At 74.4% G+C, this 225,887-nt stretch carries 224 protein-coding genes and 1 other RNA gene (1 of these 225 running past the window's edge); 79 read left to right on the top strand and 146 right to left on the bottom strand.

Annotated features, from left to right (window positions below; all coding sequences use genetic code 11):
- Positions 1-257 precede the first annotated feature (257 nt).
- The 15 genes from tyrS to PH189_RS17535 all read right to left on the bottom strand — a co-directional run bounded on the left by tyrS (position 258) and on the right by PH189_RS17535 (position 16,798).
- Complete coding sequence (tyrS, locus tag PH189_RS17465; protein WP_274190095.1) at positions 258-1,550, bottom strand: tyrosine--tRNA ligase; 1,293 nt, start codon at positions 1,548-1,550, stop codon at positions 258-260.
- A 22-nt stretch (positions 1,551-1,572) separates the two neighbouring features.
- Entirely contained in the window at positions 1,573-2,199 is a 627-nt protein-coding gene (locus tag PH189_RS17470; protein ID WP_274190096.1) for a DNA-3-methyladenine glycosylase, read from the bottom strand.
- A 32-nt stretch (positions 2,200-2,231) separates the two neighbouring features.
- On the bottom strand, positions 2,232-3,170 hold the full coding sequence (locus PH189_RS17475; RefSeq protein WP_274190097.1) for a lytic transglycosylase domain-containing protein: 939 nt from the start codon (positions 3,168-3,170) through the stop codon (positions 2,232-2,234).
- Positions 3,171-3,275: 105 nt separating this feature from the next.
- Positions 3,276-4,700 (bottom strand): argininosuccinate lyase, encoded by a 1,425-nt coding sequence (argH, locus tag PH189_RS17480; RefSeq protein ID WP_274190098.1) that lies wholly within the window; start codon positions 4,698-4,700, stop codon positions 3,276-3,278.
- Entirely contained in the window at positions 4,700-5,908 is a 1,209-nt protein-coding gene (locus PH189_RS17485) for an argininosuccinate synthase (RefSeq protein WP_274190099.1), read from the bottom strand. The genes argH and PH189_RS17485 overlap by 1 nt, the downstream gene beginning before the upstream one ends.
- Positions 5,905-6,453 (bottom strand): arginine repressor, encoded by a 549-nt coding sequence (locus tag PH189_RS17490; protein ID WP_274190100.1) that lies wholly within the window; start codon positions 6,451-6,453, stop codon positions 5,905-5,907. The genes PH189_RS17485 and PH189_RS17490 overlap by 4 nt, the downstream gene beginning before the upstream one ends.
- Positions 6,450-7,358, bottom strand: a complete 909-nt coding sequence (gene argF, locus PH189_RS17495; protein WP_274190327.1) for an ornithine carbamoyltransferase — start codon at positions 7,356-7,358, stop codon at positions 6,450-6,452. The genes PH189_RS17490 and argF overlap by 4 nt, the downstream gene beginning before the upstream one ends.
- Positions 7,359-7,459: 101 nt before the next feature.
- Positions 7,460-8,668: an acetylornithine transaminase gene (locus PH189_RS17500; protein WP_274190101.1), complete on the bottom strand. Its 1,209-nt coding sequence runs from the start codon at positions 8,666-8,668 to the stop codon at positions 7,460-7,462.
- A 2-nt stretch (positions 8,669-8,670) separates the two neighbouring features.
- Complete coding sequence (argB, locus tag PH189_RS17505; RefSeq protein WP_274190102.1) at positions 8,671-9,621, bottom strand: acetylglutamate kinase; 951 nt, start codon at positions 9,619-9,621, stop codon at positions 8,671-8,673.
- 13 nt (positions 9,622-9,634) lie between these two features.
- A complete protein-coding gene (gene argJ, locus PH189_RS17510) occupies positions 9,635-10,795 on the bottom strand; it encodes a bifunctional glutamate N-acetyltransferase/amino-acid acetyltransferase ArgJ (protein ID WP_274190103.1) in 1,161 nt (386 codons plus the stop codon).
- Entirely contained in the window at positions 10,792-11,823 is a 1,032-nt protein-coding gene (gene argC, locus PH189_RS17515) for an N-acetyl-gamma-glutamyl-phosphate reductase (protein WP_274190104.1), read from the bottom strand. Before argC ends, argJ begins: the two co-directional genes overlap by 4 nt.
- Positions 11,824-11,861: 38 nt before the next feature.
- Positions 11,862-12,380, bottom strand: coding sequence for a hypothetical protein (locus PH189_RS17520; protein ID WP_274190105.1), 519 nt, complete (start codon positions 12,378-12,380; stop codon positions 11,862-11,864).
- A gap of 102 nt (positions 12,381-12,482) precedes the next feature.
- Complete coding sequence (locus tag PH189_RS17525; protein ID WP_274190106.1) at positions 12,483-14,696, bottom strand: NAD(P)/FAD-dependent oxidoreductase; 2,214 nt, start codon at positions 14,694-14,696, stop codon at positions 12,483-12,485.
- Positions 14,697-14,927: 231 nt separating this feature from the next.
- On the bottom strand, positions 14,928-15,974 hold the full coding sequence (locus PH189_RS17530; RefSeq protein ID WP_274190107.1) for a winged helix DNA-binding domain-containing protein: 1,047 nt from the start codon (positions 15,972-15,974) through the stop codon (positions 14,928-14,930).
- Positions 15,971-16,798: an alpha/beta hydrolase family protein gene (locus PH189_RS17535; RefSeq protein WP_274190108.1), complete on the bottom strand. Its 828-nt coding sequence runs from the start codon at positions 16,796-16,798 to the stop codon at positions 15,971-15,973. Before PH189_RS17535 ends, PH189_RS17530 begins: the two co-directional genes overlap by 4 nt.
- A 60-nt stretch (positions 16,799-16,858) precedes the next feature.
- Here PH189_RS17535 and PH189_RS17540 point away from each other — a divergent pair, with 60 nt between their 5' ends.
- Positions 16,859-17,413: a TetR/AcrR family transcriptional regulator gene (locus PH189_RS17540; protein ID WP_274190109.1), complete on the top strand. Its 555-nt coding sequence runs from the start codon at positions 16,859-16,861 to the stop codon at positions 17,411-17,413.
- Here PH189_RS17540 and PH189_RS17545 read toward each other — a convergent pair.
- The 10 genes from PH189_RS17545 to PH189_RS17590 all read right to left on the bottom strand — a co-directional run bounded on the left by PH189_RS17545 (position 17,373) and on the right by PH189_RS17590 (position 29,050).
- A complete protein-coding gene (locus PH189_RS17545; protein ID WP_274190110.1) occupies positions 17,373-18,071 on the bottom strand; it encodes a hypothetical protein in 699 nt (232 codons plus the stop codon). The genes PH189_RS17540 and PH189_RS17545 overlap by 41 nt on opposite strands.
- Positions 18,072-18,220: 149 nt before the next feature.
- Positions 18,221-18,790 carry a TetR/AcrR family transcriptional regulator gene (locus PH189_RS17550; RefSeq protein ID WP_274190111.1) on the bottom strand — a complete coding sequence of 190 codons (570 nt, stop codon included), beginning with the start codon at positions 18,788-18,790 and terminating at the stop codon, positions 18,221-18,223.
- Between the two features lie 31 nt (positions 18,791-18,821).
- Entirely contained in the window at positions 18,822-21,353 is a 2,532-nt protein-coding gene (gene pheT / locus PH189_RS17555; RefSeq protein ID WP_274190112.1) for a phenylalanine--tRNA ligase subunit beta, read from the bottom strand.
- A 63-nt stretch (positions 21,354-21,416) separates the two neighbouring features.
- Positions 21,417-22,484: a phenylalanine--tRNA ligase subunit alpha gene (gene pheS / locus PH189_RS17560; RefSeq protein WP_274190113.1), complete on the bottom strand. Its 1,068-nt coding sequence runs from the start codon at positions 22,482-22,484 to the stop codon at positions 21,417-21,419.
- Positions 22,485-22,559: 75 nt separating this feature from the next.
- The gene (locus tag PH189_RS17565) at positions 22,560-23,390 is read right to left on the bottom strand and encodes a TrmH family RNA methyltransferase (RefSeq protein WP_274190328.1); all 831 of its coding nucleotides are present in this window, start codon (positions 23,388-23,390) and stop codon (positions 22,560-22,562) included.
- Positions 23,387-23,788, bottom strand: coding sequence for a 50S ribosomal protein L20 (gene rplT / locus PH189_RS17570; RefSeq protein ID WP_274190114.1), 402 nt, complete (start codon positions 23,786-23,788; stop codon positions 23,387-23,389). Before rplT ends, PH189_RS17565 begins: the two co-directional genes overlap by 4 nt.
- A 101-nt stretch (positions 23,789-23,889) precedes the next feature.
- Positions 23,890-24,087, bottom strand: coding sequence for a 50S ribosomal protein L35 (gene rpmI / locus PH189_RS17575; RefSeq protein ID WP_274190115.1), 198 nt, complete (start codon positions 24,085-24,087; stop codon positions 23,890-23,892).
- A gap of 179 nt (positions 24,088-24,266) precedes the next feature.
- Entirely contained in the window at positions 24,267-24,875 is a 609-nt protein-coding gene (gene infC, locus PH189_RS17580) for a translation initiation factor IF-3 (RefSeq protein ID WP_274190116.1), read from the bottom strand.
- 293 nt (positions 24,876-25,168) lie between these two features.
- Entirely contained in the window at positions 25,169-28,069 is a 2,901-nt protein-coding gene (uvrA, locus tag PH189_RS17585; protein ID WP_274190117.1) for an excinuclease ABC subunit UvrA, read from the bottom strand.
- A 186-nt stretch (positions 28,070-28,255) separates the two neighbouring features.
- Positions 28,256-29,050 (bottom strand): helix-turn-helix domain-containing protein, encoded by a 795-nt coding sequence (locus PH189_RS17590; protein WP_274190118.1) that lies wholly within the window; start codon positions 29,048-29,050, stop codon positions 28,256-28,258.
- A 19-nt stretch (positions 29,051-29,069) separates the two neighbouring features.
- Here PH189_RS17590 and PH189_RS17595 point away from each other — a divergent pair, with 19 nt between their 5' ends.
- Genes PH189_RS17595 through PH189_RS17605 form a run of 3 tightly spaced genes read left to right on the top strand, consistent with a single transcriptional unit; the run spans position 29,070 to position 30,594 of the window.
- Positions 29,070-29,642 (top strand): TIGR03086 family metal-binding protein, encoded by a 573-nt coding sequence (locus PH189_RS17595; protein ID WP_274190119.1) that lies wholly within the window; start codon positions 29,070-29,072, stop codon positions 29,640-29,642.
- A gap of 27 nt (positions 29,643-29,669) precedes the next feature.
- Positions 29,670-29,882: a hypothetical protein gene (locus PH189_RS17600; RefSeq protein WP_274190120.1), complete on the top strand. Its 213-nt coding sequence runs from the start codon at positions 29,670-29,672 to the stop codon at positions 29,880-29,882.
- Between the two features lie 34 nt (positions 29,883-29,916).
- Positions 29,917-30,594, top strand: a complete 678-nt coding sequence (locus tag PH189_RS17605; RefSeq protein WP_274190121.1) for an MBL fold metallo-hydrolase — start codon at positions 29,917-29,919, stop codon at positions 30,592-30,594.
- A gap of 5 nt (positions 30,595-30,599) precedes the next feature.
- Here PH189_RS17605 and PH189_RS17610 read toward each other — a convergent pair whose 3' ends face one another.
- Positions 30,600-31,055 carry a pyridoxamine 5'-phosphate oxidase family protein gene (locus PH189_RS17610; protein ID WP_274190122.1) on the bottom strand — a complete coding sequence of 152 codons (456 nt, stop codon included), beginning with the start codon at positions 31,053-31,055 and terminating at the stop codon, positions 30,600-30,602.
- A gap of 149 nt (positions 31,056-31,204) precedes the next feature.
- Between PH189_RS17610 and PH189_RS17615 the strand changes: the two genes are divergently transcribed.
- Both PH189_RS17615 and PH189_RS17620 read left to right on the top strand, forming a co-directional pair.
- A complete protein-coding gene (locus tag PH189_RS17615) occupies positions 31,205-31,726 on the top strand; it encodes a hypothetical protein (RefSeq protein ID WP_274190123.1) in 522 nt (173 codons plus the stop codon).
- 87 nt (positions 31,727-31,813) lie between these two features.
- Entirely contained in the window at positions 31,814-32,740 is a 927-nt protein-coding gene (locus tag PH189_RS17620; RefSeq protein WP_274190124.1) for an alpha/beta hydrolase, read from the top strand.
- Between the two features lie 13 nt (positions 32,741-32,753).
- On the opposite strand, the gene PH189_RS17625 is transcribed toward PH189_RS17620, so the two are convergent.
- Together PH189_RS17625 and PH189_RS17630 are read right to left on the bottom strand one after the other, a co-directional pair.
- A complete protein-coding gene (locus tag PH189_RS17625) occupies positions 32,754-33,173 on the bottom strand; it encodes a TIGR03668 family PPOX class F420-dependent oxidoreductase (RefSeq protein WP_274190125.1) in 420 nt (139 codons plus the stop codon).
- A gap of 3 nt (positions 33,174-33,176) precedes the next feature.
- Entirely contained in the window at positions 33,177-34,013 is an 837-nt protein-coding gene (locus tag PH189_RS17630) for an LLM class F420-dependent oxidoreductase (protein ID WP_274190126.1), read from the bottom strand.
- Between the two features lie 45 nt (positions 34,014-34,058).
- Here PH189_RS17630 and PH189_RS17635 point away from each other — a divergent pair, with 45 nt between their 5' ends.
- Positions 34,059-34,457 (top strand): RNA-binding S4 domain-containing protein, encoded by a 399-nt coding sequence (locus PH189_RS17635; RefSeq protein ID WP_274190127.1) that lies wholly within the window; start codon positions 34,059-34,061, stop codon positions 34,455-34,457.
- A 7-nt stretch (positions 34,458-34,464) separates the two neighbouring features.
- Here the strand turns inward: PH189_RS17635 and PH189_RS17640 are convergent, their stop codons facing one another.
- The 6 genes from PH189_RS17640 to nadA all read right to left on the bottom strand — a co-directional run bounded on the left by PH189_RS17640 (position 34,465) and on the right by nadA (position 40,925).
- The gene (locus tag PH189_RS17640; protein WP_274190128.1) at positions 34,465-35,235 is read right to left on the bottom strand and encodes a GH12 family glycosyl hydrolase domain-containing protein; all 771 of its coding nucleotides are present in this window, start codon (positions 35,233-35,235) and stop codon (positions 34,465-34,467) included.
- 125 nt (positions 35,236-35,360) lie between these two features.
- Positions 35,361-36,206, bottom strand: coding sequence for a GH12 family glycosyl hydrolase domain-containing protein (locus PH189_RS17645; protein WP_274190129.1), 846 nt, complete (start codon positions 36,204-36,206; stop codon positions 35,361-35,363).
- An 11-nt stretch (positions 36,207-36,217) separates the two neighbouring features.
- Entirely contained in the window at positions 36,218-37,414 is a 1,197-nt protein-coding gene (locus tag PH189_RS17650) for an NAD(P)/FAD-dependent oxidoreductase (protein ID WP_274190130.1), read from the bottom strand.
- Positions 37,415-38,326: a carboxylating nicotinate-nucleotide diphosphorylase gene (gene nadC, locus PH189_RS17655; RefSeq protein ID WP_274190131.1), complete on the bottom strand. Its 912-nt coding sequence runs from the start codon at positions 38,324-38,326 to the stop codon at positions 37,415-37,417. It abuts the gene before it with no gap.
- Positions 38,323-39,924 carry an L-aspartate oxidase gene (locus PH189_RS17660; protein WP_274190132.1) on the bottom strand — a complete coding sequence of 534 codons (1,602 nt, stop codon included), beginning with the start codon at positions 39,922-39,924 and terminating at the stop codon, positions 38,323-38,325. Before PH189_RS17660 ends, nadC begins: the two co-directional genes overlap by 4 nt.
- A complete protein-coding gene (gene nadA, locus PH189_RS17665; protein WP_274190133.1) occupies positions 39,921-40,925 on the bottom strand; it encodes a quinolinate synthase NadA in 1,005 nt (334 codons plus the stop codon). The genes PH189_RS17660 and nadA overlap by 4 nt, the downstream gene beginning before the upstream one ends.
- 225 nt (positions 40,926-41,150) lie before the next feature.
- Here nadA and PH189_RS17670 point away from each other — a divergent pair, with 225 nt between their 5' ends.
- From PH189_RS17670 to PH189_RS17680, 3 genes are read left to right on the top strand one after another with little or no spacing between them, the layout of a single operon-like run.
- Positions 41,151-41,849: an NUDIX hydrolase gene (locus tag PH189_RS17670; RefSeq protein WP_274190134.1), complete on the top strand. Its 699-nt coding sequence runs from the start codon at positions 41,151-41,153 to the stop codon at positions 41,847-41,849.
- 43 nt (positions 41,850-41,892) lie between these two features.
- On the top strand, positions 41,893-42,594 hold the full coding sequence (locus PH189_RS17675; RefSeq protein WP_274190135.1) for an LON peptidase substrate-binding domain-containing protein: 702 nt from the start codon (positions 41,893-41,895) through the stop codon (positions 42,592-42,594).
- 13 nt (positions 42,595-42,607) lie between these two features.
- The gene (locus PH189_RS17680) at positions 42,608-43,072 is read left to right on the top strand and encodes a DUF3237 domain-containing protein (protein WP_274190136.1); all 465 of its coding nucleotides are present in this window, start codon (positions 42,608-42,610) and stop codon (positions 43,070-43,072) included.
- Between the two features lie 15 nt (positions 43,073-43,087).
- Here PH189_RS17680 and PH189_RS17685 read toward each other — a convergent pair whose 3' ends face one another.
- The 10 genes from PH189_RS17685 to PH189_RS17730 all read right to left on the bottom strand — a co-directional run bounded on the left by PH189_RS17685 (position 43,088) and on the right by PH189_RS17730 (position 54,143).
- Positions 43,088-44,161 carry a M20 family metallopeptidase gene (locus tag PH189_RS17685; RefSeq protein ID WP_274190137.1) on the bottom strand — a complete coding sequence of 358 codons (1,074 nt, stop codon included), beginning with the start codon at positions 44,159-44,161 and terminating at the stop codon, positions 43,088-43,090.
- 19 nt (positions 44,162-44,180) lie between these two features.
- Positions 44,181-44,783 (bottom strand): DUF2567 domain-containing protein, encoded by a 603-nt coding sequence (locus tag PH189_RS17690; protein WP_274190138.1) that lies wholly within the window; start codon positions 44,781-44,783, stop codon positions 44,181-44,183.
- Between the two features lie 41 nt (positions 44,784-44,824).
- Positions 44,825-45,064 (bottom strand): biotin synthase auxiliary protein BsaP, encoded by a 240-nt coding sequence (gene bsaP, locus PH189_RS17695; RefSeq protein WP_274190139.1) that lies wholly within the window; start codon positions 45,062-45,064, stop codon positions 44,825-44,827.
- Positions 45,061-46,104: a biotin synthase BioB gene (gene bioB, locus PH189_RS17700; RefSeq protein ID WP_274190140.1), complete on the bottom strand. Its 1,044-nt coding sequence runs from the start codon at positions 46,102-46,104 to the stop codon at positions 45,061-45,063. The genes bsaP and bioB overlap by 4 nt, the downstream gene beginning before the upstream one ends.
- Before the next feature lie 111 nt (positions 46,105-46,215).
- A complete protein-coding gene (gene bioD, locus PH189_RS17705) occupies positions 46,216-46,911 on the bottom strand; it encodes a dethiobiotin synthase (protein WP_274190141.1) in 696 nt (231 codons plus the stop codon).
- A 37-nt stretch (positions 46,912-46,948) separates the two neighbouring features.
- The gene (locus PH189_RS17710) at positions 46,949-47,821 is read right to left on the bottom strand and encodes an MEDS domain-containing protein (RefSeq protein ID WP_274190142.1); all 873 of its coding nucleotides are present in this window, start codon (positions 47,819-47,821) and stop codon (positions 46,949-46,951) included.
- Positions 47,818-48,711: an STAS domain-containing protein gene (locus PH189_RS17715; RefSeq protein ID WP_274190143.1), complete on the bottom strand. Its 894-nt coding sequence runs from the start codon at positions 48,709-48,711 to the stop codon at positions 47,818-47,820. Before PH189_RS17715 ends, PH189_RS17710 begins: the two co-directional genes overlap by 4 nt.
- A 109-nt stretch (positions 48,712-48,820) precedes the next feature.
- Positions 48,821-49,981 carry an 8-amino-7-oxononanoate synthase gene (locus tag PH189_RS17720; RefSeq protein ID WP_420791498.1) on the bottom strand — a complete coding sequence of 387 codons (1,161 nt, stop codon included), beginning with the start codon at positions 49,979-49,981 and terminating at the stop codon, positions 48,821-48,823.
- A 25-nt stretch (positions 49,982-50,006) separates the two neighbouring features.
- Positions 50,007-52,403, bottom strand: coding sequence for a bifunctional SulP family inorganic anion transporter/carbonic anhydrase (locus PH189_RS17725; protein WP_274190144.1), 2,397 nt, complete (start codon positions 52,401-52,403; stop codon positions 50,007-50,009).
- Positions 52,404-52,847: 444 nt separating this feature from the next.
- Entirely contained in the window at positions 52,848-54,143 is a 1,296-nt protein-coding gene (locus tag PH189_RS17730) for an adenosylmethionine--8-amino-7-oxononanoate transaminase (protein ID WP_274190145.1), read from the bottom strand.
- A gap of 36 nt (positions 54,144-54,179) precedes the next feature.
- Here PH189_RS17730 and PH189_RS17735 point away from each other — a divergent pair, with 36 nt between their 5' ends.
- The gene (locus PH189_RS17735; protein WP_274190146.1) at positions 54,180-55,076 is read left to right on the top strand and encodes a PaaX family transcriptional regulator; all 897 of its coding nucleotides are present in this window, start codon (positions 54,180-54,182) and stop codon (positions 55,074-55,076) included.
- On the opposite strand, the gene PH189_RS17740 is transcribed toward PH189_RS17735, so the two are convergent.
- From PH189_RS17740 to PH189_RS17760, 5 genes are all read right to left on the bottom strand, one after another.
- On the bottom strand, positions 55,048-56,427 hold the full coding sequence (locus PH189_RS17740; protein WP_274190147.1) for an NAD-dependent succinate-semialdehyde dehydrogenase: 1,380 nt from the start codon (positions 56,425-56,427) through the stop codon (positions 55,048-55,050). The two genes, PH189_RS17735 and PH189_RS17740, sit on opposite strands and share 29 nt — an antisense overlap.
- An 8-nt stretch (positions 56,428-56,435) precedes the next feature.
- Complete coding sequence (locus PH189_RS17745) at positions 56,436-57,878, bottom strand: DHA2 family efflux MFS transporter permease subunit (RefSeq protein ID WP_274190148.1); 1,443 nt, start codon at positions 57,876-57,878, stop codon at positions 56,436-56,438.
- A complete protein-coding gene (locus PH189_RS17750; RefSeq protein WP_274190149.1) occupies positions 57,875-58,522 on the bottom strand; it encodes a TetR/AcrR family transcriptional regulator in 648 nt (215 codons plus the stop codon). The genes PH189_RS17745 and PH189_RS17750 overlap by 4 nt, the downstream gene beginning before the upstream one ends.
- An 89-nt stretch (positions 58,523-58,611) precedes the next feature.
- The gene (locus tag PH189_RS17755) at positions 58,612-59,466 is read right to left on the bottom strand and encodes an amidohydrolase family protein (protein ID WP_274190150.1); all 855 of its coding nucleotides are present in this window, start codon (positions 59,464-59,466) and stop codon (positions 58,612-58,614) included.
- 77 nt (positions 59,467-59,543) lie between these two features.
- Positions 59,544-60,368, bottom strand: a complete 825-nt coding sequence (locus PH189_RS17760) for a class II aldolase/adducin family protein (protein ID WP_274190151.1) — start codon at positions 60,366-60,368, stop codon at positions 59,544-59,546.
- 83 nt (positions 60,369-60,451) lie between these two features.
- Here PH189_RS17760 and PH189_RS17765 point away from each other — a divergent pair, with 83 nt between their 5' ends.
- A complete protein-coding gene (locus PH189_RS17765; RefSeq protein WP_274190152.1) occupies positions 60,452-60,916 on the top strand; it encodes a group II truncated hemoglobin in 465 nt (154 codons plus the stop codon).
- Positions 60,917-60,942: 26 nt separating this feature from the next.
- Here the strand turns inward: PH189_RS17765 and PH189_RS17770 are convergent, their stop codons facing one another.
- The 32 genes from PH189_RS17770 to PH189_RS17925 form a co-directional block, all read right to left on the bottom strand.
- Entirely contained in the window at positions 60,943-61,329 is a 387-nt protein-coding gene (locus PH189_RS17770; protein WP_274190153.1) for a VOC family protein, read from the bottom strand.
- Between the two features lie 31 nt (positions 61,330-61,360).
- Positions 61,361-64,897, bottom strand: a complete 3,537-nt coding sequence (dnaE, locus tag PH189_RS17775) for a DNA polymerase III subunit alpha (RefSeq protein ID WP_274190154.1) — start codon at positions 64,895-64,897, stop codon at positions 61,361-61,363.
- A 195-nt stretch (positions 64,898-65,092) separates the two neighbouring features.
- Positions 65,093-65,827 (bottom strand): hypothetical protein, encoded by a 735-nt coding sequence (locus PH189_RS17780; protein WP_274190155.1) that lies wholly within the window; start codon positions 65,825-65,827, stop codon positions 65,093-65,095.
- 520 nt (positions 65,828-66,347) lie between these two features.
- Positions 66,348-67,190: a 4-hydroxy-tetrahydrodipicolinate synthase gene (gene dapA, locus PH189_RS17785; protein WP_274190156.1), complete on the bottom strand. Its 843-nt coding sequence runs from the start codon at positions 67,188-67,190 to the stop codon at positions 66,348-66,350.
- Between the two features lie 34 nt (positions 67,191-67,224).
- Positions 67,225-67,605, bottom strand: coding sequence for a cupin domain-containing protein (locus tag PH189_RS17790; RefSeq protein WP_274190157.1), 381 nt, complete (start codon positions 67,603-67,605; stop codon positions 67,225-67,227).
- A 61-nt stretch (positions 67,606-67,666) separates the two neighbouring features.
- Entirely contained in the window at positions 67,667-68,647 is a 981-nt protein-coding gene (locus tag PH189_RS17795; protein WP_274190158.1) for a malate dehydrogenase, read from the bottom strand.
- 95 nt (positions 68,648-68,742) lie between these two features.
- Entirely contained in the window at positions 68,743-70,026 is a 1,284-nt protein-coding gene (locus PH189_RS17800) for an NAD(P)/FAD-dependent oxidoreductase (protein ID WP_274190159.1), read from the bottom strand.
- A 178-nt stretch (positions 70,027-70,204) separates the two neighbouring features.
- Positions 70,205-70,900, bottom strand: a complete 696-nt coding sequence (locus PH189_RS17805) for a hypothetical protein (RefSeq protein WP_274190160.1) — start codon at positions 70,898-70,900, stop codon at positions 70,205-70,207.
- A gap of 50 nt (positions 70,901-70,950) precedes the next feature.
- On the bottom strand, positions 70,951-71,880 hold the full coding sequence (locus PH189_RS17810; RefSeq protein ID WP_274190161.1) for an RluA family pseudouridine synthase: 930 nt from the start codon (positions 71,878-71,880) through the stop codon (positions 70,951-70,953).
- A complete protein-coding gene (gene lspA / locus PH189_RS17815) occupies positions 71,877-72,428 on the bottom strand; it encodes a signal peptidase II (protein ID WP_274190162.1) in 552 nt (183 codons plus the stop codon). Before lspA ends, PH189_RS17810 begins: the two co-directional genes overlap by 4 nt.
- Positions 72,425-73,966: a potassium/proton antiporter gene (locus PH189_RS17820; RefSeq protein ID WP_274190163.1), complete on the bottom strand. Its 1,542-nt coding sequence runs from the start codon at positions 73,964-73,966 to the stop codon at positions 72,425-72,427. The genes lspA and PH189_RS17820 overlap by 4 nt, the downstream gene beginning before the upstream one ends.
- 142 nt (positions 73,967-74,108) lie before the next feature.
- A complete protein-coding gene (locus tag PH189_RS17825) occupies positions 74,109-75,521 on the bottom strand; it encodes a hypothetical protein (RefSeq protein ID WP_274190164.1) in 1,413 nt (470 codons plus the stop codon).
- A gap of 78 nt (positions 75,522-75,599) precedes the next feature.
- A complete protein-coding gene (wag31, locus tag PH189_RS17830; RefSeq protein ID WP_274190165.1) occupies positions 75,600-76,550 on the bottom strand; it encodes a DivIVA-like cell division protein Wag31 in 951 nt (316 codons plus the stop codon).
- A 499-nt stretch (positions 76,551-77,049) separates the two neighbouring features.
- Positions 77,050-77,553 (bottom strand): cell division protein SepF, encoded by a 504-nt coding sequence (locus PH189_RS30530; protein WP_378014956.1) that lies wholly within the window; start codon positions 77,551-77,553, stop codon positions 77,050-77,052.
- Positions 77,554-77,996: 443 nt separating this feature from the next.
- Positions 77,997-78,740, bottom strand: a complete 744-nt coding sequence (locus tag PH189_RS17840; protein ID WP_274190167.1) for a YggS family pyridoxal phosphate-dependent enzyme — start codon at positions 78,738-78,740, stop codon at positions 77,997-77,999.
- Positions 78,737-79,444 carry a peptidoglycan editing factor PgeF gene (pgeF, locus tag PH189_RS17845; protein WP_274190168.1) on the bottom strand — a complete coding sequence of 236 codons (708 nt, stop codon included), beginning with the start codon at positions 79,442-79,444 and terminating at the stop codon, positions 78,737-78,739. Before pgeF ends, PH189_RS17840 begins: the two co-directional genes overlap by 4 nt.
- An 88-nt stretch (positions 79,445-79,532) precedes the next feature.
- The gene (gene ftsZ / locus PH189_RS17850) at positions 79,533-80,894 is read right to left on the bottom strand and encodes a cell division protein FtsZ (protein WP_274190169.1); all 1,362 of its coding nucleotides are present in this window, start codon (positions 80,892-80,894) and stop codon (positions 79,533-79,535) included.
- A 234-nt stretch (positions 80,895-81,128) separates the two neighbouring features.
- Positions 81,129-82,034 (bottom strand): cell division protein FtsQ/DivIB, encoded by a 906-nt coding sequence (locus PH189_RS17855; RefSeq protein ID WP_274190170.1) that lies wholly within the window; start codon positions 82,032-82,034, stop codon positions 81,129-81,131.
- Complete coding sequence (murC, locus tag PH189_RS17860; RefSeq protein WP_378014954.1) at positions 82,031-83,569, bottom strand: UDP-N-acetylmuramate--L-alanine ligase; 1,539 nt, start codon at positions 83,567-83,569, stop codon at positions 82,031-82,033. The genes PH189_RS17855 and murC overlap by 4 nt, the downstream gene beginning before the upstream one ends.
- Positions 83,566-84,672: an undecaprenyldiphospho-muramoylpentapeptide beta-N-acetylglucosaminyltransferase gene (gene murG / locus PH189_RS17865; protein ID WP_274190171.1), complete on the bottom strand. Its 1,107-nt coding sequence runs from the start codon at positions 84,670-84,672 to the stop codon at positions 83,566-83,568. Before murG ends, murC begins: the two co-directional genes overlap by 4 nt.
- A gap of 32 nt (positions 84,673-84,704) precedes the next feature.
- Entirely contained in the window at positions 84,705-86,021 is a 1,317-nt protein-coding gene (gene ftsW / locus PH189_RS17870; protein ID WP_274190172.1) for a putative lipid II flippase FtsW, read from the bottom strand.
- On the bottom strand, positions 86,018-87,532 hold the full coding sequence (murD, locus tag PH189_RS17875; protein WP_274190173.1) for a UDP-N-acetylmuramoyl-L-alanine--D-glutamate ligase: 1,515 nt from the start codon (positions 87,530-87,532) through the stop codon (positions 86,018-86,020). Before murD ends, ftsW begins: the two co-directional genes overlap by 4 nt.
- A complete protein-coding gene (gene mraY / locus PH189_RS17880; RefSeq protein WP_274190174.1) occupies positions 87,529-88,596 on the bottom strand; it encodes a phospho-N-acetylmuramoyl-pentapeptide-transferase in 1,068 nt (355 codons plus the stop codon). The genes murD and mraY overlap by 4 nt, the downstream gene beginning before the upstream one ends.
- Positions 88,593-90,077: a UDP-N-acetylmuramoyl-tripeptide--D-alanyl-D-alanine ligase gene (locus PH189_RS17885; RefSeq protein ID WP_274190175.1), complete on the bottom strand. Its 1,485-nt coding sequence runs from the start codon at positions 90,075-90,077 to the stop codon at positions 88,593-88,595. Before PH189_RS17885 ends, mraY begins: the two co-directional genes overlap by 4 nt.
- A complete protein-coding gene (locus tag PH189_RS17890; RefSeq protein WP_378014955.1) occupies positions 90,074-91,585 on the bottom strand; it encodes a UDP-N-acetylmuramoyl-L-alanyl-D-glutamate--2,6-diaminopimelate ligase in 1,512 nt (503 codons plus the stop codon). The genes PH189_RS17885 and PH189_RS17890 overlap by 4 nt, the downstream gene beginning before the upstream one ends.
- A 206-nt stretch (positions 91,586-91,791) precedes the next feature.
- Entirely contained in the window at positions 91,792-93,543 is a 1,752-nt protein-coding gene (locus tag PH189_RS17895) for a peptidoglycan D,D-transpeptidase FtsI family protein (protein WP_274190176.1), read from the bottom strand.
- Positions 93,544-93,749: 206 nt separating this feature from the next.
- The gene (gene ftsL, locus PH189_RS17900) at positions 93,750-94,445 is read right to left on the bottom strand and encodes a cell division protein FtsL (protein WP_274190177.1); all 696 of its coding nucleotides are present in this window, start codon (positions 94,443-94,445) and stop codon (positions 93,750-93,752) included.
- Entirely contained in the window at positions 94,442-95,422 is a 981-nt protein-coding gene (gene rsmH, locus PH189_RS17905; RefSeq protein ID WP_274190178.1) for a 16S rRNA (cytosine(1402)-N(4))-methyltransferase RsmH, read from the bottom strand. Before rsmH ends, ftsL begins: the two co-directional genes overlap by 4 nt.
- A gap of 211 nt (positions 95,423-95,633) precedes the next feature.
- Positions 95,634-96,065, bottom strand: coding sequence for a division/cell wall cluster transcriptional repressor MraZ (mraZ, locus tag PH189_RS17910; protein ID WP_274190179.1), 432 nt, complete (start codon positions 96,063-96,065; stop codon positions 95,634-95,636).
- 708 nt (positions 96,066-96,773) lie between these two features.
- Positions 96,774-97,166 carry a DUF3040 domain-containing protein gene (locus PH189_RS17915; protein ID WP_274190180.1) on the bottom strand — a complete coding sequence of 131 codons (393 nt, stop codon included), beginning with the start codon at positions 97,164-97,166 and terminating at the stop codon, positions 96,774-96,776.
- Positions 97,167-97,301: 135 nt separating this feature from the next.
- Entirely contained in the window at positions 97,302-98,627 is a 1,326-nt protein-coding gene (gene dinB, locus PH189_RS17920) for a DNA polymerase IV (protein ID WP_378014957.1), read from the bottom strand.
- Positions 98,624-99,376, bottom strand: a complete 753-nt coding sequence (locus PH189_RS17925; protein WP_274190332.1) for a class I SAM-dependent methyltransferase — start codon at positions 99,374-99,376, stop codon at positions 98,624-98,626. Before PH189_RS17925 ends, dinB begins: the two co-directional genes overlap by 4 nt.
- A 58-nt stretch (positions 99,377-99,434) precedes the next feature.
- Between PH189_RS17925 and PH189_RS17930 the strand changes: the two genes are divergently transcribed.
- Positions 99,435-100,274, top strand: coding sequence for a ParA family protein (locus tag PH189_RS17930; RefSeq protein ID WP_274190181.1), 840 nt, complete (start codon positions 99,435-99,437; stop codon positions 100,272-100,274).
- A 3-nt stretch (positions 100,275-100,277) separates the two neighbouring features.
- On the opposite strand, the gene PH189_RS17935 is transcribed toward PH189_RS17930, so the two are convergent.
- Both PH189_RS17935 and PH189_RS17940 read right to left on the bottom strand, forming a co-directional pair.
- Positions 100,278-100,832: an SAV_6107 family HEPN domain-containing protein gene (locus tag PH189_RS17935; protein ID WP_274190182.1), complete on the bottom strand. Its 555-nt coding sequence runs from the start codon at positions 100,830-100,832 to the stop codon at positions 100,278-100,280.
- Positions 100,833-100,868: 36 nt separating this feature from the next.
- Complete coding sequence (locus PH189_RS17940; RefSeq protein ID WP_274190183.1) at positions 100,869-101,162, bottom strand: hypothetical protein; 294 nt, start codon at positions 101,160-101,162, stop codon at positions 100,869-100,871.
- 326 nt (positions 101,163-101,488) lie between these two features.
- On the opposite strand from PH189_RS17940, the gene PH189_RS17945 reads away from it, so the two are divergent.
- Complete coding sequence (locus PH189_RS17945; protein WP_274190184.1) at positions 101,489-102,097, top strand: GNAT family N-acetyltransferase; 609 nt, start codon at positions 101,489-101,491, stop codon at positions 102,095-102,097.
- A gap of 35 nt (positions 102,098-102,132) precedes the next feature.
- Positions 102,133-102,855: a DUF3153 domain-containing protein gene (locus PH189_RS17950; RefSeq protein WP_274190185.1), complete on the top strand. Its 723-nt coding sequence runs from the start codon at positions 102,133-102,135 to the stop codon at positions 102,853-102,855.
- Between the two features lie 71 nt (positions 102,856-102,926).
- On the opposite strand, the gene PH189_RS17955 is transcribed toward PH189_RS17950, so the two are convergent.
- Positions 102,927-103,817 carry a methylenetetrahydrofolate reductase gene (locus PH189_RS17955; protein WP_274190186.1) on the bottom strand — a complete coding sequence of 297 codons (891 nt, stop codon included), beginning with the start codon at positions 103,815-103,817 and terminating at the stop codon, positions 102,927-102,929.
- Between the two features lie 132 nt (positions 103,818-103,949).
- On the opposite strand from PH189_RS17955, the gene PH189_RS17960 reads away from it, so the two are divergent.
- From PH189_RS17960 to PH189_RS17975, 4 genes are read left to right on the top strand one after another with little or no spacing between them, the layout of a single operon-like run.
- A complete protein-coding gene (locus tag PH189_RS17960; RefSeq protein WP_274190187.1) occupies positions 103,950-105,098 on the top strand; it encodes a polyprenyl synthetase family protein in 1,149 nt (382 codons plus the stop codon).
- A 19-nt stretch (positions 105,099-105,117) separates the two neighbouring features.
- Entirely contained in the window at positions 105,118-106,617 is a 1,500-nt protein-coding gene (gene crtI / locus PH189_RS17965; protein ID WP_274190188.1) for a phytoene desaturase family protein, read from the top strand.
- Between the two features lie 16 nt (positions 106,618-106,633).
- The gene (locus tag PH189_RS17970) at positions 106,634-107,623 is read left to right on the top strand and encodes a phytoene/squalene synthase family protein (RefSeq protein ID WP_274190189.1); all 990 of its coding nucleotides are present in this window, start codon (positions 106,634-106,636) and stop codon (positions 107,621-107,623) included.
- Complete coding sequence (locus PH189_RS17975; RefSeq protein WP_274190190.1) at positions 107,599-107,982, top strand: hypothetical protein; 384 nt, start codon at positions 107,599-107,601, stop codon at positions 107,980-107,982. The genes PH189_RS17970 and PH189_RS17975 overlap by 25 nt, the downstream gene beginning before the upstream one ends.
- On the opposite strand, the gene PH189_RS17980 is transcribed toward PH189_RS17975, so the two are convergent.
- Together PH189_RS17980 and PH189_RS17985 are read right to left on the bottom strand one after the other, a co-directional pair.
- Complete coding sequence (locus tag PH189_RS17980; RefSeq protein WP_274190191.1) at positions 107,951-108,310, bottom strand: Rv2175c family DNA-binding protein; 360 nt, start codon at positions 108,308-108,310, stop codon at positions 107,951-107,953. The genes PH189_RS17975 and PH189_RS17980 overlap by 32 nt on opposite strands.
- 5 nt (positions 108,311-108,315) lie before the next feature.
- Positions 108,316-108,939 (bottom strand): alpha/beta fold hydrolase, encoded by a 624-nt coding sequence (locus tag PH189_RS17985; RefSeq protein ID WP_274190192.1) that lies wholly within the window; start codon positions 108,937-108,939, stop codon positions 108,316-108,318.
- 217 nt (positions 108,940-109,156) lie between these two features.
- Here PH189_RS17985 and PH189_RS17990 point away from each other — a divergent pair, with 217 nt between their 5' ends.
- Positions 109,157-110,440, top strand: a complete 1,284-nt coding sequence (locus tag PH189_RS17990) for a protein kinase domain-containing protein (RefSeq protein WP_337994168.1) — start codon at positions 109,157-109,159, stop codon at positions 110,438-110,440.
- Here the strand turns inward: PH189_RS17990 and PH189_RS17995 are convergent.
- The 5 genes from PH189_RS17995 to PH189_RS18015 form a co-directional block, all read right to left on the bottom strand.
- Complete coding sequence (locus PH189_RS17995) at positions 110,437-110,901, bottom strand: hypothetical protein (protein ID WP_274190193.1); 465 nt, start codon at positions 110,899-110,901, stop codon at positions 110,437-110,439. The genes PH189_RS17990 and PH189_RS17995 overlap by 4 nt on opposite strands.
- On the bottom strand, positions 110,898-111,602 hold the full coding sequence (locus tag PH189_RS18000; protein WP_274190194.1) for a flavodoxin family protein: 705 nt from the start codon (positions 111,600-111,602) through the stop codon (positions 110,898-110,900). Before PH189_RS18000 ends, PH189_RS17995 begins: the two co-directional genes overlap by 4 nt.
- 119 nt (positions 111,603-111,721) lie before the next feature.
- Positions 111,722-113,125, bottom strand: a complete 1,404-nt coding sequence (locus PH189_RS18005) for a class II 3-deoxy-7-phosphoheptulonate synthase (protein WP_274190195.1) — start codon at positions 113,123-113,125, stop codon at positions 111,722-111,724.
- 72 nt (positions 113,126-113,197) lie between these two features.
- Positions 113,198-113,716: a polyadenylate-specific 3'-exoribonuclease AS gene (locus PH189_RS18010; protein ID WP_274190196.1), complete on the bottom strand. Its 519-nt coding sequence runs from the start codon at positions 113,714-113,716 to the stop codon at positions 113,198-113,200.
- A gap of 34 nt (positions 113,717-113,750) precedes the next feature.
- Positions 113,751-114,443, bottom strand: a complete 693-nt coding sequence (locus PH189_RS18015) for a lysophospholipid acyltransferase family protein (protein ID WP_274190197.1) — start codon at positions 114,441-114,443, stop codon at positions 113,751-113,753.
- A 303-nt stretch (positions 114,444-114,746) separates the two neighbouring features.
- Between PH189_RS18015 and PH189_RS18020 the strand changes: the two genes are divergently transcribed.
- Positions 114,747-115,565, top strand: a complete 819-nt coding sequence (locus PH189_RS18020) for an alpha/beta hydrolase (protein ID WP_274190198.1) — start codon at positions 114,747-114,749, stop codon at positions 115,563-115,565.
- The gene (locus PH189_RS18025; RefSeq protein WP_274190199.1) at positions 115,562-116,212 is read left to right on the top strand and encodes a hypothetical protein; all 651 of its coding nucleotides are present in this window, start codon (positions 115,562-115,564) and stop codon (positions 116,210-116,212) included. Before PH189_RS18020 ends, PH189_RS18025 begins: the two co-directional genes overlap by 4 nt.
- Here the strand turns inward: PH189_RS18025 and PH189_RS18030 are convergent.
- The 5 genes from PH189_RS18030 to PH189_RS18050 form a co-directional block, all read right to left on the bottom strand.
- Positions 116,209-117,150, bottom strand: a complete 942-nt coding sequence (locus PH189_RS18030; protein WP_274190200.1) for an ROK family protein — start codon at positions 117,148-117,150, stop codon at positions 116,209-116,211. The two genes, PH189_RS18025 and PH189_RS18030, sit on opposite strands and share 4 nt — an antisense overlap.
- On the bottom strand, positions 117,144-118,169 hold the full coding sequence (locus PH189_RS18035; protein WP_274190201.1) for a hypothetical protein: 1,026 nt from the start codon (positions 118,167-118,169) through the stop codon (positions 117,144-117,146). The genes PH189_RS18030 and PH189_RS18035 overlap by 7 nt, the downstream gene beginning before the upstream one ends.
- A complete protein-coding gene (locus PH189_RS18040; protein WP_274190202.1) occupies positions 118,166-119,398 on the bottom strand; it encodes an ArsA family ATPase in 1,233 nt (410 codons plus the stop codon). Before PH189_RS18040 ends, PH189_RS18035 begins: the two co-directional genes overlap by 4 nt.
- Positions 119,398-119,826 (bottom strand): SRPBCC family protein, encoded by a 429-nt coding sequence (locus PH189_RS18045; protein WP_274190203.1) that lies wholly within the window; start codon positions 119,824-119,826, stop codon positions 119,398-119,400. The genes PH189_RS18040 and PH189_RS18045 overlap by 1 nt, the downstream gene beginning before the upstream one ends.
- Before the next feature lie 109 nt (positions 119,827-119,935).
- Positions 119,936-120,340 carry a polyketide cyclase / dehydrase and lipid transport gene (locus tag PH189_RS18050; RefSeq protein WP_274190204.1) on the bottom strand — a complete coding sequence of 135 codons (405 nt, stop codon included), beginning with the start codon at positions 120,338-120,340 and terminating at the stop codon, positions 119,936-119,938.
- 138 nt (positions 120,341-120,478) lie between these two features.
- Between PH189_RS18050 and PH189_RS18055 the strand changes: the two genes are divergently transcribed.
- Positions 120,479-122,275, top strand: coding sequence for an AMP-dependent synthetase/ligase (locus PH189_RS18055; protein WP_274190205.1), 1,797 nt, complete (start codon positions 120,479-120,481; stop codon positions 122,273-122,275).
- 90 nt (positions 122,276-122,365) lie between these two features.
- Here the strand turns inward: PH189_RS18055 and PH189_RS18060 are convergent, their stop codons facing one another.
- The 5 genes from PH189_RS18060 to PH189_RS18080 form a co-directional block, all read right to left on the bottom strand.
- A complete protein-coding gene (locus PH189_RS18060; protein ID WP_274190206.1) occupies positions 122,366-123,511 on the bottom strand; it encodes a glycosyltransferase family 4 protein in 1,146 nt (381 codons plus the stop codon).
- Positions 123,512-123,552: 41 nt separating this feature from the next.
- A complete protein-coding gene (locus tag PH189_RS18065) occupies positions 123,553-124,443 on the bottom strand; it encodes an alpha/beta fold hydrolase (protein ID WP_274190207.1) in 891 nt (296 codons plus the stop codon).
- A 50-nt stretch (positions 124,444-124,493) separates the two neighbouring features.
- Positions 124,494-125,570, bottom strand: a complete 1,077-nt coding sequence (locus PH189_RS18070) for a C40 family peptidase (protein ID WP_274190208.1) — start codon at positions 125,568-125,570, stop codon at positions 124,494-124,496.
- Positions 125,571-125,820: 250 nt separating this feature from the next.
- Positions 125,821-126,105 (bottom strand): hypothetical protein, encoded by a 285-nt coding sequence (locus PH189_RS18075; protein ID WP_274190209.1) that lies wholly within the window; start codon positions 126,103-126,105, stop codon positions 125,821-125,823.
- 131 nt (positions 126,106-126,236) lie between these two features.
- Positions 126,237-127,655: an NYN domain-containing protein gene (locus PH189_RS18080; protein ID WP_274190210.1), complete on the bottom strand. Its 1,419-nt coding sequence runs from the start codon at positions 127,653-127,655 to the stop codon at positions 126,237-126,239.
- A gap of 107 nt (positions 127,656-127,762) precedes the next feature.
- Between PH189_RS18080 and PH189_RS18085 the strand changes: the two genes are divergently transcribed.
- Both PH189_RS18085 and PH189_RS18090 read left to right on the top strand, forming a co-directional pair.
- Positions 127,763-129,505 (top strand): DEDD exonuclease domain-containing protein, encoded by a 1,743-nt coding sequence (locus PH189_RS18085; RefSeq protein WP_274190211.1) that lies wholly within the window; start codon positions 127,763-127,765, stop codon positions 129,503-129,505.
- A 64-nt stretch (positions 129,506-129,569) separates the two neighbouring features.
- Positions 129,570-129,848, top strand: coding sequence for an Lrp/AsnC family transcriptional regulator (locus PH189_RS18090; protein WP_274190212.1), 279 nt, complete (start codon positions 129,570-129,572; stop codon positions 129,846-129,848).
- 36 nt (positions 129,849-129,884) lie between these two features.
- Here PH189_RS18090 and trpD read toward each other — a convergent pair whose 3' ends face one another.
- Both trpD and PH189_RS18100 read right to left on the bottom strand, forming a co-directional pair.
- Positions 129,885-130,967 carry an anthranilate phosphoribosyltransferase gene (trpD, locus tag PH189_RS18095; RefSeq protein ID WP_274190213.1) on the bottom strand — a complete coding sequence of 361 codons (1,083 nt, stop codon included), beginning with the start codon at positions 130,965-130,967 and terminating at the stop codon, positions 129,885-129,887.
- Positions 130,964-131,380, bottom strand: a complete 417-nt coding sequence (locus PH189_RS18100) for a response regulator transcription factor (RefSeq protein ID WP_274190214.1) — start codon at positions 131,378-131,380, stop codon at positions 130,964-130,966. The genes trpD and PH189_RS18100 overlap by 4 nt, the downstream gene beginning before the upstream one ends.
- Before the next feature lie 215 nt (positions 131,381-131,595).
- On the opposite strand from PH189_RS18100, the gene ctaE reads away from it, so the two are divergent.
- The 4 genes from ctaE to qcrB all read left to right on the top strand — a co-directional run bounded on the left by ctaE (position 131,596) and on the right by qcrB (position 135,949).
- Positions 131,596-132,219, top strand: a complete 624-nt coding sequence (gene ctaE / locus PH189_RS18105) for an aa3-type cytochrome oxidase subunit III (protein ID WP_274190215.1) — start codon at positions 131,596-131,598, stop codon at positions 132,217-132,219.
- Between the two features lie 75 nt (positions 132,220-132,294).
- Positions 132,295-133,119 (top strand): cytochrome bc1 complex diheme cytochrome c subunit, encoded by an 825-nt coding sequence (gene qcrC / locus PH189_RS18110; protein ID WP_274190216.1) that lies wholly within the window; start codon positions 132,295-132,297, stop codon positions 133,117-133,119.
- Positions 133,116-134,270, top strand: coding sequence for a cytochrome bc1 complex Rieske iron-sulfur subunit (qcrA, locus tag PH189_RS18115; RefSeq protein ID WP_274190217.1), 1,155 nt, complete (start codon positions 133,116-133,118; stop codon positions 134,268-134,270). The genes qcrC and qcrA overlap by 4 nt, the downstream gene beginning before the upstream one ends.
- On the top strand, positions 134,267-135,949 hold the full coding sequence (gene qcrB, locus PH189_RS18120) for a cytochrome bc1 complex cytochrome b subunit (RefSeq protein ID WP_274190218.1): 1,683 nt from the start codon (positions 134,267-134,269) through the stop codon (positions 135,947-135,949). The genes qcrA and qcrB overlap by 4 nt, the downstream gene beginning before the upstream one ends.
- Positions 135,950-136,679: 730 nt before the next feature.
- Here qcrB and PH189_RS18125 read toward each other — a convergent pair.
- Together PH189_RS18125 and ctaC are read right to left on the bottom strand one after the other, a co-directional pair.
- Positions 136,680-137,078 carry a cytochrome c oxidase subunit 4 gene (locus PH189_RS18125; protein WP_274190219.1) on the bottom strand — a complete coding sequence of 133 codons (399 nt, stop codon included), beginning with the start codon at positions 137,076-137,078 and terminating at the stop codon, positions 136,680-136,682.
- 34 nt (positions 137,079-137,112) lie between these two features.
- The gene (gene ctaC, locus PH189_RS18130; RefSeq protein ID WP_465251259.1) at positions 137,113-138,057 is read right to left on the bottom strand and encodes an aa3-type cytochrome oxidase subunit II; all 945 of its coding nucleotides are present in this window, start codon (positions 138,055-138,057) and stop codon (positions 137,113-137,115) included.
- A 251-nt stretch (positions 138,058-138,308) separates the two neighbouring features.
- On the opposite strand from ctaC, the gene asnB reads away from it, so the two are divergent.
- Both asnB and PH189_RS18140 read left to right on the top strand, forming a co-directional pair.
- Positions 138,309-140,216 (top strand): asparagine synthase (glutamine-hydrolyzing), encoded by a 1,908-nt coding sequence (gene asnB / locus PH189_RS18135; RefSeq protein ID WP_274190221.1) that lies wholly within the window; start codon positions 138,309-138,311, stop codon positions 140,214-140,216.
- A gap of 94 nt (positions 140,217-140,310) precedes the next feature.
- Positions 140,311-141,297, top strand: a complete 987-nt coding sequence (locus PH189_RS18140) for an adenosine kinase (RefSeq protein WP_274190222.1) — start codon at positions 140,311-140,313, stop codon at positions 141,295-141,297.
- Between the two features lie 61 nt (positions 141,298-141,358).
- Here the strand turns inward: PH189_RS18140 and PH189_RS18145 are convergent, their stop codons facing one another.
- Both PH189_RS18145 and PH189_RS18150 read right to left on the bottom strand, forming a co-directional pair.
- A complete protein-coding gene (locus tag PH189_RS18145; RefSeq protein ID WP_274190223.1) occupies positions 141,359-141,730 on the bottom strand; it encodes a HesB/IscA family protein in 372 nt (123 codons plus the stop codon).
- 170 nt (positions 141,731-141,900) lie between these two features.
- Positions 141,901-143,025, bottom strand: a complete 1,125-nt coding sequence (locus tag PH189_RS18150; RefSeq protein ID WP_274190224.1) for a glycerate kinase family protein — start codon at positions 143,023-143,025, stop codon at positions 141,901-141,903.
- Between the two features lie 62 nt (positions 143,026-143,087).
- Here PH189_RS18150 and PH189_RS18155 point away from each other — a divergent pair, with 62 nt between their 5' ends.
- From PH189_RS18155 to PH189_RS18170, 4 genes are all read left to right on the top strand, one after another.
- A complete protein-coding gene (locus tag PH189_RS18155) occupies positions 143,088-143,750 on the top strand; it encodes a DUF3043 domain-containing protein (protein WP_274190225.1) in 663 nt (220 codons plus the stop codon).
- A 65-nt stretch (positions 143,751-143,815) separates the two neighbouring features.
- Complete coding sequence (locus PH189_RS18160; protein ID WP_378014879.1) at positions 143,816-144,280, top strand: bifunctional adenosylcobinamide kinase/adenosylcobinamide-phosphate guanylyltransferase; 465 nt, start codon at positions 143,816-143,818, stop codon at positions 144,278-144,280.
- 62 nt (positions 144,281-144,342) lie between these two features.
- On the top strand, positions 144,343-145,341 hold the full coding sequence (locus PH189_RS18165; protein WP_274190226.1) for a nicotinate-nucleotide--dimethylbenzimidazole phosphoribosyltransferase: 999 nt from the start codon (positions 144,343-144,345) through the stop codon (positions 145,339-145,341).
- A gap of 1 nt (position 145,342) precedes the next feature.
- The gene (locus PH189_RS18170) at positions 145,343-146,104 is read left to right on the top strand and encodes an adenosylcobinamide-GDP ribazoletransferase (protein ID WP_274190227.1); all 762 of its coding nucleotides are present in this window, start codon (positions 145,343-145,345) and stop codon (positions 146,102-146,104) included.
- A 65-nt stretch (positions 146,105-146,169) separates the two neighbouring features.
- Here the strand turns inward: PH189_RS18170 and PH189_RS18175 are convergent, their stop codons facing one another.
- A complete protein-coding gene (locus PH189_RS18175; RefSeq protein WP_274190228.1) occupies positions 146,170-147,270 on the bottom strand; it encodes a branched-chain amino acid aminotransferase in 1,101 nt (366 codons plus the stop codon).
- Between the two features lie 9 nt (positions 147,271-147,279).
- Positions 147,280-148,647 carry a PLP-dependent cysteine synthase family protein gene (locus PH189_RS18180; protein ID WP_274190229.1) on the bottom strand — a complete coding sequence of 456 codons (1,368 nt, stop codon included), beginning with the start codon at positions 148,645-148,647 and terminating at the stop codon, positions 147,280-147,282.
- A gap of 29 nt (positions 148,648-148,676) precedes the next feature.
- Between PH189_RS18180 and PH189_RS18185 the strand changes: the two genes are divergently transcribed.
- A complete protein-coding gene (locus PH189_RS18185) occupies positions 148,677-149,333 on the top strand; it encodes a DUF2461 domain-containing protein (protein ID WP_274190230.1) in 657 nt (218 codons plus the stop codon).
- A gap of 44 nt (positions 149,334-149,377) precedes the next feature.
- Positions 149,378-149,968, top strand: coding sequence for a VldE C-terminal domain-containing protein (locus tag PH189_RS18190; protein WP_274190231.1), 591 nt, complete (start codon positions 149,378-149,380; stop codon positions 149,966-149,968).
- A 49-nt stretch (positions 149,969-150,017) separates the two neighbouring features.
- On the opposite strand, the gene PH189_RS18195 is transcribed toward PH189_RS18190, so the two are convergent.
- Together PH189_RS18195 and gcvT are read right to left on the bottom strand one after the other, a co-directional pair.
- A complete protein-coding gene (locus PH189_RS18195) occupies positions 150,018-150,506 on the bottom strand; it encodes a cupin domain-containing protein (RefSeq protein WP_274190232.1) in 489 nt (162 codons plus the stop codon).
- 10 nt (positions 150,507-150,516) lie between these two features.
- Positions 150,517-151,638: a glycine cleavage system aminomethyltransferase GcvT gene (gcvT, locus tag PH189_RS18200; protein WP_274190233.1), complete on the bottom strand. Its 1,122-nt coding sequence runs from the start codon at positions 151,636-151,638 to the stop codon at positions 150,517-150,519.
- Between the two features lie 73 nt (positions 151,639-151,711).
- On the opposite strand from gcvT, the gene PH189_RS18205 reads away from it, so the two are divergent.
- The 6 genes from PH189_RS18205 (at position 151,712) to lipB (ending at position 159,814) form a co-directional block, all read left to right on the top strand.
- Positions 151,712-153,232, top strand: a complete 1,521-nt coding sequence (locus tag PH189_RS18205; RefSeq protein ID WP_274190234.1) for a leucyl aminopeptidase — start codon at positions 151,712-151,714, stop codon at positions 153,230-153,232.
- Positions 153,233-153,348: 116 nt separating this feature from the next.
- A complete protein-coding gene (gene lpdA / locus PH189_RS18210; protein WP_274190235.1) occupies positions 153,349-154,725 on the top strand; it encodes a dihydrolipoyl dehydrogenase in 1,377 nt (458 codons plus the stop codon).
- Positions 154,726-154,777: 52 nt separating this feature from the next.
- Positions 154,778-156,763 (top strand): 2-oxoglutarate dehydrogenase, E2 component, dihydrolipoamide succinyltransferase, encoded by a 1,986-nt coding sequence (sucB, locus tag PH189_RS18215; RefSeq protein ID WP_274190236.1) that lies wholly within the window; start codon positions 154,778-154,780, stop codon positions 156,761-156,763.
- A gap of 143 nt (positions 156,764-156,906) precedes the next feature.
- Positions 156,907-157,797: a TIGR01777 family oxidoreductase gene (locus PH189_RS18220; RefSeq protein WP_274190237.1), complete on the top strand. Its 891-nt coding sequence runs from the start codon at positions 156,907-156,909 to the stop codon at positions 157,795-157,797.
- Positions 157,794-159,071, top strand: a complete 1,278-nt coding sequence (locus tag PH189_RS18225; protein ID WP_274190238.1) for an NAD(P)/FAD-dependent oxidoreductase — start codon at positions 157,794-157,796, stop codon at positions 159,069-159,071. The genes PH189_RS18220 and PH189_RS18225 overlap by 4 nt, the downstream gene beginning before the upstream one ends.
- Entirely contained in the window at positions 159,068-159,814 is a 747-nt protein-coding gene (gene lipB, locus PH189_RS18230) for a lipoyl(octanoyl) transferase LipB (RefSeq protein WP_274190239.1), read from the top strand. The genes PH189_RS18225 and lipB overlap by 4 nt, the downstream gene beginning before the upstream one ends.
- An 86-nt stretch (positions 159,815-159,900) precedes the next feature.
- On the opposite strand, the gene PH189_RS18235 is transcribed toward lipB, so the two are convergent.
- The gene (locus PH189_RS18235) at positions 159,901-160,842 is read right to left on the bottom strand and encodes an LLM class F420-dependent oxidoreductase (RefSeq protein WP_274190240.1); all 942 of its coding nucleotides are present in this window, start codon (positions 160,840-160,842) and stop codon (positions 159,901-159,903) included.
- Between the two features lie 131 nt (positions 160,843-160,973).
- On the opposite strand from PH189_RS18235, the gene lipA reads away from it, so the two are divergent.
- Together lipA and PH189_RS18245 are read left to right on the top strand one after the other, a co-directional pair.
- On the top strand, positions 160,974-161,957 hold the full coding sequence (gene lipA, locus PH189_RS18240; protein WP_274190334.1) for a lipoyl synthase: 984 nt from the start codon (positions 160,974-160,976) through the stop codon (positions 161,955-161,957).
- Positions 161,958-162,006: 49 nt separating this feature from the next.
- Positions 162,007-162,753, top strand: a complete 747-nt coding sequence (locus tag PH189_RS18245) for a DUF4191 domain-containing protein (protein WP_274190241.1) — start codon at positions 162,007-162,009, stop codon at positions 162,751-162,753.
- A gap of 26 nt (positions 162,754-162,779) precedes the next feature.
- On the opposite strand, the gene PH189_RS18250 is transcribed toward PH189_RS18245, so the two are convergent.
- Positions 162,780-163,262 (bottom strand): RDD family protein, encoded by a 483-nt coding sequence (locus PH189_RS18250; protein WP_274190242.1) that lies wholly within the window; start codon positions 163,260-163,262, stop codon positions 162,780-162,782.
- 296 nt (positions 163,263-163,558) lie between these two features.
- On the opposite strand from PH189_RS18250, the gene glnA (PH189_RS18255) reads away from it, so the two are divergent.
- The gene (gene glnA / locus PH189_RS18255; protein ID WP_274190243.1) at positions 163,559-164,980 is read left to right on the top strand and encodes a type I glutamate--ammonia ligase; all 1,422 of its coding nucleotides are present in this window, start codon (positions 163,559-163,561) and stop codon (positions 164,978-164,980) included.
- Positions 164,981-165,065: 85 nt separating this feature from the next.
- Here glnA (PH189_RS18255) and PH189_RS18260 read toward each other — a convergent pair whose 3' ends face one another.
- From PH189_RS18260 to PH189_RS18270, 3 genes are read right to left on the bottom strand one after another with little or no spacing between them, the layout of a single operon-like run.
- Complete coding sequence (locus PH189_RS18260; protein ID WP_274190244.1) at positions 165,066-165,266, bottom strand: hypothetical protein; 201 nt, start codon at positions 165,264-165,266, stop codon at positions 165,066-165,068.
- 24 nt (positions 165,267-165,290) lie between these two features.
- On the bottom strand, positions 165,291-165,632 hold the full coding sequence (locus PH189_RS18265; protein ID WP_274190245.1) for a hypothetical protein: 342 nt from the start codon (positions 165,630-165,632) through the stop codon (positions 165,291-165,293).
- 46 nt (positions 165,633-165,678) lie between these two features.
- Positions 165,679-168,783: a bifunctional [glutamine synthetase] adenylyltransferase/[glutamine synthetase]-adenylyl-L-tyrosine phosphorylase gene (locus tag PH189_RS18270; RefSeq protein ID WP_274190246.1), complete on the bottom strand. Its 3,105-nt coding sequence runs from the start codon at positions 168,781-168,783 to the stop codon at positions 165,679-165,681.
- Between the two features lie 69 nt (positions 168,784-168,852).
- Here PH189_RS18270 and PH189_RS18275 point away from each other — a divergent pair, with 69 nt between their 5' ends.
- Positions 168,853-169,056, top strand: coding sequence for a DUF4177 domain-containing protein (locus PH189_RS18275; RefSeq protein WP_274190247.1), 204 nt, complete (start codon positions 168,853-168,855; stop codon positions 169,054-169,056).
- A 6-nt stretch (positions 169,057-169,062) separates the two neighbouring features.
- On the opposite strand, the gene glnA (PH189_RS18280) is transcribed toward PH189_RS18275, so the two are convergent.
- Both glnA (PH189_RS18280) and PH189_RS18285 read right to left on the bottom strand, forming a co-directional pair.
- Entirely contained in the window at positions 169,063-170,406 is a 1,344-nt protein-coding gene (gene glnA, locus PH189_RS18280; RefSeq protein ID WP_274190248.1) for a type I glutamate--ammonia ligase, read from the bottom strand.
- A gap of 57 nt (positions 170,407-170,463) precedes the next feature.
- Positions 170,464-172,059, bottom strand: a complete 1,596-nt coding sequence (locus tag PH189_RS18285) for an alpha/beta hydrolase (RefSeq protein ID WP_274190249.1) — start codon at positions 172,057-172,059, stop codon at positions 170,464-170,466.
- Positions 172,060-172,259: 200 nt separating this feature from the next.
- Between PH189_RS18285 and panB the strand changes: the two genes are divergently transcribed.
- On the top strand, positions 172,260-173,096 hold the full coding sequence (panB, locus tag PH189_RS18290) for a 3-methyl-2-oxobutanoate hydroxymethyltransferase (protein WP_274190250.1): 837 nt from the start codon (positions 172,260-172,262) through the stop codon (positions 173,094-173,096).
- A 61-nt stretch (positions 173,097-173,157) separates the two neighbouring features.
- Here panB and npdG read toward each other — a convergent pair whose 3' ends face one another.
- Positions 173,158-173,856, bottom strand: coding sequence for an NADPH-dependent F420 reductase (gene npdG, locus PH189_RS18295; protein WP_274190251.1), 699 nt, complete (start codon positions 173,854-173,856; stop codon positions 173,158-173,160).
- A gap of 43 nt (positions 173,857-173,899) precedes the next feature.
- Positions 173,900-174,814, bottom strand: coding sequence for an alpha/beta hydrolase (locus PH189_RS18300; protein ID WP_274190252.1), 915 nt, complete (start codon positions 174,812-174,814; stop codon positions 173,900-173,902).
- A gap of 269 nt (positions 174,815-175,083) precedes the next feature.
- Between PH189_RS18300 and PH189_RS18305 the strand changes: the two genes are divergently transcribed.
- The 6 genes from PH189_RS18305 to PH189_RS18330 all read left to right on the top strand — a co-directional run bounded on the left by PH189_RS18305 (position 175,084) and on the right by PH189_RS18330 (position 179,269).
- Positions 175,084-175,410, top strand: a complete 327-nt coding sequence (locus PH189_RS18305) for a hypothetical protein (protein WP_274190253.1) — start codon at positions 175,084-175,086, stop codon at positions 175,408-175,410.
- A gap of 156 nt (positions 175,411-175,566) precedes the next feature.
- Positions 175,567-176,076 (top strand): hypothetical protein, encoded by a 510-nt coding sequence (locus PH189_RS18310; protein WP_274190254.1) that lies wholly within the window; start codon positions 175,567-175,569, stop codon positions 176,074-176,076.
- Between the two features lie 411 nt (positions 176,077-176,487).
- Positions 176,488-177,612 (top strand): alpha/beta hydrolase, encoded by a 1,125-nt coding sequence (locus PH189_RS18315; protein ID WP_274190255.1) that lies wholly within the window; start codon positions 176,488-176,490, stop codon positions 177,610-177,612.
- Between the two features lie 93 nt (positions 177,613-177,705).
- A complete protein-coding gene (locus PH189_RS18320; protein WP_274190256.1) occupies positions 177,706-178,155 on the top strand; it encodes a DUF6918 family protein in 450 nt (149 codons plus the stop codon).
- An 83-nt stretch (positions 178,156-178,238) separates the two neighbouring features.
- The gene (locus tag PH189_RS18325; protein WP_274190257.1) at positions 178,239-178,535 is read left to right on the top strand and encodes an EthD family reductase; all 297 of its coding nucleotides are present in this window, start codon (positions 178,239-178,241) and stop codon (positions 178,533-178,535) included.
- Positions 178,536-178,630: 95 nt separating this feature from the next.
- On the top strand, positions 178,631-179,269 hold the full coding sequence (locus tag PH189_RS18330) for a class I SAM-dependent methyltransferase (protein ID WP_274190258.1): 639 nt from the start codon (positions 178,631-178,633) through the stop codon (positions 179,267-179,269).
- A gap of 1 nt (position 179,270) precedes the next feature.
- Here PH189_RS18330 and PH189_RS18335 read toward each other — a convergent pair whose 3' ends face one another.
- Positions 179,271-179,930 carry a biliverdin-producing heme oxygenase gene (locus PH189_RS18335; protein WP_274190259.1) on the bottom strand — a complete coding sequence of 220 codons (660 nt, stop codon included), beginning with the start codon at positions 179,928-179,930 and terminating at the stop codon, positions 179,271-179,273.
- Between the two features lie 103 nt (positions 179,931-180,033).
- Here PH189_RS18335 and PH189_RS18340 point away from each other — a divergent pair, with 103 nt between their 5' ends.
- Complete coding sequence (locus tag PH189_RS18340) at positions 180,034-180,711, top strand: NAD-dependent epimerase/dehydratase family protein (protein WP_274190260.1); 678 nt, start codon at positions 180,034-180,036, stop codon at positions 180,709-180,711.
- Between the two features lie 40 nt (positions 180,712-180,751).
- Positions 180,752-182,077, top strand: coding sequence for an HNH endonuclease signature motif containing protein (locus tag PH189_RS18345; RefSeq protein ID WP_274190261.1), 1,326 nt, complete (start codon positions 180,752-180,754; stop codon positions 182,075-182,077).
- Positions 182,078-182,112: 35 nt separating this feature from the next.
- Here PH189_RS18345 and PH189_RS18350 read toward each other — a convergent pair whose 3' ends face one another.
- The gene (locus PH189_RS18350; protein ID WP_274190262.1) at positions 182,113-182,793 is read right to left on the bottom strand and encodes an MmpS family transport accessory protein; all 681 of its coding nucleotides are present in this window, start codon (positions 182,791-182,793) and stop codon (positions 182,113-182,115) included.
- A gap of 156 nt (positions 182,794-182,949) precedes the next feature.
- Here PH189_RS18350 and PH189_RS18355 point away from each other — a divergent pair, with 156 nt between their 5' ends.
- The 4 genes from PH189_RS18355 to PH189_RS18370 all read left to right on the top strand — a co-directional run bounded on the left by PH189_RS18355 (position 182,950) and on the right by PH189_RS18370 (position 185,228).
- The gene (locus tag PH189_RS18355; RefSeq protein ID WP_274190263.1) at positions 182,950-183,237 is read left to right on the top strand and encodes a putative quinol monooxygenase; all 288 of its coding nucleotides are present in this window, start codon (positions 182,950-182,952) and stop codon (positions 183,235-183,237) included.
- A gap of 61 nt (positions 183,238-183,298) precedes the next feature.
- The gene (locus tag PH189_RS18360) at positions 183,299-184,534 is read left to right on the top strand and encodes a Rieske 2Fe-2S domain-containing protein (RefSeq protein ID WP_274190264.1); all 1,236 of its coding nucleotides are present in this window, start codon (positions 183,299-183,301) and stop codon (positions 184,532-184,534) included.
- Positions 184,525-184,695, top strand: a complete 171-nt coding sequence (locus tag PH189_RS18365) for a hypothetical protein (protein ID WP_274190265.1) — start codon at positions 184,525-184,527, stop codon at positions 184,693-184,695. The genes PH189_RS18360 and PH189_RS18365 overlap by 10 nt, the downstream gene beginning before the upstream one ends.
- A 41-nt stretch (positions 184,696-184,736) precedes the next feature.
- Positions 184,737-185,228, top strand: a complete 492-nt coding sequence (locus tag PH189_RS18370) for a pyridoxamine 5'-phosphate oxidase family protein (protein ID WP_274190266.1) — start codon at positions 184,737-184,739, stop codon at positions 185,226-185,228.
- A 15-nt stretch (positions 185,229-185,243) separates the two neighbouring features.
- Here the strand turns inward: PH189_RS18370 and PH189_RS18375 are convergent, their stop codons facing one another.
- Positions 185,244-186,134 carry a polysaccharide deacetylase family protein gene (locus PH189_RS18375; protein ID WP_274190267.1) on the bottom strand — a complete coding sequence of 297 codons (891 nt, stop codon included), beginning with the start codon at positions 186,132-186,134 and terminating at the stop codon, positions 185,244-185,246.
- 124 nt (positions 186,135-186,258) lie between these two features.
- Between PH189_RS18375 and PH189_RS18380 the strand changes: the two genes are divergently transcribed.
- Genes PH189_RS18380 through PH189_RS18390 form a run of 3 tightly spaced genes read left to right on the top strand, consistent with a single transcriptional unit; the run spans position 186,259 to position 187,245 of the window.
- Positions 186,259-186,465 carry a hypothetical protein gene (locus tag PH189_RS18380; protein WP_274190268.1) on the top strand — a complete coding sequence of 69 codons (207 nt, stop codon included), beginning with the start codon at positions 186,259-186,261 and terminating at the stop codon, positions 186,463-186,465.
- A 43-nt stretch (positions 186,466-186,508) separates the two neighbouring features.
- Positions 186,509-186,823 carry an ArsR/SmtB family transcription factor gene (locus PH189_RS18385; RefSeq protein ID WP_274190269.1) on the top strand — a complete coding sequence of 105 codons (315 nt, stop codon included), beginning with the start codon at positions 186,509-186,511 and terminating at the stop codon, positions 186,821-186,823.
- Positions 186,820-187,245: an SRPBCC family protein gene (locus tag PH189_RS18390; RefSeq protein WP_274190270.1), complete on the top strand. Its 426-nt coding sequence runs from the start codon at positions 186,820-186,822 to the stop codon at positions 187,243-187,245. The genes PH189_RS18385 and PH189_RS18390 overlap by 4 nt, the downstream gene beginning before the upstream one ends.
- Here PH189_RS18390 and PH189_RS18395 read toward each other — a convergent pair.
- Positions 187,230-187,808, bottom strand: coding sequence for a dihydrofolate reductase family protein (locus PH189_RS18395; RefSeq protein ID WP_274190271.1), 579 nt, complete (start codon positions 187,806-187,808; stop codon positions 187,230-187,232). The genes PH189_RS18390 and PH189_RS18395 overlap by 16 nt on opposite strands.
- 100 nt (positions 187,809-187,908) lie before the next feature.
- Here PH189_RS18395 and PH189_RS18400 point away from each other — a divergent pair, with 100 nt between their 5' ends.
- Positions 187,909-188,397 carry a pyridoxamine 5'-phosphate oxidase family protein gene (locus PH189_RS18400; RefSeq protein WP_274190272.1) on the top strand — a complete coding sequence of 163 codons (489 nt, stop codon included), beginning with the start codon at positions 187,909-187,911 and terminating at the stop codon, positions 188,395-188,397.
- A 14-nt stretch (positions 188,398-188,411) separates the two neighbouring features.
- Here the strand turns inward: PH189_RS18400 and PH189_RS18405 are convergent, their stop codons facing one another.
- Together PH189_RS18405 and PH189_RS18410 are read right to left on the bottom strand one after the other, a co-directional pair.
- Positions 188,412-188,954: a dihydrofolate reductase family protein gene (locus PH189_RS18405; RefSeq protein ID WP_274190273.1), complete on the bottom strand. Its 543-nt coding sequence runs from the start codon at positions 188,952-188,954 to the stop codon at positions 188,412-188,414.
- A 58-nt stretch (positions 188,955-189,012) separates the two neighbouring features.
- The gene (locus PH189_RS18410; protein ID WP_274190274.1) at positions 189,013-189,702 is read right to left on the bottom strand and encodes a helix-turn-helix domain-containing protein; all 690 of its coding nucleotides are present in this window, start codon (positions 189,700-189,702) and stop codon (positions 189,013-189,015) included.
- A 95-nt stretch (positions 189,703-189,797) separates the two neighbouring features.
- Here PH189_RS18410 and PH189_RS18415 point away from each other — a divergent pair, with 95 nt between their 5' ends.
- Positions 189,798-190,214: a VOC family protein gene (locus PH189_RS18415; RefSeq protein ID WP_274190275.1), complete on the top strand. Its 417-nt coding sequence runs from the start codon at positions 189,798-189,800 to the stop codon at positions 190,212-190,214.
- A 21-nt stretch (positions 190,215-190,235) separates the two neighbouring features.
- On the opposite strand, the gene rnpB is transcribed toward PH189_RS18415, so the two are convergent.
- An RNA gene (rnpB, locus tag PH189_RS18420) (RNase P RNA component class A) lies at positions 190,236-190,657 on the bottom strand.
- 48 nt (positions 190,658-190,705) lie between these two features.
- On the opposite strand from rnpB, the gene PH189_RS18425 reads away from it, so the two are divergent.
- Together PH189_RS18425 and PH189_RS18430 are read left to right on the top strand one after the other, a co-directional pair.
- Positions 190,706-191,464, top strand: a complete 759-nt coding sequence (locus PH189_RS18425; protein ID WP_274190276.1) for a sulfite exporter TauE/SafE family protein — start codon at positions 190,706-190,708, stop codon at positions 191,462-191,464.
- 19 nt (positions 191,465-191,483) lie between these two features.
- Entirely contained in the window at positions 191,484-192,716 is a 1,233-nt protein-coding gene (locus PH189_RS18430) for an SLC13 family permease (protein ID WP_274190277.1), read from the top strand.
- An 8-nt stretch (positions 192,717-192,724) separates the two neighbouring features.
- Here the strand turns inward: PH189_RS18430 and PH189_RS18435 are convergent, their stop codons facing one another.
- Positions 192,725-193,126 (bottom strand): nuclear transport factor 2 family protein, encoded by a 402-nt coding sequence (locus PH189_RS18435; protein ID WP_274190278.1) that lies wholly within the window; start codon positions 193,124-193,126, stop codon positions 192,725-192,727.
- Positions 193,127-193,213: 87 nt separating this feature from the next.
- Positions 193,214-194,071 (bottom strand): helix-turn-helix domain-containing protein, encoded by an 858-nt coding sequence (locus tag PH189_RS18440; RefSeq protein ID WP_274190279.1) that lies wholly within the window; start codon positions 194,069-194,071, stop codon positions 193,214-193,216.
- A gap of 101 nt (positions 194,072-194,172) precedes the next feature.
- Between PH189_RS18440 and PH189_RS18445 the strand changes: the two genes are divergently transcribed.
- Together PH189_RS18445 and PH189_RS18450 are read left to right on the top strand one after the other, a co-directional pair.
- A complete protein-coding gene (locus PH189_RS18445) occupies positions 194,173-195,033 on the top strand; it encodes an oxidoreductase (RefSeq protein ID WP_274190280.1) in 861 nt (286 codons plus the stop codon).
- A gap of 61 nt (positions 195,034-195,094) precedes the next feature.
- The gene (locus tag PH189_RS18450) at positions 195,095-196,231 is read left to right on the top strand and encodes a DUF2332 domain-containing protein (RefSeq protein WP_274190281.1); all 1,137 of its coding nucleotides are present in this window, start codon (positions 195,095-195,097) and stop codon (positions 196,229-196,231) included.
- Between the two features lie 19 nt (positions 196,232-196,250).
- On the opposite strand, the gene PH189_RS18455 is transcribed toward PH189_RS18450, so the two are convergent.
- The 10 genes from PH189_RS18455 to PH189_RS18500 form a co-directional block, all read right to left on the bottom strand.
- Positions 196,251-196,916, bottom strand: a complete 666-nt coding sequence (locus PH189_RS18455; RefSeq protein WP_378014878.1) for a histidine phosphatase family protein — start codon at positions 196,914-196,916, stop codon at positions 196,251-196,253.
- On the bottom strand, positions 196,913-197,662 hold the full coding sequence (locus PH189_RS18460; protein ID WP_274190282.1) for a zinc ribbon domain-containing protein: 750 nt from the start codon (positions 197,660-197,662) through the stop codon (positions 196,913-196,915). The genes PH189_RS18455 and PH189_RS18460 overlap by 4 nt, the downstream gene beginning before the upstream one ends.
- Complete coding sequence (locus PH189_RS18465; RefSeq protein ID WP_274190283.1) at positions 197,659-198,504, bottom strand: Nif3-like dinuclear metal center hexameric protein; 846 nt, start codon at positions 198,502-198,504, stop codon at positions 197,659-197,661. Before PH189_RS18465 ends, PH189_RS18460 begins: the two co-directional genes overlap by 4 nt.
- A 69-nt stretch (positions 198,505-198,573) precedes the next feature.
- The gene (locus PH189_RS18470) at positions 198,574-198,732 is read right to left on the bottom strand and encodes a hypothetical protein (RefSeq protein ID WP_274190284.1); all 159 of its coding nucleotides are present in this window, start codon (positions 198,730-198,732) and stop codon (positions 198,574-198,576) included.
- The gene (locus PH189_RS18475; RefSeq protein ID WP_274190285.1) at positions 198,729-200,321 is read right to left on the bottom strand and encodes a TRAFAC clade GTPase domain-containing protein; all 1,593 of its coding nucleotides are present in this window, start codon (positions 200,319-200,321) and stop codon (positions 198,729-198,731) included. The genes PH189_RS18470 and PH189_RS18475 overlap by 4 nt, the downstream gene beginning before the upstream one ends.
- A 3-nt stretch (positions 200,322-200,324) precedes the next feature.
- Complete coding sequence (locus PH189_RS18480) at positions 200,325-202,847, bottom strand: GTPase-associated protein 1-related protein (RefSeq protein WP_274190286.1); 2,523 nt, start codon at positions 202,845-202,847, stop codon at positions 200,325-200,327.
- A complete protein-coding gene (locus PH189_RS18485) occupies positions 202,844-204,037 on the bottom strand; it encodes a zinc ribbon domain-containing protein (RefSeq protein ID WP_274190287.1) in 1,194 nt (397 codons plus the stop codon). Before PH189_RS18485 ends, PH189_RS18480 begins: the two co-directional genes overlap by 4 nt.
- Before the next feature lie 13 nt (positions 204,038-204,050).
- Positions 204,051-206,699 carry a SaeA-related protein gene (locus tag PH189_RS18490; protein WP_274190288.1) on the bottom strand — a complete coding sequence of 883 codons (2,649 nt, stop codon included), beginning with the start codon at positions 206,697-206,699 and terminating at the stop codon, positions 204,051-204,053.
- Positions 206,699-208,351: an Hsp70 family protein gene (locus tag PH189_RS18495; protein ID WP_274190289.1), complete on the bottom strand. Its 1,653-nt coding sequence runs from the start codon at positions 208,349-208,351 to the stop codon at positions 206,699-206,701. The genes PH189_RS18490 and PH189_RS18495 overlap by 1 nt, the downstream gene beginning before the upstream one ends.
- Positions 208,344-209,003, bottom strand: a complete 660-nt coding sequence (locus PH189_RS18500; RefSeq protein WP_274190290.1) for a hypothetical protein — start codon at positions 209,001-209,003, stop codon at positions 208,344-208,346. The genes PH189_RS18495 and PH189_RS18500 overlap by 8 nt, the downstream gene beginning before the upstream one ends.
- Positions 209,004-209,172: 169 nt before the next feature.
- On the opposite strand from PH189_RS18500, the gene PH189_RS18505 reads away from it, so the two are divergent.
- From PH189_RS18505 to PH189_RS18515, 3 genes are read left to right on the top strand one after another with little or no spacing between them, the layout of a single operon-like run.
- Entirely contained in the window at positions 209,173-209,625 is a 453-nt protein-coding gene (locus PH189_RS18505) for a low molecular weight protein-tyrosine-phosphatase (protein ID WP_274190291.1), read from the top strand.
- Positions 209,622-210,440: a fructosamine kinase family protein gene (locus PH189_RS18510; RefSeq protein ID WP_274190292.1), complete on the top strand. Its 819-nt coding sequence runs from the start codon at positions 209,622-209,624 to the stop codon at positions 210,438-210,440. Before PH189_RS18505 ends, PH189_RS18510 begins: the two co-directional genes overlap by 4 nt.
- Positions 210,441-210,450: 10 nt before the next feature.
- Complete coding sequence (locus PH189_RS18515; protein ID WP_274190293.1) at positions 210,451-211,296, top strand: SURF1 family cytochrome oxidase biogenesis protein; 846 nt, start codon at positions 210,451-210,453, stop codon at positions 211,294-211,296.
- Between the two features lie 27 nt (positions 211,297-211,323).
- Here PH189_RS18515 and PH189_RS18520 read toward each other — a convergent pair whose 3' ends face one another.
- Positions 211,324-212,286: a cobalamin biosynthesis protein gene (locus PH189_RS18520; protein WP_274190335.1), complete on the bottom strand. Its 963-nt coding sequence runs from the start codon at positions 212,284-212,286 to the stop codon at positions 211,324-211,326.
- A gap of 55 nt (positions 212,287-212,341) precedes the next feature.
- Here PH189_RS18520 and tenA point away from each other — a divergent pair, with 55 nt between their 5' ends.
- Positions 212,342-213,004 carry a thiaminase II gene (gene tenA, locus PH189_RS18525; RefSeq protein WP_274190294.1) on the top strand — a complete coding sequence of 221 codons (663 nt, stop codon included), beginning with the start codon at positions 212,342-212,344 and terminating at the stop codon, positions 213,002-213,004.
- Here tenA and PH189_RS18530 read toward each other — a convergent pair.
- Both PH189_RS18530 and PH189_RS18535 read right to left on the bottom strand, forming a co-directional pair.
- A complete protein-coding gene (locus PH189_RS18530) occupies positions 213,001-213,303 on the bottom strand; it encodes a hypothetical protein (RefSeq protein WP_274190295.1) in 303 nt (100 codons plus the stop codon). The genes tenA and PH189_RS18530 overlap by 4 nt on opposite strands.
- Positions 213,304-213,323: 20 nt before the next feature.
- Positions 213,324-213,698, bottom strand: coding sequence for a hypothetical protein (locus PH189_RS18535; protein WP_274190296.1), 375 nt, complete (start codon positions 213,696-213,698; stop codon positions 213,324-213,326).
- A gap of 125 nt (positions 213,699-213,823) precedes the next feature.
- On the opposite strand from PH189_RS18535, the gene PH189_RS18540 reads away from it, so the two are divergent.
- The 4 genes from PH189_RS18540 to PH189_RS18555 all read left to right on the top strand — a co-directional run bounded on the left by PH189_RS18540 (position 213,824) and on the right by PH189_RS18555 (position 218,252).
- Positions 213,824-214,063 (top strand): hypothetical protein, encoded by a 240-nt coding sequence (locus tag PH189_RS18540; RefSeq protein ID WP_274190297.1) that lies wholly within the window; start codon positions 213,824-213,826, stop codon positions 214,061-214,063.
- Between the two features lie 70 nt (positions 214,064-214,133).
- Positions 214,134-214,688 carry a GNAT family N-acetyltransferase gene (locus PH189_RS18545; RefSeq protein WP_274190298.1) on the top strand — a complete coding sequence of 185 codons (555 nt, stop codon included), beginning with the start codon at positions 214,134-214,136 and terminating at the stop codon, positions 214,686-214,688.
- Between the two features lie 664 nt (positions 214,689-215,352).
- A complete protein-coding gene (locus PH189_RS18550; RefSeq protein WP_274190299.1) occupies positions 215,353-216,774 on the top strand; it encodes an MFS transporter in 1,422 nt (473 codons plus the stop codon).
- A 59-nt stretch (positions 216,775-216,833) separates the two neighbouring features.
- Complete coding sequence (locus tag PH189_RS18555; RefSeq protein ID WP_274190300.1) at positions 216,834-218,252, top strand: glucose-6-phosphate dehydrogenase; 1,419 nt, start codon at positions 216,834-216,836, stop codon at positions 218,250-218,252.
- A 1-nt stretch (position 218,253) separates the two neighbouring features.
- On the opposite strand, the gene PH189_RS18560 is transcribed toward PH189_RS18555, so the two are convergent.
- Both PH189_RS18560 and PH189_RS18565 read right to left on the bottom strand, forming a co-directional pair.
- Positions 218,254-219,027, bottom strand: a complete 774-nt coding sequence (locus PH189_RS18560) for a bestrophin-like domain (protein WP_274190301.1) — start codon at positions 219,025-219,027, stop codon at positions 218,254-218,256.
- A gap of 95 nt (positions 219,028-219,122) precedes the next feature.
- Positions 219,123-221,498, bottom strand: coding sequence for a xanthine dehydrogenase family protein molybdopterin-binding subunit (locus PH189_RS18565; RefSeq protein WP_274190302.1), 2,376 nt, complete (start codon positions 221,496-221,498; stop codon positions 219,123-219,125).
- A 330-nt stretch (positions 221,499-221,828) separates the two neighbouring features.
- Here PH189_RS18565 and PH189_RS18570 point away from each other — a divergent pair, with 330 nt between their 5' ends.
- On the top strand, positions 221,829-222,764 hold the full coding sequence (locus tag PH189_RS18570) for an SCO6745 family protein (protein WP_274190303.1): 936 nt from the start codon (positions 221,829-221,831) through the stop codon (positions 222,762-222,764).
- 1 nt (position 222,765) lies between these two features.
- On the opposite strand, the gene PH189_RS18575 is transcribed toward PH189_RS18570, so the two are convergent.
- Positions 222,766-224,820 carry an NAD(+) synthase gene (locus tag PH189_RS18575; RefSeq protein ID WP_274190304.1) on the bottom strand — a complete coding sequence of 685 codons (2,055 nt, stop codon included), beginning with the start codon at positions 224,818-224,820 and terminating at the stop codon, positions 222,766-222,768.
- A 70-nt stretch (positions 224,821-224,890) separates the two neighbouring features.
- Entirely contained in the window at positions 224,891-225,190 is a 300-nt protein-coding gene (locus PH189_RS18580; RefSeq protein WP_274190305.1) for a PspC domain-containing protein, read from the bottom strand.
- Between the two features lie 254 nt (positions 225,191-225,444).
- Between PH189_RS18580 and PH189_RS18585 the strand changes: the two genes are divergently transcribed.
- Positions 225,445-225,887, top strand: partial view of a DUF6220 domain-containing protein gene (locus tag PH189_RS18585; protein WP_274190306.1) — the 5' portion only. 7 nt of this gene lie beyond the right edge of the window; 443 of the gene's 450 nt are visible here — the first part of the coding sequence; it begins with the start codon at positions 225,445-225,447; its stop codon lies off the right edge, out of view.

The raw sequence follows: 225,887 nt of genomic DNA on the forward strand, positions 1-225,887 counted from the left end.
AAAAAAACCCACCAAACATTCAGCACACTGTTGAGTTCTCAAAGGACAACCACACCACCGTACAAGCCGACCCACAGGGCCAGACCTTCCGGAGGGCGACCTCCCAATCTAGTTCTCCACGAGGTCCGGGGGCAACCCCTGATCTCGCGATGACCAGAACTCTACACACGCCCGAAACCTGGCCTCACGCGGGGGGTGGATCAGCACGTCGTCCCTGGTCATCGACGGCTGCCCCGTCCCCAGCAGGCCGAAACGGCTCAGGCGCCGGCCAGCTCCACCCCGGCGGCGTTGCGCTTCCCCCGCCGCAGGACCAGCCAGCGGCCGTGCAGGAGGTCGCCGTCGGCGGGCGCCCAGTCCTCGGTCTCGATCTTCGCGTTGTTCACGTACGCGCCACCTTCGGCGATGGTGCGCCGGGCCGCGCCGCGCCCGGTGGCGAGGCCCGTCCCGACGAGCATGTCGACGATCGTCGGGTGCTCCGAGCGCTCCGCCGTGTACGAGGGGATCTCCGCAACCGCGGCGGCGAGCGTCGCGGCGTCCAGCTCGCGCAGCTCGCCGCGTCCGAACAGCGCGCGGCTCGCGGCCTCGGCCCGCTCGACCTCCTGCTGGCCGTGCACCTGCGCCGTCACCGCCCGGGCCAGGGCCCGCTGGGCCTCGCGCGCCTGCGGCTTCTCCTCGGTGAGCCGCTCGAGCTCCTCGATCTCCTCGCGCTCCAGCCAGGTGAAGGCGCGCAGGTAGGTGCCCACCATCGCGTCCTCGGCCTGGATCCAGAACTGGTAGAAGGCGTAGGGGCTGGTCATGCTCGGATCGAGCCAGACCGTGCCCGACTCCGTCTTGCCGAACTTGGTGCCGTCGGCCTTGGTGATCAGCGGTGTCCCGAGCGCGTGCAGCGATCTCCCCTCGACGCGGTGGACGAGGTCGGTGCCCGCGGTGAGGTTGCCCCACTGGTCGCTCCCGCCGGTCTGCAGCGTGCAGCCGTAGCGCCGGTGGAGCTCGAGGAAGTCGTAGGACTGCAGCAGCTGGTAGGAGAACTCGGCGTAGCTGATGCCCTCGTCGGACTCCATGCGCCGGCTCACCGCCTCCTTGGCGAGCATCCGCCCGACCCGGAAGTGCTTGCCGACGTCGCGCAGGAAGTCCAGCGCGGAGAGGCCTTCGGTCCAGTCGAGGTTGTTGACCAGCAGGGCCGCGTTCTCCCCCGCGTCGAAGTCCAGGAACGGACGCAGCTGCGCGCCGAGCTTGTCGACCCACTCGGAGACGACCTCACGGTCGTTGAGGACCCGCTCGGACGTCGGCTTCGGATCGCCGATCAGGCCGGTCGCGCCACCGACGAGGGCGATCGGACGGTGCCCGGCGCGCTGGAACCGGGCGAGCGTGAGCCACTGCAGCAGGTGTCCGATGTGGGCGCTGGGCGCGGTCGGGTCGATCCCGGAGTAGAGGGTGACCATGCCGGCGTCGAGGTCGCGGCGCAGGGCGTCGAGGTCGGTGCTCTGGGCGATCAGGCCCCGCCAGGCGAGGTCGTCGAGGAGGTGCGGGCCCCCGGTCGAAGCGGTCACCGCGCCATTGTCGCGTGCGGGCTCACCAGTCCGGACCGTCGGCCCGCGCGCGCCCGGCCTTGTACGGCGTCACGGCCCGGGACCCCGCGACCCAGAACCGCCACGGACGCTCCTGGCCCGCCGCGACGCCGACGCGCGGGCCGGTGCGGACGTCGGCGTCCGGCACCCGGTGCCCGGACTCGAGCCGGACGGGCGAGGACGCGGACAGCACGTCGATGCCGTTGTGCTCGCGCGCGAGCCCGAGCAGGGCACACAGCCGGGCGGGGCCCCGGGCCAGTTCGGCGTCGCGTCCCCGCGCCGTGGGGCGACGGGCGTGCGCCAGCCCCAGGTCCGAGAGCACCTCTCCGGCGCGCAGCAGTACCGCGCCGGCCTCGCCCTCGGTGAGGCAGACGACGTTGGCGCAGAAGTGCATGCCGTAGACGAAGTAGACGTAGAGGTGCCCGGCCGGTCCCCACATGACGGCGTTGCGCGGTGTCCGGCCCCGGTGGCAGTGCGACCCGGGGTCGTCCGCGCCGCGATAGGCCTCCACCTCGACCACGCGCACGCGCACCTCCCCCTCGGGGGTGTCGGCGACGAGCTCGGCGCCGAGCAGCCCGGGAGCGGCCTCGAGCACGTCGACCGACAGATCCGAGGCGTCCAGCAGCGTCATCGCGGTTGATCCTCCCCCGTGCGGCCGGGCCGTCAGCGCGGCGCCCCCGTCCGCGCGAGGTACTCGTCGGCCCGGACCGCGCGGGGCTCGTCGTACCCGACGGGCAGGTGGACACGGCCCGAGGTCGTCCGGAAGTACACCTCCCAGGCGTGGAAGGCCAGGAACGCGCGCTCGTCGGCCGCCATCACGTCGGCGTAGGCGCGCACGGCGCGGACGTAGCGCTGGTCGTTGTTGTAGCGCCGCAGGGCCCGGTCCAGGCCCGTCGCGGTGTCGGCGCCGTTGGCCTGCAGGTAGTTCGCCGCCCCGAGGATCGCGTCGTGGGGGTCCTCGACGTTGCCACCCAGCCCGTAACTCGCCCAGGTGGACGGCATGAACTGCATCGGTCCGCGCGCCCCGGCCTCGGAGTGCGAGGCGATGCGGCCCATCCGGGACTCGACGAGGTTGACCGCGGCGAGGATGTGCCACGGCACCCCGAAGCGTGCCTCGGCGCCGGCGTAGAGGGCACGCAGCCGGTCGGGCGGGAGCGGCTCGGCGATGCGCCAGGCCGGGAGCTCGTCGCCGGGGGCGCCCTTCGCCATCGCGAGCAGGTCGCGGCCCGCGGTGACGATGCGGTTCGTGACGTCGGCGGGGCCCGGCGGCAGGGCGGCGAGGACGGGGGCGAGCCGCTCGGGGTGGAACGCGAGCTCCTCGTACGCGACCTGGGCGGTCCGCGCCGCGGCGGCGACCTCGCGCGGCGATCGGGCGGGGTCGGCGATCGTGGCCTGGGCCGCGTCGATCTCCCTGGCCAGGGCCGTGGGGTCGCTGGAGACCGTCGGGCCGTGGGGGCCGATCGCGTCGGGGAACGGTTGCGGCGCAGCGGGCTGGACGGGTGCGGCGGGCGGCGGCGTGGGTGGCGCATCGGTGCACCCGACGAGGACCGCGAGCAGGACGACGGCCACCAGGAGCCCCCGTCCCCACCGTTCCCCGATCACGGTGTCCGAGCGTAACGACGTGGGCCTCCTCCAGCCGTGGCCGAGGAGGGGCTCATGACCGCGTCCACACGCACGGAGGACCTGCTAGAGCTCCGGGACCGCTGCCTAGCGACGGTCGATCGGGCGCCCGGCCCAGGCATGGGCCTCGATCGCGGCGGCGAAGACGCGGTCGAGCTGCTCGGACACCCGCTTCGGGGCCGTCCCGCCGTGCGCGTCGCGCGAGGCGATCGAGCCGGCGACCGTGAGCACCGCGCGGACGTCGGGGGTCAGCGCCGGGTCGCACTCGGCCAGCTCGGCGTCGGTGAGCTCGTCGAGCCCCACGCCGCGGGCCTCGGCCGCGCGCACGCAGGCGCCCGCGGCCGCGTGGGCCCGGCGGAACGGCACGCCCTGGCGCACCAGCCACTCGGCGAGGTCGGTGGCCAGCGTGAAGCCCGCCGGGGCGAGCTCGGCGAGACGGTCGGTGTGGAACGTCAGCGTCCTGATCATGCCGGCCAACGCCGGGAGGACCATCGCGAGCTGGGCCGCCGAGTCGAACAGCGGCTCCTTGTCCTCCTGCAGGTCCCGGTTGTAGGCCAGCGGCAGGGCCTTGAGCGTCGTCATCAACCCCGCGAGGTTCCCGACGAGCCGGCCGGCCTTGCCGCGCGCGAGCTCGGCGACGTCCGGGTTCTTCTTCTGCGGCATGATCGACGACCCGGTCGACCAGGCGTCCGCGAGCGTGACGTACCCGAACTCCGCGGTCGCCCAGAGGATGACCTCCTCGGCGATCCGCGAGAGATCCACCGCGATCTGGGCCAGCACGTACGCGCCCTCGGCGGCGAGGTCGCGCGACGCCGTCCCGTCGATGGAGTTGTCGACGGCGTCGACGAACCCCAGGTCGTGGGCGACGGCCGCCGGGTCGAGGCCCAGCGAGGTCCCCGCCAGGGCCCCCGACCCGTAGGGCGAGTACGCGAGCCGCCGGTCGAGGTCCCGGCACCGGCCGACGTCGCGCAGCAGGGCCTGGGCGTGCGCCGCGAGGTGGTGGGCCAGCAGCACCGGCTGCGCGTGCTGCAGGTGCGTGCGCCCGGGCATGGCGGCGTCCGGGTACGCGCGCGCCTGGATGAGCAGCGCGTCGACCACACCCGCGACGCCGCGCACGACCTCGCGCAGCTCGTCACGCAGCCACATCCGCAGCTGGGTGGCGATCTGGTCGTTGCGCGAGCGGCCGGCGCGCAGGCGCCCGCCGACGTCCTCCCCCGCCCGTTCGATGAGCCCCCGCTCGAGGGCGGTGTGCACGTCCTCGTCGTCCTCGGCGGGCAGGAACGCGCCGGACTCGACGTCCTCGGCGAGGCGGCGCAGCCCGTCGAGCATGGCCTCGAGCTGCTCGTCGGTGAGCAGCCCCGCGCCGTGCAGCACCCGGGCGTGGGCGCGGGAGCCGGCGATGTCGTAGGGCGCGAGCACCCAGTCGAACTGCGTCGACTTCGACAGCGCCGCCATCACCGCGTCCGGTCCGGACGCGAACCGCCCGCCCCAGAGGGCAGACCCTTCCGGCATCAGCCCTGGTCCCCCTCGTTCTGATCACGCCGTGCGGCGATCTTCGAGGGCAGTCCCCAGAGCTGCACGAAACCCTTGGCCAGCGACTGGTCGAACAGGTCGCCCTCGTCGTAGGTGGCGAGGTTGAAGTCGTAGAGCGACTCGGCGCTGCGGCGCCCGGTGGGCACCGCGCGACCGCCGTGCAGCGTCATCCGGACCTCGCCGGTGACGTGCTCCTGGGTCGAGTCGACGAACGCGTCGAGGCTGCGGCGCAGCGGCGAGAACCAGAGGCCGTCGTAGACGAGCTCGCCCCAGCGCTGCTCGACCTGGCGCTTGAAGCGGGACTGCTCGCGCTCGAGGGTGACGTTCTCGAGCTCCTGGTGGGCGGTGATCAGCGCGATCGCGCCCGGGGCCTCGTAGACCTCGCGGCTCTTGATGCCGACGAGGCGGTCCTCGACCATGTCCAGCCGCCCGATGCCCTGGGCGCCGGCACGTCGGTTGAGCTGCTCGATGGCCTGCAGGACCGTGACCTTCTGGCCGTCGATCGTCACCGGCACGCCGGCGGAGAACCCGACGACGACCTCGTCGGCCTCGCGCGGCTCGGCGGGGTTCGCGGTGTAGGAGTAGACGTCCTCGATCGGCCCGTTCCAGATGTCCTCGAGGAAGCCGGTCTCGACCGCGCGGCCCCAGACGTTCTGGTCGATCGAGTACGGCGAGCGCTTGTTGACGTCGATCGGCAGCGAGCGCTCCTCGGCCCACTGGATCGCCTTCTCGCGGGTCCAGGCGAAGTCGCGGACCGGGGCGATCACGTCGAGGTCCGGGGCGAGCGCGCCGACGCCGACCTCGAAGCGCACCTGGTCGTTGCCCTTGCCGGTGCAGCCGTGGGCGACCGTCGAGGCGCCGTGGGCGCGGGCCGCCTCGGCGAGGTGCTTGACGATCAGCGGCCGCGACAGCGCCGAGACCAGCGGGTAGCGGTCCATGTAGAGCGCGTTGGCCCGCAGCGCCGGCAGGCAGAAGCCTTCGGCGTACTCGTCGCGGGCGTCCGCAACCGCCGCCTCGACGGCCCCGCAGTCCAGGGCCCGCTTGCGGATGACCTCCAGGTCCTCGCCGCCCTGCCCGACGTCGACGGCGACCGCGACGACCTCGCGCCCGGTCTCCTCCGCGATCCAGCCGATGGCGACGGAGGTGTCGAGACCTCCGGAGTACGCCAGCACGATCCGCTCGCTCACTGCTCTCCCTCTTCCTGCTCGCGCTCGATGGTCGAGGACGACCGCGCCGTCGTCCGGGTGCTCAACGTCCGCAGCAACGCCGCGAGACCTGCCCCGTCGAGGGGCTCGCGGGCGACGACGAGCACCGTGTCGTCACCGGCGATACAGCCGACCACCTCGGCCAGGGCCGCGCGGTCCAGTGAGCTGGCCAGGTAGTGCGCGGCCCCCGGTGGGGTGCGCAGCACGGCCAGGTTGCCGGAGTGGTCGGCGGAGACCAGCAGCTCGGCGAGCAGCCGGGACAGTCTGTCGGTGCCCCCGACGACACCGCGCACCGGGCTGCCGTCGTCGGGCACCACGTAGCGGCCGACCCCGCCGTCGGCCCCGCGCAGCTTCACCGCGCCCAGCTCGTCGAGGTCGCGCGACAGCGTGGCCTGGGTGACCTCGACGCCCTCGGACGCGAGCAGCCCCGCCAGCTCCGCCTGGCTGTGCACCTCGCGCTCGGTGAGCAGGGCGACGACGCGGGCCTGGCGCGCGGCACGGCTCGTCACACCCCTGGTCTCGGTCATCGCGACCGCTCCAGCAGCCACGCCAGCACCGCCTTCTGGGCGTGCAGTCGGTTCTCGGCCTCGTCCCACACCGCCGAGGCGGGCCCGTCGATGACGCCCGCGGTGATCTCGTCCCCGCGGTGGGCGGGCAGGCAGTGCAGGACGGTGACGCCGCTCGCTGCGCGGGCCACCGCGGCCTCGTCGAGGCGGAACGGCTCGAGCACCGCCCGGTCGCGTCCGTCGGACTCCTGGCCCATGGAGGTCCAGGTGTCGGTGACCAGCACGTCGGCGCCGTCGGACGCGCCCGGGTCGTCGGTGACGGTGACCGAGCCGCCGGTCTCGACGGCGCGCGCCCCGGCGTCCTCGACGACCGCCGCGTCGGGGGTGAAGCCCGTCGGCGCGGCGATCCGGACGTGCATGCCGGCGGTGGCCCCGCCGAGCAGCAGCGACTGAGCCATGTTGTTGGCGCCGTCTCCGAGGTAGGTCAGCGTGAGGCCCGCGGTGCGGCCGTGGCGCTCGACGATCGTCTGCAGGTCGGCGAGGACCTGGCACGGGTGGAAGCCGTCGGTCAGCGCGTTGATCACCGGGACCGTCGCGGCGCCGGCCATCTCCTGGATGCGCTCCTCGGCGCTCGTGCGCCACACGATCGCGTCGACGTAACGCGAGAGCACGCGGGCGGTGTCGGCGACCGTCTCGCCGCGGCCGAGCTGGGCGGCGTTGCCGTCGATCATCACGGGCGTGCCGCCGAGGGCGGCGATGCCGACCTCGAACGACACCCGCGTGCGCGTCGACGCCTTGTCGAACACCACCGCGACGGCTCGCGGGCCCGCCAGCGGCGTGTGGGCGAACGGGGCGGCCTTCATCACCGCGGCGAGCTCCAGCACCTCGGCCTGTTCGGCCGGGGTCAGGTCGTCGTCGCGGAGCAGGTGGCGGAGTGGAGATCCCGCCGAGGCGGAAGCACCCTCGCCGCTCCTCCGTCGCGTCGAGCCTGCTTCGCCGGCGGGTGGCCCCGGTGCGTCGGTCGTCGTCACGAGCCCGCCGCCTCCGCGGCGGCCGCCCCCTGGTCGAGCACCTCGGGCAGGGCGGCGAGGAAGCCGTCGAGCTGGGCGTCGGTGACCACGACCGGCGGCGCGAGCCGCACCCGCTCCGGGACGGCGTTGTTGATCAGGTAGCCGGACTCGCGGGCCGCGGCGGCGACCTGCGTGGAGATCGGGCTGCGCAGGGCGATCCCGATGAGGATGCCGACCGCGTCGACGTGGTCGACCTGGCCGTGGCCCAGACCCTCGACCCGCGTGGCGACGTCGCGACCCAGAGCGGTGGCCCGGTCGAGCAGCCCCTCGGAGGCGATCGTGTCGAGGACGGCGAGCGCCGCGGCGCAGCACACGGGGTTGCCACCGAAGGTGGTGCCGTGCTGGCCCGGGCCGAGGAGGTCGCCGGCCGCCCCGACCCCGATGCAGGCGCCGATCGGCAGCCCACCGCCGAGGCCCTTGGCCAGCGTGACGACGTCCGGGACGACGTCGGTGCGCTGGTGGGCGAACCACAGGCCGGTGCGCCCGACCCCGGTCTGGACCTCGTCGAGCACGAGCAGAGCGCCACGCTCGGTGGTGATGTCGCGGGCGGCGCGCAGGTAGCCGTCGGCGGGGACGATGACGCCGGCCTCGCCCTGCATCGGCTCGAGGAACACCGCGGCGGTGTCGTCGTCGACGGCCGCGCGCAGCGCCTCGACGTCCCCGTAGGGCACGAACTCCACGCCGGGCACGAGCGGCTCGAACGGCGTCCGCTTGGCCGGCTGCCCGGTCAGCGAGAGCGCGCCCATCGTCCGGCCGTGGAAGGCGTTCTCGGTGGCGATGATCTTCGGTCGACCGGTGCGCCGGGCGATCTTGAAGGCGGTCTCGTTGGCCTCGGCGCCGGAGTTGCAGAACAGCACGCGGCCCTCGTGGCCGAGCAGCCCGAGCAGGCGCTCGGCGAGCTCGACGGTCAGCGGGTTGATGACGAGGTTCGACGTGTGGCCCAGCGTTGCGACCTGCCGGGACACCGCTTCGACCACGGCCGGGTGCGCGTGGCCCAACAGGTTGACCGCGATGCCGCCGAGCAGGTCCAGGTACTCGCGCCCGTCGGCGTCCCACACCCGCGCTCCCTCGCCGCGCACGAGGCTGATCGGCGGGGTGCCGTAGTTGTCCATGAGCGAGGCGGCCCACCGACGGCGGAGGTCCTCACCGGAGATTGTTGCCGTCATCGTCAGGCCTCCTTCCCGTCCGCCGGGACGACCATCGTCCCGACCCCTGCGCTGGTGAACACCTCGAGCAGCACCGAGTGCGCCACCCGGCCGTCGATGACGTGGGCACGCGGCACGCCGCCGCGCACGGCCCGCAAGCAGGCCTCCATCTTCGGGATCATGCCGCTGGCCAGGCCCGGCAGGAGCGTGGCGAGCTCGGTGTCGTCGATCTGCGAGCGCAGGCTCGAGCGGTCCGGCCAGTCGGTGTAGAGCCCCTCGACGTCGGTGAGGACGACGAGCTTGCGCGCGCCGAGCGCCTCGGCCAGCGCGGCCGCGGCGGTGTCGGCGTTGACGTTGTGCACGACGCCGTCGACGTCCGGCGCGACCGTCGAGACCACGGGGATCCGCCCGCCGGCCACGAGGTCGAGCACCGCCGCCGGGTTGACGTCGACGACGTCGCCCACCAGCCCGACGTCGACCGCCTCGCCGTCCACGGTCGCGGTGCGCCGGGCGGCGGTGAACAGGCGGGCGTCCTCGCCCGAGAGCCCGACGGCGTAGGGGCCGTGGGCGTTGATGAGCCCGACGAGCTCGCGGCCGACCTGGCCGACGAGCACCATCCGCACCACGTCCATGGTCTCGGGCGTGGTGACCCGCAGGCCGCCGCGGAACTCGCCCTCCATGCCGAGCCGCCCGAGCATGCTCGTGATCTGCGGCCCGCCGCCGTGGACGACCACGGGCCGGATGCCGGCGAGGCGCAGGAAGACCATGTCCTCGGCGAACGCCCGGCGCAGCGCGTCGTCGGTCATGGCGTTGCCGCCGTACTTGACGACGACGACCGCGCCCTGGAAGCGCTGCAGCCACGGCAGCGCCTCGGCGAGCACGCCGGCCTTGGCGGCGGCCGAGTGGAGGCGGTCGGGGACGTCGGCGGGGACGGGGATGGACGTCAGCGTCTGGTCGGTGTCGATGTCGGTCATGTGGAGGCCAGAATCATGATGAATACGCGCTGTTCTCCTCGACGTACGCGTGCGACAGGTCCGTGGTGAGCACGGTGGCCCGCCCGTCACCGACCCCGAGGTCGACGTCGACGGTGACCTCCGGGCCGGAGAGGTCGGCCTTCGAGCGATCGCCGACGGCCGCGGCGGCCTCGCAGAGCAGCACGCCGTTGACGGTGACGCTCAGGCTCTGCGGATCGACGTACGCCTCGCTCGCGCCGACCGCGGCGGCGATCCGGCCCCAGTTCGGGTCGGAGCCGAAGAGCGCGGTCTTCACCAGGCTGTCGCGGGCGATCGTGCGCGCGCCGAGCAGGGCGTCTCGGTCGTCCCGGGCTCCGGTCACGGTGACGGCGATCCGCTTGGTGACGCCCTCGGCGTCGGCCTGCAGGCCCTTCGCGAGCTCGTCGCAGACCTCGGTGAGCACCTCGGTGAAGGCGGCGGCGTCGGCCTCGACCCCGGAGGCCCCGGAGGCGAGCAGCAGGACGGTGTCGTTGGTGCTGGTGGCGCCGTCGATGTCGAGGCGGTCGAACGTCGTCGACGTCGCGGCGCGCAGGGCGGCGTCGGCGGTGGCGGCGTCCACGAGGGCGTCGGTGGTGACGACGACGAGCATCGTCGCGAGGCTCGGCGCCATCATCCCGGCGCCCTTGGCGAAGCCGCCGACCGTCCAGCCGTGGCGGGTGCGGGCGGCCTGCTTGTCGACGGTGTCGGTGGTCAGCACCGCGGTCGCGGCCCCGGTGCCGGCCTCCTCGCCGTCGGCGAGCTCCGCCGCGGCGGCGTCGACCCCGGCGAGGAGCTTCGACAACGGCAGGCGCTCGCCGATGAGGCCCGTCGAGCAGACCGCGACCTCGATGGCCCCGCAGCCCAGGACGTCGGCGACCTTCTCGGCCGTGCGGTGGGTGTCGCCGAACCCGTCGGGCCCGGTGCAGGCGTTGGCGCCGCCGGCGTTGAGGACGACGGCGCGCAGGTCGTGCTCGACGAGCACCTGCTGCGACCACAGCACGGGCGCGGCCTTGACCTGGTTGCGGGTGAAGACCCCGGCGGCGACCTGCGTCGGGCCGTCGTTGACCACCAGCGCGAGGTCGGGGCGCTCGCCGTGGGCCCGCAGTCCGGCGCGGACGCCGGCGGCCCGGAATCCCTGGGCGGCGGTGACGCTCACGGGCTCACTCCTGTCGTCGGGAGCCCGAGGGTCTCGTCGAGCCCCAGGGCGAGGTTGACCGACTGGAACGCGCCGCCGGCGGTGCCCTTGGTGAGGTTGTCGATGACGGCGGTGACGACGAGGCGCCCGGCGTCGGGGTCGACGGCGACCTGGATCTGCACGGCGTTCGAGCCGACCACGGACTTGGTCGCGGGCTGGACGCCGGCCGGCAGCAGGTGCACGAACGGCTCGGCGGCGTAGGCCTTGGCGTAGACCTCGCGGGCCTGGTCCTCGGTGACGGCGTCGTCGGCCAGGGGCGCGCTCGCGACGGCGAGGATGCCGCGCGGCATCGGGGCGAGGACGGGGGTGAACGACACCCGCACCGGCTCCGGGCTGACCGTCGCGAGGTTCTGGACGATCTCCGGGGTGTGCCGGTGCCCGCCGCCGACGCCGTACGCGGTGGCCGAGCCCATGACCTCGGAGCCGAGCAGGTGGGGCTTCGCCGCCCGGCCGGCGCCGGAGGTGCCGGAGAAGGCGACGATGCTGATCTCGGGGCGCACCAGCCCGGCCGCCACGGCAGGGAAGGACGCCAGGGTGCTCGCCGTCGGGTAGCAGCCGGGGACGGCGATGCGACGGCTGCCGCGCAGCGTCTCGCGCGCGCCAGGCAGCTCGGGCAGGCCGTAGGGCCAGGCCCCGGCGTGCGCGCCGCCGTACCAGCGCGCCCAGGCCGCCGGGTCGGTGAGCCGGTGGTCGGCGCCGCAGTCGACGACGAGCACGTCGTCCGGCAGCTGCGCGGCGAGCTCGGCGGAGCGCCCGTGCGGCAGGGCGAGGAAGACGACGTCGTGTCCGGCGAGCTGCTCCGGCGTGGACTCGGCGATCGTCCGGTCGGCGAGGGTGGGCAGGTGGGGCTGGTGGCCGCCGAGCGCGGTGCCCGCGGACTCCCCCGCCGTCACCGCCCCGATCTCGACCTCGGGGTGGCCCAGGGCGAGCCGCAGCACCTCACCCCCGACGTATCCACTGGCTCCGGCCACGGCGACGCGCATACGCATCACTATGCATGCTCACGGAAATCCATGCAACGAGGGGGTCACCGGCGGCGGCGCCCGGGCCGCCAGGTGAAGGTGATCGTCTCGTCCGGGGTGAGATCGCGCCAGCGGTCCCGCAGCCCGCGCAGCTCCGCGACGGCGACCGAGGCCTGCGCCGCCGTGAACGGGCTCGGGCCGACCTCGGTGATCCCCCACGCCCGGTCCAGCGCCGCCTTCGTCGACGGACCGTCGCCGTCGAGGTTCTGCTGGAGGACGCCGACGACAGTCTCGGCGAGCCGCAGCTGCGCCGCGTTCTCCCGCCGGACGGCGTCGGAGCGCTGCCGGCGGTCGTGGCGCAGCCGGCCGGACAGGACCTCGACGCCGTCGAACAGCGCGCCCGCCTGCAGCGAGCCCCAGAGCCCGCGGGTCAGGCCCAGCGCGCGCTCGCCGATGAGGTGGACGGCGTCGTGCGGCACGTCGCCCGTGCGGTCGTAGGAGCGCAGCCGCAGCCGGACCCCGTCCTCCCGGTCGATGAGCGCGAGCGACCCGCCGTCGGGGCGCTTCGAGAACGCGACGTCCACCGCGCCATGTCATCACCGGGCGGCCGGGGCGCGCAGGCGATTTCTCCGGCGGTTACTGGCTGGTATCGCTCGCTGAGGGAGCGATACCAGCCAGTAACGGTCTCAGTTGCGGCGGCTGTGGTCGGCGCTCAGGGAGTGGCGGGGCCGGCTCGTCGACGGGTACGGCGCGCGGGGGCCGTCCGCGGGGTCCCCGTGCGAGGTGGCCGGGAACGACGGGTGCGGCTCGCGGAAGGACCCGGACGGGTTCGGGTCGCCCGGTGGCCTCTCGGAAGGGGGCTCCCCGAACGACAGCGACGGGGTGGGCTCGCGGAACGTGGGCAGCGGGTAGCGGTCGGCGGGGCTGCCCTCGACCGTGTGCTGCGCGGCGAAGCCCGGCGCGGCGACGCTCTGCGGGTCGACGCTCCGCGGGTCGACGCTCCGCGGGGCGACGCTCTGCTCGGCGACCGGGAGCGACGGGTGCGGCTCCTGCAGGGCGTCCTTCACGGCGGGGAAGTCACCCGACTGCATCGCGGCCATCTGCAGCGCCGGGATGCCCTGGGAGTCGGTGGCACTCCGGAGCGGCTCGGCAGCCTGGCCGGCCGGGGCCGGGCGGACGACGGGCCGCGATCCGGTCGCGCTCGGGTCGGCGCCCCACGTCGGGGTGCCGCCTGTGAGCGGGAGGACGGGCAGCTCGCCGGTCTCGCCGGTCGCGTCCTCCTCGACGCGCGGGGCGACCGTCGGCGGCGCGTCGGCGTCGGGCACGGGGGCGGCGTCGCGGCGGCCGACGGCCACGAGGTCCCGGCCGAGCAGCCCGGAGACGAGCCAGTCCAGGGCGATGCGCACGGTGCGGTCGGCGGTCGGCATGGCCCACAGGTGGTAGGCGCGGTGGAGCATGAACGCGGGCCACCCGGTCATGCGCAGCGGCCCGATCTGCGCGGCGCCGCGGCGGCGTCCCAGCCCGGCGACCGCGCCGGCGTTCTTGTGGCGGTAGCCGCGCAACAGGCGCCCGGAGAGGAAGGCGTCGACGTTGCGCGCGAGCAGCCGGGCCTGGCGGACGGCGTGCTGGGCGGTCGGGGCGGTGGTGGCCGGCTCGCCGGTGCGGCTGGTCGGGACGGTCACGTCCGGCACCGCGGCGCAGTCGCCGGCGGTGAACACATGGGCACGGTCGCGCACCTGCAGCGTCGTCGCGCAGCGCACGCGGCCCCGTCCGTCGAGTGGCAGGTCGGTGCGCTCGAGCAGCGGGTTGGGCACCGAGCCGGCCGCGACGACGATCGTGTCGGTGGCGAACGTCGTCCCGCCGGCGAGCACGACCTGCCCGCCCTCCACGGAGCTGATCGTGGCGCCGACCCGCACCTCGATGCCGCGGCGCAGCAGCTGGGCGTGCACGCGGGCGGCGAGCGCCGGGGTGACCTCGGGCATGATCCGCCCGGCCGCCTCGAGCACCACCCAGCGGACCTCCTCGCCGATGTAGGCGGGCTGGTGGCGCGCGGCGCGCCGGGTCATGTCCTCGAGCTCGCCGAGCACCTCGAGGCCGGCGAACCCACCCCCGATGACGGTGAAGGTGAGCAGGCGGCGGCGCTCGGCGAGGTCGGTGGTCGAGGCGGCGGCGTCGAGACGGGACAGGACGTGCTCGCGCAGGGCGAGGGCGTCGGTCACCGAACGGAACGGCAGTGCGCGCTCGTCGAGACCGGGGATCGGCAGGCGGCGCGGGGCGGTGCCGGGCGAGACCACGAGGACGTCGTAGGTGAGCTCGCGGGTGCCGCCGTCGGGCAGGCTGACGACCACGCGCCGGCTGGAGTCGTCGACCGCGGCGACCGACCCGGTGATCACGTCGCAGCGTCGCAGCACCCGGCGCAGGGGCACCGTGAGGTGGCGCGGCTCGATCGCGCCGGCCGCCGCCTCGGGCAGGAACGGCTGGTAGGTCATGTGCGCCTGCGGGTCGATCACCGTGATGCCCGCGATGCCGGAGCCCGCCTCGCCCGCGCCGAGGTGGCGCCCGCCGCGCGTGCCGCCGGGCAGCCGCGCCTGCAGCGCCCGCGCCGCCACGAGTCCCGCGTAGCCGCCCCCGACGACGACCACGCGTGCACCCTCGACGCCGTCACCCGTACGCGCGCCGCGCAGCCGGACGAGGAAGACCACCGCGACGACGCACAGGAAGCCGCCGAGCGCGGCCGCGCCCCACGCCGGCAGGGCGCCGAACGCCCACAGCAGCGCCACGACCACCGGCCCGATGACAAGCAACGACCCCCGCCCGACCACGAAGTCCGCGGTGGCCCACCGGCTGCCCGTGTCCGGGGACGGGTCGAGCTGGTGCGGCTCTTCGGGCGCGCTGGACATGCGTGGATCTCCTCGCGATCGGGGTCGAGGTGGTCGGCCCGGGCGATGGGGGAGCCCCCGGGATCACGACTCGGTCACGCTACGAACCTCGATCTTGTCCGGGCCACCACCTGAGAACGCGACGCGCCGCGAGCCGTCCATCCACCCGTGCCGCGCGGTCACCGGTCGAGTGATCCTCCGATCGGGGTAGCCGCCGCCTTCATGGCTCTCAGGAACGGCGACGAGCGGTCCTCACGGGAGCCGAGCGTGCGTGCGCGCGACGGCCGTGTCGGACGGTGTGAACGACTCCCGGAACCGCGTGACCTCCAACCGCCCCCGGGGTTCCGCCCACGTCCCGACGATGCGGCCCCGGTGGACGACGGTCGAGCGGAACACCCCGTTGCCGCCGGGGACGATCCGGTCGCGCTCGGCGGCGTCGAGGACGTCGTCGCGCCCCCGGTAGCCGAGCACGAACTCGTCGAAGCCCGGCAGCAGGTGCACCCCGGCGGCCTCGCGGCGGTGCTCGGCGAGGAGGTCGGGCACGGCGGGGTCCAGCAGGTACTCGACGCCGTCGACGTCCATCGCGGCGAGGTCGGGCCGCGCGAGGGCGACCCCGGTGCGGGCGTCGGCCGCGGGCAGGCTGGTCCAGAGCGCGAACTCCGCGGCGGGGACGGGCCCGTGCGAGCGGAAGTAGCGGCGAGCCCACTCCCCCAGCGCCTCGTCGCGCGCGAGCGTGCGGGGCGCCAGGATCCAGCGGGCGACGTCGACGATCACCGGCTCGGTACCGTCACGGATCGGCCCGAAGCACAGCACGCCGGTCTGGGCCAGCTCGGCGAGCAGGTGGTAGCCGCGCCCCTTCGCCGGCTCGAGCCCCGCCTCCTCCCAGACGGCGAGGAGCTCCGCGCGGGTGGCGGGGACGGCGGGGAGGGCCAGCTCGCGGGCCCGGTCGACGTCGGCGTCGGTGAGGCCCAGCTCGAGGCGCCGCCGGGCGGCCTGGGCGCGGGCCCGCGGCGTGCCGAGCGGCAGCATCCAGCCGAGGTCCTCCGCCGGGACGAGGTGCAGCGTCCCGCGCATCGGCCAGCTGCGGACGACCTCGCCGGCGTCGCAGGCGGCGACGACCGCCGCGCGCGACCGGCTCGCCGTCCGGAGCGCCACGGACCGCAGCGCTCCCGGGAGGTCCTGGGCCTGGACGGCGCCGAGGTGGCGGACGACGCCGGCGACGTCGTCCGCCTGCGGTCCGACGACGCGTTGGGCGATCAGCCGCAGCAGCCCGATCTCCGACGCGCCCCGGGTGCTCACGCCCCGAGATGCTGCCGGAACCACGCGACGGCAGCGGCGTCGGCCTCCGCGGCGTGCGCGGTCTGCGGCGCCGGCTCGAGCCCCGGCTCGTCGGCGAGCGCGTGCCCCATGCCCTCGATCACCACGACGTCGGCGGGGCCGGCGGCGGCCGCCGCGAGGTCCCGGGCGGGCTCGAGGAAGGCGGACGCGTCGTCCTCGGAGCCCACGACCAGCCGCACCGGCGTCGCCCCCAGCTCGCCGGCCCGGGCGACGTAGTCCATCCGCGCGGCGACGGCGTCGGACTCGGGCGACCACCGGTAGTCCACGCCGAAGAGCTGCCCCAGGATCGCGACCACCGGGCGGAGCTGGACCAGCGGGCTCAGCGCCACCAGCGCCGCCACGTCGTCGCGACGCGTCGCCACCTCCAGCGCGACCGCCGCGCCCGCGGACCCGCCGAACAGGCCCAGCGGCCCGGCACCGAACCCGAACCGTGCGCGCAGCGCCTCCAGGGCCGCGCCGAACTCGTCGGCGGCCTGGGCGTTGACGGGCCCGTGCATGAGCACGACCGCGTCCTCGTAGCCGCGGCGCATGATCTCGTCCATCCCACCCGCGGGCAGCCGGGCGCCCATCATCGGCAGCCCCAGGTAGACCCGCCACGCGTCGAGCCCGGCCAGCGGCAGGGCCGCGGCGAACGCGGCCTCGCTGCGCGGTGCGTCCATGAGGTGCCAGCCGACGAGCACCGGCGCGTCAGGCCGGGGCTCACTCTCCGGCGGCCCGTTCTCCGGCGGCACGACGACGAACGGCACACCTGCGGCGGTCCCGACCTCGGCAGAGCTGGTGATCACGGCGTTTCCCTCCGTCGAACTGTACGGTGTCCAGCATAATGGACGGTGTACAGTTCGTCCATGCCCAGGACCCCGGGTCAGCGTGCCGGACTCACGTACGACGCCGTGCTCGCCGCGGCGCGGGACGTGTTCGCCGAGCGCGGACGGGCCGGTCTGTCGATGCGCTCGGTGGCCGCGCACCTCGGCGTCGCCCCCAACGCGCTCTACAGCCACGTCGCCGACAAGACCGCGCTCGTCGACGCCCTGCTCGACGACGTGCTCGGGAGCCTCGCTCCCCCGCCGGCCGATGCCGACCCGAGGACCGGGCTCCGCGAGGTCATGCTCGCGACGTTCGACCTGCTCGTCACCCACCCGGGTCTCGTGCCCACCTACCTGGAGCGCCAGGGTGCGCGCGGTCCCCGCGCCCGGGCGCTGGGCGAGGCGATGACCGTGCTGCTCGCGCGGCTCGGCGTCGACGAGGACGCGGCCGGGCGCGTGGTGCGCGCGCTGATCGTGCACACCCTCGGCTACGCGGCCCTGGCCACCGCCGACGACGCGAGCCTGACCCCCGACCAGCTCCGCGCCGACCTCGAGGTCACGCTCGACTGGCTGCTGGTTGGCGCTTCGCGCTCGTGAGCGCCTTCCCGGGCCCAGGCGCGGAGCTCCGCTCACGGGTGCGGTGCACGGCGGCGACGATCAGCACGACCAGGGACAGCACGGGCAGCGGCCCGGTGATGCCGACGCCCAGGACCGTCTCGGCGATCGGGGCGAGGACCGCGAGGGCGAACAGCCACCCCGGCGCCGAGCCCGGGCGCCGGGCGTTCGCGGCCCGGCGCGTCCTCCCGCCCGGCTTCGCCACCGAGAGCCAGACCTGCACGGCGAAGGCGCTCGCCATGAGCGTGGCCGCGGCGCCGAGCCCGGCGACGCCGGCGGCCCCCCCGCTCGTCACGGTGGTGACGGCCGCGTCCGTGCGCGGCGACAAGATGCCGATGCCGAGGTAGAGCTGGCCGGTCGTGAGCACCAACTTGATCGACACCCAGCGGTGCAGCCAGAAGCCCCAGCTCGTGGTGGCCGCCAGCAGGAGCCCCGTCGCCGTCGCGATGTTCGCGGAGTACACGAGCAGCGTGGTGTCCAGGAGCTTCGCCGACGTCACCGCACCGATCCGGACAGGAATCGACGCCGGCCCGATCGCCGTGAACAGCAGGACGGCCAGCGCCGCCGCCTGGCTCATCCAGCTCACCGACGACGCCAGGTGCAGCCACACGAGCAGCTGTCGCCACGTCCGAGCCGACATCGCCGTCCTCCTGTCTACCAAGTGGAAGACAGCATGCCGAGGACACGCTCGCCTGTCAACCAGGTGGTAGACAGGCGCGGGTCGAGTGCGTGGCGTGACGGACGTCCACCGTCTGCGGCGCCACGCCGCTGACATCTGCGCGCCGCCGTTCAGACGCTGAGCAGCGAGACCAACTGGTCGACGCCGGCGGTGGCGAGGCCGTCCGGCAGGGGTGCGCGGGTCTGGGCGCCGAGGCAGAACTCCATGAGCAGGCCGGCCGTGGCGTCGGGGTCGAGGTCGGCCCGCAGCTCCCCCGCCGCCTGCCCCCGCGCCACGAGCGCGACGAGGTATCCCCGCCACCGGTCCATGTACCGCCCGAGGGGGGCGACGACCTCGTCGGCGTCGCCGTGGCGCAGGAGCTCCAGCATGGCGGCCGTGCGCGCGTCGTCGTCGTAGCCCGCGACCACGCCGAGCAGGACCCCGCGCAGCTCGTCGCGGGCCGTCGTCGCGGTCGAGCGCTCGACCAGCGGGACGGCGATGCCCTCGTAGATCAGGTCCTGGAGCACCGCGGCGACGAGGTCGGCCTTCGTCGGGAAGTAGTAGTGCAGGGTCGCGTGACTGACGCCGACCGCGCGTGCCACCGCCCGGACGCGCAGCGCCGGGAGGCCGTCGCGGGCGATCGTGGCCGTCGCCACCCGCACGATCTCCGCGCGGTGGTCGCCGCCCCCGGTCGCCGCCATGGCTGCTTCGTGCGCTGTGCGCCTGGACGCGTCAGCGCAACCGCGCCCCGTGGCGCTCGGCGGCGGTCTCGACGGCGGCGTCGCGGCGGGCGGACGCCTCCTCGAGGGTCAGCGTGCGGTCCGGGGCGCGCAGGCGCAGGGCGAAGGCGAGCGAGCGGTTCCCCTCGCCCACCTGCGGGCCCGTGTACACGTCGAAGAGCCGGACGTCCTCGACGAGGTCGCCGCCGCCGTCGCGCAGGGCCGTGACCACCGCGGCGGACGGGACGGCCGCGTCGAGCACGAGCGCGACGTCGAGCAGCACCGGCGGGAACGGCGACACCGCAGGCGACGGGCGCGCCTCGACGAGCGGGAGCCGGTCGAGCTCGAGCTCCATCGCGCAGGTGCGCGCGGGCAGCCCGAGGGTCTCGAGCACCTTCGGGTGCAGCTCGCCCGCGTGGCCCACGAGGGTGCCGTCGGGCAGGTGCAGCGCCGCGCAACGACCGGGGTGCCAGGGTGCGTGCCGGTCCGAGGTCACGGTCAGCTCCGCGCCGTACACCTGGCCGACCAGGCGCGCCGCCTCGATCGCGTCCGCCCAGTCCGCGGGGCGCCCGGGGCCCCACCAGCCGGCCCGGTCCCACGCCCCGGCGAGCACCGCGCCGACCCGCAGCGGCTGGGCGGGCAGGCCCTCGAGCACGGTCGCGAACGCCGCGTCGTCGGGCCGGGCGTCCACCGGCAGCACCGGGGCCTCGGTCGGGCCGTCGGCGTCGGGGCGCACGACCTGGCCGATCTGGTAGAGCGCGAGGTCCCGCAGGCCGCGCGAGACGTTGCGGACCACGGCGTCGAGCAGCCCGGGCAGCAGGGTCGTGGCCATGAGGGCGCGGTCGGCGTCGAGCGGGTTCGCCAGGCGCAGCGCGCGGCGGCGCGGATCGTCGGCGTCGAGACCCAGCGCGTCGAACACCGACGGCGCGACGAACGGCGACGGCAGCACCTCGTCGTACCCGGCGTCGGCCAGCGCCCGCGACAGCTGGCGACGGCGGCGCTGCCCGAGCGTCAGCCCGGTGCCGGGGCGCGCGGCCGGCAGCTCCGAGGGGATGCCCTCGTAGCCCTCGAGGCGCAGGACCTCCTCGACGAGGTCGGCGGGCCGGGTGAGGTCGGGGCGCCAGGTCGGCGGGGTGGCGCGCACGCCGGCCTCGCCGCTGCCCCCCGGGTCGGCGCCCGCGACCTCGACCGCGCAGCCGATCTGGCTGAGCCTGCGCACCACCGCGCCGCGCTCGTAGCGGGTGCCGGCCACGCGGTCGGGCAGGTCGAGGGCCATGAGCACGGGCGCGGGCGCCGGCACCCCACCCTCGTCGGTGACCCCGGGCGACACCGTGGCGCCGCCGTAGTTCGCGAGCAGCCAGGCGGCGCGGTCGGCGGCGGCCCGGGCGACCCCGGGGTCGACCTCGCGCTCGAAGCGGCGGGCCGCCTCGCTGGGCAGGCGGTGGCGTCGCGCGGCGCGGGCCACCGACGGCGCGTCCCAGGTCGCGGCCTCGAGCAGGACGTCGGCGGTCTCCGGCCCGACCTCCGTGCTCGCGCCGCCCATGATCCCGGCGAGCCCGATCGGGCCGGAGTCGTCGGTGACGAGGACGTCGTCGGGGTCGAGCGCGCGCTGGGCGTCGTCGAGCGTGGTGATCTTCTCATCGGCGCCGGCGCGGCGGACCACGATGTCGCCGCTGAGCTTCGTCGCGTCGTAGGCGTGCATGGGCTGGCCGAGCTCGAGCATCACGTAGTTGGTGACGTCGACGGCCAGCGAGATCGGGCGCACGCCGCACAGCAGCAATCGACGGCGCAGCCACCACGGCGACGGGGCGGTGGGGTCGAGGTCGGTGACCCGGCGGGCGACGAAGCGACGGCAGCCGGACGCGGGGTCCAGGGTCACCGGCCAGGCGACGCCGTCGGGGGTCGGCAGCTCGAACCCCAGGAGGGCCGGGTCGCCGTAGGGCGCGTCGAGGGCGCACGCGAGCTCGCGGGCGACTCCGCGCACCGAGAGCGCGTAGCCGCGGTCGGGCGTCACGGCGATGTCGAGGACCGCGTCGTCCAGCCCCAGCAGCGTCGCGCCGTCGTCGCCGGGGTCGGCGGTGCCGGGCGGGAGCACGAGGATGCCGCTGTGGTCGTCACCGAGGCCCAGCTCGTCGAGCGCGCAGATCATGCCGTCGGAGACGTGCCCGTACGTCTTCCGGGCCGCGATCGCGAAGTCGCCGGGCAGCACGGCGCCGGGCAGCGCGGCCACGACGAGGTCGCCCTCGACGAAGTTGGTGGCCCCGCAGACGATGCCGCGGGTGCCCGCTCCGTCACCCTCGCTGTCGTTGTGCTCGGGCCCCACGTCGACCCGGCAGTAGCGGATCGGCTTCTTGAACTCCGTGAGCTCCTCGATCGACGCGACGCGGCCGACGACCAGCGGCCCCGTGGTGGCGGGGATCGGGAGGACGTCCTCGACCTCGAGCCCGACCCGGATCAGCGCCTCGCCGACGGCCTCGGCCGTCAGCGGTGCACCGTCCGGGGGCAGCTGGACGTGCTCGAGGAGCCAGGAGACGGGGACGCGCACTTCGGTCAGGACCTTCCGTGGGTGGGGGTGGCGGAGCGGCGAGGGCTCAGGATTCAGCCACGATCACGGTTCAACCGCGAAGGCCGAGGTGAACCGCACGTCGCCCTCGACCATGTCCCGCATGTCGGGCAGGCCGTTGCGGAACTGCAGGGTGCGCTCGAGACCCATGCCGAACGCGAACCCCGAGTACTTCTCGGCGTCGACGCCGCAGGCGCGCAGGACGTTCGGGTCGACCATGCCGCAGCCGCCCCATTCTACCCAGCCGGCGCCGCCGCGCTTCTCCGGGAACCAGACGTCGACCTCGGCCGACGGCTCGGTGAACGGGAAGTACGACGGGCGCAGGCGCGTCACCGACTCCGGACCGAACATGGCCTGGGCGAACGCGTCGAGCGTGCCCTTGAGGTGGGCCATCGTGATGCCCTCGTCGACGGCCAGCCCCTCGACCTGGTGGAACACCGGGGTGTGGGTGGCGTCCAGCTCGTCGGTGCGGAACGTCCGGCCGGGGCAGACGACGTAGACGGGCAGGTCGCGCGCGAGCAGCGTGCGGATCTGCACCGGCGAGGTGTGGGTGCGCAGCACCTGGCGGGCCTCGGGCGGCTCGACGTGGAACGTGTCCTGCATCGTGCGCGCCGGGTGGTCGGGCAGGAAGTTCAACGCGTCGAAGTTCAGCCACTCCGACTCGACCTCGGGGCCCTCGGCCACCTCGTAGCCCATGCCGATGAAGATGTCGGCGACCCGCTCCGAGATCTGGGTCAACGGGTGCCGGCTGCCGCGCGCGTGCCGGTCGCCGGGCAGGGTGACGTCGACGGCCTCCTCGGCCAGCACCCGCTCGTCGCGCTCGGTGGAGAGCACCGCGTGGCGCTGGTCGTACTCGGTCTGGATCGCCTGCCGGACCTCGTTGACGCGCTTGCCCGACTCCGAGCGCGCCTGCGGGGGCAGCGCCCCGATCTCGCGGCGCGCGGTGAGCACCGGCGACCGGTCACCGAGGTGCGCGGGCTTGAGCGCCGTCAGCGCCTCGAGCGTCGTGGCGCCCGCGAAGGCCGCGCTCGCGTCGGCGCGCGCCGCATCGAGGGTCTCGGGGTCGAGCGCCGCGACCTGCTTGGGGTCGTAGAGGTCGTTGGTGCCGGACATCGAGGTGGTCTCGCTCCTGCCGCTCTCGGGTGCGTGGCGATGGTATCGGAGCAGGTCGAACGCGTTGGCCACCTGTCAGCTGTGATGGACCCGCGCGGAGGCGTAGAGGCACACCGCGGCGGCGGTGGCGAGGTTGAGGCTCTCCGCCCGGCCGTGGATCGGGACACGGACGCGACGGTCCGCCCGGCGGGCGGTGGCGTCGTCGAGCCCGTGGGCCTCGCTGCCGAACAGCCAGGCCGTGGGGCCGGCGAGCAGGTCGTCGGCGGTCGCGTCGAGCACGGTGTCGCCGTCGCCCGCGGTGGCCAGCACGGTCAGGCCGCGGGCCCGCAGGGCGTCGAGCACCTCGTCGACGTCGCGGTGGGCCGCCACGGGAACGTGGAAGAGGCTGCCCATGCTCGCCCGGACGCACTTGCCGTTGTGCGGGTCGACGGCCTCGCCCGCGAGCACCACGGCATCGGCGCCGGCGGCGTCGCTGGTGCGCACGACCGTGCCGGCATTGCCGGGGTCGGCCACGCCGACCAGCACCGTGACCAGCCGCGGGTCGCCGGCGAGGGCCTCGCTCAGGCCGACGGTGACCGTGGAGCACACCGCGGCGACACCCTGGGGCGTGACGGTGTCGGAGAGGGCGGCCGCGGCCTTGTCGGTGACACGGGCGACCCGCACGCCGGCGGCCTCCGCCCGCTCACCGAGCTCCGGGTGACGGTCGGCCACCGCATCGGTGAGGAAGAGGTCGTGCACCCTGCGGTTCTCATGCCGGCCAGGGCCGTCCTGCGCCCAGGTCAGCGCGTCCCGCACGGGCCGGACGCCCTCGACGAGGAAACGCCCGGCCTCGACACGCGCCGCGCGCCGCAGCAGCTTGCGGGCTGCTACGACGCGCGGCGTGCGTTCGGTGAGGAGCTCGCTCAGGCGGCGTCCTCGTTCTTCGCCTTGTCGCCGGCGTTCTTGTCGGCCGGGACCGCTGCCCGGGCGACCTCGACCAGCGCGGTGAACGCGGCCGGGTCGGAGATGGCGATCTCCGAGAGGTTCTTGCGGTCGACCTCGACGCCCGCGAGCTTGAGGCCCTGCATGAACCGGTTGTAGGTCATGTCGTTGGAGCGGGCCGCCGCGTTGATGCGGGTGATCCACAGCTGCCGGAAGTCGCCCTTGCGCTGCTTGCGGTCGCGGTAGGCGTACGTCAGCGAGTGGAGCGTCTGCTCCTTGGCCTTGCGGTAGAGCCGGGAGCGCTGGCCGCGGTAGCCGCTGGCCATCTCCAGGGTGGTGCGACGCTTCTTCTGCGCGTTGACCGCGCGCTTCACGCGTGCCACGTGGTCCTGCCTTCGATCTGATCAGGGAGCGGAGGTGATCCGTCCGGGGTGGGTCGGCCGGGGCCGGGTGGGGCCGGGTGGGACTCGGAGGCCGGTGAGACTCAGCTGTTGCCGAGCATGCGCCGGATGCGCCCGGTGTCCTGCGGCGCGACCACGTCGTTGCCGGAGAGCTGGCGGGTCTTGTGGCTGGACTTCTTCTCCAGCAGGTGGCGCTTGCCCGCCCGCTCGCGCAGCAGCTTGCCGGTGCCGGTCACCTTGATGCGCTTCTTGGTGCCGCTGTGCGTCTTGTTCTTCGGCATGTCCTGTCCTTGCTCCTCGTGCGGATCGGGATGCTCCGGAGTCGATGGTCGAGCTCCGCTGCGCTCCGTCTCCTGCCGGGGTGGTCGACGCCTGCACCGTCGTTCTCAGGACGGTACGGACGCCCGGGATGCCGGCGGACGCCCACCCGGTGGTGGGTGCCGCCGGTCGTGCGGACCGCTCAGCTCGCCGGTTCGGGGGCCGGCTCCTGCGCGTCCTGGTGTGCTTCCTGGTTCGCGCGCGGCGCCTTCTGCGGCTTCTTGTTCGGCGCGAGCACCATGGTCATGTTGCGACCGTCCTGCTTCGGCGTCGCCTCGACGTAACCGAGCTCGCCGACGTCCTCGGCGAGACGCTGGAGGAGACGGAAGCCCAGCTCCGGGCGCGACTGCTCGCGGCCACGGAACATGATGGTGACCTTGACCTTGTGACCCTGCCCGAGGAAGCGGGTCACATGACCCTTCTTCGTCTCGTAGTCGTGCGGGTCGATCTTCGGCCGGAGCTTCTGCTCCTTGATCACCGTCTGCTGCTGGTTGCGCCGCGACTCGCGAGCCTTCTGCGCGCTCTCGTACTTGAACTTGCCGTAGTCCATGAGCTTGCAGACCGGCGGGCGGGCCTGGGCGGCCACCTCGACCAGGTCGAGGTCGGCCTCGCGGGCCAGGCGCAGGGCGTCCTCGATACGGACGATCCCGACCTGCTCCCCGTTGGGGCCGACCAGTCGCACCTCGGGAACGCGGATGCGCTCGTTGATGCGGGTCTCTGTGCTGATGAGCTCTCCTCGGGTCCGTGACACTGTCTCTGCGACCCTGGCGCGAGGAGCCCCGACGAACGTCGGGCCCCGCGCCACGTCAGGTGGCTGCAGGGCCCACGGTCGACCGATCCCGCGTCCGTCTTCAAGGACGCATCCACCCCGACACTCACGTGCCACGGTGGCGGACCGGAACCCGCTCACCTGTGCGGCGGACGGGTGGGAGCCGGGGCTCCACTTGCCGCTCGATGGACGCGGAACACCCACCGAGCTGGTCGCTCAGGCCACAACGTACCACTGCGCTGCGGTGTTCCCCGGCAGCGGGGGCGCAGCGCGGGTCAGCCGGCCTTCCGCGCGCGGGCACGGCGGACCGGCGCGACCTCGGGCGTGACGAGGTCGGCCAGGAACTGGCCGGTGTAGCTGCCCTCGACGGCCGCGACCTGCTCCGGGGTGCCCTGGGCGACGACGGTGCCGCCGTTGTTGCCGCCCTCGGGGCCCATGTCGACCACCCAGTCGCTGACCTTGATGACGTCGAGGTTGTGTTCGATGACGAGGACGGTGTTGCCCTTGTCGACCAGGCCGTTGATGACGCCGAGCAGCTTGCGGATGTCCTCGAAGTGCAGGCCCGTGGTCGGCTCGTCGAGGATGTAGATCGTCCGGCCCATCGACCGCTTCTGGAGCTCGGAGGCCAGCTTCACGCGCTGGGCCTCGCCGCCGGAGAGCGTCGGGGCCGGCTGCCCCAGCCGGACGTAGCCCAGCCCGACCTCGGTGAGCGTCTGCAGGTGCCGGTGGATCGCGCCGATGGGCTTGAAGAACTCGGCGGCCTCCTCGATCGGCATGTCGAGGACCTCGGCCACGTTCTTGCCCTTGTAGTGCACCTCGAGCGTCTCGCGGTTGTACCGCGCTCCCTTGCAGACCTCGCAGGGCACGTAGACGTCGGGCAGGAAGTTCATCTCGATCTTGATCGTGCCGTCGCCCGCGCACGCCTCGCAGCGCCCGCCCTTGACGTTGAACGAGAACCGCCCGGGCCCGTAGCCGCGCACCTTCGCCTCGTTGGTGGCGGCGAAGAGCTTGCGCATGTGATCCCACACGCCGGTGTAGGTCGCCGGGTTGGACCGCGGCGTGCGGCCGATCGGCGACTGGTCGACGCGCACCAGCTTGTCGAGGTGCTCGAGGCCGGTGACGCGGGTGTGCCGGCCCGGGACCTGGCGCGCCTTGTTGAGCTTGTTGGCCAGCACGGTGGCGAGGATGTCGTTGACCAGCGTCGACTTGCCCGACCCCGACACCCCGGTGATCGAGACGAGGCATCCGAGCGGGAACGCGACGTCGACGTCGTGCAGGTTGTGCTCGCGGGCGCCGACGACGCCGACCTGCCGCGTCCGGTCGATCGGGCGGCGGATCTCCGGGATCGGGATCTGCTCGCGGCGCGAGAGGTAGGCCCCGGTGAGCGACTCGGGGCACGTCTCGAGGCCCTCGACCGGGCCGGAGTAGACGACCCGCCCGCCGTGCTCGCCGGCGCCGGGGCCGATGTCGACCACCCAGTCCGAGGCGCGGACGGTGTCCTCGTCGTGCTCGACGACGATGAGGGTGTTGCCGAGGTCGCGCAGCCGCGACAACGTGTCGATCAGCCGGCGGTTGTCGCGCTGGTGGAGCCCGATCGACGGCTCGTCGAGGACGTAGAGCACCCCGACCAGGCCCGACCCGATCTGCGTGGCCAGCCGGATGCGCTGCGCCTCGCCACCGGACAGCGTCGCCGCCGCGCGGGCCAGCGACAGGTAGTCGAGCCCGACGTCGAGCAGGAAGCCCAGCCGGGCGTCGATCTCCTTGAGCACCGCACCCGCGATGACCTGCTCGCGCGGGCCGAGGACCAGGCCCTTCATGAACTCGGCGCAATCGGCCACCGAGAGCGCCGTGAGGTCGGCGATCGACCGGTCGCCCAGCGTCTCGTGCCGCAGCGTCACCGCGAGGATCTCGGGCTTGAGGCGCGTCCCCCCGCACGCCGGGCACGGCACGTCACGCATGTAGCCCTCGTAGCGCTCGCGGGCGCTGTCGGACTCGGCCTGGTCGAGCCGGCGCTCGAGGAACGGCACGACGCCCTCGAACGACGCGTAGTACGAGCGCTCCCGGCCGTAGCGGTTGCGGTAGCGCACGTGCACCTGGTCGTCCGAGCCGTGCAGCACGGCCTTCTGCACCCGCGCGGAGAGCTTGCGCCACGGCGCGTCCATGCGGAAGCCGACCTGCTCGGAGAGCGCGGTGAGCAGCCGGGTGAAGTACTCGGCGGACTGGCCGATGGCCCAGGGGGCGATGGCGCCGTCGGCGAGCGAGAGCTCGTCGTCGGGCACCAGCAGCTCCGGGTCGACCTCCTTCTTGATGCCCAGGCCCGTGCACGTGGTGCACGCGCCGTAGGGCGAGTTGAAGGAGAAGGCGCGGGGCTCGAGGTCGTCCACCTGGAGCTGGTGGCCGTTCGGGCAGGCCATCCGCTCGGAGAAGCGTCGCTCGCGGTCCGGGTCGTCCTCGGGGAGGTCGACGAACTCGAGGACGATGATGCCCTCGCCGAGACGCAGCCCGGTCTCGACCGAGTCGGTGAGGCGCTGCTTGGCGCTCGACTTCACCGACAGGCGGTCGACCACGACCGAGATGTCGTGCTTCTCCTGCTTCTTCAGCGTCGGTGGCTCGGCCAGCGGATGGACCGTGCCGTCGACCAGCACGCGGGAGTAGCCCTGCCCCTGGAGCTGGCTGAACAGGTCGACGTACTCGCCCTTGCGGCCGCGGATGACCGGGGCGAGCACCTGGAAGCGGCGGCCCGGCTCCATGTCGAGCACCTGGTCGACGATCTGCTGGGGCGTCTGCTTCGAGATGATCTCGCCGCAGGTGGGGCAGTGCGGCGTGCCGGCGCGCGCGTAGAGCAGGCGCAGGTAGTCGTAGACCTCGGTGATGGTGCCGACCGTCGAGCGCGGGTTGCGGCTCGTCGACTTCTGGTCGATCGACACGGCGGGCGAGAGGCCCTCGATGAAGTCGACGTCGGGCTTGTCCATCTGCCCGAGGAACTGCCGCGCGTAGGCCGACAGCGACTCGACGTACCGCCGCTGACCCTCGGCGAAGATCGTGTCGAAGGCCAGGCTGGACTTCCCGGACCCCGAGAGGCCGGTGAAGACGACGAGGCTGTCCCGCGGCAGGTCGAGATCGACGCCCGTGAGGTTGTGCTCACGGGCGCCTTGGACGACGAGACGATCGACCACGTGCAGGGCCTCCTGGTCTCCGGTGAGAGCGCGCCGAACGGGGACACGCGACATCGGCTGCCTCTCCCCCGGCGTTCTCCATGCTAAGAGCGACCCCCGACAACGGCCGCCGGTGGCCGGGTGGGCTCGGCCGGGCGGGGGCTCGGGGCGACGACCGGTCCGGTGTCGCCGGTGGGTCCGTACGGGTCAGGACGACGGGTAGCGCCGGGCGTACCAGGTGGGCGGTTCACCGAACAGATCCGCGAAATCGCGCGAGAGGTGCGCCTGGTCGGCGTACCCCAGCTCGGCGGCGAGGCCCGCCCAGTCGACCCGCGTGCCCGTCTCCAGCCGGTCGACGACCTCCTGCAGCCGGTACCGGCGGATGACCCACTTGGGACCCAACCCGACGTGCTCGGAGAACAGGCGCTGGAGGCTGCGCATTCCCAGCCCCGCCGCCGCGGCGAGCCGGTCGACCCGCGCGATCATGGGGTCGGCGGCGACCCGGGCGACGAGCTCGCGGGCCTCCCGCGCCGCAGGTCCGGGGCCGTCGGCGGGCAGGTGGGCGCGCAGCCAGTCGGCCATCGCGCCGGCCAGGACCGGCTCGCCGGCCAGTGCCGGAACCTCGGCGACCTCGACCTCGCGGTCGACGAGCGCGCTCACCGGCCCGTCCGCGAGCGCCCCGAACACACCGGGCCGGAAGGCCGCGCCCACCACGGAGCCGCGGCCCGCCAGCTCGCGCACCATGTGCCGGCTCCGTGGCCCGACGACGCGCGGCGGCCCCTCGTCGATGAGCGACACGTGCACCTGCGGCAACGGCACGATCTTCTGGGCGTAGGGCTCGGCGTACTCCCAGGACGCCGTCCACAGCCGCTCCACCCACGGGGCCAGCTCCGCATCCGGCTCCTGCACCGCGATCCGCTGGGCCGTGCGCCAGTGCCCGCCGAGCTCGCGGGGGTCCCGCTCGTCGGGTTGTCGCGTTCGTCCATGACCGGCCGCCGGCACGTCACTAGCGTCCCGTGCCGTGTTCCCCGACTTCACCCCCCGCCCGCACCTCGTCGCCGCCGCGGCCGCACCGCACGAAGCGCTCGTCGCCGCGGCCGCCGACCACCTCGACGCGCCCGTGCCCTGCGAGGGCTGGACCGTCCGCGACCTCGCCGAGCACATGCTCACCTGGACCCCGGTCCTCGCCGGCGCCGGCCGCGGGGCGCCGCCCGAGCCGGGCGCGCCGACGCTCGAGGGCGACTGGCCCGCCGTCCTCGGCAAGGACCGCGACGACCTCGTCGCGGTCTGGAGCGACCCGGGCTCCTGGCAGGGCACCACCACCATGACCAGCTCCGAGCTGCCGGCCGCGGTCGTCGGGACGATGACGTTCTGCGAGCTCGTGCTGCACGGCTGGGACCTCGCCCGCGGGCTCGGACGGACCGTGAGCTGGAACGACGCGCTGCTCGAGGAGGCCCACGACGCGCTCTCCCTGCTCACGCCGCTCGGGCGCCAGATGGGGGCCTTCGGCCCCGCCGTCGACGTCGCCCCCGACGCGCCGCTGCTCGACCGCGTCGTCGCCGTCGCGGGGCGCGACCCGTCCTGGCGTCCCTGACCTCCCCGGCGGGGCAGGATGGTGGTCATGAGCGACATCGACCCCGCGGACCTGGCGCGGTTGCGGTCGCGGGCGTGGAGCCAGGACGCCGCCGGGGCCCGCGCGGAGTGCGCCGCCGACCGCAGGGGCCACCTCGCCGTGGTGGTCACCGCCGGTGAACCGCCCCGATGCGAGCACTGCGGCGAGACGCTGAGCCCGGACGCGCTGCGGAAGGCGGGCTACAAGCCCGAGCGGTCCTGACCGCCACGATCCCGTCGGCACTATCCTTCCGGGCGTGGACCTCCTCGACCAGTACACCGGCCATGTCGAGCCCGCCGGCCCCGCCGCGCGCCGCGACCTCCAGGACGTCTCGATCACCAAGGTGTCGGTCGGGCCGATGGACAACAACGCCTACGTCCTGGTCGACAAGGCCACCGGGCAGGCGCTGCTGATCGACGCGGCGAACGAGACCGACCGGCTGCTCGACACCGTCGACACGGTCGCCTCCCGGGACACGCTCTCCGCCCTCGCGACGACCCACAAGCACTGGGACCACATCCAGTCGCTCGAGGACGTCGTCGGCGCCGTGCACCCGAGCACCTACGCGCACGAGAAGGACGCCCCGGAGCTGCCCGTCACCCCGGACCACACGGTCGGCGACGACGACACCGTGTCCTTCGGCAACTCGTTCGTCGAGATCATCCACCTCGACGGCCACACGCCCGGTTCGATCGCGCTGCTCTACCGCGACCCGGCCGGCAGCGCCCACCTCTTCACCGGCGACTCGCTGTTCCCCGGCGGCCACGGCAAGACGGCGACCCTGGAGCACCACGAGTCGCTGATGAACGACCTCGAGCACAAGGTGTTCGGCCGCCTCGACGACGACACCCACGTCTACCCGGGCCACGGCGACGACACGACCCTCGGCGCCGAGCGCCCGCACCTCCCGGAGTGGCGCGAGCGGGGCTGGTGAGCGGGCTACTCCCGCTCGACCCTCCGGAGCCCGTGCGCGGGTGTCCACCACTCGACGACGAGGCGCGTGGCCCGCTCGTCGAGGTGGGTGTGGACGACCTCGTCGATGTCGGCGTGGAACAGGTCGCCCTCCGGGCCCTCGGTGATCGCCCCGGCGAGGAGGGCCCGGCCGGCGATCTTGGCCTCGCCCGGCCACTGCGCCTCGGCACCCTCGACGGGGTCGACCGTGGCGCTGTGGAGGGCGAACCGCGGGTCCCGCCGCAGGTCCGCGCCCTTGCGCGCGCCGGGCATGGAGCCGAAGGTCAGCCGGCCGTCCTCGAAGACCGTCTCGATCCCCGAGATCCGCGGCGACCCGTCGGCCCGCAGCGTGGCGAGGGTCTTGTGCTTGTGGGCGTCGAACAGCGCGCGGACCCGCTGCGCGAACTGCGGCGCCGCCTCTTCGACGTCGTGCCAGGCCACCATGCGCCGAGGATCGCACCGGGCACCGACACCGCGGAACGCGCCGAGGTGGACGGCGACCCCCACTCGTTCGGCGTATCGGCTCGCTGACGTTCCGTAGATCTGCTCCGATCGTCCGCGGACAGGTCGAGCACAACCATCGGGGGACGTCCATGTCGACGCAGGAGAGCTCGCCGCCGAGGGGGCGGACACGGATCGTCGTCGGGGTGCTGGCCGCGCTCCTCGTGGTGATCGTCGTCCTCGCCGTGCTCGTGCTGACCGGGGTCACCCGGGGCCTGTTCGCCAAGGACATCACCCGCACGGTCCGCAACGACGTCGACGCGAGCGGCCTGGTCGCGGCGCTCGTGTCGTACCCGGACTCGTTCCGCGGCGGCACGCTCGCGGGGGGCCGGGCCGAGCTCGGCGTGCAGATCGACCAGGTGGCGCTGCGCGGCGGCGACCCCGTGGCGCAGCCGGCGACGATCGTCCTGCGCACCTACAGCTGCCCGGGCGCCGACGGCAAGCCGGCCGCGACGCGTCTGACGATCGAGGGCGCGGACGCCGAGCACCTCGCGCCGCGACCTGCCTCCGCCGGCGGCGGTGTGGCGCTGAGCGGCGCCTTCGAGGTCGTCTCGGTCGCCCCGATGGCGCCGGGTGCCGCGCCGGAGTGCCGCATCGATCTCGCCGCACGCTGACCGAACCGTGACGCGGGAACGGTTCCCGCGCCGCACCCCGGCAGGCCACGCTCGGGTCGTCAGGGTCGACGACTTGTGGGAGCGACGATGCGCGAAGACATCTCTTTCGACGCCGAGGGCGCGACGCTGCGCGGGTGGTTCTACGCACCCGACGCCGCGGACGCGAACGGTGGCCACCCCTGCGTGGTGATGGCGCACGGCTTCTCGGCGGTCAAGGAGCAGCACCTCGACGACTACGCCGAGGTCTTCGCCGCCGCGGGCCTCGCGTGCGTGGTCTACGACAACCGCGGGTTCGGCGCCTCCGACGCCGCGCCCGGCAAGCCGCGCCAGGAGATCGACCCCTGGGAGCAGATCCGCGACTACCAGCACGCAGTCACCTACGCGCAGAGCCGTGACGACGTCGACGCCGACCGGATCGGCGCCTGGGGGTCGAGCTACTCGGGCGGGCACGTCTACGTGCTCGGCGCCATCGACCGGCGCGTCAAGGCGGTGTCGGGGCAGGCCCCGCTGGTCTCGGGCCGTCGGGGCTTCGAGTCGCTGGTGCGCATCGACGCATGGGGGCCGACCTGGGAGGCGTTCGCCGCCGACCGGCTCGAGCGCGCCCGGGGCGGCGAGCCGGCGATGATGCCGGTGGTCACCGAGGACCCGACGGCGCCGGCAGCCCTGCCGACCCCCGACTCCTACGAGTGGTTCACCCGCACCCAGCGCGACCGTGCGCCGTCGTGGCGGAACGAGGTGACGCTGCGGTCGGTCGAGCTGCTGCAGGGCTACGAGCCGCGGGCGTTCCTCCCGCTGATCTCCCCGACGCCGGTGCAGATGGTGGTGACGCCGAACGACCGGCTCATCGCCGGCGAGCTCGCCGCCGCGGCCTACGAGACCGCGGTCCACCCGAAGAAGATCGTGCTCGCCCCGGGCGGGCACTTCGACGCCTACACAGGACGGGGCTTCGAGATCAGCTCCGCCGCCGCCCGCGACTGGTTCGTCGAGCACCTGCACGTCGGCAAGACCGGGTAGGCGACCCGAGGGCCTAGGACCACGACCACCCCGACCAGCGGGTGACCTCGACGATGATCGCCGGCCCCTCGGGCGGCTCGTCGCGGTGCTGGGGGTAGCGGGCACCGAGCGCCTCGCGGGCCCGTGCGAGTACCGCCTCGTCGTCCGTGACCGTCGCGACGCCGTCGGCGCGCACCCACCACAGGGTGCTCCAGTCGTCGTCGTAGTGGTCGGCGAGCAGCGAGACGGCCGGGTGGTCGGCGATGTTGCGCAAGCGCTTGAGCGCGCGGTGGCGCTTGGGCTTGGCGTCGACGGCGATGAGGACGGTGTCGACCTCGACCGCGAACACGACGGGCACGAGGTGGGGCTGCCCGTCCCCCGCGACCGTGGCCAGACGCGCGACGCGCGCCGCGGCGAACCGGCGGCGCGCGTCGTCGACCTCGAGCGTGGGCACGGGTCAGATCAGCTTCGCGAGCCCGTCGAGCTCCGTGAGCACGGTGTCGCGGTCGGACGGGTTCACCGCGTAGATCACGCGGTCCATGCCGACGCGGCGGTAGGCGTCGAGGGCCTCGGACGAGGTCTCGGCCGCGAACAGCGACATGGGGATGCGCCCGCGCCCGGCGTCGGCGGCGCGCTGCTGCAGCGCGTTCGCCCGCTGCTCGAACTCGTCGATGTTGTCGGGACCGACGCGCTGGGGCAGCCAGGCGTCGCCGAAGTCGAGGATGCGGTCCTCGGTGGTCGGCCCCATGCCACCGACGTAGACCGGCGGGTGCGGGTCCTGGGCGGGCTTCGGCCAGGCCCAGCTGCGCTGGAAGTCCACGAACTCGCCGTGGAACTCCGCCTCCTCCTTCGTCCACAGCTCCTTCATGGCCTTGATCTGCTCGGCCATGCGGCGCATGCGGGTCTTGGGGTTGGTGCCGTGGTCGGCCATCTCCTCGCGGTTCCAGCCCCCGCCGACGCCGAAGAGGAAACGCCCGCCGGAGAGGTGGTCGAGGCTCGCGACCTCCTTGGCCGTGTGGATCGGGTCGCGCTCGATCACCAGGCAGATGCCGGTGGCGAGCTTCAGCGTCGTCGTCGCACACGCCGCCGCGGTGAGGGCGACGAACGGGTCGTAGGTGTGGATGTACATGCGCGGGAGGTCGCCCCCGCCCGGGTAGGGCGACTCGCGACTCACCGGGATGTGGCTGTGCTCGGGGAACCAGAGCGAGTCGAAGCCCCGGTCCTCCACCTCCTTGGCGAGCGTGGCGGGGTCGATCGCGTCGTGCGTCGGGAACATCAAGATGCCGTGGTCCACGTCGTGCTGATTATCCCGCGCCGAGGGACGGCACACTGGTCGGCGATGGAATCCACGCGCGTCGACCGCTGGCTGTGGGCGGTGCGGCTGACCAAGACCCGGGCCGACGCGGCCGAGGCCTGCCGCGGCGGGCACGTGCGCGTCAACGACACCCCGGCCAAGCCCGCGACGGCCGTGAAACCGGGCGACACGATCCGCACGCGGGTCTACGAGATCCCGCGCATCGTCGAGGTCACGAAGGTCATCGAGAAGCGCGTCGGTGCCCCGGTGGCCGTGACCTGCTACGTCGACCACACGCCGCCGCCCCCGCCGCCCGAGGAACGGCCCGCGCCGGTCGCGGTGCGCGACCGCGGCGCGGGCCGTCCGACCAAGCGGGACCGCCGGCTCATCGACGCCCTGCGGGAGGACGCCCTGCGGGAGGGCGCCGACCCCGACGGGCTGTGAGCGCGGACTACAGCGTGGCCGAGAACGACTTCGTGGTCAGACCCCGGCCGCCGATCCAGGGTTCGAAGCCGGCCTGGACGCTCGTCATGTACCACTCGGGCTTCGCGACGCCGCGGCGCTGGGCGTCGGCGACGAACTGGTCGAGCGGGAGGTCGGTGACCTCGAGCGTCGGCTGCTGGCGCACGTAGCTGATCGTCGGCAGGTCGATCGCGCCGAGCCAGACGTCCCACATGGTGCCACCGATGCTGACCTCGGCCTTCTTCTCGCCGATCGGCTGCACGCGGGGTGTGTTCTTCAGCCAGATCATGAGCTCGAGGCCGGTGGGACGGCCGTCGCGCCGCGGCGTCGGGTCCATCCAGAGGTCGTAGGAGACGTTGTAGTCGCCGGTCGGCGGCACGGCGACCGACCAGGACGAGCGCAGTCCGGCGAGCTGCGAGACCGGCTTCGGGAACGGGCTGTCCTTCGTGCAGTTGCCGTAGTTGCAGCCCCAGACCATCGACGGGTACGCGGCGGGCTCGTTCTCCTTGTGGTGGTCGGCCGGGTCGACCACGAAGCCGGTGTCGAACGCCGTGATGCACTGCGGGGTGTCGGCACCCCAGACGTCGTTCTGGACCTCGTAGCGCCCGCCGGCCACCGGCGTCGACCCGAACTTGTCGCACACCCGCACCCCGTCGACGCGGGGCGTGGTGGCCAGGGCCGGGCTCCCACCCAGCAGCACCGAGAGCACGGCCAGGAGCGCCACGATCATCCCGCTCGTCGCCCGTCGTCGACCGTTCATCCGCCGCCATCCTCGCTGCTCGACCGTTCGTCGCGCCTGAAGCTACGTTCGTCGAGGTCTTCGAGGCAGTCTCGTCCCCCGTCCGAACGGGTGGTCCTTCCCCCACACGAACCTCAGTAGAGCACTCAGACACCGTTCCGGGTGAGCGCGAAGGCGTCGGTGGACAGGCCCTCGCCGCCGATCCAGGGCTCGAAGCCGGCCTGGACGTTGGTGAGGAACCAGGACGGCTCGACCACGCCGCGCCGGGTGGCGTCGGTGATGAAGTCGCTGATCGGGAGGTCGAGGACGGTGGTGGTCGACTCCTCGCGGACGTAGGAGATCACCGGCAGGCCCTCGTTCTCGCCCTGCCAGATCTCCCAGCGCGCGTCGCCGATCTCGACGTCGGCGCGCTTCGAGCCGATCGGCTGGACGCGGTCGGTGCGGTCCAGCCAGATCATCAGCTCGGCGCCGGTGTTGGCGCCGTCGCGGCGCGCGGTCGGGTCGAGCCAGACGTCGTAGGCGACGTTGTAGTCGCCGCGGCGCGGGACGGTGACCGCCCAGCTGGAGCGCACGTCCCCGAGATCGGCCAGCGGACGCGGGAACGGCGCGTCGCGGGTGCAGGTCCCGTAGTTGCAGCCGACGACGATCGACGGGTAGGCGGCCGGCCCGGAGTCCTTGTCGTGGCTCGCCTGCACCGAGAAGCCGGTGTCGAACGCGGTGGTGCACTGCGGGGTCGTCGCGCCCCAGGCGTTGTTCTGCACCTCGTAGCGCCCGCCGGCCACGGGCACCGACTGGAACTTCCCGCAGATCCGTCGACCCTCGCGCGAGCCCTCCGGAGGCAGGGGCGCGAGCGGTCCGCCGTTGACGATCGGGGCCCCGGCGGTCGGCGGGGGCGGTGTCCCCTGGGTCTCCCCGCCCGCCCCGCCACAGCCGGCGAGGACGAGTGCCAGCACCGCCACTGCGGCGGCGAGCAGCCGCCGGGCATCACCCATACGGGGGGAGGCTAACGAGGACGATCCGGACACCTCCCGGGGGTGGGGACGCGCCGGGCGAGCACGTCGTCGAGCCCGGCGCCGTGGGCCTCGAGGGCGGCGACGACGTCGGGGGGCGGATCCGCACCGGTGATCACCGCGACGGCCAGGACGGCGGCCGCCGGCGCGGTCTCGATGCCCGAGCCGCCCTGACCCGCGAACAGGTGCAGGCCGGGGTGCGCGGGGCGGTCGCCGATCACCAGGGCGCGGTCCGGGGCGAACGTGCGCAGTCCCGTCCAGCTGGTGACCACCGAGCGCAGGCCCAGCGTCGTCACGTCGTTGACGGCCTCGAGGGCGCGGGCGACGTCGAGCTCCTCGGGGCGGGGATCGCCCGGCTCGGCGGGGGTCTCCTCGGACGGAGAGACCAGCAGGTACTCGCCCTCCGGCTTGGCGTACCAGCGCTCGCCCACGGAGACGGCGAACGGGTCGTCACGGCGGACCGGCGCACCGTCGGGCACCCGGGCGATGGCGATCGTGCGCCGCAGCGGGCGCAGGCCGATCGGCGCGGTGCCGGCGAGCGTGAGCAACCGGTCGGTCCAGGCACCGGCGGCGAGCACGACCGTGTCGGTGTCGACGGTGTCGATGTCGGTGTCGTCCCCGATCCCGACGCGCCAGCCGGTCGCCGACGGGTGCAGCGCCGTGACCGGGGCCCCGGTCCGGATCTCCCCGCCGCGGGCCCGCAGGGTGCGGCGGTAGTGCTCGTGCAGGCCCAGCGGGTCGGCGTCCTGGGCGTCCTCGACCACGCCCGCCGCCCGCACGCGGTCCGCCCGCAGCGCCGGCCAGCGCCGGACGGCCTCGGCGACGGTGAGCTCGTCGACGGTGCCGAGCGTCAGGATCTCCTCGCGCAGCGTCCGCTCCTCGTCGTCGTCCTGAGCGATGTGCAGGACCGCGCGTGGCCGCAGGAACGGGTGGCCGGCCTCCTCGGCCAGGGCGGCGAAGCGGTCGCGCGAGGCGGCGACGAGCGCGCGGGCGGGCGCCGCGCCGTGACCCGGGATGTAGCTCGCGGCGGAGCGGCCCGTCGTGTGCCGGGCGAGCTCGCGCTCGCCCTCGACGAGCAGCACGTCACGGTCGCGCGCGAGCTCCGCGGCGACCGACATCCCGGCGATCCCGCCGCCGACGACGACCACACCCATGTGCGCGATCTTCCCGGCTGTCGCCGGGAACTTCACTCACGTACGGAGGTCGAGGCCCAGATCGAGGACCGGCGCGGAGTGGGTGAGCGCGCCGACGGCGAGATAGTCGACGCCCGCGGCGGCGTGGGCGGCGGCGGTGTCGAGGGTCAGGCCGCCGGAGACCTCCAGGCCCGTGCCCGGCGCGCGGGCGTCGCGACGCACCACGGCCTCCGAGGTCTGCGCGGGCGTGAAGTTGTCGAGCAGGACCAGCTCGACACCGAGTCCGAGGACCTCGTCGAGTTGCGCGAACGAGTCGACCTCCACCTCGCACGGCAGGTCCGGCGCCGCGGCGCGGGCGGCGGCGAGCGCCGCGGTCACCGACCCCGCGGCGGCGACGTGGTTGTCCTTGATCAGGACCGCGTCGCCGAGCGACATCCGGTGGTTCACGCCGCCGCCGCAGCGCACGGCGTACTTCTGCAGCGCCCGCAGCCCCGGGACGGTCTTGCGGGTGTCGCGGATGCGGGCGCGGGTGCCCTCGACGGCGTCGACCCACGCCGCGGTGGCCGTCGCGACCCCGGAGAGCTGGCCGAGCAGGTTGAGCGCGGTGCGCTCGGCGGTCAGCAGGGTGCGCAGCGGCGCGCGGACGGCGAGGGCGACGTCGCCGGGGGCCAGCCGGTCGCCGTCGGCGCGGCCGTCGAGAATCTCGAGATCGGGCCCGCAGACCCGCTCGAGCACCCGCACGGCCACCCCGACGCCGGCGAGCGTGCCCGCCGGGCGGGTGCGGAACTCCCCCACCGCCACGGCGCCCTCGGGCACGCACGCCTCGGTCGTGGCGTCCGGCCCGTCGCGCAGGTCCTCGTCGAGGGCGCGCGCGACCACCGCGTCGACGTCGGCGGCGTCGAGCGTGTCGGGCAGGGTCAGGGTCAGGGTCAGGGTCAGGGTCAGGGTCGCGGGCAGGGGCAGGGTCATGCCACACCTCCGTGGCGGGCGTCGGTGGTCCCGACGTGCAGCCGTCCGTCGGGGTCGAGCGCGACGGTGCTCGAGGCGCGCTGCCAGTGGTCGTCGGTGGCCGGGTGGTCGGTGCGGACGTGGCAGCCCCGTGTCTCGGTGCGCGACCCGGCCGCGGCGAGCAGGGCGTGCGCGGCGAGGGTCAGGGCGGCGTCCTCGGTCTCGGCGCGGGTCACCGGCAGCCGGAGGGTGCTGGCGGCCTCGACGGCGTCCGAGGCGGCGGCGAGCCCGGCGGCGTCGCGCCCGATCCCGGCGCTGCGGGTCAGCGCGGCCCGGAGCACGGCGCGGTCGGCCACGGGCACGGGCCGGGCGTGGGTCTCCGTGGGCTCGGCGAGCCGCCGCGGGCCGGCGAGCGCCCGCGCGACGTCGTCGGCCGCGCGGCGTCCCACGACGAGGCCCTCGAGCAGGCTGTTCGAGGCGAGCCGGTTGGCCCCGTGCAGGCCGGTGCGCGCGACCTCCCCCGCCGCCCAGAGCCCCGGCACCCCGGTGCGCCCGTGGGTGTCGGTGACGACGCCGCCGCACGAGTAGTGCGCGGCGGGCCGCACGGGGACCGGGTCGCGGGCGAGGTCGACGCCGATCGCCGCGCACGAGGCGGCGACCGTCGGGAAGCGCGCGACGACGTCCGGCACGCCCGTGGCGTCGAGCCAGACGTGGTCGACGCCGAGCGCCGCGATCCGCCGCGTGATCGCCGTGGCGACGACGTCGCGCGGGGCGAGGTCGCCGAGCGGGTGCACGCCGGCCGTGACCGAGGCGCCGGTCGTGTCGCGCAGCACCGCTCCCTCCCCGCGCAGGGCCTCGGTGACGAGCGGGGCGCGGCCCGGCCGTCCCCGCCCCGTGAACAGCGCCGTCGGGTGGAACTGGACGAACTCGACGTCGGCCAGCGTGGCGCCGGCACGCAGGGCGAGCGCCCAGCCGTCGGCGGTGGCCACGTCGGGGTTGGTCGTCGTCTCGTAGAGCCCGCCGACGCCGCCGGTCGCGAGCAGGACCGCGGGCGCCGCCAGCCGTCCCGCGCGCCCGTCCGCGTCGCGGACCTCCAGGCCCTGCACGGAGCCGTCGGGGCCGGTGAGCACCGACGACGCGGCGTGGCCGGCGAGCACGGTGAGCCCGGCGCGGTCACCGGCGGCCAGCAGCGCGCGCTCCACCTCGGCCCCGGTCGCGTCCCCGCCGGCGTGCACGACGCGCAGCGCCGAGTGCCCGCCCTCGCGGGTGCGGGCGAGGCGCGCGGCGGGGCCGTCGAAGACCGCGCCCTCGGCGCGCAGCCCCGTCACGGCCCGGGGGCCCGCGGCGAGGATCTCCGCGGCGGCACGGGCGTCGACCAGCCCGCCGCCGGCGGCGAGCGTGTCGGCGAGGTGGGCGTCGACGGAGTCGCCCGCCACATCACCGAGCACCACCGCGATCCCGCCCTGGGCCCAGCGCGTGCTCCCGGCGTCCGGGACGTCCTTGGTGACGACGAGGACGCGCAGGCCGCGGCGCCGCGCCGCGAGCGCCGCGGTCAGCCCGGCGACCCCGGAGCCGACGACGACGAGGTCGGCGGTGGTCTCCCACTCCCCCGCGCTCACTCCCCGCCTCCGGGCCGCCCGATCTCGATCATCCGCCGGACGGCGCCGCGGGCGCGCTCGGCCGTCTCGAGGTCGACGTGCACCTCGTCGCGCCCCTCGCGCAGCGCCCTCGTCAGCGCCCCCGGCGTGATCATCTTCATGTAACCGCAGGAGGCGCGGTCGTTGACCGCGCGGAAGGCGACGTCGGGGTTGGCGCGGCGCAGCTGGTGGAGCATGCCGACCTCGGTGGCGACGAGGACGCTGCGCTTGGTGGTGTTCTTCGCGGCGTCGAGCATCCCGCCGGTGGACAGGATGTGGACCTGGTCGGCGGGGACGGCGCCCGCGCCGGCGAGGTAGAGCGCGCTGGTCGCGCAGCCGCACTCGGGGTGCACGAACAGGTCGGCCTCCGGGTCGGCCTGGGCCTGCGCGGTGAGCTCGGCGCCGTTGATCCCGGCGTGGACGTGGCACTCGCCGGCCCAGATGTGCAGGTTCCGCCGGCCGGTGATGCGCTTGACGTGGGCGCCGAGGAACTGGTCGGGCAGGAAGAGGATCTCGCGGTCCTCGGGGATCGAGGCCACCACCTCGACGGCGTTCGACGACGTGCAGCAGACGTCGGTCTCGGCCTTCACCGCCGCCGTCGTGTTGACGTAGCTGACGACGACCGCACCCGGGTGCTCGCTCTTCCACTCGCGGAGCTCGTCGGCGCTGATCGAGTCGGCGAGGCTGCAGCCGGCGCGCGCGTCGGGGATGAGCACGGTCTTGTCCGGCGCGAGGATCTTGGCGGTCTCGGCCATGAAGTGGACGCCGCAGAAGACGATCGTGCTCGCGTCGCTCGCGGCGGCGATCCGGCTCAGGGCCAGCGAGTCTCCGGTGTGGTCGGCGACGTCCTGGATCTCGGGGCGCTGGTAGTTGTGTGCGAGCACCACGGCGTCGCGCTCCCGCGCGAGCCTGCGGATCTCGTCGTCCCATCCCGGTCCGGCGGTCAGCGGCCCGACGAGGTCCGTGGCAGCGGTGACGGTCATCGCCGTCTCCTCCCCCGGCGGCCCCTCGGCGTCGAGGGCGGCCGGTCTCGGTGGTTTTCGCCTCGTGGTCGAAAACATGCTCGACCGTACCCGCCACCCCGAGCCCCGCGCCAGCACCCGTCACGGGCAGTGGCGCGAACCACGTCCCGGCGCGCGAGGATGCGGCTTTCCGCGCGATGAGTGTCAGCGAGGCCGCAGGGCTTGCACGGCCTACGATCACTCTCCGTGGAGACCGGAGGCGAGCAGGGCACCTACGCCCACGACGTGCTCGCGGTCGTCCTGCGCATCACGGGGTCGGTGCCCAGCGTGCTGCTCTGGCAGCGGGCCCGGGAGCCGCACGCCGGCCGGTGGGCGCTGCCCGGGGGGCGTCTGGGGCCCGACGAGGACGTCGAGGCCTCGGTGCGCCGCCACCTCGCCGAGAAGGTCGACCTCGCCGAGGTCGCCCACGTCGAGCAGCTCGGGGTGTTCTCCGACCCCCACCGCGGCCCGCCGCCCCGCCGTGTCGCCACCGCGTTCCTCGGCCTCGTGCCCTCCGACGCCGACCCGGCCGTCCCCCACGACACCGCCTGGCACCCGGTGGACGCGCTGCCGGAGACGGCGTTCGACCACGGGGCGATCACCCGGGACGGCGTCGACCGGCTGCGCGCCAAGCTGTCCTACACGAACATCGGCTTCGCGCTCGCCCCCGACGCCTTCACGGTCTCGGAGCTGCGCGACCTCTACGCCGCCGCCCTCGGGCACCGCGTCTCGGCGACCAACCTGCACCGCGTCCTGACCCGCCGCGGCGTCCTGGTGCCCACCGGCGAGACCGCGCCGCCGGGCCCGAGCGGCGGGCGCCCGGCGGCGATGTACCGGTTCTCCGAGCACGAGCTGCGCGTGACCGACCCCTTCGCCGCGCTCCGGCCCCCCGGGCATGCCGTATGACGCCACCCGGCGGCGAGCCCTGCGGGGTCGTAGCGTGGTCGCCGTGGTCGAGACGCTGCCCCTGTTCCCGCTGGGAACCGTGCTGCTTCCCGGCGCCTCGCTGCCACTGCACGTCTTCGAACCCCGCTACCGCCAGCTCACGATCGACCTGGTGACCGGGACGATCCCGGGCAAGCAGTTCGGGGTCGTCGCGGTGCGGGACGGCTGGAGTCCCGACGACGGCCGCGAGGGCCTGCACGACGTGGGCTGCACGGCGTCGCTGCGCGAGGTGCGGCGCCTGCCCGACGGGCGCTTCGACCTGCAGACCACCGGCGACCGGCGCTTCCGCCTCGTCGACGTCGACGACTCCACGGCGCCCTACCTCGTCGCCAACGTCGAGTGGCTCCCCGACGACGAGGGCGACTCCCCCACCGACCTCGCGCCGTTCGCGATGGCCGCCCGCGCCGCGCACCGCCGCTACTGCACCACCGCCTGGCGCCAGCAGGGCGGCGGGGACGGCGAGATGCCCGCCGACCTCACCGACGAGGGGGCGACCGACGTCGCCGACCCCGAGCTCGCCCACATCCTCGCCGGCGACTGCCTCCTGCCGCTCTCCGACCGCCAGGAGCTGCTCGAGGAGACCTGCCCGATGCAGCGCCTGCAGCTGATCCGGCGTTCGATGACCCGCGAGGCGGTCCTGCTCGCCGAGCTGCGCGCGGTGTGGGCGCCGAGCGCCAAGTTCGCGGTCGAGCACAGCCCGAACTGAGGGCCGGCCGCTCGTGACCCTTCCCGTGCCGGGCCTCGAGTTCCTCGCCCACGTCGAGGTCGAGCTCGGCGAGCTGCTCGACCTCGGCGTCACCGATGCCGGTCACCGGCGCATCGTCCCGATCGTCGGGGGCACCGTGACCGGCGAGCGCTTCTCGGGCGTCGTCCTGCCCGGCGGCGCCGACTGGCAGGTCGTCCACGACGACGGCGCCGTCACCATCGACACCCGCTACACGCTGCGCGCCGACGACGGCGCCCTCGTCCACATCCGCACCGGCGGGGTCCGCTCCGGACCCCGCAGGGTGCTCGACGCCCTGGGGCGCGGTGAGGACGTCGATCCATCGGCGTACTACTTCCGCGTCACGGCGACGTTCGAGACCGCGGCGCCGCAGTACCGCTGGATGACCCGGGTCCTCACGGTCGCCGTGGCCCGCCGGCAGGCGTCGGCCGTCGTCTACGACGCCTACACCGTCACCTGAGGCGGGAGGACCGGCTCAGGTGAGGGCGCCGAGCACCGCGCGGTAGGCCTCGGCGGCGGGGCCGATGAGGCCGGCGGGGGCGGTCTCGTCGGTGACATGGGCCTGCTCGGGCTCACCGGGGCCGAAGACGATCGTGTCCGCACCGCCGAGGGCGGACGCCAGCACGCTCGCGTCGGTGAAATAGGTGGCGTAGCTCGGCGTCCCGCCCCCGAGCAGCTCGACCGTCCGCGCGACCCGGGCCGGGTCGGTGTCGATCAGCGGCAGCTCGACGAGGCGCTCGGTCTCGACGGGGGAGCCCGCGAGCCCGACCGTCGTGGCCTCGGCGGCGTCGGCCGTGTCGCCGGGGACCAGACGCAGGTCGACGGTGAGCGCGGCCCGGTCCGGCACGACGTTGGGCTGGACGCCGGCGCGCATCATCCCGACGTTCGCCGTGGTCGCGCCGTGCGTCGGGCTCGTCGGCCACCCGTCGTGCTCGTGGATCCGCACCGCGGCACGGGCCAGGTCGACCAGCGCGTTGTGGCCGAGGTCGGGCCGCGAGCCGTGCGCCGGAATGCCGCGGGCCCGCAGCACCAGCCACAGCACGCCCTTGTGGCCGAGGACGACGCGGTTCGAGGTCGGCTCGGCGACGAGCAGCGTCCCGGACGGGGTCAGCGCGTCGGCCGGGATCTCGCGGGCGCCCTCGCAGCCGGTCTCCTCGCCGAACGTCAGGACGACCTGCACGCCGCGCCCGCCCGCGCGGACGTGCTCGGCGGCCGCGACGACGGCCGCGGCGACGCCCGCCTTCATGTCGCTGCTCCCCCGCCCGCGCAGCCGCCCGTCGACGACGTCGCCGGCGAGCGGGTCGAACGACCACACGGCCTCGTCGGCGGGCACGGTGTCGAGGTGCCCGGTGAGCGTCACGGGCGTCTCGTCGCCGTGGCGCGCGACGACGTTCGCCCGCCCCGGCCGGGTCTCGTGGACCGCGACGGACAGCCCGGCGTCGGAGAGGTGCCCGGCGAGCAGTGCCGCGGCCGCGCTCTCGCCACCGCCCCGGGTGTCGAGACGGACCAGTTCGCAGGCCAGGTCGACGGCGGCGTCCGTGCGACTCATGGGGTGCCTCCAGCGGGGATCAGAGCGGGTCGTCCCGCCCCATGTCCTCGTGCCCGTCCACGATCGCGGAGAGCACGTAGGTCAGCGCCGCACCGAGGCCCGCGACCAGCGCGATCCACCACGGTCCCGGCGACGGCGGCAGGCTCGTCAGGACGGCGGGCACGGGCGCCCCGGGAGCCCCGGCCGTGCCGAGCGCCCGCGGGTCGACGAGCACCGGCACCGGCGAGGCCGCCCACGCGAGCAGCCCACCCACCCGGCCGGCGAGGACGGCGCCCACCAGCGATCCCACGGCGGCGGCCACGAGCAGCACCGGGCCGCGGCGGTGCCGGCGCCGCCAGGCCACCGCGCCCGCGATGACCCCGAACGACGCGACGAGCAGGACGTGGATCGCGACGGCGTCGAAGGCGTGGTCGGCCTCCCCCGACGGCGAGCCCGTCCCCGCGCCGGGCAGCGCCACCGTGTGCACGACGGGCGCCAGCAACGCCCACAGCGCACCGAGCGGGAGCCCGATCACGACGAGGATCGCGGCGTAGCGCAGCGCTCCCGGGAGATCTCCGCGCAGCTCGGTCCGCTCGAGCCGGCCCGTCGGCTCGAGCGGCAGGAAGTCGTCGTCCACGGTCATGGTCGAGCTCCGCTCCGCTGCGTCTCCCGTGTCGCCGGTCGTCATGCGAAGCCGTTCGTCCCCGCCGACTCCCCGTGCCGGCTGCACCGTGCGGTCCACCCGACGGGGTCGACCTGCACGACCATCCGCCGCGCGCACACCGGACAGTGCCGCGGCGGGTCGACGGTGGCGAGCCGTCGCTCGCATGCGGCGTGGTCGCCCTCGGCGCGAGCGCCCCCGCACCAGGCGCAGAAGGGCGCTGCCCCGGCGTCGGCGGCGGGCGGCTCCACGACGGCGCTCACAACGTGTCGTTCAGGGCCTTGATCGGCATCTTGAGGGTCTCGAGCATGTCGAGGTCCTGCTCGGCCGGGCGCCCGAGGTTGGTCAGGTAGTTGCCGACGATGATCGCGTTGACCCCGCCGAGCATCCCCTGCTCGGCGCCGAGGTCGCCGAGGGTCAGCTCCCGGCCGCCGGCGAAGCGCAGCACGGTGCGCGGCAGGGCGAGGCGGAACGCGGCGACGGTCATCAGCGCGTCGGCACCCTGGGGCACCTCGAGGTGCGCGAACGGGGTGCCCGGGTTCGGGATCAGGAAGTTGAGCGGCACCTCGTCGGGCTCGAGCGCCGCGAGCTGCACCGCGAACTCCGCGCGCTGCGCCAGCGTTTCGCCCATGCCCACGATCCCGCCGCAGCAGACCTCCATGCCGGCCGCACGCACCATCTGCAGGGTCTCCCAGCGCTCCTCCCAGGAGTGCGTGGTGACCACCTCGGGGAAGTGCGAGCGAGCGGTCTCGAGGTTGTGGTTGTAGCGGTGCACACCCATGGCGGCGAGCTCGTTCACCTGGTCCTGGGTCAGCATCCCCAGCGAGCAGGCGACGTTGATGTCGACCTCGGCGCGGATCGCGGCGATGCCGGCGCGCACCTGCTCCATGAGCTTCGCGTCGGGGCCGCGGACCGCGGCGACGATGCAGAACTCGGTGGCCCCGGTCTTGGCGGTCTGCTTGGCCGCCTCGACCAGCCGGTCCTTGTCCAGCCACGCCGCGCGCACCGGGGACTCGAAGAGCCCCGACTGCGAGCAGAAGTGGCAGTCCTCGGGGCAGCCGCCGGTCTTGAGCGACACGATGCCCTCGACCTCGACCTCCGGCCCGCACCAGCGCATGCGGACGTCGTGGGCGAGCTTCAACGCGTCGGAGAGGCGCTCGGTCGGCAGCGACAGGACGGCCAGGACCTGGTCCTCGGTGAGGCCCACCCCCCGCTCGAGCACCTGCTCGCGGGCGACGGCGAGCACGTCCCCGCCCGTCTCCTCACCGGTCCCGCCGGTCCCGCCGGTCTCCACGGCCGTCACGCAGGGCTCCCTTCGTCGGACACGGTGTCGCGGGACGTCCGTGCCGCCGCGGCCGCGATCATGACCATGATCGCACCGCACCGCCGTGCCCGTCCCGCGCCGCAGTGTGCCTCACGATGCTCCGGACGGGGACCACCCACCACCGAGGACGGGACCGATCCCACACCTCGCCGCGGCGAGCAGACCCTCCCGGTCGACCCCGCCCAGACCGGCGGGCAGGACCCCGAGCAGCGGTGCCCCGGTGACCCGCGGCAGGTCCTCGAGATTGGTTCGCTCGGCGAGGTCGGGCTCGGCCGGATAGGCGCCGACGACGACCCCGGCCAGCGGGATCCCGCGGCGGGCGAGGGCCTCGGCCGTCAGGGCCGCGGTGTTGAGCACCCCGAGCCCGGCGCTCGCGACGAGGAGGACGGGCGCGTCGAGACCCGCGGCGACGTCGGCGAGGGTCTCGTTCAGGTCGTTGAACCGCACGAGCAGGCCGCCGGCGCCCTCGACGATGACGAGGTCGGCGTCCAGCTCCCCCACCGCGTCCACGACCTGCGCCGCCATCATCGGCGTCGCACCGGCCCGCCGGGCGGCGGTGGCCGGGGCGAGCGGCTCGGGGTAGCGGGCGAGCTCGAGGGTGTCGACGGGCCCGGCGAGGCGCACGACCTCGGCCAGGTCGCCGTCGTCGGTGGGCCCGACCCCGGTCTGCGCCGGCTTCACCACCGTGACCCGCTCGCCCGCGGCGCGGGCCAGGGCGGCGATCGCGGCGACGACCACGGTCTTGCCGACGTCGGTGCCCGTGCCGGTGACGATCAGGGTCCGCACGCCGCGGGAGCCTAGGTGCAGGCCCGGCGGTGAGGGGTCAGACGGTGCTCAGCACCCGGACCGCGCGCCGGCCGGCGTCGTCGTGCAGGGCGGCGCAGGCGCAGAACGGCCGCACGTGGGAGAGCAGGTCGCCGTCGCGTGCCGACGCCCTGCGCGGGCCGATGACCTCGGAGAACAGGGTATCGCCCGGGCGGGCGCGGATCTCCAGGGTGAGGCCGGCCGACTCGGGGTCGCTGCCGCGGCAGGCCAGCACGGCCGCCTCGTGCACGGCGAGCACCGCGGCGCGGACGGCGTCGCCCTCCAGCCCGGCCCGGCCCGCGACGTCGGCGACGCGGCGGCGCACCTCGGCCAGGTCCTCCGTCCCGTCGACCTCGAGCCGTGCCGCCACCGTCCCCCAGAGCGCGGCCGGCGTCGGGCTGGCCGTGGCGGGCGGGCGGTAGTCGGCGTTGTCGGCGGGGCCCGCCGTCGTCGCGAGCAGCGGGTGGGTGCGCCGGGCGACCGCGAGCAGGTCGGGGTCGAGGTCGCGCCGGCAGCAGCAGATCAGCGTCAGGGGCAGGTCGCCGAGCACGAGGTTCAGCGCGTCCTCGCCGAACCCGCAGTCCGGCGCCGACATCGTCGACGGGTACTGGCCCAGCACCGTCGTGCGCCGGTCCGGGCGGGCCCAGCGCCGCACGGTGGCGAGGAAGCCCGCCGCCGACGGCGGGAGCATCGACGACGGCGGCGGGAACGTGACGCGCTCGGCGTCGTCGCCCAGGGCCTCGCGGAAGCCGCGCACGGTGCGGCGGTCGACGGCGAGGTAGACGTCGTCGCCGGCCTCCAGGGCCCGCCGCACCTCGTCGACGGCGCCGGCGACGAGGTCCTCGGGCCCGTCGTGGAGCAGCCCGAGGTGGACGAGCCCGGGGCCCGTCATCGCGCGTCCTCGCTCTCGCGCACGGTCACCGGTCGCCCGACCGCGTCGAAGAGCCTGCGCAGGAACCGCGGCCCGCCGTGCAGCACCATCTGCTGGCCGTCCGGGGCCGAGCGCGCCGCGAGCATCAGGATCTGCGCGCAGGAGACGTCCATGAAGTCGATCGCGGAGAGGTCGACGTGGAGGTCGGTGCACTCGTCGCTCGACTCGCCGCGCCGGCGGGCGGCGCGCAGCGCCCCGTGCACCGCGGCGCCGAAGCGGCGGGCGACGTGGGCGTCGACGTCACCACGCGGGCTCCAGACCCCGGAGTCGTCCGCGGTCGCCGACCAGAACCCGTCGACGACGTCGCGGTGGTGGACGGCGACGGTCTCCCAGACCGAGGTCTCGCTCTCCAGGGGCACGCTGAGCTGGCAGAGCAGCCGCACCGGCCACTGCTGCGCGAGGAGGTCGAACCCGGCCTCCCAGGTGACGTACTCCGAGACGAGCGCCGGGTCGTCGGCCATGGGGAGCTCGGGGCTCTCCTGGGTCATGGCGATCGTGGGCCACTGGTCGTCGAGGGCCCGCTCGACCTCGCCGCGGTAGAGCCCGAGCACCCCGTCCGCGGTGCCGCCCGAGCGCTCGATGGCGGTCGGGATGTCGAGGAACTCCATCTGCCCGGAGACGAGCGCGTCGCGCGCACCGCGCGGGCCCGCCGGTCCGGTGAGCCAGTGCTGGTCGGGCCGGCGGCCGTCGGGCAGCCAGCCCTTGTAGAAGACCTTCGAGCCGTGCGCGAGCTCCCGCTCGACCCAGGACGCGGTGCCCCGCCGTCCCTGGTCGACGGCGTCGGCGACGTTGAGTGTGTGGCGGGAGGCCGGGACGTCGAGGTCGGGGCGCACGCGCAGCGGTGCGGTCACGCGTCCTCCCCTGGTGCCCGGTGCTCGCCCGAGAGGGTACCGCGTCGCCACGGTGCGTGACGAGTCGATCGACGCTCGGTGGTGCCCGGTGCGGCCGGTCGGAGCGACGTCAGCGGCCGGATGCGACCGGCCCCAGGACCTTGTGGAGCACCTGGTCGACGAGCGCGAGATCGTCCCCGGTGAGGTCGGCCCGGGCCGTGAGCCGCAGCCGCGAGGTGCCCGGGGGTACCGACGGCGGCCGGAAGCAGCCGGCGCGCAGGCCGTGCTCGGCGCAGGCCGCGGCGGCGGTGAGGGCCACGACCGGGTCGCCGAGGACGACGGGCACCATCGCCGCGGTGGGCGCCGGCACGTCGACGCCGGGTGCCGCCGCCCGGGCGGACGCCGCCACCGACGCCGCCGCCGCGTGCAGCGCCGCGACCCGCTCGGGCTCGGCGCGCACGATCCCGAGGGCCGCGAGCGCCGCGCCCACGGCGGCCGGGGCGAGGCCCGTGTCGAAGATGAACGGGCGGGCGGCGTCCACGAGGTGCTCGGTGACGGCGCGGGCGCCCAGCACCACGCCGCCCTGGCTGCCGAGCGACTTCGACAGCGTGGCGGTCAGCACGACGTCGGGGGCGCCGGCGAGGCCCGCCTCGGCGAGCGTGCCGCTCCCGCCCGGCCCGCGGACGCCCAGCCCGTGGGCGTCGTCGACGAACAGCACGGCGTCGCGTTCGCGGCAGACGGCGTAGAGCTCCGCGAGCGGCGCGATGGCCCCGTCGACGCTGTCGACGCCGTCGACGACCACCAGCGCGCGGGCCTCGTGGCGCGCGGCGAGCACGGCGTCGACGGCCGCGGGATCGGCGCACCGGGCCACCTCGACCCGCGCCCGGGAGAGCCGCGCGGCGTCGACGAGCGAGGCGTGGGCGGCGACGTCGGAGACGACGAGCGCCCCGCGCCCGCTCAGCGCGGTGACCGCACCGAGGTTGGCGGTGTAGCCCGACGAGAACACCAGCGCCGCCTCGCTACCGGTGAAGGCGGCGAGGGCGTCCTCGAGGTCGGTGTGCAGCCGCGTGGTGCCGGTGACGAGGCGCGAGCCGGTCGACCCGGCGCCCCACGTCCGCAGCGCCGTGGCGGCGGCCTCGACGACGCGGGGGTCGCGGGCCAGGCCGAGGTAGTCGTTCGAGGCGAGGTCGACCACGGGGTCGACGGCCTCCCGCGGGCGCAGGGTCCGCCGCAGCCCGGCCTCCGCGCGCGCCGCCGCCGTCTCCTCCAGCCACGCGCCCAGCCAGCTCACGGCCGCCACCCTATGTCGCTACGTGTCAGACGGGGTCCGGTGTCGGGGCGGCCGGGAAGGCCGCGGTGGCGGGGTCGCCCGGGGTGCCCGCCGCGCCGGCGCCCAGGCGGTCCCGCGACGCGGGGACGAAGCGGGCGCCGTCGAGCACGGACATGCGCGCCGTGGCGATGTCGAAGTACAGCCCGACCAGCCGCACCCGGCCGTCGGCGAGAGCACGGGCGACGGCGGGGTGCCGCGCGAGGCGGTCGAGCTGGACCGCAACGTTGACCATCGCCAGCTGGTCGACGTCCGAGGCCCCGCGGGCCGCGGCCGACACCGCCACCGGGTGGCCGGCGCGCCACCGGTCGATGCTCTCGTCGGCACCGTCGAGCCACCGCCCGAGCACGCCGTTGCCGCCGGTGCCGTGCAGGGCCGCGGTCATCGCGCCGCAGCCGGAGTGCCCGCACACCACCAGCGTCGGCACCTCGAGCGCGTCGAGCGCGTACTCCACCGACGCGCCCACCGAGGCGTCGGCGCCGGTGCCGACCGGCGCGAGGTTGCCGACGTTGCGGACGGTGAACAGGTCGCCGGGCCCGCTCGAGGTGAGCACGTTGGGCACGACCCGCGAGTCCGAGCAGGTCAGGAACAGCGCGTACGGGGACTGGCCGTCGGCGAGGTCCGACAGGTACGGCGCGACGAGGCCCGCGGCGCGGCGGTGGTACTCGCGGAGACCGGTGAGGATCGGGTCGTCGGGGTCGTCGCCCGCGTCGAGGGCATGACCGTGACCGCCGTGCCCTCCGCCCGTCGCCTCGTGCCCCGCCTGCCACATCGCCCACGGGCTCAGGAACCGTGGGACGGGCCCGGGCCGCCGGGCACCCGGGCCACCGGACGACGCCGCGCGCCGGTCGAGCAGGCCCATCGACCCGACCTCGTCGACGCGGACGTGCCCGCCGCCCCGCTCGTGTCGCTCGATCCACTCCGCGAGGTGGTCGTAGGCGGCGTGGTCGAGGTAGTCGGTGACGAGGTCGACGACCACGGGCGCCCCAGCGGGCACCTGGCCCAGCCGGCGGGCCAGGCGCGGGATCGACGGGAAGCACAGCGCGCCCTCGACGACGACGTGCCAGGGGTGCTCGCCGCGGTCGTCGGCATCCGCGGCCGCCGGCTCCTGGACCTCGATCGACGCCCACACGACGCGGCGCAGCACCAGCAGCAGCGCGAGCGCCAGCCCGGCGATGACGCCGGTGAGCAGGTCGGCGACCACGACCCCGAGGATCGTCACGACGTACACCGGCAGCTCGCCGTGGCGGTGCAGCTCGCGCATGTGGGCGAGCTTCACCAGGCGCGCGCCGATCACCACGAGCAGCCCGGCGAGCACGGCCATCGGGATCTGCTGGACGAGCCCGAGCAGCGCCACCGAGAAGACCACGATCCAGACGCCGTGCAGGATTGCCGACGCGCGGCTCTTCGCCCCCGTCGCGACGTTCGTCGAGCTGCGGACGATGACACCCGTGATCGGCAGGCCCCCGAGCAGGCCGGAGAGCGTGTTGCCGGCCCCCTGGCCGATGAGCTCGCGGTCGAGGTCGGACCTCGCCCCGGCGTGCATCCGGTCGACGGCGACGGCCGAGAGCAGGCTCTCGACGCTGGCGATGATCGCGATGGTCAGGACGCCCACCGCGAACGCGCCCCACCGCCCGTCGGGCAGCACCGGCGGGGTGATCGCCTCGAGCAGCGAGCCGCCGATCTCGACGCGCTCGACGGGCATCGCGAACAGCCCGGCCGCGGCGGTGACGAGGACGACGGCGAGCAGCGGCGCGGGGATGCCGCGCACCCAGCCGGGCAGGCTCCTCGGCAGCCGCGGCCAGATCAGCAGGATCGCGATGACGGCGAGGCCGAGGGTGGTCGCCGGGCCGTGCAGGGAGATCAGCTGCCCGGGCAGTTCGAGGACTCCTGCGATCGCGTCGTCCTGCTGCTCGCCGCCGAGGACGACGTGCAGCTGACCGAGCACGATCGTCACGCCGATGCCCGCGAGCATCCCGTGCACCACGGCCGGGGAGATCGCGAGCGCCGCACGGCCGGTGCGCGTCAGGCCGAACAGCACCTGCAGCAGCCCCGCCGCCACGGTGATCGCGCAGGTCACGCCCCAACCGAAGCGACCCACGAGGTCGGCGACGACGACCGTGAGGCCCGCCGCGGGTCCGCTGACCTGCAGCGGGGAGCCGCCGAGGGCGCCGGCGACGAGACCGCCGACGGCGGCGGCGATCAGCCCTGCGGTCAGCGGGGCGTCCGAGGCCACCGCGATGCCCAGCGAGAGCGGCACGGCGACGAGGAAGACGACGAGTGAGGCGGGGAGGTCGGCACGCAGGTTCGAGCGCAGGTTCGAGCGCAGCCTCTCGCGCCGGGAGGGGGTGTCCCGCTCGGGGACGGTGGTCGCTCCGGTGGTCATGGGTCCTCCGTCGGGGGGCCGTGGACCGGCCCGGCGGGGGTGATCTGTGTCGATCACCTCCGGGCTCGGGGCGCGCTCGCGAATCCGGGGAACGGTGTTCACCCGGAGTCACCGGCCGGGCGTCGTCGCCGCGGGCCGGAGGCGCTGCGCTCACTGTGCCCTACCGGCCGCCGCACCCGGTCCGCCCGCGAAGTTGATCGTTACGTTGCGTTCCGATCAGACCCTTCGAGGCGGTACCGCGAGTCCCTCGTCCGAGTGTGACCCGGCTCCGAGAAGGACTTCTCGCGCTGATCATGCACGGTCGGTCCGTGCTGGCCCGAGCGGCTCGCTACGCCGGGAGGGTGAAGTTGGACGAATCGGACGAGAAGGACGAGCGTGTCGTGCCGCCTCATCGCCGCCTCATCGCCGTCTCACACCGACGTCACGCTGCGTTCACCTCGGCGCTCAGCCGGCACGGGCCGCGGCGACCATCGCCTCCCCGATGCGCAGGACGTCGTCGGCCGGCGTGACGTAGGGCGGCATGGCGTAGACGAGGTCGCGGAAGGGGCGAAGCCACACCCCGACGCCCTCGGCCGCGGCCTGGGCGGCGGGCACGTCGACGGGGTGGTCGAGCTGGACGACGCCGATCCCGCCGAGCACCCGCACGTCGCGCACGCCCGGCAGCTCGCGGGCCGGAGCGAGCGCCTCCCGCAGGCCGGCCCCGAGGCCCGCGACCTCGCCCGCCCAGTCCCGGCGCAGCAGCTCGTCCACGCTCGCGGCGGCCACGGTGGCGGCCAGCGGGTTCGCCATGAAGGTGGGGCCGTGCATGAGGCCGCCGGCCTCCCCCTCGCTCACGGCCGTGGCCACGGCGGAGGTACAGAGCGCGGCGGCCATCGTCAGGTAGCCGCCGGTGAGGGCCTTGCCCACGCACATCACGTCCGGCGCGACGCCGGCCTGCTCAGCGGCGAACAGCGTGCCGGTGCGCCCGAAGCCGGTGGCGATCTCGTCGAACACCAGCACCAGGTCGTGGGCGTCGGCGATCTCGCGCAGCGTGCGCAGGTGCCGCGGGTCGTGGAAGCGCATGCCGCCCGCGCCCTGCACGACGGGCTCGACGACGATGCCCGCCAGCTCGCCGGCGTGGGCCTCCGCGACGGCACGGAGGTGCTCGTCGTAGGCGGGCTCGAAGACCGTCGGCGGACGGTCGGCGAACACCTGCCGCGGCAGGAACCCGCTCCAGGCGGCGTGCATCCCGCCCTCGGGGTCGCACACGCTCATCGCGGCGAAGGTGTCGCCGTGGTAGCCGCCGCGCCAGGTCATCATGCGCGTCCGGTCGGGGCGCCCGCGGGCCCGCTGGTACTGCAGGCACATCTTGATCGCGACCTCGATCGACACCGAGCCCGAGTCGGCGAGGAACACGTGCTGCAGCGGCTCGGGAGTGATCGCGACGAGCCGCTCGGCGATCGCGACGCCGGGGTCGTGCGTGAGCCCGCCGAACATCACGTGGCTCATCGACCCCGTCGCGCGGACCACGGCGTCGTCGAGCGCGGGGTGCCGGTACCCGTGCACCGAGGCCCACCACGACGACATGCCGTCCACCAGCTCGCGGCCGTCGTCGAGGGTGAGCCGCACGCCCTGCGCCGACCGGACGACCAGCGGGTCGCTCCGCCCGGGCATGGGGCCGTAGGGGTGCCAGACGTGGGCCCGGTCGAGGTCCCGCAGGGACGCGGCGGGGACTGGGCCAGAGGTGACCGGCGACGTCATCCGCGCACCGTAACGGCGAGCCCTAGGATCAGCGGGATGTCGACCGCCGGAGGGAGCGAGCCCGAGGAGCGGCCCGACCCGTTCTCGCGGCGTCGCGAGGTCGCGGCCACCAGCGCGCGTTCCCTGCTGATGACGGTGCTCGGCGAGATCGTGCTGCCCGCCGGCCGGCCCGTGTGGACCCAGACCGTCGTGGACGTCCTCGGCCTCGTCGGGGTCGAGGAGAAGTCCGCCCGCCAGGCCCTCGCCCGCACGGCGGCGGACGGGATGCTCACCTCGGAACGGGTCGGGCGGCGGGTCCGGTGGGACCTCTCCCCCTGGGGCCACGGGCTGCTCACCGAGGGCGCGGCCCGCATCTACGCGCACGGACGGGCCCGCCCGGCGTGGGACGGGCGCTGGCTGGTGGTCGTCGCCAGCGTCCCCGAGCAGCAGCGCGCCCGCCGCCACCGGCTGCGCACCCGCCTGGCGTGGGCCGGTCTGGGGTCACCGGCCGCGGGGATGTGGGTCTCGACGGACACCGGGCGGCTCGCCGAGGTCCGCGAGGTCCTCGCCGAGATCGATCCGGCCGACGCCCACGTGATCACCGGCGAGTACGAGGGCGGGCTGTCCTCCACCGAGCTCGCGGCGCGCGCCTGGGACCTGGGCGAACTCGCGGCCCGCTACGAGGACTTCGTCGCCCGCTTCGCCGACCTCTCCCCCGCCACCGACGCCGAGACCCTCGCCGCGCAGGTGCGCCTCGTCGACGCCTGGCGCCGGTTCCCGTTCCTCGACCCCGGGCTCCCGGACGATCTCCTGCCCGACGCCTGGGTGGGCCACCGCGCCGCCGAGGTCTTCCACGGCAGGCACGCCGAATGGGCCCCGGGCGCGCTGCGCGCAGCCGGGGCCCTCGGCCTGGAGTGCCCGTCCGCTACTGAATCCAGATCGTCTTCGCGTTGACGAACGACTGGGGCCCGAAGCTCGCGAGCTCGCGGCCGTAGCCGGAGTTCTTCGCCCCGCCGAACGGCACCTCGGGCGTCGACTCGGTGACCTTGTTGATGTAGACCATGCCCGATTCGACCTGGGTCGCGAACTTGATCTTCTCGTCCTCGTCCTCGGTCCAGGCGCTGCCGCCCAGCCCGAAGTCCGAGTCGTTCGCGATCCGGATCGCGTCGTCGGCGTCCTGGGCGCGGAAGACGAGCGCCACCGGCCCGAACAGCTCCTCGCGGTAGGCGCGGGCGTCCTTCGGGATGTCGGCCAGCACCGTCGCCGGGTAGTAGTTCCCCGGGCCGCCGTGCGGCTTGCCGCCGGTGAGGAGGCGAGCACCGGCGCCCACGCTGTCCTGCACCTGCGAGTCGAGGTCCTCGACGCCCTGGGCCTGGGACATCGGACCGAGATCGGTGTTCTCGTCCATGGGGTCGCCCATCGTGAGCGACTCCATCTTCTGCACCAGCTTCTGCGTGAACTCGTCGGCGATCTGCTCGTGGACGATGAACCGCTTCGCGTTGATGCAGGACTGGCCGTTGTTGAGCATCCGGCTCGACACCGCGGCGGCGACGGTGGAGTCCATGTCCGCCGACGGCATCACGATGAACGGGTCGCTCCCGCCGAGCTCGAGGACGCTCGTCTTGACGTTCTGGCTCGCGCGTGCGCCGACCTCACGCCCGGCGGGCTCGCTGCCGGTCAGCGTGACGGCGCGGACGCGGTCGTCGTCGATGATGCCCTCGATGACGGACGAGCCGACGAGCAGCGTCTGGAACGCGCCGTCGGGGAAGCCCGCGCGGGTCAGGACGTCCTCGATGGCGAGCGCGACCTGGGGAACGTTCGAGGCGTGCTTGAGCAGGCCGACGTTGCCCGCCATGAGCGCCGGGGCCGCGAAGCGCAGCACCTGCCAGTACGGGAAGTTCCACGGCATGACGGCGAGCACCGGCCCGAGCGGCTGGTAGCGCGTGAAGATGCGGGCGTGCTCCGGGGCGGAGGCCGGCTTCGGCCACTCGACGTCGGCGAGGTCCTCCTCGGCGTGGTCGGCGTACCAGCGACACCCGAGCGCGCACTTCGTCACCTCGGCCTTGGCCGCGGCGAACGTCTTGCCCATCTCCAGCGTGGCGAGCTCGGCCAGCCGCTCGTTCTCCGCATCGAAGATGTCGGCGGCGGCACGCAGCCAGCCGGCGCGCTGCTCGAACGTCGTGTCGCGGTAGGTCTGGAACGCGTCCCACGCGCGCTGGAGCTTCTCCTCCAGCTGCTCGGACGTGAGGGCGTCGAACTCCTTGACGGTCTCCCCCGTGGCGGGGTTCGTCGTTGCGATGGCCATGTCCTCGATTACCCCGCTCGCCCCGCCGGGCAATCCCCGACGGTCCGGACCTCAACGACCTCCGGTGCCGCCGGCCGTCGTTCCGCACGGGCCAGGGCCAGCGCGAGCACCGCGGCGACCACGCCGGCGGCCGTGAGGAGCAGCCAGCCGTCGCGCACCAGCCCGAGCTCCTCGGGACGCCCGGTGGTGCGGGTGCCGATCACCGACACCAGCAGCGCGACCCCGAGCACCGAGCCGACCTGGCGGGCGGTGTTGATGAGCGACGAGCCGCTGCCCCACCGGTGCGCGGGCAGCGCCGACCCGACCACCGACGACAGCGTCGGCAGCATGAGCCCGACCCCGACCCCGGTCGCGATCTGGCCGGGGAGCATCCCTCCCCAGTACTTGGACAGCGCGTAGTCGGGCTCGACGCCGAGGTGCAGCGCCCACCAGGCCGGCCCCGCGGCGAAGAACAGCCCGCCGACGGCCGCGACGGGCCCGATCCCGAACCGCCCGGTGAGCCGGCCCGACAGGCGCGCGACCCCCACGACCACCAGCGGACCCACCGCCAGCGCGAGCCCGGCGACCGGCGCCGACCAGCCCCACGTGCCGGTCAGGTAGAGGACGTTGACGACGAGCATGCCGGCGAAGCCGGTGGTGAACGCGACCATCGTGAGGGCGGCGAGCCCGACCACCGGGGTGCGGACGACGGTGAGGTCGATCGCCGGGACCGGGTGCCGACGCGAGCGCGCGACCACCCCGGCGAGCCCGAGCACGGCCACCGCCAGCCCCACGATCACGGGCACCGACGCCCAACCGAGGTCGGGCGCGCGGACCAGCGCGTAGGCCAGCGCGCCCACCCCGACGACGAGCCCGACCGCGCCGAGGACGTCGGGCCGGCCGGCGCCTTCGATGACGTTGTCCGGCAGCACCCGGAACCCCGCCACCAGGGCGACCAGCCCGACCGGCACGTTGACGAGGAAGACCCAGTGCCAGGACGCTTCGACGAGGAGGCCGCCGAGCGGGGGCCCGAGCGCGGCGGCGACCGCACCGATCGAGGCCCACGCCCCGACCGCGTACCCGCGGCGCTCGGCGGGGTAGGCCGCGAGCAGCAGGGACAGCGACGTCGGCGTGACGAGCGCGGCGCCGAGGGCCTGTACCGCCCGCGCGGCGACGAGCAGGGCGACCGACGGGGCGATCGCGCAGGCGATCGAGGCGGCCGTGAACACCGCGAGCCCGACGAGGAAGACGCGGCGGTGCCCGGCACGGTCGGCCAGGCGCCCGGCGAGGGCGAGGAAGGCCGCGAACACCACCGTGTAGCCGTTGAGGACCCACGAGATGTCGCCGAGGTCGGCGCCCGGGAAGTCGGCCCGGATGTCGGGGAAGGCGATGTTGACGATGAACAGGTCGAGGCTCGAGAGGAAGGCCGCGGCCGACGTGATGAGCAGGACGGTGCGCGGTGACGGGGTCATCGGTCCCCGATCGCGGCGTCGACGAGGCGTCCGGCGAGGTCGACGGCGGCGTCCGCCCCGACCCGCCCGTCCAGGCGCCGCCGGTAGGCGGCCTGCAGGAACAGGCCGTCGACGATCAGCCACAGCTCCTCGGTGAGACGGTCGGGGTCGGCGACGTCGAGGGCCGCGACCTGCGCGGCGAGTTCCTCGCGGGTGGCGGCGAGGAAGTCGCGGGCGACAGCGGCCGGCGTGGGGGCGGCGTCGTCACCGGCGTCGTCACCGGCGTCGGCAGTACCCCTCTCGGCCGTGCCCGTCTCGTCCGGGAACTCCGCGAGGTAGTTGCGGAACGCGCACCCGCGGAACCGGGGGTGCTGCACCAGCGTGGCGACCTCGGCGACGGTCGCGATCAGCTGCGAGCGGGCGTCGCCGTCCGCCGACTCCCGGGCCCGGCGGGCGCCGGCGAGCCGGAACTCCTGCGCGCGCAGCAGGTAGGCCGCGACGAGGTCGGACTTCGTCGGAAAGTGCGAGTAGAGCAGGTTCTTGCCGGTGCCGGCCTCGGTGATGATCTGGTTCATCCCGACGGCCCGGACGCCGCGGGAGTAGAACAGCCGCGACGCGGTGGTGAGGATGCGCTCCCGGGTGCCGGGTGCGGGCGTCCGTGCCACGGCGGCTCCTTCCCTCCTGCGGGACCGCGCGGTCCCGGACCGACCGGTCCCCCAAGGTAGGACAGTACACGCTCCCGGGGCGAGCGCGGTCAGACGCGGTGGGGCGGGGTGTCCAGTCCGGGATAGACGCGGCGCGCATGCTCGCCGAGCACGCCCGCGGTCAGCTCGTCGCCCAGGCCGAGCTCGCGGATCGCCGCGATGTTGCGGGCCGGGTCGGCCGACGGCGCGTCCGTGCCGAACACCGACTTGGCGGCGACGCGGTCGAACCCGAAGCGCTCGTAGTACCCGGGCAGCTTGCGCGGGGGCAGGCCGGCGAGGTCGAGCCACACGTTCTCGCGGGTGAGCGCGAGCGACGCCGCGGCGTCGTAGCTCCAGCCCCGCCCGCCGTGGGCGAGCACGAGCGTGAGGTCCGGGAAGTCGCGCAGCACGTCGTCGAGGATCACGGGGTCGCCGTAGCGCGCCGTGGCGCCGGGGAACGTCGACGGCCCGGTGTGCACGATCACCGGCACGCCGCGTTCGACGCACCGCGCGTAGGCCGGGTAGAGCTGCGGGTCGTTCGGGGCGATGCCGGCGTGCACGGGGTGCACCTTGAGCGCGACCGCCCCGAGGTCGAGCTGGCGATCGACCTCACGGCCGACCGGGTGGTGGACGTGCGGGTTGACGTTGGCGACGATCCGGAAGCGCTCGGCGTCCGCGTCGACCAGCGGGAGCATGTCCTCGATCGTCTGCCACCCGGTGGCCTTCGGCGAGTACTCGCAGAACAGCAGCACGCGGTCGACGCCGGCCGCGGCGAACAGCCCCGAGACCTTCTCCGGGATCGCGGCGCCCTCGCTGTCGTAGGCGGCCGCCCACGCGTCCGTGTCGCCCGCGGGGCCGATCCACTGCTCCCACGGCACCTTCAGCCGCGCGAGGTGGGCGACGTGGACGTGGGCGTCGACGATCACGGGCTCATCTTGCCCTGCGGGCGTGGGCGCGCTCGCCCGTGCTCTCGGAACGGAGTCAGGGGAGCACGCCGACAGGGCTAGTCGAAGAGGTCCGGGTCCGTCCGGACGACCTCGTCCCACAGCGGCTGGAACGAGAACCAGCCGGCGTAGGCGGTGCCGGTCTGCTCGGCGGAGAACTTCGCGTTCGCGTGGTCGATCTGCGTCGGCGTCCCGGCGGCCTCGGCCATGAGCTGGGCCTGGCAGTTGCGCTCGGTGTTGATGAACCACCACGCGGCCTCGGCCACCGTCTGCCCGACGGCGAAGATCCCGTGATTCTGGTGGAAGACCATCTTGCGGCCGGTCAGGCCCGTGGCGAGCGCGCGTCCGACCTCGGGGTCGAGGACGACGGCTCCGCGTCCCTCGGTGACGACGCCGTGGTTCTCGTAGAGCGTGCAGGCGTCCTGGGTGATCGGGTCGAGCGGGCGGGCCAGCGACGACCACGCCTTGCCGTACACCGAGTGCGCGTGCGCGGCGGCCACGACCTCCGGGTGCGCGTGGTGCACCGCGGAGTGGATGACGAAGCCGGCCTGGTTGACCGGCCTGGAGCCGTGCACGATGTCGCCCTCGTGGTTCACCGCGATGAGGTCCGAGACGCGGATGTGCCGGAAGCTCATCCCGAACGGGTTGACCCAGAACATGTGCGGGTCCTCGGGATCGCGGACCGTGATGTGGCCGGCGATCCCCTCCCCGAACCCGAAGCGCCCGAAGATGCGGAACGCGCCCGCGAGCTGCTGCTTGCGATGCAGCCGCTCCTCGGCGCTCGTCGCGAACGTCGGCGGCTGCGGCATCGTGATGCCCTCCTGCGAGGGCTTGAAAGCAGACATCTCGTTGTCGGTGCTGCGGTCCTGCGTGGGGGCGGCCATGCCTTCGACCGTGCGCCGCGCTCCCGGCCCGGGTCAAGGCCCGATGCTTGTCGAATGCTCACGAGCGGGCCACGCTTCCCGACGTGACCGCAGCAGGACGGCCCTCGGTCTACGACGCCGTGGGCGGCGAGGACGCGTTCCTCGCCCTCGCCCGGGCGCACCACCGGCGCTGCCTCGCCGACCCCGAGCTCGAGCACCCGTTCTCGGGGCCCGACCAGCACCCGCAGCACGTCGAACGGCTCGCGGCGTACTGGGCGGAGGTGCTCGGCGGCCCCGCGCGCTACTCCCGGGGGTGTGCCGACCAGACCCACGTGCTGTGGCTGCACAGCGGCAACGGGGAGATCGACGACCTCGGGCGCCGCTTCCTCGCATGCTTCCTGCTGGCGCTCGACGACGCCGGCGTGCCCGACGACCCCGAGCTGCGGGCGTGCCTGCGCGCCTACATGGAGTGGGCCGTGGCCGACGTCCTCGCGTACTCACCGCCCGGCGCCGAGGTCCCGGCGGGAGCGGCGATGCCGCGGTGGACCTGGGACGGGCTCTCCGCGTGACCTCGGTGCGACCCTCCGCGTGACCCTCAGCCGCCCGCGGTCTCCCACAGCCCGATGACGTTGTCCTCGGTGTCGCGGAAGTACGCGGCGAAGCCCATCTCACCGACCGGCTGCTTCCCCTGCACCACCGTGCCGCCGTACTCGGCGACCCGCGCGAGGGTCTCGTCGATGTCGCCGACGTCGACGACGAGCACCGGGCTGCGAGGGGTGTCCGGACCCCGCTGGAACATCCCGCCGTTGATGAACCCGGACTCCTCCGGCTCCCCGGTCTCGGTGACCGGGCCGCTCATCGCGATGGTGTAGTCCATCCCGGGCATGTCCTGCAGCGTCCACCGGAAGATCGCACCGTAGAACGCCCGCGCGCGGTCACCGTCGTCGAACGGGACCTCGAAATGGACCACCCGACCGCTCATGACCGGCTCCTCCCACCGTAGGTCAGCGTGCTCAGCCCAGACAGCGTGGACCGAGCAGGGCCTTCAGGTCACCCATGAGGGCGCCGGAGTTCTGGACCTTCAGCCCGTCGTCGAGACGCAGCACGTGACTCGCCCCGTTGGCGGCCATCAGCGTCAGGTGCACCTCGCTCGGTCCCGGGTGGGCGACGAGGACCTCCTTGAGCTTGCCGACCCGCTCCGGGGTGCAGCGCGCGCTCTCCAGGACGACCTTGACCGGCGCCCCGCCGACACCACCGGAGAGATCGGGCACCGCGAGGTCCTCGACGAACAGGCTGACGCGGTCGTCCCGCTTGTTGACCTTGCCCTTGACCAGCACGATCGCGTCCTCGGCGACGTCGATCGAGACCGCGGCGTAGGTGCGCGGGAAGAACAGCACCTCGATGCCGCCGGCGAGATCCTCGATCTGCGCCGACGCCCAGGGCTCGCCCTTCTTGTTCACCCGGCGCGTGACGGTGGCGAGGATGCCGCCGACCGTGACCGTCGCGCCCTCGGCGACGTCGCCCTCGAGGATCTTCGTGATCGCGGTGTCGGCCCGGCTCGCGAGGACCTGCTCGAGGCCGTTGAGGGGGTGCCCCGACACGTAGAGGCCGAGCATCTCCCGCTCGAGGGCGAGGCGGTGCTTGGGCTCCCACTCGCCCTCGGGGACCTTGACGTCGAACATGCCCGTGGTGTCGACGGTGTCCTCGTCCGGGCCGTCGAAGCTGCCGAAGAGGTCGAACTGGCCGTCGGCCTCCGCCTTCTTCGTGGTCATCACGGCGTCGACGGCCTCGGCGTGCACCAGGGCGAGGCCCTTGCGCGGGTGGCCCAGCGAGTCGAAGGCGCCGGCCTTGATCAGCGACTCGACCGTCTTCTTGTTGCAGACCTGCTGGGGGACCTTGCGCAGGAAGTCGGAGAAGTCGGAGAAGGGACCCTTCTCCCGGCGGGACGTGACGATCGCGTCGACGACGTTGGTCCCGACGTTGCGGATCGCGCCGAGGCCGAAGCGGATGTCGGTGCCGACCGGGGCGAAGTTGAGCACCGACTCGTTGACGTCGGGCGGCAGCACCGTGATGCCCATCTTGCGGCACTCGGCGAGGTAGATCGCCGCCTTGTCCTTGTCGTCGCGGACGCTGGTGAGCACCGCGGCCATGTACTCGGCGGGGTAGTTGGCCTTGAGGTACGCCGTCCAGTACGACACGACGCCGTAGGCCGCGGAGTGCGCGCGGTTGAACGCGTAGTCGGAGAACGGCAGCAGGATGTCCCACAGCGTCTTGATCGCCGCGGCCGAGTAGCCGTTGTCCTTCATGCCCTGGGCGAAACCCTCGTACTCCTTGTCGAGGATCTCCTTCTTCTTCTTGCCCATGGCGCGACGCAGCAGGTCGGCCTTGCCCAGCGAGTAGCCCGCGAGCACCTGGGCGATCGCCATGACCTGTTCCTGGTAGACGATCAGGCCGTAGGTCTCGCCGAGGACCTCCTTGAGGGGCTCGGCGAGCTCCGGGTGGATCGGCGTGACCTCCTGGCGCCCGTTCTTGCGGTCGGCGTAGTCGTTGTGGGCGTTGGCGCCCATCGGACCGGGCCGGTACAGCGCGCCGACGGCCGAGATGTCGTCGAACTCGGTGGGGGCCATGCGGCGCAGGAGGTCGCGCATCGGCCCGCCGTCGAGCTGGAACACCCCGAGCGTCTCGCCGCGGGACAGCAGTTCGTAGGTGGCCTTGTCGTCGAGCCCGAGGTTGTCGAGGTCGAGCGCTTCCTTGCCGTTGAGCGTGATGTTGTTGAGCGCGTCGTCGATGATCGTGAGGTTGCGCAGGCCCAGGAAGTCCATCTTCAGCAGGCCGAGGGTCTCGCAGACCCCCATGTCGAACTGCGTGATGATGGCGCCGTCGGCCTCGCGCCGCTGGATCGGGATGACGTCGATCAGCGGTTCCTTGGACATGATCACGCCGGCCGCGTGCACGCCCCACTGCCGCTTGAGGCCCTCGAGGTCCTTGGCGGTGTCGACGATCTCCTTGACCTGCGCGTCGGACTCGTAGAGGGCCCGCATCTCGGCGGCCTCGGAGTAGCGCTTGTGGCTGGGGTCGAACACGCCGGAGAGCGGGATGTCCTTGCCCATGACCGCGGGCGGCATCGACTTCGTGATGCGGTCGGCCACGGCGTAGCCCGGCTGCCCGAAGAGCACGCGCGCGGAGTCCTTGATCGCGGCCTTCGCCTTGATCGTGGAGTACGTGATGATCTGCGCGATCTTCTCCTCGCCGTACTTCTCGGTGACGTAGCGGATCATCTCGCCGCGCCGGCGCTCGTCGAAGTCCATGTCGATGTCGGGCATGGAGACGCGCTCGGGGTTGAGGAACCGCTCGAAGATCAGCTTGTGGTGGATCGGGTCGAGATCGGTGATGCCGAGGACGAACGCGACGAGGCTGCCCGCCGCCGATCCGCGGCCGGGGCCGACGCGCAGGTTGACCGAGCGGGCGTAGTTGAGCAGGTCGGCCGTCACCAGGAAGTAGCCCGGGTAGCCCATCTGCATGATGACCGAGACCTCGTACTCGGCCTGCTTGCGATAGTTCTCCGGGACGCCGTTCGGGAACCGCCAGTGCAGGCCCCGCTCGACCTCCTTGACCAGCCAGGAGCCCTCGGTCTCGCCCTCGGGCACCGGCGCCACCGGCTGCAGGTCGCGACCCTCGGTGAACTCGACGTGCACCCGCTCGGCGATGGCCAGGGTGTTGTCGCACGCCTCCGGGAAGACCCCGTCCCACTGCGCGCGCATCTCCTGCGCGCTCTTGAGGTAGAAGTCCTGCGCGTCGAACCGGAAACGGTTCGGGTCGTTCATCGTCTTGCCGGTCTGGACGCAGAGCAGCACCTCGTGCGGCTTGGCGTCCTTGGCGTACGTGTAGTGCAGGTCGTTCGTCGCGAGACCCGGCAGGTCGAGCTTCTTCTTGAGGTCGTAGAGGTCGTCGCGGACCCGGCGCTCGATCTCGATGCCGTGGTCCATGAGCTCGCAGAAGAAGTTCTCCGCGCCGAAGATGTCGCGGTAGTCGCTGGCGGCCTGGCAGGCGCCGTCGAAGTCGTCCTGCTGCAGGTAGCGCGCCACCTCGCCCGACGGGCAGCCCGTCGTCGCGATGATCCCCTTGCCGTAGGTCTCGAGCAGCTCGCGATCCATGCGGGGCTTGTAGTAGTACCCCTCGAGGCTGGCGAGGCTCGAGAGCCGGAAGAGGTTGTGCATCCCCTCCGTGTTCTCGGCCAGCAGCGTCATGTGGGTGTACATCTGGCCCGGGTTGTCGTCCGAGATGACCTGGCCGCCGAGCGTGGCCCGCTTGCGCTCGTGACGGCTGCCGGGCGCGAGGTAGCCCTCCATGCCGATGATCGGCTTGACCCCGTGCGCCTTCGACTTCTTCCAGAACTCGTAGGCGCCGAAGGTGTTGCCGTGGTCGGTCATCGCCAGCGCCGGCATGCCCATGCGCGCGGCCTCGGCGAACAGGTCGTCCAGGCGCGCAGCACCGTCGAGCATGGAGAACTCGGTGTGCGTGTGCAGGTGAACGAACGAGTCGCCGGTCACGTCGCGGGACCTCCAGGAGCGCCGGGAACGGGGTGCCGTCGAGGGGGTCCCGGGAGGCGGGACGGGGTCGGCGGGATGGGCCCCAGCCTATCCGCGCCCCCCGACAGCGACGCCCCTCCCCGAGCCGTCCGCCCGTCCGCGCTGCTCACCTCCCGGGGCCCGGCGTGTCGCCCGGATCCGGGCGGGTCCCACGTGTCACAGCGGCCCCAGGGCACGTCGGTGGACGTCGTCGGCGGCGCTGAGGAGGTCGATCCGCACGGGGTCGCGCACCGGGGCCTGCGCGACGACCGCGGCCAGCAGCCAGAGGCGGGCGACGAGGACGTCGAGCGGTGTCCGGAGGAAGTGCTCGCGGGCCGCCTCCGCGGCCGCCGGGCCCAGCATCCGCGCGGCGTCCGACACGACCGGCGCCGTCCCGCCCAGGTGCTCGCCGACCCAGGCGACGGCCCGGCGGACCAGGTCGGGGTCCGAGTGCCGCCGCCGTGCCTTGAGGAGCCACGACGCGACGACCAGGTCGATCAGGGTCCGGTCGCCCGACGACGGGCGGGCCTCGTCCCGGCGCGTGCCCGCGACGAACCGGCGGGCGACCCCGGGGTCACGCCGCTCGACGGTCTCCGCGACCACGGCCCGGATGCGGTCCTGGAGCACCTCGAGGGGCTCCGGGTCGTCGTCGAGCTCGTCCCAGGGGTCGTCGTCGTCGAGCTCGTCCCAGGGGTCGTCATCCTCCTCGAGGTCGTCCTCGCAGCCGTCGGCGTCCGGGACGATCCCGTCCACGGGCGTCGCGACCCGGTCGACGCCGACCCGGGGGAACCGGGACGTCGCGGGCGTGACGCCGGCGGGCCCGTGGCCACCTCGTCTCGGCCGCGCCATCGCCTCCCGGCGCCTCCGGCGCGCCACCACCGCCGCTCGCCGCTGCCCGTCACGCCTGCCCATCGCTCCTCCTCGGGGTCGTCCCGTCGACGAGCATGCGCCCGACCCCCGACAACGCAGGGGCGCGCGGATCGGGAGAGCGCTGCGGGTCTCGTCGGCGCTCTACGGGCGCGCGACAGGCACGTTCGGCAGCCGGGGAGGCCAGTCGATCATGCGCAGCGTGCCCCTCGGCACGCGGCGACGGCCTGCACGAGATCAGCAGACGGAGAGAGACCCGGAATCGCCGGTCGACATGCCTTTCGACCTGCGGATCTCCCGCGACTGCCGAGCGCCGCCGCGAACAGAGGTCACGAGTGCGCCATCGACCTCGTCGGCGCCCACGAGGTGCACCACGCGCCCGTGATCTCCGGCCACCGCCCGAGGGGCGCGCGACAGGCACGTTCGGCAGCCGGCGAGGCCGGTCGATCATGCGCAGCGTGCCCCTCGGCACGCAGCGACGGCCTGCGCGGGAGATCACGAGCGCGCTGTAGACCTTCTCGGCCGCGCGGGACCCGGACGTCACCAGGCCGGGCGCGCGAGGCCCTCAGAGCAGCCCCGCCCCCACGAGCGCCGCGCGCACGACCTCGCGCTCGTGCTCGTCGGCCTCGACCATCGGCAGGCGCAGGCCGCCGACGGGCCGACCGAGGAGGTCGAGGGCCGCCTTGACCGGGATCGGGTTGGTGGTGACACCCAGGGCGTCGAACAGCGGCTTGAGCGAGGCCTCGATCTCGGCGCGCTGGTCGGGCTCGTCGACCATGCGGCGCATGGCGGGCCCGACGACGTGGCTCGCGACGAGGATCCCGCCGCATCCGCCCATCTCGAGCACCGAGCCGAACAGGTCGTCGTTGCCGGCGTAGATTCCCAGGCCCTCGACGGGCGCGAGGTTGGCGTTGTTGGCCTGCTTGACGTAGTCGATCCGCTCGATCTGGGCGAGCTCGGCGAGCAGGCCGTTGGGCAGGTCGACCACGCACCGCGAGGGGATGTTGTAGAGCACGACGGGCTTGTCGGTGGCCCGGGCGACCTCGCCGAAGTGCGCGAGCATGCCCCGCCGGTTCGGCTTGTTGTAGTACGGCGTCACCGAGAGGATCGCGTCGGCGCCCGCCGCGGTGGCCCGCTCGGTCATCTCACACGCGTGGCGGGTGTCGTTGGAGCCGGTGGAGGCGACCACGGTGGCCCCGGCCGGGCGGTGCTCGACGGCCAGCTCGACGAGGCGCAGGTGCTCCTCGGTGGACAGCGTCGACGCCTCGCCGGTGGTCCCGCACACCACGAGCCCGTCGGTGCCGTTCGCGTACAGGTGGCCCATCAGGTCGACGAAGGCCGACTCGTCGACCGAACCGTCGCGGGCGAACGGGGTCACGATGGCGGTGAGGACGGCGCCGAGGGTCATGGCTTTCAGGTTGCCTGACCGGCCCACCCGCGGTCTACGCCGGGTCCGGCCCGTCGACGTTCACGGTGGGCGGGCCCTCGCCGGCACGCCCGATGACGGCGGTCGACCGCTCGCCCGTGGGGTTCGACTCGCGGTGCACCGTGTGGGGCGGCACGCGCAGGAAGTCGCCGGGTCCGGCCTCGACGACGTCGCCGCCGTCGGGGCCGAACTCCAGACGCATCGCACCGCGCACCACGTACAGGCTGGTCTCGTGGTCGCCGTGGTGGTGCCAGCCCGACGCGGCGCCGGGCTCGGTGTGCACGAGCCCGGCCCACAACGCCTCGGTCGAGAACGCCACCTCGCGGCGCATCCCCGGCGTCGGGTCGCCCTCGGCCAGCTGGTCGCCGCGGAAGACCTCGACGGGTTCGCTGCTCACGCGAGCAACGATGTCAGACGCAACCGGAATCAGACGAAGCCAGGATCAGACGAAGCCAGGATCAGACGAGACCGAGCTTCTGCACGGCCTCGCGCTCCTCGGCCAGCTCGTTCACCGAGGCGTCGATGCGCTCGCGGGAGAAGTCGCTGATGTCGAGGCCCTGGACGATCTCGAACTTCCCGTTCGACGCCGTCACCGGGAACGACGACACGAGGCCCTCGGGCACGCCGTAGGAGCCGTCGGAGACGATCGCCGCCGAGGTCCAGTCGTTCGGCCTGGTGCCGTTGACCCAGGTGTGGACGTGGTCGATCGCGGCGGCGGCGGCCGAGGCGGCCGACGAGGCGCCGCGGACCTCGATGATTTCGGCGCCGCGCTTGGCCACCCGCGGGATGAACTCGTCGGTCAGCCAGCTCCGGTCGACCTGGTCGCCGATCGGCTTGCCGTCGATCTCGGCGTAGGTGACATCGGGGTACTGGGTGGCCGAGTGGTTGCCCCAGATGGTCATCTTGGAGACCGAGCCGACGCGAACGCCGAACTTCGTCGCCAGCTGGCCGACGGCACGGTTGTGGTCCAGGCGCGTCATCGCGGTGAAACGGTCGGCCGGGACGTCGGAGTTCGCGCGCGCGATGAGGGCGTTGGTGTTCGCCGGGTTGCCGACGACGAGGACCCTGACGTCGTCCGCAGCGCCGTTGAGCGCCTCGCCCTGCGGCTTGAAGATGCCGCCGTTGGCCTCGAGGAGGTCGGCGCGCTCCATGCCCTTGCTGCGCGGGCGGGCGCCGACCAGCAGGCCGACGTTGGTGCCCTCGAACGCCTTCGAGGCGTCGTCGAAGACGTCGATCCCGTCGAGGAGCTCGAAGGCGCTGTCGTTGAGCTCGAGCGCGGTGCCCTCGGCGGCCTTCACGGCGTCCGGGATCTCCAGCAGCCGCAGCCGGACCGGCACACCCTCCCCCAGCAGGTCGCCGGCGGCGATGCGGAAGAGCAGCGCGTAGCCGATCTGTCCGGCCGCGCCGGTGACGGTGACGTTGACGGGGGTGGGCGCCATCGGAGCTCCTGCTCGGTCGTCGAGGTCGGTCGCGGCGGAGCCTCGCATGCCCGGCGAGGGCACGCGCAGGCAGGCCGCCTCGGTCACAGCGGGCGTCAGCCCGGGTCGCCGACCACCATCTGCCCGCGTCGTTGCGCGAGGTAGCGGAAGGTCAGGCCCAGCGACACCATGATCCGGTTCCGGTTACCCAGTAGCGCGAACACGTGCACGAACATCCAGATGAGCCACGCGAGCACGCCGACGAGCTTGGGCCCGTGGGCGACGTCGGCCACGGCCGAGCCGCGCCCGATCGTCGCCATCGTGCCCTTGTCCCTGTAGTGGAAGCGCTCGGTGGGCTCGCCCGCGAGCAGCCGGGCGATCGTCCGGCCCGCGTGCCCGCCGCTCTGGAGCGCCGGCTGCGCGAGCTGGGGCAGCGGGTCGTCCTCGATGACGCCGATGTCCCCGGCGACGAGGATCTCGGGGTGCTCCGGCACGCGGAGGTCGCCCCCGACGACGATCCGGCCGCCCTTGCCCTGCCGCAGGCCCCAGCTCTTCACCCGCTCGTGGGCGGCGACGCCGGTGGCCCAGATGGTCATCTGGGCCTCGAGCTCGGTGCCATCGGCGAGGAGCACCGAATCGGGCCGGACCTCCTTGACCGCGGCCTCGAGACGCAGCTCGACACCCCGTGCCCGCAGCTGCGTGGCGGCGTACTCCCGCAGGCGCGGCGCGAACGGCGGGAGCACCTTGTCGGTCATCTCGACGAGCACGACGTTGACCTCGGAGGGATCGAGCTCCGGGTACCGGTCGGGCAGCACGGTGTTGCGCAGCTCGGCGAGCGTGCCCGCCATCTCCACGCCGGTGGCACCGCCGCCGACCACCACGACCGAGGCGCCGCGGCGCTCGCCCGTGGCGGCGATCTGGTCGAGGTAGCCCGTCATCCGGTCGCGCACGGCGAGGGCCTCGGCGCGCGTGTAGATCGGGTAGGCGTTCTCGGCGGCCCCGGGCACCCCGAAGTAGTTGGTGGTCACGCCGTTGGCGATCACCAGGTAGTCGTAGTGCAGATCGGGCCCGAGGTCGAGGGAGATCGTCCGGGTCTCCGGGTCGATTGTGAGGACCTCGCCCTTGCGGAAGCGCGCGCCGGTGTGGGCGGCGAAGCCGCGGGCGCCGTAGGTGATGTCGCCGGGGTTCAGCGCGCCGGTGGCCACCTGGTAGAGCAGCGGCTGGAACGTGCTGTAGCTGTGCCGGTCGACGAGGGTCACGCGCACCGGCGCCTTGCGCAGGGCGCGGACGGCGGCGAGACCGGCGAACCCGGCGCCGAGCACGACGACGTGCGGGCGCGGGTCGGCATCCGTGATCGACGTCCCCGTGGGCTCGCCCCGGGACGACAGATCGGTGGTCATGGTGCCGTGCTCCTCTCGCGCTCGTACCCGTCGGTGCTGGCCGGTTCGATTCAGGAACCGGACCACCGGGCCGTCGGGCGTTCCTCGGAGTCGTACCCTCCATCGTCCTCCACCACGCCGGACCGGAGGGTCCGAGGACTCTCCGACGGTTGTCGGCCCCCTCACACGCGCCGGGCGGTCATCCCGCCGGCACCGGGCCGTCGTCGGGGACCGGCCCGACGGTCTCCGGTGGATCCCGCCCGTCGTCGGTCTGCTCCGGCAGCAGCGGCGACACCGCGAGCGCGGAGATCTGCGCGCCGGCCGGGGCGACCTCCACCGCCCGCACCCCGGGACGGGCGCGCAGGACGGGGAGCGCGGCCGGGTCCGTCTCGACGACGAGGGCGACGACGCACGCGCAGCCGGCCGACAGGCGGGCGGACTCGGCGGCCGCCACGGCGGCGGGGCGACCCGAGGACGTCCGCGCCTGCTCCCCCGCCTGGTTGTCCGCCCGTGCCTCGGCGAGGCGCAGCGCCGCGACGGGGTCGACCGTGCCCGTGGCGTCGAGCGTCACCCCGCGCAGCGCCGTCTGCACCCGCGGCAGCGGCACCCGGAACACGGCCTCCCGCGCGGTCGCCTCGGTGCCCGCGACGGCCGCCGCCGCGCCGGCGAGATCCTGCTCGGTCGCGAACTGGACCAGCGCGGGGCGCGGCCCGGACGGCCCCGGCGGCACCGCGGCGGCGCGCGCCAGGTACCCCGTGACGGTCTCCCCCGGCGCCGGCCCGAGACGGGTGGCATCGGTGCTCCCGGGCACGCCCTGCGACGGCATGCTGCCGGCCCCCGCCACCCACGCGGTCAGCAGGGCGATCACCAGCACGACGGCGAGCACGATCGCCACCGTCGGCCAGCGCAGGACGGGCCCGTCGTCGGGCTCGTCCCCGGGGGCGTTCAGCTCGCCGCCCGCAGGGTCTCTAGCGCCCCCGCCAGGTCGGCGGGCGGCTCGCTGACGAACTCCACCCAGCGACCGTCGCCGGGGTGGTGGAAGCCGAGGCGGTGGGCGTGCAGCCACTGGCGGGTCAGGCCGAGGGTGCGGGCGAGCGTCGGGTCGGCGCCGTAGGTGATGTCGCCGACGCACGGGTGGCGCACCGCGGAGAAGTGCACGCGGATCTGGTGGGTCCGCCCCGTCTCGAGCTCGACCTCCAGCAGCGACGCGGCGCGGAACGCCTCGAGGGTGCGGTAGTGGGTCACGCTGGGCCGGCCGTCGGTGACGACGGCGAACCGCCAGTCGTGCTTGGGGTGACGGTCGATCGGCGCGTCGATCGTGCCCTCGCTCGGATCGGGGTGGCCCTGCACCACCGCGAGGTAGACCTTCGCGACGGTGCGCTCGCGGAACGCCTGCTTGAGCACCGAGTAGGCGCGCTCCGACTTCGCCACCACCATCACCCCGGTGGTGCCGGCGTCGAGCCGGTGCACGATCCCCTGGCGCTCAGCGGCGCCGCCGGTGGCGATCCGGATGCCCAGCGCGGCGAGCCCGGCGACGACGGTCGGGCCCGACCAGCCGGGGCTCGGGTGCACGGCGACGCCGACGGGCTTGTCGACGACGACGATCTCGTCGTCCTCGTGGAGCACGACCAGTCCCTCGACGGCCTCGGCCGTGACGACGAGCGCCGCCTGCTCCGGCTCCGGGATCTCGACCTCGAGCCAGGCACCCGCGACGAGACGGTCCGACTTCCCGGCGGGCGCGCCGTCGAGCCGGACCGCGCCGTCCGACGCGAGCTCCGCGACGACGGTGCGCGAGAGGCCCAGCATCCGCGAGAGCCCCGCGTCCAGCCGCATCCCGTCGAGCCCGTCGGGGACGGGCAGCGTGCGCAGGCTCATGCCGTCGACCCGTCCCTCGTCGACGATCCGTCGAGGTCGCGGCCCATCAGCGCGAGCAGCACGAGCAGCACCCCGCCGATCGTGATCGCGGAGTCGGCGACGTTGAACACCGGGAACCAGCCGACGGAGACGAAGTCGACGACGTGGCCCTGCAGCGGGCCCGGTCCGCGGAAGAAGCGGTCGACGAGGTTGCCCAGCGCCCCGCCGAGCACCAGTCCGAGCGCCACCGCCCAGCCGCGCGAGCGCAGGCGCCGGGCGAACCGCATGATCCCGATCACGACCGCCAGCGCGACGAGCGTCAGCACCCAGGTCATGCCCGTCGCGAACGAGAACGCCGCACCGGGGTTGCGGACCAGCGTGAACGAGACGAGGTCGCCGATCAGCGGCACCCGCTCGCCGTCGGCGAGCCACGACACCATCACGATCTTGGTGACGAGGTCGAGGGAGATCACCACCGCCGCGATCACCGCGAGGGTGGCGAGCCGTCTCGGCGGGAGGTCCCGGGATGCCTCCGGCACGCTGTCCGGCTCGGTGGGTGCGCTGCTCACCGCTCCATCGTCCCAGGAGCCGTCCCGTCCTCGCCGTCCCGTCGCCGGCGCAGCGACGGGGACCCGCCGGTGTCGCCGCGCCAGCGCGCGAGACGCCCGGACCGGTCGACCGAGCGCAGGCGTTCCTCGGCGGCGGCCCGCGCCGTCTCGGTGGTGACGACCAGCAGCTGGTCGCCCTCCTGGATGCGGCTCGCGCCCTGCGGGGTGAAGCTCGCGCCGTCGCGCACGACCAGGCTGAGCCCCGACCCCTCGGGCAGGCGCAGCTCGCGGACGTAGACGCCGTGCATCCGCGACCCCACGGGCACGGTCATCTGCAGGAGGTCGGCGCGCAGGGTGTCCAGCGGCGCCGCGTCGACCTCGATCTCCTCGACCTTCGAGTCCCCGGCGAGCCCGAGGGCGCGGGCGACGAGCGGCAGCGTCGTGCCCTGCACCAGGACGAGCACCACGACGATCACGAACACGGCGTCGACGAGGGCCTGGGCGCCGGGCAGGCCCTCGGTGAGCGGGATGAGGGCCAGCACGATCGGCACGGCCCCCCGCAGGCCGGCCCACGACAGGAAGGCCTGCTCGCGCCACGGCACGCGCGCGAACGCGGCCGCCGCGACGACCGAGAGCGGGCGGGCCGCGAACAGCAGCACCGCGCCGGCGATCAGCGCCGGGACGAGCGCGGCCCCCAGGCGGTCCGGGGAGACGAAGAGCCCGAGCAGCACGAACAGCCCGATCTGGGCGAGCCAGCCCAGACCCTCGGCGAACGACCGACTGCCCTCGCGGTGCGGCAGCGTCGAGTTGCCGAGGACCAGGGCCGCGACGTAGGTCGCGAGCAGGCCCGAGGCGTGCAGGAGCTGCGCCGAGGCGAAGGCCAGGATGCAGACGGACAGCGTGGCCAGCGGGTAGAGCCCGGTGGCCGGCAGCGCGGCCCGGCGCAGGCCCAGCGCGCCCAGCCGCCCGAGCGCGGCGCCGAGCAGCCCACCCGCGACGAGCTCGTAGACCACCAGCAGCGGGTCGGTCCAGCTCAGCGCCGCGGTGGACGACAGCAGCACCACGGCGAGGAACACGGGGGCGTCGTTGAGCCCCGACTCCAGCTCGAGCGCGCCGACCAGCCGGCCCTTGAGGCCGAGGTTGCGCAGCACGCTGAACACCGCGGCCGCGTCCGTCGACGAGAGCACCGCGCCCCAGAGGAAGGCGATCCGCAGGTCGAGCCCGAGCAGCGCCCACAGGGCCAGCCCGGTGACCCCGATGCTCACGGCCACGGCGATCGTCGAGAGCGCGACACCGAGACCCAGGGCCGGGCGGACCGTCGTCCACCGGGTGGAGAGGCCGCCGTCGGCGAGGATCAGGACGAGGGCGGCGACGCCGAGCGCCTGGGTGAGTGCCGCGTCGTCGAACCGGATGCCCAGGCCCGACTCCCCCAGCGCCACCCCGATCGCGAGGTAGATCAGCAGCGAGGGCAGGCCGACGCGGGTGGACAGGCGCACCGCGAGCACGGAGACGAGGACGACGACCGCACCGACGCCGAGCAGGAGGGGCAGATCGTCCACGTGGCGTATCCCCTCCCCTCCAGGAGGGCACGACCTTAGCGATCGCGGAGTGCCCGGTTCGCCCGGGATGTGGACGCGGTGAGCCGCTTCACCGGCTCGTCGCGCTCGTGCTGTGGTCTCTCAGAGGTGGGTCAGAGGTCGATCATCGGCGGGTGTCGGCGCTGCGGGGCCCGGTGAGCGCCGCGACCGGAGTGCACCAGGAGCAGCCCGTGAACCCGAGCTCCACCGCCTCGGAGGCGGGCAGCGGGATGACCTCGCGGCCGTACAGGTAGCTGCAGCGACCCAGGTGGAAGAGGGGTTCCTCGTCGATGACGAGGACCTCGTCGTCGTGGTCGGCCATCGCCTGGCGGGCGCCGTCGTCGACGGCCTCCTCCTCCGGCTGGGACGCCGGCGGCGGGGGCGGCGGGGCGCTCGGTGCCCCACCGGGCGGAGGACCACCAGCCGGCGGACCAGCGGGCGGCGGACCACCGGGCGGACGCCCGGCGCCCTGCGCAGACTGGCCCTGCGCAGACTGGCCCGGGGGCGGTCCCTGCGGCGGCTGCCCGGGCGGCGGGCCGCCGTTGGCGGCGCCCCCGTCGGACCGGCCCGCCGGCGCAGCGCCGTCGGCCGAGACGTGCCGCATGCGGGCGAGGTCGTTCATGTCGAGGCGGGTGGTGGCCGCCTCGTCGCCGCCGGGCTGCCCGGGAGCACCGCGGGACGGCATGCCGCCCGGGGTGCTCGGAGCACCCGTCGGCGCCGCTCCGCCGCCCAGGCGCGCCTCGGCAGGGGTGCCTGGCATGGGGAGCGTCCCGAGCAGCAACGACCCCTGAGGGGCACCGGCGACACGGGACGGCTCGGAGCCGGGGCGGGCGTTGGTGGTGATCCAGCGCGAGGTCCGGTCCGCGCCCGGAGAAGCGTCCCCACCGCGCGTGGAGGCCGCACCGGCCGCGACCGCGCCACCCGCGGGACCGGCGGCGCCCGCCACCCCGGCGATACGCCCGGCTGTCCCGTCGCGCTCGGCCCGCTCACCGGGCCGGCCCTGCGGGGCGGCACCGCTCTGTGGAGGTCCGCCCGGGCCGCCCTGGCCGTTCGGACCCTGCGGACCCGAAGCCGGACCCTGACCCTGCGGACCCGGACCCTGCTGGCTCTGTCCCTGCGGCCCTGTCCCGACGGCCACCGTGCCCGCGTCCTGCTGCGGACCGCGCCCGCCGGCCTGGACCGGGGGCACCGGCGAGCCCGGGGTCGAGGCCGGACCGGCCGAGGTCGGGGCCGCCGTCTCCGGGGAGCCCTGTCCCGGGCCCGAGGAGTGGACTCCCGGGGCGAACCCGGAGGACGGCGAACTCGGCGAGGACGGTCCTGACGACCCCGACGACGCCGTGGACGAGACAGGGTCGTCGGACGGGCGTCGACCCTCCCGCTCCCGCTTGCGCCGGCGGATGACGTCGGCGATCAGCAGGGCGGCGGCCAGGACGCTGGCCACCACGGATCCCCAGGCCCACGTCGCCACCGAGGTGACGACGGCGACCACCAGGAGCCCGAAGGCGACCAGGACGCAGAGAAGGACGAGGAGCAGCAACGGTCGGACTCCTACCTCGGGGCGGCTCGGGGCCTCTCACCCGCGCCACCTCCGAGGGTGGCGCGGGCCGCAGCGTCCCTAGCTGCCGGCTTCGGCCCGCGAGCCGTAGCCGCTGGTCGCGTACCCGCCGCTGCCGTTGCGGCCGTTGTCCGGCGCGGCGGAACCGCGGCCGTCCAGGTCGCGCAGCTGCGACTCGAGGTAGGTCTTGAGACGGGTGCGGTACTCGCGCTCGAAGGTCCGGAGCTCGTCGATCTTCTTCTCGAGCCCGCCCTTCTGCTGCTCGATGAGGCTGATCGTCTCGTTGTGCTTGCGCTGCGCGTCGCGCTCGAGGGTCGAGGCCTTGTCACGGGCCTGGCGCTCGAGGGTCTCCGCGCGGGTGCGCGCGTCGTTGAGCATCGTCTCGGCGCGCGTGCGGGCCTCGTTGACCATGCTGTCGGACTTGGTGCGCGCCTCGGAGAGCAGCTGCTCCGACTTGGTGCGCGCGTCGGTGAGCATGCCGTCGGCCTCGGACTTGGCCTCGGCGGTGAGCCGGTCGGCCATCTCCTGGGCGAGACCGAGCACCTTCGCGGCCTGCACGTGGTGGTCGCCACCGTTGGCGGCGGCACCCTGGCCACCCTGCTCGGACATGCCGAAGGGCGGGGGCACGACGCCCTGCTGCGTCTGCTGCGTCTGCGGCATCGGCTGCTGCTGGGGCTGCTGCGGCGGCATCGGCTGCTGCACGGTGCGCGGCGCGTCCTCCACGGGCCGGCTCGGCGGCGGCGCCGAGACCTGCGTGGCCGGACCCGAGCTCTGGCTCGGCGCGGCGGCGGCCTTGCTGCGGGCGTCGTCGAGATCGGCGTGGGCCGTCGAGAGCTGCTGCTCGAGCTGCTCCACCTGCTCGCGCAGGTCGTTGTTCTCTTCCAGCAGCCGGCCGAGCTCGGCCTCGACGAGGTCGAGGAACGCGTCGACCTCGTCCTCGTTGTAGCCACGTTTCCCGATCGGTGGCTTGCTGAACGCGACGTTGTGAACGTCGGCGGGGGTCAGCGGCATCGGATCTCCTCAAGCACTCCTCGGCTGCGGAACCCCAGGTACCTCGGGCTCTTCGAGCTCCGCCACTCGCAGAGTATGGCCGCTGCGAGCGACAGAACCATAATGGACGGGTCCAGTGACGCGCTGCCCTCGACGCCCGAATGGTGACGCAGCGCCACCTGCGGGCCCCCGGAAACCCACAGACCTACCGATTCTCGGGTCGCGGGGCGATCCGCCGGTCGGGTCGTGACGTTCCGTGTCCCTCTACGTGCGGTGACAGGAGCGGATCCTGGGACCGCCGGGGCCGGAGGGCAGCCGCGAGCCCTCGGGAGCGCGCTCGGCGCACAGGAACGCCCATCCGGCGCGCCGGACCTCGCGTCGCCCGTTCGGCCGCGTGCCGCAGCCAGGCGAGGGCTGTACGAGGGCTGTAGGGCGCCGCACACCCCGTCCATCCCTCCGGCGGGCGCGGGTGTGACACCCGACGCCGCGGGCGATCTTCTCAGGTCCTCTCAGGCAGTTCTCAGGAGGTCGACGCGTAGTTCTTCTCGGCCAGCTTCCGACGGTCCGAGGCGGACACCTCGACGTTCGGCGGTGAGAGGAGGAACACGCGGTTGGTGACCTTCTCGATGGAGCCGCGCAGGGCGAAGGCGAGGCCGGCGGCGAAGTCGACGAGGCGCTTGGCGCCCGCGTCGTCCATCTCCGTGAGATTCATGATCACCGGAATGCCGTCGCGGTAGCGCTCGCCGATGAGTCGGGCCTCGTTGTAGCTCTTGGGCTGCAGCGAGGTGATCTCGGCGGGCCCGCTCGCCGGGTCGGGGTCGGGGGCGACCGACGGCACCGCCGTCGGGCCCTTCACGGCCGGGGTCGCGGCGGTGTCGGACGCCGAGGACGACGCCGGGCCGGACGAGCCGCCGGCGGACGCCGACGACAACGACGGCGGGGTGCGGTGGGTGGTGGGGCGCACCGAGGTGTGGCTCGGCCCGGTGTTGTGGGCCCAGCTGCGCCCGCGACCGGCCCGCGACACCGTCTCGGTGGCGGGTTCCTCCTCGCGGCGGATCTCCGTGACCTCCGGGTCGCGCGGACGCGGCGTCCGGCGCTCCTCGTACCGGTCGTAGCGGTCGTAGCGCTCCTGCTCGTCGCGGTCCTCGCGCCGGCCGCGGCCGTAGCGGTCGTATCCGCCGTCGCGGTCGTCGAACCGGTCGTCGAAGCGGTCCGCGGCGTAACGGTGGCGGTCGACCGGGTGCCGGTCGCCGGTGTGCCGGTCGACGGGGCGACGGTCACGCTCGGAGTCGTACCGGTCGTCGTCGTATCCGTCGTACGAGTCCAGCTCGTCGGCCGGGACCATGCCGAAGTAAGCCTTCACTCGGTGCAGAGTGGTCATGGCGGTCTCCCCTGTCCGACGGGGACCCCGCGCCCCGTGCAGCGCATGAGTCACATCCGTGTCGTTCACTCACAGGGGACGCTAGCTCACCGCCGCCCGAGCAAGGCCGTTCCGACACGCACGACCGTCGACCCGTACTCGACGGCTGCCTCCAGATCCCCGGACATCCCGGCCGACAGCGTCACCGCACCCGCGTGCGTCGCGCGTACCCCCTGCGCGACCTCCCACACCGTGGCGAAGGCCTCGCGCGGCTCGACGCCCTGCGGCGCCACCGCCATCACCCCGCCCAGCCGCAGGTGCGCGCAGGCGGCGACGCGGTCGGCCAGGCCTGGGACCTCGTCGACCGGCGTCCCGCCGCGGTCGGGATCGCCGTCCACGCTCACCTGCACGAGGACCTCGAGCAGCGTGGTCCGCTCCCCCGCCTCGAACGCGGCCGCGGCGGCGCGCTCGAGGGCGTCGACGAGGCGGGCGGAGTCGACCGAGTCCACCGCGTGCGCCCACCGCGCCAGCGACCGCGCCTTGTTCCGCTGCAGGCGGCCCACGACGTGCCAGTGCGCCGCGACGTCCGGGCGCAGGGCGGCGAGCTCGGCGGCCTTCGCCGCGCCCTCCTGCTCCTTGTTCTCCCCGAAGGCCGTCAGCCCGAGGTCGGTGAGCAGCGCGACGTCCGAGGCGGGCCAGGTCTTGGTGACGGCGAGCAGCCCGACCTCGGCGGGGTCCCGCCCCGCGGACCGGGCGGCCGCCGCCACGCGCTCGCGCACGGCGGCCAGCGACCCGGCCAGCTCCGCCCGTCGCTCGCCGTCGTCCCGCGCCCCCGCCACGGCCTCGGTCACGGCCGCGGGTACTCCCACCACGTCACCGCAGCGAGGCGACCCGTGGGCCCACCGGTGTGCACAGCGCGGCGGTGGCTGAACAGCTGGTCGTCCTCGAACGTGCAGCGCGTGTCGGTGTCGACGCGGGTGACGCCCAGGTCGGCCAGCGAGCGGCGCAGCCCGGCGCGCAGGTCGAGGCCCGGGGTGCCGATCCGCGTGGTGGCGGCGCTGCCGGGCAGGGCGGCCTCGACCTCGTCGCGCATCTCCGCCGGGACCTCGTAGCAGAGGCCGCAGACCGCGGGGCCGAGGAGGACCTCGACGTGCTCGGTCTCGGCGCCGAGCTCGGTCATCGCCTCGAGCGTGCGCGCGAGGATCCCGTCGGCCGCCCCGCGCCGCCCGGCGTGGGCGGCGCCGACGACGCCGGCCGTGGGGTCGGCGAACAGCACGGGCACGCAGTCGGCCACGACGACGGCCAGCGCGAGGCGCGGGCGGTCGGTCACGAGCGCGTCCGCCGTCGGGGTGGGCCCGTCGGCCGAGGAGACCGTCGCGACGTCGGTGCCGTGCACCTGGTTCATCCAGGCCACGCGCTCGGGACCCAGGCCGATGCCCTGACCGAGACGGCGACGGTTGGCGGCGACGGCCGCGGGGTCGTCACCGACGTGGTCGCCGAGGTTGAACGAGTCGTACGGCGCCACCGACCGGCCGCCGGCGCGGGTGGTGACCACACGGCGGATGCGGACGGGCGCAGCTCCCCCGTCCCCGGGATCCCGGGGACGCGCGGGACTGCTGCTTCCGGAGCGGACCGCCACTCCCTCAGCGTCTCATGAAGGAGGGAACGTCCACGTCGTCCTCGTCCGCGGTGCGGGCGGACGGCGCCTCGCGCGGCGGGGTGGTCGAGGAGCCCTCGGTGGAGGTGGCGGTGGAGGCGGCGGTGGACGCCGCGGGAGCGGTGGCCGTGCCCGCCGGCGAGCCGTTGCTCGAGGAGGCGGTCGCCGGCGCCGGGGTCTCCGCAGGACGCTCCACCGACGCGCGGTCGACGGCCGGCGTCGAGCCGGGCACCGTCGGGGCCGCTGAGACCGCGGCCGACGGTCCGCCGACGTGGGAGACGTGGGAGGCGTGGGTGCCGGCCGGCGGCCGCTGCACCTGCCCGGCCTGGGCGCTCGCGGTGGACGTCGACGAGCCCTGTGTCGACCCGAGGGCCTGGGGCTCGAGCTTCTTGTGCGTGGGGGACCCGGAGTCGAAGCCCGCGGCGATGACGGTCACGCGGACCTCGTCGCCCAGCGAGTCGTCGATGACCGTCCCGAAGATGATGTTCGCCTCGGGGTGCGCGGCCTCCTGGACCAGCGACGCCGACTCGTTGATCTCGAACAGGCCGAGGTCCGAGCCGCCGGCGATCGAGAGCAGCACGCCGTACGCGCCGTCCATCGACGCCTCGAGCAGGGGCGAGTTGATCGCCTTGCCGGCCGCCTCGACCGCGCGGTTCTCCCCGCGTGCCGCGCCGATGCCCATCAGCGCGCTGCCCGCCCCGCTCATGACGCTCTTGACGTCGGCGAAGTCGAGGTTGATCAGACCCGGCGTGGTGATCAGGTCGGTGATGCCCTGGACACCGGAGAGGAGCACCTCGTCCGCGCTGCGGAAGGCGTCCATCAGCGAGAGGCCCACGTCGCCCAGCTGCAGGAGGCGGTCGTTGGGGATGACGATCAGCGTGTCGCACTCGTTGCGGAGCTCGGTGATGCCGTTCTCGGCCTGGGTGGCGCGGCGCTTGCCCTCGAAGTTGAAGGGCCGCGTGACGACGCCGATCGTCAGGGCGCCGAGCTTGCGGGCGATGCTCGCGACGACGGGCGCGCCGCCGGTGCCGGTGCCGCCGCCCTCGCCCGCGGTCACGAAGACCATGTCGGCCCCCTTGAGGACCTCCTCGATCTCCTCGCGGTGGTCCTCGGCGGCGCGCCGGCCCACGTCCGGGGCCGCGCCGGCACCGAGACCGCGGGTGAGCTCGCGGCCGACGTCGAGCTTGACGTCCGCATCCGACATGAGCAGCGCCTGCGCGTCGGTGTTCACCGCGATGAACTCGACGCCCTTGAGGCCGACCTCGATCATGCGGTTGACGGCGTTGACGCCGCCACCACCGATGCCGACCACCTTGATCACGGCCAGGTAGTTGTGCGGGGGCGTCATGAGTTCGCCTTTCGTGCGGGGTCTGGCAACGGTGGTCGTCCGGGTCCGGCGTGTCGCAACCCTCGACCTCGAGTGGAGGTTTATGTTGAGGGGCCGCTGTCCGACGTAGGCACGGTAGGCAGGCGTGGCACGGCATTTCCACGAGGCGCGCCGGGCGTGTCCGCACCTCACGTCACCCACTCGCCGGGCGGTCGACACTCTCGAGTGCTCCTCGAGGGTTGTCAGCGAGGGTTGTCAGCGCACCACCGCGAGGTCGGGCGTCGAGACGTCGTACGCCACGCCCGGGCGGGTCAGCAGGGCGGCGAGGACCGCGGCCTTGCGCTCGTTGTCCGCGTCGGCGCCCCAGCGGACCGTGCGGTCGCCGGTGAGGACGAAGCCGACGTCGAAACGGCCGTTGGCGCGCACCTCGACGACGTCGGCCCGCAGCGCCGCGGGCAGGGCCACGACCACGTCGGCGGCGGACCGGGTGCCCGGCTCGTCGGGCGACGGGAGGATGCCCGGCGGCAGCGCGAGGGCCGGGATGCCCGGCGGGCGCTCGGGCATCGTGCGGTACCCGAAGCCGGTGGCGTCGACCAGCAGCACGCCGCCGGCGGGCGACGGGGCCGCGAGCACCGGCTCGCGCTCGGTCACCGAGACCACGAGGGTCCCCGGGTAATCGCGGGACACGTCGACCGACGCGACGCGGGGCAGGGTCCGCACGTTCGCCGCCACGTCGTCGCCGTCGAGCCAGAGCAGCGACCTGCCCGGCGCGACGGCCGCGGCCGCGCGCACCGCCTCGACCTGGTCGGGCGCCGCTCCGACGACCTCGACGTCGCGGACGTCGAGCAGGGGCGACCAGACGGTGAGCCACACGAGCACGGCGACCAGCACCAGCGACACGGCCAGGCCCGCCCAGAGGCTCCGGCGGCGGTGCGCCGGACGGGACACCGGGGCGCGGGCGACCCGCCGGGCGCGTCCCGGCGAGCCGGCCGCGGCGCCCGACGGGCGGGCGCCGGCGCCACCGGTCCGGCGTTGCCGCGCCCGCTCCTGGCGCTCGGCGCCGTCGGCGCGGGCCGTCCGCTCGGAGCGATCTCCCCGGCCCGCCCGACCCGACCGGCCCGCCCGGCCCGGGCGTCCGGTGGAGCGGGCCGGGCCGGTCACCGTGGCTCGATCCCCGGGGGCACGCCGGCCTCGGCCCGGTCGACGCGGCGCTCCAGCTCGGAGATCACCTCGGGGCCGAGGACGGTGATGTCGCCCGCCCCCATGGTGACGACGAGGTCGCCGGGACGGGCGAGGTCGGCCAGCAGCGCCGGGACCTGCCCCCAGGAGGGCTCGTAGTGCACGTGCTCGGGCGGCAGCGTGAGCTGGCGGGCGATGAGCTCGCCGTTAACGCCGGGCTCGGGCTGCTCGCGGGCGCCGTACACGTCGAGCACCACGACCTCGTCGGCCAGCGACAGGGCGGCGCCGAACTCGGCGGCGAAGTCGCGGGTGCGCGAGTAGAGGTGCGGCTGGAAGGCCACGATCAGCCGCCCGGTTCCGCCGAGCACCGGGCGGGCGGCGCGCAGCTGGGCCGCGACCTTGGTGGGCGCGTGGGCGTAGTCGTCGTACACCCGCACCCCGTCGGCGCTGCCGCGGAACTCGAAGCGCCGCCGCACCCCGTCGAACCCGGCGAGACCGCCGAGCAGCTCGTCGAGCGGGGCGCCGAGGTCGAGGCCCGCGAGCAGGGCGGCGCAGGCGTTGAGGGCCTGGTGCTCGCCGGGGACGGCGAGGCGCAGCTCGATCTCCTCCCCCGCCACCGCGAGCCGCAGCATCCCGAGCGCGCCCTCGGCGCGGTAGTCGAGCACGTGCGCGTCCTCGGGACCGGTGGCGGCGCGCCCGTAGCGGCGCACCCGTACGCCCGCCTCCTCCGCGCGGACGCCGAGCGCGGCGGCGCCCGGGTCGTCGGCGCAGACCACGAGGGCCCCGCCCGGCTCGATCCGTGCGGCGAAGGCGTCGAACACCGCGACGTAGGCTTCGACGGTGCCGTGGTGGTCGAGGTGGTCGGGCTCGACGTTGGTGACGATCGCGACGGCCGGCGAGTAGGCCAGGAACGAGCCGTCGCTCTCGTCGGCCTCGGCGACGAAGACGTCACCCAGGCCGTGGTGCGCGCTCGATCCCGACGACAGCAGGTCGCCGCCGATCATGAACGACGGGTCGGTGCCGCAGGCCTGCAGCGCGACGACGAGCATCGACGTGGTCGACGTCTTGCCCGCGCTGCCCGACACGCAGGCGGCGCGGTGGTCGGCCATGAGCTCGGCGAGCACCGCGGAGCGGTGGAGCACGGGGATGCCGCGCGCGGCGGCCTCGAGCAGCTCGGGGTTGTCCGGGTCGGCCTGGTGCACGGCCTTCGTCGTGACGAGGCAGGTGGGCCCGCCGGGAAGGAGGTCGAGGTTGTGCGCGTCGTGGCCGACCGCGACCTCGGCGCCGAGCGCCCGGAGCGCGAGCACCGCACGCGAGTCCTTGGCGTCGGACCCGGACACCATCGCCCCGCGCGCCAGCAGGATGCGCGCGATCCCGCTCATCGCCGCGCCGCCGGCCCCGATGAAGTGCACCCGCGACAGGAGCCGCGGCAGGGGCGGCACCCCGGAGTCGGTGGCGGAGTCGGTCGCGGGGTCGGCCGCGGGGTGGTGGTGCTCCACCTGGTCCGTCGGGCTCATGTCCGGGTCCTCCCGCTCACGCTCGCGCCGGCTGCCTCGAGCACCGTGGCGGCCAGTGTCTCGTCCGCCCCCGCGTGCCCCGAACGCCGGGCCGCCGCGGCGGTGGCGGCGAGCCGGTCGGGGTCGCCGACGAGGCCGGTGACCAGGGAGGAGACCGTCTCGCCGGTCAGGTCGGCGTCGGCGACGAGCAGGCCGCCGCCGGCGTCGACCACCGGGCGGGCGTTGAGCGCCTGCTCGCCGTTGCCGTGCGGCAGGGGGACGTAGATCGCGGGCAGACCCACGGTGGACACCTCGGCGACGGTCATCGCGCCTGCCCGGCACAGCGCGACGTCCGCGGCGGCGTAGGCGAGGTCCATGCGCTCGAGGTAGGGCAGCGGGTGGTACCCGGGCGCTTCGATGGCCGGCGCGTTCTTCGGCCCGTGGGCGTGCAGCACCGACACCCCGGCCGCGGTGAGCGCCGGGACCGCCGCGGACACGGCCTCGTTGAGCGAGCGGGCGCCCTGCGAGCCCCCGAACACCAGCAGCACGGGCCCCTGCGGGTCGAGCCCGAAGTGCGCGCGGGCCTCGGCGCGCAGCCCGGCCCGGTCGAGCTCGGTGATCTCGCGGCGCAGCGGGATGCCGATGACCTCCGCCCCGGCCAGCCCGCTGCCCGGCACCGCGGCGCACACGGCCCTTGCGAACCGGGCGCCGACCTTGTTGGCCACGCCGGCGCGGGCGTTCGCCTCGTGCACCACGATCGGCAGGCGCATCGAGGCCGCGGCCAGGTAGGCGGGCAGGGAGACGTAGCCGCCGAACCCGACGACGACGTCGGCACCCACCTCCCGCAGGACCGCGCGGGTGCGCCGCACTGAGCGGACCACGCGCAGCGGCAGCTTCGCGAGGTCGACGTTGGGCTTGCGCGGCAACGGCACCGGCGGGATCAGCTCGAGCGGGTAGCCGCGCGCCGGGATCAGGCGGGTGTCGAGACCCCGTTCGGTGCCGAGCGCCGTGATCCGGGCGTCGGGGCGCAACCGGCGCACCGCGTCCGCGGTGGCCAGGGCCGGTTCGACGTGGCCGGCGCTGCCGCCGCCCGCCACCACCACCGAGGGCTCGTTCGACGTCATCCCCCCATCGTCCGGGGCCGCCCCTGGCGCGTTCACCGGCCCCCTCCCCGGGGTCCGTCCCGTCGCGCCGGTCGGTCGGTCGCGGCGGCGCGCGGCAGGCTCGGCTCGGGCAGCCGCAGGACCCGGGCGAGACGTCCCTGCCCGTGGGCGCGCAGGGCGGCGGCCGCCTCGGGCTCGTGGCGGGCGAAGTTCGCGAGCAGGCCGCCGGAGAACAGGGCGAGCGCCAGCGACGTGCCACCCGAGGACACCAGGGGCAGCGGGATGCCGGTGACCGGCAGCAGTCCGACGACGTAGCCGATGTTGATGCAGGCCTGCGCCACCAGCCAGACGGTGAGCGTCGAGGCGACCACGCGGATCCACGGGTCCACGCTGCGCGCGGCGATCCGCAGACCGACGTAGGCGAGCGTGACGAACAGGGCGATCACCGCGCCCGCCCCGACGAACCCCAGCTCCTCGCCGATGATCGCGAAGATGAAGTCGTTGTCGGCGTTGGGCAGGTAGTCCCACTTCGCCCGCCCCTGCCCCAGGCCCGCGCCGAACAGGCCGCCGTCGGCGAGGGAGTACAACGCCTGGCGCGCCTGGTAGGCCGGGCCGAGCGGGTCGGCCGTGTCCGGGTTGAGGAACGCGGTGATCCGGCTCTGCCGGTAGGTGGCGACGACGCCGAGCACCACCGAGGCCACGACCCCGCTCGAGACGATGAACGCCATCAGGCCCAGCGGCGCGCACGCGAACCACAGCAGCGCGAAGACGATGATCATGAGCGAGATCGTCGTGCCCAGGTCGGGCTGGGCGAGCACCAGCACGAGGACCAGCAGCGCGACCGGCAACAACGGCAGCAGCGCAGCGCGCCAGGTCCGCGGGTGCGGGCGGTGGCGGACGAGGACGTGCGCGCCCCAGAGCGCCAGCGCGATCTTCGTGAGCTCCGAGGGCTGCAGCGAGAGCCCCGCGACGCGGAACCAGCTGCGCGAGCCGTTGACCACGGCACCGAGGCCCGGCACCAGCACGAGCACGAGCAGCACCAGGCAGCCCGCGAGCAACCACGGGCTCGCCGCCCGCAGGCGCCGCGGCGGGACGCGCAGGCCGATCCAGAACAGGACGAGCCCGATCATCGCGAACACGGACTGCCGGAAGAACACGCCGTAGGACGAGCCGCCCGCGGCGTACGCCGACACCGCGGACGCCGACAGCACCATGACCAGCCCGAGGGCGGTGAGCAGCCCGAACACCGCGAGCACGAGGTGCAGGGAGGTCAGCGGGCGTTCGAGCCACTGGTGCAGGGCCGTCCGGGCCTGGGCCAGGACACCCGGACGCGCCGGGCGCTCCCGTGGCCGCCGGGCCGGCGCGCTCACGCTGCGCCGCCGGGCCCGCTCACGGTCTCGGGGGCGGGATCCGGGTCGGGGGGCGACGCCGCTCCGTGCGGGCCCACCCCGCCGGCGACGCTGCGCGCGGCGGCGGCGAACGCGTCGCCGCGCGCCGCGTAGTCGCGGAACATGTCCATGGACGCAGCCGCGGGGGCGAGCAGCACGGTGTCGCCAGGTGCGGCCAGGGTGGCGGCGGCCCGGGCCGCCCTGGTCATGCCGCGCATGCCTGCGTCGGGGTCCTGCCGGTCGTCGCTCACCGGCCCATCGTCACCCCCGCCCACGTCGAGGACGGGGACCTCGGGGGCGTGTCGCGTGAGCGCGGCGTGGACGCGGTCCCGGTCGCGGCCCAGGACGACGGCCCCCGCGAGCCGGTCGCGGTGGGCGACGACGAGCTCGCCGACGTCGGCACCCTTGAGCAGGCCGCCCGCCACCCAGACGACGCGGGGGTGCGCGGCGAGGGACGCCGCAGCGGCGTGCGGGTTGGTGGCCTTCGAGTCGTCGACCCACCGGACCCCGCCGGCCTCGGCCACCACGGCACCGCGGTGCGGGCCGGGGGCGACCGCGCGCAGACCGGCAGCCACCGCCTCGGGCGCCACCCCGTGCGCGCGGGCCAGGGCAGCCGCGGCCAGGGCGTTCAGCTCCCCGGGCGGGCCGGGCGGGGCGACGTCGCCGACCGGCGCGAGCGGTACGGCGTCTGCGTCGGGGTCGGCCTCGGGAGCACCGAACGCCCGGTCCACGAGGTGCCCGTCGACGATCCCCAGCTCGCCGGGACCGGGCTCGCCCCGGGTGAAGCCGACGTGGCGCGGCGCCGGCGCGGCGATCAGCAGCGCGGCGGCCTCGTGGTCGTCGAGGCCCGCGACCGCGACGTCACCGCGCAGCACCCGCGCCTTCGCGGCGCCGTAGGCGGCCATCGAGCCGTGCCAGTCGAGGTGGTCCTCGGCGAGGTTGAGCACCGCCCCGGCGAAGGGGCGCACCGAGGGCGACCACTCGAGCTGGAAGCTCGACAGCTCGACCGCCAGCACCCGGTGGCCCGCCCGCAGCGCGTCCACGACGGGCAGGCCGATGTTGCCGCAGGCGACGGTGTCCTCCCCCGCCGCGCGCAGGATCGCCTCGAGCATCGTCGTGGTGGTGGTCTTGCCGTTGGTGCCGGTGACCACGAGCCAGCGCGGTGGCCCGTCCGGGCAGATCGCCGGGTCGTCGCCCAGCCACCAGGCGAGCTCCGGCTCGCCGACCATCGGCACCGACGCCGCGCGTGCCGCGAGCGCCAGCGGCGAGTCGGTGCGGAAGCCGGGGCTGGTCACCACGAGGTCGGCACCCTCGGGCAGGGCCGACAGCTCGCGGGTGCGGGCCACCGGGCGGTCGCCGAGCAGGTCCAGCTGGGCCGGGTCGCCGTCCGCGACCGTCACCCGGGCCCCGAGGTGCAGCAGCACGTCGACGACGGACACCCCGGTCCGCCGGGCCCCGGCGACGAGGACGTGGCGGTCGTGCCAGGCCGTCATCCGCCCGACGCCGCCAACCACTCGCTGTAGAACAGGCCCAGCCCCAGCGCGCAGCAGATCGCCGCGAGCAGCCAGAAGCGGATGATCACCGTCGTCTCGGCCCAGCCCGCGAGCTCGAAGTGGTGGTGGAACGGGGCCATGCGGAACGGTCGCCGTCGCGTCGTCCGGAAGACGGCCACCTGCAGCACCACCGACAGCGCCTCGACGACGAAGACGCCGCCCAGGACGACGAGCAGGAGCTCGGTGCGGGTCACCATCGAGAGGCCGGCGAACAGCCCGCCGAGCGCCAGCGAGCCCGTGTCCCCCATGAAGATGCGGGCCGGGGCCGCGTTCCACCACAGGAAGCCGATGCATGCGCCCATCGCCGCGGCCGCGACGAGCGTGACGTCGAGGGGATCGCGCACCTGGTAGCAGCCGGCCTCGATCTGCATCCCGCAGGCGTTGCGGAACTGCCAGAACGACACGATCAGGTAGGTCGCCAGCACCATCGCCGACGTCCCGGCGGCCAGGCCGTCGAGCCCGTCGGTGAGGTTCACGGCGTTCGACCAGGCCGTCACCACGAGGTAGCAGAAGACGACGAACCCGACCGCGCCGAGGCTGACCACCGCGATGTCGCGGACGAACGACAGGTTCGGCGACGCCGGCGTCAGCCCCTGTTCGTCCGGGAACTGCAGCGCGAGCACGCCGAACAGCACGGCCGTGACGAGCTGGCCGACCAGCTTCGCGGTCTTGTTCAGCCCCAGGTTGCGCTGCCGCCGGATCTTGATGAAGTCGTCGAGGAAGCCGACGACGCCCAACGACGTCATGAGCATGAGCACGAGCAGGCCGGACGCCGAGATCGCGACGTCGCCCACCAGGTGGGCGACCAGGTAGCCCGCCCACACCGCCACGAGGATCGCGACGCCACCCATCGTCGGGGTGCCGCGCTTGCCGCGGTGGCTCTGCGGCCCCTCCTCGCGGATCTCCTGGCCGAACCCCTGCTTGATGAACAGCCGGATCACGTACGGGGTCAGCAGGATCGACACGGCCAGCGCGACGCCCGCCGCCACCAGCACGCCCCTCATCGGGCTCCTCTCCCGTTCACCAGCGCGCCGTCCACCAGCATCTGGGCGACCCGCTCGAGTCCCGCCGAGCGGGAGGCCTTCACCAGGACGACGTCGCCCGGCGCGACGCCGGCGCTGATCATGTCGGCCGCCGCCGCGGCGTCGGGCACCAGGTGGGAGTCGACGCCGCCCGCGGCCGCGGCCTCGTGCAGCGCGGCGACCGGGCCGTCGCCCCCGACCACGACGAGCCGCTGCACACCGGTGCGGGCGACCTCGCGGCCGAGCTCCGTGTGCGCCTGCGGGGCGTCGTCGCCGAGCTCGGCCATGACGCCGAGCACGGCGGTGTGGCGCCCGCCCATCGCGGCGAGCGTCGCCAGCGCGGCGCGCATCGACTCCGGGTTCGCGTTGTAGGCGTCGTTGAGCACGCGGACGCCGTCGGGACGCTCGGTGAGCTCCATGCGCCAGCGCGAGCGCGGCGCCGCGGTGGCGAGGCGCGCGGCGACGGTGTCGAGGTCCAGGCCCGACTCGAGCGCCACGGCCGCCGCGGCCAGCGCGTTGTCGACGTGGTGGGCGCCGTGCAGGCCGAGGGTCACCGGCGTCTCGCCCGCGGGCGTCACCAGCCGGAACGTCGCGCGCCCGGCGTCGTCGAGGTGCTCGTCGACCGCCCGGACCGTCGCCGCGGGCGCCCGTCCGGTGTGGACGACGCGCGCCGCGGTGCGCTGCGCCATGGCCGCCACCACCGGGTCGTCGGCGCCGATCACGGCGACGCCGCCGTCCTGAGCAGCCGGCAGGGCCTCGACCAGCTCGCCCTTGGCCTGTGCGATCGCCTCCCGCGAGCCGAACTCGCCGAGGTGGGCCGAGCCGACGTTGAGGACGACGCCGATCCGCGGCGGCGCGACACGGCACAGGGCCCCGACGTGGCCGGGCCCGCGGGCGGAGAGCTCGAGGACGAGGTGACGGGTCTCGCGGGTGGCGCGCAGGGCGGTCCAGGGGTGCCCGAGCTCGTTGTTGAACGACCCGGGCGGGGCGACGGTGGGGCCCGCTCCTTCGAGGAGGTGCGCGGTGAGGTCCTTGGTCGACGTCTTGCCCGACGAGCCGGTGATGCCGACGACCGACAGCCCAGCCCCAGGTCCGATGGCGGCGGCGAGGGTGTCGACGACGTGGCGTGCGAGCGCGGCCAGCCCGGCCAGGACCCCGGCGCCGGCGCCGTCGGCGTCCGCGGCGAGCACGTAGGAGCTGGAGGTGCCCGACACCGGCGGCACGATCACGGCCGGCGCGTCCACCTCACGGGCGGCCAGCACACCGGCGGCGCCGGCCGCGGTGGCGGCGTCGACGAAGTCGTGCCCGTCGACCCGCTCGCCGGGCAGGGCGACGAACAGCCCGCCCGGGGTGACGGCGCGGCTGTCGAACTCGACGGAGCCGGTGATGCGCTCGTCGCCCGACGCGCGGTGCAGCCGCCCGCCGGTGACACGGGCGACGTCGGCGAGGGTCAGCTCGATCACCGGGGACCACCGGCCCGCAGCGCCCGTTCGAGCTCCTCGACGTCGGAGAACGGGAGCTTCTCGGCCCCCACCTGCTGGCCGGTCTCGTGGCCCTTGCCGGCGACCACGACGACGTCGCCGGGGCGCGCCTCGGCCACGGCCGCGGCGATGGCGGCGCGGCGGTCGCCGATCTCGTCGACCACGGCGCCGGGCACCTCGCGGGCGCCGTCGAGCACCGCGGCGCGGATCGCGGCCGGGTCCTCGGTGCGGGGGTTGTCGTCGGTGACCCAGAGGTGGTCGGAGAGCTGGGCGCCCAGCCGGCCCATCACCGGGCGCTTGGCGCGGTCGCGGTCACCGCCGCAGCCCAGCACGGTGAGCACGCGTCCGCCGGTCTCGGTGGCCTGGGCCCGCAGCGTCTCGAGCAGGGCGCCGACCGCGGCGGGCTTGTGCGCGTAGTCGACGACGGCGAGGAACGGCTGGCCGGCCTCGACGCGCTGCATCCGGCCGGGCACCCGGACCTCCGCGAGCCCGCGGGCGAGCGCGGCGGGGTCCTCGCCCGCGGCGTGCCCACAGGCGAGGGCGAGCAGGGCGTTGGTGACGTTGAAGGCGCCGGGCAGCCGCAGGGTGACCGGCAGCGCGAGCCCGTCCGGGCCGTGCGCGGTGAAGCGCTGGGTGCCGTCCGGGAGGGCGACGACGTCGGCGGCGTGCCAGTCGGCCTCGGGGGTGCCGACGGTGACCGTCTTCTTCTCTCCGGCGCCCTCGCGGACCAGGCGCTGGCCCCACGCCGAGTCGATGCAGACCACCTCGGCCGCGGAGCGCCCGTCGAACAGGCGCGCCTTGGCCGCGAAGTAGTCCTCCATGTCGGCGTGGAAGTCGAGGTGCTCCGCCGACAGGTTGGTGAACGCGCCCACCGCGAACCGGGTGCCGGCGACGCGGCCGAGGCTCAGCGCGTGGCTGGAGACCTCCATGGCCACGTGCGTCGCGCCCTCGTCGACCATCGTCGCGAGGAGGGCCTGCAGGTCGGGCGCCTCGGGCGTGGTGAAGGAGCTGGGCAGCCGCCGCCCGCCCAGGCGGGTCTCGACGGTGCCGATCAGCCCGGTGCGCGCCCCGGCGGCGGCGAGCGCGGCCTCGAGCAGGTAGACGGTCGTCGTCTTGCCGCTGGTGCCGGTCACGCCGAGCACGTCGAGGCGCGTCGAGGGGTCGCCGTAGATCCGCGCCGCGGCGGGCCCGATCGCGGCACGGGGGTCGGGGTGCACGAGGACGGGGACGGCAGCCTCGAGGGCGGCCTCGCGCAGCACCGGACGGGCGGCCCCGTCGGCGTCGGTGAGGACGGCCGCGGCGCCGCGGGCCAGCGCGTCGCCCACGAAGTCGGCGCCGTGCGCACGACTGCCGGGCAGGGCCGCGAACAGGTCGCCGGGACGCACCTCGTGCGCACGCAGCGTGGCCCCGGTGAGCCGGGCGTCGGCCTCGCCGACGATCTCCACGGAGCCGGTCTCCCGCAGCCGGGCGACCACCTCGGTGACCGTCACGGGTGTGACGCGCAGGGGACGCGGAGGGCCGTCCCCGAGGCCTCCGCCGACCGCGCCCGCGGTGCCGTCACCACCCCGCCCCGGAGCGGGTCCAGGGGCGTCATCGGTGGTTCTCGGCGGTGCGGCAGGCACGGTCGCGAAGGCTACTCACCGTCTCCGTCGTCCCTCCGCAGGCCCTGTGGCCTGCATCGGGAGTCACAGGAGCATCACGGGAGCGTGAGCGGCACCTGGCGCGGCGGCGCCGTGGACACCGGCACGGCTCCGTGCTGGGCGAGGTAGGCGCCGATGTCGTGGAACAGCGGCGCGGCGGAGTCGCCGCCCGGCGGGCGGTCGAGCATCAGCGCGACGACGTAGCGGGGGTCCTGGGCCGGGAACATGCCGGCGAAGGTGATCCAGTAGTTCGACTGGGAGTAGCAGCCGCAGCCCGGGTCGACCTGCTGGGCCGTCCCCGTCTTGCCGGCTACCGGATAGCCCGGGATCGCCGCCTGCGGCCCCGTGCCGCGGTTGCCGCCGCGGCCGTCCTGGGTCACCGACTGGAGCATGTCGCGCATCGTCCGCGCGGTCTCCGGGCTCATCGCCCGCACGCCCTCGGGCGTCGGCGACGGGGTGCGGACGCCGTCGGCCCCGACCTCGGCCTCCACCACCCGCGGCGGCACGCGCACGCCGTCGTTGGCGACGGCCTGGTACATGCTCGCCATCTGCAGCGTGGTCATCGAGAGGCCCTGGCCGATGGGCAGGTTGCCGAAGGTGCTGCCCGACCAGTCCTCGCGGGCCGGCACCGACCCCGGGCTCTCACCCGGGAGCTCGATGCCGGTCCGGGTGCCGATGCCGAGCGACTCGAGCATCGACGCGAACCGGTCGGGGCCCACGCGCTGGGCCGTCATCAGCGTGCCCACGTTCGAGGAGCGCCCGAGCACGCCGTTGAGCGTGAGGTTGATCGTGCCGTGGGACCAGGCGTCGCTGATCGTGCGGTCGGCGACGCGGATGCTGCCCGGGACCTGGAGGACGTCCTCGGGCCGGGCCACGCCGGCCTCGAGGGCCGCGGCCATCGTCACGAGCTTGTTGACCGAGCCCGGCTCGAACGGCGACGTCACCGACGGGTTGCTCAGCTGCGCCCCGGGCGCGCCCGGGGAGGCGGGGTTGAACGACCCGGAGTTGGCCATCGAGAGCACCTGGCCGGTGCGCGCGTCGAGGACGACCGCGCTGCCGTTGCGGGCGCCGACGCGGGCGGTGTATTCCCGCAGGCGCTGCTCGACGGCGTACTGCAGGTCGGTGTCGAGGGTCAGGACGATGTCACGACCCGCCTGCGCGGGCTGCTCGGCGCGCGTGGTGCCGGGGATGACGGCGTCGCTGCCCTCCGCGGTGTCGACGACGCGGAAGCCGTCCTGACCGGCGAGGGTGGTGTCGAGCGCGCTCTCCAGCCCGATCGACCCGCGGATCTTCTGGCGGTCCATGTTCCAGGCGGCGCTGCCGACGACGGTCGCGGCCACGTCGCCCGCGGGATACTGCCGCGACTCGCGGTCCTCCTCGGCGATCTCGGGGAACGCCTCGCGCACCTGGCGCGCGGCCCCGGGGTCGACCAGCGGGGCGAGCACCACGTAGCTGCGGTCCGAGGTCAGCGACGCGAAGATCGGGCCGGGGTCGAGGCCGAGGATGCGCCCGATGCCCAGGGCGATCGCCGACTTGCGCTGGTCCGGGGTCGGCGAGCCCGGCTGGCTGCGGACCGCGGGGTCGTTCCAGTCCTCGGTGATGCGCCGCGGGTTCGCGACGAGCGCCTTGGCCTCGACGCTGAAGGCGAGCGGTGTGCCGTAGCGGTCGAGGATCGCGCCGCGCTCGGCGGGCACGACCAGCTTCGTCGTGCGCTGTCGGGCGGCGTCGGCGGAGAGGTCCCCCGCACGCAGGCCCTGGACCTCGACGAGCTTGAGGGTGCACAGCAGGAGGACCGCCACCAGGATCACGCGGCCGACCCGCAGGCGGCGCCGCGGGTCCGGCGGCCGTGGGGCCGGGCGGCCCCGCGGCCCCCGCCCCCCCTGCCGCGGCGGGGGCGGCGGCGGTGACGGGCGACGGCCGCCGGGGCCCCGCACGCCCGGGCCGCGCGCCGGCGGCCGGCTCAGGGTGGCCCGGCTCGTGGTCGCCCGGCTCATGGTCCCGGAGCCACGCGGCATCAGGGGGCCGCCGGCGAGGCGTCGTCGGCGGCCGCCGCGGAGTCGGGGGTGGTCTCGGAGTTCGCCGGGTCCGGGGTGGTGTCGGGGGTCGCGTCCGGCACCGCGACCAGCTGGTCCTCGGCCGCCGCCGCACCGGCCGGTGCCGGGGCGGGCTGTCCGTCGGTGGCGGCCTGGGCGCCGTTGTTCTGGGCGCCGTCGTTCTGGGCGGGCGGGGTGGCGGGGACCGCGACCGGCGGCGGCGGGGCGACCGCCTGGGCGGGCTTCGGGTCTCCGACGACCTGGGACGACCCGTCGGGAGCGATCACCAGCACCGCGGGCTCCCCCGCCGGCACCATGCCCTGGGCCCGGGCGGCGGCGGCCAGCGCGGGCGCCGACTGCGCGGCCTCGACGTCGCGGTGGAGGCGCTCGCTCTGCTCGGAGAGGTCGCGCGCCACCTGCCGGGCCTCGTCGAGTCGGTAGGAGTCGGCCGCAGCCGCCGTCGAGAGCCACAGCGTCGCCACCAGCCCCCCGGTGAGCAGCACCATGATGAGGAGGACGAACGGGGCGATGCCGGAGGCGCGCGTGTCCGCCGTCCGGGTCGGGGACGCCGTCGCCGCGCGCGTCGGGACCGTGGGACGGCGCGTACCCGTGTCCCGCGACGCGGGCCGGGTGCTCGTCGTGCCCGGGCGGGGGCCGGTCAGGGTCCCGGTGCTCATGCGGCCTCCCGAATACGTTGCGCGGCACGCAGCCGCACCGACGCCGCCCGTGGGTTCGCGGCGATCTCGTCCTCATCGGCCCGTTCCGCGCCGCGGGTCAGCAGGCGCAGCTCGGGCTCGTCCTCCGGCCGGACGATGGGCATGTCCGGTGGGGCCTTGGTGCGCGAGTACTCGGCGAGCACGCGCTTGACGATCCGGTCCTCGAGGGACTGGTAGGACATGACGACCACCCGGCCGTCGACGGCCAGCGCGCGGACCGCGGCCGGGATCGCGCCGGCGACGGCGTCCAGCTCGCCGTTGACCTCCACCCGCAGCGCCTGGAACGTGCGCTTGGCGGGGTTCCCGCCGGTGCGGCGGGCGGCGGCCGGGATGGCCTCGTCGAGGAGGGCGACGAGCTCCGCGCTGGTCCGCAACGGAGCCCGCCGCCGGGCGCGCACGACGGCCTCGACGATGCGCCGGGCCGATCGCTCCTCTCCGTACTCGTGCAGCACGCGCACCAGGTCGCCGGGCGCGTAGGTGTTGAGGACGTCGGCCGCGGTCGGGCCGGTCGTCGGGTCCATCCGCATGTCCAGCGGCGCGTCGCGGGCGTAGGAGAAGCCGCGCTCGTCCTCGTCGAGCTGCATCGAGGACACGCCGAGGTCGAAGAGCACGCCCTGGACGCCGCCGAACCCGAGGTCGTCGAGGACGTCGGGGATCGCGTCGAAGACGGCGTGGACGAAGTGAGTGCGGTCGGCGTAGTCGCTCAGACGTTCAGAAGCGAGTCGCAACGCCGATCGGTCGCGGTCAACACCCACAAGAGTGAGTCTCGAGTGCCGAGAAAGCAGCGCGGCGGAGTGGCCGGCGGCCCCCAGGGTGGCGTCGACGAGCACGGCGTCCCGGTCGGCGAGGGCCGGCTCGAAGAGGGAGACGATGCGGTCGAGCAGGACGGGGACGTGACGGGGGGGCGCGAACTGCGGCTCCTGCCCCTCGTCGTCCACCGAACGCCCCTCACCGACTCGTCGTCCCGGGGCCCGCACGCCCGGTCCTCTGTTGCTGCGGTCGGATGTCGTCACGTCCCGGCCCGCAGGGCGACGGACCTGGCGCCGGGGAAGGTGCGCCAGGGCTGTCGCCCTGCGGACCGGGGCCTCACGGCACCCGACCCGGCGCCCCTCGAGGGCGCCACGTGTTCGCTTGTCGGTGCGGTCGACGTCAGAAGACGCCGGGCAGCACTTCCTGCTGGGCCTGCGCGTAGCCGGCTTCGTGCTCGTCCTGGTACCGCGCCCACGCCGCGCTGTCCCAGATCTCGAGGCGGTTGACCGCCCCGATGACCGTGCAGTCGCGGTCGAGCCCGGCGTAGCGCCGGAGCTCGGCCGTGATCGGGATACGACCCTGGGAGTCGGGGCGCTGCTCGTCGGTGCCGGCGAACAGGTAGCGCTGGTACGCGCGCACCCGCTCGTCGGTGAACGGCGCCTCGGCCACCTTGCGGGCCATCTGCTCGAACTCGTCACGGGGGAACACATAGAGGCAGTGGTCCTGACCCTTCGTGATCATCAGCCCCCCTGCGAGCTCGTCCCGGAACCTCGCGGGCAGGGTCAACCTGCCCTTGTCGTCCAATCTCGGGGTGTGGGTGCCGAGGAACACGGCGCCCACCTCCCTGGCGAGGCCCGTCCGCCCCACTGCTCACCACCATACCCCACGATCCCCCACGGCCAAACCATCCTGAGGGCCTCGTGATCCCCCATCGGGGTGTTCTGCCTGCTCAGGGCGCGTGGGGTGATGTGGGGGGCGCAGGCGCGACCCTGACGCCTCGGGGCCCTGCGAGCCCGTCGACACGCCGTTCCGGAGTGCGACGGAGGCGTTCCGAGCTGGGGATGGGGCGCCGCGGCCTGCCGGTGGGGCGGGGTGGGGGACGCCGGTGGGGCGGGGTGGGGACGCGCTCGCCGGCCCTGTGGGGCGAGGTGGGAGGCGCTCGCCGACCTGGTGGGCGGGGTGGAGGAAGCGAGGGCGTCCCTCGCTGCCCACAGGTGAGCGAAGGACGCCCTCGCCGGCCCGGTGGGGCGAGGTGGGGGGCGAGGTGGGGGGCGCTCGAGGGGGACGTCGGTGGCCATGAGCGCGCCCGCTGCTCCCCCAGGCCCGTGTGGCGGGCTCGCCGGAGCACCCGCAGCGCTCATGGACGGCGGCGACGCCACGGCCGCGGGGAGATCAGGGGCGCGCTGACCACCCGTCAGCACGCCTTCGGGGTGTCGACGTGCCCCTGATCATGGAAGCACCGCCGCCGGGACCCCGGAACGACGACGCGCCGCCGACCACGGGGGTCGGCGGCGCGTCGGAGCGTCGAGAAGCGGAGGGCTACTCCTGCTCGAAGCGGCGGCGGAAGCGCTCTTCCATCCGCGAGGTGAAGCGGCTGCGTTCCTTCTCGCTCGCGGCCGGGGACTCGCCCTCGGCAGCGGCGGCTTCCTTCTTGCGCGCGCCGAAGGACGTGATGGCGAGGACCGCGCCGCCGAACATCGCGAGGAAGCCCGCGACGCTCACGATGATCCCCACGGTCGAGGAGCTGAAGACGACGCCCAGGACGAGCATCACGACGCCGATGACGAAGAGGGCGATGCCCTGCACGCGGCGCCGGCGCGACGGGCGACGGAGCTTGCCTCCCCGGACGGTGGACGCGAACTTCGGGTCCTCGTCGTAGAGGGCGCGCTCGATCTGCTCGAGCAGGCGCTGCTCGTGCTCGGAGAGCGGCATGTTTCTCCTCCGGCACCGGAATGGAAAAAGACGCCCGACCTCGGGGGGTCTGGCGGGCATCGTCGGGATGTCCGACACCCATCGTACGAGTCCGGTGGCAGTCCCACTACCCGGACCGGCGTGTTGCGCTCCTGATCATCCGTTCGGCTCCCGTGGTGATGCCGCTCGCGACACGCGCGGATGCTCTCGGTGACGATCCGGCCCACCGGCACGCGCCGGATCCGCGGCCTCGACGGGTGAGCGGGCCCGGGTCGGGTCCGGATCACCGAGCAGGCTCGCCGGACGAACCGCCGCGACGCCGAAGCGTGAACGGGCCTGGTCAGCGGCGCGCTCGGCGTCCGACCAGCCGTGCTCGGCCTCGCCGAGGACGATCTGCTCGGGTGCGCGGTCCGCCGGGACGAGCCCCTCGGCGCGGACCCCGAGCAGTCGCACCGGCGCGATCGGGCCGAGGGCGTCGAGGAGCTCGCCCGCGGTGGCGTACAGCTCACGGGCGAGATCCGTCGGCGCCGGGAGCGTCCGCGATCGTGTGATCGTGGTGAAGTCGTCGAAGCGGACCTTGAGCGCGACCGTCCGCGCCCGCACCGCGCGCCGGCGCAGCATGCGTCCGGTGCGGTCCGCGAGGCGCAGGAGCTCGCGCCGCAGGACGGCCCGGTCGACGAGGTCGCGGGCGAACGTCTCCTCGGCGCCGGCGGACTTCTCGCGGCCGTGCGGGTCGACCCGCCGCTCGTCGACACCACGCGCCAGGGCGAACAGGTGGACGGCGTGGGCCTCCCCCACCGCCCGCCGGAGCGTGGCGAGCCCGGCCGCGGCGACGTCCCCGACCGTCGCGATGCCGTGGCGGGCGAGCACCTCCTCCGTCCGCGCCCCGACGCCCCACAGCGCACCGACCGGCAGCGGGTCGAGGAAGGCGCGGACCCCGTCGGCGGGCACGAGGTGCACCCCGTCCGGCTTCGCGACGCGCGAGGCGAGCTTGGCGACGAACATCGTCGACGCGATGCCGACCGAGCAGGTGATCTGCTGGGAGGCGGCGACCTGCTCGCGGATCGACGCCGCGATCTCCAGCGGCGTCGCCCCGAGCCGGCGCAGCGCGCCGGACACGTCGAGGAACGCCTCGTCGAGGCTCAGCGGCTGCACCAACGGCGTGACCGAGCGGAACACCTCCATGACCGCGCGGGAGACCTCGGAGTACGCGGCGAAGTCCGGCGGCAGGAACACGGCCTGCGGGCACAGCCGGTGGGCGCGCGCCGACGGCATCGCCGAGCGGACCCCGTGAGCCCGCGCCTCGTAGCTCGCCGAGAGCACGACGCCCCGCTCCGGGCCGCCTCCGACGACGACCGGGTGGCCCCGCAGCTCGGGCCGTGAGCGGATCTCGACCAACGCGTAGAACGCGTCCATGTCGACGTGCAGGATGCCGCAGCCCGCGTCCCGGCCGGGCGCCTGACCCGACGGGGGCGTGCTCAGCCCGGCCGCCGCGCGAGGACGTGCAGCTGCGAGGCCATGTCGCGCAGCGGCGGGGTGCCGGCGGCGATGTCCTCGAGCTCGGCGAGCGGGTCGGGCACGGCGCCGCCGGAGTCGAGCACGCCGTCGGGCACGAGATCGGCGAGCACCCGGTGCCCCTGCACCCGCTCGACCGACAGCTGCCCGTCCACCTCGACCAGCGTGCGAATCTCCTCGACGTCCATGCGGCGGCGCAGCGGGTCGTTGGCGCCCCAGCGCCCCGAGGGGTCGACGAGCACCCGGCGGGCCTCCTCGAGCCGGCCGGCCACGACCCGCGAGAGCACGGCGGCGAACCGGCCGGCGACGAGCAGCGAGAGCGCTCCGCCGGGCACGGTGGCGAGGGCGAGCGCCCGGCACGCCTCGGCCGGGTCGTCGACGTACTCGAGCAGCCCGTGCCCGAGGACCAGGTCGGCCTCGGCCTCGGCGACCACGTCGGCCAGCGCGTCCACGTCGCCCTGCACCGCCCGCACGCCGCCGGCGACACCCGACTCGCGCGCCCGGCTGCGAAGCACCGCGAGGGCGTTGGCGCTGGAGTCGACGACCGTGACCTCGCACCCGTCGGCGGCCAGGGGCACCGCCCAGGTGCCGCTGCCGCCGCCGACGTCGAGGACGCGGGGTGCCGCGCCGCCACGGCGGCTCCGCGCCGCGGTGAGCTCGACCCGCAACGTGCGCGCGACGACGTCGACCGGGGCGAACGACGGGGCGCGACTCACCGCGACACCGTAGAACGTGGGACGGGTGCGCGGGGTCACCGACCGGTAGGTTCCCCCCGTGCACGTCACCGGGGTGCTGAGCCTCAAGGGCGGGGTCGGGAAGACGACCGTCGTCCTGGGCCTGGCCGGATCCGCCCTCCGGGCCGGTCTGCGGACCCTGGTGGTCGATCTCGACCCCCAGGGCAACGCGACGACCGCGCTCGAGCCCGAGGCCACCGAGACCACGATCGCGCAGGCCATGGAACGGCCGTCGGCGGCGCTGCTCGCGTCGTCGATCGCCCCCAGCGCCTGGGGCGAGGACCTCGACGTCCTCGTCGGCTCGGAGGACATCGAGCGTCACAACCACCCCGATCCGGGGTCGCAGCGGCTGGGGGCACTGGCGCGCCTGCTCGGCGACCTGCCCAAGGACGAGGACGGCGCCACCCGGACGGGCCTGGCGAAGTACGACCTCGTGCTCATCGACTGCCCGCCCTCGCTCGGCCAGCTGACCCGCTCCGCCCTCGTGGCCGTGGACCGGGCCGTCCTGGTGACCGAGCCCACGATCTTCGCGGTGTCCGGTGTGCAGCGCGCCTTCGAGGCGGTGCAGGCCGAGCGCGAGAACAACCCGGACCTCCAGCCCCTGGGCGTGCTGGTGAACAAGTACCGGGCGCGCTCCTCGGAGCACGAGTTCCGCCTGAATGAGCTGCGCGAGCTCTTCGGACCCCTCGTCATCTCCGGGGCGCTGCCCGACCGCAGCGCGGTGCAGCAGGCCCAGGGCGCCGGGGTGCCGATCCAGCGGTGGGACACCCCGGGCGCCCGCGAGATCGCGAGCCAGTTCGACTCGCTGCTCGGCCGCATCGTGCGCTCGCGCACCCACCGGTCGGGCCGCGGGCGGGCCCGGCGGGCGCCCGACGCCTGACCGTCAGCGTCCGCGCCCGGCCACGGTGCGCGTGACCAGCGCGAGGAACAGGTCGGCCTGGCGCACCATGTCGTCGGCGTCGCGCTGGGACACCTTCCCCCGCACCCCGGCCTCGACGGCCGAGCGCGTCGCCGAGTGCGCCGCGAAGAAGGCCGCCCACTCGCCGTACTCCGGCGCGACGGACGCGAGCAGCGTCCAGGCGTCCGTGGGGCGCGAGGCCCGCTTGGCGCGGGCGCGCAGGGCGAGGACCGCCGCCGCGGCGCGGAGGGCCCCGAGGTGGGCGGCCCGGAAGCGCTCGGCGGCGTCGTCCTCGGCCTGGGCGGCCCGCAGCTCGTCGCGGGCGGCGCCGAGCAGCTGCACCACCGTGCGCGACGGCGGCGGAGCCGGCGCGGCCGGGGTCGCGCGGGTGGGGGCCCCACGCGCATCCGGCCGCGCCGGCGTGCCGGACCGGGCGGGGGCGGGGACCGCCGGTCCGGCGTCGGTGGGCGCCGCCCCGCACGGGGCGGCCTCCGGAGGGGTGGTGTCGAACAGTCCGGGCATGGCGAGAGCGCTGGTCATGGTGATCTCCTCAGGGCATCGGGCGTCGCGGGCGGGTCAGTAGCCGGCGCGACGGAGGTCCCACACGCCGGGACCCGAGCGCATGCGCAGCACGAACTCGCCGGGCGGCAGGTGCGGCTCGTCGGACCGGCACGCGAGCACGCGCCAGCAGCGACACCGGTCTCCCCCGACCGGCATGGCCGAGAGGAACGGCCACCGGGACTCCTCGATCCAGCGTTCCTGCACCTCGGTGACCAGGTAATGACTGTCCCGCCGGTTCGGGCGGCGATGGAACTCGACCGGGTCGCCGTCCGCACAGCGGACCTGGACCGGCGACGGACTGCGAACCACGATGCGTCCTCCACGGCGGCTCGTGCTCCTCGACCCGGGGCCCGGGTCGAGTGGGTGCCTGCCACCGTGGGGAGCCGGCGGCACTCCCGGACGGCGGGGCGCTTCCCCCGCCCCGCCGTCCGAGCGATCGAACACGTGTTCGATAGGACCCAGTGAACCCGGTCGGTCCGGCGCCGTCAAGTCGATCCGCCCGTCCCCCCGGAGGCGATCCCGGGACCGCGCGGAGAGCACCCGGCCGGAGAGATCGGACCGTGCCCCGCGGCCGGGGCGTGGTGAGATATCCGCGTGTCCGTCACCGACTCCCCCCGCGCCGCGGGAGCCGGCCGATGACCGCCGCGCCGGCCCGCGCGACGGTCGTCGACCTGACGCCCGACGACCTCGCGGCCCGGCTCGACGAGGCGTTGACCGTGTACGTGCACGCGATGGGCTATCCGCCGGGCACGGTGCGGCAGCGACGCCCGATGTGGGTCGAGCACTCCCGTCGTCCGGGCTGGCACGCCGCGGCCGCGCTGGGGCCCGACCGCTCGCTGTGGGGCATCGCGTACGGCTACCCGGGCGCGCGGGGCCAGTGGTGGTTCGAGGAGGTGCGCCGCGGTCTGCTCGCGGGCGGCGCCACCGGCCGCGAGCTGGCCGAGACCGTGCTCGACGACTACTTCGAGCTCACCGAGCTGCACGTGCGGCCCGACGTGCAGGGCGACGGCCTCGGCGAAGCGCTGGCCCGGCGCCTGCTGGCGCACCCGGCGAACCGCCACGTCCTGCTCTCGACCCCCGAGGCGGACCCGCCGTCCCGGGCGTGGTCGCTCTACCGCCGGCTCGGGTTCACCGACGTCCTGCGCCACCACCGGTTCACGAGCGATCCGCGGCCGTTCGCGGTGCTCGGCCGGGCCCTGCCCCTCGAGCCCCCGGGTACGCCGCACCGCCCGGGCCGCGCCTGACCGGCACCGTCGGGGGCGCCTGGCACCATGCGCGGGTGCCCGCGTCCGTTCCCCCGACCGACTCCCGCCCGAGCCGCCCCCGGGCCACGCCCAGCAACCGCCGCCGCACCCTCGTGCTCCTGGCCGTGGTGCTGGCCCTGGTCGGCGTCCTCGGCACGGGCTGCGTGCGGGTACGGGCCGGCATGGCCGTCTCCCCGGACGACCGCGTCTCGGGCGTCGTCGACATCGCCACCCCGGACGGGGCCCCCGCCGGGCAGGGCCCGCCACTGCAGGTGCCCGACGACCTCAGCGGGAACGTCTCGGTCGAACGCTACGAGCAGGACGGGTACATCGGCTCCAAGGTGCAGTTCGACGACCTCTCGTTCGACGAGGTCACCCGCCTGCTGCCCTCGATCAGCCCGACGAGCACGCAGGCGATCCGGGTCCAGATGCGCCGCGCCGGCGATCGGGTGGTCGTGTCCGGACAGGTCGACCTCACGCGGGTGTCGCCGGAGAGCGCCGACGTGCAGCTGAAGATGGCGTTCCCGGGCACGATCCGCCAGACCGACGGGACGGCGACGCCGGGCCTCATCAGCTGGACGCTCCAGCCCGGCACCGTCAACGACGTCAACGCCGTGGTCGAGTACCCGGACCCCGACGCCCCGTCGTGGATCCTGTGGTCGCTGCTGCTGCTCGCGGTGGTCGCCGTGGCGGTCGCGATCGTGGTGCTGCTGGCCGCGTCGTCGCGCACCCAGCTCCGGACCCGCGCACGCCGCTGACCCCGCCGAGGAGCCGCCGGCCCCGCCGACCCGCAGGCCGACGGGGCCGGGCAGCGCGCAGGAGCGGGGCGTCAGGAACGGGGTGACGACGGCACGAGGCCGAGGCGCTGGACGACGTCCACCACCGCGGGCGAGCGGTTCATGCTGATGTAGTGGATGTTCGTGACGCCCTCGTCGAACATCCGCTGGGACAGCTCGACGCACAGGTCGATGCCGGCGTCGCGGTAGCCCGCGGCGTCGTCGACCAGGGGGTCGAGGCGCTCGGACATGAGCTTCGGCAGCGGCGCGCCGGAGAAGTCCGCGCCGCGCTCGGCCGACTTCGGCGTCGTGATCGGCATCAGGCCGGGCATGACGGGGATGTCGCAGCCGGCGGCGGCGATGCGGTCGCGCATGCGCAGGAACTCGTCGGCGTCGTAGAACATCTGGGTGATCGCGAACTCCGCGCCCGCCTTCACCTTCTGCACGAAGAACCGGGTGTCGGTGTCCTCGTCGACCGACCGCGGGTGCAGGTACGGGAAGGCCGCGACGCCGACGCAGAAGTCGCCCAGGCGGTTCACCATGTGGACGAGCTCCTCGGTGTAGCTCAGCCCTGCCGGGTGCGGCACCCAGTCGGCGTCCTTGTCCCCGGGAGGGTCACCACGGATCGCGAGGACGTTGCTGATGCCCGCCGCGAGGTAGGAGCCGATCACCTGGCGCAGGTCGTCGAGCGAGGCGTCGACCGCGGTGAGGTGGGCCATCGCCGTCAGCGTGGTGTCGGTGGCGATGCGACCGGTGGTGCGGATGGTGCGGTCGCGGCTCGAGCCCCCGGCGCCGTAGGTGACCGACACGAAGGCCGGGTCGAGCGGCTCCAGGTCGCGGATGGTGCGCCAGAGTGTGGCTTCGCCCTCATCGTTCTTGGGCGGGAAGAACTCCGCCGAGAACGTGGGCACCCCGCGCTGGATGCGCTCCGTCACAGTAGCCATCCGGCGACCCTACGGTGACGGGGTGTCGTTACGGAGGTCCGTTGTGACCGGGACCGCCCGATCGGCCAGGTCGGCCGAACGGCCCTAGGCTCCGGTTCCGGACACGTCTGCGGTCCGGAGGGGAGAGTGGGGATGACGCTCGGCGGAGTCTCGACGCGAGCCGACCACGGTGCCCACGACCCGTTCGGCAGCCCTGCTGAGCAGGGCGGACGCGCCATCGAGCACGACCTGCCCGGTGCGGTGACCGCCGACCTGGCCGACTACCTCGCCGGCCGGCGCGCCGAGTGCGCGGACATCGCCGAGGAGTACGCCGGCGCCGTCGACGACCTCACACGTTTCGTCCTCGCCGGGGGCAAGCGGCTGCGTCCCACGTTCGCGTGGTGGGGCTGGCGGGCCGCCGGCGGCCTCGACGACCCCTCCGCGGTGCTGCGCGCCGTCAGTGCCCTGGAGCTCATCCAGGCGTGCGCGCTGGTGCACGACGACCTCATCGACGACTCCGCGACGCGCCGCGGCGAGCCCACCGTGCACGCCCGGTGGGCCTCGCGGCACGCCGGTGCCGCCTGGACGGGAGACCCGACGCGCTTCGGGGCCGCGGTCGCGATCCTGCTCGGCGACGTGGCGCTGGCCTGGGCCGACGACATGCTCCACGAGTCCGGGGTGGACCCGGTCGCGCTCGCCCGCGCCCGCCCCGCGTGGCAGGCCATGCGCACCGAGGTGCTCGGCGGCCAGTTCCTCGACGTCCAGGGACACGCGTCGTCCGACTCGAGCCCCGAGACCGCCCTGCGCATCAGCCGGTACAAGACCGCGGCCTACACCGTGGAGCGCCCGCTGCACCTCGGCGCCGCGATCGCGGGCGCCGACGACACGACGATCGCCGCGCTCCGGCGCTACGGCACCGACCTCGGCATCGCCTTCCAGCTGCGTGACGACATGCTCGGCGTGTTCGGCGACCCGGCGGTGACCGGGAAGCCCGCCGGCGACGACCTGCGCGAGGGCAAGCTGACCCTGCTCGTCGCGCTCACCCGCGCCCACCCCGACCGCACGACGGCCGCGGTCGTCGAGCGCGCCGTGGGCAACCCCCACCTCGACGCCGAGGGCGTCGCCGCGGCCCGCGAGGCCCTCGTCTCCCTCGGCGTCGTCGACGACGTCGAGCGCCGCATCACCGAGCTCACCGCCTCCGCACTCGACGCGGTGCGCGGTGCCGACGCCCCGGTCCTGGCCGTCCCGGCCCCCGACCGGCTCGCCGACCTGGCCGTCGCCGCCACCCGGCGCGCGCGCTGATCCACCTCTCAGGAGTCGCGTGACCCGCACCGTCCAGTCCCCCACCGACCACGTCGTCGTCGTGGGCGCCGGCCTCGCCGGCCTCGCGACCGCCCTGCACCTGCTCGGCGCGGGCCGTCGCGTCACGATCGTCGAGCGGGACGCCACCCCCGGCGGGCGCGCCGGCCGCCTCGACCTCCACGGGTTCCGCCTCGACACCGGCCCGACCGTCATCACGATGCCCGAGCTGATCGAGGAGGCGCTGGCCGCCGTCGGCGAGAAGCTCGGCGACCGCCTCGAGCTCGTCGACCTCCACCCCGCGTACCACGCGCGGTTCGCCGACGGCAGCGCGATCGACGTGCACACCGACCCGGGCGCGATGGAGCAGGAGATCCGCGAGAAGGTCTCGGCCGCGGACGCCGAGGGCTACCGTCGGCTGCGGGACTGGCTCACCGAGCTCTACCGCGTGCAGATGGCGACCTTCATCGACGCGAACTTCGACTCGCCGCTCGACGTCCTGAGCCCCGATCTCGCGCGGCTGGGCGCGCTCGGAGGCTTCGGACGGCTCGGCTCGAAGATCGCCAGGTTCCTCGACGACGAGCGCCTGCGGCGCATCTTCTCCTTCCAGGCCCTGTACGCGGGCGTTCCCCCGGCCAAGGCGCTCGCCGCGTACGCGGTGATCGCCTACATGGACACGATCGCCGGCGTCACGTTCCCGAAGGGCGGTGTCCGTGCCCTGCCCCAGGCTCTCGCCGACGCCGCGGCCGACGCGGGCGCCGAGTTCCGCTACGGCACGACCGTCACCGGGCTCGAGCGCTCCGGCGGGCGCGTCCGGGCGCTGCGCACCGTCCCGACGGGCGAGCCGAGCGCCGACGGCGACCGCCTCGCCGCCGACGCCGTCGTGCTGACCTGCGATCTCCCCGTCTCCTACGGCCTGCTCGGGCGCACGCCGCGACGTGTGGTGCCGATGCGCTGGTCGCCCTCGGCGTTCGTGTGGCACGCCGGGGTGCCGGCCGGCACCGGGCAGCTGGACCACCTGGGCCACCACACCATCTCGTTCGGCGACGCCTGGGCCGGGACGTTCGACGAGATCATCACCGAGGGCCGGCTGATGTCCGACCCGTCGCTGCTCATCACGCACCCGACGGCCACCGACCCGTCGCTGGCGCCCGACGGGCACGGGCTCGTGTCCGTGCTCGCTCCCACCCCGAACACCGACAAGGCCCCGCTCGACTGGGACCGCATCGGGCCGCGCTACCGCGACGAGCTGCGCGGGGTGCTGGCCGGGCGCGGGATCGACCTGGGCGAGTCGGTCGTCGAGCACCTCATCACCCCCGACGACTGGGGCCGGATGGGCCTCGCGGCGGGCACCCCGTTCTCGGCGGCGCACACGTTCGCGCAGACCGGCCCGTTCCGCGCGGGCAACCTCGTGCGCGGCGAGGGCAACGTCGTCCTCGCCGGCTCGGGGACGACGCCCGGCGTCGGCGTCCCGACGGTGCTCGTGTCGGGCAAGCTCGCGGCGGCGCGGATCACGGGGTGAGCCGGATGAGCACGCGATGAGCACCACAGAGCTGGACGCCGCCGGCATCACCGACCCGGCGCTGCGCGACGCCTACACGCAGTGCCGGGCGCTCAACGCCGTGCACGGCCGGACCTACTTCCTCGCCACCCGCCTGCTCGCCCCGGCCCAGCGCCCGGCGATCCACGCGCTCTACGGCTTCGCGCGGATGGCCGACGACGTCGTCGACGACCCCGACGCCGACGCCTCGCCCGCCGCCGTCGCCGCGCGGCTCGAGGAGGTCCGCGCCCGCATGCGCCGGGGCCTCGCGGGGACCGACCCGCGGACGCTCGTGACCGAGGGCGAGCCGGTGGTGGCCGCGCTCGCCGACACCGTCGCCCGCTTCGGCATCGACCACCGCCACCTCGAGGACTTCATGGACTCGATGGCCATGGACCTCACGGTCACCGACTACCCGACGTTCGACGATCTCGCGGGCTACGTGCACGGCTCGGCCGCGGTCATCGGGCTGCAGGTGCTGCCGGTCCTGGGGACGGTCGTGCCGCAGGAGGAGGCCGCGCCGTACGCCGCCGACCTCGGCGTCGCCTTCCAGGTGACCAACTTCCTGCGCGACGTCGGCGAGGACCTCGACCGCGGCCGCGTCTACCTGCCCGCCGCGGAGCTCGCGGCGTTCGGCGTCGACCGCGACCTGCTGGCGTGGTGCCGCACCACCGGCCGCACCGACCCCCGGGTCCGACGGGCCCTCGCCCACCTCGTCGCCCGCACCCGCGCGGTCTACCGGCGCGCCGAGCGCGGCATCGCCCTGCTCCAGCCGGTGTCGCGGCCGTGCGTGCGGACCGCGCACGTGCTCTACGGCGGCATCCTCGACGAGATCGTCGACGCCGACTACGACGTGCTGCACCGGCGCGTGGCCGTCGGGAACGGGCGCCGCGCCGCGGTGGCCCTGCCGCGACTGGCCCACGCCGTGGGGACGCGGTGGCGGACACGATGGGGCGGCACCCGGTGGCGACGGCGGCTCGCGGCGTGACCCTCGTGCTCGCCGTCGACGCCGCCTGCGCGCGGTGCCGGGCGGTGGGCACCACCGTCGCGGACTCCGTCGGGCCGGACCTCGAGGTGCTGCCGCTGGCCGACTACCGGGTGACGGCGTGGTGCGCCGAGTCCGGCGTCGCGGGGGACGCCCCGACGCTGCTGGAGATCACGCCGACGGAGGGCGACGACCGCGTGCGGGCCTGGACCGGCCCGGCGCTGGCCCCCGCCATGGTGCGTCGCCTCGGCGTGCGGCGGGCCGCCCGGCTGACGGCGGCGTTGCGGGCGCACGGCCTGCTCGGCGGGGCGCTGAGCGGACTGAGCCCGTTCAGAACGCCATCGCCTGGGCGCGACGCTTGACCTCGCGCCCCCGGTCGGAGCGCAGTGCGTCGATGGGGGTGCCCGGCAGGGAGTCGTCGTCGGCGAAGAGCCACCGCAGGATCTCCCCGTCGGCGTACCCCCCGTCGCGGAGGACCTGGATGGTGCCGGGCAGGCCCTTCACCACCCCGTCGGTGGTGAGGAAGGCGGCGGGCACCGACCAGCGGTCGTCCTCGCGAACGCCCAGCAACTGCCCCTGCTTGATCATCTGACTGACGCGCGTGCGGGGCACGCCGAGACGCTCGGCGACCTGGGCGAGCGAGACGACCTCGATGTCGTGGCCCACGAGGGCGGCGAGGGACTCGGTCACACGCGTCACTGTGCCAGAGGTGAGGCCCCTCCGGCCCCCTGTGCGCGCGTGTGTCCCGGGGTGTCCAGACCGTTGCGGATCAGGGCCTCCGGGTGGGCGAGCGCCGGGAGGTGGCCGCCGGGCACGAGCACCGGTTCGACGCCGGCGCGCGCACGGGCGAGACCGATCTGGAAGTCCGGCGGGAAGAAGCGGTCGTCGCGTCCCACGACGACGGTGACCGGCACGTCGGGCCACGCCGGGAGCGACCAGCCGTCGGCGAACGGGCCACCGGACTGCTCGCGCTGGTGCTCCGCGCCGGCCGCGACGACCTCGGCGGGGACGTCGTGCAGGAACTCCCACTCGGGGTCGAACCCGGCGTCCTCGCGTCCCGCGGCGCGGCCCGCGGCCTCCTTCGCCGCCGCGTGCCCCGACCCCGTCCACCACTGCCCGGGCGTCTCTCCCACCGCGGGGATCATGGCGTTGACCAGCACCAACCGCGCCACCGGGATGCGCCGGCAGATCTCCACCGCGGTCTGCCCGCCCAGCGACTGGCCGACCACGACGGGGTCGGGGCGGCCGCCGAGGGCCTCGAGCGCGACCTCGACGTAGCGCGGCACGCCGGCGTCCGGGTCGTCGGCGGGGAGGTCCACGGCGATCGGCTCGTCGCCCGCGCCCGCAGCAGCTCCACCACGCGGTGCCAGTACCAGGCCGCGCCGCCCGCGCCGGGCACGAGGAGCCAGGTCGTCATGGCCGGGCAGCCTAGGGGTGCGCCTCCGGCGCATGTGGGCGAAGCGCACCCGGTCGAGGGGCCGCGCGTCGGGCACGAGAATCCCCGCAGGTCACCGACCTCCTCGTAGCATCGGGTCCATGACGTCCGTCCCGACCGCCGACCCCGCGGGGACGGTGCTGGAGGGGCGCTACCGCGTCGACGGCCTCCTGGCGCGCGGCGGGATGTCGGTGGTGCACCGCGGGAGCGACCTGCGCCTGGACCGTCCGGTGGCCATCAAGATCCTCGATCGCGGCCTCGCCGCGGACCCCGCCTTCGTCCGGCGCTTCGAGCGGGAGGCGCGAGCGGCGGCCCGTCTCGCGCACCCCGGCGTGGTCGCCGTGCACGACCAGGGACGCGACGCCGACGGCACCGTCTTCCTCGTCCTCGAGCTGGTCGAGGGCGGGACGCTGCGCGACGTCCTGCGCGACCAGGGGCGTCTGCACCCGGCGGCGGCCCTGACGGTCATCGAGCAGGTGGTCACGGCCCTGCAGGTCGCCCACGACCGCGGCCTCGTGCACCGCGACGTGAAGCCCGAGAACGTGCTGGTGGGCACCGACGGATCGGTGAAGGTCGCCGACTTCGGGCTGGTCGCGGCGGCGTGGGAGACCGACGCCCCCGACCCGACCGACCCCGAGGGCTCCGGGGAGATGGTGCTCGGGACCGTGGCGTACCTGGCTCCCGAGCAGGTCACCGACGGCCGCGCCGACGCCCGCAGCGATCTCTACGCGGCCGGGATCGTCCTGTTCGAGCTGCTCACGGGCGTGCCGCCCCACGGCGGGGACGACGCCGTCGCCGTCGCCCGTCGGCACGTGCACCACGACGTCCCGCCGCCCTCGTCCGTCGTCGGCGGCATCCCCCGCGCCCTGGACCGCCTCGTGCTCGCCGCGACCCAACGCGACCCCGACGCCCGCCTCGCCGACGCCGGCGCCTTCATGGCCGCCGTCCGCGGCGTGCGGATGGACGCGGACCTGCCCTACCACCCGGTGCCTCCGCCCCCGCGCCGCACGGGCACCGCGGGTTCCCGGCCGCTGCGGGGGACGCGGCTGCTCGACCTCGACGGCGCACCCCACGAGGCGCCCCGGACCGGTCGCCGCCCCTGGGACGACGAGCCGTGGGACGACGAGCCGGAGGACGCCGACGACGAGGGCGACGACCTCACGGACGAGCCGGACGACGACCACGGTCCCGGCCCCGACTCCGGCCCCACGGTGCGCCGCAGGCCCGACGGCGCGGTGGACGACGTCGACGTGGCCATCGAGCGGATCGAGCGCCGGCGGGCCCGGTCGCGCTCGCGCCGGCTGCTCGGCGCCTGGCTGCTGCTCGTCTCGATCGCGACCGTCGCCGCGGGCGCCGCCGGCTGGGGTCTGGGGCTGCCGGGTTAGCTCGTCGCCGGGTCCTTGCGACCCCAGACGGCCGTCATCATCCAGCACTGGGTCCAGAGGTCCGGGTCGTCGAGCAACGCCGTCGCGGCGTCCAGCGTCGGCGCGTCCAGCCGTCCGCTCGCGAGGACCCGGTCGCGCACCTCGGCGAGGAAGAGCTTGAAGTAGAGGGCGCCGCGGTCGCCTCCCCGGATGTTCTGCACGTCGGTCGTGGCCTGCGGCCGCGCGAACCCGGCCGCACCGACCATCCGCGGCAGCCCACGCCCGATGAGCCAGTCGACGCCGTTGTCCTGTCCCCACGCGATCAACGCGCGCCAAGCCACTCGGCCACGCTGCCGTTGCCGCCGCCCGGGAGCGTCACGTCCGTGGACATCAACCCGGCGCTCCTCCGGTGTCGCGGCGTCGTCGAGGATGTACGCGGGCAGGGCTCCCGCGGTCACCCCGTCGCCGGACCGCGGGCTCATCGGTGCTCCGGGTTCTCGAAGTCGAACCGGCAGCCGGCGTCCCACTCGGAGCGCTGGTTGCCGTACGCCGGGATGCCGCCCCGGTCCTTGAGCATCCGTGCCACGTGCAGCAGGTTCCAGGTCATGAACGTGGTGTTGCGGTTGGTGAAGTCGTTCGACGGGCCGCCCGAACCGGGGTCGAGGTAGGACGGGCCGGGGCCGGCCTCGCCGATCCAGCCGGAGTCCGCCTGCGGCGGGATCGTGTACCCGAGGTGCTGGAGGCTGTAGAGCACGTTCATCGCGCAGTGCTTCACGCCGTCCTCGTTACCCGTGATCAAGCAGCCGGCGACGCGGCCGTAGTAGGCGTACTGCCCGGCGTCGTTGAGCAGGTGCGAGCACGCGTAGAGGCGCTCGATCACGTGCTTGGTCACCGAGCTGTTGTCCCCCAGCCAGATCGGGCCCGCGACGACGAGGATGTCCGCGGCGAGGACCCGCTGGTAGAGCTGGGGCCACTCGTCGGACGCCCACCCGTGCTCGGTCATGTCCGGCCAGACACCGACCGCGATGTCGTGGTCGATCGCCCGGAACTGGTCGACGCGCACACCCTGCTTCTCCAGGATGCCGACGCTGAGGTCCACCAGGCCCTGGGTGTGACTCACCTCCGGCGAACGCTTCAGCGTGCAGTTCACGAACAGCGCCGACAGATCCTGGTACCCGGTCACGCTCCGCCTCCCCCGGTCGCCGCGCGGCGATCATCGGGACGTCACGATCCTCGGGTGCGGGCCGGCGGGACAGCTCGAACTCGCACCGTGCCCGGCCCGCCACCCGACGTGGCGAGCGCTCAGTTGCGCAGCATCTCCGCGACCAGGAACGCGAGCTCCAGCGACTGCTGGGTGTTCAGCCGCGGGTCGCAGGCCGTCTCGTAGCGACCGGCGAGGTCGGTGTCGGAGATGTCCTGGGCGCCGCCGAGGCACTCGGTGACGTCCTCCCCGGTGAGCTCGACGTGGATGCCGCCGGGGTGGGTGCCGAGGCCCTGGTGCACCTCGAAGAAGCCCTGGACCTCGTCGACGACCTGGTCGAAGTGCCGGGTCTTGTAGCCGGTGGTCGCCTCGACGGTGTTGCCGTGCATCGGGTCGCACTGCCAGATGACCTGGTGTCCCGACCCCGTGACCTTCTCGACGATCGACGGCAGGACGTCGCGGACCTTGCCCGCGCCCATGCGCGAGATCAGCGTCAACCGGCCGGGCTGGTGGTACGGGTCGAGGCGCTCGACGTACTCGACCGCCTGCTCCGGCGTCGTGCCCGGACCGATCTTGATGCCGATCGGGTTGGCCAGCAGCTCCGCGAACGCGATGTGCGCGCCGTCGAGGGCCCGGGTGCGCTCGCCGATCCACAGGAAGTGGGCGCCGAGGGAGAACAGGCGGGCGTCGTCACGGCTGGTGGCCTCGACCCGCGAGTCCAGCCGCAGCAGCGCGCGCTCGTAGTCGAGCACGAGGGCCTCGTGGCTGGCGAAGATCTCGGTGCCGCGCAGGGAGTGGTCGTCCACCCCGGCCGCCGACATGAACCGCAGCGCCCGGTCGATCTCGGCGGCCACGGCCTCGTACCGCTCGCCCGCGGCCGACGTGCGCACGAACTCCCGGTTCCACTCGTGCACCTCGTGCAGGTCGGCCATGCCGCCGGAGGTCAGGGCGCGGACCAGGTTCATCGCCGCGCCGGCGTTGGCGTACGCCCGGATCATGCGGCCCGGGTCGGGGATGCGGCGCTCGGCGTGCGCGGCCAGCGAGTTGACCATGTCGCCGCGGTAGGACGGCAGGCCCAGCGCGTCGGTGTTCGACGAGCGCGGCTTCGCGTACTGACCGGCGATGCGCCCGATCTTGACCACCGGCAGCGACGCCCCGTAGGTCAGCACGACGGCCATCTGGAGCAGGGTGCGGATGTTGCCGCGCAGGTGCGGCTCGGTGTTGTCGGCGAAGGTCTCCGCGCAGTCGCCGCCCTGGAGCAGGAACGCCTCACCCCGGGCGACGGCGGCCAGCTGGGACTGCAGCCGGTCGATCTCGGCGGGCACGGTGATCGGCGGCACGTGCTCGAGGACGGTGCGGACCTCGGCGACCGCGTCGGGTTCGGGCCAGTCGGGCTGCTGCGCCGCCGGGCGCGCGAGCGCGGCGTCGAGACGTTCCCGCAGGGCGGGAGGCAGGGGCGGCAGGCCCGGCAGAGCGTCCACGGGCAGGTCGACGGACCAGTTCACACCCGCCAGCGTAATGGGCGGTGACAGCGTCGCTGCGTGTTCCCCGCGACCCCGTCCCCCGGGTCCCGCCGATCACGCCCCGACCGTCGGACCGCCCTCGTGCAGCGCGCGCCAGTGGGCGTCGATGACCTGCCAGCGGGCCAGGTTGTGGCGGGCGTCGGCGAGCGCGTCGTGGGCGTCCGCGGGCGCCGACGGCAGCTCGGGGCGCCCGACGTCGTCCCAGCGCTGGCGCAGGTCGCGGGTGAAGCGCGGCAGGGCCCGCGGCAGGTCGGGCATCGCGCCCCAGAGCTGCGCGATCGCGACGTGGTCGTACGCGGCGTACCACGCCCAGAGCTCCACCGGGCCGTCGCCGGCGGTCACGAACTCGTAGAACGCCTCGCGGATGCTCAGGCGGCTGCGCCACGCCGGGTCCGACATCGGGGGCAGCTTGTCGAGGACGTTGTGCCGGACCCACGGTCCCGCCCGCATGGGGTCGAACTGCTTGGAGATCGCGTAGAACTCGCGGCCCTGCTCGTCGACGACGCCCACCGAGACCAGCTCGATGGTGGTCCCGTCCTCGATGAACTCGCAGTCGTAGAAGTACCGGGCCACGGCGGTGATTCTGGCCGGTGGGACCCGGCCGCGATCAGGCGGCCTCGGCCTCCGCGCCCTTGTCCTTGAGCGTGCTGGCGTAGACGTCGACGTACTCCTGGCCCGAGAGCCGCTGCACCGCGTCCATGATCTCGTCGGTCATGGCCCGCTCGACCTGGCGGTCGTCGGTGATGCCGGCGTAGCGCGAGAAGTCCAGCGGCTCGCCGATGCGGATGCCGATGCGGACCGGGCGCCAGAAGCGGGAGCCCACGGGGTTCGCCTGGTCCGTCCCGATCATCGCCACGGGGACGACGGGCACGCCGGCCTCGAGCGCCATGCGCGCCACGCCGGTGCGGCCCTTGAACAGCCGGCCGTCGGGCGAGCGCGTGCCCTCGGGGTAGATGCCGAACAGCCGGCCCTCGCGCAGGACGCCGATGCCGGTGTCGAGCGCGGCGCGCGCCGCCCGCCCGTTGCCGCGCTCGATCGGGACCTGGCCCATGCCGGTGAAGAACCAGCGCTTGAGGGTGCCGAGCACGCCGGGCTGCGTGAAGTACTCCGCCTTGGCGGGGAAGGCCATCCGGCGCGGCACCATCAGGGGCAGGACGAAGGAGTCGAGCACCGCGAGGTGGTTGGACGCGACCAGCGCCCCACCCTCCCGCGGCAGGTTCTCCGCCCCCACCACGCGCGGACGGAACGCCACGCGCATGAGCGGGCCGAGCAGCACCCACTTCATGATCCAGTACAGCACTCGCGCTCCCGTCCGCCCCGCCCTCGTCGCAGCTCTCGTCGCTGGGCGCGAGCGTAGGGCCCACCCGCGGCCCGACACAGCCTCGGCGCGACCCGTCACACGACCCGATCGGCCCCCTCGGACGTCCGCGATCATGCGAACGGCCGCCCGCGACCCCGTCGTGTGGACCGCCCGGCGCGACACGGGCACCACCGCGTGACCCGGGCGTGTGGGACATGCCACGATAGGGTTCCCGATCCGCCCCCACCGCCTCGTGCGGTCCCTGCGCCGCGCTGCCCACGCCGTTCGTCCGGAGGATCCACCGTGCCCGTCCTGCCCGGAGCCGAGCCGTTCGTCTCCGATCCCGGAGACGGCTCGCGCGAGATCGGCGTGGTGCTCAGCCACGGGCTCACGGGCACGCCGCAGAGCATGCGGGCATGGGGCGAGTTCCTGGCCTCCGACGGCATCGGGGTGCGCGGACCCCGCCTGCCGGGCCACGGCACGCGCTGGCAGGACCTCAACCGGACCCGCTGGTCCGACTGGTACGGCGAGGTCGAGCGCGCGGTCGACGACCTCCGGCGCGAGTACCGGTCGGTGTTCGTGTTCGGGCAGTCGATGGGCGGCACGCTCACGCTGCGTCTCGCGCAGGAACGCGGGGACGACCTGGCGGGCATCGCGCTGGTCAACCCGTCGGTCACGACGCTGCGCAAGGACGCGACGATCGCGCCCTACATCCAGTGGGTGGTGCCCTTCGTGCCGGGCGTGGCCAACGACATCAAGAAGCCCGGTGTCACCGAGCTTGCCTACGACCGGCTGCCGACGCGCGCCGCGGTGTCGCTGACGGCGCTCTGGCGCCTCGTGCGCGCCGATCTCGAGCGGGTGCACCTGCCCGTCCTGCTGTTCCACTCCCCCACCGACCACGTGGTGGAGCCGGTCAACAGCGCCCTCGTCCTCCAGGGCATCTCCTCGCACGACGTGACCGACGTCGTGCTCGACGACAGCCACCACGTGGCCACCCTCGACAACGACGCCCCGAGGATCTTCTCCGACAGCCTGGCCTTCGTCCGGCGCGTGCACGACGACCGCACCGGCGGATCGCACGCCACGGACACCGCCGTCTCCACCCCAGGGACCCCCGCATGACCGCGCCCGAGCCGGACGACACCCGCCCCGACCCCGCGGACAGCGGCGTCGGCGATCCCCACCGTCCCGGCGTGCCGGACGACATCGACGCGGCCTTCGCCTCGATCGTCGCCGACTGGGCGGCCTCCGGCGCCCCGCGATGGCCGGACGAGGTGCCGGACCCGAGCGACGGGGCCGCCCAGGAGGGTCTCTCCTCCGGGCTGGGCACCGCGACGCCCCCCGGCGGTCAGCGCCGGCCGCGCGACACGTTCGACGCCGACGTCCCCCGCCCCGCCACGCGTCCGGGTGCCACGCCGCCCAGGCGGGATCCGACCGCCCAGGATCCGACCGCACAGGATCCGACCGAGCAGGACCCGCCCGCGCGCGACGTGACCCGCCCCTCGCCGAAGCCTGCCCACGACGAGCACTACGTGCCGCCGGAGCCCCCGCCACTGCCGCGCCTCGGCGTGAGCAGCCTGCTCGGCCTGGGCCTGCTGATCGTCGGGGTCGTGCTGCTCGCCGTCCCGGGCCTGCTCGGCGGGCCCGTCGGGCTCGGCATCGTGCCCGGCCTGCTGGCGATGACCGCCGGTCTCGGGTGGCTCGTGTTCGGCCTGCGGCGCGGGCGCGACACGGGTGGCGACGGCTCCGACGACGGCGCGATCCTCTAGACGCCCGCCCGCTCGCGGGCGTCGAGCGCGGCGCCCACCATCCCGGCGCGGCCCCCCAGCGTCGCGGGCCGGATCTCGGCCAGCCGGCGGTGCGCGCCCCCGGTGACCTCCTCGGCGTAGCGGCGACGCGCCCGGTCCAGGAACAGGGCGGACGACGCGGACACCTCACCGCCGACCACGACGACGTCGGGATCGAAGACGTCGGCGACCAGGGACAGCGCCTGCCCGAGCCAGTCGGCGAACTCGTCGACGACCCGCCCCGCCAGCACGTCGCCCGCCTCGGCGGCGCGGGCCACGTCCCAGCCGGTGATCGGCTGCGCGCGCTCCCACGTGGCCCGCAGCAGCGAGAACTCCTCGGTGTCGGCGACCAGCTCCTCCGCCGCGCGCCCCAGCGCGCTCCCGCTGCAGTAGCGCTCGAGGCAGCCGCGCTTGCCGCACGGGCAGGGCCGGCCACCCCGGACGACCGTGAGGTGCCCGAGCTCGGGGGCGACGCCGTGGGCCCCGCGGAACACGGCCCCGTCGACCAGCAGCGCCGCGCCGATCCCGGTGCCGAGGGCGACGAGGACGGCCACCGAGGCACCCGCGGCGGCGCCGACGCGGTGCTCGGCCAGCCCCGCCGCGTTCGCGTCGTGCTCGATCACCACGGGCAGGTCGAGGCGGGCGGCCAGCCGCTCGGCCACGGGGTCGTCGCGCCACGGCAGGTGGGCGCCGAACGCCACCGTGCGACGGTCCGGGTCGACGAACCCGGCGATCGCCAGCCCGACCGCACCGAGGCGGTGCTCCTCGGCGAGACCGCGCACGAGGTCGACGATCGCGTCGTCGAGGCCGGCGGCGTCGCGGGCGGTGGGCACGGCCGCCGTGGCGACGACGGTCCCGTCGGCGTCGATCACGCCGGCGCGCACCGAGCTGCCGCCGATGTCGACCCCGACGGTCAGCACGGAGTGTCGCCGGCGGACTCCCCGTTCCCCTCTGTCCGGCCGGGCCGCGCGGGGCGCCGGATGGGGATGCGCTGCACCGACGGCCGCGGCGAGGCGGCGGGCGGGGTGGCGGCGGGCGGCCCCGCGGCGGGCGGGGTCGCCGGGCGGGCGGGCCGCGTGGGGGGCGGTGCCGGTGCCCCGGCGGCTGTGCGGTCGGGTCCTGCGGCCGGCGGTCCGGAGGCGACGCTCGGGCGCCGGGGCGCGGGGCGGGGTCCGCCACCCGGGGGACGCGGTCCCGGCCGGGGTGCGGCACCCCGGCCTCCGGCCGGGCCGGCCGGCTCCGCGGCGGGCGTGCCGGGGGCGGGCGCGTCGGTGGTGGGCGCGTCGGTGGTGGGGGGCTCCCGGAACGCGGCCGAGCGCGGCGAGGACCGGCGGATGGGCACCCGCCGGCCGTGGGCACGGGAGCCCGCCGGGGTCGGGGCGGGCCGGGGGCTCTCGGGCTCCGGGGCGGGGGGTCCCGGGGTAGGGGGTCCCGGGGTAGGGGGTCCAGGGGTGTGGGACTCGGAGGCGGGCTCGTCCACCCGAGCCCCGTCGTCGTGAGCGGCTTCGGGCGCGCCCACACCCCAGCCGTCCCACGCGCCCCACTCGGCGGGCCAGCCGGGCGGCGGGGGCGGCGTGGTGGGCGCCGCCGACCCTGGCGTGGCGTGGTGCCCGTGGTGGTGCCCGTGCGACGGGTCCTGGTGCGCCTGCATCATCAGCCGCAGCAGGGCCATCAGCGCCGTGGCGTGCTCGGTGAGGCGGGCGGTCAGCTCGGGCTGCTCGCCCCGGAACGCGGCGACGAGCGCGCAGATCGGGCACCAGGTGCACGGCCCGGGGCTCTGCGACGGGCGCCCCGACGCCGCCCCGGGGTCCGGCGGCCCGGCGTCGAGACCGTCGACCCGCGTCCCGAGCCAGTCGAGCAGCGCGGACGCCGTGGCCCGCGCCTCGTCCGTCAGGTGGTCCCGGTCCGCGCGGTCGAACCCGCCCTGCGGCCCGGTCACGTCATCCACACGGAGCGGTCGGGGCGGAAGACGACCGAGAGCAGGTCGTCGGAGAGGTCGGCGCCGGTGACCTCGCAGCGCCGGAGAACGGGCGGCAGGGCCACGGCGCGGCGGCGGCCGTCGACGGTCACCGCCAGCTCGTCGCCGATGCGGGCGAGATCCACCTCGGCCTCCCCGATACCCGAGACGTGCAGGTCGAGCACGAACTCGCTCTCGGGGTGCGTGCCGGTGCCCGCGGTCCGCCGCACCGCGACGAGAGCGCGCCCGACGGGCCCGTCGAGAGGGTCGTCGTCGCCGTAGAGGGTGTCGGCGAGCACCGCGAGGGCGTCGACGCCGACGGGCTCACCGGCGTGGTGGGGCACGCGACGCACGGGCACGTCCCCGCCGGCGCCGACGAGGTCGGCGAGCACCGCCTCCTGCTCCGCGCGCCGCGCGCGCACCCACGTCGCGGCCTCGCCGCGTCCCCGGCCGGCGTCCGGGACGAGCCGGTTGGCGATCATCCCGTCGACGTGCAGCCCGTGCAGGGCGAGGGCCGTGAGGGTTCGCCGGGTCTCGGCCGCGACCACGCGCTCGGGGGTCAGCACGAGGCGGATGGTCGTCGTGCGGTGGTCGGCGAGCAGGGCCCGCAGGCCCGCGAGCTGCTCGGCGAGGCGGGAGAGCGAGGCCGCGGCGGCGTCCCACCGGGCCACGGTCGCGCTGCTGCCGGAGAGCCCGGCGAGCACGCCGCGCACCGCGCGGCGATGGGTCGGGAACAGGCGCTCGAGGTAGGACCCGAGCGCCTCGGGCAGGGCCAGCAGCCGCAGCGTCTCCGCCGTGGGCCCGCAGTCGACGACCACGACCTCCCACGGCCCGTCGACCGTCGCCCGGCGGACGTCCTCGAGTGCGAGGAGCTCCTCGACGCCGGGCAGGACGGTCAGCTCGTCGGCGACCATCTCGTCGACCCCGGCACCCGCCAGCAGGGTGCGGAGCTGGGTGCGCAGCGGCTCCCACGCCTCGTCGACGAGTGCGCGCGTGTCGATGTGCGCCGCGAAGAGGCCCGGGAAGGTGTCGGGGGCGACCTCGGCGGGGGTGCCGTCGAGGCGCACGGCGAAGGCGTCCCCCAGGGAGTGGGCGGGGTCCGCCGAGAGGGCGAGCACCTTGCGCCCCGCGCGCGCGAGCGCCACCGCCGTCGCCGCAGCCGTGGTGGTCTTCCCGACCCCACCCTTGCCGGTGAACAGCAGGACCCGCACTAGCCCTCCACGCGACGCTTCAGCCCGGTCAGCGCTTGGTCCATGATGCGCTTCTCGGCGCGGCGCTTGAGCATGCCCGGCAGCGGAACGCTGAGGTCCACCGACAGCGTGTACGTGACCTCGGTGGTCCCCCCGTCCTCGGCCAGGCGGTAGCGGCCCCGCTGGGAGCGCTGCATCTGCCCGGAGACCAGGTCCCACGTGACGCCGTCGTCCACCCAGTCGTAGGCCAGCACGTAGGTGTCCTTGATCGGCCCGGCGTCGAGCGAGAATCGGACCTGCTCGGGGCGTCCCTCGTCGTCGTGGGTGAGCACCGTGGCCGCGGTGATCGAGTCCGCCCACTCGGGATACGCGTCGAAATCGGCGATGACCCCGAGGACGTCGGGGGCCGGCGCCGCGATCGTGATGGATTGCGTCGACTCGTCGGCCATGGCGCGAGAGGCTACCGTCGCGCCCCCGGCGGGCAGCACGCGCCGTGCGGCCGGGGACATGGGCGGTGACATGGCCCGGGGCGTGAACCGTGACCCCGGCCTCACCCCGTCACACCGACGTGACCGGGGACTCCCCGCCCGGCGGCACCCCGGGCGGCCGCCCGGCCTCCAGCCGGTCCTTGAGCGCGAACGCCACGGCCTTCGCGGCCCGCTGCCGGCGCACGCCCTCGCGGGTCGCGGCCCGGCGCGAGAGCGGCTCGCCGACGGGATCGACCCGCAGGAACCAGTGCAGCACCGTGCCGTCGCCCACGGCCTCGAGCCACACCTCCATGCTGCCGGTCCAGGCGTCGCCGACGACGCTCCAGCGCAGGCCCTTCGCGCCCCGGTCGGTGAACACCCGCAGCGCGAGGTCCGGCCAGAACCGGCGCCAGGCGGCGGGGTCGGCGAACTCGGCGGCGAGGCGCTCGGGCGGCACGGCGAGGAAGGTCTCGTCCACCACGTCCACGGTCGCCACGCCGCCAGCGTGACAGGACCCGTGCGGCACGCCGTCCGGGGTCACGGATGGGGGGATTGTCCGGCTACCGGGAGGTAGTGCGCCGCGACTAGGGTCACAACCGACGCAGCGAGGCGCGCGGGGCAGGAGTGGAGCGAGATGCAGCAGTACACGGAGCCGGCGACCGCGAAGGTGGCCGACGACGACAACCTCACCGCCGCGCCGTGGGCCAATGCCGACGCGCACGGCAGCGACGTCGCCTACCGCCGCCTGGTCGACGACCAGTGGCAGGACGTCACGTTCTCGACCTTCCGTGACGAGGTCGCCACCGCCGCGAAGGGCTTCCTCGCCGCGGGGCTGCAGCCCGGCGACCGGGTGGGCCTCATCTCGCAGACACGCTACGAGTGGACGCTGCTCGACTACGCCCTCTGGGCGGCTGGCGCGGTCACCCTCCCGATCTACGAGACCTCGTCGTCCGACCAGGTCGAGTGGTGCCTCTCCGACTCCGGCGCCAAGGGCGTGATCGTCGAGTCCGACGAGCACCGCGCCATCGTGGAGAACCTGCGCGAGAAGCTCCCCGAGCTCGAGCACGTCTGGCAGATCGACGGCGCCGACGGTGCGGTGAGCGCCCTGCGCGACGCCGGTGCGGAGGTCGACGACGCGACGCTCGAGGAGCGGCGGACGTCGGTGCACGCCGACGACCTCGCGACGCTGATCTACACCTCGGGCACCACGGGCCGCCCCAAGGGCTGCGAGATCACCCACCGCAACCTGCTGTTCGAGGTGCGCGCGGTCGCCGAGACGTTCTCGGACCTCATGCAGCCCGGCAACTCGACGCTCCTGTTCCTCCCGCTCGCGCACATCTTCGCCCGCGTCATCCAGTGCGCCGCGATGGAGTACCGCTACACGATCGGCCACTTCGCGGACACGAAGAAGCTGACCACCGAGCTGCCCCGCTTCCGGCCCGACTTCCTGCTCTCCGTGCCGCGCGTCTTCGAGAAGGTCTACAACGGCGCCAAGGTCAAGGCGCACAACGACGGCAAGGGCCGGATCTTCGACATGGCCGAGGCGACGGCCGTCTCGTACAGCGAGTCGCTCGACGCGGGCGGCCCCGGCGTCGTCCTGCGCCTGCAGCACGCCCTGTTCGACAAGCTCGTGTACGGCAAGCTGCGGGCCGCGCTCGGCGGGAAGTGCACGGGCGCGGTCTCCGGTGGCTCGGCGCTCGGGGCGCGCATCGGGCACTTCTTCCGCGGCATCGGCGTCCCGATCCACGAGGGCTACGGGCTGACCGAGACCAGCGCGGCGATCACCGCCAACCCGAACCGGGCGATCAAGGTCGGCACCGTCGGCAAGGCCATCCCCGGCGTCACGATCGCCATCGGCGAGGACGGCGAGATCCTCGCCAAGGGCGACGTCGTGTTCCGCGGCTACTGGAACAACCCCGAGGCGACCGCGTCGACGATCGTCGACGGCTGGTTCCACACCGGCGATCTCGGCAGCCTCGACGAGGACGGCTACCTCTCGATCACCGGCCGCAAGAAGGAGCTCATCGTCACCGCGGGCGGCAAGAACGTCGCCCCCGCGGTGCTCGAGGACCGCGTGCGCGCCCACCGCCTCGTCAGCCAGGCCCTCGTCGTCGGCGACAACCGGCCCTACATCGGCGCCCTCATCACCCTCGACCCCGAGGCCCTGCCCGGCTGGAGCTCCGAGCACGGCAAGGACGCCGCGGACGCGGCCACCCTCGCCGAGGACGCCGACCTGCAGGCCGAGATCTCGAGCGCGATCGACGACGCCAACCGCGCCGTCTCCAAGGCCGAGGCCATCAAGCAGTGGCGCATCCTCGCCAGCGACTTCACCGAGGAGAGCGGCGAGCTCACCCCGACGATGAAGCTCAAGCGCAACGTGATCACGGAGAACCGCGCCGCCGACATCGAGGCGGTGTACGAGAAGAGCTGACCGCGCGCTCCGCCGACGAACGAACGGCGCTTTCGCTGCGTCGGTAGCAGCGAAAGCGCCGTTCGTTCTTTCCGGGCTACGCCGAACGGCTCAGCCGGCGGCCAGCGCGCGCAGGCGGGCGGCGCGGGCGTCCCAGGTCCAGTCGGCGCGCATCCAGCGCCGGCCGGCCTCGCCCATCGCGCGCGCTTCGTCGGGGTCGGCGAGCACGCTCGCGAGGGTGTCGGCGACGTCGGTGGCGTCGCGGCCGTCGACGAGACGCCCCGTCTCGCCCGGCCGGACGGTCTCGGGCGCGCCGCCGGAGCGCCCGGCGACGACGGGCACGCCGGCCGCCTGCGCCTCGAGGAGCACGATCCCCAGCCCCTCGACGTCCAGGCCCCCGCCGAGCGTGCGGCAGGGCAGCGCGGAGACGTCGGCCGCGGCGTGGTGCCCCGCGACCTCGTCGGGGGCCATCGGGCCGGTGAACACCACGTGGTCGGCCACCCCGTGGCGGCGCGCGAGCCGACGGAGCCGGTCGCGGTCGGGCCCGTCGCCGGCGATCATCAGCGCCGTCCCGGGCACCGCCGTGCGCAGGCGCGGGAGGGCGGCGATCAGCACGTCCTGGCCCTTGCGGCGCACCAGCCGCGACACGCACACCACGAGCGGGCGCTCCCCCAGCCCGTGCCGGCGGCGGATCGTCTCGCGGGCACCGGGATCGGGCCGGAACCGGAAGGTGTCGATGCCCGACGGCAGCGGCTCGAGCGCGGCGTCCGGGCCCATGGCCGGCGCGATGCGGCCGCGCGTGTAGCGGCTGACGGTGGTGACGACGTGGCAGTCGCCCCCGATGCGCCGCAGCGCCTGGCGGCTGCCCGGCAGCATCGACCAGCCGACCTCGTGCCCGTGCGTGCTCGCGAGCACCCGGCCGGCCCCGCCACGCCGCAGCGCCGGCGCCATCAGCCCGAGCGGCGCGGCCGCCCCGAACCACACGGTCTCGATCCCCTGGGAGCGCACGATCTCGGCGGCCCGCCGGGTGGCCCCGGGCGTCGGCAGCATCATCGTGGTCGGCAGGCGGTGGACCTCGAAGGGCTGCGCCGCGTCGAACGTCCGGCACGCCTCGACGGCCTCCGGCGCGCGCGCCCAGGTGGAGGCCAGCACCACCAGCTCGTCGGGCGGGAGGTGCGTGGCGAGGGCATGGAGGTAGGACTGGATCCCGCCCGGCCGGGGCGGGAAGTCGTTGGTGACCAGCAGCGTGCGCGCCACCGCGGGAGCGTGTCACGGCCCCCCGCGCGCCCCGCGACGGGCTACGAGGCCCAGCGGCGGAGGAACTCGACCGCCGCCGCGTCGACGACCTCCGGGTGCGAGGCGCTCAGGAAGTGCTGCCCGCCCTCGACGATCCGCAGCTCGGCCTCCGGAGAGCGCGTGAAGCGGCCGATCTCGTCCTGGGCGTTGGCCACCGAGTACACGGGGTCCGCCGTGCCGTGCAGCCAGAGGACGGGGCACCGGACCTCGTCGAGCCGGCCGTGCAGCCCGTCGCGGTCCCGCAGGTTGATCGAGCTCGTCCGCAGCCGCCGGCGCCCGGCGTCGCCGGTGTAGTTCCGCTGGTGGGTCGCGTGCCAGAAGTCCCGCTCCTCCGCACTCACGTCCGGACCGAATCCCTCCGCGAGCACCGCATCGACGAGCTCGACGGGGATCACCCAGTCGTCGTCGACGGGCTCGGCGAGGGCGTCGATCGCGGGGGTGCAGAACGAGATGCCGTCCCAGCAGCCGAGCTCGCGGCTCCGCGGACTCTCGAAGTCCATCGACGTGCCGAGCGGGATGACGCCCTGGACGACGTCGGGCGCGAGCAGCGCCATACGCACGGCGATCCAGCCGCCCTGGGAGGTCCCGAGCACGAACGCCCGGCCAATGCCGAGGGCGTCGAGGACGCCGAGGGCGGCCGCCGCGCTGTCCCAGTAGGTGTAGTCGGCGTACCCGGCGCGGGTACTGCCGTGGCCGTAGGGCTCGATCGCGAGGAGGTTGGCGGTCCGCCGGAGCTCCTCGTCGGCGAACTGCGGCCGGTAGAGATCCACCGACGTGGTGAACGAGTTGGAGAGCACCAGCGTCGGGAGCGACGCGTCGTACGGCGCGGCGAGCGCGTACCCGATGGTCGAGGAACCGAGGTGGGGCACGGTGACCGTGTCGGCGACGCTCATGGTCCGGAGCGTGTGACCCGGACCACGGTCGTGTCAATCGGCCGGGTCGATCAGAGGACGACGCGCCGGACTCCGGAGAGGTTGCTGCGGACCTGGGAGACCTTGACGACGTCGCCGGACTGGGGGGCCTCGAGGAACTTGCCGTCGCCGACGTAGAAGCCGACGTGGGTGACGGGCTCGTTGAAGAACAGCAGGTCACCGGGCCGGGCGTCCGGGAAGGACACCGGGATGCCGATGAGGGCCTGCTGGCGCGACACCCGCGGCAGCCCGACCCCGACCTGGCGGTAGGCCCACTGGACCAGCCCTGAGCAGTCGTAGGTGCTCGGCCCGGTGGCGCCCCACAGGTAGGGCTTGCCCTGCTGGGTGAGCGCCGCCTTGAGGGCCTCGATGGCGATCCCGGTGCCGGCGATGTCGGTGGGGAAGTTCGTGGTGCCGCCGCGGCGCAGCGCGGCCAGGGTCTCGGGTGAGGCGTCGGCGAGGGCCTGCTCGGCCGCAGCGACCTCGCGGTCGGCGTCGTCCTTGCGGCGCTGCGCCTCGTCGGCGGTGCGCTGCGCGTCGGCCACGGAGCGCTCGGCGTCGAGCGCGCGGGCGTCGGCGTCGCGCTCGGCGCCCTCGGCGACCGCGGTGGCGTCGAGGAAGCGCTGGACAAGGACACGGTTCTCCTCGGAGATGGTGTCCAGCAGCGAGGTGCGGTCGAGGTAGGCCTGCGGGGACTCCGCACCCAGCAGCGCACCCAGCGGGTCGAGCTGCCCGCCCTGGAAGGCGGCGCGGGAGACCTGGTCGACCTCGCCGAAGGCGACGTCGCGCTCGGCGCGGGCGGCGTCGGCGACCTCGCGGGCGGCGTCGGCCTCGCCGCGGGTGCGCTCGGCCTCGCCCCGGCGGACCCCGAGCTGCTCCTCCGCGTCCAGCGACGCCTCCGTGGCGTCGGCCGCGCGGGCGTTGGCCTGGGCGAGGGACGTGACGGCGTCGGAGGCTCCGGGCGGGACGATGGGGTCGGCCCACGCGGAACCCGCGGGCCCGGCTCCGAGCCCCGCCCCGGACGCGAGCAGTGCGACGACGGCCGTGACGACCACGGCCACCGAGAGGCGGCGGCGAGCGCCGCGATCCGCGGGGCGGGGAGACACCACGGTGTCGTCGGGTCCTCTCTGCGCTGCCCGGCACAGCCGCGACCCCGGACCCTCCGGCCACCCGCACGGGGCGGCCCGGGACCGGACGTCTCGGCCCCCGACGGCCACCATCCGGAGCCCACGGCGCCCTGCTCGGGCAGCGGTGGGTGCGCGGACTCTAACCGACCGTGCTCGGCCCTCCGCACGCGGCGGCGGCGATCGGCGGGCGCCCGGGCGGCGGAGGGCCAGGCGCGCGCCGGGCGGCGCGCGTTCACCCCACGCCCCGGGCCCGCCGCGCCCCCACGACGCCGGCCGGACGTTCGCGCGGCGGCGCCGCCGGGGGCACCAGTCGCAGCCGCGGGATGAGCCCGTGGTCGGCCAGGACCTCGAGCGCGCGCTGCTCCACCGGGCCGAACTCCAGCGGCAGCGGACCGCCGGGCTCGTCCGGGGACGGCGTGGCCCGGGCCGGGACCGTCGGCGTGCCGAGCAGCACCCCGACGACGCAGTCGTCGCAGGCGATGTCCCGCACCGTGCAGGTGTCGCAGTCGATGAGCACAGCGGCCTCCCAGTGGTGTCGACGGCCTCTCGACGGCCTCGACGCCCTCGGCCCCCGGCAGGTCCGGGGTCATGCTGCGCACGCTAGGAGCGACCCCCGACAACGCCGCTCCACGAGTTCGCGCAGGGCCCTCAGATGCGCGCGAGCCGCCCCAGCAGGACGCTCGAGGGCACCGGGTGGGCGCCGCTGCGGCGCACCGAGTCGACGACGGCGCGGTCGGACGTCACCACCACCAGCGGGCGGCCCTCCGGCTCCGCCCCGACCAGCGAACGGATGAGGTCGTCGGCGAGCACGCCGGCGTCGCTGAAGAGCACCCGCACCCCCCGCACCGAGTGCGTGGGCACCCCGGTGATCCCCGCACCGTCGAAGACGAGCGTCGTCTCGGCGCCGGTGCGCGCCGCGAGCGGCTGGACCGCGGCGACCAGGCGCTCGCGCTGCGCGGCGAGCGACAGCTCCGGCCAGCCCGTCTTGGTGACGTTGTAGCCGTCGACCATGAGGTGCACCTCGGGCAGCGCCAGCAGCCGGTCGAGCGCGGCCGGGTCGGTGACCCGCGCCTTCGGGGCCGCTCCCGACCCGGCGCCGACCAGCTCCGCGGGCCGCGTCCCGGTGTCCCCCGGCCGCAGGCCGAGCTCCCGGCGCAGGCCCTCCGCGGCGCCCGCGACGGTGTCGACGAGCAGGGCCAGGCGCGCGTCGTCGGCCCGCCGAGCCTCCACCGAGGCGCGCCGGACCCCGGCGAGCTCGTCGGCGGCACGGCGCGCGCGCTCCTCGGCGTGGGCCGCGGCCTCGCGGGCCCGGTCGCGCTCGCGGCGCAGCTCCGCCATCTCGGCGCGCAGCCCGCCCTCGCCCGCGTCCCGGGCGGCCCGCAGCTCGGCGGCCTCGTCCTCGGCGCGCCGCACCCGCGTGCCCTGCTCGCGGAGGCGGGCGCGGAGCTTCGCGATCTCGTCGCGGTTCTCCTCGGCGGTGGCCTCGACCGCGGCGCGGGCCTGCTCGCGGTCCGCGGTGAGCCGCCGCACCTCGCCCTCGAGCTTCTCGACCTTCGCGACCGCGGCGTCGCGCTCGGAGCGGGCGCGGGCGGCGTCGGCGCGTTCCCCCAGGTCACGGACCAGGATCGAGCCCTCGTCCCGGCCCTCGAGCACGGCCACGGCCGCGGCGTGCACCGGGTCGTGGACCTCCGGGCGCCACCGTGCGGGCTGCTCCTCGGTCCACCAGCCGACGACGGACGCGGCGAACCCCTCCACGCTCCCCAGGGCCGTGAGCAGCGGCCCCGCACCGGCGCGGGCCCGCTTCGACGGCGCGAACCGGGACACCGCGCGCACCGGAGGGGGCAGGTCGGTGACCGGCATGTGCCCGACGGCCACGGACGCGAGCTCGGCCACCTTCGCCCGCACGGCCTCGGGCGCCCGCTCGAGGAGCTGGACGCGGACGGCGGCCCGGGCGGCCTCGTCGGGGACGTCCCCGTCGGTGGGGACGTCGGTGGGGACGTCGGTGGGGACGTCGGTGGGCACGTCGGCGGGTGCCCCCGTCGCCGCACCGTCGCCGTCGGCCTCCATGACCGCCCAGGCTAGCCCTGCCGAGGTCGCGATCCGGGCCGGTCAGGCCCGGTGCGGCGCGTGCTCGGCCGGGGACTGTCGGGGGGCACCCCTAGCGTCCCGCCGCGATGGACGCCCCCGCCCGTCCGGTCACCGGTCCGGACCCCCAGCTCTCGTTCGGCGAGCTCGGCACGCCCCTGTCGGCCGTCACGTTCGTCGTGGTCGACCTGGAGACCACGGGTGGCCCGCCCGACTCGGACGCGATCACCGAGATCGGGGCGGTCAAGGTGCGCGGCGGCGAGATCGTCGGCGAGTTCGCGACGCTCGTCGACCCGGGCGTCGCCGTGCCCCCGCAGATCGTCTCGCTCACCGGCATCACGACGGCGATGGTCCGGGACGCCCCGCGGCTGCCCGCGGTCCTGCCGGGTCTGCTGGAGTTCTGCGCCGGGGCGGTGCTCGTGGCCCACAACGCGCCGTTCGACGTCGGGCACCTGCGCGCGGCCTGCCGGCGTCACGGCCCGCCGTGGCCGCGCCCGGCGGTGGTGTGCACGGCGCGGCTCGGGCGCCGCGTCCTGTCCCGCGACGAGGCGCCGTCGTGCCGGCTCTCGGCCCTGGCGGCGCTCTTCCGGGCGGGCACGCGCCCGATCCACCGCGCCCTGGACGACGCGCGGGCCACCGTCGACGTCCTGCACGGGCTGCTCGAGCGCGTCGGGGGCCGCGGCGTCTCGACGCTCGAGGACCTGCTGGCGCTGCAGGTCGAGGTCAGCCCGGTCCAGCGCGCCAAGCGCCACCTGGCCGACGCCGTCCCCGAGCAGCCCGGCGTCTACCTGTTCCGCGGGCCCGGCGACGAGGTGCTCTACGTCGGCACCAGCGGCGACCTGCGACGACGCGTGCGCTCCTACTTCACCGGTGGCGACAAGCGGGCCCGCATCAAGGAGATGATCGGGCTGGTCGAGCGGGTCGACTGGGTGGTGTGCGCCCACGCCCTCGAGGCCGAGGTCCGGGAGCTGCGCCTGCTCGCCGGGCACGCGCCCCGCTACAACCGGCGCTCGCGCTTCCCGCACCGTGGCTGGTGGGTCGCGCTCACCGACGAGCCCTTCCCCCGGCTCTCCGTGGTCCGCACCCCGCGCGCCGACGCCGTCGGCCCCTTCGGGCGCCGTCCCGACGCCGTGGCCGCGGTCCAGGCCCTGCAGGACGCCCTCCCGCTGCGGCCGTGCACCCAGCGCATCCCGGCGCGCGGCGCGTCCGGAACGCCGTGCGCGCTGCACGAGATGGGCCGGTGCGGGGCGCCGTGCGCGGGCCACGTGGACGTCGCGGCCTACCGGCCCGTGGTCGACGACGCCCGGGCGCTCGTCCGCGGCGCCGACGACGCGGGGCTGCGCCGGCTCTCGGCGACGGTGGGCGACCTCGCGGCCGCCGAGCGCTTCGAGGACGCCGCGGCCCACCGCGACCGCCTCGCCGATCTCGCCGCCGCCCTCGGGCGCGTCCAGCGCCTGTCCGCCGTGGCCGGGGCGCCGGAGATGATCGCCGCCCGCCCGGACGGGGAGCGCGGGTGGGACCTCGCGGTCGTCCGGCACGGACGTCTGGCGGCGGCGGGACGCGCCCGCCGGGGCGTGCCGCCGATGCCGGTGGTCGAGGCCCTCGTGGCCTCCGCCGAGACGGTGCGCCCCGGCGACGGCCCGCTGTGCGGCGCACCGCCGGAGGAGGTCGCCGTCGTCACCCGCTGGCTCGAACGGCCCGGGACGCGGATGGTCCGCACCACCACCCCGTGGGCGATGCCGGCCGCCGGGGCCGGCGCGTGGGCCGGGTGGGTCGGGCGGGCGCGCGAGGCACGGCGCGAGCCTGCGGGTGCACCGGGCGAGCCGCCCTAGACTCTCGGAACCCGGGGCCGGGCGGCCGGCCCCCGAGCCACACCCGAGCGACGAGGAGGGCCCGTTGATCACGGCCTTCGTGCTGGTCCACGCCGACGCCGACCACATCCCCGAGACCGCCCAGGCCATCGCGGACCTCGACGGCGTCGCGGAGGTGTACTCCTGCGCCGGCGACGTCGACCTGGTCGCCGTGGTCCGCGTCCGGGAGCACGAGCAGCTCGCGGACGTCATCGCCGGCGGGCTGAGCCGCGTGTCCGGGGTGCGCAGCACCTCCACGCACATCGCCTTCCGCTCCTACTCCTCGAGCGACGACGCCTCGGCGTTCTCGATGGGGCTCGACTAGCGGGCCCCGCCCTCATTCACGCCCTCATTCACGCCCTCAGTCACGGACGGCACGGGCGACCGCCGACCAGCGCTCGAGCAGCGCCGCGGCGGCCCCCGAGTCGACCGCCTCGGCGGCCCGGCGCATCCCGGTCGCCACACCGGCGTGCAGGTCGGTCATCGCCGTGCCGGTGACGGACTCCTCGTGGGCGGCGAGCGCGGCGCCGGCGTTGAGCAGCACCGCGTCCCGGACCGCCCCGGGCTCGCCGGCGAACACCGCGCGGGCCACCGCGGCGTTGTGGGCGGCGTCCCCGCCCCGCAGCGCCCCGGGACCGGAGACCGGCACGCCCAGCGCGGTCGGGTCGAGCGTCTCCACCCGCACCCCGCCCGGTCCGGCGTGCCAGACGGTGGTCGTGGTCGCGGTGGTGACCTCGTCGAGCCCGTCGTCGCCTCGCACGACCACGGCGCGGTCCCCGCGCGCGGCGAGCACCTCGGCGAGGATCGGGGCGAAGCGCAGGTCGGCGCACCCGATCAGCGCCGCGCCCGGGCGGGCCGGGTTGGTCAGCGGCCCGAGCAGGTTGAACGCGGTCGGCACACCGAGCTGGCCGCGCACCGGGCCGGCGTGGCGCATCGCCGGGTGGAAGACCTGGGCGAAGCAGAACCCGATGCCGACCTCGGCGACGCAGCGGGCGACGGCGTCGGGACCGAGGTCGACCGGCACGCCGAGGGCCTCGAGGACGTCCACCGACCCGCTCTGCGACGAGGCGGCGCGCCCGCCGTGCTTCACGACGCGGGCACCGGCCGCGGCCATCACGACGGCCGCCATGGTCGAGATGTTCACGGTGTGCGCGCCGTCGCCGCCGGTGCCGACGATGTCGACCACCGGGCCGGGGACGTCCACGGGCCGGGCGTGGGCGAGCATCGCCGTCGCCAGCCCCGCGATCTCCGGGGCCGTCTCCCCCTTGGCCCGCAGGGCCACGACGAACCCCGCGACCTGCGCGGGCGAGGCCTCGCCCGACATCACCTGGTCCATCGCCCACTCGGTGTCGTCCGCGGCGAGGTCCTGCCCCGCCAGCAGTCGCCCGAGCAGGCCCGGCCAGCTCGGGGCCGCTGCGACCGGCGTCCCCACCGCGGCCGTCACCCGCGGACGGCGGGGGCGGACCGCTCCCGCAGAACGGTGGCGACGGTCTCGGCGGCCGTCACCGGGTCCAGCGGCTGCACGAGGACGGCGTCGGCCTGCGACCAGGTCGCGAGCCAGTGGTCGTCGCGACGCCGGACGACGACGATGATCGGCGGCGGGTCGTCGCTCTCGTTCTTGATCTGGCGGCACACCCCCATCCCGCCGGTGGGCTGCGCCTCCCCGTCGAGGACCGCGAGGTCGATCTCGCCGGCGTCGAAGGACCCGAGGACGTCCCCGATGCTCTCCGCCTCGACGAAGCGCAGTCGAGGCAGGTCGGGCGCGGGGCGACGCCCCACGGCGCTGGAGATGGCCTCGCGCACCTCCGGACGATGGCTCATCACCACGACCGTGAGTGTGGGGCTCGGGGCGCTCATGGGGCGGATGCTATCCGGCGGACCCCGTGGGCACCGAGCCCCACGACCACCGGCCGCGCCACGCCCGACGATCGGTACGACGAATCGACGTACGACGGCGGGTAGGAGAACCTGCAGGTGAGGGGCGTGCAGGTCGCGGCGGGTGCGGACCGTCTCCCGACGACGGCACGATCCGCCCTCGCCCCGACGGGCTGGTGTCGGGCAGAGGTGTCATCATGACGCCCGTGACGACCGCCCAGGGTGCGCCGGCGCCTTCCTTCAGCGCGAGGATTCACTCCCTCAACCGGCCCAACGTCGTGAGCGTGGGGACCATCATCTGGCTCTCCAGCGAGCTGATGTTCTTCGCCGGGCTGTTCGCCATGTACTTCGTCGCGCGTGCGAACGCGACGGAGGGATGGCCACCGGAGCCCACCGAGCTCGACGTGCCGTACGCGCTGGTGAACACGATCATCCTCGTGGCCTCGTCGTTCACGTGCCAGTACGGCGTGTTCGCGGCGGAGCGCGGCGACGTGTTCGGTCTCCGCCGCTGGTACGCGATCACGTTCGTGATGGGCACGATCTTCGTGCTCGGGCAGGTCTTCGAGTACCACACTCTCGTCACCGAGCACGCGACGACGATCTCCAGCAGCTCCTACGGGTCCGTCTTCTACATCACCACCGGATTCCACGCGCTGCACGTTACGGGCGGCCTGATCGCGTTCATCCTGCTCATAGCCCGCACGTTCCTGAGTCGGTTCACACCGGCGCAGGCCACGGCGGCGATCGTCGTCTCGTACTACTGGCACTTCGTGGACGTGGTCTGGATCGGCCTGTTCGCGGTCATCTACTTCATCCGCTGACCCGTGTCGGCGACCCCGCAAGGCCCGCAGGACCAACCGCACCACCACCGAGGAGAGCTCGAGGTTGGGCACCCGATGAGTGACGAGAAGCCGCGACCCGCCCCCACCCGGGCACGCCGCGGGACGAAGATGCGCCGGCGCCTGTCCGGGATGCTCGCCCTGGGCGTCGCGCTGGTCGCCGTCGGCGGCCTCTACACGGTGTTCACCCCGGAGCCCGACCAGGCGCTCGCGGCGGACCCCGCGATCGTGCGCGAGGGTCAGCAGATCTACGACAACTCCTGCATCACGTGCCACGGCACGAACCTGCAGGGCGTCGAGGGGCGCGGCCCGAGCCTCATCGGTGTCGGTGAGGCCTCGGTCTACTACCAGGTCTCCACCGGCCGGATGCCGCTCGCGGCCCAGGGTGCGGTCGCGGAGCGCAAGCCCCCGCGCTTCGACGAGGCCCAGGTCGACGCCCTGGGGGCGTTCATCCAGGCCAACGGCGGCGGTCCGGTGACGCCCGAGGAGAGCGGCGAGGCGCTGCGGGGCCAGGACCTCGGTCGCGGTGGCGAGCTGTTCCGCCTCAACTGCGCGTCGTGCCACAACTTCACCGGCCGCGGCGGTGCGCTGTCCCAGGGCAAGTTCGCGCCGAACCTCGACCCGGCGAGCGAGTCGCAGATCTACGCGGCGATGCTCTCGGGTCCCGCCAACATGCCCACCTTCGCCGACACGCAGCTCTCCCCCGAGGAGAAGCGGGACATCATCGGCTACATCAAGTCGGTGGGCGCCGCCAACCCCGCGAAGGACCCTGGCGGCGTCGGGCTCGGAGGCTTCGGCCCCGTGCCGGAGGGCGTCGTGGCGTTCTTCGTCGGTCTCGCCGCCCTCATCGGTATCTCTCTGTGGATCGGATCCCGCCAGTGACCCGCCCCGATCAGGGCGCTGACGCGCCCACGCAGTCGCACGACGGCCCGCGCATCCCCTCGGACGACGAGCTCGCCCGGATGAGCACCGACGACCTCGTCCGTCTGGGCAACCAGATCGACGACCTCGAGGTCGTCTCGAACCGCGAGCGGTTCCCGGTGCCCGGCACCCGCGCCGAGCGCCGGGCCGAGCGCCAGGTCGCGGGCTGGTTCATCATCGCCGCGCTGTCGGGCATCGCCTTCCTCGTGGCGTTCATCGCCTGGCCCTGGGAGTACGTGGGCCCGGGCGAGGAGGGCGGCGTCCTCTACGCGCTCTACACCCCGGTCATCGGGTTCCTCTTCGGCCTCTCGGTGTTCGCGGTCGGCATGGGTGTGATCGCGTACTCGAAGAAGCTGCTGCCCGAGGATCTGACGATCCAGCAGCGTCACGACGGCCGGTCCTCGGAGATCGACCGGCGCACGGCGGCCGCCCGCCTGGTCCAGACCGGGCAACAGAGCGGCATCACGCGGCGCAAGCTGGTGTACCGGTCGATCGGTGCCGCCGGCGGCGTGCTCGGGCTCGGTGTGCTCGTGGCGGCCTTCGGGGGCCTGGTCAAGAACCCGTGGAAGGAGGGGCCGAACTCGCCCCTGCTCATCACGGGCTGGCACTCCGAGGACGGCGAGCGGGTCTACATGCGCCGCGACACCGGGGAGTCCGAGGAGGTCGTGCTGGTGCGTTCGGGCGACCTCGCCCCGGGCGCGATCGAGACGGTCTACCCGTTCAAGGAGTCCCAGCGCACGCACCCGGAGGAGCTCGCCGAGGTCCTGCGGTCCCCCGACTCGCCGGTGATGCTCATCCACCTGCGTCCCGACGTCACCGTCATCAAGCGGGCCGGCCAGGAGGACTTCAACTACGGGGCCCTGTTCGCCTACTCGAAGATCTGCAGCCACATGGGGTGCCCCACGTCGCTGTACGAGGACCAGACGAACCGCATCCTCTGCCCGTGCCACCAGTCGCAGTTCCAGGCGAACGAGTACGCCAAGCCCGTCTTCGGCCCGGCGACCCGTCCGCTGGCGCAACTGCCGATCGCGGTGGACGATCAGGGATATCTGTACGCGCGCAGCGACTTCATTGAACCGGTGGGTCCGGCGTTCTGGGAGCGAAGGTCATGAGTGCGATCACCACACCCACCCGCAAGGGCGGCGGCACGGCGATGAAGCTCGTCGGCACGGCCGCTGACGAGGCGGACAGCCGGTTCCACCCGGCCGGGCCGATGCGGCGTCAGATCAACAAGGTCTTTCCCACGCACTGGTCGTTCATGCTGGGCGAGATCAACATGTACGCCTTCATCGTGCTGCTGCTCTCGGGCACCTGGCTGGCGATCTTCTACGACCCCTCGATGGCCGAGACCACCTACACCGGCGTGTTCCAGCCGTTGCAGGGCGTCGAGATGACCAAGGCGTACGAGTCGACGCTGAACATCTCGTTCGAGGTGCGCGGCGGTCTGTTCATCCGCCAGGTCCACCACTGGGCGGCGCTGCTCTACGTCGCGGCGATGATCGCGCACATGATGCGGACGTTCTTCACAGGAGCGTTCCGCCGCCCGCGCGAGACCAACTGGGTCCTCGGCGTCGTCCTGCTGCTCACGGGCATGATCGAGGGCTTCCTCGGCTACTCGCTGCCCGACGACCTGCTCTCGGGCACCGGCCTCCGCACCGGCGTCTCGGCGATCATCATGTCGATCCCCGTGGTGGGCACGTGGCTGCAGTGGGCCATCTTCGGCGGCGAGTACCCGGGCACGATCATCATCCCGCGCCTCTACATCGTCCACGTCTTCCTGCTCCCGGGGCTGATCACCGCGGTGATCGCGATCCACGTGGCGCTGGTGTGGTTCCAGAAGCACACCCAGTTCCCCGGCCCCGGCCGCACCGAGCGCAACGTCGTCGGCGTCCGCATCCTCCCGACGTTCGCCACCAAGGCCGGCGGCTTCACCGTCGTCTCGGTGGGCCTCATGGCGGCGATGGGCGGCCTGTTCCAGATCAACCCGATCTGGAACCTCGGCCCGTACAACCCGGCCAAGGTCTCGGCGGGCTCGCAGCCCGACTGGTACATGGCCGTGTTCGACGGCGCCGTCCGGCTGTGGCCGTCGTGGGAGATGTATCTGTTCGGGACCTACACGATCCCGGCGATCTTCTTCCCGGCCGTGATCGGGATGGGCATCCTCACCACGCTGCTCGCGCTCTACCCGCTGCTCGAGCGCAAGCTGACCGGCGACGACGCCCACCACAACCTGCTCCAGCGCCCGCGTGACGTCCCCGTGCGGACGGCCACCGGCGTGATGGCCATGACCTTCTACTTCTGGCTGGTCGTGGCCTGCGGCAACGACATCATCGGCTACACGTTCGACATCTCCCTGAACGTGATGACGTGGATCGGGCGCATCGGGCTGCTCGTCCTGCCGCCGCTCGTGTACTTCGCGACATACCGGATCTGCCTGGGCCTCCAGCGCAGCGACCGCGAGGTGCTCGAGCACGGCATCGAGACCGGGCACATCAAGCGCCTGCCGCACGGTGAGTTCGTCGAGGTGCACCAGCCGCTGGGTGGCGTCGACGAGCACGGCCACCCCGTGCCGCTCGCCTACCAGGGCGCCAAGGTGCCGAAGCGCATGAACGACCTCGGTTCCGCGGGCCAGCCCCTCAAGGGCGGCTGGTTCCGTCCGGACCCGGCCGAGGAGCAGGAAGCCCTCGGCGGCGGCCACGGTGGTGGCGACCCGATGCAGGTCGAGCCCGGCGAGCAGCGCGAGCTCGCCGGCCGTCCGGACGCCGGGCGCCCGCGCGACATCCAGGAGTAGTTCCGAGCACGTCCGCACGACACGGGCCGGGAGCGTCATCGACGCTCCCGGCCCGTGTGCGTTTGGTCGGTCCTCCCCGGCCCCCGGCCCCCGGAGCGCGTCAGCGCGTGCACCTCAGGTGCAAGCCCTGCGTCCACGCTGGCACTGAACGCCAGGATCGCCACAACGTCGCCTGAGCGACACGCCGAGGAGGGCGCTGGGGGCGCGTGAGCGCTCCAGGGGTCACGAGGGAGGGCTCCCCCGCGCCCCTGCCGCTCACAGGGCCTCTGAGGCCACGCTCGAGCTCGCTCACGGGGACGAGCCCTGAGCACCCAGGGGATCGTCCGGCCGCGATCTGCCGCTGTGGTTGACGGGCACCCGCGTGCGACGGCGCCGGGCGGGCACCTGCCCGCCGCTCGGGATCGGCAACGCGACCTTCGTGGCCGCTCGACCTTCCCCGCCTCGGGCCTCGGGCCTCGGGCCTCGATCAGCAGGCGGAAACACACCGTCCACGTGCCACTGCCGGTACCTCTCGACCTGGTGATCTCCCGACCGCCCGCCCCACGGGCGGGCCGGGTCCCCGCTCCGATGGCACGAACGCGCCGTTCATGCGCGCAGAAGCAGCGAACGGCCCGTTCGCTCCACCGACCACGCCCGCCCCCGCACCTCGAGCCGGACGGAAGACACACCACAGCCCCGCTCCGACGGGCGGAGCGGGGCTGTGAGGGCCTGGGATGAACCCGCGAGCGAGCTAGTGCGCCGACGGACCCGCGTGGTACTCGAACACGAGGCCGCAGATGGCGATGATGAGCGCGACGCCGGCGAGGACGATCAGCCACCACTGCCACAGGGCGATGCCGAAGCCCGTGAGGGCCGTGCCGCCCGCGACGGCGATGGGCCAGTAGCTCCCGGGGCTGAAGAAGCCGAGGTCGCCGGCGCCGTCCGACACCTCGGCCTCGGGGTTGTCCTCGGGCCGCTCCTCGAGCCGCCGGGCGACGAAGCGGAAGTACGTGCCGACGATGAGGGTCAGGCCGCCGGTCAGCGTCAGGGCGACGATGCCGACCTCCTCACCCGAGAGGATGCCGTACACGATCGCGCAGACGAAGCAGAAGACCGTGAGGATCTCGAAGATGCGGGATTCGACCTTCACCGGGTCCTCGCTCTCGACAGGGTGGGGCGGGCGGTCACTTGAACGCCTGCCGGGCGGTCGGGTCCGGGTTGGCGGGCTGCGTGGTGATCGACTCGGGGTTGCAGAGCTCGCCGCAGTTCATCGCCGCGAGAGCGGCGTTGGTGGTGAAGCCCTGGCCCGTCTGGGGGTCGATCCGCTGGCGGGTCTGGAGGAACTGTTCGAAGAGGGCCGGCGGCAGCGCCCGGACCTCGAAGTTCATCATCGAGTGGTAGGCGCCGCAGAACTCCGCGCAGCGGCCGACGAAGGCACCGGGACGCTCGATCCGGTCGATGACCCAGGTGTTCTTCTGGTCGTTCTCCTCCGGGTACGGGATGACGTCGCGCTTGAACAGGAACTCCGGCACCCAGAAGGAGTGGATGACGTCCTTCGACTCCTGGGTGAACGCGATCGGCCGGTCGGTGGGCAGCACCAGGATCGGCACGGAGGTCGTGGTGCCGACGACGGAGGCCGGGAGCCCGTTGGGCGCGATGGTCTGCGGGTAGCCGAACTCCCAGTTCCACTGGAACCCGGTGATCGTGACCTGCAGTTCGTTGCCCTCCGCCTCGCGGTCGACGACGTTCTGCACGACGACGGTGAAGTAGAAGAGCACCGCGACGATCACCAGCGGCACGACTGTGAGCACGAGCTCCAGCGGCAGGTTGTACTGGAACTGGCGCGGGAGGTCGGACTCGCCGGCGCGCTTGCGGTGGAAGGCGACGGTCCAGGCCGTGAGGCCCCAGACGATGACGCCGACGACGAGGGCGGCGACCGCGGCCCAGGTCCACAGCGTGCGCATCTGCGTGGCCTCGGGCGTGACACCGACCGGCCAGCCGAAGCGGAGGACCTCGTCCACCGAGCATCCGGAGGTGGTCACCGCTACGACGACGGCGGCCGCAGCCAGTCCCAGGACCCGGCGTGCGCGCCCGGTGCGGGCCCGGGGCGGCGTCCCATCTCGGCGCACTGCTGCTGCCTTCCTCCTCGCACGGTGCACGCCATCCGACCAGGGGCCGAGAACGGCTCCGGACGGTGCGGCGAGCGGCCCGGCGACCCGGGCCCCGACGTCGGAGCGGAGACTATCCGAGCGAGCCACTACGCGCTGTCGGAGGGGCGCGCGGGGTGTCACGGAGCGGCGCATCCGGGTCGTCATACTGAGCGCATCCCGCCCCTCGGGGCGGCGGCGGTGGCCCCGGAACCGGAGGTGTCAGCGGACGCGTGTGCGGCCTGATGGGATTGATCACGCCCGGCGGTGAGGGCGCGGCGCGTGCCGACGCGGTGCGGGCGAGCCTCGCGTGCATGCGCCACCGCGGGCCGGACGAGTCCGGCGTGTGGCACGACGACGACGTGGCGCTGGGCTTCAACCGACTCTCGATCATCGACGTCGAGAACTCGCACCAACCCCTGACCTACGCGAGCGATCGCTACCGCATCGTCTTCAACGGCGAGATCTACAACTACCTCGAGCTGCGCGAGGAGCTCGCGCGTGACCACGGCGCCCGATTCGTCACCGACGGGGACACCGAGGCCATCGTCGCCGCCTACGACGTCTGGGGTCCCGACGCGGTCCGCCGCCTGCGCGGCATGTTCGCGTTCCTGATCTGGGACACCCACGAGCGCATGCTGTTCGGCGCCCGCGACCCGTTCGGCATCAAGCCCCTCTTCGTCTCCGCCGGGCCGCACGGCGTGGCGTTCGCCAGCGAGAAGAAGAGCCTGCTCGAGCTGGCGAAGGGTCTCGGCGAGCCGACCACCGCGCCCGACCCGACCGCGCTGCAGCACTACCTGCAGCTGCAGTACGTGCCGGAGCCGCTCTCGCTGCACCGCTCCATCCGCCGCGTCGAGTCGGGGACGAGCTTCACCGTCTCCCCCGGCGAGCCGATGTCGACGGAGCGCTACTTCGTCCCGACCTTCGACGAGAAGCCGGTCGACGACGAGGCCCGCGTGCACGCCGAGATCACCGAGGTCCTGCGCGACTCGGTGGCGAAGCACATGCGCGCCGACGTCACCGTGGGCGCGTTCCTCTCCGGCGGCATCGACTCCACGGTCATCGCCGCGCTCGCCAAGGAGCACAACCCGGACCTCATCACCTTCACCACGGGCTTCGAGCGCGACGGCTACTCCGAGGTCGACGTCGCGCGCGAGTCGGCCGAGGCGATCGGCGTCCGCCACGTCGTCCGCACCGTCACCGCCCAGGAGATGATGGACGCGCTGCCGCTCATCGTCTGGTACCTCGACGACCCGGTGGCCGACCCCGCACTGGTGCCCCTGTGGTTCGTGGCGCGCGAGGCCCGCAAGCACGTCAAGGTCGTGCTCTCCGGCGAGGGAGCCGACGAGCTGTTCGGCGGCTACACCATCTACAAGGAGCCGCTCTCGCTCGCGCCGTTCGAGAAGCTGCCCGGGGCGGTGCGCAAGCTCGCCGGGTCGCTGTCGGCGAAACTGCCCGACGGCGTGCGCGGCAAGGACCTCCTGCGCCGCGGCGCGCTCCCCCTCGAGGAGCGCTACTACGGCAACGCGCGGATCTTCCGCAACGACCAGCTCGCCGCGGTCCTGCGCGGGCACGACCCCGAGCTCTCGCACGTCGACATCACCGCGCCGCTCTACGCCGACTCGGGCTCCTGGGACCCGGTGGCGCGGATGCAGCACGTCGACCTCTTCACGTGGCTGCGCGGCGACATCCTCGTCAAGGCCGACAAGATGACGATGGCCAACTCGCTCGAGCTGCGCGTGCCGTTCCTCGACAAGGAGGTCTTCGAGGTCGCGTCGCACCTGCCGACCGACCAGAAGGTCGCCTACGGCACGACGAAGTACGCGCTGCGCCGGGCGATCGACGGCATCGTGCCGCCGCACGTCCTGAACCGCCGCAAGCTCGGCTTCCCGGTGCCGATCCGCCACTGGCTCGCCCACGACATGCTCGAGTGGGCCCGGGAGATCGTCCGCGACTCCCAGACCGACGCGATCCTCGACAAGGCCGCGGTGCTGCGCCTGATCGACGACCACCGCGCCGGCCCCGTCGACCACTCGCGGCGGATCTGGACGATCCTGGTGTTCATGCTCTGGCACGGCATCTTCGTCGAGGAGCGCATCCGCCCCGCGATCCCGGAGCCGAACTACCCGGTGTATGCGTGAACGTGCCGGACGTAACGGTGCGGTCCCTCTGATGGCGGCTTTCACCTAGGGTCGAACGTTGGTCCGAAGGACGTACCGCCAGCGAGAGGCATCCATGGACGTACTGGGAATCGGCAACGCGATCGTCGACGTGTTGTTCCGCAGCGACGACGACACCATCCGCGGGCACGACCTGCCCAAGGGCGGGATGACGCTCATCGACGAGGCCCAGGCCGAGAAGCTGTACGCCGAGGCGAGCGACACCACCGAGCGCTCCGGGGGCAGCGTCGCGAACACCATCGCCATCGCCGCCACCCTCGGCGCGGACGCGGGCTACGTGGGCAAGGTGTCGGACGACCGTCTCGGCGACTCGTTCACCGACTCGATCCGGTCGCACGGGGTCGCGTTCACGACGCCGGCGCTGTCCGGGAGCCCCGCGACCGCGCGGTGTCTGATCATGGTGACGCCCGACGGCGAGCGCACGATGTCGACGTTCCTCGGTGCCTGCACGGCGCTGGGGCCCGACGACATCGAGCAGGGCGACGTCGCCGGCAGCAAGGTCAGCCTCATCGAGGGCTACCTCGCCGACACCGAGCACGCGCGCCGGACGATCGGCAAGATCGTCGACGCCGCGGCGAAGAGCGACGCGAAGGTCGGCCTGACGCTGTCGGACGCCGGCTGCGTCGACCGCCACCGCGAGTACTTCCGCGAGCTGTGCCGCGAGAACGTCGAGATCCTCATCGCCGACGAGGACGAGGTCGCGGCGCTCGTCGGGGACGACCCGATCGAGGGCCTGCTGCGCGACCAGGGCGGCAACTGCGAGATCGTCGTCGTCACGCACGGCCCGAAGGGCTCGACGATCTACGGCGTCGGCGGCTCCCGCCACGAGGTGGAGGCCCGCCCGGCCGACGAGCTCGTCGACACCACCGGTGCCGGCGACGCCTACGCGGGCGGCTTCCTGTACGGCTGGACCCGCGGGCTCGACGTCGGTGTGGCCGGCCGGATCGGCTCGGTCGCCGCGTCGCACGTCGTCGCCCAGATGGGGGCGCAGCCGCCGGAGGACCTGCGGCAGAAGGTCGCCGCGGAGGTCCCCGACCTGTAGGACGCCGGACACACAGCGGCCCCGGACCTCGAGCGAGGTCCGGGGCCGCTGTGCTGTCGGGTCAGTTGAAGCTGTCGCCGCAGGCGCAGGACCCGCCGGCGTTGGGGTTGTCGATCGTGAACCCCTGCTTCTCGATGGTGTCGACGAAGTCGATGACCGCACCCTGCAGGTACGGCGCGCTCATGCGGTCGACGGAGACGGTGAGCCCGTTGAAGTCGACGTTGAGGTCGCCGTCGAGGCTGCGGTCGTCGAAGAAGAGCTGGTACTTGAGACCCGCGCACCCGCCCGGCTGGACGGCGATGCGCAGCGACATGTCGTTGCGGCCCTCCTGGTCGAGCAGGGCCTTGGCCTTGCCGGCGGCGGAGTCGGTCAGCTCGACACCGTGCGCGGCCTCGGTGACCGCGGAGGGCGCGGTCGGGTTCTCGACGGTCATGGTTCTCCCTTGAGCTCCCGGGACGGACGCTGTGCACTACCCGCTGCGCACAACCCGGTCGCGGTGCCGTGTGTTCCTTCGGGGCGCCACATGATCCTGAAGGCCCCGCGGCCGGACTCCATCGTCGCACACGTCGGGCCCGTGCTCATGCGTGCGCGCGCTCACCCCCGTCACCCGGGAGGACGCGCCCCCCAGCGCTTGGCGACGCCCTCGGCGAGATCGGCCAGCCGGGCGGCGGGCTCGGCGAGGGCGGCCTCGACGGAGCCCGCGTCCGCGGCCACCGAGTAGACGCCCTCGAGCCCGGCCTCCAGGGCCTCCCCCGTGCTCATGTCCACCTGGCCGGCCAGCGCGATGCACGGAACGCCCTGCTCACGGGCCCGCGCGGCCACCACCGAGACGAGCTTGCCGTGCAGCGACTGGGCGTCGAGGCGTCCCTCGCCCGTGACCACGAGGTCGGCCCGGGCGAGGGCCTCGTCGAGGCCCGCGACCTCGCGGACCAGCTCCCCGCCCGCGACCCGGCGGGCCCCGAGCGCCGCGAGCGCCACGCCCAGCCCGCCGGCGGCGCCGGCCCCGGCGAGGTCGGCGAGGCCGTCACCCAGCACCGCCGCCCACGTCGTCAGCGCCGCGTCGAGGGCGGCCACGGTCTGTTCGTCGGCGCCCTTCTGGGGGCCGAACACCGCCGCGGCGCCCTCCCGGCCGGTGAGCACGTGGTCGACGTCGGCGGCCACGACGAGGTCGACGCCCTCGAACCGCGCCCGGACGTCCGCGAGCCCGTCGAGGCGCGCGGCCCGCGCGAGGGCCCCGCCGCCGTCGGGCAGGGCGTCCCCGTCGGCATCTCGGGCCACGGCGCCGAGCGCCGCCAGCATCCCGGCCCCGCCGTCGGTGCAGGCGGAGCCACCGAGCCCGACGACGATCGCCTGGGGCTCGTGTCCGGCCGCCGCCGCCAGGAGCTCGCCGACACCCCGGCTCGTCGCCGACGCCGCGGTGCGGGGCGTGCGCTCGTCGACGAGGTGCAGCCCGCAGGCCGACGCCGATTCGAGGTACGCCGTCCCGTCCAGCTCCAGCCACGTCGCCCGCGTCGGCGTCCCGAGGGGGCCGGTGACCTCGACCGCGTGGCGGGTGCCGCCGCGTGCGGTGTGCAGGACCTCGACGAACCCGGTGCCGCCGTCGGCGAGCGGGAGCAGGATGGCGGTGTCCTCCGGTTCGGCCCGGGCCCAGCCCTCGGCCATCGCCGTGGCCGCCTCGGCGGCGGTCAGACTGCCACCGAAGGAGTCGGGAGCGAGCAGCACGCGCATACGGCGCACCGTAGGGGTCTCGCGGTCTGGGGAGGCCCGCGCGGGTGCCCTATTCTGGAGACGTGAACTTCTTGCGCCGTGGCACCTCGACCGGGTCGGGCTCCGAGCCCGATGACGCCACGACCACCGAGGCCGACGACCGCGAGACGGTCGTCGTCGGCGAGCGCGGAGGCCGCCAGACCACCGGCAAGGGACGCCCCACGCCGGCCCGGCGCGACGCGCAGGGCAAGCGGCGCGGACCGGTGGCGCCGGCCCCCAAGACCCAGCGCGAGGCCATGAAGCGCGCGCGGGCACTGCGCGGCACCAAGGACGACCGCCGCAAGGCCTCCGCCGAGCGTCGCAAGCGCATGATGGCCGGGGACGACTCGGTGCTGCTGCCCCGCGATCGCGGGCCCGCCCGCGCCTACGCGCGCGACCTCGTCGACGCCCGGCGCAACCTCATGGGCCTGTTCATGCCGCTGGCCGTCGTCATCTTCGTGACGGTGATCGTCCCGATCCCGCAGGTGCAGACCGCCGGCAGCCTGATCTGCCTGGTCATGCTCGTGATGATGGCGCTCGAGGGCGTCATGCTCGGCCGCTACGTCGTGACGCGGGTGCGGGCGAAGTTCCCGGACGAGCAGATCGGCGGCCTGTCCTACGGTTGGTACGCGTTCACGCGCGCCACCCAGCTGCGCCGTCTGCGGATGCCCGGGCCCCGGGTGGCCCGCGGCACCGCGATCGCCTGAGGGCGGTCCTGCGCACGCTGGTCCTCGGCGGGACGCGCTCGGGCAAGTCCGCCTACGCCGAGGGGATGCTCGACGCCGACGCGCCGGTGCTCTACGTCGCCACCGCCCGCGGTGTCGACCCGGGCCTCGACCCCGAGTGGGCCGACCGCGTCGCCGTGCACCGCGCCCGCCGACCCGCCTCGTGGCGGACGGTGGAGGACGCCGACCTGCCGGCGGTCCTCGACGGCCACCCCGGCGATCCCGTGCTCGTCGACGACCTCGCCACCTGGGTGACGGGGCTGCTCGACGACGCTGGCTGGGAGCGCGACGCGCCGTCCGTCGACGCGGCGCGTACGTCGCTGACGGCGGCGGTCGATCGCTTCGGCGGGACGCTGGTGCTCGTGTCCGCCGAGGTCGGGCTGGGCGTCGTGCCCTCGACGAGTGCCGGTCGCCGCTTCCGCGACGAGCTGGGGGCGGTGAACCAGGCGCTCGCGGCGGTGTGCGACGAGGTGTGGCTGCTCGTGGCCGGGGTGCCCCTGCGTCTGCGGTGACCGGCTACGGTCGCGCCGAGATCGCCCGCCCCGCAATGTCGTGCCGAGGAGGAGGAACCCGCGTGCACCCGGTCGCCAGCTCGGCCCCGGCGGGTGTCGCGCCCCCCGACGAGACCGCCCGCGAGGAGGCCCGCGCGGCGCTGCCCGGCGGGAGCTACGGGCGCCTCGAGGAGCTCGCCGCATGGCTCGCCGCCTGCCAGGGGCGGGCGCCGGCCCGGGCGCCGCGTCGGGTGCGGGCGGTGCTGTTCGCCGCCGACCACGGGATCGCCGCCGCCGGTGTCTCGGCCCACGCGCCCGCGGAGACCGTGGCGCGGGTGGCCGCCGCGCGCGACGGATCGGGCGCGGCGGCCCGGTTCGCCGAGGCCGCAGGCGCCGGGCTGCGGGTCGTCGACGTCGGGCTGGCGACGCCGGTGCCCGGGGACGCGCGCGACGATCGTGCCGTGGTGCGGGGCGGCGGACGCCTCGACCTCGAGGACGTGCTGACCGCCGACCAGGCCGCGGCCGCGCTGCGCGCCGGGCGCGAGGTGGCCGACGAGGAGGTCGACGAGGGCGCCGACCTGCTCGTCGCCGGTGAGCTGGCCGTCGGCGTCAGCACGCCCGTCGCCGTGCTCGCCGCCGCGATGACCGGGCGCGAGCCCGTGGCCGTCGTGGGGCGCGGCAGCGGGATCGACGACCGCGCGTGGATGGTCAAGGCCGCGGCGGTCCGCGACGGGCTGCGGCGCGCCCGTCCGGTGGGCCGCGACCCGCAGAGCCTGCTGCGGATCGCCGGCGGCGCCGACCTCGCGGCGCTCGTCGGGTTCCTCGCCCAGGCCGCCCGTCGCCGGACCCCGGTGGTGCTCGACGGCGCGGCGACGGCCGTGGCCGCGTTGCTCGCCGACACCGAGGTCCCGGGCGCGCGCGCCTGGTGGACGGCGGGCACACGGTGCACCGAGCCCGCGCAGGCGTTCGCGCTCGACGTCCTGGGCCTCGAGCCGCTGCTGGACCTGTCGATGCGCGCCGGTCAGGGCACCGGCGCGCTGACCGCGGTCGGGCTCGTGCGCGCCGCGGTGTGCGTCGGCTGACGTGCCCGGCCCCCTCCGCGGCGGGGTGACGCTGGCCGTCGCGATGTTCACGGTCGTGCCCCTGCACGCGCGGCGGATCGACCGGCCCGCCGCCGCCGTGGCGCTCGCGGTGGTCCCGGTCGTGGGCGTGGTGCTCGGCGCCCTGCTGGGCGCCGCCGCCGCGGGCATGGTCGCCGGCGGGGCGCCGGGGTTGCTCGCGGGGCTCGTGGCCGTCGGTCTCGGGGCGGCCGCGACCCGCGGGCTGCACCTCGACGGCCTCGCCGACCTCGCCGACGGGCTCGGCAGCCACGGCGACGCGGAGCGCATGCTCGCGGTGATGCGCGACCCCGGGACCGGGGCGTTCGCGGTGATCTGGCTGGTCGTGGTGCTCGGGATCCAGGCCACGGCGTGGGGGGCGCTGGCGGAGCGGGGGCTGGTGGCCGCGGCCGTCGGGGGCGCGCTGGCCCTGGGGCTGGGGCGCGCCGCGTTCGCGTGGGTGGCGCGACGGGGCGTGCCGGCGGCGTCCCCGGACGGCCTCGGCGCCCTGGTCGCCGGGACCCAGCCGACGTGGATGGCGCCGGTGTGGGCGGCGCTGCTCGCCGGCGCCGCGTTCCCGGTGCTGGGGCTCCGGGCGGCGATCGCGACCCTGCTCGCGGCGGTGGTCGTCGTCCTCGTGGCCGCCCACGCCCGCCGGCGCCTCGGGGGCGTGTCGGGCGACGTGTTCGGAGCCTGCGCCGAGCTCGCGGGCACCGCGGCCCTGGGGGTGCTCGCGACGCTCGGGTAGCGAGGCGTCGTGGCACGTGTGGGTGTTCACCCGCGCCAGGGCACGGACGAGCACCCACGAGCGCGTCAGCGCAAACGCGTCATCCAGCCCCGGGTATCCGGGGCCGCGCCACGCTGGATGGCGGTGAGGCGCTCGCGCAGGCGCTGGGTCATCGCGCCCGGCTTGCCGTCGGCGATGTCGTACTCGCCGCCCTCGTACTTCACGGTGCCGACCGGGGTGATCACCGCGGCGGTGCCGCAGGCGAACACCTCGGTGAGGCGCCCGGCGGCGTTCTCCTTCTCCATCTCGTCGGTGGAGATCCGGCGCTCGCTGACCGCCGCGCCCTCCTCCTCGGCGAGCTCGAGCAGCGAGCGGCGGGTGACACCGGGCAGCAGGGAACCGGAGAGCTCGGGGGTGACGACCTCGACGTTGCCCGAGGGATCGGTGAACACGAAGAAGAGGTTCATGCCCCCCATCTCCTCGATCCACCGGTGCTCGAGGGCGTCGAGCCAGACCACCTGGTCGCACCCCTGTGCCGACGCCTGTGCCTGCGCGGCGAGCGAGGCCGCGTAGTTGCCGCCGCACTTGGCCTCGCCGGTGCCGCCGGGCACGGCGCGGACGTAGTCGGTGGACAGCCACACGGTCACCGGGGCCAGCCCGCGCGGGAAGTACGCGCCGGCCGGGGAGGCGATGAGCATGTAGAGGTACTCCTCGCTCGGGCGCACGCCGAGCCCCGACGAGGAGCCGATCATGAAGGGCCGCAGGTAGAGCGAGTCCTCGCCGCCCGCGGCCGGCACCCAGCGCTCGTCGACGGCGAGCAGCTCCTCCAGCGAGCCGAGGAACAGGTCCTCGGGCAGCGGGGGCATCGCCAGGCGCTCGGCCGAGCGGGCCATGCGCTCAGCGTTGGCCGACGGCCGGAACGCGTGGATCGAGTCGTCGGCCCAGCGGTAGGCCTTGAGCCCCTCGAAGATCGTCTGGCTGTAGTGGAGCACGACCGCGGCCGGGTCCATCGACAGTGCCTGGTAGGGCCCGACGGTCGCGTCGTGCCACCCGCGCGCGGCGTCCCAGGAGATCGTCACCATGTGGTCGGTGAAGAACTTCCCGAACCCGGGTGCGGCGAGTACCTCCGCCACACGCTCCGCGGTCGCCGGGGCGGGGTGCGGGGTGTGGGCGAAGGCCGTACTCATGGGTCCAGCCTAGTCCGACGGGGCAAGACCGATCGCTGCCCGCGTCACCACGGCGGCGACCCGTCCGTCGCGCACCAGCCAGGCCGCCTCGGCCCCGTCCAGGCGGGCCCGCGCGCCCTCGACCCCCTCCCCCGCGCCGAGGCTCGGCGGCACCGGGCGGACGTGGTGGCGCACCGGATCGTCGTCGGGAAGACCGTCCAGATCCGCCGAGGTCACCGCGCCGAGGATCTCCGACGGGGCCGCCGCGCCGTCGGTCCGGTCGTGTGTCACCGGGGCGGGGCCGGGCGTCCCGGCGAGCGCCGCTCGGGCCCGCGCCACCGTCCAGGACGCGCGCACCACCGGCACCGCGACGACCGGCAGGTCGCCCACCAGCGGCCCCGGGACGTGCGCGTCCGGCTCGTCGAGGAAGCCGAGACGTCTCAGCCAGCCGTCGTCGAAGTACTTCGAGAGATAGGCCCGCCCGGAGTCGGGGGCGATCACGACGACCACGTCGTCGGGACCCAGGTCGCGGGCCGCGACCAGCGCCCCCGCCACGGCCGTCGCCGACGAGCCCCCGAGCAGGAGGCCCTCCTCGCGGGCCAGACGGCGGGCGGTGCGCATCGTCGTGCGGTCGTCGACGCGCACGACCTCGTCGGCCACCGACCGGTCCCAGTTGGCGGGCCAGGGGTCGTCGACGGTGTCGGGGTGGCGGTAGTGGCCGATCGCCTCGACGTAGTACGGGCTGCCGTCCCCGCCGCCGTAGGCGGAGGTCACGGGGTCGACGCCGACGACGCGCACCGGGCCCCGCTCCTTGAGCGCCGCGCCGGTGCCCGACAGCGTGCCGCCGGTGCCGATGCCCGCGACGAAGCACGTCACGCGGCCGCCGGTCTGCTCCCAGATCTCGGGCGCGGTGGTGTCGTGGTGGGCCCGGGGGTTCGCGGGGTTGCCGTACTGGTCGGCGAGCCAGCCGCCCGGCGTCTCCTCCGCGATCCGCGCCGCCAGGTTGATGACGTGGCGCGGGTCGTCGCGCGGCAGTCCGCCCGGGGTCAGCACCACCTCGGCGCCGTAGGCCCGCAGCGCGGCGATCTTCTCGGCGGCGGTGGTGTCGGGGACGACGATCAGGGTGCGGTAGCCGAGGAACCCGCCGACCAGCGCGAGCCCGATCCCGGTGTTGCCCGAGGTGCCCTCGACGATCACCCCGCCCGGGCCGAGCGCCCCGGAGCGCTCGGCGGCGCGGATCATCCACATCGCCGCACGGTCCTTGACGCTCCCGCCGGCGTTCTGCCACTCGGCCTTCACGTAGATCGCCGGCGCCAGGCCCTCGGTCACCCGCCGCAGGCGGATGAGCGGGGTGGCGCCGATGGCGTCGAGCACCGATTCGTGGACGCTCCCGGGCACGCCCCGTGTGTACACGCAAAGATGGCGCCGTGACGTTCCCGGGCTTCGGCGAGGCGGTCGTCGACTTCTACGAGGGCCTCGAGGCCGACAACTCCAAGGCCTACTGGACCGACAACAAGGCGCTCTACGACGACCACGTCCGCGCACCGATGGTCGCGATGCTCGCCGACCTCGAGCCCGAGTTCGGCCCGGGCAAGGTCTTCCGCCCGTACCGCGACGTGCGCTTCGCCGCGGACAAGACGCCGTACAAGGTGCAGTGCGGCGCGACCGTCGGCGGGCGCTACGTCCAGGTCTCGGCCGACGGGATCATGGTGGCCGTCGGCTACTACCGGATGACCTCGGCGCAGGTCGCCCGTTTCCGCGCCGCGGTCGACGACGACCGCCACGGGCCGGAGCTCGAGACGATCGTCGAGGACCTTCGCGCCGACGGGTTCACGGTCGACGGCGAGCAGCTGAAGTCCCGCCCGCGCGGCGCGGACCCCGAGCACCCCCGCCTGGAGCTGCTGCGCCACAAGAGCCTGTTCGTCCGGCGCTCGTGGCCGCCGTCCGACGAGCTGCACACGCCGGCCGTACGCGAGCGGGTGGCCGCGACCTGGCGGCGCCTCGAGCCCCTCGGGCGCTGGCTCGACGAGCACGTCGGCGTCGACCTCGACGACACCGCCGACCGCCCGGGCCGCCGCCGCTGACCCTCACGGCGACCACGCGGGCCGCCGCCTAGCGTCGCCGCATCGTGGGGACGACGACGCGTGCCGCCCTCTGGACCAGCGCGCTCCTGGCGCTGGCGCTGCTCGGCGGCCTCCTCTGGTGGACCGCGACCGAGCGCGGGCTCACCGCCCCTGATCTGTGGGAGATCGTGGACCCGCCGGCGGAGGCGTGCGTCGAGCAGGACCCGACCACCTCGGGCTGTCTCACACCGACCGCCCTGCGCCTGCACGACGCCGCCGTCGCCCGGTTCGGCGCGCCGGGTCCGGACGCCCCGATCCGCTCCGTGACCTGCTGGTCCGAGCACGCGTGGAACCCGTCGAGCGACCACCCCGAGGGGCGCGCCTGCGACGTCTTCCCCGCGCGGTACGGCGAGTTCCCGGCGGGCGACGACCTCGCCGCCGGGTGGGCCGTGGCGCACTGGCTGCGCGAGAACGCCCGTGAGCTCGACGTCCGGTACGTCATCTGGCAGGGCCGCATCTGGTCCGCCGGGTCGTCGGACGCCGGCGACGGCTGGGGGCGGCCCTACACCGGCGGCGGCGTGTACGACCCCGAGGACGCCACCGGCGGGCACTTCGACCACGTGCACGTCAGCGTGCGCGACGGGTCCCGGTGGTGAGCCGCCTACGTCCGTGAGCGATGTTCGGGGCTATAGGCCCGGAGATCGCTCACGTGGGGATCGGGTCGTGGGGCCAGTCGCGGAGGTTGACCTGGTCGCACGTGAGGGCGAAGGCGTCGATCTCGTCGGTGCTCGCGCCGCGGGTGAACAGCTCGACGAGGCCCCGGAAGTACTCCTCGCGCGGCGCCCCGGGCACGAAGAGGATGAGGAAGCGGGCCATCTCGTCGCCCACGGCGTGGAACCCGTGCACGCCGTTGACCGGGACGTGGGCGAAGTCGCCGTGCTCGAGCACCTGCCACTTCTGCCCGCTCATCACCGCGAGCCGGCCCGAGATCACCCAGAACGACTCGGAGAACCCCTGGTGGTAGTGCGGGATCGCGCCCCAGCGGCCCGGGACGGCGGCGTTCTCGAACAGGCCGAAGCCGCCGCCGACGACGTCGCTCGGCGCGGTGAACACGACGGGGCCGGCCTGCTCGGCCTCGGCGCGGAAGCGGTAGACGCCCGGCGCGGACTCCGGGATCTCGGTCGGGAAGCTCACCCGGTCGTCCTCACCGCACGTGCGACGGGACGAACGGCGGGCTGACGACCTCGACCTCCAGCGACCGGCCGCGGACGTCGACGGTCAGCGTCTCGCCCTCCTCGACGCCCGCCGCGGTGTCGAGCAGCGCGAGCGCGATCCCCGTCTTCAGGGTCGGCGAGAACGTCCCGGACGTGGTCTCGCCGATGGGGACGTCGCCCTGCACCACCGCCATGTGCCCACGCGGCACGCCGCGACCGGTGGCGCGCAGCCCCCAGGAGCGGCGCCGCGGACCCGCCTCGCGCTCGGCGAGCAGCGCCTCGCGGCCCCAGAACTCGTCCTTCTTCCAGCCGACCGCGAACCCGCACCGCGCCTGCAGCGGCGTGATGTCGGGGCCGAGGTCCTGTCCGTGCAGCGGCAGTCCGGCCTCGGTGCGCAGGGTGTCGCGGGCGCCGAGCCCGGCGGGCAGCCCGCCCTTCTCGGCCACCACGGCGGCCAGCGCGTCCCACAGCTCCCCGGCGCCGTCGGACGGCGCGATGAGCTCGTAGCCCCGCTCGCCGGTGTAGCCCGTGCGGCAGATGCGCACCGGGCGCCCGGCCCACTCCGCGTCGACGAAGGCCATGTAGTCCAGCGGCTCGGGATCGGTCAGCAGGCCGACCTCGGCGAGCACCTCGGGCGACGCGGGCCCCTGCACCGCGAGCACCACGTGGTCGTCGTGCTCGTCGGCGACGGTGATCCCGGACGGGGCGACCTCGGCGAGGCGCCGCCCGACGCCCGCGGAGTTCGCGGCGTTCGGGACGGCGAAGACCTCGTCGGGGCCGACGAGGTAGAGGATCAGGTCGTCGACCACGCCGCCGTTCTCGCCGCAGCACAGCGTGTACTGCGCCTTGCCCGGCACGATCCGCGACAGGTCGTTCGTCAGGCAGCGGTCGACGAACGCCGCGGCGCCGGGGCCGCTGATGCGGACCTTGCCGAGGTGGCTGACGTCGAACAGGCCGACGGCCTCGCGGGTGGCGGTGTGCTCGGCCACCGTGCCCGAATACTGCACGGGCATCTCCCAGCCGCCGAACGGCGCGAACGACGCCCCGAGGGCGACGTGGTGATCGTGCAGCGGGCTGCGGCGGTCGACAGGGGTCACACCGGTCTCGGACACCCGCGGCACGGTACGGGAGCCGCCCCGGTCCTAGCATGTGATCGATACCGCCCGGCGCAGGAGGACACCCCACGTGAGCAGCACCCCCGACCTCGATCTCCTCGGCGCCGACCCGGGTGCCGACGCGCTCGCCGGCGTGGACGCGGTGGTCGTCGGCGTGCGACCCGGGATCGACGGCGCCGACCCCGCCGTGGCCGGTCCGACGTCCGCCCTCGGCGACCTCGCCGGCGAGCTGCCGGGTCTGGTCGCCCTGCTCGGTGGCACGGGCAAGGCCGAGGAGGTCACCCGGGTCCCCACCCGCGGGACGATCGGGGCGCCGCTCGTGGTCGCCGTCGGGCTCGGCGCCGAGCCGGGCGACACGGGCGCGGCGGGCGAGACGCCCGACCTCGCCGAGCAGGTCCGGCGTGGGGCCGGTGCCGCGGCGCGGACCCTGCACGGGCACGCCGCCCACGTCGTCACCACGCTCTCCGCGCTCGACCTCGCGGCGGCGATCGAGGGCACCCTGCTCGGCGACTACGCCTTCACCGACTACAAGAAGGCCCCCGAGACGGCGCCGACCGAGCTCACGCGCGTCGGCCTCGTCGGCGACGGGGACGAGGCGGCCGTCACCCGGGCGGTGGCGGTCGTGCGCGCCGTCCGGAACGCCCGCGACCTCGTCAACACCCCGCCCAACGACCTCTACCCGGACGCGTTCGCCGAGCGGGCGCGTTCCCTGGCCGAGGCCGCCGGGGTGTCGGTGGAGATCCTCGACGAGTCCGCGCTCGCCGAGCACGGCTACGGCGGCGTCCTGGGCGTCGGCGGCGGGTCGTCACGGCCGCCGCGGCTCGTCCGCCTCACCTACAGCCCGGCGAATCCGCGGAAGAAGGTCGCCCTCGTCGGCAAGGGCATCACGTTCGACACCGGCGGCATCTCGATCAAGCCCGCGGCCAACATGGACCACATGACCTCGGACATGTCCGGGGCCGCGGGCGTCGTCGCCGCCACCTGCCTGGCCGCCGACCTCGGGCTGGACGTCGAGGTCGTCGCCACCGTGCCGATGGCCGAGAACATGCCGTCGGGCACGGCGTACCGCCCCGGCGACGTCCTGAAGATGTACGGCGGCACCACCGTCGAGGTGCTCAACACCGACGCCGAGGGCCGTCTCGTCCTCGGCGACGCCATCGCCCGCGCCTGCGAGGACTCCCCCGACTACCTGCTCGAGACCTCGACGCTCACCGGCGCCCAGCTCGTGGCTCTCGGCTCGCGGACGCCCGGGGTCATGGGGACCGACGAGTTCCGCGACCGGGTGGCCGCCCACGCCGTCGCGGCGGGCGACGGCGGGTGGGCGATGCCGCTGCCCGACGAGCTGCGCAGCGACCTCGACTCGCGGGTGGCCGACCTCGCCAACGTCACCAACCACCGCTTCGGCGGGATGCTCGTGGGCGGCATCTTCCTGCGGGAGTTCGTCGCCGACGGCGTGCCGTGGGTGCACCTCGACATCGCCGGCCCGGCCTTCAACACCGGCGGCCCGCACGGCTACACGCCCAAGGGCGGCACCGGCGTCCCGGTGCGCACGATCGCCGCCGTGCTCGACGACATCGCCCGCAACGGCTGAGGTCGGCCGCAGGGGTTTCGCCGAGGTGGAAGGATGACCCCGGACAACGCCTCCCCGACACCACGATGCCGGGCCGGGGCCACCGCACGCCACACGCCGACGCGGGAGTAGCAGCAGTGAGCGACACGTACGACGTCATCATCCTCGGAGCCGGATCCGGGGGGTACGCCTGCGCCTTCCGGGCCGCCGAGCTGGGCCTCTCGGTCGCGCTGGTGGAGAAGGACAAGGTCGGCGGCACCTGCCTGCACCGCGGCTGCATCCCCACCAAGGCGCTGCTGCACGCCGCCGAGGTCGCCGACTCGGCGCGCGAGGGCGAGCAGTTCGGCGTGAAGAGCTCGCTGTCGGGCATCGACATGAGCGGCGTCAACTCCTACAAGGACAACGTCGTCGCCCGCCTCTACAAGGGCCTGCAGGGCCTGGTGAAGGCCAACAAGGTCACGCTGATCGAGGGCGCCGGCAAGCTCGTCGGGCAGGACACCGTCGAGGTCGACGGGCAGCGCTACCAGGGCCGCCACGTCGTCCTGGCCTCCGGCTCCTACTCGAAGACGCTGCCCGGTCTCGAGCTCGGCGGCCGGGTGCTCACCTCCACCGAGGCCATCAACCTCGACTACGTGCCCGAGCGCGTCGTCGTGCTCGGCGGCGGCGTCATCGGCGTCGAGTTCGCCAGCGTGTGGAAGAGCTTCGGCAGCGAGGTCACGATCGTCGAGGCCCTGCCGCACCTCGTGCCCAACGAGGACGAGTTCCTCTCCAAGTCGCTCGAGCGCCAGTTCCGCAAGCGCAAGATCGCCTTCAAGACCGGCACGAAGTTCACCGGCGTCGAGCAGAGCGCGGACTCGGTGACGATCAGCCTGGAGAACGGCGAGCAGATCGAGGCGGACCTGCTGCTCGTCGCCGTCGGCCGCGGCCCGAACACCGCCGACCTCGGCTACGAGGAGAACGGCGTCACCCTCGACCGCGGCTTCGTCCCGACGAACGAGCGCCTGCACACCGGCGTCGCCAACATCTACGCCGTCGGCGACATCGTCCCCGGCCTGCAGCTGGCCCACCGCGGCTTCCAGCAGGGCATCTTCGTCGCCGAGGAGATCGCGGGCCTGAACCCGCCGGTGATCGACGAGACGGGCATCCCGCGGGTCACCTACTGCGAGCCCGAGGTCGCCTCGGTCGGCCTCACGGAGGCGCAGGCCACGGAGGTCTACGGCGAGGTGAAGACCCTGACCTACGACCTCGCCGGCAACGGCAAGTCGCAGATCCTCAAGACCTCCGGCGCCGTCAAGCTCGTCAAGGGCGGCACCGGCGACGACGCCCCCGTGGTCGGCGTGCACATGATCGGCACGCGCATGGGCGAGCAGGTCGGCGAGGCCCAGCTGATCTACAACTGGGAGGCGCTGCCCGCCGACGTGGCCAACCTCATCCACGCCCACCCCACGCAGAACGAGGCCCTCGGGGAGGCGCACCTCGCGCTCGCCGGCAAGCCCCTGCACAGCCATGGCTGACCCTGGCTACAGCTGACCACACCCGAGACACGCACGAGGAGTCACGAGCACGATGGCCTACACCGTCCAGATGCCTGCTCTCGGGGAGAGCGTCACCGAGGGCACGGTGACGCGCTGGCTCAAGCAGGAGGGCGACCACGTCGACGTCGACGAGCCCCTCCTCGAGGTGTCGACCGACAAGGTCGACACCGAGATCCCGTCGCCCCAGGCGGGGGTGCTGCAGCGGATCGTGGCGCAGGAGGACGACACCGTCGAGGTCGGCGGCGACCTGGCCGTGATCGGCGAGGAGGGCGAGTCCGGTGGCTCGTCGGGTGGTGACGACGCGCCGGCCCAGGAGTCGCAGCCGGAGCCGGAGCCGGAGCCCGAACCCCAGCAGCAGTCCCAGCCCGAGCCCGAACCCGAGCCCCAACCTGCCGCGGCGGCGTCCTCCGAAGGCTCCTCGTCCGGGGGCTCGTCCGGCGGCGGGGCGAGCACGACCGTCGAGATGCCCGCGCTGGGCGAGTCGGTCACCGAGGGCACGGTCACCCGCTGGCTCAAGCAGGTCGGCGACACCGTCGAGGTCGACGAGCCGCTGCTCGAGGTGTCCACCGACAAGGTCGACACCGAGATCCCCTCGCCCGTCGCCGGCACCGTGCTCGAGCTGCGCGCCGGCGAGGACGACACCGTCGAGGTCGGCGGCGCCCTCGCCGTGATCGGCGACGCGTCGCAGGCGTCCGGCGGGGGCTCGCCGGCCCCCACCCAGGAGGAGCCGCAGCAGGCCGAGTCGCAGCAGGCCGAGTCCGCCCCGCCGCGCGAGGACCCGCGTCCCGAGCCGGAGCGCCCGGCCGAGCCGGAGCCCGCGCAGGCCCCGGCCGGCGCCCAGGCCGCGTCCGGTGCCGACGACTACGTCTCCCACGAGACCGAGCAGCCCACCGGCCCGAGCGGGCCCGCGAACGCGGGCGCGCAGAAGGCCCCGTCGCAGGCCTCGACCCAGGGCAACGGGGCCTCCGCTCCCGCGGGAGACGAGGCGAGCGGCTCGCCGTACGTCACGCCGCTGGTGCGCAAGCTCGCCGCCGAGCGCGGCGTGGACCTCTCGTCGCTGACCGGCACCGGCGTCGGCGGCCGCATCCGCAAGCAGGACGTCGTCAAGGCCGCCGACGAGCAGGACAGCGCCGCAGCCACTCCGGCGGGCGGCGCCCCGGCGGGCGACGCTCCGGCGGAGGCGCAGGCCTCGGGCGGCTCCGGCGGCGGGGCGGTGCACGGCGGCGAGGTGCAGAAGCCCTCGGCGTCCGGCTCCCGCGGCGCCTCCGGCGCGCCCGCGCCGGACACCTCGGGGCTGCGCGGCACCACGCAGAAGCTCTCGCGGCGCCGCGCCACGATCGCCAAGCGCATGGTGGAGTCGCTGCAGGTCTCCGCCCAGCTCACGACGGTGGTCGAGGCCGACCTCACGCGGATCGCGCGCCTGCGCGACCGGGCGAAGGCCGACTTCCAGCAGCGCGAGGGCGTCAAGCTCTCGTTCCTGCCGTTCATGGCGCTGGCCACCGTGGAGGCCCTCAAGGCCCACCCGCAGGTCAACGCGATGATCGACACCGAGAAGGGCGAGGTCACCTACCACGGCGCCGAGCACCTGGGGATCGCCGTCGACTCGCCGGCCGGCCTGATCGTGCCGGTGGTCCACGACGCCGGGGACCTCAACCTCGCCGGGCTCGCCCGCAGGATCTCCGACGTCGCGGACCGCACCCGGGCGAACAAGATCACGCCGGACGAGCTCTCGGGCGGCACGTTCACCATCACGAACACCGGCTCGCGGGGCGCGCTGATCGACACGCCGATCATCAACCAGCCCCAGGTCGGCATCCTCGGCACCGGTGCCGTGGTGAAGAAGCCGGTGGTGCTCCAGGACGACTCGGGCGGCGACGTCATCGCCATCCGGTCGACGGCCTACCTGTGCCTGTCCTACGACCACCGCATCGTCGACGGCGCCGACGCCGCGCGCTTCCTGACGACGATCAAGGACCGCCTCGAGGGTGGCGCCTTCGAGGGCGAGCTGGGCCTGTAGGCCGTTCGGCCGCGCCTTCCCGGGAACGAACGGCGCTTTCGCTGCTTCTGAAGCAGCGAGAGCGCCGTTCGTTCGCCGGGGGCGGGCCGACGCGCAGGTGACCCCGGGTCGCGTCGGGCCGGACACTCCGCGACGATCACCCCATGCGCGTCGTCATCGCCGGGTCCTCCGGACTCATCGGCACCGCCCTGGTCCCCCGCCTGCGGGAGGCCGGGCACGAGGTCGTCCGTCTCGTCCGCCGGACCCCGCAGGCCCCGGACGAGCGCGGCTGGGACCCGGCCGCCGGGCACCTGGCGCCGGGCGCGCTCGAGGGCGCCGACGCCGTGGTCAACCTGTGCGGCGCCGGCATCGGCGACAAGCGCTGGACCGGCGCGCGCAAGCAGGAACTGCGCGACAGCCGCATGATCCCCACCGACGTCCTCGCCCGCGCCGTCGCCGAGCACGGCGTTCCGACGCTGGTCAACGGGTCGGCGGTCGGCTGGTACGGCGACACGGGCGCGATGGCCGTCGACGAGACCGCCCGGCGCGGCACCGGCTTCCTCGCCGACCTCTGCCGCGACTGGGAGGCCGCCACCAAGCCCGCGGTCGACGCCGGGGCGCGCGTCGTCCTGGTCCGCACCGGCCTGGTGCTCTCCCCCTCGGGCGGGCTGATGGGGCGGATCAAGCCGCTGTTCCAGTTCGGGCTCGGCGGGAAGCTCGGGCCCGGGACCCAGTACTGGCCGTGGATCTCCCTCGACGACGAGACCGGCGCGATCGTGTGGGCGCTCGAGCACGACACGGTCTCCGGTCCGCTCAACGCCACGGGGCCCGATCCCGTCACCAACGACGAGTTCACCCGGGTGCTCGCCGAGCAGATGAGCCGCCCCGCGCCCTGGGTCGTCCCCGGGTTCGCCATGCGGGCCGCGCTCGGCCAGTTCGCCGACGAGGGCGTGCTCGTGAGCCAGCGCGTCCTGCCGGGCGTCCTCGAGCGCGAGGGCTTCGAGTTCCGCCACGGCACCCTCTCGGAGGCCCTGCACGCGGTGCTCGACGGATGACCGTCCCGGAACCCCTGCCCGACGCCGTCGACGTCGTCGTGGTCGGCGCCGGTCTCGCCGGGCTGCGGGCCGCGCGGACGGTGGCGCGGGCCGGACGGTCGGTGGTCGTGTGCGAGGCCGGTGACGGTGTCGGCGGGCGGGTGCGCACGGACGTCGTCGACGGGTTCCTCGTCGACCACGGGTTCCAGATCCTCAACACGTCGTACCCGGCGCTGCGCGCGTCGGTCGACCTCGCCGCCCTCGACCTGCGCCGCTTCGTCCCCGGGGCCGCGGTGCGCGACGCGGACGGCCGTCTGCACCGCCTCGCCGACCCGCGCCGCGTCCCCTCGTGGGCGCCGCGCACCGCGCTCGACGGGCTGCTCGGGGTCGGCGCCAAGGCCCGGATCGCGGCGCTGGCCGTGCGCTCGCTGGTCGTGCCACCCCGCACCCAGGCCCGCGCCCCCGAGCGCTCGACCGCCGACGAGCTCGCCCGCTGGGGCCTGGGCGGCGCGCCGACCGAGACGTTCCTGCGCCCGTTCCTCAACGGGGTGCTCGGCGACCGCGACCTGGAGACCTCCTCGCGGGTGTTCTCCCTGTTCTGGCGCAGCTTCGCCCTCGGCGACCTGACGCTGCCCTCGCGCGGCATCGGCGCGGTGCCGGCCCAGCTCGCCGCCCGGCTGCCGGCGGGGACGGTGCACCTCGAGACCCCCGCCGAGCGGGTCGGCCCCGGGCTCGTGGAGACGGCGCGCGGCACGGTGCGTGCCGGCGCGGTGATCGTCGCGACCGAGGGCACCGTCGCCTCGCAGCTGCTCACCGGACGCGTCCCGCCGCCGCGCACGTTCGCGCTGACCACGCAGTACCACGTGGCCGCCGAGCCCCCGACCCGCCAGGCGCTCCTGCACCTCGACGGCGCCGGCGGGCCGGTGGTCAACACCATGGTGCTCACCGCGGCCGCGCCGTCCTACTCCCCCGACCACCGGCACCTCGTCGCCAGCACCGTCCTCGGCCCCGAGCCGCTGCCGGAGACCGAGCTGCGCCGCGAGCTCGCGCGCCTCTGGGGCACGCCCGTCGGCGCCTGGGAGGAGCTGGCGACGGTCCGGGTCCCCCGCGCGCTGCCCGCCGCGATCCCGCCGACCCCGGCCGGCCTGCAGCACCCCGTCGACCTGGGCGACGGCCTGTTCGTCGCCGGCGACCACCGCGACACCCCCTCGGTGCAGGGCGCGCTGGTCAGCGGGCGGCGGACGGCGCAGGAGGCCCTCCGGTACCTCGGAGCCGGGGTACCGTCGAGCCCGTGAGCCGTTCCAGCCGCGCCGCCGCCGAGCCCGTCGAGGTGCACGAGATCGGCACCGTCGACTACCAGGAGGCCTGGGACGCCCAGCGCGCCCACGCCGACGCGCGGGTCGACGGCGGCCCCGACGTGCTCCTGCTGCTCGAGCACCCCTCGGTCTACACGGCGGGCAAGCGCACGCTGCCCGAGGAGCGCCCCGCCGACGGCACGCCCGTCGTCGACGTCGACCGCGGCGGCAAGATCACGTGGCACGGCCCCGGCCAGCTCGTCGGCTACCCGATCATCGGGCTCGCGCAGCCGTTCGACGTCGTCGACCACGTCCGCCGCCTGGAGCAGGCGCTCATCACCGTGTGCGACTCCTACGGCCTGGCCACGGGCCGGATCGACGGACGCAGCGGCGTGTGGCTGCCCGCCGACGACCGCGGCCCCGCGCGCAAGATCGCCGCCATCGGCGTGCGCGTGGCGCGCGGCGTCACGCTGCACGGCTTCGCGCTCAACGCCGACCCCGACCTCGCGGCGTTCGGCGCGATCGTGCCCTGCGGTATCCGCGACGCCGGGGTCACGAGCCTCACCGCCGAGCTCGGGCGCACCGTGAGCGTCGACGAGGTGCGCGCGGCCACCCGCGAGGCGGTGCTGGCGGCCCTGGAGGGCGACCTCGAGGTCACCGACCGCACGCTGGCCGTCGACGAGCCGCGCGAGGTGACCGTCGGCGGCCTCACCGTGCGCGTGGGGACACCGGCCGGGGCCTGACCCTCGAGCACTCCTGCTCGGTGATCGAAGTACCGATACGGACACTCAACGTCTGCGACGGCACTTCGCTGACAGTCCCCGGGCTCTCAGGCCGCGGCGAGCTGGGACGCCACTTCGGAGGCCACGAGCTCGAGGTGGTCGAGGTCGGAGAGGTCGAGCACCTGCAGGTAGATGCGCTGCATGCCCGCGCGCTCGCCGAACGTCCCGATCTTGTCCACGACCTCGCCCGGGGTGCCGGCGATGCCGTTGGCGCGCAGCTCGTCGGGACGGCGGCCGATGGCGTCGGCCCGGCGGGCGACCTCGGCCTCGTCGCGCCCGACGCAGAGCACCTGCGCGGTGGAGCGGCCCAGGGTCGCGGGGTCGCGCCCGCGCTCGCGGCACACGGCGTCCACCCGTTCCTGGCCGTCGACGAGGGCGTCGAGGCCGGCGAACGGCATGTTGAACTCGGTGGCGAAGTCCGCCGCGAGCTTCGGCGTCCGCGACGGCCCGTTGCCCCCGACGATGATCGGCGGGTGCGGGGTCTGCAACGGCTTCGGCAACCCGGGGCTGTCGTCGAACGTGTAGTGCTCGCCGCCGTAGGAGTACGTGACGCCCACGGGCGTGCGCCAGGACCCGGTGAGGATCTCCAGCTGCTCCGCGAGCATCCCGAAGCGCTCGCGCAGCGGCGGGAAGGGGATGCCGTAGGCCCGGTGCTCGGCCTCGTACCAGCCGGTGCCCAGGCCGAGCTCGACGCGTCCGCCCGACATCTGGTCGACCTGCGCCACCGTGATGCCCAGCGGGCCGGGTAGACGGAAGGTGGCGGCGGTCATGAGCGTCCCGAGGCGGATGGTGGTCGTCTCCCGCGCGAGGGCGGCCAGGGTCAGCCAGGCGTCGGTGGGCCCCGGGAGCCCGTTCGCGTCGCCCATGGCGAGGTAGTGGTCGGACCGGAAGAAGGCGTCGAACCCCGCCTCCTCAGCACACCTCGCGACGCGGAGCAGATCTTCGTAGGCCGCGCCCTGTTGGGGCTCTGTGAAGATCCGGAGGTCCACACGATCAGGGTAGTCATCCCGTCACGGTCCGAACCTTCCCCGCCCACATCCGTCTGAAGGACACGTCCGTGCGGCGTAGGGTCGGGCAGGTGACGGTCGGCCCCAGCCAGGATCTCGCACGCGGACGGAAGATGTTGCGGCTCGAGGTCCGCAACTCCCAGACGCCCATCGAGCGCAAGCCGGAGTGGATTCGCACGCGCGTGGCCACCGGGCCGAACTTCACCGAGCTCAAGGGCCTGGTGAAGGGTTCCGGTCTCGCCACGGTGTGCGAGGAGGCCGGCTGCCCGAACATCTTCGAGTGCTGGGAGGACCGCGAGGCCACCTTCCTCATCGGCGGCGAGCAGTGCACCCGGCGGTGCGACTTCTGCCAGATCGACACGGGGAAGCCCTCGCCGCTGGACCGGCTGGAGCCGCAGAAGGTCGCCGAGTCGGTGCGGCAGATGGGCCTGCGGTACTCGACGATCACCGGGGTCGCCCGCGACGACCTCGAGGACGGTGGCGCGTGGCTCTACGCCGAGACCGTCCGCCAGGTACACGCGCAGAACCCCGGCACCGGCGTCGAGCTGCTCATCCCCGACTTCGACGGCCGGGACGACCAGCTCGGCCCCGTCTTCGACGCCGCCCCCGAGGTGCTGGCCCACAACCTCGAGACCGTGCCGCGCATCTTCCGCCGCATCCGTCCGGGGTTCCGCTACGAGCGCTCCCTCGACGTGATCCGCAAGGCGCGCGCCGCCGCACTCGTCACCAAGTCGAACCTGATCCTCGGCATGGGCGAGACGCCCGAGGAGGTCACGACGACGATGCAGGACCTGCGCGAGGCCGGCTGCGACCTGCTGACGCTCACCCAGTACCTGCGCCCGAGCCTGCGCCACCACCCCGTGGAGCGGTGGGTCAAGCCCGAGGAGTTCGTGGAGCACCGGGACGCGGCGCTCGCCATGGGCTTCCCCGGCGTCATGGCCGGCCCGCTCGTGCGCTCGTCCTACCGCGCCGGGCGCCTCTACGCGCAGGCGAAGATCGCCCGCGGCGAGGCGCTGCCCGAGGGCATGGCCGAGCTCGCCGAGGAGGGACCGGCCCGCCAGGAGGTCGGCGAGGTGCTCGCGCGCTCGCGCTCCTGACCCACGCTGCGTGGACGGCGTGATGCCCCCGTAGGGCAGAATGGGCCGCATGGCGAAGCAGGGCTCCGGTGCGGCGAGCAAGGAAGAGAAGAAGGCCGCCAAGCAGGCCGCGAAGGCCGCGCGCCGTGAGCGGTTCCGCCAGATCTGGCAGGCGTTCCAGATGCAGCGCAAGGAGGACAAGCTCCTCCTGCCGCTGATGATCGGGGCGGTCGTCGTCACGGCCCTCGTGCTGTTCGGCATCGGCCTGCTCATCGGCCAGGAGTGGTTCCTGCTGCCCACGGGGGTCCTGCTCGGCGTCCTCCTGGCCGTGATCATCTTCGGCCGTCGGGTACAGAAGAACGTCTACGCGAAGGCCGCCGGCCAGCCCGGCGCCGCCGGCTGGGCGCTCGACAACATGCGCGGCCAGTGGCGCGTCACCCAGGCCGTCGCCGGCACCACGCAGCTCGACGCCGTGCACCGCGTCATCGGCCGGCCCGGCGTCATCCTCGTCGCCGAGGGGGTGCCGCACCGGACGAAGGGCCTCGTCGCGCAGGAGAAGAAGCGCGTCTCCCGCATCGTCGGCCAGGTGCCGATCTACGAGGTCCTCGTCGGCGACGAGGAGGGCCAGGTGCCGCTCTCGAAGCTCCAGCGCCACGTCACCAAGCTGCCGCGCAACATCGACAAGAGCCAGATGGAGACCGTCGAGAAGCGTCTCGCCGCCCTGGCCGCCCGCGGTGGGCCGGCCATGCCCAAGGGCCCGATGCCGAAGGGCGCCCAGCAGATGAAGGGCATGCAGCGCACCGCGCGCCGGCGGTAGCGCTCCGCCGATCGCACGCCCGTCGGTCAGCGGGTCCGGACCACCACCGTGCGGCTCGCGCGGTCGTGGATGCCGCGCGAGTCCCGGTCCATGATCAGCGCCGGCACGATGAAGAACACCGAGGCCGTGCGCACCAGGGTCCAGAGCAGGCCGACCCCGGCCGACTCCGGACGGTCCAGGCGCACGACCCGCATCCCCAGCAGCGCCATCGCCGGCGTCGCGCCGATGACCGCCACCGGCACGACCATGAGGATCGCCCAGGTCAGCAGGCTCCAGTTCTGGGGCGGCGCCGGGTAGGTGAAGACGAGGGCGATGACGCCGGCGAGCAGCGAGTCGAGCAGGAACTGCCCGCCGCGTCGCAGCAGCGTCGCCACGGAGCCGGGGCCGGTCTCGGGGAGCCCGAACCGCTCGCCGGGGTAGCCGTCCGCGTCCGGCGCCTCGCCGGGATCCGACGGCGGGGAGGCCGGGCGGGTGCGTCCGGCCGCCGGGTCGGAACCCTCGGTGGCCACCTCGCCGGCCGTGTCACCACCAGCGGGTCGTCCTGCGCCCTCCAGCCATTCACGAAACCACGACACCGTGACAGGCTACGGCCGTCGAGGGCCGGGGGCGCTGCGTCGTGCCACGGCCACCCCGGTCGCGTTAACTGCTGTGAAACATGCTGGTGACGGGCGAGCAACAGCACCGACCTAGCGTCGGGATCACCTGGAACGGTCACGGACCTCGCCCACGATCGGTGGGTACGGTGCCCTCCGCTGACCACTCGACCCCCGTCGTCCCCGGCAAGCGTGTGAAGGAGCCACCGAGGGTGTTCAACAATCAGGACGAGGTCTTCAAGTACATCTCCGACGAGGGGGTGAAGTACGTCGACGTCCGGTTCTGTGACCTCCCTGGCCAGATGCAGCACTTCACGGTGCCGGCGTCGGAGCTCAAGGAGGGCGTCTTCACCGACGGCCTGGCCTTCGACGGCTCGTCGATCACCGGGTTCCAGAGCATCAACGAGTCGGACATGACGCTGCTGCCCGACCCGGCGACGTCCCGGATCGACCCGTTCCGGGCCCAGAAGACCCTGAACATGAACTTCTTCGTCCACGACCCGCTGACGCTCGAGGCCTACAGCCGCGACCCGCGCAACGTGGCCCGCAAGGCGGAGAAGTTCCTGTCGACCGTCGACGTGGCCGACACGTGCTTCTTCGGCCCCGAGGCCGAGTTCTACATCTTCGACTCGGTGCGCTACGACTCGAAGCCGAACGGCACGTTCTACGAGGTCGACTCGGTCGAGGGCGCCTGGAACACCGGTCGCGACGAGCCCGGCGGCAACAAGGGCAACAAGATCGCCATGAAGGGCGGGTACTTCCCCGTCGAGCCGACCGACCAGAGCTCGGACCTCCGGGCCGCGATCGGCACCAACCTCATCAACTCGGGCTTCGAGCTCGAGAAGCTGCACCACGAGGTCGGCACCGGCGGTCAGGCCGAGATCAACTACAAGTTCAACACGCTGCTGCACGCCGCGGACGACCTGCAGCTGTTCAAGTACATCGTCAAGAACACGGCGTGGCAGGCGGGCAAGACCGTCACCTTCATGCCGAAGCCGATCGCCGGCGACAACGGCTCGGGCATGCACTGCCACCAGTCGCTGTTCAAGGGTGGCGAGCCGCTGTTCTACGACGCCAACGGCTACGCGGGCCTCTCGGACCTCGGCCGCCACTACATCGGCGGCATCCTGCACCACGCCCCGAGCCTCGTCGCGTTCACGAACCCGACGATCAACTCGTACCACCGCCTGGTGCCCGGCTTCGAGGCCCCGATCAACCTCGTGTACTCGAACCGCAACCGCTCGGCGTGCGTCCGCATCCCGATCACCGGCGACAACCCGAAGGCCAAGCGCCTCGAGTTCCGCTGCCCCGACTCGTCGGGCAACCCGTACCTGGCCTTCGCCGCCATGATGATGGCCGGCCTCGACGGGATCCGGAACAAGATCGAGCCGCCGACGCCGGTCGACAAGGACCTCTACGAGCTGCCGCCCGAGGAGGCCGCCGAGATCGCGCAGGTCCCGGCGAGCCTCGACGCCGCGATCAACAACCTCGAGGCCGACCACGACTACCTGCTCGAGGGTGGCGTGTTCACCTCGGACCTGATCGAGAAGTGGGTCGAGCTCAAGCGCGACGACGTGACCGGCCTGCGCCTGCGGCCGCACCCGTACGAGTTCGAGCTGTACTTCAACTGCTGATGCCCCCACTGCTCATGCCCTGAGCAGTGCCGACGGCCCGGTCACCCTCGCGGTGGCCGGGCCGTCGTGCGTCCCGGGCCGTGTGTCAGCCGGCCTGTCCCTTGCGCACGCGCAGGACGGCGAGGGTCACCAGGACGATGCCCGCGACGCCGACGGCGAAGAGCACGACCCCGATGACCGGATCGGGCGTGAACGTGAAGACGAGGCCGACGACCAGGAGCACGGCGCTGATCACCCAGCCGATCACACAGCCGCGCATCGTGGTGAGACCGAGAGCCGAGTACATGCCCGCCATGCTGGCACGACCGGCTCAGCGACCGGGTGAACCGTCGTGTGATCTCTTGTCCGGGACGTCCTCGCGCAGCGACAGGGCCGCGGCGACGACGTACTGGTAGACGTAGCGGATCTCCTCGCCGCGCCGGACGGGCAGGCACACCCAGCCGACCCACTCCCCCGTCGTCGTGCGGCGCCAGGCCAGCAGCTCGCCGGGAACGCGGCTCTGGAGGTCGACGCCCTCGGGCATCGGACGCACGGGCTCGTCCGGGCGCGGGTAGGCGATCGCGAGGTCGACCCAGACGCGCTTGACCTCGTCGCGCTGCAGCGCGCCGGACCGGTCGTTGCGGCGCTGCGCCGGACCGCGCTCATCGAACACGTGTTCGATCGTCGGTCATCGACGGCCCGAACGCCACCCAACCCGCTCAGTCGACGAGATAGAACACCCGGTCGACGACGGCGCGGGCGCGCCGGGTGACGCGGCGGTACTCGTCGAGGAACTCGCCGGGGTCGGCGTCGGGGTCGTGGCCCAACGCCGAGGCGACGGCGGCGAGGTCGCGCCCCGAGTGCGGCACCTCGTCGGTCGGACGTCCGCGCACCAGGGTGGCGGCGCCGCGGGCCCGGGTGGCCATGGTCCAGCCGGCGGCGAGCTCCTCGGCGTCGCCGGCGTCGATCAGGCCGGCCTTCGCCGCGGCGTCGAGGGCCTCGAGCGTCGACGGCGTCCGCAGGGACGGCACGGAGCCGGCGTGCTGGAGCTGCAGGAGCTGCACGGTCCACTCGACGTCGGCGAGCCCGCCGGTGCCGAGCTTGGTGTGCAGGGCCTTGTCGGCCCGGCGCGGCATGCGCTCGTTGTCGACGCGCGCCTTGATCCGCCGGATCTCGACCGCCTGGGCGTCGGGCAGCCCGTCCGCGGGGTAGCGGTAGGGGTCGATGGCCTCGACGAACGCCGCCCCGAGCGCCTCGTCGCCGGCGACCGGGCGGGCGCGCAGGAGCGCCTGGTACTCCCACGTGCTCGCGAGCTTCGCGTAGTAGTCCCGGTACGAGGCGAGCGTCCGGACGAGCGGGCCGCTGCGGCCCTCGGGACGCAGCTTGGTGTCGACCTCGAGCGGCGGGTCGGGGCTCGGCGCGCCGAGGGCGGCGATCGCGGCCTCGGCGACGGCCTTCGTGTGGCGCACGGCCTCCGCGTCGTCGACGCCCTCGGCGGGCTCGCAGACGAAGAGGACGTCGGCGTCCGACGAGTAGCCGAGCTCCCCGCCGCCGAGCCGACCCATCCCGATGACGGCGATCCGGGCCGGGGGCGGGCCCCCGCCGTCGGCGAGCCCCCGCTCGGCGGCCGCGAGCGCGGCCTGCAGCACCGCCACCCAGATGCTCGAGAGCGCCTCGCACACCGCGGTCACGTCGATCAGGCCGAGGATGTCGGCGCACGCGACGCGCACGAGCTCGATGCGGCGCATCGACCGGCCGACCTGGCCCGCCGACGCCGGGTCGGTGTGGCGCCCGACGGCGTTGCGCAGCGAGGCGGCGACCTCCTCGGGCCTGCGGGCGACGAGCTCGGCGCGCGGGCCGTCGCCGGCGAGCAGCCGCAGCACCTCCGGGGTGCGCGGCATCAGCTCGGCCACCCACCGCGAGGTGCCGAGCACGCGCATCAGCCGCTCGGCGGCCACGCCCTCGTCGCGCAGGTAGCCCAGGAACCACGGGGTGCCGGCGAGCGCCTCGGAGACCTTCCGGTACGCCAGCAGCCCGTGGTCGGGGTCGGCGGTGTGGCCGAGCTCGTCGAGGAGCACGGGCAGCAGCGCCCGCTGGATACGGCTCGCGCGGCTGACCCCGCTCGTGAGGGCCTGCAGGTGCCCGAGCGCGCCCTGGGGCGACGTCCACCCCAGCGCCTTGAGCCGGCGGTTGGCCGACTCGCTGGTGAGCACCAGGTCCTCACCCGGCACCCGGGCCACCGACTCCAGCAGCGGGCGGTAGAAGAGCTTCTCGTGCAGCCGGCGCACGCGCACCGTGTGCCGCGAGCGCTCGTGCGCGAGCACGCCGACGGCGTCGCGGGAGCCGTCGGCCCGCAGCTTCGCGGCCCGGGCCAGCCACCGCAGGCCCGCGGTGTCGTCGTCGGACGGGAAGAGGTGGGTGCGGCGCATCTTCTGCAGCTGCACGCGGTGCTCGAGCATCCGCAGGAAGCGGTAGGACGCGGCGAGGTTGGCGGCGTCGTCGCGCCCGACGTAGCCCCCGTCGGCGAGCGCGGCCAGGGCCTCGAGCGTGTTCTGGCTGCGGATCGTCTCGTCGCCGCGGCCGTGCACCATCTGCAGCATCTGGACGGCGAACTCGACGTCGCGCAGCCCGCCCCGGCCGAGCTTGATCTCGCGGTCGGCGTGGTCGGCGCGGATGTGGTCCTCCACCCGGCGGCGCATGGCGCGGACGTCGGCGACGAAGTCGTCGCGGTCGGCGGCGCTCCACACCATGGGGTCGACGGCCTCGCAGTACTCGCGGGCGAGCTCCTCGTCGCCGGCGACGGGACGGGCCTTGAGCAGCGCCTGGAACTCCCAGGTCTTCGCCCAGCGCCGGTAGTACGAGACGTGGCCGTCGAGGGTGCGGACCAACGCCCCCTGCCGACCCTCGGGACGCAGGTTGGCGTCGACCTCGAGGAACGCCTCGGTGGCGACGCGCATCATCGTCGAGGCGAGCCGGGTGGCGACGTCCGTCGGGCCGTCGGACACGAAGATCACGTCGATGTCGCTGACGTAGTTCAGCTCGCGGCCGCCGCACTTGCCCATCCCGATGACCCCGAGGCGGCACGGCAGCGGATCCCCGGGCTGCCGGTCGTCCTTGGTGCCGAGGGCGTCCGCGACCGTGGCGTCCGCGACGGCCAGCGCGGCCCGCAGGCCCGCGGAGGCGAGGTCGGCGAGCTGGGCAGCGACGACCTCGACCGGCACGACCGGCAGCTCGGGCTCGCACACCGACTGCAGGTCGGCGGCGGCGAGGGCGAGCACCTCGTCGCGGTAGGCCAGGCGCAGCACCCCGATGCCCGCGGGCTCGAGCACGGTGGCGCGGGGTGTGGCGGCCCCGTCCTCCCCGGCCTCTGCGGCACCCACTGCGGTCAGCAGCGTGCGGGTGCGCTCGGCGAGGTCGGGCAGCTCGGAGGGGTCGTAGGTGCGCCCTGGCGTGCTCTCGCTCTGCAGGCTGCGCCAGCGCTCCGGGTGGGCGACGAGGTGGTCGCCGAGCGCCGTCGAGCCGCCGAGCACGCCGAACAGGCGGCCGCGCAGGCTCTGGTCGACGCGCAGCGCCTCCGCGAGCGTCGCCCACTCCGCCTCGCCGAGCGACTCGCGCAGACGCTCGAGCGCCAGCAGCGCGAGGTCCGGGTCGGGGCTGCGGGCGAGGGCCCACACCGCGAGCTCGGTGCCCTCGACGGGGGCGTCGCCGTCCCACCAGCCCAGGTCGGCGAGCCGCGTCCCCGCGTCGGGGTCGGTGAGCCCGAGCCGGGCGGGGGCCCGCCCGGTCCGTCCGGCGGGGCGGCTCGACGGCGCGGACTCGGTCATGCCCCGAGCCTTCCAGGGCGGAGCCCGTCGGGCCGCCCGGCAGGCCCGTCCGCTGGCAGGATCGAGGGCATGCAGCGCTTCCAGTACAAGGTCGTGCAGGTCCGCGAGGGCCTGATGGGCGGCAAGCTCTCCGACGACAAGCTCGAGCGGATCCTCAACGACGAGGCGGCCGACGGCTGGCAGCTCAAGGCCATCACGGCCGCCGACGTCAAGGGTCGCCTCGGCCCGGGCGGCGTGGAGGGCCTCCTGGTCACCTTCGAGCGCCCCGTCTAGAGCTGTCTAGAGGGTGGGCAGGTACGTCGCCAGCTCGTAGGGCGTGACGTTGCGGCGGTAGGCGTCCCACTCCGCGCGCTTGTTGCGCAGGAAGAAGTCGAAGACGTGCTCGCCGAGGACCTCGGCCATGAGCTCCGAGCGCTCCATCGCGGCGAGCGCGCCGTCGAGGTTCTGGGGCAGCGTCTCGTAGCCCATCGCCCGGCGCTCGCCCTCGGAGAGCATCCAGACGTTGTCCTCGGCCGCGGGCGGCAGCTCGTAGCCCTCGGCGATGCCCTTCAGTCCGGCGCCGAGGATCACCGCGTACGCCAGGTACGGGTTGGCCGCGGTGTCGATGGTGCGCACCTCGACACGACGCGACGACGCCTTGCCCGGCGAGTACATCGGGACGCGCACGAGCGTCGACCGGTTGGCGTGGCCCCAGCACACGGTGGTGGGGGCCTCGCCGCCGACGATGAGGCGCTTGTAGGAGTTGACGAACTGGTTCGTCACCGCGGAGAGCTCGCGCGCGTGGCGCAGCACCCCGGCCACGAAGGCCTTGCCCGTCTTCGACAGCTCGTAGGGCTCCGAGGCGTCGTGGAACGCGTTGTGGTCGCCCTCGAACAGGCTGATGTGCGTGTGCATCGCCGAGCCCGCGTGCTCGGTGAACGGCTTGGGCATGAAGGACGCACGCACCCCCTGGGTGATCGCGACCTCCTTGACGATGTAGCGGAACGTCATGATGTTGTCCGCCATCGTCAGGGCGTCGGCGTAGCGCAGGTCGATCTCCTGCTGGCCGGGGCCGCCCTCGTGGTGGCTGAACTCCACCGAGATGCCCATCGCCTCGAGCGACTCGATCGCCCGGCGCCGGAAGTGCGGCGCGGCGTCGTGGCTGGCCTGGTCGAAGTAGCCGCCGGTGTCCGCCGGGACCGGGGGCGTGCCGTCGCCGGGCAGGTCCCGCAGCAGGTAGAACTCGATCTCGGGGTGCACGTAGCAGGTGAACCCGGCCTCGGCGGCGCGCGAGAGCGCGCGGCGCAGCACGTGGCGCGGGTCGGCCCAGGACGGCGAGCCGTCGGGCATCGTGATGTCGCAGAACATGCGGGCCGAGTAGTGCCCGCCACCCGCGGTCTCCCAGGGCAGCACCTGGAACGTCGACGGGTCGGGCTTCGCGACCATGTCCGACTCGTAGACCCGCGCGAAGCCCTCGATCGCCGAGCCGTCGAACCCGATGCCCTCGGCGAACGCGCCCTCGAGCTCGGCGGGTGCCACGGCCACCGACTTGAGGTATCCGAGCACGTCGGTGAACCACAGCCGCACGAAGCGGATGTCGCGCTCTTCGAGCGTGCGCAGGACGAACTCCTGCTGGCGATCCATGGGCCAGACCCTAGGTGTGCGTCCAGATCCCCGAAACCGGGGATGGGTCACCCATCCCTAGGTGGCCGGGCACGTCGCGTTCGGGGGCGCCGGGGTGTTGTCGATCAGGTAGCGCGTGGCGATGGCGTCGACGCACGGCGAGTTCTGGAACACCGCGGTGTGCTCGTCACCGATCTTCGTCACCAGCGAGCCGCCCAGGGCGCGCGCCAGCTCCACGCCCGCCTGGTACGGCGTCGCCGGGTCCCCGGTGGTCGAGACGACCAGAGGCGGGGCCAGGCCCGGCACCTGCGGCAGGTGCGGCTGGCTCGTCGGCGGTACGGGCCAGAAGGCGCAGCTGTCGCGCGCCGACGAGACGCCGCGGCCGCTGTCGAGGAACGGCGCCGCCTCGTTGTAGGCCTGGGCGCGGGCGAGCGACTGGGCGGGGTCGGTGATGCGCGGGTCGTCGACGCAGCGGATGGCCTCGAAGGCGTCCTGCGACGAGGCGTAGGTGCCGTCGGGGTTCCGCTCGTAGTACTCGTCGGCGAGCGTCATGAGCTGCGACCCCTGGCCCGCGCGCAGGTCGGTGAGCGCGCGCACCAGCCGCGGCCAGTAGGCCTCGACGTAGAGCGCGTTGATCGTGCCCTGCTGGGCGTCGGCGTAGGAAAGGACACGGCCGTCGGGCAGGGGCAGCGGCGCGGTGATCAGCGGGCGGGTGAGCTGCTGGTACGCCGCCGTCGTCTGCGCCGGGTCCTGGCCCAGCGGGCAGTTCGGGCGGGTCGTGCAGTCGCGGGCGAAGGCGTCGAACGCGCCCTGGAAGCCCCGGCCCTGCTCGACCAGCTCCGTCACCGGGTCCTGGTCGGGGTCCAGCGCGCCGTCGAGCACCATCGCGCGCACGTTGCGGGGGAACTGCTCGGCGTAGGTGGAGCCGATCCGGGTGCCGTAGGAGTAGCCGAGATAGGTCAGCCGGGCGTCGCCGAGCGCCGCACGCAGCACGTCCATGTCGCGGGCGACGTCGCGCGTCCCGACGTTGGCCAGCACGTCGGCGCCGGTGCGCCGGGCGCAGCGGTCGACGGTCTCGCGCTCCTCGGTCTCGGTCTGGGCGACGCCGGCGGGCGAGGAGTCGGTGTCGTCGTCACGGCGGTCGGCGTCGCGCTCGGGGCCCTCGAGGCAGCGGATCGTCGGCTCGCTCGCGCCGACGCCGCGGGGGTCGAAGCCGACGACGTCGAAGCGGCGCCCGACCTCGGTCGACGCCAGCGACGTCGACAGGTACGCGGCGGTCTGGATGCCCGAGGCGCCCGGGCCCCCGGGGTTGATCACGAGCGAGCCGATGCGCTCCGGCGAGGCGGGAGCCGCGTGGCGCAGCACGGCGATCGTGCCGGTCCGGCCCTGCGGGGCCGCGTAGTCGAGCGGCACCTGCATCCGCGCGCACTGCAGTGAGGGGTCCGCGTAGATCTGGCGGTCCTCCTCCGTGGCGGCGAACGGCGCGCAGGGGCCCCAGGCGAGCTGCTGGCCGTAGAACGCCTCGAGCCCGGGCGGGGCACTCCCCGCAGGGTCGGGCACCGCGACGCCCGGGACGACCTGCGCACACCCTCCGAGCAGGACGGCGGCGATCCCCACCACGGCGGCGACGAGGGCCCTCGGACGACGGCGGTGCCGGCTCGCGGTGGATCGCACGGCGGTCACCCTGCCACGGGGCCCGTGACCGTCCGGTGACGGGCTTCCCGGGCGAGACGACGGGTGTCCGACGTCCCACTGTGAGGCTGGTCCCAGCGGGCGGCCGGGGCGCCGCGGCGGTGCGAGCGTTGGCCCGGCAACCTCCCGACGACCCGGGGACCCGCCGCGCTCGGTGGGCCTCGAGGCAAGGACGGACGACGATGACGTCACCCGGTTCCACTCCCCCGCAGCGTCGCCGCACCCGCGTGCACCACCTCCAGGAGATGAAGGCGCGCGGCGAGCGGTGGCCGATGCTCACGGCCTACGACGTGAACACGGCGCGGATCTTCGACGAGGCGGGCGTGCCCGTCCTGCTCGTCGGCGACTCCGCCGGCAACACCGTGCTCGGTTACGACACCACCGTGCCGGTGACCACCGAGGAGCTGCTGATCCTCACCCGCGCCGTGGTGCGCGGCGCCCCCCGCGCCCTCGTCGTCGCCGACCTCCCCTTCGGCAGCTACCAGGTCTCGGTCGAGCAGGCCGTGACCACCGCCGTCGAGTTCATGAAGAGCGGCGGCGCCCACGCGGTGAAGCTCGAGGGCGGCGCGCACTACGCCGACCGCATCCGGGCGATCGTCGACGCGGGCATCCCCGTGATGGCGCACCTCGGCTTCACCCCGCAGAGCGAGCACGCCCTCGGCGGCTACCGCGTGCAGGGCCGGGGCGAGGACGCGGCGGACAAGATGCTCGCCGACGCCCGCGCCGTCACCGAGGCCGGCGCGTTCGCGGTGGTGCTCGAGATGGTGCCCGCGCACGTCGCCAAGCGGGTGACCGCCGAGGTGCCGATCCCGACCGTCGGCATCGGTGCGGGCCCGGAGTGCGACGCCCAGGTGCTCGTGTGGACCGACATGGTCGGCCTGTCCGACCCCGCGCGGCGCACGCCGAAGTTCGTCAAGCGCTACGCGGACATGGGCTCGGTGCTCGCCGACGCCGCGGGCTCCTACGCCCGCGAGGTGCGCGACGGCGTCTTCCCGGGCCCCGAGCACAGCTTCGACTAGGTGGCCTCCGGCCATGTGAGCACTTCGGAGTGCTGGAGCACCTCGAAGTGCTCACATGGCGTCAGCCATCGAGATCGGTGATCTTGATGCCGGCGTGCACCTTGTAGCGGCGGTTGATCGCGATGAGGTTCGCGGTGAGGCATTCGACCTGGTAGGCGTTGCGCAGCCGGCCGCCGAAGACCCCGCGCACACCCGGGATGGCGTCGGCGAGGGCGCGCACGACGTCGGTGGCCTCGCGGTCGTCGCCGAGCACGAGGACGTCGCAGTCGACCTGCGGCTGGTCCAGGTCGGCGAGCAGGACCGCGGAGACGTTGTGGAACGCCGCGGTCACGCGGGTCTCGGGGAGCAGCTGCTCGGCCTGCTGGGCGGCGCTGCCCTCCTCGACGGGCAGGGGGTAGGGCCCCTTCTTGTCGAAGCCGATCGGGTTGACGCAGTCGATCAGGATCTTGCCCTTGAGGGGCTCGGTGAGGCCCTGGAGCGTCTCGGCGTGCGACTCCCACGGGATCGCGGCGAGCACGACGTCGGCCTCGGTGGCGCAGGTGGCGTTGTCGGTGCCGCGGACGTGGTCGACGCCGGTGGCCTCGCAGTACTCCTTCGCCGAGTTCTCGGCGCGCTCGGCGACCCGGGAGCCGATGATCACGCGGATCCCGGCGGCCGCCCAGCGCAGGGCCAGGCCCTTGCCCTGGTTACCGGTGCCGCCGAGCACTCCGACCGTCAGGGTCGTCGGGTCGATGGCCTCACCGGATGACGGTGCACTCACGGGGTCGCTCCCTGTCGCAAACGGTCAGAGTGGACTGTTCCTATCACGCCAGGACCCGGGCCAGCTCGGCGTGCAGCGCCGAGACCGCCGCGTCCGCGGCCGGCACGGCGGTGAAGCCGTAGAAGCCGTGCACGAGGCCCGGGTGCTCGCGGCGGCGGGCGTCGACACCCGCCGCGATCAACGCGTCGACGAACGCGTGCCCCGCGTCGCGCAGCGGGTCGAAGCCGGCCGTCGCGACGATCGTCGGCGGCAGCCCCGCCAGCGTCGGCGCACGCAGGGGCGAGAGCCGGGCGTCGCCGCGGGGATCGTGGCCGGCGAGGTAGAGCTTCGAGCACGCGCGCACGTCGCGGGCGGAGAGCCAGTAGCCCTCGGCGTTCTCGGCGAGCGAGGGGTAGCGCGCCTCGAAGTCCGGCGGCGGGTAGACGAGCAGGAGCGCGTCCGGGGCCCGGCCCTCGTCGCGCAGCGCCAGGGCGGCCACGGCGGCGAGGTTGGCGCCGGCGCTGTCGCCCACGAGGGCGTAGCGCTCCGGACCGTCGTCCAGCAGCGCCCGGACGGCGGCGAGGACATCGTCCAGGGGCGCCGGGAACGGGTGCTCGGGAGCGAGCCGGTAGTCGACGGCCGCGACGACCGCGCCCAGGTCGTCCGCGAGCCGGTCCGCGACCGCGTCGTACACGTCGCCGCCACCCAGCACCCAGCCGCCACCGTGGAGGAACACCACGAGGGCGCCGGACGTCCGCCTCGCGGGACGGTGCGTCCGCACCGGCACACCGCCGGCCTCACCCAGCTCGGGCGCCCGCGCCGGGGCTCCCCCGGCCTCGCGCATCTGCGCGACGAACCGGGCGCGGGACTCGGCGACGGTGCCGTCGAACATCTCCGGCTCGTCGGCCCACCGGTCGAGGAGGGCGCGGACGCCGGGGTCGAGGACGGGCTCGGCGGCGGGCTCGGTCTGGGCACTCATCGGGGCCAGCCTAGGAGGGTTCAGGATCACCTATCCGGGTCATCCCATCCGGTCGGGTGAGGGACGACGATGTCGTCCGGCGACGAGCCAAACCCGTCGTTGCCGAATCGATACCGAAACCGCGGAACCTCCTCGGGGGCGCAGGCGTCATCCCGGTGTCGATCCCCGCGACGCCCCGGTGTTCTCCCCGGCCCCACGGCCGGTCACCCCGGCGCGGCACCCGACTCGCCCCCGCTGGATCACGAACTCGAAGGACCGGACGCACCCCGATGGCTCTCCCCTGGCCGCACAGCACGCCCACCCTGCCCCGACCCGTGCCCGCCGCCCCGCACCCCGCGCCGGCCGGACGCACCGCGAGTCTCGCCGGTGTCGCGGACCGCGTCGGCACCGCCGCGCGTCGCCATCCGGCGCTCGTCCGCCTCGGCGGACTCGCGACCAGCCCGGTCATCGCGCTCGTCGTCATGCTCCTCGGCCTGGCGCTGCTGTTCGTCCTGCCGATGGTCGGGCTGCCGTTCGTGGCCCTCGTCGTGCTGCCGGCCGTGGTCTACCACCTGCAGTCCGAGCGCCGGACCAACCTGCGCCGCCCGCGCCGCTGACCCCCAGGCCGCTGACCCCGCGCCGCTGACGGGAGCCCCGCCCGGGCATCGCGACAGATACGACGAACGGCCCCGCCCCCGTGAGGGAGCGGGGCCGTCGGCGTCTCCGGGGCCGGGCAGCCGTCTCAGCCCTCCCCGTCCCCCGACGGCGAGGTCGTGGCGCCCGACGACGGCCCCTCTTCGGACGCCGGGGTGCTGCTGGTCGGGGTCTCGCTCGGGGTCTCGCTGGTCGTCTCGCTCGGCGGTTGGGTCGTCGCCTGGGTCGTCGGCTGGGTCGTCGGCTCGCTGCTCGCCGGCGGCTGGGACGGGGAGGAGGACGGCGAGCCCGTCCCGGTCGAGGTGGACGGCGCCCCGCTGCCCGTCGAGGTCCCGGACGTCGGGCGCCCGCCGCCACCGTCCCCGCCGCGAACGACCGACGACGGGCCGGCGGGAGCGCCGACGGCCGGGCGCGGGGCCGACGCACCGGGACCGGGCGCCGCGGGCTGCGCCAGGGGCTGTTGCTCGGAGCGCAGGGCGAGATCGGCGACGGTCGGCGTGATCGTGGGCGAGGAGGTCACGGACCCGACCGGCGCCGCGCCCGGCGTGCCCCACGGCAGGGGGGTGTCGAGCTCGGTGACGGCGCCGGGCATCGCGACGGTCGTCGAGGACTGGCTGATCGTCTGGTAGACCGCCGTGCTCAGCGACGCCGCGCCCATGAGCCCGACACCGAGGGTGGCCGCGAGACGGGTCCGCCTCCCCGCCCGCCCGCTCTCCGCGGTCGGCAGCGGGTCGCAGGGCGTCTCGGACGGGGGCTCGAACACGGGGGTCCTCTCGTCGCGGTGCGCCACGCCGCCCCGAGCAGACATCCCCGGGGCGTCGCCATCCAGTCCAACGCACCGGAGACGTGACCGTGGCTCGGACGATCGGGCGGAGCGGTGGCGGCCCGGACGGCCCAGCGCCATGGGCCGGATCACCCTGTCGAGCAGCGCGAACGCCGAGCAGACGGCCCGTTGGAGGTCACTCCACGTGAGCACGCATCACGACGCGTGAGTGACGGCGCACGGCCACCCGCCACGGGCGGCCCTACGATCGGGCCGCGTGACCGCCGACCAGCTGCCCGACGACGAGACCTCCGCGTCCACGGGCGGGGGCCCCCTGCAGGCACCGGCGCGGTCCGCCTCCCGCGCGTGGGACAACGTCCGGCACCTCGTGACCGACGGCCACCTCGCCGACACCCGCCGCATGCCACGCCTACCGGTGCTCACGGCGGACGGCTACACGGTCCACCGCTACGAGCCGACGGTCGCCCCCGACCCGTCCCTCGCGCCGCTGCTGCTGGTGCCCCCGCTCGGGGCACCGGACTTCGCCTTCGACCTGCGGCGCGGTGCGAGCCTGGTCGAGGACCTGCTCGCGTCGGGTCGCGAGATCTACATCGTCACCTACGAGGCGTCCGGCCGGGCCGCCGACCGGCGCGGCCTGGAGCTGTGGGTCGACGAGATCCTCCCGGCCGCCCTGTACGCGGTGTCGGACCGCCACGAGGGCACGGCGGTCCACCTCGCGGGGTGGAGCCTCGGGGGCCTGTTCACCCTGCTCTGCGCCGCCAGCGGTGTCTCGGGGGCCCCGATCCGCTCGGTGACCGCCTTCGCGTCCCCGGTCGACGTGTCCGCGGTGCCGCTGGTGGCCCCGTTCCGATCCGTCGCCGAGTACACCGGCGGGCGGATCTTCTCCACCGCCTACCGGACGCTCGGCTCCTTCCCCGCGACGGCGGTGAAGTGGGCGTTCCAGCTGACCAGCGTCGAGCGCTACCTGACCAAGCCGGTGACGCTGCTGACCCACCTCGACGACCGCGAGCTCCTCGAGCAGATCGAGGCCGTCGACCTGCTCATGGCCAACATGACCGCCTACCCCGGGCGCGCGTTCGGGCAGATCTACCACCACGTCATCCGGTCCAACGACCTCGCCGAGGACGACCTGCGCCTCGCCGGCCGGCCCGTCCGGCTGGCCGACGTGCGGGTGCCGGTACTGCTGGTCGCGGGGGCCGACGACGTCATCGCGCCGGTCGCCGCCGTGGAGCGCGCGACCGACCTGCTCACCGCGAGCCCCGACCTGCGCTTCGTCGTGCGCCCCGGCGGCCACCTCGGCGTGCTCGCGGGTCGGCGGGCGCGGGAGAACTCGTGGCGCGACCTCGAGACGTTCCTCGTCGCCCACGACGGGCGTGAATGACACGGATGTGGTTCACGGCCCCCTGCCGGTCCGTGGACGTCGCGCCTCCCGTACGGTCGGCGCCGCTCCCTGGCACCCCGAGGAAGGACCCCGATGGCCGAGACCCTCAAGGCTCGCCTTCTCGACTCCGACCGCCGCGGCGCCGTCGTCGAGGACCTGCAGCTGCTCGTCGACGCGGAGGTCGCGAACAAGAGCGGCCTGTCCGGCGGCATCGTCAAGACCGGCTACGCCGCGGTGAAGAAGGTCAAGCCGGGCATCATCCCGGAGGCGATCGACAAGATGCTCGACGAGTTCGTCGAGCAGCTCGAGCCCTTCTGGACGACGTTCACGACCGAGGCCGCCGGTGACTTCGGCACCTTCCTCGGCACCCGCCCGCAGGAGGCCTCCGAGGCTCTGCTGACCGTCACCGACCGTCGCGCCGAGCGCAGCAACCGCGCCGCGATCACCTCGGTCTACGGCAAGCTCCGCCCGAAGGCCCAGGAGAACGTCATCGAGGCGCTCCCGGGCCTCGGCGCCGTGATCGAGAAGCACGCCCGCGCCTGAGCTCCGCACGACGGCCCCGGGCCGCGGACCGTTACCCGACGGTTCCGTGGACCCGGGGCCGTCGCGCGTGGTGGAGTGATCCAATGCACATCCTCACGGTCCTCTACCACCACCCCGCCGACCCAGCGGCCTTCGACAAGCACTACCGGGAGACGCACGCGCCGCTGGTCGACCCGATCCCCGGAGTGAAGTCCTTCACCTACCGGCACGCGGCGTCGATGGACGAGAACCCACCGCCCTACTACCTCATCGCCGAGCTCGCCTTCGACTCCCTCGAGGACCTGCAGGCAGGGATGAGCTCGGAGGCCGGCCAGGCCGCGGTGGCCGACGTGCCGAACTTCGCGGGCGACAACGTGACGATGTTCGTCGCCCACGACTAGTCCTCCCCCCACGACGGGACTCGAGCTCTTGACCTCGAGTCCCGTCGAGGTCGGACGCTCGGTCCCGTCACCGATCCCGATCTCCGGAGGACCCGATGCCGACCCCCGCACCCTCCCGCTTCCAGGACGCCTACCTCACCGGCGAGCCACCGTGGATCATCGGCGAGCCGCAGCCGGCCGTCGTCGCGGCGGAGGCCGAGGGGCTGCTCCACGGCCGCGTGCTCGACCTCGGATGCGGCGCCGGGGAGAACACACTCCTGCTCGCCGCCCGCGGCTACGACGTCGTCGGCGCCGACTCGGCCCCCGCCGCCCTCGACCGCGCCCGCGCGATCGCCGCCGCGCGCGGGGTGGCGGCGACGTTCGTCGAGGCCGACGCCCTGCACCCCTCGAACCTGCGGGGATTCGACACGGTGCTCGACAGCGCCCTGTTCCACATCTTCGACGTCGACGACCAGGGCCGGTACGCCGACGCCCTGCGTGACGTCGTGATCCACGGCGGTCGCGTCGTCGTCCTCGGCCTGGCGCCGGGTCCGGCGTTCGGGCCCGAGGTGTCCGACGACGACCTCCGACGCGCGTTCTCCCGTCCCGGCTGGACGCTCGAGGACCTGCGCGAGAGCACCTATCGGGGCCGCGTGCCCGACGAGGAGCAGGCCGAGCTGCTGCGCGTGCCGGTCGGCGGGCACGTCGACCTGCCCGCCTGGCTCGCGATCGCCCGACGGGACTCCTCGGGCTGAGTCAGGCCGCGAGGTGCTCCGGTTGCACCGTGCCGGCGAGCTCGACGAGCATCGCGATGTTGAGCTCGAAGGCGAGGCACGCCTCGTCGACGACGCGGACGCGCTCGACGTCGCCCCACGGGGCGGCGTCGAGCAGCGCGCGGTAGCGCGTCCGGAACGGCGGAACCGGGCCGAGCGCGGCGAAGTCGTAGAACCGCGACCCGTCCCCGGTGAGCCCGTAGGTACGCGTGAGCAGCCCGCGGACCGCCTGCCCGCCGGCGAGGTCGCCGAGGTAGCGCGTGTAGTGGTGGGCGACCCACCCGGCGGGCCGGCGCTCGACCGTCTCGCGGATCCGCTCCACGTAGCCGGCCGTCGCGGGCAGCGCGGTGAGGTCGTCGGCCCAGTCGGGACCCCGGAGGTACGCGAGGTCGGCCGCGAGGGCGTCCCGGCGCCGCAGTGCGTCGATCACGAATCCGCCGGCGACCGGGTGATCGCGCAGGCGGTCGGCCCCGTCCTCGAGGGCCCCGTAGATGTGCCAGTACTGCACGACCAGCGTCGCGTAGTCGTCCAGCGGCAGGCGCGCCCCGAACAGGGCTGCCATGTACGTGGACTGGTGCGCGCGGTCGTGGACCGCGGCGGTCGCCCGACGCAGGACCTGGGAGAAGGGCTGGTGCTCGCTCACGGTCCGCCTCCGGTGTCGCCGGTCTCCGTGACGACACTAGGGTCCGCGCGCGGGTGAGGCTAGCCTCACCCGAGGTCGGCTCCCGGTCCGGGAGGCTCCTGCCGTGCGGGTCGCGGTCACGGGTGCGAACGGGTTCGTGGGGCGTGCGGTGGTGTCCGCGCTGGTCGGGGCGGGTCGCGAGGTCGTCGCCGTGACGAGGTCCGGAGCCGTGCCCGGCGTCGCCACCCGGAACGCGGCACTCGACCGTCCGGACGAGGTGGCCGCCGCGCTCGGCGACGTCGACGCCGTCTACCACCTGGCCGCGGTCGTGCGGGTCCGCGACTCGCTCGCCGACCCGCTGGGCACCTGGCACACGAACCTCGGCGGCACCCTCGCGGTGCTCGACGCCCTGCGTCCCGGGGCGAGGATCGTGCTCGCGTCCACCGCGGCGATCAGTGACGACCTCCGCCCGCCGCCCCACCCCTACGGCGCCGCGAAGCTCGCCGCCGACCTCGCCGTCCGCGACGCGACGGCCGGCGGAGCCCTCGGCGCGATCTCGCTCCGACTCGCGAACGCCGCCGGGCCGGGTGACCGCGACCGGACCCGGCTGGTCCCGGCGATCCTCGCGGCGGCCTGTCGGGTCCTCGGCCGACCCGTCCCCGTCCGCCACCGCGAGGCCGCCGCCGAACCCGCGGCCGTCACGGTCGATCCCACCCACGCCCACGAGGTCCTCGGCTGGGCACCCCGACGCTCGGGGCTCGATCGCATCGTGCGGGACGCGTGGGAGATGTGGACCCGCTGACGATCCGGCGTTGTCAGGGGTCGGTTCTAGACTCGAACACATGAGCGAACGGGTGCTGGGGGTGGTGGAGCGGGAGGCGCTCGACCGTGCCCGGGCTCGGATGGTGGCGTTGCGCGCCGAGCAGTACCGGCTGCTCGAGGACATCGCCGAGCTCGAGCGGCTCGGGGTGGCTCAGCAGACCGGGGACCGGAGCTCGGTCCGGCTGCTGCAGGAGTGCGGCAACGTCGATCCGCCCGAGGCGAAGCGGCTGGTCGGTGAGGCCGCCGACCTGACGCCCCGTGTGTCGCTGCGCGGTGAGCCGTTGGCGCCGCGGTTGCCGGTCACCGCGACCGTGGCCGAATCGGGGGAGATCCATTCGGGGCACCTCACCGTGATCCGGGAGACGATGACCCGCCTGGACCGGGTCGACGGGTTGTCGGTGACGGACTGGTTCGGGGCCGAGCGCACGCTCGCGGAGCACGCCCGGGTGCTGCCGCCGCGGATGCTGCGCCGGTACGCAAAGGCGTTGATCGAGCACCTCGACCCCGACGGGGACGTCCCGCCCGAGGGTGAGGACGCCTGCGATGAGCTGCAGGTGGTGCGCCGCCGGGACGGGTCGCTGGCCTTCAAAGGCCGCCTGCACGATCCGAGCGATGCCGAGGCGTTCGTCGAGGTGATCGACGAGCTGGCCCAGCCGTTCGGGCCCGACGACCCGCGCAGTCTGGAGCGTCGTCGTCTCGACGGGCTCAAGGACCTCGTGCACGACGCCCGGCGCTCCGGCGGCCTCGCCGCGGAGCCCCGCCACGAGAGGCCCACCGCCGGCGACGACGAACCGGACGAGGACGCCCTGATTCCCGAGCCCCGCCGCCCGGAGCCGGCCCCGCGCCCGGCGCCGGTGGATCGTCCGGGACGTCCCCTGTTGACGATCACGATGGACCTGCGGTGGCTCCAGCAGGCCATCGGGCACGGCAGCCTGGACTCCGGGGCGCTGCTCGACCAGCGCATAGTGCGCCGTCTGGCCTGCGACGCCGAGATTGTCCCGATGGTCCTGGGGTCGCGCTCCGAGCCGCTGGACGTGGGGCGGCTGTCGCGCACCGTCACCGACGCCCTGCGCCGCGCCCTGAACCTGCGCGACGGCGGCTGCGCGTTCCCGAGCTGCTCCCGACCACCGCGACGTTGCCACGCCCACCACATCCGCCACTGGTTCCACGGCGGCCCGACCTGCCTGGACAACCTGGTGCTGCTGTGCCGGTTCCACCACCAGTTGATCCACGCCGGGCACTGGACCGTCGAGATCCACAACGGGCAGCCGCGGTTCACCCCACCGGCTTGGGTCGACCCCGACCAGCAACCCCGCCCCGGCGGACGACCCCGAGTCCCCCTCTGACCCGATCTGGCCACCGGGGTGCCGACGACCGTGATCTAGAAGCCGGTGTCACTCCCGCTGCACGAGACGACGGCGTACTGACCGGTCGAGGTTTGGCGTGCGATCTCCTCGCCGTCGACCGTGATGCGGCAGGTGATCTCGCCGGACCCGTTCGACTGCGCCGTGAGCGAGTAGACCCCGAAACCGTCGGACGCCTCGACGGATTCGGTCCAGGGAAGGCGCTCGCCGTTGGCCTGGGAGATGCCGCCGTTCGTCCCGTAGGAGATCGACGTGGCACGACCCGATCCCGTCACCTCGAAGACCACACCCGACGCTGCGGGCGCGGAAGTATCGCCACCGCCGCCGGAAGCCGCCGGCGCCGAGGACGGGGCAGCGGACGGTGCTGCGCCCATCGCCCCCGTCGGAGCCGGCGAGCCCCCGCTAGTGATCGCGGAGATGAGGATGATCAGGAGGACCACGCCGCCGACGATCCAGGGCCACTTGCGACTCTTCTTCGGGGCCGGCGGAGGCGGCGGCCACTGCCCGGTCGGCTGTCCGTAGCCGGCCTGCGGAGCACCGTAGGACGGGTTCGGGCCGCCGTGCCGGGGGCCACCCGACGCGGACCCGTGGCCGGGCTGCGACTGCGCATAGCCGGGCGGCGGCGCGTACTGCGCCTGCTCCGGCAGGACCCAACGACCCTGCTGCGCGTCCCATTGCGGCGTCGGTGGCTGCGACAACTCGTCCCCCCGGATCTACGACTGAAGCGGCGATCGTGCCGAGCGTGACAGATCGGTCACGCAGAGCGTCACTCGCACCAACGAGCCGCCATCCCCCCACGATGCGACGACCGCTATGGTTCTTACCAAGGACTCATAAGTATCGAAGGAGAACCAATGGTCATCGTCGCTGGCCACCTCGAGGTCGAGCCTCGCAACCGCGCCGCCTACCTGGACCAGTGCACGACCGTCGTCACGCAGGCGCGCTCCGCCCCCGGCTGCCTCGACTTCGCGCTGAGCGCCGACATCGTCGATCCGGGCCGGATCAACATCTTCGAGCGCTGGGAGTCGCAGGAGGCCGTCGAGGCCTTCCGCGGCAGCGGGCCGAGCGACGAGCAGGGCGCCGCGATGCTCTCGGCCGAGGTCGCCGAATACGACGTCGCCGACATCAGGTCCCTGACCTGAAGTTTCCCACTGGCGAACGAGCGCCTTCGGCGACGCGGGACGCGTTCCTACCGTCGAGGGCATGCTCAGCCCGGAGAAGAACGAGCGCCTCACCCGCGTGGGTCCCGGCACCCCGATGGGAGAGCTGCTGCGCCGCTACTGGTGGCCCGTGGCCACGCACGACATGGCCACGCGGGTGCCGCGCCGGCGGCGCCTGCTCGGCGAGGACCTCGTCCTCTACCGCGACGGCAGCGGCACGGTCGGCCTGCTCGGCGAGCAGTGCCCGCACCGGCGTGCAGCGCTGTGGTTGGGGTGCACGGAGTCGACGGGGCTGCGCTGCGGATACCACGGCTGGCTGTTCGACGAGACCGGCGCGTGCCTCGAGCAGCCCGGAGAGCCCGCCGACTCGACGTTCAAGAACCGCATCCGGGCGACCTCCTACCCCGTCCAGGAGCTCGGCGGGCTGATCTTCGCCTACCTCGGCCCGCTGCCCGCCCCGGAGCTGCCGCGGTACGACCTGTTCGTCTGGGACGACGCGTGGCGCGACATCGGGCACGCCGAGCTGCCATGCAACTTCGTGCAGATCATGGAGAACTCGGTCGACCCGTACCACGTGGAGTGGCTGCACGGCCGCTACGGCTCGTTCCTCAAGGAGCTCGACGGGAACGCGCCGATGCCGATGGTGACCAAGAAGCACGTCAAGGTCGCCTTCGAGGTCTTCGAGCACGGCATCCTCAAGCGCCGCGTCCTGGAGGGCCACACCGAGGACGACGACGACTGGAAGATCGGGCACCCGCTCGTCTTCCCGCACATGCTGCGCGTCGGCGCAGCCGGCCTTGCGACGTTCCAGATCCGCGTGCCGATCGACGACGAGAACACCTGGCACGTCTGGTACCAGACCTACCGCCCCGAGGGCGGCGCGCCACCCCAGCAGGAGATCCCGACCTACGAGGTGCCGCTGCGCGACGCCGACGGCGAGTGGCTGCGCGACTACGTCGACGGCCAGGACATCGTCGCCTGGATCACCCAGGGCCGGATCTCCGACCGCTCGAAGGAGCACCTCGGGAAGTCCGATCTCGGTGTCATCCTGCTGCGAAAGCTCTACACCGAGCAGATGGCCGTGGTCGCCTCCGGCGACGACCCGCTGGGTACGCGCCGCGATGCGCACGACGTGATCGACCTGCCGATGGAGCGCGACAAGTTCGGCTCGGCCGTCGAGTTCCGGCAGGTGTGGATGCGGGAGAGCTCGGTGCGCTACTCCCCCATCCGCGGCGACGTCCTCCAGCTCTTCGGGGATCCGGTGCCGGCGTGGGCGTGAACTTCTGCCCGGTGTGCGGGACCGCGCTCGACGACGCCGCCTTCGTGCAGGAGTACTGGGCGGGCGAGGACCGTCAGTTCCTGTGCTGGTGCGCGGCGTGCGCCGCGATGAGCACGGTCGTCCTCGCCGCCGCGGTGGTCTCCCACGAGCCCGAGCACTGAGGACCGAGGACTGTCGGGGGGCCGCTCTACCGTCCGGTGGCATGGCTCTCTGGACCGACTTCGCCGCGGCCGCGCCCCGCATCGCCGAGGTCTTCACCCGTCGTCACGCCGCCACCGGCAACCTCTGCATGCTCGGGACGCTGCGCCCCGACGGCTTCCCCCGCATCAGCCCGATGGAGCCGCGCTTCCTCGAGGGCGACCTGTGGCTGGTGGGCATGCCCGACACCGCCAAGTTCGCCGACCTCGCGGCCGATCCGCGTTTCGCCCTGCACACCGCGACGGTCGACACGCAGGTCGGCGACGGCGATGCGAAGATCTGGGGCCGCGTCGAGGACGTGCGCGACGAGGCGCTGCACCAGCGGTTCGCCGTGGCGGTGTACGAGGACATCGGGCTCGACCTGCGCGGCGCGACGTTCGACCAGTTCCTCCGGGCGGACATCGTCGGGGCGGCGTCCGTGGCCGTCGGGGACGATCACATGTACGTCACGACGTGGCGCGAGGGCGGCACGGAGACGGTGATCCAGAAGCACTGAGCACCGGACGAGGGCTCAGCTCGGCAGCACGAACTGGTAGCCCTGCTCCTGGAGCCATGGCAGGAGCTGACGCACCGCGTCGATGGTCTGCTCACGCGGGCCACCGCCGTCGTGGAAGAGCACCACCGCACCGGGATGCACCCCCTGCTGCACGCTCGCGACGATCGCGGCGGTGCCCGGCTGGGTCCAGTCCAGGGTGTCGACCGACCAGCCCAGCGGGCGCATGCCCGTCTCGGCCGCGACCTGATCGAGAGCCGGGGTCCACGCGCCCTCCGGCGCACGGAAGTAGTCGATCGTGGCCGGTGGGTCGATCACTCCGGCGATCGTGGTCTTGCTGGTGCTGAGCTGGCTGGTCATGAGGTCGTGGGCGTTGAACCCGACGGTGGCGTCGTGGGTCATCGTGTGATCACAGAGGCGGTGGCCCTCGGCGATGATGCGCCGCATCAGGTCGGGGTAGGCGACGGCCTGGTTGCCGATGGTGCAGAACGTCGCCTTCGCTCCGTACTGCGCGAGGAGGTCGAGCACCTGCGGCGTGTACTCCGGGGTCGGGCCGTCGTCGAACGTCAGCGCGACCGCGGGCCGGTCGGTGCCCGTGTCGGTGACGGTCAGCAGCGACGACGTGATCGCCGGCCGCGCGAACCCGGGCATGCCCCGCGCCGGGGCGTCCTCGGCCGCTCGCGCCGGGCGCATCGCAGGCCCGCCCTCGGACGGGGCCACCGCCGCGGGGGCCGCACCGGTCGCGAGCACCGTCGGGCGACCGACGTCCGCGAGCACGACGACCGTGACCCCGACGACGAGTCCGACCGTCGTGAGCAGCCCGGCCCACCGATAGATGTAGGGCGGACTGACGATCTGGCGCAGGATGACGCGCTGCCGTTCGGTGAGCATGAGCACCATCCGTCCCATCAGTCACAAACACCACACGCGTCACAGCGTTCGTCACCATAGAGGGCCTTCACACGGCGCCGCGAGCGACCCTCTACCTCTGATCGAGTGAATGTGTCGGTCGAACTGCTCGTAACCTGGGGCCGTGTCGTCCGTCGAGTCGGTGAACGTCGGGGTCCTGCGGGCCATGGAGGCCACCACCGGCGCCAGCGGGATCGACAAGCGACCCACGTCCGGAGCGGTGCGGGTCGCGGCGCCCGCCCCGGGTGTCGACGCGCTCCCCGACGAGGTCCGCGAGCTCCCCGGCGCCGCGCCGGGGAGCCGGTACCGCGGGAGCTGCGCTGACGCGTAGGACATCGTTGACATGTCGGTGATGTCCTACATATCGTGACGCCGTGTCCACGGACGTCTTCCTCGCTCTGGCCCACCCGGCTCGACGCCGGCTTCTCGAGCTGCTGGCCGACGGTGAGCGCACTGCGGGCGATCTCGCGGCCGAGTTCGACATGAGCCGCCCGGCCGTCGCGGAGCACCTCGCCGTCCTGCGGCAGGCGTCCCTGGTCACCGACGAGCCGCGCGGGCGGCAGCGCTTCTACTCCCTGAACCCGGATCCGCTGGAGCAGGTCGGGGCCTGGCTCCACCCGTTCGAACGCTTCTGGCGCCGCCGCCTGCGCGACATGGCCGATCTCCTGGAGAGCGAGGACGAGCAATGAGCTACCGACGGACGGGCTCGATCGAGGTCGACCAGTTCATCCGGGCGACGCCGGCGCGGGTGTGGGCGGCGCTGACCGATCCCGAGACGCACGCCCGCTGGTGGGCGCCGGGCGACGTCGCCGACGTCGTCGGGCACGAGTTCCACCTGGAGATGCCGGGCTTCGGCTCCGTGCCGTGCCGGGTCGTCGCGTCCGTGCCCCACGAGCGCTTCGTCTACACCTTCAACGAGGTCTGGACCCTGACCTGGCGGCTCGTCCCCGAGGGCGACGGCACCCGGCTCCTGCTGGAGCACGCGGGCTTCGACCTCGACGACCACCGCCAGCGCGACGCCTGCGAGCGGATGGGGCCCGGCTGGCGCGACACCGTCCTCCCCCGCCTCGCCGAGCTCGCGGAGGACCTCGCCGCTCACGGCCGTGTGTAGGTCAGGAGCACGACCCCGGTCGACGTGGTCGTCGTCGCGGTCAGCGTGAGGTGGGTGAGCGGGCTCCTGTCGCCGAACATCCGCTTGCCGGCGCCCAGGACCACCGGGAACAGCAGCAGGCGGTACTCGTCGACGAGGTCGTGCTCGGCGAGCGCGCCGAGCAGCTCGCCGGACCCGAAGACCACCAGGTCGCCCTCGACCTCGCCTTTCAGCCGAGCCACGTCGGCCGTGCCGTCGACCCGACGGGAGTTGCCCCACGACAACGGGAGGTCCGGGGATCGCGTGACCACGTACTTCGGCATCCGGTTCATCGCGGCGACGGCGGGGTCGGACTGATCGGCCCCGGACCACGCGGCAGTGAAGATCTCGTACGAGCGCCGGCCCAGCAGCATGCCCGCGGCCGTGGTGGTCGCCTCGCTCATGAACGACGCCATCGCGTCGTCGCCGTAGGGCGGGACCCAGCCACCCGCGACGAACCCGTCGGCGGGATCCTCGTCGGCCGACAGCGGCGACTGGATCACGCCGTCCAGGCTCATGAAGTTCACGACCACCACTCGAGCCACGGCGAGAGGCTAGCGACCGAGCCGTGCGGCATCGTGTCGAGACGGCACGATCGGCTCCGTCTCCCGGTCGGGACCACGCACAGCGAGAGAGGGACGACCGATGGACGCTCAGGAGATCGCCGACGAGCTCGGACAGCGCGGTGCGCAGGAACTGCTCGTCACGCCCGTGGCCCACCTCGCCTACACGGTGGGCGACGGCACGCCCCGGGTGATCCCGGTCGGCTTCTTCTGGACCGGCGAGCAGGTGGTGATCGCCTCGGCCACCTCCTCACCGAAGGTCGCGACGCTGTCGGCCCGCCCGGACGTCGCCGTGACCATCGACGGCGACGGGACGGCGGGAGCGCGGGCGCTGTCGATCCGCGGCCGGGCGAGCGTCGAGATCGTCGACGGCCTGGTCGAGGAGTACGTGATGGCCGCCCGGCGCAGCATGGACGCCGAGACCGCGGACCGGTTCGTCGAGCAGTGCCGGAAGACCTACGTGCACGGGATGGCACGGATCGCGATCACGCCCAGCTGGGTGCGCTTCTACGACTTCGGCGCGGGTCGGCTGCCGCGGTTCCTGCAGGAGCTGGTCGAGGCGGCGGGCTGACCAGCCCGGCACCCTCACCGACGCGGCGCGTAGGCCAGCACCACCGCGCCGTTGCCGAGGTCGGTGACCCCCGTCAGGTCCAGGGCGGTCGTGCCGATGCCGGCCAGCAGCGACTCGCCGCTCCCCGCCACGAACGGGGAGACACTCAGGTGCAGCTCGTCCAGCAGACCCGCCTCGACGAGCGCCCGGCTGAACGGGCCGTTGCCGTACTTCACCAACGTGCCGTCGCCGGACTCCTTGAGCCGGGCGACGGCGTCGACGGCGTCTCCGGCGAGGACCTCGGCGTGCCAGGTGGTCTCGGTCAGCGTGGTGGAGGCGACGTGCTTCGGCAGGGAGTTGATCGTGTCGGCGATGCCGCCGGTCATGCTCGGCCACGTCGCGGCGAAACCCTCGTAGGTCAGGCGTCCGAGCACCAGACCGACGGCCGGTGCCAGGAGTCTGCGTTGGTACTCGAGGTGCTCGTCGTTGGTGGGGATCGCCATCTGCGCGGCCCAGAAGCCGTCCCCGGAGATCCTCCCGTCGAGCGAGAGGTGGTCGTACTCGATCAGTTTTCGCATGGCCGGAGTCGACCACCGCGGCGACCCGTCGGTCTTGTATCGAACCGAACCCCGCGGATCAGAACGCGAGGAACGGGACGCCGGCTCTCAGCTCGCCCGGGGTGTGGCCGGTCGCCCACCGCATCGCCCGCGCGAGCTGCGGCTGGTCGTAGTAGCCGGCGGCGGTGACCGCGTCGGCGATCGACCCGCCAGTCGCGAGGAGCTGCGCGGCGTGCCGTGCCTGCTCGATGCTGGCGAGCTTGCGGCGCGAGATCCCGACGGCCCGACGGAACCGGAGCTGCGCCGTCCGTTCCGACATCGCTCGTGGCCGTTCGCCGTGGCGAATCCCCTCGACGAGCGGATCGAAGAACAGCAGTCCTGCTCGCACGAGCCTGTCGACGAAGACGTCGACGTTCTGCTCGGTCGGCCTCTCCCAGTCCCGGCCGTCCAGCACGATCCGGTGACCCGGCAGGGTCGGCAACAGAGCATCGTTCAGGTCGGCCAGACCAGCCGGCGGGAACAGGGGCAGATAGGCACCGAGCTGCAGCTCCACACCGAAGAACTCCGAGCCCTCCGGGCAGATGAGGGGCGTGGCGGCGGTCTCCGGCCCGCGGAGGTGCGCCGTCATCCGGTCGCCGTGCTGCGCGAACACCATCATGGAGGCGCCTTTGGCCGCCGAGATGAAGCTGGTCGTGGCGTCGCAGTGCGCCGACCACACCCGTTGCACGAGCGGGAACTCGCCGGGAACGGTGTCGAGGCTCAGCGCCATGACGGGAGTCTAGGGACAGTCCCGATGCAGGTCGCAGGGTTCCACCCTCAACGTTACGATTGACATACCGCAAAGTCCTTATATAGGACTGACGTATGGACGGCCGCCGAGCACGAACCATTTCGGTCTCACCCGCCAAGCTCCACGTCGCCACCGTGATCCCGGTGTCGGACATGGCTCGTTCCCGTGCGTTCTACGAGCAGACGCTGGGCCTCGCCGGCGAGGCCGTTCCCGGAGGGCACGTCCTGCACGCCGGCGACGGGGCGCGGCTCTACCTCCTGGAGAACGCCGGGTACGCCGGCCGGGCGGGATGGCCGCTGGCCTCGTTCCGGGCCGAGGATCTCCCGGCCACGGTGGCCGACCTCGCGCGCCGCGGCGTGACGCTGGAGGCGATGGACGACGAACCGCCGTGGCGGACCGACGAGCGCGGCATCGCCGACTTCGGCGACACGCTCATCGCGTGGTTCCGCGACCCCGACGGCCAGGTGCTCTCCGTCGTCCAGCCCGTCTGACGCGGGTCGCAGCGTGTGGGGCGGACGAGTCGGCCTGTAAGCCGGATCCTGTCCCCACGGGCCCTCGCGGTCCCGTGGGTGGCGACCATCCATCTCGGCCCGCCGTCGCCGGCGGGCTCCAGCGGTCTACCCGCAGGTCTCGGGCGGGCAGCCCTCGAACGACCTGCGCAGTGCCCCGCGGACGGGGCACCTTCTTGACCTTGCTCCGGGTGGGGTTTACCGAGCCGTCCTGGTCACCCAGGACGCTGGTGGTCTCTTACACCACCGTTTCACCCTCACCACCGGGCCGGAACCGTCAAGCTCGAGCCCGATGGCGGTCTGTTCTCTGTGGCACTGTCCCGCGGGTCACCCCGGGTTGCTGTTGGCAACCACCCTGCCCTGTGGAGTCCGGACTTTCCTCGACGGACCCTCGTGGGGTCCGACGCGGTCGCCCGGCCGACTCGTCCGCGTCGACGAGCCTACAAGGACCCGGACCGTTAGCGTCGCGCACCGTGTCGGACCCGTCGGTGCTCCAGATCGTGCTGCTGGCCGCGCTCGGGCTGCTCGCCGGTGCGGTCAACGCCGTGGCCGGCGGCGGGTCGCTGATCGTCTTCCCCGCGCTGCTCGCGGTCGGGCTGCCGCCGCTGCCGGCGAACGTCACGAACTCCGTCGCGCAGTGGCCGGGCTACGCCGGTTCGACGGTCAACGCGCGCCGCGAGCTCCGCGGGCAGCGACAGCGGCTGATCAGCACGGGCATCGTCGCCGCGCTGGGCTCCGCGCTCGGCTGCGGGCTGCTGCTGATCCTCCCGCAGTCGGTGTTCGACGCCGTGGTGCCGGTCCTCGTGCTGCTCGCGAGCCTCACGCTCGGGGCGCAGCCGTGGATCAAGTCGTGGACGGGCCGCTCCGAACGCACCGCCGACAACCCGAAGGTCCTGCTCCCGACGATCTTCGTCGCCGCGGTCTACGGCGGCTACTTCGGCGGAGCGCTGGGCGTGGTGCTCATCGCCGTGCTCTCGCTGCTCGCCCACGACACGCTGCAGCGGCTCAACGCCGTGAAGGTGCTGCTCTCGCTGGTGACGAGCACGGTCACGGTGATCCTCTTCGCCCTCTTCGCCCCCGTCGACTGGCTCGCGGTGCTGCTCCTCGCCCCGACGACGCTGCTCGGCGGGTATCTCGGCATGGCCGTGGCCAAGAAGATGCCCGACGGGGTGCTGCGCTGGAGCGTCGTGGTGCTCGGCGTGGCCGTGGCGATCTACCTGTGGCTCCGCTGAGGGAATGAGGGTGGCGGGGATGAGCACGGCCCTCGCGGTCGGCCTCCTCGTCGTCGTCCTCGTCGTCGCGGTCACCCGGCCACGGGGCCTCCCCGAAGCCGCGGCGGCGGTGCCCGCCGCCGCCGTCGTGCTGGCCGTCGGGCTGCTCACGCCGGCGGCGGCGTGGGACGAGGTGCGCGAGCTCGGCCCCACCGTCGGCTTCCTCGCCGCGATCCTCGTCCTGGCCCACCTCGCCGACGCCGAGGGTGTGTTCCGGTGGGCCGGCGGGGTGCTGGCGCGGCGCTCGCACGGACGGCCGCAGCGGCTGTTCGCCCTGGTCGTCGTCGCGGCGGCGGTGACGACGGCGGTGCTGAGCCTCGACGCGACGGTGGTGCTGCTGACCCCGGTCGTGCTCGACACGGTGCGGCGGCTCGGCGCGCGCCCGGCCCCGCCGGCGTTCGCCTGCGCGCACCTGGCCAACAGCGGCTCGCTGCTGCTGCCCGTCGCGAACCTGACCAACCTGCTCGCGTTCGGGGCGACCGGCCTGGACTTCCTGGGCTTCGCCGCGCTGATGCTCCTGCCGCAGCTCGCGGTGCTGGCCGTGGAGTACGTCGGGCTGCGGCTCACCTTCCGCCTCGAGCTCGCCGAGCCTGCGGGGCCCGACGAGGAGGGCGTGGGCGCCCCGCTCCCCCGGTTCGCCGTCGGGGTCCTGGCCGCCACCCTCGCCGGGTTCGCGGTCGCGTCGCCGCTGGGCGTCGAGCCGATGTGGGTGGCGGTGGCGGGCGCCGCCGTGCTCGCGGTCCGGGCGCTCGCGGCGCGCGAGACCCGGGTGCGCGAGCTCGTCGCCGCGGCCTCCCCGGGCTTCTGCGTGTTCGTCCTGGGGCTGGGCGTCGTCGTGGCCGCGGTGACCGAGCGGGGTCTGGGCGACGTCGTGGCGTCGCTGCTGCCCGCCGGCACGTCGTTCCCGGCGCTGCTCGGCCTGGCGGCCGTGGCGGCGCTGCTGGCCAACCTCGTCAACAACCTGCCCGCGACGCTCGTCCTGCTGGCCGCGCTCGGCCCGACCCCCGCCACGGGCGCCGTGCTGGCCATGCTGATCGGCGTGAACGTCGGCCCGAACCTCACGCCGGTCGGCTCGCTGGCCACGCTCCTGTGGCGCCGGGTGTTGTCCGTCCGCAGCGTGCCCGCACCGCTCGGGACGTTCACGCTCGCGGGGCTCGCCACGGTCCCGGCGTGCCTGGTCGCCGGGACCGCCGCGCTGGCGCTGGTGGTCTGAGCCCCGGCTCAGCGCACCGCGGCGTTGAGCTGCTCGGTGTCCACGAACTGTTCGAGGCGCGCGGCCCGGCCGTCGCGCATCTCCCATACGTGGACCACGCGCGCGACCATTGCCCGGCCCGTCGCCCGGTACGTCCCGCGGTAGGTGCAGATTCCGACGACGGTGTCACCTTCGGACACCATGCGCTCGACGTCGACGACGAACCCGTCCCACTCGTCGCCGACCCGCGCGAAGATGCCCTCGAGAACGGCCTGTGGACCCCGGTAGATGCCGCCGTACGGCCCACCGTCGGTCTCGACCCACAGCACGTCGGGATCGAGGAAATCGATGACCGCGGGGATGTCGCCCCGCCCGAACGCCTCGTACGCGCTGCGGACGAGGGCGACGTTGTCGGTGGCGACGGTGCTCATGGTGGTTCCCTGGTCGAAGTCGGCTCGTGAGCCGAGCCTGCGCCGATGCGGGAAGCCCGGACAGGTCGTACAAGTACGTACGGGCGGTCAGGTCCGCCGCAGACCGACCTCCATCGTCTGCGTCCCCAAGGCCGCCAGCAGGTCGAGGCGGCTGCGCGCGTCGCTGCCCGGGGTGGGCGTGAAGACGAGCAGGCGCAGGTCGTCCTCGGCGGTGGTGAGGGTGTCGCAGTCGAGCTCGATGTCGCCGACGTCGGGGTGCACGACCGTCTTGTGGCTCTGGTGGTGCCCGGCGACGACGCCGGAGTCCCACAGCCCGGCGAACTCGTCGCTGGCGCGGTAGAGGTCGTCGACGAGCGTGCTCAGCTCCGGGTCGTTCGGGTAGCGGCTGGTGCTCCCGCGCAGGTCGGCGACCAGGGACGCGGCGAGCGCGTCGCGTTCCTCGCGGGTGTGGCGCACGCGGTCACCGGCCTCGCCCTCGGTGAAGATCCGCCAGAGCGTGCTGCGCCTGCGCTCCTCGAGGGCCGTCGGGTCGCCCATGAGCGCGGCGTACAGCGGGTTCCAGGAGATCAGCGTCCAGGTCACGTCGAGGACGCCGATCGGGCTGTCGTGCAGCGCCTCGACGATCCGGCGCACACCGGCGGGGATGCGCCGGGAGATCCGCCCGCGATCGGCGGCGTGGCCGGCGAGGCGGAACAGGTGGGCCTGCTCGGCGTCGGAGAGGCGCAGCGCCCGGGCCAGCGAGGCGCAGACCTGCGCCGACGGGGTGCGCGTGCGGCCCTGCTCGAGGCGCACGACGTAGTCGATCGAGATGCCGGCGAGCAGCGCGAGCTCCTCGCGGCGCAGGCCCGGCGCGCGGCGCGGTGCGTTGACGGCCATGCCGACCTCGGCGGGGTCGGTGCGGTCGCGCCAGGTGCGCAGGGACGCGGCGAGTTCACCGGTGCTCACGGCCCGATCATCCGCCTCGCCGGTCCCCCGTGGGGGGTACGGGATGTACCAGGACGACCCGGCACTCCCCACCGGCGGGCCGCCTGGCGCAGGGTGGGGACATGACCACACCGGCACTCACCGACCGCCTCGCGCTCGCCGACGACCTCGTCCTCACGCGCATGGGCTACGGCACCATGCAGCTCGCCGGCCCCCACGTCATGGGCCCGCCGCGCGATCGCGACGAGGCGATCGCCGTCCTGCGCGAGGCCGTCGACCGCGGTGTCACCCACATCGACACCAGCGACTTCTACGGCCCGTTCATCGTCAACGAGATCGTCCGCGAGGCCCTCCACCCCTACTCCGAGGACCTGCGGATCGTCACCAAGGTCGGCTGCCGGCGCGGGGACGACGGGTCGTGGAACCTCGACACCTCGCCCGACGAGATCGTCCGCGAGGTGCACGAGAACCTCGAGCGACTCGGCCTGGAGACCCTCGACGTCGTCAACCTGCGTGTCTCCGACGACCACGACGAGTCGCTCGCCGAGGCCTTCGCGACGCTGGCGAAGCTGCAGGAGCAGGGCCTCGTCCGCCACCTCGGGGTCAGCAACGTCTCCCCCGCCCAGCTCGCCGAGGCCCGCGAGGTGGCCCCGGTCGTGTGCGTGCAGAACCACTACAACCTGGTGCACCGCACCGACGACGACCTCGTCGACCACTGCGCCGCAGAGGGGATCGCGTACACGTCGTTCTTCCCGCTCGGTGGGTTCAGCCCGCTGCAGTCGGACACCCTCGCGTCGGTCGCCGACCGGATCGGCGCCACGCCGCAGCAGACCGCGCTGGCCTGGCTGCTGCAGCGCTCCCCGACGATGCTGCTCATCCCCGGGACGTCGTCGCGCGAGCACCTGCGCGAGAACCTGGCCGCCGCCGACCTGGTCCTGCCGCCCGAGGCCGTGGCCGAGCTGGACGCGATCAGCCAGGGCTGAACCGAACCGGCCGGGCCGGTCGCGTTGCGCGACCGGCCCGGTGCTCGGCAGGCTCGCCGACGTGACGACCCCCGAGGCGGCCGACCGTGCGCGCGTCCGCGAGCAGGCGCTGGGCATCGCGGCGGGCTGGTCGCCGGCCGACGCCCCGGCCACCTGGGAGCTGACCGCGGAGCTCTTCCGCGCGATCGCCACCGAGCCCGACCTGCTCGGGATCGCCGCCCGTATCCCGGCCGACCGGCTCCCGCCCCTGCTGCTCAGCGCCGCCGTCCGGTACCTCGTGGCCCGGCGGAACCCCGAGCCCCTGGCCGGCTACTTCCCGACGCCGGGATCGGGGCAGCCGCGCCTGGACGAGGGGTTCCGGCCGGCGCTCGTCGCCTTCGCGCGCGAGCACGCGGGGGAGCTCGCCCAGCTCTGCGCCGAGCACCGCTACCAGATGAACGAGGTCGCGCGGAGCGCCGACGTCCTGGCGGTCCTGGGAGCTGTCCTGGGAGCCGGCCGGCTCGACCCCGAGCGGCCGATCGCGCTCGTCGACCTCGGCACCGGCGCGGGGCTCGGGCTGCACCTCGACCGCTACCGGTACCGCTTCGGCGACCGGACCCTCGGCGACCCCGACGCCGCCCTGACGATCACCCCCGAGCTGCGCGGCCGCCCCGCTCCGCTCCCGGCGCGGATACCGACGATCGCCGCGCGCCTCGGGGTCGACGTCGAGCCCCTCGACCTCGGCGACCACCGGGTGCGCGAGTGGCTCGCCGCCTGCATCCCGCCCGAGACGACGGCCGTCGACCGGTTCGCGGCCGCCTCGGAGGTCGCGCGGGCGCACCCCGCGGACCTCGTGCGGGCCGAGGTCGTCGACGACGTCGTCGGTCTGTGCGCCCGGATGCCCGAGGACGCGCTGCTCGTGCTCGTCGACACCTACGTGCACGTGTTCCTCACCGACGAGCAGCGGGCCCGGTTCCGAGGCCAGCTCGCCGAGCTGGGCCGCGACCTCGTGTGGATCTCGGTGGACCCGCTCGTGCCGCTGGGCCCGGAGGGCACCGAGAGCGTCCAGTACCTGCCGGTCCCCCCGCGCGCGCTCGAGGCCTCGCGCGCCGGCGTCACCGGCGTCGTCGGGCAGCTCACGGTGTCCCGCGACGGCACGGCCGAGGGCGAGGTGCTCGGGCTGGCCCACCCGGGCGGGGCGTGGATCGAGTGGCTGTAGGCGCTCGGGCCAGGTACCGCTAGGCCAGGTACGAGGTGTCGTTGACCAGGCGCACCGAGGCGCCGCCGTCGGGCCAGAACTCGACGACCGACAGGCACGCCAGGTCGAGGTGCAGGCGGAAGAGCAGCGACGGGCCGGCGTCGAGGGCGCGGCGCAGGATCAGCTTGATCGGCGTCACGTGGCTGACGACGGCCACGGTCTGGCCGGGGAACCGGCGCAGGAGGTCGCCGAGGGCGACGTCGACGCGCTGGGCGACGACGTCGAAGCTCTCCCCGTCCGGCGGGCTGACGCTGCTGTCGCCCAGCCACGCCCGGTGCACGTCGGGGTCCTGCGCGGCGGCCTCGGAGAAGGTCAGGCCCTCCCAGGCGCCGAAGTCGGTCTCGGTGAGGCGCTCGTCGACACCCACCGGCAGGCCGAGCACCCCGGCCACCGGCTCGGCGGTCTGGCGGGCCCGCGTCAGCGGGGAGCTGATCACGGCGCGGATGTTCCCGTTGCTGCCGACGTGCCGGGCCGCCAGCGCGGTCGCCGCCGCGGCGGCCTGCTCGAGCCCCTCGCGGGTGAGCTCGGGGTTGCCCCGGCCCGAGTAGCGGCGCTCGACCGACAGCGGGCTCTGCCCGTGCCGCAGCAGCAGCAGGCGGGTGGGCATCGTCGACCCGCGCCCCGTCCACGAGCCGGCGGTCGTCATACGCTGGCCTTCCCTGAGCTCTTCTCGGTGCGCACCACGATCGTCCCGCACTGCTCGCACCGCACGACGTCGTCGGGCGCGGCCGCCGCGACGGCGCGGATCTCGTTGCGGTCCATCTCGATCCGGCACCCGCCGCACCGCGCACCGACGAGCTCGCCCGCGCCGGTACCGGTGCGGGCGCGCAGCTGGTCGTAGAGCGCGAGCAGGTCCTCGGGCAGGGTCGTCGCGAGCTCGGCGCGCTCGGCACCGCGGCGCGCCTCCAGCACGTCGATGTCCCCGAGCACGCCGTCGCGGCGCTCGACGGCGTCGGCGAGCGCGGTCTCGGCGGCGTCGAGGGCGGCCTGCTCGTGCGCGAGGTCGGTCTCGGCGGCGTCGAGGCGCTCCATGACCTCGAGCTGGGCGTCCTCGAGCACGGCGCGGCGTCGCGCGAGGGTGTCGAGCTCGTGGGAGAGGTCGGTCACCTGCTTCGCCGAGACGCTCCCGGAGTCCACGAGCCCCCGGTCGCGCTCCTCGCGCGCGGCGACCTGGGCGACCTCCTGCTCGAGTTTCGCCACGTCCCGGCCCAGGTCGCCGACCGAGGTGCGCGCGGTGACGACCGCGTCCCGGTGGGCCCGGACGGTGGTCTCGGCGTCCTCCACCGCGGTCTGCTCGGGCATGGTGCGACGTCGGTGCTGCGCGCGGGCGAGCTCGGCGTCCAGCCCGGCGAGGTCGAGCAGACGGCGTTGGGCGGTCGGGTCGGCCTTCACGAGATCACGGCTCCTGCGCAGGTCGGTTCGGGCGAGGGGCTGCCGAGGGACCAGGCGTCGGTGCGCACGGTCGACACCGTGATCTCCAGGTCCGGCGCGGCCGCGGCGAGCACGGCCGCCGCCTGGGCGCACCACGGGTGTTCGGAGGCCCAGTGGGCGACGTCGACCAGGGCCGGCGCGCCGGCCTCGGCGAGGTGGTCGGTGGCGGGGTGGTGGCGCAGGTCGGCGGTGACGTAGACGTCGACGCCGGCGGCGCGGGCGAGGTGGAGCATCGAGTCGCCCGCCCCGCCGGAGACGGCCACGCGCCGCACCGAGCGCTGCGGGTCGCCGCCGGTGCGCACGCCCCACGCCGTGGCCGGCAGGGCGTCGGCGACGCGGCGGCTGAACTCGGCGAGCGACTCGGGGGCGGCGAGCGAGCCGACCCGGCCGATACCGACGGTTCCGTCATCCTGCGGGGCCAGCGGCCCCTCGACCGTCACCCCGAGCGCCTCGGCCAGCGCGTCGGACACCCCGGGCCGGGCGGCGTCGGCGTTGGTGTGCGCGGTGAACAGGGCCACGCCGTGGCGGATCAGCCGGTGCACCGCCGTGCCCTTCGGGCCGGTCGCGGCCACCCCGTGCACCCCGCGCAGCAGCAGCGGATGGTGGGTGACGAGCAGGTCGGTCCCGACCGTGACGGCCTCCTCGATCACCTCGGGCAGGGGGTCGACGGCGATCAGGACGCGGCGGACGCCCTCGGCCGGGTCGCCCACCGCCAGCCCGACCGCGTCCCAGTCCTGCGCCAGCGCGGGCGGGTAGGCCGCCTCGAGGGCGCGGACGCTGTCGGCGACGGTGACGGGGGGCATGGCCACCCATTCTGCCCACCGTCTCCCGGCGCCACCGGGCGGGCGGGTCGGGGCCGGATCAGGGCCGGTTCAGAGATAGACCTGCCGGCGCAGGCCGTCGACCCACGGGTCGAGGGCGGCGACGATCCCGTCCCACGGGGCCTGCCACAGCGCGACGAGGACGACGAGCAGGACGAGGACCACCAGCGCCGCCCGGAACGCCCGCACGTGCGCCGGGGGCGGGCTCACGCCGGCTCCCCGACGGCGCCGACCGTGAGGGCCGTCCGCGCCGGCGGGAGCGGCAGGCGGCCCCGCTCGGCGAGCCAGCGCAGCGGGGCGAGGGCGGTGTGGCGGTCCTCGGGCTCCCAGCCGGTGTGCGAGGAGACGAGGAAGTACCCGACGGCGGCGAAGTCCCGCTCGGCCGCGACGACCAGCTGGTCCTGGCCGTGGTCGCACAGCCAGCGGCGCACCGCGAGCGGGTCTGGGCGCAGGTCGGCGGCGATGGGGTGGTCGACGAGCAGGTCGGCCTTGACCACCACGACGGCGAGGTCGGTGCGGTCGAGGCGGGCCCCGAAGTCGCGCAACCGGGGCACCGTCGCCTCGTAGGCGACCTCGGGCGGGTCGACGGCCGGCGCCGCCTCGGCCTCGTCGGCCGGCCCGCGCAGCACCTCGTCGGCCACCTCGGGGATCGAGAACGGATCGACGACCACGATCATCTGCCCGGCCTCGTCCAGGAACCGCAGGTCCTCGGTGGCCGAGCGGGTGGAGAAGAGCTCGCCCGCGGCGTCGAAGGTGTGCAGCAGCGCGCGGCGCCGCCCCTGGGTCACCGTGCACACGAGACCCACCGGAGCGGCGGCCTCGGTCTTGGCGACGCGGCCCGCGCGGACCTGCTCCACGCCCTCACGGAAGCGCTCGGCGTCGGCCTCCCGGCGCGGCTCCAGCGTGCCGCCGCCCGCGACCGCCTGCCGGCGCAACGCCTCGAGCCCGGCGTAGATCAGGCTCGTCTTGCCGGCCGAGACGGGACCGAGCACCGGGATGCTGACGTCGGTCCAGACCCCCGAGCCGTCCTCGAGGACCTCGTCGCACTGGGGGCAGCGTGGCGCGTGGTCCCTCCCGGCGCGCGACACCGTCGTCGGCATCGGGCGCCCGCAGCGGCAGCGGTGCACCAGCACCCCGAGCCGGCTCGGCCGCACGTCGTGGTGCACGAGGCCGCACGCGCAGGCGTAGCCGGGCAGGGTGGTCCGCCAGAAGCAGTACGGACACCGCGCCGCGGCCCGGTTCCGGCGCCGCAGCAGGGCGTCGACGGTCCGCAGGAGCCGGCCGGCCGCGCCCCACACGAGCGCGGCGAGCGCGAGCCCGGTGACGACCAGGGCGAGCACCGCGACGCCCGTCACCACCGCGCCGGCGGTGACCGCGAGCAGCAGCAGGAACCCGGCGATCCCGAGCGGCCAGAGGGCCAGCCACGCCCGTGGGTTCAGCAGGCCCCCGAGCGGCGACCAGAGCGCCCCGAGCGCGCCACGCCCGCGGCGGGCCATGGCGCCGACGTCGACCCGGGCCTGGCCGGCGAGGTAGTGCGGCCACGCGCGATCGCGCCCGTGGCCCGGCGGCGCGGGCGGGAACCAGGGCCCGTCGACGTCGTCGGCGGTGAGCAGGTCGGTGTCCGCCGCGAACGGGGCGGAGAGCAGGACGACCAGCGCGCCGAGAGCCCCGAGGACGACGCCCACCAGCACCAGCCAGCCCGCGAACGGCCACACGACGAACCAGAGGAACGCGGCGCACAGCCCGAGGTAGGCCGTGATCCCGAGGACGGCGAGGACCGCGAGGGCCACCTGCGGCACGGCTCAGCCCTTCTTCCGCCGGCCGACGCGGTCCCGCCACGACGGCGACGCCGACGACGCGCCGGGCTTCCGGCCCTCCTGCCACAGCTCGAGGATCCCGTCGTCCGGCGCCCACTCCCGGTCGTCGGCGAGGAGGTCGGCCACGGCGCGGCGGCCGTCCGCACCGAGCGTGCCGTGTCCCGGCTGGAGCCTCTTGAGGTGCCCGGCCCCCACGCGGGGACGGACCGCGGTCTCCTTGGCCGCGAACACGAACAGCAGCGCGACGCTCCGTGCGTCCGGCGCGTGGTCCGCGTCCCCGGCGGCCCACGCGTAGAGCTGGGTGAGCATCGTGTCCCGCAGCGTCGACGGACCGGCCGCGACCAGCACCCGCCCGCCCACGGACGGGCCGGCCCCGCGCACGGCGCGCACCAGGCGGTTGCGGTCGGCGCGGGTGGGCCGGGCGGCCTTCGCCAGCAGCAGGCCGAGGTCGCGGGCCTCGTCGAGGCGCGCACCCTGCTCCAGGCGCTCGACGACCTCGGTCACCGAGGCGTCCGCGGGCGGCCAGTCCTGGTGGCCCAGGGCCCTGGGCGGCAGGCCCGCCTTCTCGAGGACGTCGAGGGCCGCCCGCGCGTCCTCGTCGACGGCCGGCGCGCGAATCAGGGAGTGGTAGGCGACGACGGCGAGCGCCCGGTCGTGCGCCCGCGGCGGGGTCGCCTCGAGGAACCGGCGCACGGTGGCGGTGTCGACCGGCTCGCGTCCCAGGAGGCGCTCCCACGTGGACACCCAGCGCCCGTTCGGCCCCGGCTCCACCGCGGCGGCCAGTGCGGCGAGCGCGGCCCGGGCGGGCTCGCCCCCGGCGGCGACGGCGGCCCGGGCCACCGCGAGGTCCAGGCGCCCGAGCGCGCCGAGCACCGGGATGCGCCCGGCCAGCGGGTCCGGACGGCGCCACCAGTGGCGATCGACGTCGGCGGCGGTCCGCTCGCGGAGGTCCGGCTCGCCGAGCCGGCGCTCGAGCTCGCGGTGCAGGTCGGCGACCACCGTCGGGCCGGCGGCCCAGCCGTCCGGGTCGACGTCGGCGTCGGGGTGGTCAGCCCACCAGCCCACGAAGCGCCGGGCCACCCCGTCCGGGACGGCCAGCGCGTGCCGATGGGCCAGGACCAGGGCCGCGGCGGGGTCGGCCCACTGCGTCACGCGCTCGAGCGCGGCCACGTGACCGAGGGCGTCCGCGGAGAACGGCTCCCCCGGCACCGGACGCAGCGGGGTGTCGGGTACCGGCCCGCCGTCCGCGGCGAGGTCGGCCTCGCGGTCGAACAGGCGACGCCGCGCGGCTGCCGCGACCGCATCCCAGCCGAGCTCGGCGGCGCCGGGCGCGGCCGCCCGTCTCGCGGCGACATGGTCGAGGTCGAGGAGCGCGCGGTGGTCGCGGGTCTGCGCGACGAGCGTCCCGATCAGTGGCGCCCCGAGGACGTCGACCGCCCCGGGCCCGGCGGTCCGCAGCCAGCCCGCGATCCGGGCCGCAGCGCCCGGGTCGACGCCGAGGGGCAGTCCCACCGTGAGCGCCGCCGCCTCCCGCTCGACCTCCCCCGCGACGGCGCGCCCGTCGGGGCGCCCCTCGCGGGCCAGCTGGCCGGCGACCTCGACCGCGTCGACGACGTCGAGCGGGTCGTCGGCCCCCAGGAACAGCGGCACCCAGAACAGCGCCTCCGCCGACGGCGCGATCTTCGGCTGCGCGATTTCCGGCGGGGCAATCTCCGGCGGGGCGCCGTCGAGGAGGTCGAGGACGAGGTAGCCGTCCTGACGCCGGTACGGCCCGGCCCAGTCGGGGTGGGCGACGACGACGTCGTGCGGGCTCCGGTCGGGGTCGGTGGCGAAGATCTTGAAGCTGATCGCGAGAGCGCGCTCGCGGTCCAGGAGCAGCGTGGCGGCGGCGAGCCAGCACGCCGCGTCGTCGCCACGGTCGGTGACGAGCAGGACCCGACGCCGGTCGGCGCCACCCTGCAGGGCGCCGAGCGCGGTCACGAGGGTGAGCAGCCGCTCCCGGCCGTCGGGGGCGGCGGCGATCCGCTCGCGGACGGTCTCGGTGTCCCACGGGCCGGGATCCGGGTGGGCCGGGACGGGCGCGCACGACGTCGTCGGCGCCGGGGTCGACACCCACCACGACGCGCCCCAGAGCTGGGCGGGCCGGACCAGGCCGTACGACCCGGCCTTGCGGGTGACGACGGCGTGGGTGAACTGGTTGCCGTCCCGGTACCCGTTGGCCTCCCGGCCGAGGTAGCGGCCCCCGGCGGTCACGTAGGTCCTGTCGTGGGAGGTGCCGTCGTGCAGGTGGGCCAGCGACGGCGGGAAGTCCGCCACGGGGCGCCGGTCGCGCATCCAGCGGACGGGCACCTCGTAGAGGGCGCCGCGCTGGACCAGCCGCTGCTCGTCCTCCCCCGCGCCCTCCGAGCGGGCCTGGAACCCGAACCCCGCCCCGCCGCCGAGACCCTGCCCGGGCAGGCAGTCGGTGTAGTACAGCGACGCGAACGCCGCCGGCTCGCGCCCGCTCACGGCCGGCTCCGGTCGACGACGCCGAGACGGTGCAGGAGCCAGAGCAACGGCTCCTCGACCCGGAACGGCTGCACGCCGCCGGGGTCGACCTGCTTGACCTTGTAGTCCGGCGGCGCGCCGAGCGCCGACACCGCGAAGTAGCGGAAGCTCCGGTAGTTCAGCCGCAGGTGCGCGTCGACGTCGTCGGCATCGAAGCGGTGCAGCAGGGAGGCGACGTACTCGTGGACCGCTTCGCCGGCCTCGTCGTCGTACCCCGCGCCCGGCCGGACCGGAGCGAAGATCGGGTCGGACGTCCCGAGGATCGGGAAGAGCGCGTCCATCTTCGCGAAGGCGACCGCGATCGGCGTCGTCACCGGCCGGTGGGCCTTCACCCCGCCGGTGGCCCGCAGAAGCTCGGTCACCCGCATCAGCACGTCGAGCGGGCCGTCCGCCCCGGTGACGGCGGCGTCGGGGACGTCGAGGCGGTCCCGCACGCCGGGCAGGTGCCAGGGGTCGAGCAGGACGATCATGCCGTCGGCCGAGCCGAGGTAGGCCTGGGTGTGCACCGACTCCTGGGAGGTCAGGTCCTCGCCCGCGGTGTCGTAGAAGGACAGGATCGTCGTACGCAGCGAGGTCCGTCCGAGCAGGCCGCGGCGCGGCGAGCGCCACTCGACCACCAGCGGCTCCTTGCGGCTCTCCTGCGCCGCGCGGGTGCTCTCGAACAGCTCGCCGTCCTCGAAGAGCGCGCGCTGGTAGCGCGCGAGGTACTCCTCGGTGCTCGTCTCGCCGCCCTGCCGGTCGCCGACGAGGCGCACGTCGGCGTCGAAGCGGCGGCGGACGACGGTGCGCAGCTGGTGGTTCAGCACCGTCAGGTAGACGGTCTTGCCCGCGCCCTTGCCGCCGACCATGCCGACCAGGGGGCTGCGGCTGCCGACGAACGTCGTGGGCAGCGGGGTGTGGCACACGGGGCACGCGCGCACCCCGGTGCGGCCGTGGCAGTGCGGACACTCCGCCTGCGTCGCGGAGCGCAGGGAGCGCGTCGGCAGGAACGTGGGGTGGACGTCGCCGACGAAGCCGGTGTGCCGGGCCCGCTCGGGATCGGGCCCGCGCCGGCACCCCTCCACCCCCGACGCCCCGACCCCGGTGCACTGGAACGCGAGAGCCGAGTCGTCGATGCGGTGGTAGCAGTACGGGCACGGGACTCCCGCCATCACGACACCTCCCTCACGACACCTTGAGCGCCGAGACGGGCGGGTCGACGAGGGCGACCTCGTCCCCGCAGGAGAAGCACCGCAGCCAGTACGGGCGCCGCATCCGGGGCAGCGGCGCGGAGAAGACCGTCGGCTGCGCCGAGGAGAGCTCCACGCGGTGGCGCACGAGCTCCACCCCGGCGCCCGGCGTCAGCGGCATGACGCGGCCCTCGCTGGCCACGAGGACGACGTCGACGCTCCCGCTGCCCTGGCCCGGCGGCACCGAGACGACGCACTCGCGGGTGCCGCGCAGCCGCGAGCCCTGCTGAGCGACGGTGTAGCGCACGGGCCGGGCCGGCGCCTCGACCCGCACGACGACCGGCGCCGACACACTCCGGTCGGGGCCGGCGCCGACGACGGCGCGCACCTCGACGGCGCCGGTCACGCCGGCGGGCAGGTGGAACCCGCCGGTGTCGCGGTAGCGCGCCCGCGTCGTCCGGTCGCCGCCCCCGGGCCAGCCGATCTCCGCGACGGCGACCCCGGTGGGCCAGACCCAGGACAGCACGACGTCCTCGCCGCGGCGCTGGGCGCGCAGCTGCGTCGGCGCGGGGACGAGGTCGTGGCCGGCGTCCCGGCCGCGCACCCGGCCGGCGGGCGCCCGCGTGAACGCGGCGACGTGCACCCGGCCCGGCGGCACGTCCGCGAGCAGGCTGTCCCAGCCGTCCCGGGTGCGGGGCACCCCGGGGACCTCGGCACCCCAGGCCTCCACCACGCGCCCGGTGAGCAGGGCGCCGACCTCCCCGGGGGGCGGGGTGCGGGCCACGCGGATCTCGACGTCGGCCCCGCGCGGGGTCCGCCAGCTCACCCGCAGCCGGACCTCGGTGCCGTCCTGCTCGGGTGCGACCTCGAGGGCGGTGACCGGCGCCGAGTCCGCGCGGACACCCCCGTGCCCGGCCTGCGGCTCGGCGACGAGCTCGCGACCCTGCCCGGCGTAGACCGCGGCGATCTCGTAGTGGTACTCGACGCCCTCGACCGCCGTGGTGTCGGTGAAGCCGCGGACGGTCGCGGTCATCTCGGCGTGATCGGCGCCCGCGAGCCGTCGCACCCGGACGGCCACCGCATCCGGGTGTGCCCGCCACCGCCCGACGACCGCCCCCGGCTCGCCGACGATCTCGACGTCGGCGACGGGCGGGACCACCGTGACGCTCGCGGCGACCGCCGAGGACCGCGCCGCGCCGACGGCCCGGCCGGCGAGCACCGCGTAGTGCACCGGGCGGCCCACCGGCGGCGCCGGGTCGGTGGTGAAGCGGGCCCCGGCGACGTCGGCGACGACCGTCCCGTCGTCGGCGTCGCGGGGGGCGCGGTCGGTGCGCCGCACGACCCGGTACACGGCGTCGTCGGCATGGCTCGGCGGCGCGGTCCAGGAGATGCGCACACCGGCCCCGTCGGGGACGACCTCCACGCCCGTGACCGGGGCGAGCGGGACGTGGGCGAGCTCCTCGGCCAGGTCCTCCCGGTCGGCGGCGACCGCCAGCGCCGCGCGGAGCTTCTGCTCGGCGAGGTCCGGACGGCCGTCGCGCAGCGCCGTGGACGCCTCGCCGCGCAGCGCCTCGACCTCGCGGGTCCGCGCCTGCAACAGGCGGCGCGCCTCGACCGTCGCCTCGTCGTCCAGCACGGCGAGCAGGCGTGCTGCGGCGACGGGACGGCCCTCCGCGAGCAGCGTCCGCAGCTCGGTGAGCGGGTCGGTGGGCGCGACGGCGGTGCTCTCGGCGAGCAGGTGCACCACGATCCGGCGGGCCTCGCGGGGCGCGAGCCGCCCGGCCTCCAGGCGCCGGACGAGTCCCGAGGGCACGGCCCCGGCCGCCCGCTGCGCGCGTGCCGGCTCCAGGAGCAGCACGAGGGACAGGGTGCGAAGGTCGACGCCCTGCGCGGCGGCGGAGCGCAGGCGTCCGAGGACGTGCTTGGTCGGTCCGCTCGTCGCGGTGTCGCGGCCGCGGGAGACGGACTCGATCCGGGCCTCGACGGTGGCGAGGTCCAGACCACCCGGCGCCGCGGGCGTGGCGGAGAAGGCGTCGAGCAGCGTGAACGCGCCGGCCTCGGGGTGGAGCAGCGCCGGGACGGACGGCGCGTCGGCGGCGGCGAGCCCGTCGGTCAGCGTCCGGACCGCGTCGCGGGACACCCCGCTCTCGCCGCCCACCCCGGGCAGCTCCCGCGCCGCCACCACCTCGAGGCCCGCGGCGGCCGCGGCCTGCTCGGCCTGGTCGGCCTCCAGGTCGGGGTGGGCCCCCGCGGCCGCGGCGAGCTGCTCGCGGGTGAGCAGGCCGAGGTCGCCGTAGAAGCCCGACAGCTCGGCGGCGAGCTGGTCGGTGGCCCGGCGGCGCGCCCGGTCGCCGTCGCGGCGGCGCCGGCGCCAGAAGGCCGGGTCGGCGAGCTGGTCGCCGTGCTCGGCGCGCAGGCGCTCGTCGGCCCGCAGGAACGCCTGGCAGACCTGCCCGACGTGGCTCGCGCTGCGGGCTTTGTTCGTCCAGTAGGCGCGGACCTCCCGCAGCCGCTTCTCGATCTCCGGCCCGGTCATCCGGGCGTCGACGGCGTAGCGGGTGGGCAGGTCGTCGGGCAGCTGGGCGGTCCGTCCGCGCAGGGGCCGGACCACCTCCTCCTCGTAGCGCTTCTGGTCGAGGGCCATCAGCCCGTGACCATCAGTCCGTGGACCGCCCGGGCCGCGCGCTCGACCTCCTCGGGGCTCAGCGCGCCGATGGTTACCGCGATGTCGAGGCTCCGCCCCGAGGAGCGGTGCGTGGCGCGCAGCCGCAGCAGGCCCTGCTCGTCGATGCCGAGCACGATGTCCACCGGCGCCCCGGCGGGACCGGGCGGGATGCCCTCGATCCGGCCCGCGCCGTCGGAGACCGCGACGTTGTCCTCCATCTCCTCGCTGGCCACCGTCCCGGCCTGCTCGTAGAGGGCGATCTCCACGCTGCGCTGGCCGTCGACGAGCGTGAACGCCTCGAGGGTCCGGTCGCCGGTGGGCAGCGGGTCGTTGGCGGCGACGAGGTGGTGCACGTAGACGCGGTCGTCGGGGCGCGGACCGTCGACCAGCTGCACCCCGAAGGCCTTCGAGAGCACGTTGCGGGTGGACTTCGCGGACAGGCGGCCCAGGTCGGCCTCGCTCATGCCCGTCGCGGCGGCGATGGCCGAGAGCGCCTCGCGGGCCCGCGCGTCGCCGGCCTCCGGGGTGGGCGCGGCGTCGCGGGCCCGCGCGGTCTCCTGCACCACCCGCCGCGACAGCGCCCAGATCGCCGCCCCCTTGGCCACGGCGAGGTCGGGCTCGAAGAGCCGGGGCGTCCAGCCGAACTCCGCGGCCAGCCGCTCCGCGACGGCGGGCATGCGCGTGGAGCCGCCGACGAGCAGCACCTCGTCGATCGTCGTGCCCGGGCTCTTGTCCTCGAGGGTGTCGAGGGTGCGGCGCAGGATCGCGACGGTGGTGTCGAGCAGGTCCGCGGTCATCGCCTCGAACTCCGCGCGGCTGACGTCGAAGCGGGCGGCGGCGCCCCCGAGCTTGAGGTTGACCGGCCGCGACTCGTGCTTCGAGAGCTGCTTCTTCACCGACTCGGCGAGCAGCGCCACCTCCTGCACGAGGTCCTCGCTCTCGCGCGGGTCCTCGTCGGGCGCGGCCTCCTCGACGAAGCGGGTCATGAGGTGCTCGGCGAGCCGGGCGTCCCAGTCCGCGCCGCCGAGGTCCTTGTCGCCGTCGGTGCACACCACGTCGACGGCGTTGTCGTCGATGCGGATCACCGACGTGTCGAAGGTGCCGCCGCCGAGGTCGTAGACCAGCACCGTGCGCCCGACCGCGCCCTGGCTGGTCTCGTAGTGCACCGCCGCCGCCACCGGCTCGGGCACGATCCCGAGGACCTCGAGGCCCGCGATCTCGCCGGCCTTGCGCGTCGCGTCCCGCTCCCGCATCCCGAAGTAGGCGGGCACGGTGATGACGACGTCGCGCACCTCGTCGTCGACCTCGGCCCCGGCCGCGAGGTGCTTGAGGATCAGCGCCGAGAGCGACTCCGGCGTGTGCTCCTGGCCGTGGAAGGAGTAGACCGCAGACGTCCCCATCTGGCGCTTCACGAGGCTGACGACGTGATCAGGCTCGATCTTGGCGATCGCCTTGGCCTGCGTGCCCACCACGACGTTCGTCGGGCTCTCCAGGTAGACGACCGACGGCGTCGTCTCCTCCCCCTCCCCGTTGCGGGCCACCGCCGCCCGCCCGGTCTCGTCGACGAAGCCGACCGCCGAGTACGTCGTGCCCAGGTCGATCCCGTAGACCCTGCGTCCGCGCTCACGCATGGTGCGCTGCCTCCTGGTCCTGGGTGTCCCCGTCCTGCGTGTTCCGGACGGGCTCGTGGCGGCCGACGACCACCCCGGCCGGGGCGAGGACGCGGCCCGAGTCGCGCTCGAGCCACCCCTCGGAGAGCACGGCGACGACCCGGCCGTGCGACTCGGGGCCGGTGGCGACGGGCCGGCGCACGCGGTGGGCGGCCGCGTCGAAGACGTCGCCGACGGCGACCGTCACGGGCTCGCAGCCGCAGCCCTCGAGCACGGAGGCGATGCTGTCGGCGTAGTAGGCGAGGGTGTCGCGGTGTCGGCTCGGGGACGCGTCGCCGGCCGGGTCCGCGGCGGCGTCGTCCAGCAGCTCGGCGCGGAGCTTCGCCAGCCCGACGACGAGGGGCCGCAGGTGCCGTCCGCGGCGTTCGTCGCGCAGCGCGTCGAGCTCGGCCCGCTGGTGGGCGATGACCTCCTCGCGCGCGTGCGCCCGCTCCTGCTCGGCGCCCAGACGGCGGTCGAGGTCGTCGAGCCGGGCGAGCACCCGGTGCAGCACGTCAGGATCCGGCACCGTCTCCGGTCCCGGGGCAGGCGCCGGCTCGTCCTGTACCGGCTCGTCCTGTACCGGCTCGTCCTGTACCGGCTCGTCCTGGAGCGGGCGTCCGTCGTCCCCCACGTCGATCCCCCTCGACCGTGCAGGCGCCCCCGCCCGCGGGCGCTCAATCTATGACGCGCCGTAGCACGTTCGGGGAAGATCGCCCGTTCGGCCCAGCAAGTGCGAACGCACAGCGTTACCGCGGAGCCCCGTGCGCCTCGCCCGGGGTCGGCGCCGGGATCATGGCGTCGTGCATGTCGTCTTCGTCTGTTCGGGCAACATCTGCCGCTCCCCCGTCGCGGAGAAGGTCTTCCGCGCGCGCCTCGCCGACGCGGGACTCACCGACGCGATCGAGGTCTCGAGCGCCGGGATCGGCGCGTGGCACGCCGGCGAGCCGATGGACCGGCGCGCGGCGGCGACGCTGGAGGGCCGCGGGTACGACACCGCGCACCGGGCGCAGCAGGTCGACCGCCGTCAGCTCGACGCCGACCTGCTCGTCGCCGCGACCGACGACCACGTGCGCGACCTCGTCGCCGCCGGCGCCCCGCCCGAGCGCGTGGTGCTGCTGCGCTCGTTCGACCCCGACGCGCCCGAGGGCGCCGAGGTGCCCGACCCCTACTACGGGGGCCCCGACGGCTTCGACGAGGTGATCGGGATGGTCGAGGCCGCGATGCGCGGGCTGGTCGACCGGGTACGCCCGTGACGTCGGTGGAGTCGCTGCTGGCCGGGAGCGGTCGCGGCGTGCAGACGGCCACGCTGGACGACGGCACCGAGGTGGTGGTCAAGAGCGGCGAGCCGTCGTCGATCGCCGCCGAGGCCGCCGGGCTGCGCTGGCTCGCCGAGCCGGGCGCCGTGGCCGTGCCCGAGGTGCTGGGGACCGGCGAGGGGCGGATGGTCACGACGCGCGTGCCCTCGGGGCGGGCCGACGCCGGCGCCGCCGAGCGCTTCGGCCGCGAGCTGGCAGCGCTGCACGGCGCGGGGGCACCCGCCTTCGGGTCGCGGCCGCCCGGCGGTCCGGTGCACGCGTGGATCGGCGAGGCGCGGATGGTCAACGAGACCGGCGACGACTGGCCGTCCTGGTACGCCGAGCACCGCGTCCTGCCCTACGCCCGGCAGGCCCGCGACCAGGGCACCTTCTCCGCCGACGACGTCGCCCTCGTCGAGCGGGCGTGCGCGTCGTTCCCCGACGTCGCCGCCCCGGCCGAGGCCCCGGCGCGGCTGCACGGCGACCTGTGGACCGGGAACGTGCTGTGGGACGGCGACCGCGCGTGGGTGATCGACCCCGCGGCCCACGGCGGGCACCACGAGACCGACCTCGCGATGCTGGCGCTCTTCGGTGCCCCGCAGCTGGAGACGGTGCTCGCCGCCTACGACGAGGCGGCCCCGCTCGCGGACGGCTGGCGCGACCGCGTCGGCCTCCACCAGCTCTTCCCGCTGCTCGTGCACACCGTGCTCTTCGGCGGCGGCTACGGCGCCCGGGCGCTCGCGATCTGTGAGCACCTCGCGCGGTCCACGTAACCTGACTGTCGTGCGGTTCCTGCTCCGACCCGGATGGATCGCGCTGACCCTCGTCGTGGCGGCGTTCGCCTTCGCCTGCGCCTACCTGCTCGCGCCCTGGCAGTTCCACCGCAGCGACGAGCGCGATGGCGTCAACGCCGCGCTCACGCGGGCCGTGGCGACGGCGCCGGTGCCGCGGACCGACCTCGTCGCCCCCGGCACGGAGCCCACCGACGACGTCGCCTGGCGCCGGGTCACGCTCACCGGCACCTACCGGCCCGAGGGTGAGGTCCTCGTCCGGCTGCGCAGCATCGAGGGCAAGCCGGCGGTCGAGGTCATGACCCCGCTGACCACGACGACCGGCGAGACCGTGCTCGTCGACCGCGGCTACGTCCGCTCCGAGGAGCAGGGCGGCCTGGCCGCGATCCCGCCCGCCCCGGCCGGCGCGGTGTCCCTCACCGGGTACCTGCGCCGCGACGAGGCCCCCTCGGACCGGCCGGCGGTCGTCGCGGACGGGCTCCGGCAGGTCTACTCCGCGAACGCCGGGGCGATCGCGGCCGTCGGCGGTGTGCCGACGAGCCCCGGCTACGTCCAGCTCAACGACGGTCCCGGCGTGCTCACCGCGGTCCCGCTGCCCCAGCCAGACCCCAACCCCTCGTACTCCTACGCCTGGCAGTGGCTGATCTTCGGGCTGATGGCGATCGGCGCGTGGATCTACTTCGCGCGCCTCGAGTACCTCCGCGCCCACGGTCTCGAGCCCCACGCCCGGCGGGACGGCGACGACCAGGATCCCCGCGACGCCGCCGACGGCACCCCGTGGGACGCCCGCGCGACGAGCACGGAGGAGAAGCTCGCCGACCGCTACGGGCGGCGCTGAGCACGTGAGGTGGGAGCTTTCCTGACCCTAGCGGCGTGCTGTGTTGAATTTGTCGGCGTGGCCCCAGGCTGACACGAGCACCACGGCCAGAGCCGCCGTCGCGGCGCTGACGAGGCGGGACAGGCGCACCGCCCGGGGCAGGTCCGCGACGGCGGGGGCGCGGCCGTGCCCGAGCACCGGGCGGTCCTGGACGCCGTAGGGGTAGACGGTGCGCCCGCCCAGTCGCAGCCCCAGCGCGCCCGCGAAGGTCGCCTCGACCGGGCCGGCGTTCGGGCTCGGGTGCGCGGGAGCGTCGCGGCGCCAGGCACGGACGGCGTCACCGGGACGGCCGCCGACCAGCGGTGCGCAGGCCGCCGTGACCAGCGCCGACACCCGCGCAGGTACCACCCCGGCGACGTCGTCGGCGCGCGCCGAGGCCCACCCGAAGCGCGCGTGGCGGGCCGAGCGGTGCCCGACCATGGCGTCGAGCGTGTTGACCGCGCGGTGCCCGAGCAGGCCCGGCACGCCGGCGAGCGCGCCCCACACCAGCGGCGCGACGACGGCGTCGGCGGTGTTCTCCGCGACCGACTCCAGCGCCGCGCGGGCGAGGCCATCGGCGTCGAGGGCCGACGGGTCCCGGCCGCAGAGGTGGGGCAGGCGCTCCCGGCCGGCCGCGACGTCACCGGCCGCCAGGGAGGCCGCCATCGCCGAGCCCTCGGCCGCCAGCGACGTGCCGCCGAGCACCGCCCACGTCGCCGCGGCGGTCACGAGGGCGTGGGCGAGAGGCCGGCCCGCCGTCGCCCGCTCGAGCAGCAGCCCGCCGGCCACGACCCCGCCGACGAGCACGCCGGCGTAGGCGACGCCGGGCCCGCGGCCATCCGCCCACCACTGCCGCTCGAGCCGGCTCGCGAGGGACCCGAACACCGCGACCGGGTGGCCCCGGCGCGGATCGCCGAGCACCGCGTCGGCCAGCACCCCGAGCGCGAGCCCGGTGGCTCTCGGCGTCACCAGCACCCCTCGATGATCTCACCCGCGATCTCACCCGCGCCCGTGACAGGCTGGCCGCGTGGCCTTCAGCGACGAGCTCTGGAACGCGGGCGCCGGGGTGTACGCGGAGGTCCGCGCGCACCCCTTCCTCACCGGCCTGGCGGACGGGACCCTGCCGCACGCGGCGTTCGGTCACTTCATCGTGCAGGACGCGCACTACCTGCGCGGGTACGCCCGAGCCCTCGCGCTGCTCGCGGCGCGCGCCCCGTCCGCGGACGACACGGTGATGTTCAGCGCGCACGCCGCCGGGGCGATCGCCGCCGAGCAGGAGATGCACGCCGAGCTCGCCGGGGCGCTGGGACTCACCGCGGACCAGGCGGCCGCCGAGCCGGTGGCACCCACGACCACCGCCTACACGAGCTACCTGCTCGCGACCTGCCACGGTGGCTCGTTCGCCGAGGGCCTGGGAGCGGTACTGCCGTGCTACTGGGTCTACGCGAAGGTCGGCGAGGCGCTGCTCGGGGCCGGCTCCCCCGACCCGCTCTACGCCCGCTGGATCGCGATGTACGGGGGCGAGGAGTTCCAGGCCGTCGTCGACGCCGTGCTGGCGCTGACCGACCGCATCGGGCCGACGCTCGCCGACACCGAGCGCGTCCGCGTCCGGGAGCACTTCGTGACGACCTGCCGGTACGAGTGGATGTTCTGGGACGCGGCCTGGCGGCAGGAGACCTGGCCGGTCTAGCCGTCCTGACCCGCGGCGGGCCGCCGCAGCACGAACCGGGTCTCGACGACGTGGTGCGCGCTCGCGGCGGCGCCCCCGGGGACGCTCGGCACCAGCGCGTTCTGCGGACCGGCGAGGGCCACGAGCTCCCAGCCCCGGCGCCCGAGGAGGTTGAGCTGCTCGGCGTACACCCGGGCCCAGGCCACGCGGTAGGGGCGGAACTCCTCGAGGATCAGCTCGCCCGCCGGGCCGATCGCGTAGATCTGCCACTCGGCCTCGGCGTCCTGCGCCCCGGAGAGGCCGACCGCCGAGATCTCCAACGTCGCGTACTCCCAGGCGGTCAGGACGCCCGCCGTCCCGGCCGGCGGCGGGCCGCCTGCGACGGGTCGAGCGCGACGGCGCGGGCGGCCTCGGTGGCCCGGGCCGTGGCTCGTTCGGCGCGCGCCGAACGGGCGCGGCGCAGCGCGGAGGTGCGGCCCGGGGACGTCCCGGTGCGGCCGCGCTCGGCGGGCGAGGTGCCGAGGGTCGTCACCGTGCGCCCCGACGGGGACGGGGTGGTGTCCCCGGTGAGCACGAAGCCCGCGATCTTGACCAGGACGCCGGCGACGATGAGCGCGGGCCCGACCACGAGGGCGCCGGGCATGCCGGTCGCGAGCACGATGATCCCTGCCCCGAGCAGGACCAGACCGCCGAGCAGGAGGAGAGCAGACCGCACGCAACCACGCTACGTGGTCGAATCCGCCGGAGCAGTACACCGATCGGTGCAATCGCGTGGGCGAGGCGCAGATGACCATTGCGCGGCGGGGTCGTAGGGTGCATCGAACGCGCCAGGGAGGGCACATGAGGGAGTTCGCGGTCCGGTACGTCAACGGCCCCCTGCAGGGGGTCGGGGAGATCACGCAGCCGGACGAGGCCGGAGACCAGCCGCCGCTGGTCCAGCGCATCCCGCTCCCGAGCTCCGAGCACGGGGTGCGGCGCACGATCTCCGACGTCGTCGGCAACCAGCAGCACGCGATCTACGAGCGGACCGGGCACAACGACGCCGGCGAGTGGGAGTTCACGCTCGTCCGCGTCGAGTAGGCCGGCTCCCACCGGGCCGGCAGCGGATCGGCTCGGGACAGGAGGGGGCGGGAAGGTCCAGAATCGGCCCGTGGCCGTCGACCGCTCCTCCCCCAGCACCGCCACCTCGATGTCGCTGCGCCCGGCCGAGGCCGGAGACGCCGAGCGGGTCGGTGCGATCTTCGCGGGGTACGTCCTGCACTCGATCGCGACGTTCGTCGAGACCCCGCCGTCCGACGAGATGTGGCGCGACCGCATCGCCGAGGCCCGGTCCGCGGGGCTGCCGTTCCTCGTCGCCGAGGTCGACGGCGCCGTCGAGGGCTTCGCCCACGTCACCCGGTTCCGACCGCACGCGGCCTACCGCTACACGGTCGAGGACTCGATCTACATCGCTCCGGAGGCGTCCGGGCGGGGCGTGGGCTCCCGTCTGCTGGCGGCGGTGCTGGACGGGATGCGGGGCACCGAGGTGCGGCAGGTGGTCGCGGTGATCGCCGCGATCGCCGGGTCGCAGCACGACACCCCGTCGATCGTGCTGCACCGCCGGCTGGGGTTCGTCGAGGTCGGCCGCCTGCCGTCGGTGGGCTACAAGAACGGCCAGTGGGCCGACACCGTGCTCATGCAGGTCGACCTGCGCCCCGACGGCTGAGAGGCCCGACGACTGAGAGGCCCCGGCGACGCGAACGGGCCGCCCCGCGCGATGCGGGACGGCCCGTCGAGCGTGATCGACGTACCGATACGGACGCCCGAGTGTCCGCGACGGCACTTCGCTGACACTCGGGCGACGCGAGCTCAGGCCTCCGCGGCCACGGGGCGACGGCCCCAGTTCCGCCGGGCGTGCCGGGCGAGGGCCGAAGCCACCCCGACGCCCGCTCCCGCACTCACGATCATGCCGATGAACACTGCCGCCATGACGGCTCCTCCTCACCACGTGCACGCGTCCTGGCCGGTGACCGGATCCGGATGATCCGAGCGGTCCGCGGACGCTTGCGAAACGTCGGGCGCTATCTGCACCCGATCAGTAGGACGCGTCGGGCCCGGGGTGTGTTCCGTGGCGACGGCGAGGCGGCGGATGACCTCACTCACAGCGACGGCACCGTTTCACCGTGTGGGGGCGACCCCTATTCAGTAGTGTCCGATGCGCAGGCGAAGTAAACGGACGTTAACGACTTCCGGGTTGTTTCCGTCAAATCGGACAGAATGCGTTCCCTGTCGGGGCAGCCGGGCCGGCGACGGTCCGGTCGGAGGACGCGGGACGGTTCCGGGGGCGCGTCGTCGTGCCGTCGGGAGCCCGCGTCGTGAGGGGAGACCACATGACGACGACCGATTCCGGCGGCGGCGGGGTGGCCGATACGCCCGAGAACATCACCGTCACCGACGACGCCACCATGAAGCGCGCCGTCGGCGCGGCGGCGGTCGGCAACATCACGGAGTGGTTCGACTTCGGGGTCTACGCCTACCTGGCGACGACGATCGAGGAGAACTTCTTCCCGCCCGACAACCCCACGCTCGCGCAGGTCGGGGTGTTCGCCGGATTCGCGGTGTCGTTCCTCGTCCGGCCGCTCGGCGGGCTGTTCTTCGGGCCGCTCGGTGACCGGATCGGCCGCACCAAGGTCCTGTCGATCACGGTCATCATGATGGCGGTCGGGACGTTCCTGCTCGGTTTCATCCCACCGTACGAGTCCATCGGGATCTGGGCGCCGATCCTGCTCGTGCTCTGTCGCGTCGTGCAGGGCTTCTCCACCGGCGGCGAGTACGCCGGCGCGATGACGTTCATCGCCGAGTACTCCCCGGACAAACGACGCGGGTTCTTCGGCAGCTTCCTCGAGTGCGGGACGTTCATCGGCTACGCGCTCGGCGCGACCGTCGCGACGGTCATCCCGCTGGTCTCCTCGCCCGAGTTCGCGTCCACCTGGGCCTGGCGCATCCCGTTCTTCATCGCCCTGCCGCTGGGCGTCGTCGGGGTCTACCTGCGCGTGAAGCTCGAGGAGACCCCGTCGTTCCAGACGCTGCTCTCGGAGTCCGAGGAACGCGAGGGCCAGCAGGCCGGTGCGGGGCTCAAGGAGCTGTTCGGCACCTACTGGCCCGCGATGCTCGCCGCGGGCGGACTCGTGGTGGCGTGGAACATCCCGAACTACATGCTCACCAGCTACATGCCGACGTACCTCGAGGACAACGTCGAGGTGGTCGGGGGCACCGCGATCGACAGCACGACGTCGCAGTGGCTCCAGATCGCGGTGCTCTGGGTGGCCGTGCTCGTCATCCCGTTCCTGGGACGGCTCTCCGACCGCGTCGGGCGGAAGCCGATCCTGTGGGTGGGGTCCATCGGGACGGTCGTGCTCGCCTTCCCGATGATCCTGGTGCTCAAGAGTGGCTCGGTGCCGCTGGTCGGCATCGGCCTCGCCGTGATGGGCCTGCTGCTGATCCTCTTCTCGGCGACCTGCCCGTCGACGCTGCCCGCGCTGTTCCCGACCGAGATCCGGTACGGCGGGCTGGCGATCTCGTTCAACATCTTCGTGTCGGCCTTCGCCGGGACGACCTCGCTGATCATGACGGCCGTCGTGCTCGGGACGGGCTGGGCCTACTGGCCCGCGGTGTACCTGGTCTTCGCCGGGGTGGTCGGCGGCGTCGTGCTGCTGTCGCTGCGGGAGACCGCCGGGAAGCCGCTGCCGGGCTCGCACCCGGCCGTGTCGACCGAACAGGAGGCACGCGAGCTGGTCGCGTCGCAGCAGTGACACCGCCGGACGGTGGTGGCCGGGGTGTCGGGCGCGACGATCACGGGCACGATGGCCCCGTGTCCGCACCCGACTCCCCCGGCCCCACCGTCTTCGTGCTCTTCGGTGCCACCGGGGATCTGGCCAAGCGCCTGGTCCTGCCGTCGTTCTTCCGCCTGGTGCAGGAGAAGCTCCTGCCCGACGAGTGGCGCCTGATCGGCAGCGGGCGCCGCGAGAAGACCGACGACGAGTTCCGCGACGACGTCCGGACGGCGCTCGAGCAGTTCGGCGGCCTGCCGCCCGAGGACGGCCCGTGGGACGAGTTCTGCGCGGGGCTGCGCTTCGCCGGCGGCGGCTTCACCGCCGACGACCCGGGCGAGCTGCTCGACCGCATCGCGGAGGCGCGGGGCGAGATCGGGCAGGACGCCCAGCTCGTGCACTACCTCGGCCTGCCGCCGACCACGTTCGGCGACTACACGCGCGCCCTCGGGGCGCACGGGCTCGCCGAGGGCGCCCGCGTGGTCTACGAGAAGCCCTTCGGCACGTCGCTGGAGAGCTTCCGGGAGCTCGACCGGGTCGTGCACGAGGTGCTCGACGAGTCGCAGGTGTTCCGGATCGACCACTTCCTCGGCAAGGAGGCCACCCAGGAGCTGCGGGCCCTGCGCTTCGCCAACGGCCTGTTCGGCAGCTCCTGGGACCGTCACCACGTCGCGGCCGTGGAGATCGACGTGCCGGAGACGCTCGACGTCGCCGACCGCGCCGAGTTCTACGACGCCACCGGCGCAGTGCTCGACATGCTCGTCACCCACCTGTTCCAGGTGGCGGCCGAGGTCGCCATGGAGCCGCCCGCGTCGTTCCGGGCCGACGACGTCGCCGCCGCCCGCGACGAGGCCGTGCGCCGGTTCCGCCCGCTGCAGCGCGACGAGGTGGTCCGCGGGCAGTTCGAGGGCTACCGCGACCTCGACCACGTCGCCGACGACTCGACCACCGAGACCTTCGTCGCCGCCCGTCTCTGGATCGACAGCGACCGCTGGCGCGGGGTGCCGTTCCTCCTGCGCACCGGCAAGCGGATGGCCGAGAGCCACCAGAAGGTCAACCTGGTCTTCCGGGATCCCCACGACGGCCCCGTGGACCCCGACGACCTGCCGACGCGGGGCAACGTGCTGTGCTTCGACCTCGCCGGCGACGGCGCGCTCGCGCTGTCGATGAACGTCAAGACGCCCGGCGCCTCGATCGAGCTGGGCACGACCTGGACCCAGATCCCGCTCGACGGCCTCTCCGGCGGCGACCCCCTGCCGCCCTACGTGCGCCTGATCCACGACGTGCTGGCCGGCGACCGAGCGCTGTTCACCCGCCCCGACGGCCTCGAGGACGTCTGGATCGCGGCCGCGGAGGTGCTCGACGACCACCGGCAGCCCGAGAGCTACGCCCCGGGCTCCTGGGGGCCCGAGTCGGCGCTGCGCCTCGCCGACCCCGTCGGCTGGGTGCAGCCGGGCTGACTCACGGAGCGGGGCGCACCTGCAGCAGGAGATCGGGGTCGATCGCGAAGTAGCCCGCGAAGGGTGCCGCCTGCGCGCAGAGCAGCGTGAGGGCCAGGGCCATCGCCGTGCCGAGCAGGGCGAGGGACACCGCGGCGCGGCGCACCCGGTCGGCGTGGACACAGGCGGTCGCCGCGAGCGTCGTGACCGCGACCAGGAACAGGGCGGTCAACCGCAACGGGTCGATGGCCGACCCGCTGAGCACGAGACGGGTCCGGCGGGCCTCGAGGGCCGCGTCGACGGCGTCGACGAGCCGGCCCTCGGCCACGCGCTCGCCCTCGGCCCGCACCGGCAGGGACAGCACGACGTCCTGCACCTGCACGAGCCCGGCGGGCGCGACGCTGATCGTGGCCCGTCCATCGGCCATCTGCGGCCACTCGACGGCGACGTACTGCTCGATCTGGTCGCGCAGCAGGGCGCGGACCTCGGGCTGCTGGGCGGGGAACGTGCCCATGAGCAGGTCGATGTCGCGCAGGGCGCTCGCCTCCTGGCTCACGGCCGCCGCGGCGTCGTCACGGTCGGACCACACGTCGGCGACGAGGAACCCGACCAGGAGCCCGAAGATGAGGCCCATCGGGGCCAGCAGCCCGGGGCTCAGCGGGCCGACCACGTCGCCGTGACCCCACCGCCGCACCAGGACCAGCACGGCGATGACGACCGCGGCAGCCAGGTAGACCGCCAGGAAGACCGCCGCCGTGAGCAGCGGCAACGGGGCGTGCCCCAGCCACGCGATCATCCCCGCCCCTCCCCGCCCGCCCGCCCCGACCGAGGCAGGAGGTTACGTGAGCGATCCTCGGGCCCATAGGCCCGAAGATCGCTCACGGAGGGACGTCAGTGCTGGGAGCCCGGCTCGCCGGCGTACTCGGGTCCGGCGGGCGAGCGGTCGGCCGGGTCGCCGGCGGACGCGCCCGCGATCGCACGCCACACCGCCTCCGGGGTCAGCGGCATGTCGATGTGCCGCACCCCGAGGTGGGACAGCGCGTCGATCACGGCGTTGTGCACCGCGGGCGTCGAGCCGATCGTGCCCGACTCCCCGATCCCCTTCGCGCCGATCGGGTTGAGGTGGGTCGGGGTCTCGGTGTTCGACGTCTCGAACGACGGGAGGTCCGCCGCCGACGGGATGGTGTACGAGGCGAGGTTGCCGCTGGTCGGGTTGCCGTCCTCGTCGAACGTCACCCGCTCGTAGAGGGCCTGCGAGATGCCCTGGGCGATGCCGCCGTGCTGCTGCCCGGCGACGAGCATCGGGTTGAGGATGCGGCCCGCGTCGTCGACGGCGACGTGGCGGCGCTGGTGGACCATGCCGGTGTCGAGGTCGACGTCCACGACGGCGATGTGGGAGCCGAACGGGAAGCTCGACTGGCCCTGCTTGAAGTCGAGCTCCTGGCGCATCGGGGCGGCGGAGCCGTCCTCGGTGCCCGAGCCGTCCTCCGACGCCGTCGCCACCTGCGCCCAGGTGATCTCGCGGTCGGCGATGCCCTTCACGCCGAAGCCGCCGTCGGTCTGCTCGATGTCCTCCACCCCGGCCTCGAGCAGGTGCGCGGCGATCTCCTTGGCCCGCGACACCAGCTGCTCGGACGCGTTGTGGATGGCGCTGCCGCCGGTCTGCAGGGAGCGCGACCCCAGCGTGCCGGCGCCGCTGCGCACCAGCGCGGTGTCGGACTGGACCACCTTGACCTTCTCCATCGGCACGCCGAGGACGCCCGCCGCGAGCTGGGCGTAGGCGGTCTCGTGACCCTGTCCGTGCGCGCTCGTCCCGGCCATGACCGTGAACGTGCCGTCGGGGTGCGCCTGGGCCGAGCCGTATTCGCCGTCGAGCCCCAGCGGGGCGGTGACCTCGACGTACGAGGCGACACCGATGCCCATGGCGGTCCGGCTGCCCTCGGCGCGGCGGCGCTCCTGCTCGGCGCGCAGCCCGTCGTAGTCCGCCGCGACCTTGACCGCGTCGAGCGCCTTCTCGTGCTCGGCGTTGTCGTACTCGGCGCCGGTGAGGCTCGTCATCGGGAACTTGTCGGGCTGCAGGAAGTTCTTCCGGCGCATCTCGAGCGGGTCCATGCCGATCTCGTCGGCGGCCATGTCGATGATGCGCTCGAGGAGCTGGGTCGCCTCGGGACGCCCGGCGCCGCGGTAGGCGCCGGTGGTCGTGGTGTTGGTGACCACGGTCTTCCAGGCGAAGTCGATGGCCGGGATGTCGTAGACGCCCTGGGCCATCAGCTGGGTCAGGCTCGGCAGGATCGTCCCGACCGCCGGGTACATGCCGCCGTCGCCGACGACCGAGGCGCGCAGCCCGACGATGCGTCCGTCGTTCTTGACGCCGAGCTCGACGTGCTGCACCTGGGCGCGCCCGTGCACCATCGAGAGCATGTTCTCCGAGCGCGTCTCGGTCCAACGCACGGGGCGTCCGAGGTCCATCGCGGCCCGGGCGGCGATCGAGTACTCGGGGTAGGCCGTGGCCTTCGGGCCGAAGCCGCCGCCCACGCGCGGGGCGATCACGCGGACCTGCTCGGCCTCGAGGCCCAGGTCGCCGGCGAGCGCGTCGCGGGCTCCGTGCGGGGTCTGGACCGACAGCCACAGGGTGACGCCGCCGTTCGGCTCGCCGGGGACGGCGACGGCCGCGTTCGGCTCCATCGGCACGCCCGCGAGACGCTGGTTGTAGAACTTGCCGGACACGACGATGTCGGCGGTGTCGAAGATGCCCTCGACCTCACCGGTGCCGGCGCCCGCGACGACGTTCGACCCGTGCTCCTCGAAGATCACCGGAGCGCCCTCGGCCATGGCCTCCTCGATGCCGACCACCGCGGGCAGCGGGTCGATGTCGGGGAACACCGACTCGGCGGCGTCGAGCGCCTGGCCGGAGGTCTCGGCGACGACGGCGGCGATGATGTCGCCCACGAACCGCACGCGCCCGCGCGCCAGCGGCGGACGGGACATCGCGTCGGGCACGACGCCGGGCAGGCCGGGCCGGTCGGCGATCTGCAGGTCGCCGTCGACGTAGACCCCGACGACGCCCGGCTTCGTGCGCGCCTCCTCGACGTCCACGGAGTTCAGCGTCCCGTGGGCCATCGGCGAGCGCACGAAGACCACGTGCAGCGAGCCCTCGATCGGCAGGTCCCCGGTGTAGCTCTCGGCCCCGGTGATCAGGCCCTGGTCCTCGGTGCGCTTGACCGAGTGACCGAAGATCGATCCGGACCGACTGGGGGTGATGGTCATCGGTGCTGCTCCTGAGAGTCGAGAGTCATCGTGGTGGTGATCGTGGGCGGTGCTCCCGTGGGCACCGGCCGGGCCAGGCGGTCGTCGCGCCGACGGGGACGATGCCGGCGGTTCCCGGTCAGCATGAGCGTGCGGGGGCGTCCGTGCACGCCGGGCGACCGGGCGCCGTCACCGACCTGCCCCACGCGTCCTCCTCGTCGCTCCTGTGCCGACGGGCACAGAAGATCAGACGCCGTGGGGTCCGTCGAGTCCGGTTTCCGGTGGGCGGACCGGCCTGCCCCTTCCGGCCCGCGTTGGACCGCCGGGAGGCCCCGGGCCACGATCCGCGTCATGGACTTCGCGGAGGCCCGGGCCACGTTCTGCACACCCCGGACGGGGCCGGTCGCCGACCCGGCCGCGGCCGCGACGCCGGCCCGCCGGTTGCGCGACGCCCTCGAGCCGCTGGCCATGGTGACCGTGTGGAGCGAGCCGGCCGCCGACCGGGCCGCGGCGGCGGGCCTCGACTTCCTCGCCGGCTACGTCGGCGGGCGCGCCTCGGCGCTCGGCGACGTCCCCGGCACGCTCGTGGCGTCGACGTTCGCCGTGTTCGAGCCGGACCTGGCGGGCGGCCTCTGGGACCGGGCGCGCGCGTCGTGCTCGGTGGCGCAACTGCAGCAGGGGCGCGAGCGCGCGGGCACCGAGGCCCTGCGCGCCGCGCTCGCCGACGTCGGGGAGTCCGGGGTCGACGAGGTCGACGTGGACGGCGTGGTCGACACCCTGCGCGCCGGGCTCGCCGCGGCCGACCTCATGGGACGCCCGCTCTTCGCGGGCATGTGGGCGCTGCCCTGGCCCGACGAGGCCTACGGCCGGCTCTGGCACGCCACGTCCCTGCTGCGCGAGCACCGCGGCGACTCCCACGTCGCCGCCTGCGTCGCCGCCGGGCTCGACGGCATCGAGGCCAACGTCCTCACCGAGCTGTGGGTGGGGTTCGACCTGCTGGAGTACACGTCCACCCGCGGGTGGTCGCCGGAGGCGATGGACGCCGCGATCGGGCGCCTGCGCACGCGCGGCCTGCTCGACGGGCCGCCCGATCACACGGTGCTCTCCGACGAGGGCCGCCGCCTGCGCGCCGGGATCGAGGACGCCACCGACCTCGCCCAGCAGCCGATCGTCGACCTCATCGGTGACGCCCTCGACCGCACCGTCGACGCGCTGGCGACGTGGTCCGAGGCCGTCGTGACCCGCGGGTGGTTCCCGCCGGACCCCTACAAGCGCGCCGCCGGCTGACTCACGACTCCGGCACGTGCGCCTCGATCTCCTCGAGCCAGATCGTCGCCGAGGAGTCCGACGGCGCGCGCCAGTCCCCGCGCGGCGAGAGCGACCCGCCGGCGACGACCTTCGGCCCGTTGGGCATCGCCGAGCGCTTGAACTGCGCGAAGCCGAAGAAGCGCTGGGCGAACACCTGGAGCCACTGCCGGATCTCGGCGAGGTCGTAGGCCTCCCGGTCGCCGTCGGGGAAGCCAGGCGGCCAGGAGCCGGCGTCGAGGTCGTGCCACGCGTGCCACGCGAGGAACGCGATCCGCGAGGGCCGGAACCCGTAGCGCAGCACCCAGTAGAGGGTGAAGTCCTGCAGGTTGTACGGCCCGATCCTCTGCTCGCTCGACTGGATCTCCTGGTCGGAGTCCGCGGGCACGAGCTCGGGGCTGATCTCGGTGTCGAGCACGTCGGAGAGCACCTCGGCGACGTCGTCGTCGAACTGCTCCGAGCTGATCACCCAGCGGATGAGGTGCTGCACGAGCGTCTTCGGGACGCCGGTGTTGACCGTGTAGTGCGACATCTGGTCGCCGACGCCGTAGGTCGACCACCCGAGCGCGGCCTCGGAGAGGTCGCCGGTGCCGACCACGATGCCGCCGCGCTGGTTGGCGGCGCGGAAGAGGTAGTCGGTGCGCAGCCCGGCCTGGACGTTCTCGAAGGTCACGTCGTAGACCGGCTCGCCGGAGGAGAACGGGTGGCCGAGCTCGCGCAGCATCAACCGGGCGGTCTCGGTGATGTCGATCGTCTCGAACGTGACCCCGAGGGTCTCCGAGAGGCGCTCGGCGTTGGACTTCGTGCGCTCGCCCGTCGCGAAGCCGGGCAGCGTGAAGGCGAGGATGTCCGAGCGGGGGCGGCCGGCGCGGTCCATCGCGCGGGCGGCCACGATCAGGGCGTGGGTGGAGTCGAGCCCGCCCGAGACGCCGATGACGACCTTGGCGTCGCCGATCGCCCGCAGCCGCTGCAGGAGGCCGGCGACCTGGATGTTGTAGGCCTCGTAGCAGTCCTGCTCGAGGCGGGCGGGGTCGGTCGGCACGAACGGGAAGCGCTCGACGTCGCGCCGGAACCCGAGGTCGCCGGTCGGCGGGTCGAGGGTGAACTCCACGGTGCGGAACGTCGTGCCGGCCGTCTGCTCGCGGTGGCGGCGGTTGTCGTCGAACGTGCCCATCCGCAGGCGCTCGGAGCGCAGCAGCCGCAGGTCGACGTCGGCGACGGCGTGGCGCTCGCCGGCCGGGAAGCGCTCGGTCTCGGCGAGCAGGGCGCCGTTCTCGTGGATGCTGGTCTGGCCGTCCCACGAGACCTCGGTGGTCGACTCCCCGTCGCCGGCCGCCGCGTAGACGTAGGCCGCCGAGCAGCGTGCCGAGGCCGACCGGGCCAGGAGCTGGCGGTCGTCCGCGCGCCCGACCGTGATGGGGCTGCCCGAGAGGTTCGCCAGCACCGTCGCGCCGGCCAGCGCCGCCTCGGCGCTGGGCGGGATCGGGACGAACATGTCCTCGCAGACCTCGACGTGCAGCACCAGCCCGTCGACGTCGGTGGCGGCGAAGAGCAGGTCGGAGCCGAACGGCACGTCCTCGCCGAGCAGCCGCGTGGTGCCGCCCTCCCCCGCGCCGGCGGCGAGCTGGCGGGGCTCGTAGAACTCGCGGTAGTTCGGCAGGTAGGTCTTCGGCACCACACCCAGCACCCGCCCGCGGTGGACGACGACCGCGCAGTTGTAGATCCGGTGCCGGTGGCGCAGGGGCGCGCCGACGACCAGCACCGGGGTGAGCTCGGCGGACGCCGCGACGACGTCGCCCAGCGCGTCGACGGCCGCGTCGAGCAGGGTGTCCTGCATCAGCAGGTCCTCGATCGAGTAGCCCGAGAGCGTGAGCTCCGGGAACACCACGAGGCCGACGCCGTCGTCGTGACACTCGCGCGCCACGGCGAGCAGCGAGGTCGCGTTGGCGGCGGGCTCGGCGATCGTCGTGCGGATCGTCGCGGCGGCGACGCGCACGAAGCCCTGGTGGTAGACCGACGTGAAGGGCGGGCTGGGCATGTCCGGGTGTCCTCCTGGCCTTCCTGCGCGACGACGCGGGCGAGCGTAGATCGCCCGCCCGCGCCGGCCCTCAGACCGTGGTCGGGGGCTCGGGGCGTGCCCCGGTCGGCGCCGCCGGAGGTGTCGACGGGACGACCGGGTCCGTCCGGTCCTCCGGGCCCTCCTCGGGCACCAGTGCCCAGGCAGCCAGGTAGGCGATCAGACCGATCAGGTGCCCGAACACGGCCAGGAGTACCGCGACGACGCGGACGAGAGTGACGTCGAGGCCGGTGCGGGCGGCGATCCCGCCGCACACACCGGCGATCCAGCGGTCGCCGACGCTGCGCCGGAAGCCGAGGGTGGACGGGACGGGGGTTCCGGGTGTGCTCATGGCCTCCAGCCTGCTGCCGCGACGCGCGCCCGGCCTCCGGGTCCGTCCCCGGTTCGACCCCGGACCTCGCCCCTGACATCTCGGGGTCGCTCACTCGGACGTCGGAGCACAACACTCCGTCACCTTGAGCCGATTTGCGGCTACTGACTGACCCTTCTGGCCTAGCAAAGATCGTGTGATCTGACTTACAGTGAGCGCCACGCCGGACCGCCACCCGGCAGACCACCACTGTTGCTCGCGGAAAGGGGTCGATCGTGCAGACGACCTATCGGGTGCTCGCCTGGATCCTCGCCCTGGAGGTGGTCGTCCAGGCGGCGGCCATCGCCTGGGCCCTCTTCGGGCTCTCCGCCTGGATCCAGGGCGGCGGCGTGCTCGACCAGGCGTCGATGGAGAGCGACGTCCAGTTCGACGGCGTCGTGGGCTTCATGGTCCACGGGATGAACGGCACGATCATCGTGCCGGCCGTGGCGTTGCTGCTGCTGATCGTCTCGTTCTTCGCGAAGCTGCCCCGGGGCGTCACGTTCGCCGCAGCGCTGTTCGTCATGGTCGTGGCGCAGGTGCTCCTCGGCATCGTCTCCCACTCCGTGCCGGCCCTGGGCATGCTCCACGGCGCCCTGGCGCTGGGCATCCTGGTCACCGCCGTGCTCTCCGCACGCCTCGCGGGCGTCCCGCGCACCACGCGCGAGCCGGTGCCGGC

The organism is Actinomycetospora chibensis (assembly GCF_028737215.1).
GTDB classification, from domain to species: domain Bacteria; phylum Actinomycetota; class Actinomycetes; order Mycobacteriales; family Pseudonocardiaceae; genus Actinomycetospora; species Actinomycetospora chibensis.

What these genes read in the sequence shown, in the direction of transcription:
- PH189_RS17470 (WP_274190096.1), bottom strand. Translation starts at nt 2,199, where the DNA reads ATGACGCTGCTGGACGCCTCGGATCTGTCGGTCGACGTGCTCGAGGCC.
- argH (WP_274190098.1), bottom strand. Translation starts at nt 4,700, where the DNA reads ATGCCGGAAGGGTCTGCCCTCTGGGGCGGGCGGTTCGCGTCCGGACCG.
- PH189_RS17490 (WP_274190100.1), bottom strand. Translation starts at nt 6,453, where the DNA reads ATGACCGAGACCAGGGGTGTGACGAGCCGTGCCGCGCGCCAGGCCCGC.
- PH189_RS17500 (WP_274190101.1), bottom strand. Translation starts at nt 8,668, where the DNA reads ATGACGGCAACAATCTCCGGTGAGGACCTCCGCCGTCGGTGGGCCGCC.
- argB (WP_274190102.1), bottom strand. Translation starts at nt 9,621, where the DNA reads ATGACCGACATCGACACCGACCAGACGCTGACGTCCATCCCCGTCCCC.
- argC (WP_274190104.1), bottom strand. Translation starts at nt 11,823, where the DNA reads ATGCGTATGCGCGTCGCCGTGGCCGGAGCCAGTGGATACGTCGGGGGT.
- PH189_RS17525 (WP_274190106.1), bottom strand. Translation starts at nt 14,696, where the DNA reads ATGTCCAGCGCGCCCGAAGAGCCGCACCAGCTCGACCCGTCCCCGGAC.
- PH189_RS17540 (WP_274190109.1), top strand. Translation starts at nt 16,859, where the DNA reads ATGCCCAGGACCCCGGGTCAGCGTGCCGGACTCACGTACGACGCCGTG.
- PH189_RS17545 (WP_274190110.1), bottom strand. Translation starts at nt 18,071, where the DNA reads ATGTCGGCTCGGACGTGGCGACAGCTGCTCGTGTGGCTGCACCTGGCG.
- PH189_RS17550 (WP_274190111.1), bottom strand. Translation starts at nt 18,790, where the DNA reads ATGGCGGCGACCGGGGGCGGCGACCACCGCGCGGAGATCGTGCGGGTG.
- pheS (WP_274190113.1), bottom strand. Translation starts at nt 22,484, where the DNA reads ATGTCCGGCACCAACGACCTCTACGACCCCAAGCAGGTCGCGGCGCTC.
- rpmI (WP_274190115.1), bottom strand. Translation starts at nt 24,087, where the DNA reads ATGCCGAAGAACAAGACGCACAGCGGCACCAAGAAGCGCATCAAGGTG.
- PH189_RS17600 (WP_274190120.1), top strand. Translation starts at nt 29,670, where the DNA reads ATGAGCGACATCGACCCCGCGGACCTGGCGCGGTTGCGGTCGCGGGCG.
- PH189_RS17610 (WP_274190122.1), bottom strand. Translation starts at nt 31,055, where the DNA reads ATGGTGGCCTGGCACGACGTCGAAGAGGCGGCGCCGCAGTTCGCGCAG.
- PH189_RS17615 (WP_274190123.1), top strand. Translation starts at nt 31,205, where the DNA reads ATGTCGACGCAGGAGAGCTCGCCGCCGAGGGGGCGGACACGGATCGTC.
- PH189_RS17620 (WP_274190124.1), top strand. Translation starts at nt 31,814, where the DNA reads ATGCGCGAAGACATCTCTTTCGACGCCGAGGGCGCGACGCTGCGCGGG.
- PH189_RS17635 (WP_274190127.1), top strand. Translation starts at nt 34,059, where the DNA reads ATGGAATCCACGCGCGTCGACCGCTGGCTGTGGGCGGTGCGGCTGACC.
- PH189_RS17640 (WP_274190128.1), bottom strand. Translation starts at nt 35,235, where the DNA reads ATGAACGGTCGACGACGGGCGACGAGCGGGATGATCGTGGCGCTCCTG.
- PH189_RS17645 (WP_274190129.1), bottom strand. Translation starts at nt 36,206, where the DNA reads ATGGGTGATGCCCGGCGGCTGCTCGCCGCCGCAGTGGCGGTGCTGGCA.
- nadC (WP_274190131.1), bottom strand. Translation starts at nt 38,326, where the DNA reads ATGACCCTGCCCCTGCCCGCGACCCTGACCCTGACCCTGACCCTGACC.
- nadA (WP_274190133.1), bottom strand. Translation starts at nt 40,925, where the DNA reads ATGACCGTCACCGCTGCCACGGACCTCGTCGGGCCGCTGACCGCCGGA.
- PH189_RS17685 (WP_274190137.1), bottom strand. Translation starts at nt 44,161, where the DNA reads ATGAGTCGCACGGACGCCGCCGTCGACCTGGCCTGCGAACTGGTCCGT.
- PH189_RS17690 (WP_274190138.1), bottom strand. Translation starts at nt 44,783, where the DNA reads ATGACCGTGGACGACGACTTCCTGCCGCTCGAGCCGACGGGCCGGCTC.
- PH189_RS17710 (WP_274190142.1), bottom strand. Translation starts at nt 47,821, where the DNA reads ATGACGGGCCCCGGGCTCGTCCACCTCGGGCTGCTCCACGACGGGCCC.
- PH189_RS17725 (WP_274190144.1), bottom strand. Translation starts at nt 52,403, where the DNA reads ATGACCACCGGAGCGACCACCGTCCCCGAGCGGGACACCCCCTCCCGG.
- PH189_RS17730 (WP_274190145.1), bottom strand. Translation starts at nt 54,143, where the DNA reads ATGACGTCGCCGGTCACCTCTGGCCCAGTCCCCGCCGCGTCCCTGCGG.
- PH189_RS17735 (WP_274190146.1), top strand. Translation starts at nt 54,180, where the DNA reads ATGTCGACCGCCGGAGGGAGCGAGCCCGAGGAGCGGCCCGACCCGTTC.
- PH189_RS17740 (WP_274190147.1), bottom strand. Translation starts at nt 56,427, where the DNA reads ATGGCCATCGCAACGACGAACCCCGCCACGGGGGAGACCGTCAAGGAG.
- PH189_RS17745 (WP_274190148.1), bottom strand. Translation starts at nt 57,878, where the DNA reads ATGACCCCGTCACCGCGCACCGTCCTGCTCATCACGTCGGCCGCGGCC.
- PH189_RS17760 (WP_274190151.1), bottom strand. Translation starts at nt 60,368, where the DNA reads ATGGCCGCCCCCACGCAGGACCGCAGCACCGACAACGAGATGTCTGCT.
- PH189_RS17770 (WP_274190153.1), bottom strand. Translation starts at nt 61,329, where the DNA reads ATGAGCGGTCGGGTGGTCCATTTCGAGGTCCCGTTCGACGACGGTGAC.
- PH189_RS17780 (WP_274190155.1), bottom strand. Translation starts at nt 65,827, where the DNA reads ATGGGCAGGCGTGACGGGCAGCGGCGAGCGGCGGTGGTGGCGCGCCGG.
- dapA (WP_274190156.1), bottom strand. Translation starts at nt 67,190, where the DNA reads ATGACCCTCGGCGCCGTCCTCACCGCCATCGTGACCCCGTTCGCCCGC.
- PH189_RS17795 (WP_274190158.1), bottom strand. Translation starts at nt 68,647, where the DNA reads ATGGCGCCCACCCCCGTCAACGTCACCGTCACCGGCGCGGCCGGACAG.
- PH189_RS17800 (WP_274190159.1), bottom strand. Translation starts at nt 70,026, where the DNA reads ATGACCACCGATCTGTCGTCCCGGGGCGAGCCCACGGGGACGTCGATC.
- PH189_RS17810 (WP_274190161.1), bottom strand. Translation starts at nt 71,880, where the DNA reads ATGAGCCTGCGCACGCTGCCCGTCCCCGACGGGCTCGACGGGATGCGG.
- wag31 (WP_274190165.1), bottom strand. Translation starts at nt 76,550, where the DNA reads ATGCCGCTGACCCCCGCCGACGTTCACAACGTCGCGTTCAGCAAGCCA.
- ftsZ (WP_274190169.1), bottom strand. Translation starts at nt 80,894, where the DNA reads ATGACGCCCCCGCACAACTACCTGGCCGTGATCAAGGTGGTCGGCATC.
- murC (WP_378014954.1), bottom strand. Translation starts at nt 83,569, where the DNA reads ATGAGCCCGACGGACCAGGTGGAGCACCACCACCCCGCGGCCGACCCC.
- murG (WP_274190171.1), bottom strand. Translation starts at nt 84,672, where the DNA reads ATGACGTCGAACGAGCCCTCGGTGGTGGTGGCGGGCGGCGGCAGCGCC.
- murD (WP_274190173.1), bottom strand. Translation starts at nt 87,532, where the DNA reads ATGACGGCCTGGCACGACCGCCACGTCCTCGTCGCCGGGGCCCGGCGG.
- mraY (WP_274190174.1), bottom strand. Translation starts at nt 88,596, where the DNA reads ATGAGGGGCGTGCTGGTGGCGGCGGGCGTCGCGCTGGCCGTGTCGATC.
- ftsL (WP_274190177.1), bottom strand. Translation starts at nt 94,445, where the DNA reads ATGAGCACCGGGACCCTGACCGGCCCCCGCCCGGGCACGACGAGCACC.
- PH189_RS17915 (WP_274190180.1), bottom strand. Translation starts at nt 97,166, where the DNA reads ATGCCGCTCTCCGAGCACGAGCAGCGCCTGCTCGAGCAGATCGAGCGC.
- PH189_RS17935 (WP_274190182.1), bottom strand. Translation starts at nt 100,832, where the DNA reads ATGACCAGCGCTCTCGCCATGCCCGGACTGTTCGACACCACCCCTCCG.
- PH189_RS17945 (WP_274190184.1), top strand. Translation starts at nt 101,489, where the DNA reads ATGACCGCCGCGCCGGCCCGCGCGACGGTCGTCGACCTGACGCCCGAC.
- PH189_RS17955 (WP_274190186.1), bottom strand. Translation starts at nt 103,817, where the DNA reads ATGGCTACTGTGACGGAGCGCATCCAGCGCGGGGTGCCCACGTTCTCG.
- PH189_RS17960 (WP_274190187.1), top strand. Translation starts at nt 103,950, where the DNA reads ATGACGCTCGGCGGAGTCTCGACGCGAGCCGACCACGGTGCCCACGAC.
- PH189_RS17970 (WP_274190189.1), top strand. Translation starts at nt 106,634, where the DNA reads ATGAGCACCACAGAGCTGGACGCCGCCGGCATCACCGACCCGGCGCTG.
- PH189_RS17990 (WP_337994168.1), top strand. Translation starts at nt 109,157, where the DNA reads ATGACGTCCGTCCCGACCGCCGACCCCGCGGGGACGGTGCTGGAGGGG.
- PH189_RS17995 (WP_274190193.1), bottom strand. Translation starts at nt 110,901, where the DNA reads ATGAGCCCGCGGTCCGGCGACGGGGTGACCGCGGGAGCCCTGCCCGCG.
- PH189_RS18025 (WP_274190199.1), top strand. Translation starts at nt 115,562, where the DNA reads ATGACCGCGCCCGAGCCGGACGACACCCGCCCCGACCCCGCGGACAGC.
- PH189_RS18045 (WP_274190203.1), bottom strand. Translation starts at nt 119,826, where the DNA reads ATGGCCGACGAGTCGACGCAATCCATCACGATCGCGGCGCCGGCCCCC.
- PH189_RS18055 (WP_274190205.1), top strand. Translation starts at nt 120,479, where the DNA reads ATGCAGCAGTACACGGAGCCGGCGACCGCGAAGGTGGCCGACGACGAC.
- PH189_RS18065 (WP_274190207.1), bottom strand. Translation starts at nt 124,443, where the DNA reads ATGAGCGTCGCCGACACGGTCACCGTGCCCCACCTCGGTTCCTCGACC.
- PH189_RS18080 (WP_274190210.1), bottom strand. Translation starts at nt 127,655, where the DNA reads ATGGAGGCCGACGGCGACGGTGCGGCGACGGGGGCACCCGCCGACGTG.
- PH189_RS18085 (WP_274190211.1), top strand. Translation starts at nt 127,763, where the DNA reads ATGGACGCCCCCGCCCGTCCGGTCACCGGTCCGGACCCCCAGCTCTCG.
- PH189_RS18100 (WP_274190214.1), bottom strand. Translation starts at nt 131,380, where the DNA reads ATGAGCGCCCCGAGCCCCACACTCACGGTCGTGGTGATGAGCCATCGT.
- ctaE (WP_274190215.1), top strand. Translation starts at nt 131,596, where the DNA reads ATGACGCCCGTGACGACCGCCCAGGGTGCGCCGGCGCCTTCCTTCAGC.
- qcrC (WP_274190216.1), top strand. Translation starts at nt 132,295, where the DNA reads ATGAGTGACGAGAAGCCGCGACCCGCCCCCACCCGGGCACGCCGCGGG.
- qcrB (WP_274190218.1), top strand. Translation starts at nt 134,267, where the DNA reads ATGAGTGCGATCACCACACCCACCCGCAAGGGCGGCGGCACGGCGATG.
- PH189_RS18140 (WP_274190222.1), top strand. Translation starts at nt 140,311, where the DNA reads ATGGACGTACTGGGAATCGGCAACGCGATCGTCGACGTGTTGTTCCGC.
- PH189_RS18145 (WP_274190223.1), bottom strand. Translation starts at nt 141,730, where the DNA reads ATGACCGTCGAGAACCCGACCGCGCCCTCCGCGGTCACCGAGGCCGCG.
- PH189_RS18150 (WP_274190224.1), bottom strand. Translation starts at nt 143,025, where the DNA reads ATGCGCGTGCTGCTCGCTCCCGACTCCTTCGGTGGCAGTCTGACCGCC.
- PH189_RS18160 (WP_378014879.1), top strand. Translation starts at nt 143,816, where the DNA reads ATGCTCGACGCCGACGCGCCGGTGCTCTACGTCGCCACCGCCCGCGGT.
- PH189_RS18175 (WP_274190228.1), bottom strand. Translation starts at nt 147,270, where the DNA reads ATGAGTACGGCCTTCGCCCACACCCCGCACCCCGCCCCGGCGACCGCG.
- sucB (WP_274190236.1), top strand. Translation starts at nt 154,778, where the DNA reads ATGGCCTACACCGTCCAGATGCCTGCTCTCGGGGAGAGCGTCACCGAG.
- PH189_RS18220 (WP_274190237.1), top strand. Translation starts at nt 156,907, where the DNA reads ATGCGCGTCGTCATCGCCGGGTCCTCCGGACTCATCGGCACCGCCCTG.
- PH189_RS18225 (WP_274190238.1), top strand. Translation starts at nt 157,794, where the DNA reads ATGACCGTCCCGGAACCCCTGCCCGACGCCGTCGACGTCGTCGTGGTC.
- lipA (WP_274190334.1), top strand. Translation starts at nt 160,974, where the DNA reads ATGTTGCGGCTCGAGGTCCGCAACTCCCAGACGCCCATCGAGCGCAAG.
- PH189_RS18245 (WP_274190241.1), top strand. Translation starts at nt 162,007, where the DNA reads ATGGCGAAGCAGGGCTCCGGTGCGGCGAGCAAGGAAGAGAAGAAGGCC.
- PH189_RS18260 (WP_274190244.1), bottom strand. Translation starts at nt 165,266, where the DNA reads ATGTACTCGGCTCTCGGTCTCACCACGATGCGCGGCTGTGTGATCGGC.
- PH189_RS18270 (WP_274190246.1), bottom strand. Translation starts at nt 168,783, where the DNA reads ATGACCGAGTCCGCGCCGTCGAGCCGCCCCGCCGGACGGACCGGGCGG.
- PH189_RS18275 (WP_274190247.1), top strand. Translation starts at nt 168,853, where the DNA reads ATGCAGCGCTTCCAGTACAAGGTCGTGCAGGTCCGCGAGGGCCTGATG.
- glnA (WP_274190248.1), bottom strand. Translation starts at nt 170,406, where the DNA reads ATGGATCGCCAGCAGGAGTTCGTCCTGCGCACGCTCGAAGAGCGCGAC.
- panB (WP_274190250.1), top strand. Translation starts at nt 172,260, where the DNA reads ATGACGTCACCCGGTTCCACTCCCCCGCAGCGTCGCCGCACCCGCGTG.
- PH189_RS18300 (WP_274190252.1), bottom strand. Translation starts at nt 174,814, where the DNA reads ATGAGTGCCCAGACCGAGCCCGCCGCCGAGCCCGTCCTCGACCCCGGC.
- PH189_RS18305 (WP_274190253.1), top strand. Translation starts at nt 175,084, where the DNA reads ATGGCTCTCCCCTGGCCGCACAGCACGCCCACCCTGCCCCGACCCGTG.
- PH189_RS18320 (WP_274190256.1), top strand. Translation starts at nt 177,706, where the DNA reads ATGGCCGAGACCCTCAAGGCTCGCCTTCTCGACTCCGACCGCCGCGGC.
- PH189_RS18325 (WP_274190257.1), top strand. Translation starts at nt 178,239, where the DNA reads ATGCACATCCTCACGGTCCTCTACCACCACCCCGCCGACCCAGCGGCC.
- PH189_RS18330 (WP_274190258.1), top strand. Translation starts at nt 178,631, where the DNA reads ATGCCGACCCCCGCACCCTCCCGCTTCCAGGACGCCTACCTCACCGGC.
- PH189_RS18345 (WP_274190261.1), top strand. Translation starts at nt 180,752, where the DNA reads ATGAGCGAACGGGTGCTGGGGGTGGTGGAGCGGGAGGCGCTCGACCGT.
- PH189_RS18355 (WP_274190263.1), top strand. Translation starts at nt 182,950, where the DNA reads ATGGTCATCGTCGCTGGCCACCTCGAGGTCGAGCCTCGCAACCGCGCC.
- PH189_RS18360 (WP_274190264.1), top strand. Translation starts at nt 183,299, where the DNA reads ATGCTCAGCCCGGAGAAGAACGAGCGCCTCACCCGCGTGGGTCCCGGC.
- PH189_RS18370 (WP_274190266.1), top strand. Translation starts at nt 184,737, where the DNA reads ATGGCTCTCTGGACCGACTTCGCCGCGGCCGCGCCCCGCATCGCCGAG.
- PH189_RS18375 (WP_274190267.1), bottom strand. Translation starts at nt 186,134, where the DNA reads ATGGGACGGATGGTGCTCATGCTCACCGAACGGCAGCGCGTCATCCTG.
- PH189_RS18390 (WP_274190270.1), top strand. Translation starts at nt 186,820, where the DNA reads ATGAGCTACCGACGGACGGGCTCGATCGAGGTCGACCAGTTCATCCGG.
- PH189_RS18400 (WP_274190272.1), top strand. Translation starts at nt 187,909, where the DNA reads ATGGACGCTCAGGAGATCGCCGACGAGCTCGGACAGCGCGGTGCGCAG.
- PH189_RS18405 (WP_274190273.1), bottom strand. Translation starts at nt 188,954, where the DNA reads ATGCGAAAACTGATCGAGTACGACCACCTCTCGCTCGACGGGAGGATC.
- PH189_RS18410 (WP_274190274.1), bottom strand. Translation starts at nt 189,702, where the DNA reads ATGGCGCTGAGCCTCGACACCGTTCCCGGCGAGTTCCCGCTCGTGCAA.
- PH189_RS18415 (WP_274190275.1), top strand. Translation starts at nt 189,798, where the DNA reads ATGGACGGCCGCCGAGCACGAACCATTTCGGTCTCACCCGCCAAGCTC.
- PH189_RS18430 (WP_274190277.1), top strand. Translation starts at nt 191,484, where the DNA reads ATGAGCACGGCCCTCGCGGTCGGCCTCCTCGTCGTCGTCCTCGTCGTC.
- PH189_RS18435 (WP_274190278.1), bottom strand. Translation starts at nt 193,126, where the DNA reads ATGAGCACCGTCGCCACCGACAACGTCGCCCTCGTCCGCAGCGCGTAC.
- PH189_RS18445 (WP_274190280.1), top strand. Translation starts at nt 194,173, where the DNA reads ATGACCACACCGGCACTCACCGACCGCCTCGCGCTCGCCGACGACCTC.
- PH189_RS18455 (WP_378014878.1), bottom strand. Translation starts at nt 196,916, where the DNA reads ATGACGACCGCCGGCTCGTGGACGGGGCGCGGGTCGACGATGCCCACC.
- PH189_RS18465 (WP_274190283.1), bottom strand. Translation starts at nt 198,504, where the DNA reads ATGCCCCCCGTCACCGTCGCCGACAGCGTCCGCGCCCTCGAGGCGGCC.
- PH189_RS18485 (WP_274190287.1), bottom strand. Translation starts at nt 204,037, where the DNA reads ATGGCGGGAGTCCCGTGCCCGTACTGCTACCACCGCATCGACGACTCG.
- PH189_RS18490 (WP_274190288.1), bottom strand. Translation starts at nt 206,699, where the DNA reads ATGGCCCTCGACCAGAAGCGCTACGAGGAGGAGGTGGTCCGGCCCCTG.
- PH189_RS18495 (WP_274190289.1), bottom strand. Translation starts at nt 208,351, where the DNA reads ATGCGTGAGCGCGGACGCAGGGTCTACGGGATCGACCTGGGCACGACG.
- PH189_RS18540 (WP_274190297.1), top strand. Translation starts at nt 213,824, where the DNA reads ATGAGGGAGTTCGCGGTCCGGTACGTCAACGGCCCCCTGCAGGGGGTC.
- PH189_RS18550 (WP_274190299.1), top strand. Translation starts at nt 215,353, where the DNA reads ATGACGACGACCGATTCCGGCGGCGGCGGGGTGGCCGATACGCCCGAG.
- PH189_RS18560 (WP_274190301.1), bottom strand. Translation starts at nt 219,027, where the DNA reads ATGATCGCGTGGCTGGGGCACGCCCCGTTGCCGCTGCTCACGGCGGCG.
- PH189_RS18565 (WP_274190302.1), bottom strand. Translation starts at nt 221,498, where the DNA reads ATGACCATCACCCCCAGTCGGTCCGGATCGATCTTCGGTCACTCGGTC.
- PH189_RS18570 (WP_274190303.1), top strand. Translation starts at nt 221,829, where the DNA reads ATGGACTTCGCGGAGGCCCGGGCCACGTTCTGCACACCCCGGACGGGG.
- PH189_RS18575 (WP_274190304.1), bottom strand. Translation starts at nt 224,820, where the DNA reads ATGCCCAGCCCGCCCTTCACGTCGGTCTACCACCAGGGCTTCGTGCGC.
- PH189_RS18580 (WP_274190305.1), bottom strand. Translation starts at nt 225,190, where the DNA reads ATGAGCACACCCGGAACCCCCGTCCCGTCCACCCTCGGCTTCCGGCGC.